The sequence below is a fragment of the Sphingobium sp. DN12 genome, assembly GCF_051058005.1.
Lineage (GTDB): Bacteria > Pseudomonadota > Alphaproteobacteria > Sphingomonadales > Sphingomonadaceae > Sphingobium > Sphingobium yanoikuyae.
In genome coordinates this window covers 3,604,913-3,772,500 of record NZ_CP173717.1, presented here as the reverse complement: position 1 = coordinate 3,772,500, position 167,588 = coordinate 3,604,913, and the positions used below count along the sequence as shown (strand labels likewise).

167 protein-coding genes, 1 tRNA gene, 2 rRNA genes and 1 riboswitch (2 of these 171 running past the window's edge) are annotated in these 167,588 nt (G+C 64.7%); of the genes, 71 read left to right on the top strand and 99 right to left on the bottom strand.

The window, feature by feature from the left end; all coding sequences use genetic code 11:
• The 3 genes from ACI6S0_RS17910 to ACI6S0_RS17900 form a co-directional block, all read left to right on the top strand.
• Positions 1-899 (top strand): 23S ribosomal RNA (locus tag ACI6S0_RS17910) (it extends 1,894 nt beyond the left edge of the window).
• A 144-nt stretch (positions 900-1,043) separates the two neighbouring features.
• Positions 1,044-1,158: ribosomal RNA gene (rrf, locus tag ACI6S0_RS17905) — 5S ribosomal RNA — on the top strand.
• 108 nt (positions 1,159-1,266) lie between these two features.
• Positions 1,267-1,343, top strand: a tRNA-Met gene (locus ACI6S0_RS17900).
• Between the two features lie 55 nt (positions 1,344-1,398).
• Here the strand turns inward: ACI6S0_RS17900 and ACI6S0_RS17895 are convergent.
• The 7 genes from ACI6S0_RS17895 to pgeF all read right to left on the bottom strand — a co-directional run bounded on the left by ACI6S0_RS17895 (position 1,399) and on the right by pgeF (position 9,969).
• Complete coding sequence (locus ACI6S0_RS17895) at positions 1,399-4,116, bottom strand: xanthine dehydrogenase family protein molybdopterin-binding subunit (RefSeq protein ID WP_434403802.1); 2,718 nt, start codon at positions 4,114-4,116, stop codon at positions 1,399-1,401.
• Positions 4,113-4,592, bottom strand: coding sequence for a (2Fe-2S)-binding protein (locus ACI6S0_RS17890; RefSeq protein WP_434403801.1), 480 nt, complete (start codon positions 4,590-4,592; stop codon positions 4,113-4,115). Before ACI6S0_RS17890 ends, ACI6S0_RS17895 begins: the two co-directional genes overlap by 4 nt.
• Positions 4,589-5,458 carry an FAD binding domain-containing protein gene (locus tag ACI6S0_RS17885; RefSeq protein WP_434403800.1) on the bottom strand — a complete coding sequence of 290 codons (870 nt, stop codon included), beginning with the start codon at positions 5,456-5,458 and terminating at the stop codon, positions 4,589-4,591. The genes ACI6S0_RS17890 and ACI6S0_RS17885 overlap by 4 nt, the downstream gene beginning before the upstream one ends.
• On the bottom strand, positions 5,455-6,126 hold the full coding sequence (locus tag ACI6S0_RS17880; protein ID WP_434403799.1) for a CoxG family protein: 672 nt from the start codon (positions 6,124-6,126) through the stop codon (positions 5,455-5,457). Before ACI6S0_RS17880 ends, ACI6S0_RS17885 begins: the two co-directional genes overlap by 4 nt.
• A complete protein-coding gene (locus ACI6S0_RS17875; protein ID WP_434403798.1) occupies positions 6,126-8,213 on the bottom strand; it encodes a PQQ-dependent dehydrogenase, methanol/ethanol family in 2,088 nt (695 codons plus the stop codon). Before ACI6S0_RS17875 ends, ACI6S0_RS17880 begins: the two co-directional genes overlap by 1 nt.
• 154 nt (positions 8,214-8,367) lie before the next feature.
• On the bottom strand, positions 8,368-9,153 hold the full coding sequence (locus ACI6S0_RS17870; RefSeq protein ID WP_017501953.1) for a FadR/GntR family transcriptional regulator: 786 nt from the start codon (positions 9,151-9,153) through the stop codon (positions 8,368-8,370).
• A 54-nt stretch (positions 9,154-9,207) separates the two neighbouring features.
• Positions 9,208-9,969, bottom strand: a complete 762-nt coding sequence (pgeF, locus tag ACI6S0_RS17865) for a peptidoglycan editing factor PgeF (RefSeq protein ID WP_122928398.1) — start codon at positions 9,967-9,969, stop codon at positions 9,208-9,210.
• Positions 9,970-10,121: 152 nt separating this feature from the next.
• Between pgeF and ACI6S0_RS17860 the strand changes: the two genes are divergently transcribed.
• From ACI6S0_RS17860 to ACI6S0_RS17850, 3 genes are all read left to right on the top strand, one after another.
• Entirely contained in the window at positions 10,122-11,684 is a 1,563-nt protein-coding gene (locus ACI6S0_RS17860) for an amino acid permease (RefSeq protein WP_069336445.1), read from the top strand.
• A gap of 128 nt (positions 11,685-11,812) precedes the next feature.
• Complete coding sequence (locus ACI6S0_RS17855; RefSeq protein WP_434403797.1) at positions 11,813-12,211, top strand: hypothetical protein; 399 nt, start codon at positions 11,813-11,815, stop codon at positions 12,209-12,211.
• A gap of 87 nt (positions 12,212-12,298) precedes the next feature.
• The gene (locus tag ACI6S0_RS17850; RefSeq protein WP_434403796.1) at positions 12,299-14,467 is read left to right on the top strand and encodes a TonB-dependent receptor; all 2,169 of its coding nucleotides are present in this window, start codon (positions 12,299-12,301) and stop codon (positions 14,465-14,467) included.
• A 50-nt stretch (positions 14,468-14,517) separates the two neighbouring features.
• Here ACI6S0_RS17850 and ACI6S0_RS17845 read toward each other — a convergent pair whose 3' ends face one another.
• Positions 14,518-15,789 (bottom strand): multidrug effflux MFS transporter, encoded by a 1,272-nt coding sequence (locus ACI6S0_RS17845; RefSeq protein WP_029547873.1) that lies wholly within the window; start codon positions 15,787-15,789, stop codon positions 14,518-14,520.
• Positions 15,790-16,026: 237 nt separating this feature from the next.
• On the opposite strand from ACI6S0_RS17845, the gene ACI6S0_RS17840 reads away from it, so the two are divergent.
• Positions 16,027-16,323 carry an SEL1-like repeat protein gene (locus ACI6S0_RS17840; RefSeq protein WP_029547874.1) on the top strand — a complete coding sequence of 99 codons (297 nt, stop codon included), beginning with the start codon at positions 16,027-16,029 and terminating at the stop codon, positions 16,321-16,323.
• Here the strand turns inward: ACI6S0_RS17840 and ACI6S0_RS17835 are convergent, their stop codons facing one another.
• From ACI6S0_RS17835 to ACI6S0_RS17815, 5 genes are read right to left on the bottom strand one after another with little or no spacing between them, the layout of a single operon-like run.
• A complete protein-coding gene (locus ACI6S0_RS17835) occupies positions 16,324-17,457 on the bottom strand; it encodes a GNAT family N-acetyltransferase (RefSeq protein WP_434403795.1) in 1,134 nt (377 codons plus the stop codon).
• Positions 17,454-18,161: a glycerophosphodiester phosphodiesterase family protein gene (locus ACI6S0_RS17830; protein ID WP_434405961.1), complete on the bottom strand. Its 708-nt coding sequence runs from the start codon at positions 18,159-18,161 to the stop codon at positions 17,454-17,456. The genes ACI6S0_RS17835 and ACI6S0_RS17830 overlap by 4 nt, the downstream gene beginning before the upstream one ends.
• Positions 18,154-18,621: a RidA family protein gene (locus ACI6S0_RS17825; RefSeq protein ID WP_007715324.1), complete on the bottom strand. Its 468-nt coding sequence runs from the start codon at positions 18,619-18,621 to the stop codon at positions 18,154-18,156. Before ACI6S0_RS17825 ends, ACI6S0_RS17830 begins: the two co-directional genes overlap by 8 nt.
• Positions 18,618-19,274, bottom strand: a complete 657-nt coding sequence (locus ACI6S0_RS17820; protein ID WP_313393640.1) for an HAD family hydrolase — start codon at positions 19,272-19,274, stop codon at positions 18,618-18,620. Before ACI6S0_RS17820 ends, ACI6S0_RS17825 begins: the two co-directional genes overlap by 4 nt.
• Positions 19,271-19,558 carry a DUF3572 domain-containing protein gene (locus ACI6S0_RS17815; protein ID WP_434403794.1) on the bottom strand — a complete coding sequence of 96 codons (288 nt, stop codon included), beginning with the start codon at positions 19,556-19,558 and terminating at the stop codon, positions 19,271-19,273. The genes ACI6S0_RS17820 and ACI6S0_RS17815 overlap by 4 nt, the downstream gene beginning before the upstream one ends.
• A 68-nt stretch (positions 19,559-19,626) precedes the next feature.
• On the opposite strand from ACI6S0_RS17815, the gene ACI6S0_RS17810 reads away from it, so the two are divergent.
• Both ACI6S0_RS17810 and ACI6S0_RS17805 read left to right on the top strand, forming a co-directional pair.
• The gene (locus ACI6S0_RS17810; protein ID WP_004208955.1) at positions 19,627-19,989 is read left to right on the top strand and encodes a response regulator; all 363 of its coding nucleotides are present in this window, start codon (positions 19,627-19,629) and stop codon (positions 19,987-19,989) included.
• A gap of 149 nt (positions 19,990-20,138) precedes the next feature.
• A complete protein-coding gene (locus ACI6S0_RS17805; protein ID WP_010338632.1) occupies positions 20,139-22,025 on the top strand; it encodes a PhoX family protein in 1,887 nt (628 codons plus the stop codon).
• Between the two features lie 135 nt (positions 22,026-22,160).
• Here ACI6S0_RS17805 and rpmG read toward each other — a convergent pair whose 3' ends face one another.
• Positions 22,161-22,328, bottom strand: coding sequence for a 50S ribosomal protein L33 (gene rpmG / locus ACI6S0_RS17800; protein WP_004208953.1), 168 nt, complete (start codon positions 22,326-22,328; stop codon positions 22,161-22,163).
• Positions 22,329-22,529: 201 nt separating this feature from the next.
• On the opposite strand from rpmG, the gene ACI6S0_RS17795 reads away from it, so the two are divergent.
• From ACI6S0_RS17795 to ACI6S0_RS17785, 3 genes are all read left to right on the top strand, one after another.
• Positions 22,530-22,853 carry a hypothetical protein gene (locus tag ACI6S0_RS17795; RefSeq protein WP_004208952.1) on the top strand — a complete coding sequence of 108 codons (324 nt, stop codon included), beginning with the start codon at positions 22,530-22,532 and terminating at the stop codon, positions 22,851-22,853.
• 11 nt (positions 22,854-22,864) lie between these two features.
• Positions 22,865-23,431, top strand: coding sequence for a TMEM165/GDT1 family protein (locus ACI6S0_RS17790; RefSeq protein ID WP_434403792.1), 567 nt, complete (start codon positions 22,865-22,867; stop codon positions 23,429-23,431).
• A 122-nt stretch (positions 23,432-23,553) separates the two neighbouring features.
• The gene (locus ACI6S0_RS17785; RefSeq protein ID WP_004208950.1) at positions 23,554-24,045 is read left to right on the top strand and encodes a Dps family protein; all 492 of its coding nucleotides are present in this window, start codon (positions 23,554-23,556) and stop codon (positions 24,043-24,045) included.
• A 67-nt stretch (positions 24,046-24,112) separates the two neighbouring features.
• On the opposite strand, the gene ACI6S0_RS17780 is transcribed toward ACI6S0_RS17785, so the two are convergent.
• From ACI6S0_RS17780 to ACI6S0_RS17755, 6 genes are all read right to left on the bottom strand, one after another.
• Positions 24,113-24,583: a GreA/GreB family elongation factor gene (locus ACI6S0_RS17780; RefSeq protein ID WP_048938548.1), complete on the bottom strand. Its 471-nt coding sequence runs from the start codon at positions 24,581-24,583 to the stop codon at positions 24,113-24,115.
• Between the two features lie 51 nt (positions 24,584-24,634).
• On the bottom strand, positions 24,635-26,461 hold the full coding sequence (gene cobT / locus ACI6S0_RS17775; RefSeq protein WP_434403790.1) for a cobaltochelatase subunit CobT: 1,827 nt from the start codon (positions 26,459-26,461) through the stop codon (positions 24,635-24,637).
• A complete protein-coding gene (locus tag ACI6S0_RS17770; protein ID WP_434403788.1) occupies positions 26,458-26,880 on the bottom strand; it encodes an OsmC family protein in 423 nt (140 codons plus the stop codon). Before ACI6S0_RS17770 ends, cobT begins: the two co-directional genes overlap by 4 nt.
• 36 nt (positions 26,881-26,916) lie before the next feature.
• Positions 26,917-27,924 (bottom strand): cobaltochelatase subunit CobS, encoded by a 1,008-nt coding sequence (cobS, locus tag ACI6S0_RS17765; protein ID WP_004208944.1) that lies wholly within the window; start codon positions 27,922-27,924, stop codon positions 26,917-26,919.
• Positions 27,925-28,010: 86 nt separating this feature from the next.
• Positions 28,011-29,303, bottom strand: a complete 1,293-nt coding sequence (locus ACI6S0_RS17760; RefSeq protein WP_434403787.1) for an Hsp70 family protein — start codon at positions 29,301-29,303, stop codon at positions 28,011-28,013.
• A 177-nt stretch (positions 29,304-29,480) separates the two neighbouring features.
• Entirely contained in the window at positions 29,481-30,098 is a 618-nt protein-coding gene (locus ACI6S0_RS17755) for a J domain-containing protein (RefSeq protein WP_099233283.1), read from the bottom strand.
• A gap of 45 nt (positions 30,099-30,143) precedes the next feature.
• Between ACI6S0_RS17755 and ACI6S0_RS17750 the strand changes: the two genes are divergently transcribed.
• A complete protein-coding gene (locus ACI6S0_RS17750) occupies positions 30,144-30,431 on the top strand; it encodes a BolA family protein (RefSeq protein WP_004208941.1) in 288 nt (95 codons plus the stop codon).
• 22 nt (positions 30,432-30,453) lie between these two features.
• Positions 30,454-31,359: a pirin family protein gene (locus ACI6S0_RS17745; RefSeq protein WP_434403786.1), complete on the top strand. Its 906-nt coding sequence runs from the start codon at positions 30,454-30,456 to the stop codon at positions 31,357-31,359.
• 9 nt (positions 31,360-31,368) lie between these two features.
• Here the strand turns inward: ACI6S0_RS17745 and ACI6S0_RS17740 are convergent, their stop codons facing one another.
• Positions 31,369-32,232, bottom strand: a complete 864-nt coding sequence (locus ACI6S0_RS17740; RefSeq protein WP_434403785.1) for an MJ0042-type zinc finger domain-containing protein — start codon at positions 32,230-32,232, stop codon at positions 31,369-31,371.
• Between the two features lie 180 nt (positions 32,233-32,412).
• On the opposite strand from ACI6S0_RS17740, the gene ftsE reads away from it, so the two are divergent.
• The 4 genes from ftsE to ACI6S0_RS17720 are packed head-to-tail and all read left to right on the top strand — an operon-like array spanning position 32,413 to position 35,272.
• Positions 32,413-33,123, top strand: a complete 711-nt coding sequence (ftsE, locus tag ACI6S0_RS17735; protein WP_010338642.1) for a cell division ATP-binding protein FtsE — start codon at positions 32,413-32,415, stop codon at positions 33,121-33,123.
• A complete protein-coding gene (locus ACI6S0_RS17730) occupies positions 33,123-34,025 on the top strand; it encodes a cell division protein FtsX (protein WP_434403784.1) in 903 nt (300 codons plus the stop codon). Before ftsE ends, ACI6S0_RS17730 begins: the two co-directional genes overlap by 1 nt.
• Positions 34,022-34,552 (top strand): YdcF family protein, encoded by a 531-nt coding sequence (locus ACI6S0_RS17725; protein WP_010338644.1) that lies wholly within the window; start codon positions 34,022-34,024, stop codon positions 34,550-34,552. Before ACI6S0_RS17730 ends, ACI6S0_RS17725 begins: the two co-directional genes overlap by 4 nt.
• Positions 34,553-34,555: 3 nt before the next feature.
• Positions 34,556-35,272, top strand: coding sequence for a lysophospholipid acyltransferase family protein (locus tag ACI6S0_RS17720; RefSeq protein WP_434403783.1), 717 nt, complete (start codon positions 34,556-34,558; stop codon positions 35,270-35,272).
• Here the strand turns inward: ACI6S0_RS17720 and ACI6S0_RS17715 are convergent.
• From ACI6S0_RS17715 to ACI6S0_RS17700, 4 genes are all read right to left on the bottom strand, one after another.
• Positions 35,266-36,171, bottom strand: coding sequence for a prephenate/arogenate dehydrogenase family protein (locus ACI6S0_RS17715; protein ID WP_434403782.1), 906 nt, complete (start codon positions 36,169-36,171; stop codon positions 35,266-35,268). The genes ACI6S0_RS17720 and ACI6S0_RS17715 overlap by 7 nt on opposite strands.
• Before the next feature lie 4 nt (positions 36,172-36,175).
• Entirely contained in the window at positions 36,176-37,285 is a 1,110-nt protein-coding gene (hisC, locus tag ACI6S0_RS17710; RefSeq protein WP_434403781.1) for a histidinol-phosphate transaminase, read from the bottom strand.
• A 46-nt stretch (positions 37,286-37,331) separates the two neighbouring features.
• Complete coding sequence (locus tag ACI6S0_RS17705) at positions 37,332-38,123, bottom strand: acid phosphatase (protein ID WP_434403780.1); 792 nt, start codon at positions 38,121-38,123, stop codon at positions 37,332-37,334.
• 102 nt (positions 38,124-38,225) lie between these two features.
• Entirely contained in the window at positions 38,226-38,852 is a 627-nt protein-coding gene (locus ACI6S0_RS17700) for a TetR/AcrR family transcriptional regulator (RefSeq protein ID WP_434403779.1), read from the bottom strand.
• A gap of 174 nt (positions 38,853-39,026) precedes the next feature.
• Here ACI6S0_RS17700 and ACI6S0_RS17695 point away from each other — a divergent pair, with 174 nt between their 5' ends.
• On the top strand, positions 39,027-41,384 hold the full coding sequence (locus ACI6S0_RS17695) for a TonB-dependent receptor (RefSeq protein WP_434403778.1): 2,358 nt from the start codon (positions 39,027-39,029) through the stop codon (positions 41,382-41,384).
• A gap of 103 nt (positions 41,385-41,487) precedes the next feature.
• A complete protein-coding gene (locus ACI6S0_RS17690) occupies positions 41,488-42,738 on the top strand; it encodes a spinster family MFS transporter (protein ID WP_434403777.1) in 1,251 nt (416 codons plus the stop codon).
• Positions 42,739-42,782: 44 nt separating this feature from the next.
• On the opposite strand, the gene ACI6S0_RS17685 is transcribed toward ACI6S0_RS17690, so the two are convergent.
• Entirely contained in the window at positions 42,783-44,360 is a 1,578-nt protein-coding gene (locus ACI6S0_RS17685) for a peptide chain release factor 3 (RefSeq protein ID WP_017502740.1), read from the bottom strand.
• A gap of 44 nt (positions 44,361-44,404) precedes the next feature.
• Positions 44,405-45,298: an aldose 1-epimerase family protein gene (locus ACI6S0_RS17680; RefSeq protein WP_434403776.1), complete on the bottom strand. Its 894-nt coding sequence runs from the start codon at positions 45,296-45,298 to the stop codon at positions 44,405-44,407.
• Between the two features lie 197 nt (positions 45,299-45,495).
• Between ACI6S0_RS17680 and ACI6S0_RS17675 the strand changes: the two genes are divergently transcribed.
• Positions 45,496-45,990 carry a hypothetical protein gene (locus ACI6S0_RS17675; protein WP_004208924.1) on the top strand — a complete coding sequence of 165 codons (495 nt, stop codon included), beginning with the start codon at positions 45,496-45,498 and terminating at the stop codon, positions 45,988-45,990.
• Here the strand turns inward: ACI6S0_RS17675 and ACI6S0_RS17670 are convergent.
• From ACI6S0_RS17670 to rpmI, 7 genes are all read right to left on the bottom strand, one after another.
• Complete coding sequence (locus ACI6S0_RS17670; protein WP_434403775.1) at positions 45,980-46,684, bottom strand: DUF4386 domain-containing protein; 705 nt, start codon at positions 46,682-46,684, stop codon at positions 45,980-45,982. The genes ACI6S0_RS17675 and ACI6S0_RS17670 overlap by 11 nt on opposite strands.
• A 17-nt stretch (positions 46,685-46,701) precedes the next feature.
• Positions 46,702-49,119 (bottom strand): phenylalanine--tRNA ligase subunit beta, encoded by a 2,418-nt coding sequence (pheT, locus tag ACI6S0_RS17665; protein WP_434403774.1) that lies wholly within the window; start codon positions 49,117-49,119, stop codon positions 46,702-46,704.
• On the bottom strand, positions 49,116-50,207 hold the full coding sequence (gene pheS / locus ACI6S0_RS17660) for a phenylalanine--tRNA ligase subunit alpha (RefSeq protein ID WP_004208920.1): 1,092 nt from the start codon (positions 50,205-50,207) through the stop codon (positions 49,116-49,118). The genes pheT and pheS overlap by 4 nt, the downstream gene beginning before the upstream one ends.
• A gap of 62 nt (positions 50,208-50,269) precedes the next feature.
• A complete protein-coding gene (locus ACI6S0_RS17655) occupies positions 50,270-50,596 on the bottom strand; it encodes a GIY-YIG nuclease family protein (protein WP_434403773.1) in 327 nt (108 codons plus the stop codon).
• Positions 50,597-50,644: 48 nt separating this feature from the next.
• Positions 50,645-51,265: a LysE family translocator gene (locus tag ACI6S0_RS17650; protein WP_434403772.1), complete on the bottom strand. Its 621-nt coding sequence runs from the start codon at positions 51,263-51,265 to the stop codon at positions 50,645-50,647.
• Between the two features lie 211 nt (positions 51,266-51,476).
• The gene (gene rplT / locus ACI6S0_RS17645) at positions 51,477-51,839 is read right to left on the bottom strand and encodes a 50S ribosomal protein L20 (protein ID WP_004208917.1); all 363 of its coding nucleotides are present in this window, start codon (positions 51,837-51,839) and stop codon (positions 51,477-51,479) included.
• Between the two features lie 13 nt (positions 51,840-51,852).
• Positions 51,853-52,056, bottom strand: a complete 204-nt coding sequence (gene rpmI / locus ACI6S0_RS17640; protein ID WP_004208916.1) for a 50S ribosomal protein L35 — start codon at positions 52,054-52,056, stop codon at positions 51,853-51,855.
• A 159-nt stretch (positions 52,057-52,215) separates the two neighbouring features.
• Between rpmI and ACI6S0_RS17635 the strand changes: the two genes are divergently transcribed.
• The 3 genes from ACI6S0_RS17635 to ACI6S0_RS17625 all read left to right on the top strand — a co-directional run bounded on the left by ACI6S0_RS17635 (position 52,216) and on the right by ACI6S0_RS17625 (position 55,402).
• The gene (locus ACI6S0_RS17635) at positions 52,216-54,378 is read left to right on the top strand and encodes an AsmA family protein (protein ID WP_434403771.1); all 2,163 of its coding nucleotides are present in this window, start codon (positions 52,216-52,218) and stop codon (positions 54,376-54,378) included.
• A gap of 69 nt (positions 54,379-54,447) precedes the next feature.
• A complete protein-coding gene (locus ACI6S0_RS17630) occupies positions 54,448-54,861 on the top strand; it encodes a VOC family protein (protein ID WP_434403770.1) in 414 nt (137 codons plus the stop codon).
• 4 nt (positions 54,862-54,865) lie between these two features.
• Positions 54,866-55,402, top strand: a complete 537-nt coding sequence (locus ACI6S0_RS17625; protein WP_434403769.1) for an O-acetyl-ADP-ribose deacetylase — start codon at positions 54,866-54,868, stop codon at positions 55,400-55,402.
• 158 nt (positions 55,403-55,560) lie between these two features.
• Here ACI6S0_RS17625 and hisN read toward each other — a convergent pair whose 3' ends face one another.
• Positions 55,561-56,388: a histidinol-phosphatase gene (gene hisN, locus ACI6S0_RS17620; RefSeq protein ID WP_125988628.1), complete on the bottom strand. Its 828-nt coding sequence runs from the start codon at positions 56,386-56,388 to the stop codon at positions 55,561-55,563.
• A 74-nt stretch (positions 56,389-56,462) separates the two neighbouring features.
• Between hisN and ACI6S0_RS17615 the strand changes: the two genes are divergently transcribed.
• Both ACI6S0_RS17615 and ACI6S0_RS17610 read left to right on the top strand, forming a co-directional pair.
• Positions 56,463-56,903, top strand: coding sequence for a VOC family protein (locus ACI6S0_RS17615; protein WP_004208902.1), 441 nt, complete (start codon positions 56,463-56,465; stop codon positions 56,901-56,903).
• A gap of 49 nt (positions 56,904-56,952) precedes the next feature.
• A complete protein-coding gene (locus ACI6S0_RS17610; protein WP_434403768.1) occupies positions 56,953-57,189 on the top strand; it encodes a hypothetical protein in 237 nt (78 codons plus the stop codon).
• 91 nt (positions 57,190-57,280) lie between these two features.
• On the opposite strand, the gene ACI6S0_RS17605 is transcribed toward ACI6S0_RS17610, so the two are convergent.
• A complete protein-coding gene (locus tag ACI6S0_RS17605; RefSeq protein WP_026109493.1) occupies positions 57,281-58,216 on the bottom strand; it encodes a ribose-phosphate pyrophosphokinase in 936 nt (311 codons plus the stop codon).
• Positions 58,217-58,438: 222 nt separating this feature from the next.
• On the opposite strand from ACI6S0_RS17605, the gene ACI6S0_RS17600 reads away from it, so the two are divergent.
• The 3 genes from ACI6S0_RS17600 (at position 58,439) to ACI6S0_RS17590 (ending at position 62,030) form a co-directional block, all read left to right on the top strand.
• The gene (locus tag ACI6S0_RS17600) at positions 58,439-60,100 is read left to right on the top strand and encodes an NAD+ synthase (RefSeq protein WP_434403766.1); all 1,662 of its coding nucleotides are present in this window, start codon (positions 58,439-58,441) and stop codon (positions 60,098-60,100) included.
• A gap of 101 nt (positions 60,101-60,201) precedes the next feature.
• The gene (gltX, locus tag ACI6S0_RS17595; RefSeq protein WP_434403765.1) at positions 60,202-61,536 is read left to right on the top strand and encodes a glutamate--tRNA ligase; all 1,335 of its coding nucleotides are present in this window, start codon (positions 60,202-60,204) and stop codon (positions 61,534-61,536) included.
• Between the two features lie 44 nt (positions 61,537-61,580).
• Complete coding sequence (locus ACI6S0_RS17590) at positions 61,581-62,030, top strand: hypothetical protein (RefSeq protein WP_434403764.1); 450 nt, start codon at positions 61,581-61,583, stop codon at positions 62,028-62,030.
• Positions 62,031-62,034: 4 nt separating this feature from the next.
• Here ACI6S0_RS17590 and ACI6S0_RS17585 read toward each other — a convergent pair whose 3' ends face one another.
• The 4 genes from ACI6S0_RS17585 to hemC form a co-directional block, all read right to left on the bottom strand.
• Positions 62,035-62,784 carry an esterase/lipase family protein gene (locus tag ACI6S0_RS17585; protein WP_434403763.1) on the bottom strand — a complete coding sequence of 250 codons (750 nt, stop codon included), beginning with the start codon at positions 62,782-62,784 and terminating at the stop codon, positions 62,035-62,037.
• A gap of 111 nt (positions 62,785-62,895) precedes the next feature.
• A complete protein-coding gene (locus ACI6S0_RS17580; protein WP_136185724.1) occupies positions 62,896-63,768 on the bottom strand; it encodes a hypothetical protein in 873 nt (290 codons plus the stop codon).
• A gap of 28 nt (positions 63,769-63,796) precedes the next feature.
• Positions 63,797-64,456 carry a uroporphyrinogen-III synthase gene (locus ACI6S0_RS17575; protein WP_434403762.1) on the bottom strand — a complete coding sequence of 220 codons (660 nt, stop codon included), beginning with the start codon at positions 64,454-64,456 and terminating at the stop codon, positions 63,797-63,799.
• A complete protein-coding gene (hemC, locus tag ACI6S0_RS17570; protein ID WP_333702590.1) occupies positions 64,453-65,379 on the bottom strand; it encodes a hydroxymethylbilane synthase in 927 nt (308 codons plus the stop codon). The genes ACI6S0_RS17575 and hemC overlap by 4 nt, the downstream gene beginning before the upstream one ends.
• Before the next feature lie 44 nt (positions 65,380-65,423).
• Here hemC and tsaD point away from each other — a divergent pair, with 44 nt between their 5' ends.
• The 3 genes from tsaD to ACI6S0_RS17555 are packed head-to-tail and all read left to right on the top strand — an operon-like array spanning position 65,424 to position 68,992.
• Complete coding sequence (gene tsaD, locus ACI6S0_RS17565; protein WP_279776164.1) at positions 65,424-66,458, top strand: tRNA (adenosine(37)-N6)-threonylcarbamoyltransferase complex transferase subunit TsaD; 1,035 nt, start codon at positions 65,424-65,426, stop codon at positions 66,456-66,458.
• Positions 66,455-67,426, top strand: coding sequence for an NAD(P)H-dependent glycerol-3-phosphate dehydrogenase (locus tag ACI6S0_RS17560; protein ID WP_434403761.1), 972 nt, complete (start codon positions 66,455-66,457; stop codon positions 67,424-67,426). The genes tsaD and ACI6S0_RS17560 overlap by 4 nt, the downstream gene beginning before the upstream one ends.
• 33 nt (positions 67,427-67,459) lie before the next feature.
• Positions 67,460-68,992, top strand: coding sequence for a lipopolysaccharide biosynthesis protein (locus ACI6S0_RS17555; RefSeq protein ID WP_017502654.1), 1,533 nt, complete (start codon positions 67,460-67,462; stop codon positions 68,990-68,992).
• A 65-nt stretch (positions 68,993-69,057) separates the two neighbouring features.
• On the opposite strand, the gene ACI6S0_RS17550 is transcribed toward ACI6S0_RS17555, so the two are convergent.
• Entirely contained in the window at positions 69,058-70,056 is a 999-nt protein-coding gene (locus ACI6S0_RS17550; RefSeq protein WP_434403760.1) for an adenosine kinase, read from the bottom strand.
• Positions 70,057-70,175: 119 nt separating this feature from the next.
• On the opposite strand from ACI6S0_RS17550, the gene ACI6S0_RS17545 reads away from it, so the two are divergent.
• Entirely contained in the window at positions 70,176-70,850 is a 675-nt protein-coding gene (locus ACI6S0_RS17545) for an EI24 domain-containing protein (RefSeq protein WP_434403759.1), read from the top strand.
• Positions 70,850-71,218, top strand: coding sequence for a hypothetical protein (locus tag ACI6S0_RS17540; RefSeq protein WP_004208885.1), 369 nt, complete (start codon positions 70,850-70,852; stop codon positions 71,216-71,218). The genes ACI6S0_RS17545 and ACI6S0_RS17540 overlap by 1 nt, the downstream gene beginning before the upstream one ends.
• Here ACI6S0_RS17540 and queG read toward each other — a convergent pair.
• Positions 71,199-72,257 (bottom strand): tRNA epoxyqueuosine(34) reductase QueG, encoded by a 1,059-nt coding sequence (gene queG / locus ACI6S0_RS17535; RefSeq protein ID WP_434403758.1) that lies wholly within the window; start codon positions 72,255-72,257, stop codon positions 71,199-71,201. The genes ACI6S0_RS17540 and queG overlap by 20 nt on opposite strands.
• Positions 72,258-72,279: 22 nt before the next feature.
• On the opposite strand from queG, the gene ACI6S0_RS17530 reads away from it, so the two are divergent.
• The 3 genes from ACI6S0_RS17530 to msrB are packed head-to-tail and all read left to right on the top strand — an operon-like array spanning position 72,280 to position 74,927.
• Positions 72,280-73,245, top strand: coding sequence for an ABC transporter ATP-binding protein (locus ACI6S0_RS17530; protein WP_037510108.1), 966 nt, complete (start codon positions 72,280-72,282; stop codon positions 73,243-73,245).
• Complete coding sequence (locus ACI6S0_RS17525) at positions 73,242-74,432, top strand: ABC transporter permease (protein WP_004208882.1); 1,191 nt, start codon at positions 73,242-73,244, stop codon at positions 74,430-74,432. The genes ACI6S0_RS17530 and ACI6S0_RS17525 overlap by 4 nt, the downstream gene beginning before the upstream one ends.
• Positions 74,433-74,450: 18 nt before the next feature.
• On the top strand, positions 74,451-74,927 hold the full coding sequence (gene msrB, locus ACI6S0_RS17520; protein ID WP_037510022.1) for a peptide-methionine (R)-S-oxide reductase MsrB: 477 nt from the start codon (positions 74,451-74,453) through the stop codon (positions 74,925-74,927).
• On the opposite strand, the gene ACI6S0_RS17515 is transcribed toward msrB, so the two are convergent.
• The 5 genes from ACI6S0_RS17515 to purH all read right to left on the bottom strand — a co-directional run bounded on the left by ACI6S0_RS17515 (position 74,914) and on the right by purH (position 80,945).
• Positions 74,914-76,683, bottom strand: coding sequence for a hypothetical protein (locus tag ACI6S0_RS17515; RefSeq protein ID WP_434403757.1), 1,770 nt, complete (start codon positions 76,681-76,683; stop codon positions 74,914-74,916). The genes msrB and ACI6S0_RS17515 overlap by 14 nt on opposite strands.
• The gene (locus tag ACI6S0_RS17510; protein ID WP_010338689.1) at positions 76,661-77,080 is read right to left on the bottom strand and encodes a GtrA family protein; all 420 of its coding nucleotides are present in this window, start codon (positions 77,078-77,080) and stop codon (positions 76,661-76,663) included. Before ACI6S0_RS17510 ends, ACI6S0_RS17515 begins: the two co-directional genes overlap by 23 nt.
• Positions 77,081-77,084: 4 nt before the next feature.
• Positions 77,085-78,611 (bottom strand): NAD(P)/FAD-dependent oxidoreductase, encoded by a 1,527-nt coding sequence (locus ACI6S0_RS17505; RefSeq protein WP_434403756.1) that lies wholly within the window; start codon positions 78,609-78,611, stop codon positions 77,085-77,087.
• A gap of 180 nt (positions 78,612-78,791) precedes the next feature.
• On the bottom strand, positions 78,792-79,124 hold the full coding sequence (locus ACI6S0_RS17500; RefSeq protein WP_278986275.1) for a UrcA family protein: 333 nt from the start codon (positions 79,122-79,124) through the stop codon (positions 78,792-78,794).
• Positions 79,125-79,352: 228 nt separating this feature from the next.
• Entirely contained in the window at positions 79,353-80,945 is a 1,593-nt protein-coding gene (gene purH, locus ACI6S0_RS17495) for a bifunctional phosphoribosylaminoimidazolecarboxamide formyltransferase/IMP cyclohydrolase (protein WP_434403755.1), read from the bottom strand.
• A 159-nt stretch (positions 80,946-81,104) separates the two neighbouring features.
• Between purH and ACI6S0_RS17490 the strand changes: the two genes are divergently transcribed.
• Positions 81,105-83,051 carry a prolyl oligopeptidase family serine peptidase gene (locus tag ACI6S0_RS17490; RefSeq protein WP_434403754.1) on the top strand — a complete coding sequence of 649 codons (1,947 nt, stop codon included), beginning with the start codon at positions 81,105-81,107 and terminating at the stop codon, positions 83,049-83,051.
• A gap of 182 nt (positions 83,052-83,233) precedes the next feature.
• Here the strand turns inward: ACI6S0_RS17490 and ACI6S0_RS17485 are convergent, their stop codons facing one another.
• The 5 genes from ACI6S0_RS17485 to htpX form a co-directional block, all read right to left on the bottom strand.
• On the bottom strand, positions 83,234-85,000 hold the full coding sequence (locus ACI6S0_RS17485; protein WP_434403753.1) for a heparinase II/III family protein: 1,767 nt from the start codon (positions 84,998-85,000) through the stop codon (positions 83,234-83,236).
• On the bottom strand, positions 84,997-85,659 hold the full coding sequence (gene rpe, locus ACI6S0_RS17480) for a ribulose-phosphate 3-epimerase (protein WP_004208872.1): 663 nt from the start codon (positions 85,657-85,659) through the stop codon (positions 84,997-84,999). The genes ACI6S0_RS17485 and rpe overlap by 4 nt, the downstream gene beginning before the upstream one ends.
• A gap of 72 nt (positions 85,660-85,731) precedes the next feature.
• On the bottom strand, positions 85,732-86,217 hold the full coding sequence (locus tag ACI6S0_RS17475; RefSeq protein WP_434403752.1) for a diguanylate cyclase: 486 nt from the start codon (positions 86,215-86,217) through the stop codon (positions 85,732-85,734).
• A 51-nt stretch (positions 86,218-86,268) separates the two neighbouring features.
• Positions 86,269-87,579: an RsmB/NOP family class I SAM-dependent RNA methyltransferase gene (locus tag ACI6S0_RS17470; RefSeq protein ID WP_434403751.1), complete on the bottom strand. Its 1,311-nt coding sequence runs from the start codon at positions 87,577-87,579 to the stop codon at positions 86,269-86,271.
• A gap of 39 nt (positions 87,580-87,618) precedes the next feature.
• The gene (htpX, locus tag ACI6S0_RS17465) at positions 87,619-88,587 is read right to left on the bottom strand and encodes a zinc metalloprotease HtpX (RefSeq protein ID WP_434403750.1); all 969 of its coding nucleotides are present in this window, start codon (positions 88,585-88,587) and stop codon (positions 87,619-87,621) included.
• A gap of 87 nt (positions 88,588-88,674) precedes the next feature.
• On the opposite strand from htpX, the gene ACI6S0_RS17460 reads away from it, so the two are divergent.
• From ACI6S0_RS17460 to ACI6S0_RS17450, 3 genes are all read left to right on the top strand, one after another.
• Complete coding sequence (locus tag ACI6S0_RS17460) at positions 88,675-88,848, top strand: DUF1674 domain-containing protein (protein WP_010338697.1); 174 nt, start codon at positions 88,675-88,677, stop codon at positions 88,846-88,848.
• 158 nt (positions 88,849-89,006) lie between these two features.
• Positions 89,007-89,486 carry a hypothetical protein gene (locus ACI6S0_RS17455; RefSeq protein ID WP_434405960.1) on the top strand — a complete coding sequence of 160 codons (480 nt, stop codon included), beginning with the start codon at positions 89,007-89,009 and terminating at the stop codon, positions 89,484-89,486.
• Between the two features lie 91 nt (positions 89,487-89,577).
• The gene (locus ACI6S0_RS17450) at positions 89,578-90,456 is read left to right on the top strand and encodes a UTP--glucose-1-phosphate uridylyltransferase (RefSeq protein WP_004208866.1); all 879 of its coding nucleotides are present in this window, start codon (positions 89,578-89,580) and stop codon (positions 90,454-90,456) included.
• Positions 90,457-90,499: 43 nt separating this feature from the next.
• On the opposite strand, the gene ACI6S0_RS17445 is transcribed toward ACI6S0_RS17450, so the two are convergent.
• The 7 genes from ACI6S0_RS17445 to ACI6S0_RS17415 form a co-directional block, all read right to left on the bottom strand.
• The gene (locus ACI6S0_RS17445) at positions 90,500-90,631 is read right to left on the bottom strand and encodes a hypothetical protein (protein ID WP_268932893.1); all 132 of its coding nucleotides are present in this window, start codon (positions 90,629-90,631) and stop codon (positions 90,500-90,502) included.
• 162 nt (positions 90,632-90,793) lie between these two features.
• Complete coding sequence (locus ACI6S0_RS17440) at positions 90,794-91,747, bottom strand: NAD-dependent epimerase/dehydratase family protein (RefSeq protein WP_434403749.1); 954 nt, start codon at positions 91,745-91,747, stop codon at positions 90,794-90,796.
• 29 nt (positions 91,748-91,776) lie between these two features.
• The gene (gene ssb / locus ACI6S0_RS17435; protein ID WP_004208863.1) at positions 91,777-92,403 is read right to left on the bottom strand and encodes a single-stranded DNA-binding protein; all 627 of its coding nucleotides are present in this window, start codon (positions 92,401-92,403) and stop codon (positions 91,777-91,779) included.
• An 89-nt stretch (positions 92,404-92,492) separates the two neighbouring features.
• Positions 92,493-94,349: a ferrous iron transporter B gene (gene feoB, locus ACI6S0_RS17430; RefSeq protein WP_434403748.1), complete on the bottom strand. Its 1,857-nt coding sequence runs from the start codon at positions 94,347-94,349 to the stop codon at positions 92,493-92,495.
• On the bottom strand, positions 94,346-94,603 hold the full coding sequence (locus tag ACI6S0_RS17425; RefSeq protein ID WP_010339864.1) for a FeoA family protein: 258 nt from the start codon (positions 94,601-94,603) through the stop codon (positions 94,346-94,348). The genes feoB and ACI6S0_RS17425 overlap by 4 nt, the downstream gene beginning before the upstream one ends.
• Before the next feature lie 75 nt (positions 94,604-94,678).
• Positions 94,679-95,344 (bottom strand): COQ9 family protein, encoded by a 666-nt coding sequence (locus ACI6S0_RS17420; protein WP_434403747.1) that lies wholly within the window; start codon positions 95,342-95,344, stop codon positions 94,679-94,681.
• Positions 95,345-95,353: 9 nt separating this feature from the next.
• The gene (locus tag ACI6S0_RS17415) at positions 95,354-96,235 is read right to left on the bottom strand and encodes a DMT family transporter (RefSeq protein ID WP_434403746.1); all 882 of its coding nucleotides are present in this window, start codon (positions 96,233-96,235) and stop codon (positions 95,354-95,356) included.
• 68 nt (positions 96,236-96,303) lie between these two features.
• On the opposite strand from ACI6S0_RS17415, the gene ACI6S0_RS17410 reads away from it, so the two are divergent.
• Complete coding sequence (locus ACI6S0_RS17410) at positions 96,304-97,395, top strand: alkene reductase (RefSeq protein ID WP_434403745.1); 1,092 nt, start codon at positions 96,304-96,306, stop codon at positions 97,393-97,395.
• Between the two features lie 75 nt (positions 97,396-97,470).
• Here the strand turns inward: ACI6S0_RS17410 and ribH are convergent, their stop codons facing one another.
• The 6 genes from ribH to ACI6S0_RS17380 form a co-directional block, all read right to left on the bottom strand.
• Positions 97,471-97,893, bottom strand: a complete 423-nt coding sequence (gene ribH / locus ACI6S0_RS17405) for a 6,7-dimethyl-8-ribityllumazine synthase (protein WP_004208857.1) — start codon at positions 97,891-97,893, stop codon at positions 97,471-97,473.
• A gap of 11 nt (positions 97,894-97,904) precedes the next feature.
• A complete protein-coding gene (gene ribB / locus ACI6S0_RS17400; protein ID WP_434403744.1) occupies positions 97,905-99,185 on the bottom strand; it encodes a 3,4-dihydroxy-2-butanone-4-phosphate synthase in 1,281 nt (426 codons plus the stop codon).
• Between the two features lie 73 nt (positions 99,186-99,258).
• Positions 99,259-99,867: a riboflavin synthase gene (locus tag ACI6S0_RS17395; RefSeq protein ID WP_434403743.1), complete on the bottom strand. Its 609-nt coding sequence runs from the start codon at positions 99,865-99,867 to the stop codon at positions 99,259-99,261.
• A 36-nt stretch (positions 99,868-99,903) separates the two neighbouring features.
• On the bottom strand, positions 99,904-100,857 hold the full coding sequence (ribD, locus tag ACI6S0_RS17390; RefSeq protein WP_099230523.1) for a bifunctional diaminohydroxyphosphoribosylaminopyrimidine deaminase/5-amino-6-(5-phosphoribosylamino)uracil reductase RibD: 954 nt from the start codon (positions 100,855-100,857) through the stop codon (positions 99,904-99,906).
• A 35-nt stretch (positions 100,858-100,892) separates the two neighbouring features.
• The gene (locus ACI6S0_RS17385) at positions 100,893-101,393 is read right to left on the bottom strand and encodes a hypothetical protein (RefSeq protein WP_004208853.1); all 501 of its coding nucleotides are present in this window, start codon (positions 101,391-101,393) and stop codon (positions 100,893-100,895) included.
• 51 nt (positions 101,394-101,444) lie between these two features.
• Positions 101,445-102,137, bottom strand: a complete 693-nt coding sequence (locus ACI6S0_RS17380; protein ID WP_434403742.1) for an energy transducer TonB — start codon at positions 102,135-102,137, stop codon at positions 101,445-101,447.
• A 187-nt stretch (positions 102,138-102,324) separates the two neighbouring features.
• Between ACI6S0_RS17380 and ACI6S0_RS17375 the strand changes: the two genes are divergently transcribed.
• Positions 102,325-102,930 (top strand): hypothetical protein, encoded by a 606-nt coding sequence (locus ACI6S0_RS17375; RefSeq protein ID WP_434403741.1) that lies wholly within the window; start codon positions 102,325-102,327, stop codon positions 102,928-102,930.
• Positions 102,931-103,020: 90 nt separating this feature from the next.
• On the opposite strand, the gene ACI6S0_RS17370 is transcribed toward ACI6S0_RS17375, so the two are convergent.
• The 3 genes from ACI6S0_RS17370 to ACI6S0_RS17360 form a co-directional block, all read right to left on the bottom strand.
• The gene (locus ACI6S0_RS17370; RefSeq protein ID WP_125988563.1) at positions 103,021-104,286 is read right to left on the bottom strand and encodes a DUF445 domain-containing protein; all 1,266 of its coding nucleotides are present in this window, start codon (positions 104,284-104,286) and stop codon (positions 103,021-103,023) included.
• 81 nt (positions 104,287-104,367) lie between these two features.
• Positions 104,368-107,532, bottom strand: coding sequence for an efflux RND transporter permease subunit (locus tag ACI6S0_RS17365; RefSeq protein ID WP_434403740.1), 3,165 nt, complete (start codon positions 107,530-107,532; stop codon positions 104,368-104,370).
• 92 nt (positions 107,533-107,624) lie between these two features.
• A complete protein-coding gene (locus ACI6S0_RS17360) occupies positions 107,625-108,797 on the bottom strand; it encodes an efflux RND transporter periplasmic adaptor subunit (protein ID WP_434403739.1) in 1,173 nt (390 codons plus the stop codon).
• A 232-nt stretch (positions 108,798-109,029) separates the two neighbouring features.
• Here ACI6S0_RS17360 and ACI6S0_RS17355 point away from each other — a divergent pair, with 232 nt between their 5' ends.
• The gene (locus ACI6S0_RS17355; RefSeq protein WP_026109172.1) at positions 109,030-109,278 is read left to right on the top strand and encodes a GlsB/YeaQ/YmgE family stress response membrane protein; all 249 of its coding nucleotides are present in this window, start codon (positions 109,030-109,032) and stop codon (positions 109,276-109,278) included.
• Between the two features lie 60 nt (positions 109,279-109,338).
• Here ACI6S0_RS17355 and ACI6S0_RS17350 read toward each other — a convergent pair whose 3' ends face one another.
• The 3 genes from ACI6S0_RS17350 to ACI6S0_RS17340 all read right to left on the bottom strand — a co-directional run bounded on the left by ACI6S0_RS17350 (position 109,339) and on the right by ACI6S0_RS17340 (position 110,495).
• Positions 109,339-109,596: a GlsB/YeaQ/YmgE family stress response membrane protein gene (locus ACI6S0_RS17350; protein WP_004208845.1), complete on the bottom strand. Its 258-nt coding sequence runs from the start codon at positions 109,594-109,596 to the stop codon at positions 109,339-109,341.
• Positions 109,597-109,791: 195 nt separating this feature from the next.
• A complete protein-coding gene (locus tag ACI6S0_RS17345) occupies positions 109,792-110,091 on the bottom strand; it encodes a DUF1153 domain-containing protein (RefSeq protein ID WP_004208844.1) in 300 nt (99 codons plus the stop codon).
• A 107-nt stretch (positions 110,092-110,198) separates the two neighbouring features.
• Positions 110,199-110,495: a hypothetical protein gene (locus tag ACI6S0_RS17340; RefSeq protein ID WP_010339876.1), complete on the bottom strand. Its 297-nt coding sequence runs from the start codon at positions 110,493-110,495 to the stop codon at positions 110,199-110,201.
• 126 nt (positions 110,496-110,621) lie between these two features.
• On the opposite strand from ACI6S0_RS17340, the gene mnmA reads away from it, so the two are divergent.
• The 8 genes from mnmA (at position 110,622) to ACI6S0_RS17300 (ending at position 121,298) form a co-directional block, all read left to right on the top strand.
• The gene (gene mnmA / locus ACI6S0_RS17335; protein ID WP_434403738.1) at positions 110,622-111,728 is read left to right on the top strand and encodes a tRNA 2-thiouridine(34) synthase MnmA; all 1,107 of its coding nucleotides are present in this window, start codon (positions 110,622-110,624) and stop codon (positions 111,726-111,728) included.
• Positions 111,729-111,828: 100 nt separating this feature from the next.
• Positions 111,829-113,292, top strand: coding sequence for a CHAD domain-containing protein (locus tag ACI6S0_RS17330; protein WP_434403736.1), 1,464 nt, complete (start codon positions 111,829-111,831; stop codon positions 113,290-113,292).
• 66 nt (positions 113,293-113,358) lie between these two features.
• Positions 113,359-114,021 carry an ATP phosphoribosyltransferase gene (gene hisG, locus ACI6S0_RS17325; protein ID WP_004208839.1) on the top strand — a complete coding sequence of 221 codons (663 nt, stop codon included), beginning with the start codon at positions 113,359-113,361 and terminating at the stop codon, positions 114,019-114,021.
• On the top strand, positions 114,011-115,297 hold the full coding sequence (gene hisD / locus ACI6S0_RS17320) for a histidinol dehydrogenase (RefSeq protein WP_434403735.1): 1,287 nt from the start codon (positions 114,011-114,013) through the stop codon (positions 115,295-115,297). The genes hisG and hisD overlap by 11 nt, the downstream gene beginning before the upstream one ends.
• Before the next feature lie 84 nt (positions 115,298-115,381).
• The gene (gene nusB / locus ACI6S0_RS17315) at positions 115,382-115,828 is read left to right on the top strand and encodes a transcription antitermination factor NusB (protein ID WP_004208836.1); all 447 of its coding nucleotides are present in this window, start codon (positions 115,382-115,384) and stop codon (positions 115,826-115,828) included.
• 155 nt (positions 115,829-115,983) lie between these two features.
• Positions 115,984-116,901, top strand: coding sequence for a thiamine-phosphate kinase (gene thiL, locus ACI6S0_RS17310; RefSeq protein WP_434403734.1), 918 nt, complete (start codon positions 115,984-115,986; stop codon positions 116,899-116,901).
• A gap of 227 nt (positions 116,902-117,128) precedes the next feature.
• Positions 117,129-119,252, top strand: coding sequence for a sodium-translocating pyrophosphatase (locus ACI6S0_RS17305; protein ID WP_434403733.1), 2,124 nt, complete (start codon positions 117,129-117,131; stop codon positions 119,250-119,252).
• A gap of 54 nt (positions 119,253-119,306) precedes the next feature.
• Entirely contained in the window at positions 119,307-121,298 is a 1,992-nt protein-coding gene (locus ACI6S0_RS17300) for an alpha/beta hydrolase family protein (protein WP_434403732.1), read from the top strand.
• Positions 121,299-121,317: 19 nt separating this feature from the next.
• On the opposite strand, the gene ACI6S0_RS17295 is transcribed toward ACI6S0_RS17300, so the two are convergent.
• Positions 121,318-123,432, bottom strand: a complete 2,115-nt coding sequence (locus ACI6S0_RS17295) for a TonB-dependent siderophore receptor (protein WP_434403731.1) — start codon at positions 123,430-123,432, stop codon at positions 121,318-121,320.
• 274 nt (positions 123,433-123,706) lie between these two features.
• Between ACI6S0_RS17295 and ACI6S0_RS17290 the strand changes: the two genes are divergently transcribed.
• Positions 123,707-124,381 carry a DUF2490 domain-containing protein gene (locus ACI6S0_RS17290; RefSeq protein WP_434403730.1) on the top strand — a complete coding sequence of 225 codons (675 nt, stop codon included), beginning with the start codon at positions 123,707-123,709 and terminating at the stop codon, positions 124,379-124,381.
• Positions 124,382-125,408: 1,027 nt separating this feature from the next.
• On the opposite strand, the gene ACI6S0_RS17285 is transcribed toward ACI6S0_RS17290, so the two are convergent.
• The 4 genes from ACI6S0_RS17285 to ACI6S0_RS17270 are packed head-to-tail and all read right to left on the bottom strand — an operon-like array spanning position 125,409 to position 128,160.
• Positions 125,409-125,591 carry a hypothetical protein gene (locus ACI6S0_RS17285; RefSeq protein ID WP_072895155.1) on the bottom strand — a complete coding sequence of 61 codons (183 nt, stop codon included), beginning with the start codon at positions 125,589-125,591 and terminating at the stop codon, positions 125,409-125,411.
• A gap of 9 nt (positions 125,592-125,600) precedes the next feature.
• The gene (locus tag ACI6S0_RS17280) at positions 125,601-126,383 is read right to left on the bottom strand and encodes an SDR family NAD(P)-dependent oxidoreductase (RefSeq protein WP_048938099.1); all 783 of its coding nucleotides are present in this window, start codon (positions 126,381-126,383) and stop codon (positions 125,601-125,603) included.
• An 11-nt stretch (positions 126,384-126,394) separates the two neighbouring features.
• Positions 126,395-127,585: a zinc-dependent alcohol dehydrogenase gene (locus tag ACI6S0_RS17275; protein ID WP_004208812.1), complete on the bottom strand. Its 1,191-nt coding sequence runs from the start codon at positions 127,583-127,585 to the stop codon at positions 126,395-126,397.
• Positions 127,585-128,160: an SRPBCC family protein gene (locus ACI6S0_RS17270; protein ID WP_048938098.1), complete on the bottom strand. Its 576-nt coding sequence runs from the start codon at positions 128,158-128,160 to the stop codon at positions 127,585-127,587. The genes ACI6S0_RS17275 and ACI6S0_RS17270 overlap by 1 nt, the downstream gene beginning before the upstream one ends.
• A gap of 255 nt (positions 128,161-128,415) precedes the next feature.
• Here ACI6S0_RS17270 and ACI6S0_RS17265 point away from each other — a divergent pair, with 255 nt between their 5' ends.
• Positions 128,416-129,102 carry a DUF6766 family protein gene (locus ACI6S0_RS17265; protein WP_234415710.1) on the top strand — a complete coding sequence of 229 codons (687 nt, stop codon included), beginning with the start codon at positions 128,416-128,418 and terminating at the stop codon, positions 129,100-129,102.
• 133 nt (positions 129,103-129,235) lie between these two features.
• On the opposite strand, the gene ACI6S0_RS17260 is transcribed toward ACI6S0_RS17265, so the two are convergent.
• Together ACI6S0_RS17260 and ACI6S0_RS17255 are read right to left on the bottom strand one after the other, a co-directional pair.
• Positions 129,236-130,135: an NAD(P)H-hydrate dehydratase gene (locus tag ACI6S0_RS17260; protein ID WP_080993609.1), complete on the bottom strand. Its 900-nt coding sequence runs from the start codon at positions 130,133-130,135 to the stop codon at positions 129,236-129,238.
• On the bottom strand, positions 130,132-130,896 hold the full coding sequence (locus ACI6S0_RS17255; RefSeq protein WP_048938096.1) for a histidine phosphatase family protein: 765 nt from the start codon (positions 130,894-130,896) through the stop codon (positions 130,132-130,134). Before ACI6S0_RS17255 ends, ACI6S0_RS17260 begins: the two co-directional genes overlap by 4 nt.
• Before the next feature lie 145 nt (positions 130,897-131,041).
• Here ACI6S0_RS17255 and ACI6S0_RS17250 point away from each other — a divergent pair, with 145 nt between their 5' ends.
• The 3 genes from ACI6S0_RS17250 to ACI6S0_RS17240 all read left to right on the top strand — a co-directional run bounded on the left by ACI6S0_RS17250 (position 131,042) and on the right by ACI6S0_RS17240 (position 132,514).
• Positions 131,042-131,251, top strand: a complete 210-nt coding sequence (locus ACI6S0_RS17250) for a hypothetical protein (protein WP_048938095.1) — start codon at positions 131,042-131,044, stop codon at positions 131,249-131,251.
• 274 nt (positions 131,252-131,525) lie between these two features.
• On the top strand, positions 131,526-132,269 hold the full coding sequence (locus ACI6S0_RS17245; RefSeq protein ID WP_313041288.1) for a Crp/Fnr family transcriptional regulator: 744 nt from the start codon (positions 131,526-131,528) through the stop codon (positions 132,267-132,269).
• 56 nt (positions 132,270-132,325) lie between these two features.
• Positions 132,326-132,514, top strand: coding sequence for a hypothetical protein (locus tag ACI6S0_RS17240; RefSeq protein ID WP_048938094.1), 189 nt, complete (start codon positions 132,326-132,328; stop codon positions 132,512-132,514).
• A 25-nt stretch (positions 132,515-132,539) separates the two neighbouring features.
• Here the strand turns inward: ACI6S0_RS17240 and ACI6S0_RS17235 are convergent, their stop codons facing one another.
• From ACI6S0_RS17235 to traA, 3 genes are all read right to left on the bottom strand, one after another.
• Positions 132,540-133,412 carry a Crp/Fnr family transcriptional regulator gene (locus ACI6S0_RS17235; RefSeq protein WP_159078563.1) on the bottom strand — a complete coding sequence of 291 codons (873 nt, stop codon included), beginning with the start codon at positions 133,410-133,412 and terminating at the stop codon, positions 132,540-132,542.
• A 291-nt stretch (positions 133,413-133,703) separates the two neighbouring features.
• On the bottom strand, positions 133,704-134,273 hold the full coding sequence (locus ACI6S0_RS17230; protein ID WP_048938092.1) for a DUF6118 family protein: 570 nt from the start codon (positions 134,271-134,273) through the stop codon (positions 133,704-133,706).
• A 9-nt stretch (positions 134,274-134,282) separates the two neighbouring features.
• Entirely contained in the window at positions 134,283-137,180 is a 2,898-nt protein-coding gene (gene traA / locus ACI6S0_RS17225) for a Ti-type conjugative transfer relaxase TraA (protein ID WP_434403727.1), read from the bottom strand.
• A gap of 171 nt (positions 137,181-137,351) precedes the next feature.
• Between traA and ACI6S0_RS17220 the strand changes: the two genes are divergently transcribed.
• Together ACI6S0_RS17220 and ACI6S0_RS17215 are read left to right on the top strand one after the other, a co-directional pair.
• Entirely contained in the window at positions 137,352-137,678 is a 327-nt protein-coding gene (locus ACI6S0_RS17220; RefSeq protein WP_107917547.1) for a conjugal transfer protein TraD, read from the top strand.
• On the top strand, positions 137,584-137,919 hold the full coding sequence (locus tag ACI6S0_RS17215) for a conjugal transfer protein TraD (protein ID WP_434403726.1): 336 nt from the start codon (positions 137,584-137,586) through the stop codon (positions 137,917-137,919). The genes ACI6S0_RS17220 and ACI6S0_RS17215 overlap by 95 nt, the downstream gene beginning before the upstream one ends.
• Here ACI6S0_RS17215 and ACI6S0_RS17210 read toward each other — a convergent pair whose 3' ends face one another.
• From ACI6S0_RS17210 to ACI6S0_RS17200, 3 genes are read right to left on the bottom strand one after another with little or no spacing between them, the layout of a single operon-like run.
• The gene (locus tag ACI6S0_RS17210; protein ID WP_048938924.1) at positions 137,920-138,849 is read right to left on the bottom strand and encodes a HEPN domain-containing protein; all 930 of its coding nucleotides are present in this window, start codon (positions 138,847-138,849) and stop codon (positions 137,920-137,922) included.
• A 60-nt stretch (positions 138,850-138,909) separates the two neighbouring features.
• Positions 138,910-139,158 carry a sigma factor-like helix-turn-helix DNA-binding protein gene (locus ACI6S0_RS17205; RefSeq protein ID WP_048938925.1) on the bottom strand — a complete coding sequence of 83 codons (249 nt, stop codon included), beginning with the start codon at positions 139,156-139,158 and terminating at the stop codon, positions 138,910-138,912.
• Positions 139,155-140,039, bottom strand: a complete 885-nt coding sequence (locus ACI6S0_RS17200) for an ArdC family protein (RefSeq protein ID WP_048938926.1) — start codon at positions 140,037-140,039, stop codon at positions 139,155-139,157. The genes ACI6S0_RS17205 and ACI6S0_RS17200 overlap by 4 nt, the downstream gene beginning before the upstream one ends.
• Before the next feature lie 510 nt (positions 140,040-140,549).
• Here ACI6S0_RS17200 and ACI6S0_RS17195 point away from each other — a divergent pair.
• Both ACI6S0_RS17195 and ACI6S0_RS17190 read left to right on the top strand, forming a co-directional pair.
• Positions 140,550-140,783, top strand: a complete 234-nt coding sequence (locus tag ACI6S0_RS17195; protein ID WP_048938927.1) for a helix-turn-helix transcriptional regulator — start codon at positions 140,550-140,552, stop codon at positions 140,781-140,783.
• 215 nt (positions 140,784-140,998) lie between these two features.
• Entirely contained in the window at positions 140,999-141,802 is an 804-nt protein-coding gene (locus ACI6S0_RS17190; protein WP_048938970.1) for a fructosamine kinase family protein, read from the top strand.
• 496 nt (positions 141,803-142,298) lie between these two features.
• Here the strand turns inward: ACI6S0_RS17190 and ACI6S0_RS17185 are convergent, their stop codons facing one another.
• Genes ACI6S0_RS17185 through ACI6S0_RS17175 form a run of 3 tightly spaced genes read right to left on the bottom strand, consistent with a single transcriptional unit; the run spans position 142,299 to position 146,439 of the window.
• Positions 142,299-143,723 (bottom strand): phosphotransferase, encoded by a 1,425-nt coding sequence (locus tag ACI6S0_RS17185; protein ID WP_206364622.1) that lies wholly within the window; start codon positions 143,721-143,723, stop codon positions 142,299-142,301.
• The gene (locus ACI6S0_RS17180; RefSeq protein ID WP_122928126.1) at positions 143,720-144,607 is read right to left on the bottom strand and encodes an ATP-binding protein; all 888 of its coding nucleotides are present in this window, start codon (positions 144,605-144,607) and stop codon (positions 143,720-143,722) included. The genes ACI6S0_RS17185 and ACI6S0_RS17180 overlap by 4 nt, the downstream gene beginning before the upstream one ends.
• Complete coding sequence (locus ACI6S0_RS17175; RefSeq protein WP_122928787.1) at positions 144,604-146,439, bottom strand: AAA family ATPase; 1,836 nt, start codon at positions 146,437-146,439, stop codon at positions 144,604-144,606. Before ACI6S0_RS17175 ends, ACI6S0_RS17180 begins: the two co-directional genes overlap by 4 nt.
• A 670-nt stretch (positions 146,440-147,109) precedes the next feature.
• Between ACI6S0_RS17175 and ACI6S0_RS17170 the strand changes: the two genes are divergently transcribed.
• Together ACI6S0_RS17170 and ACI6S0_RS17165 are read left to right on the top strand one after the other, a co-directional pair.
• Positions 147,110-148,468, top strand: coding sequence for a hypothetical protein (locus tag ACI6S0_RS17170; protein WP_122928127.1), 1,359 nt, complete (start codon positions 147,110-147,112; stop codon positions 148,466-148,468).
• 549 nt (positions 148,469-149,017) lie between these two features.
• A complete protein-coding gene (locus ACI6S0_RS17165; protein ID WP_164488874.1) occupies positions 149,018-149,887 on the top strand; it encodes a hypothetical protein in 870 nt (289 codons plus the stop codon).
• A gap of 538 nt (positions 149,888-150,425) precedes the next feature.
• On the opposite strand, the gene ACI6S0_RS17160 is transcribed toward ACI6S0_RS17165, so the two are convergent.
• Complete coding sequence (locus tag ACI6S0_RS17160) at positions 150,426-151,499, bottom strand: TonB family protein (RefSeq protein WP_434403725.1); 1,074 nt, start codon at positions 151,497-151,499, stop codon at positions 150,426-150,428.
• 535 nt (positions 151,500-152,034) lie between these two features.
• Here ACI6S0_RS17160 and ACI6S0_RS17155 point away from each other — a divergent pair.
• Positions 152,035-153,996, top strand: a complete 1,962-nt coding sequence (locus ACI6S0_RS17155; protein WP_122928131.1) for a TonB-dependent receptor domain-containing protein — start codon at positions 152,035-152,037, stop codon at positions 153,994-153,996.
• On the opposite strand, the gene ACI6S0_RS17150 is transcribed toward ACI6S0_RS17155, so the two are convergent.
• Complete coding sequence (locus ACI6S0_RS17150; protein ID WP_122928789.1) at positions 153,959-154,615, bottom strand: cation transporter; 657 nt, start codon at positions 154,613-154,615, stop codon at positions 153,959-153,961. The genes ACI6S0_RS17155 and ACI6S0_RS17150 overlap by 38 nt on opposite strands.
• 65 nt (positions 154,616-154,680) lie before the next feature.
• On the opposite strand from ACI6S0_RS17150, the gene ACI6S0_RS17145 reads away from it, so the two are divergent.
• Positions 154,681-155,085: a MerR family transcriptional regulator gene (locus tag ACI6S0_RS17145; protein WP_072895874.1), complete on the top strand. Its 405-nt coding sequence runs from the start codon at positions 154,681-154,683 to the stop codon at positions 155,083-155,085.
• Between the two features lie 144 nt (positions 155,086-155,229).
• Here ACI6S0_RS17145 and arsH read toward each other — a convergent pair whose 3' ends face one another.
• The 7 genes from arsH to ACI6S0_RS17110 all read right to left on the bottom strand — a co-directional run bounded on the left by arsH (position 155,230) and on the right by ACI6S0_RS17110 (position 160,395).
• Positions 155,230-155,979: an arsenical resistance protein ArsH gene (gene arsH / locus ACI6S0_RS17140; RefSeq protein WP_048938941.1), complete on the bottom strand. Its 750-nt coding sequence runs from the start codon at positions 155,977-155,979 to the stop codon at positions 155,230-155,232.
• Complete coding sequence (arsB, locus tag ACI6S0_RS17135; RefSeq protein ID WP_048938942.1) at positions 155,976-157,004, bottom strand: ACR3 family arsenite efflux transporter; 1,029 nt, start codon at positions 157,002-157,004, stop codon at positions 155,976-155,978. Before arsB ends, arsH begins: the two co-directional genes overlap by 4 nt.
• A gap of 5 nt (positions 157,005-157,009) precedes the next feature.
• Complete coding sequence (locus ACI6S0_RS17130; RefSeq protein ID WP_048938943.1) at positions 157,010-157,546, bottom strand: GNAT family N-acetyltransferase; 537 nt, start codon at positions 157,544-157,546, stop codon at positions 157,010-157,012.
• Positions 157,543-157,956, bottom strand: a complete 414-nt coding sequence (gene arsC / locus ACI6S0_RS17125) for an arsenate reductase (glutaredoxin) (protein ID WP_048938944.1) — start codon at positions 157,954-157,956, stop codon at positions 157,543-157,545. Before arsC ends, ACI6S0_RS17130 begins: the two co-directional genes overlap by 4 nt.
• Before the next feature lie 10 nt (positions 157,957-157,966).
• Positions 157,967-158,296, bottom strand: coding sequence for an ArsR/SmtB family transcription factor (locus ACI6S0_RS17120; RefSeq protein ID WP_048938945.1), 330 nt, complete (start codon positions 158,294-158,296; stop codon positions 157,967-157,969).
• A gap of 288 nt (positions 158,297-158,584) precedes the next feature.
• Positions 158,585-159,001: a DUF190 domain-containing protein gene (locus tag ACI6S0_RS17115; RefSeq protein ID WP_434403723.1), complete on the bottom strand. Its 417-nt coding sequence runs from the start codon at positions 158,999-159,001 to the stop codon at positions 158,585-158,587.
• Complete coding sequence (locus ACI6S0_RS17110; protein WP_434403722.1) at positions 159,001-160,395, bottom strand: voltage-gated chloride channel family protein; 1,395 nt, start codon at positions 160,393-160,395, stop codon at positions 159,001-159,003. The genes ACI6S0_RS17115 and ACI6S0_RS17110 overlap by 1 nt, the downstream gene beginning before the upstream one ends.
• Before the next feature lie 23 nt (positions 160,396-160,418).
• Positions 160,419-160,495: riboswitch (Fluoride riboswitch) on the bottom strand.
• A gap of 234 nt (positions 160,496-160,729) precedes the next feature.
• Between ACI6S0_RS17110 and ACI6S0_RS17105 the strand changes: the two genes are divergently transcribed.
• Complete coding sequence (locus ACI6S0_RS17105; protein WP_434403721.1) at positions 160,730-161,251, top strand: IS110 family transposase; 522 nt, start codon at positions 160,730-160,732, stop codon at positions 161,249-161,251.
• Positions 161,252-161,260: 9 nt separating this feature from the next.
• Entirely contained in the window at positions 161,261-161,599 is a 339-nt protein-coding gene (locus ACI6S0_RS17100; protein ID WP_434403720.1) for a transposase, read from the top strand.
• A gap of 503 nt (positions 161,600-162,102) precedes the next feature.
• On the opposite strand, the gene ACI6S0_RS17095 is transcribed toward ACI6S0_RS17100, so the two are convergent.
• The 3 genes from ACI6S0_RS17095 to ACI6S0_RS17085 are packed head-to-tail and all read right to left on the bottom strand — an operon-like array spanning position 162,103 to position 164,389.
• Positions 162,103-163,515: a YncE family protein gene (locus ACI6S0_RS17095; protein ID WP_229380724.1), complete on the bottom strand. Its 1,413-nt coding sequence runs from the start codon at positions 163,513-163,515 to the stop codon at positions 162,103-162,105.
• 17 nt (positions 163,516-163,532) lie between these two features.
• Positions 163,533-163,901 carry a CopM family metallochaperone gene (gene copM / locus ACI6S0_RS17090; protein ID WP_017182155.1) on the bottom strand — a complete coding sequence of 123 codons (369 nt, stop codon included), beginning with the start codon at positions 163,899-163,901 and terminating at the stop codon, positions 163,533-163,535.
• An 8-nt stretch (positions 163,902-163,909) separates the two neighbouring features.
• Positions 163,910-164,389 carry a hypothetical protein gene (locus tag ACI6S0_RS17085; RefSeq protein ID WP_017182154.1) on the bottom strand — a complete coding sequence of 160 codons (480 nt, stop codon included), beginning with the start codon at positions 164,387-164,389 and terminating at the stop codon, positions 163,910-163,912.
• 122 nt (positions 164,390-164,511) lie between these two features.
• Between ACI6S0_RS17085 and ACI6S0_RS17080 the strand changes: the two genes are divergently transcribed.
• The 4 genes from ACI6S0_RS17080 to ACI6S0_RS17065 all read left to right on the top strand — a co-directional run.
• Positions 164,512-165,111 (top strand): uracil-DNA glycosylase, encoded by a 600-nt coding sequence (locus ACI6S0_RS17080; RefSeq protein ID WP_017182153.1) that lies wholly within the window; start codon positions 164,512-164,514, stop codon positions 165,109-165,111.
• A gap of 77 nt (positions 165,112-165,188) precedes the next feature.
• Entirely contained in the window at positions 165,189-166,058 is an 870-nt protein-coding gene (locus ACI6S0_RS17075; RefSeq protein WP_434403719.1) for a LysR substrate-binding domain-containing protein, read from the top strand.
• On the top strand, positions 166,055-167,209 hold the full coding sequence (locus tag ACI6S0_RS17070) for a TDT family transporter (protein ID WP_017182151.1): 1,155 nt from the start codon (positions 166,055-166,057) through the stop codon (positions 167,207-167,209). The genes ACI6S0_RS17075 and ACI6S0_RS17070 overlap by 4 nt, the downstream gene beginning before the upstream one ends.
• Positions 167,210-167,296: 87 nt before the next feature.
• Positions 167,297-167,588 carry the 5' portion of a molybdopterin-dependent oxidoreductase gene (locus ACI6S0_RS17065; RefSeq protein ID WP_066768137.1) on the top strand. The gene runs 947 nt beyond the window's last position, so 292 of the gene's 1,239 nt are visible here — the first part of the coding sequence; it begins with the start codon at positions 167,297-167,299; its stop codon lies beyond the right edge, outside the window.

Genomic DNA, 167,588 nt, shown 5'->3' with positions numbered 1-167,588 from the left:
TCCCCACTGTCTCCAGGATATGCTCAGCGAAATTGAATTCTCCGTGAAGATGCGGAGTACCCGCGGTTAGACGGAAAGACCCCGTGCACCTTTACTGCAGCTTCAGAGTGGCATTAGGAAAGAACTGTGTAGCATAGGTGGGAGGCTTTGAAGCATTGACGCCAGTTGATGTGGAGCCATAGGTGAAATACCACCCTGTTGTTTTCTGATGTCTAACCTCGCACCGTTATCCGGTGCAGGGACCCTCTGTGGCGGGTAGTTTGACTGGGGCGGTCGCCTCCTAAAGAGTAACGGAGGCGCGCGATGGTGGGCTCAGGACGGTTGGAAACCGTCTGTTAGAGTGCAATGGCATAAGCCCGCCTGACTGCGAGACTGACAAGTCGAGCAGAGACGAAAGTCGGTCATAGTGATCCGGTGGTCCCTCGTGGAAGGGCCATCGCTCAACGGATAAAAGGTACGCCGGGGATAACAGGCTGATGATTCCCAAGAGCTCATATCGACGGAATCGTTTGGCACCTCGATGTCGGCTCATCACATCCTGGGGCTGGAGCAGGTCCCAAGGGTTTGGCTGTTCGCCAATTAAAGTGGTACGTGAGCTGGGTTCAGAACGTCGCGAGACAGTTTGGTCCCTATCTGCCGTGGGCGTCGAAATTTGAGAGGAGTTGACCCTAGTACGAGAGGACCGGGTTGAACATACCTCTGGTGTACCTGTCGTCACGCCAGTGGCGCAGCAGGGTAGCTATGTATGGACGGGATAACCGCTGAAAGCATCTAAGCGGGAAGCCTCCCTCAAGATAAGATTTCATCGAGCCGTCGTAGACCACGACGTTGATAGGCTGGATGTGGAAGTGCGGTAACGCATGGAGCTAACCAGTCCTAATTGCTCTGTTCGCGCTTAAGAGTCCCACCATCAACGACAATGCTGGAAACAGCTAGGACGCTGATGGCGTGGTTTTAAGCCAGCCCAGATATACGAACATACAAACACACAAAATTGTGCACGGTATCGATTAAAAACCCGCAGTTATGCGCCTGCTTCATTGCTTGGTGACCATAGCGTCTGTGACCCACCCGATCCCATCCCGAACTCGGCCGTGAAACCAGTCTGCGCCGATGGTACTATTGCTCAAGCACTGGAAGAGTAGGGCGTCGCCAGGCATTGAAGCACGCGCATAGCAACGGATCAAAAACCCATCACAATGTTACAAAACAGGGCGGCCCGCAAAGCCGCCCTTTTTGCATGTCAGGGCCACAAAAGCCCAGTGTCGCGGGATGGAGCAGCCCGGTAGCTCGTCAGGCTCATAACCTGAAGGTCGTAGGTTCAAATCCTACTCCCGCAACCAAATCATACACACGCCGCCTCGGTTCATTCCCAGGCGGCTTTTTTATGCCCGGAAATCATCGAACCCGCTCGCCCCGCACCTTCGCCGTGCCGAACAGCCCCATCTTGCACTTGCCGCTCACGCTGTCGCCATCGAACAGCAGGGCATATTTGAGGGTGATCGCCATCGGCTTTGTCACCTTCATCTCCCAGGACACCTGATCGCCGCTCAGCGTGCCGGAAAACGCCTGTGATCCCTGATCTGCCTCCAGCCGCCCGCTCACCCGGTCGCCCGAAACCTCGAAATGCGCCACCATCGGCTGCGGCCCCATCGGCGTCGCCAGCACCAGCTTCCATGCGCCGTCGATCCCGACCGGGGCGGCAGGCGCGACCGGTTGGGTGGTGGGCGCTGCCGGGGCAGGGGTATCGACCTCCGGCGCCCGATGGTCGGGATGGAAGCGGCTGACCGGGCGTTCGGGCCAGGGCTGCCCCTCGATCACGGTCAGCAGCTTGGCCGGCGTCAGCGGCAGGTCAACCGCCACCTCCCCAAACGGCGCAAGCGCATCCGCGATCGCATTGACCAGGGTCGGCGGGCCGATGATGCAGCCGCCCTCCCCAACGCCGCGAAAGCCGCCTTCGGCCTGTGACGGCGTATCGGCATGGACATATTCGAAATCGGGCACGTCGAAGATCGTCGGCAGCGCATAATCCTTGAAGGTCGCGGCCGTCGGATTGCCCTGCGCATCGCGCGCGGCATCCTCCAGCAGCACGCTGCCGATCGCCTGGGCCAGGCCGCCGGCAATCTGCCCCTCGACCACGGCGGGGTTGATCATCACGCCGCAATCCTCGCTGCTGACCCAGCGGGGGATCGTCACGAAGCCGGTGTCGGCATCGACCTCGACGATGCAGGCATGGGCCGCGCTGGTGAAGGTCATGGGCGGCGGATCATAGCGATATTGGGCTTCCAGCCCGGTCTCCATGCCCGGCGGCAATCGCCCCGGTTCGCCATAGGCGATCTCGGCAATTTCGCGCAGCGTCCGCCGCATCTCCGGCGCACCGGCGACATGGACCATCCCACCCGCCAGGCTGATCGCCTCCGGGCTGGCGTTGAGCAGATGGGCGGCCACCACCTTGACCTTGTCGGCGAGCAGCCGCCCGGCCCGGATCGCCGCGCCGCCGCCGATCACTCCCTGGCGACTGCCGCCCGCGCCGGGGCCAAAGCCGCCGCGCGAACTGTCGCCGTCGAAGATGGTGACGTCCTCGATTTGCACGCCCAGCTGCTCGGCGATGCACTGCGCCATCGTCGTCTGGGTGCCATGGCCCTGCGAATGGACGCTCATCACCGCGACCACCCGTCCGGTCGGCTCGATCCGCAGCTGCGCCAGCTCGCCGGTCATCACCGCGATACTGCCGGCCGCGCCGGTCGGCTCGATATAGGCGGCGAGGCCCAGGCCCAGATAGCGCCCCTGCGCCCGCGCCGCCGCCTGCTCCGCGCGGAAGGCGGGCACGTCCACCACTTCCAGCAGCTTTTCCAGACATTGCGCCGGCGTGATATCCTCGCGCGGGATACCGAGCGGCGTGACAGACGGCTGGTCGGCGGCGGTGCAGAGATTGCGCCGGCGAATCTCCACCGGATCGATGCCGATCTGCCGCGCTGCCCGGTCGAGCAAGGTCTCGCGCGCCAGCGTCTCGATCGCCCAGGGGCCGCGATAGGCGGCCAGCCCCGGCGTATTGCTGTACCAGCCGCGCGACACGAAGCTGTAGGCGGGGATATTATAGGCCGCCCACAGGAACATATGGACCGCGATATTGGCGTCCGCGCCCATCGGATAGGCGCCATTGTTGAGTGCATAATCGGCATGGCTGGCGATCAGCCGCCCGTCCGTGTCGAAGGCGGCGCGCAATGTCATTTCCTGCTCGCGCGCCTGGTTGGCGGCGGTCAGATTCTCGATCCGGTCCTCGATCCACTTGACCGGCCGGCGCAGCAGCATGGCGGCAAGGATGGCGGACACCTCCTCCATCCAGGGATGGTTCTTGAGGCCGAAGGAGCCGCCGACATCCTTGGCAATCACCCGCACGCTCAGCCCCGGCCGGTCGAGCGCCAGCGTCAGCCAGCGCGCCACCAGTTGCGGCCCGGCGCAGGTGATATGGACCAGCAATTCGCTCTCGCCCTGCAGGCTTGCCACCACGCCGCGCGTCTCCATCGGCGACTGGGCCATGCGCTGATGGCGGATCGACTGGCTGACCAGATGCGGCGCGCCCGCCAGCAGCGCTTCCAGCGCGGCATCGGCGTCCTCCTCGCCCATCAGCGCGGCGACATTGTCGTCGGTGTCGGGATGCACCCGTGGGCCAAGGCGCGCATCGTCCAGCGTGACGACGGCCGCTTCCTCGGCATAATCGACCACCACCAGGCTGGCGGCATCCTCGGCCAGATAGCGATCGTCGGCGATCACCAGCGCGACCGGATGGCCGACATAGGCAACCCGCCCGTCCGCCAGCGGCGTCATCGTCACCTCCACCGGGCCGAGGAAGAAGCTCAGCATGGTGACGCCGAACGGCGCCAGATCGGCCTGGGTCAGCACCGCATGGACGCCGGACTGGGCACGCGCGACATCGGTGTCGATCGACCGGATCGTGCCGCGCGCGATCGGGCTGCGGACGAAGGCGGCGTGCAGCATGCCGGGCAGGATGATGTCATCGACGAAGCTGCCGCGCCCGGTCAGCAGCCGGCCATCCTCCTTGCGCGGCACGCGCTGGCCGATGAAGCGCTGCGCGGAAATCGGCGGCGCATTCATGGCGCACCATCCTCCGCCGCCAGTTGCCGGATCGCGCGGCGTATCCCCTGATAGCCGGTGCAGCGGCAGAGATGACCGGACATGGCTTGGGTCATCGCCGCTTCGTCGGGCCGGGCACCATCGGCCCGCAGCGCGGCCAGGGTCATGACGATGCCGGGCGTGCAGAAACCGCATTGCAGGCCGTGGCAATCCTTGAGCGCCTGCTGCACCGGGTGGAGCGTGCCGTCGGCCGCGGCCAGCCCCTCGACCGTGGTCAGGCTGCATCCGTCGGCCTGCACCGCCAGCATCAGGCAGGATCGCACCGCGCGCCCGTCGACGATGATGGTGCAGGCGCCGCACACCCCCTGTTCGCAGCCGACATGCACGCCGGTATAGCCCGCCGCCTCGCGCAGCCAGTCGCTCAGCGTCAGCCGCCCGTCCACCAGCCCACGATGCTGCTGGCCGTTCACCGTCATCGAAATGCGATGCTCGCTCATGCCGCCATTCTCCGGTCGAGCGCCTGCGCCAGGCTGCTGGCGAGGATGCGCCGGCCGACGCTGCGTCGATAGGCGGCGCTGGCATGGCCATCGTCAAATGGCGCGCTGTCGGCGATCGCCAGATCGGCAATGGCCTGCACGTCGATCCGGTCGATCGCCTGGCCGACCAGCGCCTGCTCCGCCTGACGCGCGCGCATCGGCGTCGGCCCCATGCCGAACCAGGCGATGCCCGCCCGCTCGATCCGGCCTTCCGCGATCGCCAGCGCGCCGACCAGCCCGACCAGCGCGAAATCGCCGGGGCGCCGCGCCACTTCGCGGAACAGCGGCACCGCATCCGCCGGCCAGGCCGGATAATCGATCGCCACCAGCATCTCGTCCGGCGCGATCGCGGTGGCATAGGAGCCAAGATAGAGGGCGTCGGCGGCCATGGTCCGCGCGCCGCGCACCGATCGCAGGGTCATGGAGGCCCCCAGCGCCACCGCCGTCGCCGGCATCTCGGCCGCCGGTTCACCCAGCGCGATCGACCCGCCGATCGTCCCGCGATTGCGGGTCTGATGATGGCCGACATGGGCGAGCGCCGTGACGAAGACCGGCAAGGCCTGCGCCAGCAGGGGATTGGCCAGCGCGTCGGCCTGCCGCGTCGCCGCGCCGATCCGCAGGCCGCCGGCATGGGGGGCGATGCCCTGCAATTCGGGCAGATGGCCGATGTCGATCAGGATGAAGGGCTGGCTCATGCGCAGCGCCAGCAACGGCATCAGCGTCTGGCCGCCCGCCAGCAATTGCGCGCCGCCGCCCGCTTCCGCCAGCAGCGCGCAGCCATGGTCGATGCTGGTGGCGCGGACATAGTCGAACGGCGCGGGCTTCATCGCCGTCCCCTGCGCCCGGCCTCGAACCCGGCCAGCGCCGTCACCGCCAGCAACAGGCCGATCGCTACCATGCCGGTGCCCGCCACGCCGCTGCGCTCCAGCAGCACCCCGGTCGCCAGCGCCAGCAAAAGCGCGATGATCCAGCCCCAGGGATGGCCGCCCGTCGATGGCGGAGCCTGCACCGGCGCTGGCACCGCCGCGACCGGACCATCCTCCGCCGGCACGGTGCCGCCGCTGACCACCGCGTTGAAGTTGCGGAAGAATTGCCCCGCAAGCTGCTTCGCCGTGGCGTCGATGATCGGCCCGCCCAGTTGCGCCAGCCGGCCGCCGACCTCGGCCTCCACCGCATAGGACAGGCGCGTGGCCCGGCCATCGTCGGCCAGCGTCACCTTGGCGCCGCCACGGGCATGGCCCACCGTGCCGCCCTGTCCCTCGCCGCTGATGCGATAGCCATTGGGGGCGTCGATCTCAGACAGGGTGACGGTGCCGGCAAAGCGCGCGCCGATCGGCCCGATCTTGACCGCGATTTCGGCCCGCAGCCGGTCTTCGCCGTCGCGTTCCAGCGATTGGCAGCCGGGAATGCACTGGCGCAGCACCGCCGGATCGTTGAGCGCCTGCCATACCGCGTCGCGCGGCGCGGCGATCCGCTCCTCGCCGGTCATCCGCATCAGAAGCGCGCCGCCGTCGCTGTGTCGGTATCGGGCTTGCGCGTGCCCAGCGCCTCGCGCGCGGTGGCGCGCAGATAGGACCAGATATTGTGGATCTGCGCCTTGCCCAGGGGGAAGCGCGGCATGCCCCGTTCGGCCAGCGCGCCTTCCTGCACCACCTGGTAGAAATTCTCCTCCGACAGCGACAGGGCGGATTCGCGCAGGTCCGGTCCCGGTGCGCCGGCCCCCTTGAACGCCATGCCGTGACAGGCGCCGCAGATGAAGCCCATCTCCTTGCCGGCCGCCACCGCCTTTTCGTCCAGCACGATGCTGGGATCGTCGAGCGCATGGACGGCCATGTCGCGCGGCGGGGAGGGGGCCAGTCGCGCCTTGCCGCCGATCGCGAAGCTCAGCAGGCGGCGGGGCTGGGCGCCATATTTCCAGCCGACATTCAATATCTCGCTCGCCGCCGCCGTGGTGCCGCCCCAGCCGACCAGCAGCGACACATATTGGGTGTCGCCGATGGCATAGCTCATCGGCGCGCCGATGATCCCCAGCCCCGCATTGAAGCGCCACATTTCCTTGCCGCTCGCCGCATCATGCGCGCGGACATAGCCGTCGGCGGTGCCCTGGAACACCAGCCCGCCCGCCGTCGCCAGCGTCCCGCCATTCCACAGATGGGGCCGCGCCATGCGCCAGCGCGCCTTCTGCGCTACCGGATCCCACGCCAGCAGCGCGCCGGCCAGGTCGTCCTTGTCGCGCTTTTGCGTGATGAAGCTGGCGCTGGCCCCGGTGATGCTGGCCAGGAACCCCTTGTCCGCCTTCGCGTAGCGGGCGCCGGCCTGCATATAGGGGATATAGGCCAGACCCGTCTGCGGGCTGTAGCTCATCGCCTGCCAGTTATGGCTGCCCAATGTGCTGGGATAGATGTCGACCGGCCCCTCCTGATAATGGACGTTGGCGGTTTCCACCGGGCGTCCCGTGGCCATGTCGATATGGCTGGCCCAGCTCACCTTGCCGACCTTCTCGGCCGAGATGAGTTTTCCGGTCTCGCGGTCCAGCACATAGAAGAAGCCGTTGGTCGGCTGCTGCATCAGCACTTTGCGCGGCCGGCCGTCGATCGTCACGGTCGCGGCGATCATGTTGGCCGTCGCCTTGTAATCCCAGCTTTCGCGGGGGTTCTGCTGATAATGCCAGATATATTGGCCGCTATCGGCATCCAGCGCGACGATCGAGGCGACGAACAGATTGTCGCCGCCGCCCGGACTGCGCTTTTCCGGGTCATAAGGGCCGGCATTGCCGACGCCCAGATAGATGCGGTTGAGCTCCGGGTCGAAGGTCATGCCGTTCCACACCGTGCCGCCGGTGCCGGTCCTCCAGTAGGAACCGTTCCAGCTCTTGGCCGCCATTTCCATCACCGGGTCGCCGGCATTCTGCTCCGGGCTGCCCGGCACCGTCCAGAAACGCCAGACCTGCGCCCCGGTCTTCTGGTCATAGGCGGTGACGAAGCCGCGCTGGCCGATGTCGGCGCCGCCATTGCCGATGATGACCTTGCCGTTGAAGGTGCGCGGCGCGCCGGTCAGGCTGTGCATCGTGCCGGGCGGCAGCGTGTTGACGCTCCAGGCGACCGCGCCGGTCCTGGCATCCAGCGCAATCAGCCGGCCGTCCAGCACGCCGATGAAGATGCGGCCATTATCGTAAGCGACGCCGCGATTGACGCCCATGCCCATCGCCTGCCGGGTCGGATTGACCTTCCAGATTTCCGGATCATATTTCCAGATCAGCCTGCCGCTCGCCCCGTCGACGGCATAGACCGCGCCATAGCTGCCGCTGAAATAGAGGATGCCGTTCACCGCCAGCGGGGTCGCCTCCAGCGATACCTCGCCCTCCAGGTCGAGCGACCAGGCCAGGCCCAGCTTGCGGATATTGGCGGTGTTGATGGCGCTCAGCTGGCTATAGCCGCTCTCGTCGGCGCTGCCGCCGACGCCGGGCCAGTCGGCCCCCGTGCCGGTCTGCACCGCCTGCTGCGCCACCAGCCCCGCGGCCGACGCCGCCAGCGCCAGTCCCGCCACCGTCCGCACCAGAAACAGCCCGCGCGTCCCCCGCATCCGCTCTCTCCCGTCCTGCCCGCTTGCCGCGATGCCTGTTTTACTGAACAGGTGTTTAGTTTTTATCGGTCAGCCGGTCAAGCAGGCGCAGGCCATCGCCCGCGGGCATCGCCCCGGTGCTGTCATCATCGCTGTCAATTTTGCCCTGTCGGGATCAGTCCGCGCCGGGGGCGAAGCGGGCGCGGGTCGATTGCGCCGCCTTGCGCGCTTCCTCGACCGCAGCCTCCTCGGTCGCGAACAGCAGATGGTCGATCACCGCCGCCAGATGGCCGCGCATCGCCGCGCGCGCCGCTGCCGGATCGCGCGCCCGGATCGCCTGGGCGATGACGCGATGCTCCTCGACAACCGGCGTCACCTTGGCGGCACGGGCCTTGGCGAGCAGCAGCCGCGATTCCGGCGCGCTCGCCCGCATTTCCCACAGCCGCGCGACACTGTCGACCAGCGCCGCGTTGCGGGTCGCCTGCGCGATCAGCATGTGAAACTGCTGGTCGACGGCATAGGCATCGCCATCGCGCAGATTCTCGCTGGCGATCTGCGCGACCAGACGGTCCAGTTCGTCCAGCTCGTCCGGTCGGGCATGCAGTGCCGCCAGCGCCGCGGCCTCGCCCTCGATCGCCAGTCGCGCTTCCATCAGTTCGAAGGCGGTGATGCTGAACCGCGGCGCCTCGGCCGCCTGGCGATCGGCGCCGGGAATCCGCACCACATAGGCGCCCGATCCGACCCGCACCTCGACCAGTCCCTGCACCTCCAGCGCGATGATCGCTTCGCGCACGGTCGGGCGGCTGACGTCATGCTCGATCGCCAGCTCGCGCTCGGGCGGCAGCCGGTCGCCGACGGCATAGCGGCCACCCGCCAGGTCCGCGAGCAACCGCCGGGCGAGTTGCTGATAAAGGCGGCTGCCATCGCCGACGTCCGGCAGGGTCTGGGAAGAACTGGTCATGTCAGCCCCTCTCATGCGCTACTCCGTCCCGCTTTTGAAGCCCCTCAGCCGGGTTCAGCTGGGTAAGGCGATCATCGATATCTGCCGGCCATAATCGCTTTCCTGTGCATGGCAGGACCGGCGATAGCTGAAGAAGCGATCGGCCTGGCTATAGGTGTCCTCGTCGAGCAGGCTGATCCGCCCGATCCCCGCCGCCTGCAGCCGCGACGCGACATAGGCGGCAATGTCGAACTGGCAGTGGCCCGCCCGCCCGGCGCTGAAGAATCGCGCATTGTCCGCGTCGTCCCGCTCGAACCGCTCGGCAAAGTCCAAAGTCACCTCGTAGGAAGCACGCCCGATGCACGGGCCGATGGCGCAGGCAATGCCCGCGCGCGTGGCGCCCAGCATCTCCATCGCCGCGATCGTCCGGTCGGTGACGCCGCTGATCGCGCCCTTCCAGCCGGCATGGGCCGCGCCGATCACGCCGGCTTCCCGGTCGGCGAACAGCACCGGCACGCAGTCGGCGGTCAATATGCCCAGAATCAGCCCTGGCGTGCGGGTCACCATCGCATCCGCCTCGGGCCGTTCATCCTCGGCGATCGGCGCTGTCACGGTCACCACATCGGGCGAATGGACCTGTCGCACCGTTACCAGCGTCGCGCCGGGCAGCAGCGCGTCGCGCGCCAGATCGCGGTTGCGCAGGATTGCCAGCCGGTCATCCTCAGACCCCAGCCCGACATTCAACCCGGCGCACACCCCGGTCGATACGCCCCCCTGTCGTCCGGCAAAGCCATGCGGGACATCGCCTAGCGCGGGCGCCCGCAGCAACTCGATCATAAAATTTCCTTTGCGCGTTCAGTGAAGAAGCATGTCTCAGAAGCGCAACATACTTGCGCATGGCGGATTAGGCGATAGTCTCCCGTCCCACAGAAAAGGGGGGGCGGCTTGCGCGTCGCCCGGGCAGAAGACTCCAATAAAGGGTTTCATTGATGATTTTCGGGCGCGTTAAGCCTCTCGACGCCATATTGGCGACGGCAGAGAAAAAATCACTGCATCGCTCACTGGGCGCATTCCAACTCACCATGCTGGGCATCGGCGCCGTCATCGGCACGGGCATTTTCGTGCTGACGGCCGAGGCCGCGCAAAAGGCGGGGCCGGGCATGATGCTCTCCTTCGTCATTGCCGGCTTCGTCTGCGCGGTCGCCGCGCTCTGCTATGCCGAAATGGCGGCCATGGTCCCGGTTTCGGGTTCGGCCTATACCTACAGCTACGCCGTGATGGGCGAACTCATCGCCTGGATGGTCGGCTGGGCGCTGATCCTCGAATATGCGGTCGCTGCCGGCGCCGTGTCGGTGGGCTGGTCCGGCTATGTGGTCGGCCTCATTGAACATACCTTCCATCTCGACATACCCGATCTGCTGACGCGCGGGCCGTTCGATGGCGGCATGGTCAACCTGCCGGCGATGCTGATCGCGTCGCTCGTCACCTGGCTGCTGGTCATCGGCACCAAGGAAAGCGCCACCGTCAACGCGGTGCTGGTCGCGATCAAGGTGTCGGCGCTGACCCTGTTCATCGTCCTGTCGGTGCCGGTCATGAACATGAAGGGCTTCACCCCGTTCATGCCGCTCGGCTTCTCGGGCGTGTCGGCCGCTGCCGCCTCGATCTTCTTCGCCTATGTCGGCTTCGACGCGGTTTCGACCGCAGCGGAGGAAACCAAAAATCCGCAGCGCAACATGCCGATCGGCCTCATTGGCTCGCTCGCCATCTGCACCATCTTCTACATGCTGGTGGCCGCCGGCGTGATCGGCACCGTCGGTGCGCAGCCGGTCTATGGCCCGGCCGGCGAAGTGCTGGCTCCCGGCTCGACCGCCCTGTCGCAGCAGTGCGCCGCGCTGGCCGCTGCCGGTACCGAAGCCGTCACCTGCTCGAAGGAAGCGCTGGCCTGGACCCTGCGTGAAATCGGCTGGCCCCAGATCGGCAACCTGCTCGGCCTCGCCGCCGGCCTGGCTTTGCCTTCGGTCATCCTGATGATGATGTTCGGCCAGACCCGCATCTTCTTCGTCATGAGCCGCGACGGCCTGCTGCCGGAACTCTTCTCGAAGGTGCATCCGACCTACAAGACGCCGCACGTCATCACCATCCTGACCGGCATCTTCGTGGCGCTGTTCGCGGCCTTCTTCCCGGTCGGCATCCTGGCGGACATCTCCAACTCGGGCACGCTCTTCGCCTTCGCCGCCGTGTCGATCGCGGTGATGCGCCTGCGCAAGACCGATGCGGACCGCAAGCGTCCGTTCCGCACCCCGGCCATCTATATCACCGCGCCGATCGCGATCGCCGGCTGCGCCTATCTCTTCTGGAGCCTGGGCGTCGAAACCAAGCTGATGTTCGTCGGCTGGGCGACGCTCGGCCTGATCGTCTATTTCGCCTATAGCCGCAGCCGCAGCCATGTCGGTCGCGGGATTGTCGATGTGGCGGAGGCTGGCGCGGGCATCCCGCCCCAGCCGGTGCCGCCGCTGCCGGGCGCACACACGCCGGGCGGCCAGGACGCCTGATCGGCCTGACGATCGATGGACGGAAGGGGCGGGAAACCGCCCCTTTTTTCTTGAGTGCCGCTGCCGGCCCGCCCCCTGCGACCTTTTGTCTTGGTGACAGGCGGCGGGGGCCGGGCTAGGTCGTCCCCATGGGGAGCCTGCGCGCCTATCTTCAGCAGCATCGGGGACAAGCGCTGGCGCTTGTCCTGCTGGCGCTGTGCATGAAGGCCTTGCTGCCCGGCGGCTTCATGCTGGCGCAGCAACAGCGCACCCTGGTCATCCAGTTCTGCCATGACGCCGCGATCGGCAGCACCGCCTCGCAGCTGATCGTGCCCTTGCAGGCCGATCCCGATCATCAGCCGGCCGATGCGGCCAAGCGCACATGTCCCTATGGCGCGCTCTCCATGGCTTCGCTCGGCGGCATCGATCCGCTGATAGTAATGCTGGCGATCGCCTTCGTGCTGCTGCTCGGCTTCGCGCCGGTGCGGCCGCCTGCGCTCGTGCGCATCAGCCATCTGCGTCCCCCTTTGCGCGGACCACCTGCCTGATCTGACCATGGCCGTGCCGCCGCGCGACCTTTCTTTCAGATCAAGCGCCCCTGCCGGGAAGGCGGGCGCGTGCAAACAGGGTTTCCGATGAAGACATCTCTCGTCGCAATCGCCGCATCGCTGGCATTGCTCCCCACCCATGTCGCCGCGCAGGACAGCCTGCCGGCCGATATTCCCACCGCCGATGACGCGGCCCCGCCCCTCCAGACCCGCTTCGACGCGGCGGCGCTCGATATCGGCAGCGCGCCGCTCAACGGCGCCCGGCTCGGCAGCGGCACATTGCGCCGTCGCGCCCTGTCAAGCAGCGACACCGCTGCCATCCTTGCCAGCCTGCCCGGCGTCGCGGCCAATGGCGGCGGCGGCTTTTCCTCCATGCCGGCGCTGCGCGGCCTGACCGAACAGCGGATTCGCATCACGCTTGACGGCATCCCGGTCGACATTGCCTGTCCCAACGACATGAACACGCCGCTTTCCTATACCGATCCGCAGACGGTCGGCAGCATCGCGGTGGTGCCGGGCGTCTCGCCGGTCAGCATGGGCGGTGACAATATCGCCGGCATCATTGCTGTCGAAAGCGCGATGCCGCGCTTCGCCGTCGATGGCGGCACCCTGGTCACGGGCGAGGCATCCAGCTTCTATCGCAGCAATGGCGACGCCTTTGGCGACGGCGTCACGCTGACGGTCGCGGGCAAGCGGATCAGCGCCACCTATAGCGGCTCCTACACCCAGTCGGATAACTATGACGGTGGCGGCAACCGGGGCGTGGTCCGCTCGACCGAATATGCCAAGACCGACCATCAACTGGCGCTCGCCGCCCAGACCCGCCTTGGCCTGTTCGAGCTGAAGGGCGGCTATCATTTCTCGCCCTATGAGGGCTTCCCGAACCAATATATGGACATGACCTCGAACAGGTCCTGGTTCCTCAACGGCCGCTATCGCGGCACCTTCGCCTGGGGCGATGTCGATGCCAGCATCGGCTATCGCGACACTGCCCATCGGATGGACTTCCTCGCCGACAAGCAGCCCGGCTCCATGCCGATGAACACGCAGATCCACAGCTTCACTTCGGCGGTGAAGCTGAGCCTGCCGGTCGGCCCGCACGACACGCTGCGCGTCGGCGGGGACTATCAGCATCAGGGCATGGACGACTGGTGGCCGCCGGTCGCCGGATCGATGATGATGGGGCCAAATCCCTATATCAACATCAACAATGGCCGGCGCGACCGGCTGGGCCTGTTCGGCGAATGGGAATCGCACTGGACCGACCGGCTCTCCACCTCGATCGGCGCGCGCTTCGATCGGGTGCGGATGAACACTGGCGACGTCCAGCCCTATGGCACCGGCATGATGAACATGGCCGACGCCATGGCGGCCGAAGCCTTCAACGCGCGCAGCCATCGCCGCACCGACAATAACTGGAGCGCGACCGCGCTGGCCAGCTGGCAGGCGTCCGACCTGCTCGCCTTTGAACTCGGCTATGCGCACAAGAGCCGCGCGCCCAATCTCTACGAACGCTATGCCTGGGGCCGGGGCGCGATGGCCAGCCAGATGATCGGTTGGTATGGCGACGGCAATGGCTATGTCGGCAATCTCGATCTCAAGTCGGAACAGGCCGACACCGTCAGCGCCGCGCTGCGCCTGACCGCGAAGGGCGGGGCGACGCTGAAGATCTCGCCCTATTATACCCGCGTGAACGACTATATCGACGCGGTCCATCTCCAGGATCTGACCGACATGATGGGCATGCCCAGCGGCTTCGTGCAGCTGCAATTCGCCAATCAGGATGCCGAATTTTACGGCGTCGATGTCAGCGCCAGCGTGCCGCTCCAGCGCAGCGCCCATGTCGAAACCAGCTTCACCGCCAGCGCTGCTTACGTCCATGGCCAGAATCTGTCGGATGGCGGCCCGCTCTACCGCCAGATGCCGCTCGACCTGAAGATGGGCCTCGCCCATCGCATCGACGCGCTGGAACTGGGCGCGGATGTCGAATTTGTCGCCGACAAGAATCGCGTCGACGCCACCCGCAACGAACCGCGCACGCGCGGCTATGCCCTGGTCGACCTGCGGGCCGGCTATACGCTGCCGCTCTGGGCCAGGGGGCTGAAGCTGACGGTCGAGGCGAAGAATCTCTTCGACGCCGGCTATGACCTGCCGCTCGGCGGCATGTCGCTGGGCGATTATGGCGCGACCGGCGTGCTGCGCCCGGTGCCGGGCATGGGCCGCTCGATCAATCTGGGCCTCAGCACGCGCTTCTGACGAAACGGCCGGGTGTGCCTGATCGGCGCGCCCGGCCCCTTATCCGTCTATCAGTGCATGGCCTCATAGTCCTCGCGCAGCGCGTTGAGGTGCGGCCGGGTGAACAGCTTGCCGCGTTCCGCCCAGAAGACGATCAGCAGCGATCCCGATCCGAACACCAGCAGCCCCAAGGTGAAGGGCAGGGTGGTGCCATCGAAGGCGCGCCCGACCAGGCTGCCCAACGCGCTCGACACCGCGGTCGTCAGGAACGCCTGGAAGGAGGAGGCGACGCCCGCCCCCTTGGAGAAGGGCTCCATCGAGATCGCGCTGAAATTGGACGCGGTGAACGCCACCGTCATCATCGTCATCGCCTGCAGGACCATGAAGGTGACGATCGTTTCCTGCCCGGCCAGGATCACCGCCAGATGCACCGCCGCGATCAGGATGAAGGCGATCAGTGCGCTCTGGCTCAGCCGCCGCGCGCCGAATCGCGAGACCAGCCGGCTGTTGACCAGGCTGCCGATGCCCATGCTGCCTGCGATCGTCGCAAAGGCGAGGGGGAAGATCTTCTGCGCATGGAACACGTCGAAGAAGATCTGCTGCACCGACAGGATGAAGCCGATGAGGCCGCTCATCACCACGCCGCTCGCCAGCATGTAACCGATCGAGCTGCGCGTGCGAAAGATCGTGCCGACCGTCTGGAGGATGGTGCGCGGATTGATGCGGATGCGATTGTCGGGATGCAGCGTCTCGGGCAGGCGGATCGCCATCCAGCCCAGGATCGCGGTCGCCAGGATCGCCAGCACCCAGAAGATCCAGCGCCACGGCGCGATCCAGAGGATCGCCTGGCCAAAGCTGGGTGCCATCACCGGGATCAGCATGAACACCGCGAAGATCAGCGACATGACCCGCGCCATCGCGTCGCCCTTGAACCGGTCGCGGATGATGCCGACGGTGATGACGCGGCTCGCCCCGGCAAAGAAGCCGGCGCTGGTGCGCGCGATCAGCAACATGGTGAAGCTGTGCGCCCCGGCACAGGCGATCGAGGACAGGATGAACAATATCATCGCCCCGCCCAGCACCTTCTTGCGCCCGAACTGGTCGGACAGCACGCCGAACAGCAGCGATCCCACGCCCAGCCCCATGAAATAGAAGCTGATGATCAGCTGCCGGTCATTGGGGTTGGCGATATGCAGGTCGCGGCCAATGTCGGGCAGGGCCGGCAGCATCGGGTCGATCGACAGCGCGTTCATCGCCATCAGGCACGCACACAGCAGCACGAACTCGCGGAAATGAATATCCTTTGCGGCAGGCTGCGCGCCCATGGGGGAATTTTCGGCCATCACTGGCCTATGCGGACAATCGCCCGGCGGCGCCAGCCCCAACGCGCTTATTTCCGCCCCTCATCGCCCGCCTGTCGTCGCCCACCGGGCATTAACCCTGCCGCATCCAGCAGCTTCGGGCAAACTGCGCAAATATGCCGATTTTGCCGTTAACCATTTTTTACGGCCTGCCGGGCATTCTGTCCCCACTCGCAAACCAAAGGTTGGAACATTGGGTTAGGGATACAGGGGAAGATCATGGCAAATAGTCTCAAAAGTGCGCAGTTCTTGATGGATAGTCGTATGGCCGGTGCGGCCCACGGCTCGGCAGAGGCCTGTTTCGAACTGGGCGTCGCCTATAGCTGCGGCACCGGGGGCATGCCGATCGACCTGGTCGAGGCGCATAAATGGTTCAACCTTGCGGCCCGTGGCGGCAGCGAAGCCGGCCAGAGCATGCGCGCAGAGATCGCCGAGGAAATGACCGCGCGCGAGATTGCCGAGGCCCAGCGCCAGGCCCGCGCCTGGATTGTCGCGACCGAAGTCCGCGCCGCCTGATCAGCCTTCCTTGCGGAAGGGCGTTCTTTCATTGAGCCACATACGGTCGCGCTGCACTTCCTCCCGCTCGGCGTCGAGGAATCCCGCCACCGCCCGGCGAAAGCTCGCATTGGGAATATGATGCGCCGAATAGGTGGGCTGCGGCGCATAGCCGCGCGCCAGCTTGTGGCCGCCCTGCGCGCCCGCCTCGACCCGGTCGAGCCCGCGCGCGATCGCCGCATCGATCGCCTGATAATAGCATAGTTCGAAATGCAGGTTGGGCACGTCCTCGCGGCATCCCCAATAGCGGCCATAGAGCGTGTCTTCGCCGATCAGGTTCAGCGCGCCTGCAATCGCCTGTCCGTCGCGCAGCGCCAGCATCAGCAATATCTTGTCCGCCATCGTCTCGCCCAGGATCGAGAAGAAGGACCGGGTCAGATAGGGCCTGCCCCATTTGCGCGCGCCGGTATCCTGATAGAAATCCCAGAATATGTCCCAATGCGCTTCGGTCAGGTCTCGTCCGGTCAGGTGGACGATCTCCAGCCCCTCGACCGCGCGCCGCCTTTCCTTGCGGATATTCTTGCGCTTCTCGCTCGACAACTCGGCCAGGAAATCCTCGAACCCGGCATAGCCCTTGTTGTGCCAGTGAAACTGGCTGTCCTCGCGAATCAGCCAGCCCGCCGCCTCGAACAGCGCGATCTGGTCGGGATCGACGAAGGTCGCATGCGCCGATGACAGGTCGTTGCGCTCGACCAACGTCTCGATTCCCGCGATCAGCGCCGGCCCCAGCATCGAATCGCGCAGCAGCAATCGGGGGCCGGGCACGGGGGAGAAGGGGGCGGCGATCTGTATTTTCGGATAATATTGGCCGCCCGCCCGTTCCCAGGCATCGGCCCAGCCATGGTCGAACACATATTCGCCCTGGCTGTGGGTCTTGGCATAGAGCGGCGCGGCCGCCGCGATCGTCCCGTCCGGCCCGTCGATGACGATCGGCAGCGGCTGCCATCCGGTGCCCGGCCCGACGCTTCCGGACCGTTCCAGCGCGGTCAGGAAATCCCAGCTGACGAACGGATTGGCGCTGCCGGCACAGGCATCCCACTGCGCCCTGGGCAGGTCGGCGACGCCACCGGCGATGCGCGCGACAAATTCGCTCATGCTGGTCCCTCGAAGATGATCTGGTCGACATGGGCCGCAGCGATCGCCCGCTGCGCCGCGCTGCGTACCGTCCAGCTCAACACCGGCAATCCCCGGCGACGGGCGGCAGCGGCGAAGCGGAAGGGCAAGTCACGGATATCACAGGCCAGAAAATCGGGATTGGCCAGCCAAAGTGCAAGGGTGCGGTCGAAAAGCGCGCGCAGCCGCCCCTTGTTCTGGCTGCTGCTCACCAGTCCGCGCACCATGTCCGGCCGATGTCGCGCAAACCAGCGCATCGCCAGCGGGTTGAACGACATCACCGCCACCGGCTGGTCGCGGCCGTCGAGCGCCCTTGCCACCGCGGCGCAGGTCGGCGCGACATCGCGTCCCTCGACCTTTATCTCGATCAGCAGTGGCGTCGCGATACAGGCATCGAGCAGTGCCGCAAGGCGCGGGATCGCGCCGCCATCGGGCAGGCGCAGCGCGTCCAGTTCTGCCGCATCGCGATCCGCCACGGCGCCCGCTTGCCCGGTCATCCGCATCAGGCTGGCGTCATGGAAGACGAAGGGCCGGCCGTCGCGGCTCAGCCGGACATCGCATTCGATGCCCAGCCCCCTGGCGATGGCGGCATCGAACGCCGCCATGCCATTTTCGCTGATGCCCGTCCGATGCAGCCCGCGATGGGCGAAGGGGCGGGCGGTCAGCCAGTCCGGCCGCTTATGCAGCGGGGCGAACCTGCACGATCGCGTCGATCTCGACGGCGGCGCCCAGCGGCAGCACCGGTACGCCGACGGCGCTGCGGGCATGTTTGCCGGCTTCGCCGAACACCGCGACCATCAGTTCCGACGCGCCATTGGCGACCTTGGGCTGGTCGGTGAAGCCCGGCGCGCTGGCGATGAAGGCGCCCAGCTTGACGATCCGCTCGACCCGGTCGAGATCGCCGCCCAGCGCCGCCTTCATCTGGGCGATAAGGTTCAGGCCACAGGCGCGCGCGGCTTCGACGCCATAATCGAGGTCGCGGTCCTCGCCCAGGCGGCCGGTCATCAGCTGTCCGTCCTTCAGTGCGATCTGGCCGGAAATATGCAGCAGGCCATTCACTTCGACCGCCGGCACATAGGCGGCGACCGGCGCGGCGGCGGCGGGCAGGGTGATGCCGAGTTCGGCAAGGCGGGCGTCGATGCTCATGCAATGGCTCCATTCAGGGGCGTTGAAATAGCGGGTGCCGGCCCTTCGGCCAGGCGGGCGATGATCCATTTTTCGGCGCTGGCCCAATCGTCGATCCGGGCATGGGCCTTGTCCGCGACCGGGATGTCGCCGGCGATTTCGGGCTCGCCGACCATGTGCAGCCGCCACACATCGGGCGCATGACGCGCGACCGACGCATGATGCTCGCCCAGATCGTCGATGAACAGGGCGCAGCTTGGCTGGCGCTCGGCCAGGATGTTGGCCAGTTTGCGCCCCTTGCCGCCATGGTTCCAATGGACCGGCAGGTGCAGGCCATGGCTTGCGAGCTGTTCGATGCGCAGCTGGTGGTGGCGCTCGCCGATATTGGTCAGCACTTCGATGTCGGCGATCTGTGCCAGCCGGTGCAGCGCCTCGACCGCGCCGCTGATCGGGGTCTGGCGCGCCATTTCGGTATCGAAAAAGGCGATCAGCAACTCCCACACCAGTTCGCGTTCCAGCGGAATGCCGCTGTCCTTGTGGCGCAGTGCCTCGGCAAACCCCTGTTCGCGCATGTCGAAATGCACATCATGCGTCTCGTCCAGCCAGTGGCGGAACGGCACGACCATGTGCAGCAATACCTCGTCGCAGTCGGTGATGATCAGCGGGCGGCTCATCGGCTCAGATTCTCCTTCGCGGCGATCAGGGCCGCCGGGCTGCTGTCGATCGCCTCGGCACAGGCAACCAGATCGGGTTCATGGTCGGCCAGAAAGGCCAGCACGGCGCTCAGGATCGCGCGATTGCCGACGCCTACGCGCAGCGCATCGGCATCCAGTCCGGTCAGCGCCAGCAGCCGATCGGCCCGGCGACCATCGCTCAGCGTCCATCCCATTGCCATCAATGCCAAAATTTCGGCATCGGCGGCGCTATCCGGCTTGCCATTCTGGGTCTCGGGTCGCATGATTGGCTCTCGCGGAATGGGCGGCTATAGGCGCGCACCAAGGGGCTTCTCTGGAACGCGGGTGACTCGTGGCAAAGCGCGTGCTCGTTGTCGAGGACAACGAACTCAATCTGAAACTTTTTTGCGACCTGCTGCGCGCGCACGGGCATGACGTGCTGCCGCTGCGCGACGGCCGCGATGTGCTGGCGCAGGCGCGCGAATTCGCGCCGGACCTGGTCATCACCGACATCCATCTGCCCCATGTCAGCGGCTATGACCTGATCGTGTCGCTCAAGGGCGATGACAGCCTGTCGGCGGTGCCGATCATGGCGGTCACCGCCTATGCCGGGAAGGGCGACGAGGACCGCATCCGCGCCGCCGGCGCCGACGCCTATGTGTCCAAGCCGATTTCGGTCCTGCGGTTCGTGGAGCAGGTGAACGCGCTGCTGTAACCCACCGGCAACAGCGTCACTGATGCGTCATCATTCGGTCGCTGCTCTGACATCATAGCGCAGTTTGCGCGTCATCCTCCTCTGTCACGTCATGGGCGCCAAGGGCGCGGCGGTCATGCCGACGCTCGGATGCACAGGGGTATTTTATCATGTCTCATCTGACCGACGAGGCGCGCGCGGCCTTCCGCGATGCGCAGCCCAAGATTGTTTCGGGCGAAGATAGCCTGGAAGCCATCGTCGCGGCCAATCCGGGCCGCCGCTCCGTCCTGAAGAACGGCCTGCTGGGCCTGTCCGTGCTGCCGATGCTCGGCGCGCTCGCCGCCTGCGACGATGATGACGACGACAGCACGCCGGCACCCACGCCGACGCCGACGCCCACCCCCACGCCGACTCCGACGCCCAGCTATGGCATCAACTTCACCTCGGTCGCGATCAACACCAACGACACCGTGACCGTGCCGTCGGGCTATACTGTCGATGTGCTGCTGAAGGCCGGCGATCTGGTCGAAGCCGGCACCGCCTTTGCCAACGGCACCTTCCCGACCAGCGTCAGCCAGACCGCGGCCTGGGCCGGCGGCAATCATGACGGCATGGAATATTTCGAACTGACCGGCACCGACGCCAACAGCGGCGGCCTGCTCGCGATCAACTTCGAACTGCCCGACTATAATATCCTCTTCTCCAGCGGCAGCTATAACGCATCGACCGCCACCGCCGATCAGAAGGCGATCGCGCTCTCGGCCGTCGGCATCGCCGTGGTCGAAGTGACCAAGGGCACGGACGGCAAGTTCGCGGTCAAGGCCGGCTCGAAATATAACAAGCGCTACAGCGGCAACACCGACTATCGCGTCGGCGGCCCTGCTGCGGGCGTCCTGCCCGGCACGATCCGCGGCATGCTCAACAACTGCTCGTCGGGCCGCACCCCCTGGGGCACCTACCTCACCTGCGAGGAAACGACGAACAACTATCTCGATCCGACCCAGCCCAACACCAGCTATGGCTGGGTGGTCGAGATTGATCCGTTCCAGGAACTGGCCCCCGCGACCAAGCGCACCGCGCTCGGCCGTTTCAGCCATGAAAATGTCGCCCACATGACCGACGCCAACAACCGCGTCGCCTTCTATATGGGTGACGATTCGACGCCGGGCTGCGTCTACAAGTTCGTGCCGGACCGCGCCTTCAGCAGCAGCAACCGCGCCGCCAACACCGACCTGCTCGATTATGGCACCCTCTATGTCGCGCGCTTCAATGCCGACGGCACGGGCGAATGGCGTCCGCTGGTCCAGGGTCAAAATGGTCTGGTCGCGGGTGCCCAGGATCCGGGCAATGTCAGCCAGTCGACCACGCCGCCGACCCCGACGACGGTCAATTTCACCAACCAGGCCGATGTGCTGGTCAACACCCAGTCGGCCGCCCGCGTCGCTGGCGGTACCATCATGGACCGTCCGGAATGGATCACGGTTGCGCCCAACAAGCAGGCGATCTTCGTCACGCTGACCAACAATAGCGGCCGCCGCGTCACCGACGCTGCCGATCCGCGCGTGACCAACCTGCATGGCCATATCCTCAAGTTCCGCGAAAATGGCGACTCGCCGCTGGCGACCGCCTTCACTTGGGAAATCTTCCTGCTGGCGGGCAACCCCGCGCTTGCGGAGGATAATCTCAAGGGCAACATCAGCGGCGACTATTTCTCCAGCCCCGATGGCATCCGCATCGATCCCCAGGGGCGCCTGTGGGTCCAGACGGACCATAATCTGACCGGCAATGCCGGCACGCTGAACGGTGCTGCCACCAACATGACCGGCGCCTTCGGCAATAATTCGATGTATTACATCGACCAGACCAGCAAGCAGTCGAAGCGCTTCCTGGTCGGCCCGGCAGGTTGTGAGATCACCGGCATCGCCTATACGCCGGACCTCAAGAACTTCTTCATCAACATCCAGCATCCGACCGGCAACTGGCCGGTGGCGGGGCAGCAGCCACGCTCCTCGACCATCGTGGTGCGTCGTACCGACGGCCAGCCGGTCGGCAACTGACGACATCGGGCTCCCGATCTTCGGATCGGGGGCCTAGCCGGCGCGAATGCCAACAGGAAAAGGCCCGCTCCCAACAGGGACGGGCCTTTTTCGGTGCCGAAAGATCAGGCGCGCGGGCGCGAAGCCCGCAGCGGCTTACTTGATCTTGGCTTCCTTGAACTCGACATGCTTGCGCACGACCGGGTCATACTTGCTGAAGCTCAGCTTTTCGGTCGTGGTGCGCGGGTTCTTCTTGGTGACGTAGAAGAAGCCAGTGTCAGCCGTGCTGACGAGGCGGATCTTGACAGTTGCCGGCTTGGCCATGGCTTGGTCCCTGGTCTTGAAATAGCGTAAAAAGAAAAGCGGCCCTGTCGGACCGCCCCGTTTCAGCGGTGCCCCTTGGGGCAGATTCGCCCCGATGTCAAGGCTCGCGCGCCCAATGGAGGCTGCGCAACAGGCTTTACGGCCCTTTAACCCTATGCGCGCATGCTGCTAGGCGGGGCACGGATGAAGGGAGATGGCTCCATGCGACATGATCCGAAACTGGCGATTCTGGCGGACCTGCTGCGGCGGGTCGACGGACTCGCCGCCCAGCGCGGCCATGTGTCGGTGCCGCGCCTGCATGACGAGGTCGACCAGATCCGCCATATCGCCCGTGCCTTCCGCGTCGATAGCGTCGGCGACCTGGCCGCCACGCTCCAGTCGGTCCTCTCGCTTGATGGGCTCGATTCGGTCGTCCTCTCCTATCTTGATCGGATGCGGGACGCGATCGCCGACGAACTGCCGCCGCTCGACAATATTTTGCCGCCGGCCGCCGCGCCCGCTACGGTGCATCGCCTGCACGCCTGACGGGATTTGGAATGGACGCCTTGTTGATCGCCCTGCTGGGCTGCCTGTTCGGGGAAATTGGCGACAAGGGGCAGTTGCTCGTGCTGGCGCTCGCCCATCGCTATCAACGCGACGGGGCGATCATCGCCGGCGTCGCCGTTGCCGCCATCGCCAATGCCGCGCTTTCCGCGGCAGCGGGCGCCTGGATCGGGCCGATGCTCGGCCATGATGCGCGGCTGCTGTTCATGGCGCTGTCGGTCCTGTTCCTGGGCGTCGGCCTGCTCTGGCCGGTGAAGATGCCCGACACGCTCGACGACTGGCGCATCGGGCCGTTCCTCACCACTGCGCTCGGCGTCTTCATCCTGGGCTTTGGCGACGGCCCGCAATTCCTGATCCTGGGCATCGCCACCCGCACGGCCGACCCGGCGCTGGCCGCGATCGGCGGCGCGATCGGCGTGATCGCCGCCAGCGTGCCGGTGATACTGATGCGCGACCGGTTCCTCTCCGTGCTGCCGGTGCGCGCGATTCGCCTGGTCGGCGGCGGCATCGCCATATTGGCGGGCGTAGGCATGGCGATGAGCGCGATCGGCCGGCTCTGATCGATTCCCTTCATCAGCCTGACCGATAAATTGCCCAAAGATTTCCGACTTGCGGGGGCACCTTATTGACGGACAATCATTATATGTCCGAAATCAATTCCGCCCCAACAGGAGGACAGTGCATGACCGCCCCCGATCTCAAGACGCCCACCGACCTTAAGAGCAACGCCACCAAGTCGGTCGCAGAGGCCCTGAACGGCGCCCTGGCCGACAGCTTTGCCCTCTATCTCAAGACCAAGAATTTCCACTGGCACGTCTCCGGCCCGCATTTCCGCGACTATCATCTGATGTTCGACGAGCAGGCAACCGAGATTCTGGGCGTGACCGACCTGATTGCCGAACGCGTGCGCAAGACCGGCAACACCACGCTGCGCTCGATCGGCGACGTCGCCCGTCACCAGAGCGTGAAGGATAATGACGCCGATTTTGTCAGCCCGGCCGACATGCTCAAGGAACTGCGTGACGACAATCTGGCGCTGGTCGAAACCTTCCGCGCGGTGAAGGCCGCCGCCACCGAGGCAGGCGACAATGCGACCGAAGGCATTGTCGATGACTGGACCGACCAGGCCGAACAGCGCGCCTGGTTCCTGTTCGAAGCCGCGCGCGGCGCCTGAATCTGAAAAGGGCCTCCCGGCAAATCACCGGGAGGCCCTTTTCATGATCGCAATCGGTGAGGGGGGCTTACGCCTCGTCCACCACCCCGATCGCCACGATCTCGATCGCCCCGTCCTTGCCGGCAAAATCGACCGCCTCGCCGATCTCGGCGTCCATCATCGCGCGGGCCAGCGGCGCGGAAAAGCTGATCCGCCCCTCATGCGGATCGGCCTCGTCATCGCCCACGATCGCCACGGTCTTCTCCTGCCGGTTCAGCCGATAGGTCACCCGCGTGCCGAACGCGACCGTCTCGCCATCAGGGGCCGGGCGCAGTTCCGCCGTCGCCAGTCGCGTGCGCCAATAGCGCAGCACCCGCTTGTGCTTCTTGGCGGCTTCCTCGTCCATCGCCGCGGTGTCGATCGCTTCCAGCGCCGCCACCTGTTCCTGCGTCAGCCGCAATCCGCGCGCCGTGACCCAGTTCGGCCCCAGCGGGATCGGCAGCTCGAACTTGGGCTCCATATGCTCATCGTCGCTCTCGCGACGAAAGGCGACACTCATCTTGCCTCTCCAGAATTTCAATAATGCGGGATGACGGGCCGAGGTGGCCGGTCAATCCTCGTCGAACAGGCCTGCAAGCTGTTCAACCATCGTGCCGCCCAATTGTTCGGCGTCCATGATGGTCACGGCGCGGCGATAATAGCGGGTGACGTCATGGCCGATGCCGATCGCCACCAGCTGCACCGGCGACCTGTTCTCGATCCAGTCGATCACCTGGCGCAGATGCCGTTCCAGATAGGTGCCGCTATTCACCGACAGGGTGCTGTCATCGACCGGCGCACCGTCGGAAATCACCATCAATATGCGCCGTTCCTCGGGCCGCGCGATCAGGCGCGCATGCGCCCAGAGCAGCGCCTCGCCGTCGATATTTTCCTTCAGCAGCCCTTCGCGCATCATCAGGCCCAGATTCCTGCGCGCCCGGCGCCAGGGTTCGTCGGCCTTCTTGTAGATGATGTGGCGCAGGTCGTTGAGCCGCCCCGGCATCGGCGGGCGCCCGGCCGCCAGCCAGTCCTCGCGGCTCTGCCCGCCCTTCCAGGCGCGCGTGGTGAAGCCAAGGATTTCGGTCTTCACGCCGCAGCGTTCCAGCGTGCGGGCCATGATGTCGGCGCTGATTGCAGCAATGCTGATCGGCCGGCCGCGCATCGAGCCGCTATTGTCGATCAACAGGGTGACGACAGTATCGCGAAACTCGGTGTCGCGCTCGATCTTGTAGGTCAGCGACCGGGTCGGATCGATCACGATCCGCGCCAGCCGCGCCGCGTCGAGAATCCCTTCCTCCTGGTCGAAATCCCACGACCGCAGCTGCTGCGCCATCAACCGGCGCTGCAACCGGTTGGCGAGCTTGGTGACCGCGCCCTGCAAGGACACGAGTTGCTGGTCGAGGAAACCGCGCAGGCGGTTCAGCTCATCCTCGTCGCACAGGTCGTCGGCGGTGACGACCTCGTCATGCTTCTGGGTATAGGATTTATAGTCGAAACCGGGGGGCAGGTCGGATGTCGGCCGATTGGGGCGCACCGGCATCATGCCTTCCTCGCCCATATCGTCGGCGCCGTCTTCCGCGTCGGCGTCGAACTCCTCGCTATAGTCGGTGTCGCCCTCTTCGGTCTCGCCGCCCTGATCCTCGGAGCGGGCCTCGGCGTTCATGTCGCTGTCGCCCGATTCCTCCTGACCGGAATCGCCTTCTTCCTGCTCTTCCTCCTTGTCCTCGCCCTCATCCTCGGGCTCGGGGTCGTCGGTTTCGGGCGGCACGTCGGCATCGACCAGTTGCAGATGCTCCAGCATCGCCTGGGTCAGCTTCTGGAAGGCACGCTGGTCGTCGATGGCTAGGCCCAGCGCGTCGAGATCGCTGCCGGCCTTGTCCTCGATCCACTGGTCGACCAGCTTCATCGCCGGCCGCAATTCCTCGGGCACCGCCTGGCCGGTCAGCCGCTCGCGGACCTTGAGCGCCAGCGCGGTCGACAGCGGCACCTCGTCCGCCGCCCGCGCCCGGCGGATCGGATCGGACTTCAGGCGCATCGCCAGCGCCTCATTGAGGTTCGCGCGCACGCCGTCCAGCGCCCGCGATCCGATCGCCTCGACCCGCGCCTGCTCGACCGCGTCGAACACCGCGCGCGCCACCGCTTCGCCCGGCGCCATCGCATTGTGCAGCTTGGCATTATGGTGGCGCAGCTTCAGCGCATTGGCATCGGCAAAGCCGCGCGCCAGTGCCACCTGATCGGCGGGCAAAGCGCGGCTGGGCGTCGGCACCTTGATCGCCTTGCCCACCATATGCGGCGTGTCGGCGGTGAAGCTCACCTCCACCTCCATGTCGCGCGTCATCGCCCGCGCAGTACCGGCCAGCACATCCTTGAAGGCGTCGAGGGGGGGACGTTCGCTCACCGGCCCTCCGGATCGCGCACGCGCGGCACGGCGACGGTCTCGATCTGCGTCTCGACCTCGCTCATCAGCTTGTGGACCGGGCATTTGGCCGCGACCGCGATCAGCTTGTCATGCTGCTCGTCGCTCATAGGGCCGGTCACGGCGATGCGGGTGGTCAGCTTGTAGATGCCGGCCCGTTCCTGGCTCGCATCGCGCACCACACCGACATGGATATTCTCGACAGGGATGCCGTTGCGCTGCGCATACCAGAGCATGGTCATCGCCTTGCACGCGCCCAGCGCCGAATCATACAGGTCATGCGGGTCCGGCCCGGCGTCATGGCCTTCCGGCGCCGACATGTCGGTGACGATCTCATGGCCCCGGATGCTGATCCGGTGCGCACTGCCGCCATTGGGGTCGATCCGTTCGACGACGATCATGGGTCTGCCCTCTCGTTCAAGGGGCCGTGCGAACGCTCAGTTCGCGCGGCTCGCCACGCTCTCGGGCAGATCCTTGCCAAAGACGCGCTGATAATATTCCGCCACCAGCGGCCGTTCCGCCTCGTCGCACTTGTTGAGGAAGGAGAGGCGGAAGGCGAAGCCGACATCCTTGAAGATCAGCGCATTCTGCGCCCAGCTGATCACGGTGCGGGGCGACATCACGGTCGAGATATCGCCGTTGATGAAGCCCTGGCGGGTCAGTTCCGCCACCTTGATCATGCTCTCGACCTCCTTGCGGCCGCCCTCATGGTCGTACTCGCCCGACTTCGCCAGCACCACCTGTGCCTCGGTCGCGGCGGGCAGGTAATTCAATGCCACCACCAGGTTCCAGCGGTCCATCTGGCCCTGGTTGATCTGCTGCGTGCCATGATAAAGGCCGGTCGTGTCGCCCAGGCCGACCGTGTTGGCGGTCGCGAACAGGCGGAAATGCGGGTTCGGCCGGATCACGCGATTCTGGTCCAGCAAGGTCATCTTGCCGTCGGTTTCCAGCACGCGCTGGATCACGAACATCACGTCCGGGCGGCCGGCATCATATTCGTCGAACACCAGGGCGACCGGGCGCTGCAGCGACCAGGGCAACAGGCCTTCCTTGAATTCGGTGACCTGCTGGCCGTCCTTCAGCACGATGGCGTCGCGCCCGACCAGGTCGATGCGGCTGATATGCGCGTCCAGGTTGATGCGGATGCACGGCCATTTCAGGCGCGCGGCGATCTGTTCGATATGGCTCGACTTGCCGGTGCCATGATAGCCCTGCACCATGACGCGGCGATTGAAGGCGAAACCGGCCAGGATCGCCAACGTGGTGTCCGGATCGAACACATAGGCGGGGTCGAGGTCGGGCACGCGCTCATCGGCCTGGGAAAAGGCCGGAACCTTCATGTCGATGTCGATGCCGAACATCTCGCGCACATCGACTTCGCGGTCGGGCGCCTCCATCAGCGTCTCGGAACGGGCATCGGGCTGGATGTTGGAAATGTCGGTCATGTCGTCATCATCTTCCTGCGAGTCACTCTCGCCCTAAACGATCGGGCAAGGGTGTGTCGAGACAGTGGGGGCTAGGCGGCCGGCGATCAAGCGGCCCATTCGGTCAGATTGGCCTCCTGTCCGACCAGTGCCAGTCCATGGGCGATCGATGTCAGCTCGCCGCCGGTGGCAATCCGGTCATGGCCGAAGCGGCGGAAGAAGATGTCGCGGATCGCCGGGATCAGCGACGATCCGCCGGTCAGGAACACCCGGTCGATGCTTTCCGGGGCGACATTGGCCTTGGCCAGCGCCTTGTCGACGGTCGCCTCGATCGCGGCGATGTCGGCCGCGATCCAGCGCTCGAAATCGGCGCGTGCAACCTCGGTCTCGATTCTGATGCCGCCCCCTTCGAAGCGGAAGGTGGCATTGTCGGCGTCCGACAGGGCCCGCTTCAGCGCGCCGACCGCATCATAGAGCGGATAGCCCAGCTCCTTCTCGATCACGGTGATCATCCGGCCGATCGCGGCGGGATCGCGCGCCGCCTTCTGCAACTTGGCCAGCTCGTCCATCGTCCGCCGGTTGCGCATCAGCGCCAGGCGCGACCAGTCGGCGAAATCGGCGAAATAGCTGCGCGGTATCTCCAGCTCCTTGCCGAAGGAGGTGTAGGCGCCGCCCTTGCCCAGCATCGGCAGCACCAGCTGGTCCATGATGCGATAATCGAACCGGTCGCCGGCGAGGCCAATGCCCGCCGATCCCAGCGGCACGCAGCGGCGCGCCGCGCCCGGCGCCTCGACCCGGACCAGCGAAAAGTCGCTGGTGCCGCCGCCGAAATCCGCGACCAGGATGGTCGCCGCGCTGTCGAGCCGGCTGGCATAGCTGAACGCCGCGCCCAGCGGCTCATAGACATAATGAATCTCGCTGCCAAAGCCGGCGAACATCGCATCATAGCGCTGCCGCGCCAGCGCCTCGTCGGGCCGGGCGCCGGCATATTCGACCGGCCGGCCGACCACGATCCGCTCCGGCCTTTTGTCCAGCGTGCCGCCGGCATGGCCGATCATCTTCCCCAGGAACATCTGCCCCAGTTCCTCGAAGCGATAGCGTTTCTCGAAGATGCTGGCGCTTTCGAAGATCGGGCTGGCCGCGACCGACTTGAACGATTGCAGGAACCGGCTGTCCTCTGGAAACTCCAGATATTCACCGATCGCCCAAGGGCCGGCCTCATGCGCCATGCCGCCCTTCACATGGCTGTCATGCCAGAAGCACAGGGCAGACCGGAACACCGCGCCGCTCGCCTGCGCGCCGGCAAATTCGACCAGTTCCGACTGGCCGGCATCGGCGATGGCGGCGACGCTGTTGGTCGTGCCGAAATCAAGGCCCAGCGCGCGCGGCTGATCCTGCATGGGGTCTCTCCGGGAAAATCGAGGGCCGGGCGCTATGGCAGCGTCATTCCCACCCGGCAAGGCCATCCTGTCCTACATCGGGGGCTGATGCTAGACCGGATAAGGCTGGGCAGGCGCGCGCAGCAAGATTTCCAACTCTTGTAACTTGATGTCAAAATAAGCGGGAAATATGCGAAGTTAAGCGAACACCGGCACCTTGCGCAGATGGCCATAGGCCTCGATCACAGTCTGCAACTGCCCCTCCTTGGTGCGGTCGCCGCCATTATGGTCGGGATGATAGCGGCGCAGCAATTCGGTATAGCGGGTGCGCAGCGCCTTGCGGTCGGCGTCGATCGGCAGGCCCATCACCGACAGCGCCTTGCGATCCTCGGATGACAGGAACTGGCCGTCCTGCCGCACCTGCGCATCGGCCCGAGCCTTGGCCACCCGTTCCTTGAACTTGGCGCCGATCGCGTCGAGCGGATCCTGGAAGTCCGACCATTTGGGCGGCGGGCTGGCAGCATTGCTGGAAAAGGCGCGGGTCTCCCGCTCCCAGCCGGCATAGGGGCGCTGGGCCGCGGCAATCTCCTCCGGGCTCATGCCGGTGAAGAAATTATAGCCCTGGTTGAAGGCGCGGACATGGTCCAGGCACAGCCAGCGCCATTGGGGCCCCTCCTGATGCGACCGGTGGCCTTCCTGCAATGGCGCGCGAAATTCGCCCGGTTCCGGGCAACCGGGCACGGCACAGGGGCGGTCGCTTTCCACGCGGCCATGGAAACGGTTGAAACGACGGGTCGAGAAGGGATCGCTACTCAAGATTGTCCTGATGGAATGGCTGGCAAAGCAGCCTATATAGGGCGCATGACCACCGACCTCAAAGGCCCTGTCGCCACCGAAATCGAGGCGCGGCTGCGCGCCGCCCTGACTCCTGCCCATCTCGCCGTCATCGACGACAGCGAAAAGCATCGCGGCCATGCCGGCCATGACGGGTCGGGCGAAAGCCATTTCACCGTGGAGATCGTCGCCGAACGGTTCGTCGGCCAGAGCCGCGTTGCCCGCCAGCGCCTGGTCAATGCCGCGCTTGCCGACCTGCTGCGCGACAAGGTCCACGCGCTCGCGATCAAGGCCCGCGCGCCCGGAGAAGCCTGACCCCAACGACAGGAGCCATCCCATGTCGAGCGACAATTTGCTGCTGCAGACGATCACGCCCACCACCCATGATCTGGGCGATTTCAAGGTGCATCGTGCGCTCCCGGCGAAGGAGCGGACCATGGTCGGCCCCTTCATCTTCTTCGATCAGGCAGGGCCGGCGCTGTTGCCGACGGGGCAGGGGGTGGACGTCCGCCCCCATCCGCACATCAACCTCGCCACCGTCACCTATATGCTGGAAGGGACGTTCCTCCACCGCGATTCGCTCGGCACGCAGCAGTTGATCGGCCCCGGCGCGGTCAATCTGATGACCGCGGGCAAGGGCATCGTCCATTCGGAACGCACTCCGCCCGCCGATCGCGGCCATGACAAGAAACTGCTGGCGATCCAGACCTGGCTCGCCTTGCCGGACCGTGACGAGGAATGCGACCCGGCCTTCGAGCATGTCGAGGGCTGCGGCCTGCCGGTGCTGGAGGATCATGCTTCCTGGGCGCGGGTCATCATGGGCACGCTCTGGGGCGAGACGGCGCAGGTCTCGACCTATGCCGACACCATCTATGCCGATATCCAGCTGCGACCCGGCGGTTCCATCCCGGTCGATGCGATCGCGGAGGAACGGGCGCTCTATCTCTGGCAGGGATCGGCGACGCTCGACGGCGTCGAACTGCTGCCCCAGACCCTCTATGTGCTGCGCCCCGGCGTGCCGGCGACGCTGCACAGCGACCATGGCGCCAATCTCGTCCTGTGCGGCGGCGAGGCGTTCGCGACCCCGCGCCATGTCTGGTGGAATTTCGTGTCCTCGACCAAGGAGCGGCTGATGCAGGCGCGCGAGGATTGGGAGGCGATGCGCTTCCCGCTGATACCGGGCGATGATCAGGAATATATCCCGATACCGCAGGGCCGACCCAAGACCGTCAGTTATCCCTGACGGTCAGGTTTATTCCACGAAGGTCAGCGACAGATTCTCGGCATTCTTGGGAATGTCGATCCGGCTTTCGTTGATCGACGCTTCCTCGCCGGGCTTCAGCCGGGCCTTGTCCGCCTTGGTGGTCCAGCTGAACACCAGCCGGTTCTGCCGGTCGCGCAACTGCACCAGCACCGGCGGCACCGGCAGCGCCTGCTTGCCGCTGTTCACGATCCGCGCGCCAAAGGCAAAATATTGCTCGCCGGTCGGCAGCTTGCGCCGCTCGGCAGGCTTGGAGAGATAGAAGAGCAGGTCCGGATCGCCCTCTTCGGCGACCAGGCCCATATTCACCGCCCAGGCCGGCGGCCCGAAATAATGGAGCGCAGCACCTGCGGCCGCGACCAGCAGGAAGAAGAGGACGGCGGCCCAGGTCAGCAGCTTGGCGCCATTGCGCCGACGCTTGGCCGGCAGTGACGGTGGCGGTGGCACCTCTTCGGCCGGCTGCGATACGCCGGCATAAATGTCGTCGAACCGGTAGTCGGGCGCGATCGCGGGTGTCGGTTCGGCCGTGGGTTCGACGGGTGGCGGGGCAGCGGCCTCCGGCTGCGCGGGTGCGACCGGTTCCGGCTCGGGCGCCGGCGTGAATCGCATCGGCGCTTCGGCAGGCGCCGCTTCCACGGGGGGCGGAGGAGGAGGCGGTGGCGGGGGCGGAGCGGGTGGCGGCGCGACCGGCGCAGGAGCGGCCGGTTCGGGCGCCTCTTCGCGCGGCGCGGGGGCGGGGCCTTCCTGGAACCAGCTATGCTTGCAGGCGGCGCACCGCACCTGGCGTCCGTCCGGGCCGACGGCGGTGTCGGGCACGATGTAGCGCGTCGCGCAATTGGGGCACACCAGGATCATTCTGCTTCATAGGCATGGCAGGGACTCTAGGGCAAGAGTCTGAAACACAGACCCGCTCATGGGCGCGACTCGCGGCATTGCGCGGGATAGTTTGTCGGCCTGCCCTTTACGCGTCCCCGCCGCCTGTGCCATGGCAGGGCTTCGGGGAAGCAGGGAGCGCATCGGCGCCACACGTCACTTATGTCGGCCATCGTCCAGTTCGAAAATGTCGGCCTGCGCTATGGTCTGGACAGCGAGACCCTGTCCGACGTCAGCTTCTCGCTCAACAGCGGCGATTTTTATTTCCTCACCGGCAGCTCGGGCGCGGGCAAGACATCCCTGCTGAAGCTCCTTTATCTCGCCCAGCGGCCCAGTCGCGGCGTGATCCGCCTGTTCGGCGAGGATGTGGTGACGCTCCCCCGCAAGCGCCTGCCCGGCTTCCGCCGCCGCATCGGCGTCGTGTTCCAGGATTTCCGGCTGGTCCCGCATCTGTCCGCCTATGACAATATCGCCCTGCCGCTGCGGGTCGCGGGCATGGAGGAAAGCGAGATCGACGCGCCGGTCAGCGAAATGCTGAACTGGGTGGGGCTTGGCGATCGCGGTCAGGCGCGGCCCGCGACCCTGTCGGGCGGGGAGCAGCAGCGCGTCGCCATCGCCCGCGCGGTGATCGGCCGGCCGGAGATATTGGTCGCCGACGAACCGACCGGTAACGTCGACGCGGACATGGCCCGCCGCCTGATGACCCTGTTCGAGGCGCTCAATCGCCTTGGCACCACCATCGTCGTCGCCACCCATGATCTGCCGCTGATGGCCCAGGTCGCGAGCGCGCAGATGATGCGGCTGGACAAGGGCCGGCTGGCCGATCCGACCGGCGCGCTGCGCTATCCGCCCCGACCGCAGGGTGGCGTCTGATGGCCGGTGGCAATCGTCGCAGCGCCGCGGCCGCGCGCCATCGCCTGCTGCCCGCCGGCCGGGTGGCAGGGCCGATGCCCTGGATCATCGCGATCATGATGTTCCTGACCGTGCTGGCCGCCGCGGCGGGGCTCGGCCTTGGCACCGCCGTCCGCGCGATGAGCGCCGATCTGGCCGGCCGCGCCACGGTTCAGGTGGTGGAGGCCGATGCGCAGCAGCGCGACCGTCTCTCCGCTCGCGTGCAACAGGCGCTGCGCGGCAATCGCGATGTGCGCCAGGTCGCGCCGGTCCCGGCCGCGACGCTGGCGCAGCAACTGCGTCCCTGGCTCGGCGTCGATGTGACCAGCGGCGACCTGCCGATCCCGGCGCTGATCGACGTCAGCCTGACGCCCGGCAATGCGACGGCCAAGGTCGACGGGTTGCGCCGGTCGCTCGCGGCCCTGTCGCCCAGCCTGCGGGTCGAACCCCATGCCGCCTTCCTTGCCCCGCTCGCCGGCCTGCTCACCGCGCTGGGCTGGCTGTCGGGTGGGCTGGTGCTGCTGATGGGGCTTGCCACCGGCGCCGTCGTCGTGCTGGCCGCGCGTGGCGCGCATGACAGCCATCGCACCACGATCGAGGTGCTGCACCTGATGGGCGCGACCGATGTGCAGATCGCCCGTCTGTTCCAGCGCCGGATCGCGCTCGACGCCACCATGGGCGGCGCATTGGGCTTTTCCTTCGCCGTGCTGGTGATCCTGCTGATCGGCGCGCGCCTGTCGGCCACCGGATCGCAGCTGATGGGCGCCGTCGCCTTGCCCTGGACCAGCTGGGCGCTGCTCGCGGCGCTGCCGATTGCCGGCATTCTCCTGTCGACGCTCACCGGCCGCTGGACCGTGCTGCGCGCGCTCGGGCGCTCGCTATGATCGTCCGCCTGATCGCCGTTACATTGCTCGGCTGGATGCTGGGCTTTGCCTGGTTCGCGATGTTCCTGCCCCAGCCGCTCGACGGGCGACAGACCGACGCGATCGTCGTGCTGACCGGCGGCGCCGGCCGGATCGACCGCGGGCTGGCCCTGCTGGAGGAGGGCGCGGCCAAGCGCATGCTGATTTCGGGCGTCGATCGGTCGGTCCGCCCGGTCGAACTGGCGGCCGAATATAAGACCCGCCTGTCGCTCTTCACCTGCTGCATCACCCTGGGGCGCGAGGCGATCGACACCCGCTCCAACGCGATCGAGACGGCGCGCTGGCTGGAACGGCGCGATTATAAAAGCGTCCGCCTCATCACCACCGACTGGCATATGCGCCGTTCCGCGCTCGAACTGCGTCAGGCGCTTCCGGGCCGCATAAACCTCGTCTATGACGCGGTGCCCAGCCGCCCCAGCCTCACCATATTGGTGCGGGAATATAATAAATATCTCGCGCGCCGCGTGGCCGCGCTCTTTGGTATCTGATCCATGACCCTGTTCACTGCCCTTCGCTCGCTTATCTTCATGCTGGCCTTCTATGTCGGCACGGCCTTCTTCGTGCTGGCGGCCGTCATCGGCGGGATGTTCAAGCCCGCGCATGTCCAGTCGGCGGCGACCGGCTGGAGCCGCTTTCATCGTCTTTGCGTGCGCTGGATTTTGGGGCAGCGGATCGTGGTCGATGGCGACCTGCCGATCGGTCCCTATCTCTATATCGTCAAACATGAATCGATGTTCGAGACGATCGACCTGCTCTGCCTGTTCGACCGGCCGGTGATCGGTGCGAAGCGCGAACTGCTCGACATTCCCTTTTGGGGAGGCATCGCCCGGCGCTACGGCCTGATTCCGATCGAGCGGACTGCCGGCGCCAGTGCGCTGCGCAGCCTGCGCGCTTCCGCCAAGGACGCCGTGGCGCAGGGGCGGGCAGTCTGCCTGTTCCCCGAAGGGACGCGCGTCCCCCATGGCGAAGCGCCGCCGCTGAAGTCCGGCTTTGCCGGCCTCTACAGCCTGCTCGGTCTGCCGGTGGTGCCGATCGCGATCGACAGCGGCGTCGTCTCGCCGCGCGGCAAGTTCCTCAAGCGCCCCGGCATCATCACCTACAAGGTGGGCGAAATCGTCCCCACCGGCCTCGACCGCAAGGAGGCCGAGGTGCGCGTCCACGCCGCGATCAACGCGCTCAACCCGGCTTCAGCCCTTAACGGTCAGTGAGACCGGCCGAAGTCGGGCTTGGCGTCGTCCTGGCCCTGTTCGATGATCGACCGGCGGATGGCGCGGGTGCGGGTGAACAGGTTGAACAGCGTGTCACCGTCATTCCAGCGGATCGCCCGCTGCAGGGTCGACAGATCCTCCGAGAAACGCTGCAGCATTTCCAGCACTGCGTCCTTGTTCGCCAGGAACACGTCGCGCCACATGGTCGGGTCTGACGCGGCAATGCGGGTGAAGTCGCGGAAGCCGCCGGCCGAATATTTGATCACCTCGCTCTGGGTGACATTCTCCAGGTCGCTGGCCGTGCCGACGATCGTATAGGCGATCAGATGCGGCAAATGGCTGGTCACCGCCAGCACCAGGTCATGATGCGCCGGGTCCATCATCTCGACATCGGCGCCGACCCGGCGCCACAGTTCCGACACCCGCTCGACCGCCGCCGGATCGGCATCGGCGGGCGGGGTGACGATCGACCAGCGCCCCTTGAACAGGGTGGCAAAGCCCGCTTCCGGTCCGCTATTTTCGGTGCCGGCCACCGGGTGCGCCGGGATGATGATGCGGCCGGGCAAAGCGGCGTTCAGCTGCGCCAGCACGTCCGCCTTGCACGATCCCACATCGCTGATGATCGCGTCGGCCGGCAGCTCGTCGGCAATCTCTGCCGCCGCTGCGCCCATGGCCCGCACCGGCACGCACAATATCACCAGTTCGGCGTCGGTGACGGATGCGCCGGCCGTATCGGTGATGTCGTCGCACAGGTCGATGCGCCGCGCGGTTTCGCGCACGGCGGGGTCGGCGTCATGGCCGGTGACCCGCACGGTCGGCATATATTCCCGGATCGCCCGCGCCAGCGAGGATCCGATCAGGCCAAGGCCGATGATGGTGACACGGGAAAAGGGCAGCATCGCGTCAGACCGCCTCCGCCATGGCGCGCAGCTTGGCAGCGACGGCGCGGGTCTGTTCCTCGGTGCCGATGGTGATGCGCAGGCCGTTGGGCAGGCCCTGACCCGGCAGCCAGCGGGTGGCATAGCCTTCGTCCCACAGCCCCTTCATCGCTGCCTCGGCGGTCAGCTTGCCGTCGAACAGGATCAGCAGGAAATTGGTGCGGCTCGGCACTGCGCGCAGGCCATGGTTGGAGAGGGACGCGATCTCGCCCGCCAGCCATTCGCGCCATTGCGCATTATGGGCGCGGCTCGCCTCGACCCATTCATGGTCGTGGATCGCGGCGACCGCCGCGGCCTGGCCGGCGGTGGTCACGTTGAACGGCGCACGGATGCGGTGAAGGATGTCGATCACATCCTGACTGGCATAGCCCCAGCCGATCCGTTCGGCCGCGAGGCCATAGATTTTCGAGAAGGTGCGGGTGACGAACACGTTGGACGCGGTCTTGGCCAGTTCCAGCCCCGCATCATCCTCGTCCGCGTCCAGATATTCGGCATAGGCCTGGTCCAGCACGAAGAGAATGTCGGGGCGCAGCCCGGCATGCAGCCGCGCAATCTCCTCCCGGCTGGTCATGGTGCCGGTGGGATTGTTGGGATTGGCGAGGAAGACGACCTTGGTCTTCTCCGTCACCGCCGCCAGCAGCGCATCGACATCGGTCGCATAATCGGCGTCGGGCGCCTCGATCGGCGTCGCACCGACGCGGCGGGCGGCAATGTCATAGACCGAAAAGCCATAGCGCACATACAGCACCTCGTCGCCCGGCCCGGCATAGGCGCTGGCGGCGATATGCAGCAGTTCGTCCGACCCGGTGCCATAGATGATGCGCGCCGGATCAAGCCCATGGACCGCACCGATCGCCTCGCGCAGCTTGGCCGCGCCGGGATCGGGATAGGTGGCCAGGTCCGCCGTCGCCGCCACCAGCGCCGCGCGGGCAGCCGCGCCGGTGCCGAGCGGGTTCTCGTTGGCGGACAGCTTGATCAGCGGCCGGCCGTCATCGGCGGCGGACTTGCCCGGCACATAGGCATGAATGCCGAGAATCCAGTCCTTGGGGGCGGGTTTTGCTGCAGCGTCGCTCATGGAGCGCGGCTTTAGCGGCTTCCGCGCCAAAGGCAAAGCGGCTGGATCAGTGCGACGCAGCCAATTCCTGCCGCGCCAGTTCGCGCTGGGCACGGAACACCGGATCGGACTGCAACCGCGCATAGGTGGCCGATGCCACGACCCGGCCGGCCAGCGTGTCGCTCAGCCAATGGGCGCGACAGATGACCCGGCTCTCGCCAAATTCATAACCGCGCTTGAGCAGCGCATCCTGCTTGTCGGGCATGACGTCGGTCAGGACCAGCGCCAGCATCCAGCCGATCGCGGTATGGCCCGACGGATAGGAGCCGTCCTTGCGCAGCATCGGCTCGTCCTGCGGGCGGCAGGTATTGCCGTCATGCTCCACGAACGGACGCACCCGCTGATAATGGCCCTTGGCGCGCGAGGTGGAGAAGGCGGCGTCCGCAGCCGCACGGCGCAGCAACATGGTGAGGTGCGGGTGACTGCCGTCCGACAGCGACAGGCCGGCGATCGGCTCGAACGACTGGACCATGTGCGGCCAGCCCAGGTCCGCGTCCGACGCCGCCAGCGCCTGGCGATCGGCCGGCGCGGCGAGCGCGGCGCGATAGGCTTCCTCGTCGGCCGCCTTGGCGGCGGTGCCGGGGGCGGGCGGGGGCGGCAGCAGGGTCAGGCTGTTGGGCAGGGCGGCGGGGTCGAGATAGCCGCGCGGGAAGGGGATGGCCTTGGTCAGCTGCCCGACCGCCTCGATCGTGGTCGGCGGCACCGGGGCGCTGGCCGACGGCGGCGTGGCGGTGGTTGCACAGCCGCTGACCAGCAGGATCGATGCCAGAAGGAATGTCTGTTTATGGAGTGTGCGCATCGCCTGTCCGCCTTTTGCTTTGGGGCCTGACGCCCGGCCCTATCAGCAGTGGCAGGGCGCGACCATCGGTGCTTGTCCCGATAGGCGGCAGCGGTCCAACCCTCAAGCGCGCTTGCCGATCCCCTTCTCGATCAACGCGTTGGCGATGTCGGCAATCTCCTGCGCGGGGCGGCTGTCGTCCCACACGCCATAGCGCAGCCCCAGGAACACATTCATCCCCATGATCGCCCAGGCATGGACCTCTTCCACGTCCGCGCGCACGTCGCCCTGCTGCGCGGCCTTCTTCAGGCGCGCGGCCATGCGGGTGGCGGTATTCTCATAATGGGCGCGATAGGCGGCCTGGTCGACGAACTCGGCCTCGTCGATGATGCGGTAGATTTCCTTGTGGGCGCGGGCGAACTCCAGGAAGCTTAAGAGGCCGATCCGTTCCGCCTCGATCCCGTCACGGGCCTCGGCGATGCGGGGCGAGACATAGTCGCGCACCTGGCCCGACATGTCGTTGACCAGCGCGCGGAAAATGTCGTCCTTGCTGTCGAAATAGGTGTAGAAACTGCCCAGCGCACAGCCCGCCCGGCGGGTGATGCCGCTCACCGACCCGTCGTGAAATCCCTTTTCGCCAAACTCCTCGGCCGCCGCCGACAGCAGCGCGCGCAGCGTGCGTTCGCCCCGCGCGGTGCGCGGCGCCTTGTCATCGCGTCTCTCATCCCGTGGGGAAGCCGGATCGGTCATGCTCTCTCCCTCTGCCTGCCAATACGCGCCTTTTCAATCATTTGAGGACGTCTGGTGGCCTTGTTCGCCGTCCCTCATATTTGAAGTTGAAAGCTGGTTCAACTTTCATTATTCAAAGGGCAAGCAGATTGGCTACCCGGATGACCGGGGGCCGCTTCAGGAGAGGAAACGCCGATGAAGGCCCATCACAGCATTCGTGCCCTTGCCCTCGCATCCGCCGCCTGGACCGGCGCGATGGCATTCCCCGCCTTCGCGCAGGACGCGTCGGTGCCCGCCGCCGACACCGAAGAGGCCGGGATCATCGTCACTGCCCGCCGGCGTGAGGAAACGCTGGTGTCGGTGCCGATCGCGGTCAGCGCCTTCTCTGGCGCCGATCTGGAACGGGGCGGGGCGATCGACATCAGCGACCTCGCCAATGTCACCCCCAACACCACGCTGGAGGCGTCGCGCGGCACCAATTCGACGCTGACCGCCTTCATCCGCGGCGTCGGCCAGCAGGATCCGGTTTCCGGCTTCGAACAGGGCGTCGGCATCTATCTCGACGATGTCTATCTCAACCGGCCGCAGGGCGCGCTGCTCGACATCTATGACGTCGAACGGATCGAGGTGCTGCGCGGGCCGCAGGGCACGCTCTATGGCCGCAATACGATCGGTGGCGCGGTCAAATATGTCACGAAGATGCTGCCGCAGGACTTTTCGCTCAAGCTCAAGGGCAGCTATGGCAGCTATGATCAGGCCGATGGCATCATCAGCGTGTCGGCGCCGATCGGCGACCTGATGCGCGTCGGTGGCGCCTTTGCCCGCCTGTCGCGCGGCGGCTTCGGCGAGAATCTCACCACCGGGCAGGACAATTATAACAAGGATATCTGGGCCGGCCGCGCCACCTTCGAAATGGGCGGCTATGGCGCCCCGGTGCTGATGCGCATCACCGGCGACTATACCAAGGACAATAGCAACCCGCGTGGCGGCCATCGCCTGATTCCGGGGCAGGCCTCGGGCGCCCCGGTGCTGGACGATGTGTTCGACACCCGTGGCGGACTGGTCGATCCCAAGCAATATGTGAAGTCCTACGGCCTGTCGATGAACCTGACGGCGGAACTCAATGATGCGGTGACGCTGCGCTCGATCAGCGCCTGGCGCAAGGATGACAGCGCCTCGCCGATCGACTTTGACGCGCTGCCCGCCGTCGATGTCGACGTGCCGGCCTATTACAAGAACGAACAGCTCAGCCAGGAATTCCAGCTTCTCTATGACAAGGGCCGGCTGCACGGCATGGTCGGCTTCTATTATCTCGATGCCAGCGCCGACACCCAGTTCGATACCCGCATCTTCACCACCGTGGCCGGGCTGACCGCCTTCACCCAGGCCAATGTCGACACAGAAACCTATGCCGTGTTCGGCGACATGAGCTTCGACCTGACCGATCAGCTCAGCCTGTCGGCCGGTGGTCGCTATACCTGGGACACGCGCCGGGCCAATATCCTGCGGCAAAGCTATCTGGGGGGCGGCTCGCCGGTGTTCGACGGCGCGGGCATTCCCTTCGGTGCGCCCAGCACCAATTTCCGTGGCGAGCGCGAGTTCAAGAAATTCACGCCGCGCTTCTCGGTCAGCTACAAGCCGACCGCCGATCACAATATCTATGCCAGCTATTCCAAGGGCTTCAAGGGCGGCGGCTTCGACCCGCGCGGGGTCGGCACCAACGCGCCGGACCTCAATGGCGACGGCATCCGCCAGGACAGCGAAATCGCCTCCTTCCTCAGCTTCGCGCCCGAACAGGTCGACAGCTATGAAGTCGGCTATAAGGGCAATCTGATGGACGGCGCCCTCTATGTCGCGGTCGCCGGCTTCTATGCCGATTACAAGGATGTGCAGATCCCCGGCTCGGTCGCCTGCACCGTCAATGTCGGCGGCGTGGCGACGCCCTCCTTCTGCGGTGTCGTGTCGAATGCCGGCAAGGCGCGCTTCAAGGGGCTGGAGTTCGAAAGCAATGCGCGCCTTGGCCGCGACATCTTCAGCGGCGGCGACCGTCTGAACCTGCAGACCGCGATCGGCTTCATCGATGCCGATTATCGCGAATATATTGCCAATATCGCCAGCGTGCCGACCGATGTCGCCGACTATCGCCGGGTCCAGAACACGCCGAAATGGACCGCCAGCGGCACGCTCAGCTATAATGTCCCGGTTGGCGATGGCAGCCTCTATTTCGGCAGCACCGTCTCCTGGCGCTCCAAGACCTATCAGTTCGAGATCCCCAATCCCTATATCGACCAGAAGGGCTATGCGCTGTGGGATGCCAGCCTGGTCTATACCGCGCCCAGCGATCGCTGGAGCATCGGCGTCCATGGCAAGAACCTGCTCGACAAGGAATATAAGACCTCGGGCTATACCTTCGTCGCAGCCAATCCGGTGACCGGCGCGATCATCAACAATGCGGCCGGCTATCCCACCCCCTCGCTGGGCAAGGAAGGCACGCTGACCGCCTTCTACGGCAATCCGCGCCAGGTGTTCGTGACCGGTTCGGTCAAGTTCTGATCCTGTCCACCCCATCCGTTCGGTTCGAGCCTGTCGAGAACCATTGCATAACCGGCTTCTCGACTTGGCTCGAAGCGAACGGAAAATTTGGTATCAGGCCCGCATGACCGACCGAACCTCTTCCCCCGCCTATCGCGGCGTCGTGCTGGCGATGCTGCTGCTGGTCTATACCTTCAACTTCCTCGACCGACAGATCCTCGGCATCCTTGCCGGGCCGATCAAGGCGGAGCTGGGGCTGACCGATACCCAGCTCGGCGCGCTGGGCGGCATTGCCTTCGCGCTGCTCTATTCGACGCTGGCGATCCCGCTGGCGCTGCTCGCCGACCGGACCAGCCGCACCTGGGTCATCACCGTCAGTCTGGCGGTGTGGAGCGGCTTCACCGCGCTCTGCGGCATGGCCGGCAACTTCATGCAGATGTTCCTGTTCCGCATCGGCGTCGGCGTGGGGGAGGCGGGCGGCGTCGCCCCCTCCTATGCGGTCATCTCCGACTATTTCCCGCAGCATCAGCGTGCCCGCGCCCTCTCCATCTATTCGCTGGGTATTCCGCTGGGCTCGGCCGGCGGCGTGCTGCTGGGCGGCTATATCGCCCAGACCGTCGAATGGCGCACGGCCTTCATCGCGGTCGGCATCATGGGCATCCTCATCGCGCCGCTCTTCCGCCTGGTGGTGCGCGAACCGGCCCGGCCGGTGCAGGCGGGCACACCCGTGCCGGTCAGCGCCGTGTTCGGCATTCTCGCGGCCAAGCGCAGCTTCTGGTTCCTGGCATTGGGTGCCGCGTGCAGCTCGATGTGCGGCTATGGCGTCGCCTTCTGGCTGCCCAGCCTGTTGATGCGCAGCTTCGGCCTCGACCTTATGGGCGCGGGTCAGTTCCTGGGCGGACTGCTGCTTTTGGGCGGGGTCGCGGGCGTGCTGCTCGGCGGTTTCCTGGGCGACGCCATGGGCAATCGGGACAAGGCCTGGTTCGCCTGGGTGCCGGCGATCAGCTATGTGATCGGCATGCCCTTGTTCGTGGTCGGCGTGCTGTCGTCCAGCGTCAGCTTCGCCTTTGCCTTGTTCCTGATCCCGCAGGCCTTGGTCTATGTCTGGCTCGGCCCGGTGCTGACCGCCGTGCAGCATCTGGTGCCGCCGCATATGCGCGCCAGCGCCTCGGCGACCTTCCTGCTCATCAACAATCTCGTCGGCCTCGGCCTTGGCAGCTGGAGCGTCGGCGCCCTGTCCGATGCGCTGACCCCGACCTATGGCCAGGAAGCGCTGCGCTACGCCATCGTCGCGGCGCTAGGCTTCTACCTGCTCGCCGGCCTGTTCATGGCGCTCGCCGGCAAGGCGCTGCGCAAGGATTGGGTGACGGCCTGACCCATGAAGTGACAGGGCGTCGCCCTGTCACTTTCGCTGTCCGCTTAGCGCTCCTTGGTGGCGCTGAACTTCACCTTGGGATGGCGCTCCTGCTGATAGCCGATGTCCCAGGCGCTGCGCGCCATGAACACCAGATTGCCGTCGCGGTCCTTGGCCATGTTGGCGCCATTATAGGCGACCAGATCCTTGATCGCCTGATCGTCGCCGCTGATCCAGCGGGCGGTGTCGAACGGCGAGGGTTCCAGCACCGCCGCGACCTTATATTCCGCCTCCAGCCGGCTGATCAGCACTTCCAGCTGCAGCTGGCCGACCACGCCGACGATCCAGTTGCTGCCGATCTCGGGATAGAAGACCTGGATCACGCCCTCTTCGGACAGGTCGTCCAGCGCCTTGCGCAGCTGCTTGGTCTTGGTCGGGTCTTTCAGCTGCACGCGGCGCAGGATTTCCGGCGCGAAATTGGGCAGGCCGGTGAAGCGCAGGCCCGGCTTCTCGCTCAGCGTGTCGCCCACGCGCAGCGCGCCATGATTGGGGATGCCGATGATGTCGCCGGGGAAGGCCTCGTCCGCCAGTTCGCGGTCCTGTGCGAAGAACAGGATCGGCGAATGGACGGCCAGCGCCTTGCCGCTGCCCGACGGGGTCAGCTTCATGCCGCGACGGAACTTGCCCGACACCAGCCGCATGAAGGCGATGCGGTCGCGGTGCATCGGGTCCATGTTGGCCTGCACCTTGAAGATGAAGCCGGTGACTTCGCTGCCCTCGGGCTCGACCGGCGCGGGCTCGGCCGGCTGGGCGCGCGGCGGCGGCGCATGCGCGGACAGCGCGTCGATCAGCTCGGTCACGCCGAACAGCTTGAGCGCCGACCCGAAATAGACCGGGGTCAGGTCGCCATGGCGATAGCGTTCCAGGTCGAACTCGGCATAGCCACCCTGGGCCAGTTCGGCCTCCTCGCGCAGCTTTTCCAGGCCCCGCTCGGACAGATAATCGGCCAGTTTGGGATCATCCAGGCCGCTGAACTGGTGGCGGGTGCCGTCAAATTCCTTGGACGGGCCAGTGGGCTGCATCAGCCGGTTGGTGGCGAAGTCGTAGATACCCTCGAACTCGCCGCCCATGCCGACCGGCCAGCTCATCGGGCAGACGTCGAGCTGCAACTGGTCCGCCACCTCGTCGAGCAGGCCGAACAGTTCGCGGCCCTCGCGGTCGACCTTGTTGACGAAGGTGATGATCGGCACGTTGCGCAGGCGGCAGACCTCGAACAGCTTGCGCGTCTGCGGCTCGATGCCCTTGGCCGCGTCGATCACCATCACCGCCGAGTCCACGGCGGTCAGGGTGCGATAGGTATCCTCGCTGAAATCCTCGTGGCCCGGCGTGTCGAGCAGGTTGAAGGTGATGGTCTCGCCATCGCGCGTCCGCTCGAACGTCATGACCGAGGAGGTGACGGAAATGCCGCGCTGCTGCTCGATCTTCATCCAGTCCGACCGGGCGCGCCGGTTCGCGCCGCGCGCCTTGACCTCGCCGGCCAGGTGAATCGCGCCGCCTTCCAGCAGCAGCTTTTCGGTCAGCGTGGTCTTACCGGCGTCCGGGTGGGAAATGATCGCGAAGGTGCGGCGGGATGGGATGCTCATGGGGCGCCCATATAGGGATTTTTGCGCCCAAAGCGAGTCGCGCGTTAGGCCTCGCCCTCAGCCCCGACCAGCGTCACGTCCATGCGGAAGGATCGGCTATCGCCCGGCAGCAGGGTCATGACACCCTGCTTGTCCCAGACATCGCCGGTGAAGCCGACCGGGTCGGCCATGCCGGCCCAGGGTTCGACGCACAGATAATGGGCGCCCGGCTTCTGCCACAGGCCGAGCCAGGGCGTGTCGGGGAAATCGATCTTCAGGTGCGGCTTGCCGGGCACGCCCCAGGTCAGTGACCGGCTGGCGAGATCGTCCCAGATGAGGGCATCGCCCGCGAACATGGCATGGGTCGGCGCCAGCTCATGGCCCTCGACCGGGGAGGGCACGCTCTCCAGCGCGATCAGCCCCGGCTCGCTGCCGACCTTGCGGATCGGCGCGGGTTCGGCCTGCGCGAACAGAATACGGTGCTCCTCGACGCTGCCGCCATAGGGCAAAGGCCAGGCGAAGGCGGGGTGATAGCCAAAGCAGAAGGGCATCGCCGTTTCGCCCCGGTTCATGACGGTGGCGGTCATGCGCAGGCTCGGCCCCTCCAGCACGAAGCCCATGTCGAGGCGGAAGTCGAACGGATAGACGGTGCGCGTCTCCCGGTCCGCCTCCAGCCGGAACAAAGCTGCTTCCTCATTGCGATGGACCAGGGTGAAGGGGCTGGTGCGGGCAAAGCCATGCTGGCCGATCGGATAGTCGACATCGTTCAGCCGATAGGCGTCGCCGCGCGATCGGCCGACGAACGGGAAGAGCAGGGGGGCATGGCCGGTCCACCATTGCGGGTCGGCATCGGTCATCAGTTCGCGGCCCTGCGCATCGGTCAGCGACCAGAGTTCGGCGCCCAGCGGCGATATGCTGGCGGACAGATTGTCGGAGGCGATGGCGATGCGGTCGTTCATGGCGAAACACTCCTGTTTGCCCAGCGACATAGAGCCGGATCGTCATCTGTGGAAGCGCCTTGGGCTTCCACAGATGACGTGAATCAGGCTCTATTCCAAGGTCCGATGCGGCAAATCCCGACTGTCTCGCCCGCCGCGCAATCGTTACGTTGCGGAACCGACATGGGGGCTGGCGGGTTGAGCCAGCGGGAGGACCAATGATGAAAATTGCCGTATCGACCGCCACCATCCTGCTGCTGCTCGGCACGTCGGCGCTTGCCCAGGAACAGGGCAAGAAGAGGGACGACACACTCGACAAGGCGGGCGAAATCGCGTCCCAGCCGGCTCGCGATGTCGGCATCGAAAAGACGCAGGTGCCGCCGATCCTCGTCGCGGCCGAGGAAAATCCCTATGCCGCGCCATCGGGCAAGACCTGCAAGGCGCTGAATGGCGACATGGCGGCGCTCAACAAGGTGCTTGGTCCCGATTTCACCATCGGCCGCGAAGCCAATGAGGATCGCACCAGCAAGATCGCCGAGGGTGTGGGCAAGTCGCTGGTCAATTCGCTGATCCCCTTCCGCGGCGTGGTGCGGGAAATCAGCGGCGCCGCCCCGGCGGAACGTCGCCTGCGCGCCGCCATCGCCGCCGGTCTCGCCCGGCGTGGCTATCTGCGCGGCATGGCATCGGCCAAGGGCTGCAAGATTACGGGCTGATTTCCGGCGCCGCCGGGCGCGGCGCCCCGAACAGCAGCAGCCATATGGCAAAGGCGCCCTCGCCCAGTAGCGGCACGAAATCGAGCTGGCCGGGGATCGCCTCGCCGATCGCCGGCGACAGCAGCGCCAGGGTGCGCGCGACCAGATGGACCGCGCCGCCCGCCATCAGCAGCGCACCGACCGCCACCGGCAACCGCCGCGATCGGATCGCCAGCCAGCCGGTCAGCAGGCAATAGATGCCGAAGAAGATGAGGCTGATGCCATAGAGGTCGTTGTGGAGGCTGAGGCTGATCCGCACCAGCGACTGCACCTCCGCCATCGGGATGCCGGGATGCGGCGCGCCATCGATCAGCGCAAGCGGCAGCAGATGGAGCAGGCTGTTGCCCGCCAGCACGGCAATGCCGGTCAGGCTGAACAGGGCGGCGGTGCGCGCCAGCACCCGCCCGGTCGGCGCGAAAAGGCCATAGAGCAGGGCGGTCACCGCCAGATAGCAGCAGAGCATCGCGACATCGCTCGCCCCGCCGGCCCGATAGAGCCAGGGATAGTCCGCGATGTTGCGCATCGTCTCGCGTCCGTTGCCCGGCACGATCAGGGCTGCGCGCACCACCGCCTCGGCAAACATGCCGCAGCCAATGGTGCCGATGTAGAAGAGGCCGGCGAGGCGGGCCTGAAGTCGTTCAGCCTTCCCGTCCATCGCCGGCCTTTCCCGTCTTAGCCGCGCAGGCTCGCGCCCAGCTTCTGGGCGGCCTTGACCACGGCGGCGCTGATCGCGTCCAGCTCTTCCTGGGCGAAACTCTTCTCGCCCGGCTGCAGCGTGATCTCGACCGCCAGCGACTTGTGGCCTTCATCCACGCCGGGGCCGGTGAAGACGTCGAACAGGCGGGCGTCGACGATCGCCTTCTTGTCCGCGCCCTTGACCGCGCGCACCAGCGCATCCGCCTCGACCGTCTCCGGCACCAGGAAGGCGAAGTCGCGCTTCACCGCCTGTAGTGCCGGCGGCGCGTAAGGCGCGCGCATGAAGCCGCTCTTGCGCTTGGCCGGGATCGCGTCGAGGAAGATCTCGCCCGCGACCACGGTGCCCGACAGGCCGAACTGCTTGGCAAGGCTCGGATGCAGCACGCCATATTCGGCCAGCACCACCTTGGGGCCAAGGCGCAGCGTGCCCGACTGGCCGGGATGATAGGCCGCCGATGCCTCGCCCATGCTCTGCAGATTGCCGACCGGCGCGCCGGCAGCCGCCAGCAGCGCGATCACTTCGCCCTTGGCGTCGAACGCGTCGAAGGGCTGGGCCTTGCCGCCCTGCCAGCCGCGCGGGGTCTTCTCGCCAGCCAGGACGAAGCCGACCGTGGCGCGCTCGCCCTGCTTGAAATAGCGCCGGCCGAGTTCAAACAGCCGGATCGACGTCGCGCTGCGATCGACATTGCGCTTGGTCGCCGACAGCAGGCCGGGCAGCAGCGAGGGCCGCATGACCTTGAGGTCTTCGGAGATCGGATTGGCCAGCGTCCAGTCGCCACCGCCAACGCTCGCGGCTTCCTTCTCGGAAATGAAGGACCAGTTGATCGCTTCGGCGAGGCCCCGGGCGGCGGCGGTGCGGCGCACGCGACGCTCGACCAGCTGCTCGGCCGTGGCGGTCGGGCGGGCAACGCCCGGCACGCGCGGCAGCGGGGTGGACGGCACATGGTCCAGGCCGACGATGCGCACCACTTCCTCGACGATGTCAGGCCAGCCATCGACGTCGCGGCGCCAGGTCGGCACGGTGATGGTCCAGCTGACGGGCACCGAAACCGGCACGCCGTCCTGATACTCGATCCCCGAGGATTCGCCTTCGACCCCGAAGCCCAGGCTTTCGAGGATGCGCCGCTGGGTGTCGAACGGCACATCGACGCCGGCCAGCGCCAGGCACTGGTCGGGCGCATAGGCGACCGTCTTGGGCGTGGCGGGCGGGGTGCCGGCGCGGGTCGCTTCCGATGCAGTGCCGCCGCACAGGGTCATGACCAGGCTGGTGGCGATCGACAGGCCATCGTCCAGGAAGGCGGGATCGACGCCGCGCTCGAACCGGCCGCGCGCATCTGAGGTCAGCGCCAGCTTCTGGCCGGTCACCGCGATCCGCTCGGGCGTGAAATAGGCGCATTCGATCAGAACATCGGTGGTGCCGTCCTGCGCGCCCGAATGTTCGCCGCCCATGATGCCGCCAATGTCATGCACGGCCTCGTCGTCGGCGATCACGGTCATCGTCTCGTCGATGGCATAGGTCTTGCCATTGAGCGCCAGCACTTCCTCGCCGGCCTTGCCCAGCCTCGCGACCAGCCCGCCCTTGAGCGTCGCCATGTCATAGACATGGAGCGGCCGGCCGAGGTCGATCATAATGTAGTTGGTGATGTCCACCAGCGCGCTGATCGGCTTCTGGCCGATTGCCTTCAGTCGGCGCGCCATCCATTCGGGCGAGGCGCCATTCGTCACGCCCTTGACCGATCGGGCGAAGAAGGCGGGGCAGCCGTCGACATCGTCGGTGCGCACGTCCGGACCCGGACCCACGCCGGCAATTTCCGGCACGATGATGGCGTTGAGCGTACCCAGGCCAGCGGCGGCGAGGTCGCGGGCGATGCCGCGCACGCCCATGCAGTCCTGGCGATTGGGCGTGATCGACACGTCGATGACCGGGTCGTTGAGGCCGGCCCAGTTCGCATAGACTTCACCCACCGGCGCGTCGGCGGCCAGTTCGATGATGCCGTCATGATCGTCACCCAGCTCCAGCTCGCGGGTGGAGCACATCATGCCGTTGGATTCGACACCGCGAATGGCGGTTTTCTTCAGCACCATGCCGTTCACCGGCACCACCGCGCCCTCGACCCCGAACACGCCGATCAGGCCGGCGCGGGCATTGGGCGCGCCGCACACGACCTGCAGCGGATTGCCGTCGCCATGGTCGACGCTCAGCACCTGCAGCTTGTCGGCCTGCGGGTGGCGCTCGGCGGTCAGGATCTTGGCGATCTTGAACGCGCCCAGCTTCTCTGCCGGGTTCTCCACATCCTCGACCTCCAGCCCGATGGCGTTCAGCGTCTTGAGGATGGTGGCCAGATCGGCATCGGTCTTGAGGTGCGTCTTGAGCCAGCTCAGGGTGAACTTCATGCGCCGACTCCTCCCGACAGCGTGGGCACGTCGAGTGCCGAGAATCCATAATGTTTCAGCCAGCGCAGATCGCCGTCGAAGAAGGCGCGCAGGTCGTTCATGCCATATTTCAGCATGGCGAGGCGATCGACGCCGGTACCGAAGGCAAAGCCCTGCCATTCGTCGGGATCAAGGCCGCATGCCTCGATCACGCGGCGGTTGACCATGCCGCTGCCCAGCACTTCCAGCCAGCCGCCACCGGGCGCATCGCCGTCGCCGCCGATGACGCGCTGGCCATTGGTCAGCGTGTAGCCGACATCGACTTCCACCGACGGTTCGGTGAAGGGGAAATAGCTCGGGCGCAGGCGCAGGACGATGTCCTCGCGCTCGAAAAAGGCCTTGAGGAAGGTCTCCAGCGTCCATTTGAGGTGACCCAAGGTGATGCCCTTGTCGATCACCAGGCCTTCGATCTGGTGGAACATCGGCGTGTGGGTCGCGTCGGAGTCGCTGCGATAGACGCGGCCGGGCGCGATGATGCGGATCGGCGGTTCCTGCGTCATCATGGTGCGGATCTGCACCGGCGAAGTATGGGTGCGCAGCAGCATCTTCTTCTGCCCTTCCTCGTCCGGGAAGTAGAAGGTGTCGTGCATCGCGCGCGCCGGGTGCGTCTCGGGAATGTTGAGCGCGGTGAAATTATGCCAGTCGTCCTCGATCTCCGGACCGGTGGCGACCGAAAAGCCGAGGTCGGCGAAGATCTCCGCCAGCTCGTCCATCACCTGGCTGACGGCATGAACGCTGCCCTGCGGGCCGAGGTCGGCGGGCAGGGTCATGTCAACCTTTTCCGAGGCGAGGCGGGCGTCGAGCGCGGCCTGCTCCAGCGCGGCCTTGCGGTCGGCGATCGCGGCGGTCACGCTTTCGCGCAGATCCTGGATCGGGGGGCCTTTTTCCAGACGCTCCTCGGGCGACATGCCGCCCAGCGTCTTCAACAGGCCGGTGACGACCCCATTCTTGCCCAGCGCGCCCACGCGCAGCCCTTCCAGCGCGTCCAGCGTGTCGGCGGCCTCGATGTCGGCGATCAGGCCGGCTTTCAGTGCGCTAATTTCGGTCATATCATTCGTCATTCCCGCGAAGGCGGGAATCCATCTCCCGCGCTAACCAATCATCCTGACGCTCAATCGATGCGCCGACTGTCCAATGGCTCAAAGCCCAAATCGATGGCCAGATCGCGCCAATCGGGATTGCTCCGTTCGATCAGATCGATCTTCCATTGCCTGTTCCACTTCTTGATCTGCTTCTCGCGCCGGATCGCGTCCTCCATGGATGCGCCGCATTCGAACCAGACCAGTCGCTTGACCCCGTAGTCGCTGGTGAAGCCTTCGATCAAGCCAGAACGGTGCTGATACAGGCGTTGCACGAGGTTTGATGTGACACCGACGTAGAGTGTGCCATTTTTATGGCTCGCCAATATATAGACTGTCGGATCGAAGTCTCGCTGCATCGGCCCCGTCCGGAGATAGATTCCCGCCTCCGCGGGAATGACTCAGCTTTAAGCCCTGGCCCCCAGCAGTGCGCCGCCAAAGCCGATGAACATCAGGCCGGTGCCGCGGTTGAACAGTTTCTGCCGGTTGGCCGGCGCCAGCCAGCGGGCCAGGCGCAGGCCGCCGAGCGCATAGACCGAGTACCAGAAGCTCTCGATCACCACGAAACTGATGATCAGGATCGCGAGCTGCAGCCAGAAGGGGCGGGCGAGGTCGATGAACTGGGGGAAGAGCGCGGCGGCGAAGATGATGAGCTTGGGGTTCGACAGGCCGGTCAGCAGCCCGGTCGCATAAAGTGCGCGGGCCGAGCGGACCGGGCCGGCATCGCCGCCGTCGGCGCTGCCGACCGGCGCGCGCCAGGCCTTGATCCCCAGCCAGATGAGATAGGCGACGCCGGCATAGCGCAATATGTCGAACAGGCGCGGCGAGGCTTTGAGCAGCGCGCCAAGGCCCAGCGCGGAGGCTATCAGGCACAGCAGCACGGCACTCATCAGCCCCGCCATCGTCACCAGCGCCTTGCGCGGACCATGGGCGATGCTCTGCGTCATCACATGCAGCATGTTGGGGCCCGGCGTGGCCGAGATCAGGAAGACCGCCGTAACGTACAACCACCAGAGATGCAGCGACATGGGATGGTTCCTCAAATGTCAGGCCGTCCCCAAAAATCCGTTCGGGCTGAGCCTGTCGAAGCCCCCGCCAGAGCGCAGCGAAGGCACTTCGCTGGCGCTCAGTGATGTCCTTCGACTTCGCTCAGGACGAACGGGGTAAAACCGGAAAACAAAAAGGGCGCCGAAGGCATCTGCCCCGGCGCCCCTTTGACGATCTTGCGATCGATCAGCTTCAGGCTGCGGGCAGCGCAGCCTTGGCCTGGGCGATGATGGCGCTGAACGCCTCGCCTTCGTGCATCGCGATGTCGGCCAGGACCTTGCGGTCCAGCTCGACGCCGGCCAGCTTCAGGCCGTGCATGAACTGCGAATAGGTCAGGCCTTCAGCGCGGACACCCGCGTTGATGCGCTGGATCCACAGGCCACGGAAGGTGCGCTTCTTGACCTTGCGGTCGCGATAAGCGTACTGGCCGGCCTTTTCGACAGCCTGGCGAGCGACGCGGATCGTGTTCTTGCGACGGCCATAATAGCCCTTCGCCTGAACCAAAATCCTCTTATGCTTCGCCTTGGTGGTTACACCACGTTTTACGCGTGCCATTGTCCTCTACTCCTTACTTCAGGCCGTAGGGTGCCCAGAGGCGGACGTGAGCCACGTCGGCGTCGGACAGCACGGAAGTGCCACGGTTCTGGCGAATATACTTTGCGTTGTGGCTGATCAGGCGGTGACGCTTGCCAGCGACGCCGTGCTTGACCTTGCCGGAAGCGGTGAACTTGAAGCGCTTCTTCACACCGCTCTTGGTCTTGAGCTTGGGCATTTTCGTCTCCTTGTTTGGCGCGACGATTACAGACAGCCACGGCAGCCCTAGTTAGCCGGGCGGTCTCACTGAATATCGCGAAGGGCGGCCCATAGTCGGCCGCGCCCGCAAAAGCAAGCGATTCGGACCCAAAGCCACTATGCCTGCGTTCACCTCGCCATGGCCGATGTCGAACCTGTGCCGCCCAGCGCGTCCAAGCCCGCCCAGCCCGGCGGCGCGGCTGTGCATCTGCGCCGCGCGCGCGACCGCTGGCGGCGCCTGCCGCTGCCGGCCCGCATCCTGTTGTGGATCATCGGCATCCTCTTCGCCCTGTGGCTGATTCTGTTCATCACCAAGGGGCGCTTCCTCAAGGGCCCGTTCGAGCGCATCCTGTCCGCCCGGCTGGAGCGGCAGGTGCAGGTCGGCGGCGACTTCCAGCTCTATTTCGCGCCGATCAGTATCAAGTTCCGGGCGGAGGGGATGCGGATCGCCAACCTGCCCTGGGCCAGTCGGCCCGACCTGTTTCGCGCCGACCTGATCGACACGCGCATTTCCCCGCTCAGCCTTCTCTTCGGCAGCAAATATCGTGTGCGCTGGCTGGAATTGCGCAATGCCGCGGTCGACCTCGAATGGTCGCGCGACCGGCAGCATAATACATGGACGCTGGGCGACCCCGATCGCAAGGGCGAGCCGATGACCCTGCCGCTCGTCCGCCGCGCGCTGCTCGCTGGCACGACGATGCGCTATCGCGATCCGGTGCTGATGCTGTCGACCGATATCGGCTTCGAAACGGTGAAGGCGCAGGATACCCGCTTTGCCAGCGACGTCCGCCTGTCCGGCACCGGCACGATGCGCGGCAAGCCCTTCACCCTCAAGGGCGGCCTGCTGTCGCCCAATGCCACCGTCACCGGCGGCAAGAACAGCCTGGCGCTGCGGGCGCAGGCGGGCGCGACCGTGCTGGAGGTCGCCGGCACGCTGCCCGGCGCGACCGAGCTGGAGGGCAGCGACCTGCGCGTCGTGGCGCAGGGCCCCAATCTCAGCCATTTGTTCGATTTCCTGGGCGTCGCCATTCCCGGCACCCGCCAGTATCGCTTCACCTCGGCCCTGACCAAGGCGGGCGAGGAGTGGCGCTTCACGCATCTCAATGGCCGGTTCGGCGATTCCGACCTTGCAGGGCGCTTCACCGTGTCGTTGCCGAACAACCGCCTGCTGCTCGACGCCGATCTGGCGACGCAACGGCTCGACATCATCGACGTCGGCCCCTTCATCGGCTATAATCCGCAGAGGCTGGATGCGCAGGGCGGGGCGGGCGCGATTACGACCGTGCAGGGAACGCCGCGTCTGCTGCCCGACGCGCCGCTGCGGATCGAGGCGATCCGCAATTTCGATGCCAATGTCCGCTACAGCGTAAAGACCATCCGCGCGCCCAATGTGCCGATCGCCAATGCCGCTATGACGGTGAAACTCGACCATAGCCTGCTGACGCTCTCGCCTTTGACCTTCGACATGGCGGGCGGCCATGTCGCGTCAGACATAGAGATCAATGCCCGCAATCAGCCGGTGCGCACGAGCTATGACGTCCGCCTGGCACCCACGCCCATGGGCACGCTGCTTGCCCGCTGGGGCGTCGAGCAATCGGGCACGACCGGCATGGTCAAGGGGCGGATGCAGATGACGGGCCTGGGCGATACCGTCCATGACTCGCTCGCCACCGCCAATGGCCGCATCGCCGTCATCCTGCCGGCGGGCAGCATGTGGGCGCGCAACGTCCAGCTCTCCGAAATCGATGTCGGCACCTTCATCACCAAGATGTTCGAGAAGAAGCTGAAGGATCCGGTGCAGATCAATTGCGGCCTCATCGCCTTCACCGTGCGCGACGGCGTGGCGGCGGCCGACCCGATCCTGATCGACACGCGCAAGAATGTGATGATCGGCCGGGGCGGCTTCTCTTTCAAAAATGAAAGCCTCGATCTCGCCTTCCGCGCCGACGGCAAGAAGATCAGCCTCTTCTCCGGCCAGTCGCCGGTCGGCATTGGCGGCTATTTCGCCCGGCCGTCGATCAATGTCATCAGCCCGGACCTGATCGCGCGCGGCGGCGCAGCGGCGGCGCTGGGCATCGTTGCCACGCCGATCGCCGCGACGCTCGCCTTTGTCGATGTCGGCGATGCCAAGGCAGCGGCCTGCGGCCCGGTGCTGGCCGGGGCCGATGCCGCTGCCCAGCGCACCCGGGGCGGCAAGCCACGCGACGATGTCGGCCGCGGCACCACCGCAAAGGATGAAGCGGGCAAGGGCAGCAAGGCCGAGAAGAAGACGCAGGACAAGAAGTTCCTCGGCATCTTCTGAACGACACGCGCCGGGCTTATCCTGTGGCCTGGCCGACTCGACCCATGAGTCGACGCGAAGGAGAGGATCATGAGCGACACGCCATTCGTCCTGCCGGGGGTCACGCCCCATCTGACCATCGCCGACGGCAAGGCCGCCGATGCCATCGCCTTCTACACGACTGCGTTCGGCGCCACCGAACAGAGCCGCCATCTGGAAGAGGATGGGACGCGGATCATGCACGCCCATCTGACGATCAATGATGGCGGGCTGATGCTGAACGATCATTTTCCCGAAATGTGCGGCGGCGCCCCGGCGGAAAAGCCGGCTGCGGTGACGCTTCATCTGGAAGTGGACGATGCCGATCGCTGGTGGGACCGGGCGGTGGCCGCCGGCGCGGCAATCCGCTTCCCGATCGACAACCAGTTCTGGGGCGCCCGCTATGGCCAGCTCACCGATCCCTTCGGCCATGTCTGGTCGATCGGCGGGCCGATCAGGGATTGAGGCTATGATGGTCGGGACGACGCGCTGGGAGGTAGTGACGGGCGACATCACCCGTTGCGCGGTCGACGCGATCGTCAACGCCGCCAATAACAGCCTGCTCGGCGGCGGCGGCGTGGATGGCGCGATCCATCGCGCCGCCGGGCCGGAGCTGCTGGAGGAATGTCGGGGCATCGGCTGCTGCCCGACCGGGGAGGCGCGGATCACGCGCGGCTATCGGCTACCGGCCCGCTACGTCATCCACAGCGTCGGCCCGATCTGGCAGGGCGGCAATCAGGGCGAGCGCGACCTGCTCGCCAACTGCTACAGCCACAGCCTGTCGCTCGCCCGCCATCATGGCCTACGCGGGGTCGCCTTCCCGGCGATCTCGACCGGCGTCTATGGCTATCCCAAGGCGCAAGCCGCCAAGGTCGCCGCCCGCGCCGTGGTCGAGGTGCTGCACCGCGATCCCGACGCCTTCGACCAAATCCTCTTCGTCTGCTTCGACGAAGACAATCGCGCCCTCTACGACGCGGCCGTCAGGGATGCAGTGGCGGGGGATTAGGGTGTGAACAAGACATTCCTCCCCGGCACGGGGAGGGGGACCGCTCGCGTAGCGAGTGGTGGAGGGGCACAGGCCGGATAGCGCAGCACTAATAGGCACTTGCCCCTCACCTCCACGTGCCGGGGAGGAACGATCGCTCTTGGTCGCTTGCAGCCCCCTCAATGATCGTGATGATGCCCATGGTCATGCCCGTCGCCCGCGCCATGGATCGCCTCCAGCACATCCTCCAGCCGCGCCGGATCGCCCAGCGCCAGCACATGGCCTTCGCTGTCGGCGGTCAGCGGTTCGCCATTCCAGTCGCACATCAGGCCGCCCGCGCCCTCGACCACCGGCACCAGGGCGGCGAAGTCATAGCTTTGCAGCCCGGATTCGATGACGATGTCGAGGAAGCCCGACGCCAGCAGGCCATAATTATAGCAGTCGCCGCCATAGACCGGCCCCTGGCGCGGCGATCCGCCCGACACGGCGCCGACCAGCGCCATATAATGGGGCACGTCGCCTTCCGCGAACAGATGCGGGCTGGTGGTGGCGATGCCGGCGCCCTCCAGCGCCTTGCACGCGCGGGTGCGCACCGGCTTGCCGTTGAAGGTGGTGGGCTGGCCGCTCATCCCGGCCCAGCGCTCCTGCGCGATCGGCTGGTCGATGATGCCGATCGTCGGCCAGCCGGCCTGCGTCAGCGCGATCAGCGTGCCGAAGATCGGCCGCCCGGCGATGAAGCTGCGCGTGCCGTCGATCGGATCCAATATCCACACCCGCTCGGCATCGGTGCGGACCGATCCATATTCCTCGCCGATGATGCCGTCATCGGGGCGTTCCTTTTCCAGGATCGCGCGGATCGCGGCTTCGGCGGCGCGGTCGGCCTCCGTCACCGGCGACTTGTCGGCCTTGATCTCCAGATCGTAGCGCGCGCGGAAAAAGGGGCGGATGGCGGCGCCGGCGGCGTCGGCAAGGCGGTTGGCAAGGGCCAGGTCATCGCGGGTCGTCATGCCCCTTCGCCTAGCCGCTTGGGGCGCTATAGGCTAGACAGGAGCGACCTGATTCACCGAAGGAGAGAGGAAAGATGCCCGGTTCACCCGTCATCCCGTGCCTGCGCTATGCCGATGCGCCCGCCGCCATCGATTTCCTGTGCGCCGCCTTCGGCTTCGAGCGACACGCCGTCTATCCCGACGATCTCGACAACAGCATCATCCACCATGCCCAGCTTGTCCTGGGCGAGGGCATGGTGATGCTGGGCAGCGTCAAGGATATGGAGGGCGAATCGCTCTATACTTGGTCGACGGTGCGCGACCTCGGCGGCATCACCGCCTGCGTCTATATGGTCGTGCCCGATGTCGACGCCCATTGCCTCCATGCCCGCAACGAAGGCGCGGTGGTGGTGGACGAACCGCATGACAATCCGGGCTATCCGGGGCGCGGCTATACCGCGCTCGATCCCGAGGGGAATGTGTGGAGCTTCGGCAGCTATGATCCCTGGGAGCCTATCCCCGAAGACGGTGATTAAGCTTTTGGAAACCGTGCCGTTCTAGCCTCCCGGAAGAAAGGGGGCCGTCATGGCGCTGGTTGGCTGGATCTTGAGCTTCATCTGCCTGTTCGCGGGCCTCGCGCTGCGGCAGGACATGCCGATCGGCGGATCGGTGGCGATCTCCAACATCCTCGTCGTCTTCGTCCTGCTCGCCTGCCCGATGGTCTGGCGCGAACTGCCGCTGGGCGTCTCGCGCGGCCAGCGCATCGTCTCCGGCCTGGCGCTGGTCTTCGCCCTGCCGATCATCCTGTTCCCGACGCACTGACGTCAGATACGACAACGCCGGCCGAGCGACGCTCGACCGGCGATATCATGACATCATCAAACGGGCTGACGACCGGTCAGCCCGCGCGCGATCAGTCGAACAGGCTGGAAACCGAGCTTTCGTCGGCGATGCGCTTGATCGCTTCGCCCAGCAGCGGGGCGATCGGCAGGTGGCGGATGCGCTTGGCCTCGTTCACCGCATCGGTGCCCTGGATCGAGTCGGTGATGACCAGTTCCAGCAGTTCCGATGCCTCGACGCGGGCGACCGCGCCGCCCGACAGCACGCCATGGCTGACATAGGCGACGACTTCCTCGGCGCCCTGCGCCTTCAGCGCGGCGGCGGCGTTGCACAAAGTGCCGGCCGAATCGACGATATCGTCGATCAGGATGCAGAAACGGCCCTTCACGTCGCCGATGATGTTCATCACTTCCGACTCGCCGGCGCGCTCGCGGCGCTTGTCGACGATGGCGAGCGGCGCGTTGTCGAGCCGCTTGGCGAGCGCACGGGCGCGCACCACGCCGCCGACGTCGGGCGACACGACCATGATATTCTTGTCGCCGAAGCGGGCCTGGATATCGGCCGACATCACTGGCGCACCGAACAGATTGTCGGTCGGGATGTCGAAGAAGCCCTGGATCTGCCCGGCATGGAGATCGACCGAGAGGACGCGGTCGGCGCCGGCGGTGGTGATCAGGTTGGCGACCAGCTTGGCCGAAATCGGCGTGCGCGGGCCGGGCTTACGGTCCTGGCGGGCATAGCCGAAATAGGGGACGACGGCGGTGATTCGCTTGGCCGATGCGCGCTTGAGCGCATCGATCATGATCAGCAATTCCATCAGATTGTCGTTGGTCGGATAGGCCGTCGACTGGATCACGAACACGTCTTCGCCGCGGACATTCTCATGAATTTCCACGAAAACTTCTTCGTCGGCAAAGCGGCGGACGCTGGCCTCGGTCAGGGGGATTTCGATATAGTCGGCGATGGCGGCCGCGAGCGGCTTGTTCGAATTGCCGGTCATGAGTTTCATGGCGAAAATCCCCAGGCTAATTGGCGTGACGAATTGATGACGATGCGCGAAACGCGGCCCCTTTAGCGGCGCATGTCCCATGTGGAAAGGCGCTTTTGCGCCCTGCGACAAAATGGACCCCGCATTTTCAGAACATGCGCGAAGCGGGCGTCCGGTTCGAAAATGCGGCATCGGAAAACAGAGCATTTTCGCAAATAGGCAAAATGCTCTAGGGCGCGTGACATGACCGACAAACTCGTGATCGCGCTCGCCCAGATGACCCAGACCATGGGCGACCCCAGGGCCAATGCCGACGCCATGCTGGAATGGCGCGCGCGCGCCAAGGGCGCGGACCTGATCGTCTTTCCCGAACTGCAACTGATCGGCTATCCGCCCGAGGATCTGGTGCTCAAGCCCGCTCTGCTCGACCAGGCAAACTATCATCTCGACCGGCTGGCGCAGGAAAGCGCCGATGGCGGCCCGGCGATGCTGGTGGGCACCGTGGTTGCTTCGCAGGGCGTGCTGTTCAATGTCGTCGCTCTGATCGAAAATGGCGCCGTCACCGCGATCCGCCAGAAGCGCGAACTGCCCAATTACGGCACCTTCGATGAAAAGCGCCTGTTCGCGCCAGGCCCGCTGCCCGCGCCGATCGAGTTTCGCGGCGTGAAGATCGGCGTGCCGATCTGCGAGGATATCTGGTTCCCCTTCGTCACCGCCCATCTGCGGGCCGAGGGTGCGGAAATATTGATCAGCCCCAATGGCAGCCCGTTCGAGGTCGACAAGGATGATCGCCGCCTTAACCTGGTCGCGGGCACCCGCGTCCGCGAAACCGGCCTGCCGCTGGTCTATTTGAACCGCGTCGGCGGCCAGGACGAACTGGTGTTCGACGGCGCCTCCTTCGTCATGAACGGCGACCTTTCCATCGCCCAGCAACTGCCCGATTGGGAGGAAAAGCTGGTGCTGACGACATGGGAAAAATGGGACGGCCAATGGGTCTGCCTGCCCGGCGAGCGTCATGAACTCGATCCGCGCCCGGCCGACATCTACAATGCGATGCTACTGGGCCTGCGCGACTATGTGAACCGCAACCGCTTCCCCGGCGTCGTCCTGGGCCTGTCGGGCGGCATCGATTCCGCTTTGTCCGCCGCCGTTGCGGTCGATGCGCTGGGCGCCGACCGGGTCTGGTGCGTGATGATGCCATCGCGCTTCACCAGCCAGGAAAGCCTGGATGACGCGGTCGAATGCGCCCGCCTGCTCGGCGTCCGCTACGACAGTATCCCGATCGAACCGGCGGTTTCCGCCTTCGACACGATGCTGGCCCCGGTGTTCGAGGGCAAGGCGCGCGACCTTACCGAAGAGAATATCCAGTCGCGCATTCGCGGCCTCACCCTGATGGCTCTCTCCAACAAGTTCGGCCATATGCTGCTGACCACCGGCAACAAGAGCGAGATGTCGGTCGGCTATGCCACCATCTATGGCGACATGGCCGGCGGCTATTCGGTGCTGAAGGACGCTTATAAGACGACGGTGTTCGACCTGTGCCGTTGGCGCAACGAGAATCTGCCTTCGCTGGCCGAGGGTTTCGGCCCGGCCGGCCCGGTGATGCCCGAACGCGTCATCACCAAGCCGCCCAGCGCCGAATTGCGCGACAATCAGAAGGATGAGGACAGCCTGCCGCCCTATGAGGTGCTGGACCCGATCCTCTATGGCCTGGTCGAGGAGGAATTGTCGGTGGCCCAGCTGGTCGAGCGCGGCTTCGACAAGGCGGTCGTCACCCGGATCGAGCATCTGCTCTACATCGCCGAATATAAGCGCCGCCAGTCGCCGCCCGGCGTGAAGCTGGGCATCCGCAATTTCGGCCGCGACCGCCGCTATCCCATCACCAACGCCTTCCGCAGCGTCTAACTATTCAGGCCGTTCGGTTCGAGCCGCTTCGAGCGTGTCGAGAAGCGTCGTCGAGAACTGTTCTCGACAAGCTCGAACCGAACGGGTTCAGGACCGGATTTATGACCGTCATCACCCGCTTCGCCCCGTCGCCGACCGGCCACCTTCATGTCGGCAATATCCGCGCCGCGCTCCACAATTGGCTGTGGGCGCGCAAGTCCGGCGGCCAATTCCTGCTGCGCCTGGACGACACCGATCTGGAGCGTTCGCGCCCCGAATATGCGGAGTCGATTCTGGCCGACCTGCAGTGGCTCGGCCTCGACTGGGACGGCCAGGAAAAACAGTCGGAACGCTTCGCCCTCTATGAGGAAAAATTCGAGGCATTGAAGGCCTCTGGCCATGTCTATCCAGCCTATGAAACCAGCCAGGAACTGGAACTGCGCCGCAAGGTCCTGCTCGGCCGTGGTCTGCCGCCGGTCTATGACCGCGCCGCCCTGTCGCTGACCCCGGACCAGATCGCCGCTTATGAAGCCGAAGGGCGCACGCCCCATTGGCGCTTCAAGCTCGACCATGACCAGCCGATCGTCTGGACCGACCTGATCCGTGGCGATCAGCGGTTCGATCCCAAATTGCTGTCCGACCCGGTCATCCGCCGCGCCGACGGCTCATGGCTCTACATGCTCCCCTCGGTCATCGACGATGTCGACATGGGCGTCACCCATGTGCTGCGCGGCGAGGACCATGTCTCCAACACCGCGACCCAGATCCAGATGTTCACCGCGCTGGACGCGTCGCTGCCCGCTTTCGCCCATGAAGCGCTGCTGACCGGCAGCGAGGGCAAGCTGTCGAAGCGCCTCGGTTCGCTCGGCGTCGCCCATTTCCGCGAGGTCGGGCTGGAGCCCGCCGCGATCGCGTCGCTGCTCGCCCGTCTCGGCAGCTCGCAGCCGATCGAGCCCTTCGCTGACTATGCGCCGCTGATCGAGACGTTCGACTTCGCCCATTTCGGCCGCGCCCCCGCTCGCTTCGACGAAACCGAACTGGCGACGCTCAACCAGAAGATCGTCCATCAACTCCCCTATGAGGTGGTCGCCGATCGCCTGCCCGCCGGCATGGATGCCGCCGCCTGGGCCGCGATCCGCCCCAATCTGGAAACGGTGGCGGGCGCGGCCGACTGGTGGCAGATCGTCACCGGCCCGATCGCCGCGCCGGAAGTGGCCGAAGAAGACCGTGATTTCCTCGCCGCCGCCCATCGCATCCTGTCCGGCGCCGTCTTCGACGCCGACATCTGGCGCACTTTGACAGGCGCGCTCAAGGAAGAAACCGGCCGCAAGGGCAAGATCCTGTTCCTGCCCCTGCGCCGGGCGCTTACCGGCATGGACCACGGCCCCGACATGGGCCAGCTCCTGCCGCTGATTGGCCGGGAAGAGGCGCTCAAGAGGCTGGCGGTGGCCGGTTGATCGGGTTAGGCTGGCCACACCGGATCATTCTGGAGACCAGCCTGATGCGTTATGCTCTCATCCTGTCGTCCGGCCTGCTGCTCATGGGAGCCGCAGCGCCGTCTGCTTCCTATAATATCTTTCCCGAACAGGCGGTGATGAATGCCGCGGCTGTCGCCCCCGATGGGGTGAAGGGGGTGTTCGAACTGCCTGTCCGCGCCACTGGGCGCCAGGGCGGCTGGTTCTATCTTAATTCTCAGCAGGATTATCGCGATCCCCGCAACCTGACGATCGCCATTCCCGGCGCCATGGCCGATGCACTGGCACAGCGTTTCGGCGCGGAACTCGATCAATATCTGACGGGCAAGACCATCGCGGTGCGTGGCGAAGCGAAGCGGGTGAAAATTCATTTTCTGGCGGATGGCCGGCCAACCGAAAAATATTATTATCAAACCCATGTGCGGCTGACCGATCCCAACCTGCTGACGGTGGAGGGTGAAACAGTCCGTTATTGACCGCTCAGGCGGCCATCATCTCCAGCGCCTTGCCGACGGCCAGAATCCCTTCCGGCGCGGCGGCGAAGCCCATATGGGTGCAATCGACCTCGATCGCGCGGTCGCGCTCGCCGGCGCGGCCTCGCGCGCATTCAGGCAGGATCACGCCGTCGCGCTGCGACCAGAGCGCCACGGTCGGCACCGGCGGCTTCTCCTCGCGGGTGCAGGGGAAGGGCGGGGTATCGACCGGGAAGCCCGACACAAGCTGATAGAGGCGCCAGGCATGGTTGGCGCGCGGATCGCCGGAAAAGGGCGTGCCCATCGTCACCACGCCGCCGACCTTGGACTGCGCGAACTTGGCATATTCGCGCGCATAAAGACCGCCCAGGCTCCAGCCGACCAAAGTCACCGGCTTGCCGCTCGTCCGGCGGATCGCATCGACGCGGGCGTCGATCTTCTCCAGCGTATCGGCGCGCGGCCCGAAATTGCGGCCCATGTCCCAGCCATGCGCCTGATAGCCCGACGCGTTGAGGATCGCGCGCAGCGGCTCCATCCGATGTTCCGACGCCATCAGGCCCGGCACCAGCAATATATGCCGCCCATCACCGCGAATCGCGCGGCTCAGTTGTTCGGCCTGCGCCCTGGTGCGGCTGATGTCGAACGGCACCGAGGCATTGCCCAGCAGATGCGAGAGCGACGGACGCGCGGACGCACGAGGACCGCTGGCAAGGCGGCCCTTCCAGAAGCTGGCAATGGCATCGGCATAGGGTGGCACGAGAGATATTGTCCTGAACCGGGCGGAAAAGGTGACATTCTCGTGACAAACGCAGGGTGCGTCCATGGGTTTCATCGCAAGCGATGAACGGTATGTCTCAGGAAATGGAGCTCAGGGGGCGAGGGGGGATGTCTGGGCGACGCTGGCGCCCTCGGTCGTGCGCAACTGGCGCGGCTCCAATATCGCCGCTGTCTCGATCAGGTCGAGCGCCCGGCGCGCCTCCAGATAGCGGCGGGCATATTGCATCCAGCGATCGGCCGCAGCGCGATCGGGCATGCGCTCCACCTCGGCCAGCGCCGCGCCGACCCGGCTGGCGTCGATATAGCGCAGCGCCCGCTGCATCGCCATTTGCGGCCGGGGCGAGGGGGTGGAGGATTTGCGGATGATGATCAGCTCGCGGGCCTCATGCTCGAAACTGTCCCACCAACTGGCGTCGGCCGGCGGCGAGGTGACGCGATCGGCGACATCGACCAGGCCGGCGCGCAGGTCGGCCAGCGTCACCGGCTCGCGCGCGGCATTGATGATGGTGGCGACGGCGCGGGGCTGGGCCTGGCCGAAGCGCAGCCGCAACTGCCCCTCGACATAGCCGAGCGGGGCGCCGGTATCGAGCGCGCGGCGGGCGGCAAAGGCGACCAGCAGCCCTTCGGCGCGCGCGGCATTGCCCGACGCGGCCTGCGCCTCGACAGTGATGCGGTTGAGCCGCTCCTCCAGCTGGATCACGCGGGCGTCGAGCATCTGCGCGGCATCCGCCGTCAACGGACGGCCCGACGGGATGGCGTTGCTGCCCAGCAGCGGCGCGGGCAGGGCGGGCGTCGCCGCCTCATCCTGGCCCCAGCGCCGTTCGATCTGCGGCATCGCCCAGATGGTGACGCCGATGCCGATCAGAAACGCGAACAGCAGCAGCACGGGCGTCAGCCAGGATGTGCGTCGGCGCGCGGGCGGCGGCGTTTCCTGCTGAATTTCCACACTCTCCTGCTCGTTCATCAAGTCTCTCTCGTTTGCGACCGCGGTTTCATTCGCACAATCGACGGGCGAGGGCCAGTACCGCCGCATCATTGGGCGCATCGGCGGCCTGCGCGCTGCCCCATCCGCTGCCGCAGGCGGCAAGCGCGGCCGGGCTTATCGCCACCACGTCGCTGGTTGCGCGCTGATTTTCGGCTAATATCTCCGCCAACCGGGCGCCGGCGGCCGCAGAATGGACCAGCAGCACGCCGCCGCTCAGCTCCAGCGGATCGCAGGGCAGGGGCATCATCCGATAGACCGGAATGCGCGTCACCCGCAGCGGCCCCGCGTCCATCGGCGCCACCGCCTCACCCGACAGGTGCAACAGCGCTCGGTGCCCGTCGGCCACGATCCGCGCCGCGATTGCGCTGGCATCGCCATCCCCCGCGACCGGATCGGCAAATCCCGCCGTCCGTAGCGTCTCGGCCGTCGCTGCGCCCACGGCATAGGTCGGCAAGGCGCGATAGGCCTGCAGCGCGACCCCGCCGAATCGCACCGTCTGCGCGCTCGTCACCAGCAGCGCATCGAAATCCCCGGCGGGTGGCGGCGTCCAGGCCATCGCCTCGGCCGCGAACAGCGGACACAGCCGCACCGCCAGCCCCATGGCCATCGCCTTGTCCGCCGTCCTGCCGGCGCCGGGCGCGGGCCGCAGGATGATGAGCGGTCTCACCCCTCGAACAGGCTGCGCAGTGCCGGGCTTGCCCGCTCCAGCAGGCTCCGGCCGATCGCCTCGGCCGCGTCGAAATCGCCGCGCGCCAGCCGTGCCTCGTCCCGCACCGTCTCGTCCCCTTCCGGGCTGATGATCTCGGCGCGCAGATGAATCTGTCCGCCCTCCAGCAGCGCGAGCGCGGCGATCGGCGAATGGCATGTGCCGCCCAGGCCCCGCAGCACGGCGCGCTCGGCCATCACGCAATCGAATGTGTCGCGATGGTTGATCGCCGCCAGCCAGCCCAGCATGGCGTCATTGTCGGCCAGCGTCTCGATGCCGACCGCCCCCTGCGACGGCGCCGGCAACATGGTGTCGATCTCGACCGTGGCGCCAATGTCCGCCTGCCCCAGCCGGTCGAGCCCGGCGGCGGCGAGCAACGTCGCATGGGCCTCGCCGGCCTCCAGCTTGGCCAGCCGCGTGGCGACATTGCCGCGGAACAATATGATCTGCGCATCGGGGCGCAACTGCTTCACCTGCGCGGCGCGGCGCGGCGAACTGGTGCCGACGATCGGCTGCGGCGGCAGCGCGGCAAAATTTTCCGCGCCGACCAGCCGGTCGCGCACATCGGCGCGCGGCAGCATCGCGGCAATGCGGATCGCATCGGGCCGGATCGTCTCGACATCCTTCATGCTGTGGACGGCGCAATCGATCTCGCCCTCCACCAGCGCCCGGTCCAGCTCCTTGGTCCACAAGGCTTTTCCGCCGATTTCCGCCAGCGCCCGGTCCTGGATCCGGTCGCCGCTGGTCTGGACGATGACGGTGGTGATGGCGTCCTGATCCCAGCCATGGGCGTCGCGCAGCGCCTGCGCGGTCATATGGGCCTGGGCCAGCGCAAGCGGCGATCCCCTGGTGCCAAGGCGCAACGGTCGTTCGGGTCTTTTCATAAGCGGCTTGCTCTAATGGCCACGGGCACTAGATGGAAGCGGCAATGACCATCATCCTCGGCCTGGAATCAAGCTGCGACGAAACCGCGGCGGCGCTGGTGACGGCTGACGGGCAAATATTGGCCCATCGCCTCGCCACGCAGGAAGACGCGCACCGCCCCTATGGCGGCGTCGTGCCCGAAATCGCGGCCCGCGCCCATGTCGAGGCTTTGGCCCCGCTGGTCGAGGCGGCACTGGCCGACGCAAAGATGACGTTGGCCGATGTCGATGTCATCGCCGCCACCGCCGGCCCCGGCCTGATCGGCGGCGTGATGGTTGGCCTTGTCACCGGCAAGGCGCTCGCCCATGCCAGCGGCAAGCCGCTGGTCGCGGTCAATCATCTGGAGGGGCATGCGCTCTCGCCGCGCCTCGCCGACCAGAATCTGCAATTCCCCTATCTGCTGCTGCTGGTGTCGGGCGGCCATTGCCAGCTGCTCAGGGTCGACGGCGTCGGCCAGTATCGCCGCCTCGCCACCACGATCGACGATGCCGCGGGCGAAGCTTTCGACAAGACCGCCAAGCTGCTCGGCCTCGGTTTTCCAGGCGGCCCGGCGGTGGAAAAGGCGGCGGCGCAGGGCAATCCCCGCGCCGTGCCACTGCCGCGCCCGCTGGTCGGCACCGACGAACCCCATTTTTCCTTCGCCGGCCTCAAGAGCGCGGTGATGCGCGCCGCGCAGTCGGGCCAATATGCGGTCGAGGATATCGCGGCGAGCTTCCAGCAGGCGGTGATCGACTGCCTGCTCGACCGCACCCGGCGTGCGCTCGCCGCGAGCGAAGGCGTGACCGCGCTGGTCGTGGCCGGCGGCGTCGCCGCCAATCAGTCGGTGCGTGGAGCATTGACCACGCTGGCGCAGGATCATGGCCTGCCCTTCGTCGCGCCGCCCTTGTGGCTCTGCACCGATAATGCGGCGATGATCGCCTGGGCCGGCGCGGAGCGCTATGCTGCGGGCATGACCGACGATCTCACCATCCCCGCCCGGCCGCGCTGGCCGCTCGATCCGACGGCGGAAAAGGCGCGTGGAGCAGGAGTGAAGGCATGAAGGCGGGAGTCATCGGAGCAGGCGCCTGGGGCACCGCGCTGGCGCAGTTGCTGGCGGCCGACGGGCAGGATGTGCGCCTCTGGGCGCTGGAAGCCGATGTGGTCGATGCGATCAACGGCGCCCATGAAAATCCGCTCTATCTGCCCGGCCTGCCGCTTTCGCCCTCGATCCGGGCGACCGGCGTCCTGTCGGACCTGGCTGATCGCGACCTGATCCTGGTGGTCAGCCCGGCCCAGCATCTGCGCAGCGTCGTGGCGCAGGCGCCGGCCGGCGTGCCGCTGGTTCTCTGTTCCAAGGGGATAGAGGCGGGCACCGGCCTGTTGATGTCGGAAGTCGCGGCGCAGGCGCAGCCGACCTCGCCGATCGCCGTCCTCTCCGGCCCGACCTTCGCCCATGAAGTGGCAAAGGGCCTGCCGACCGCCGTCACCTTCGCCTGCGCGGACCAGGCGCTGGCCGAAAAGCTGGCGGCGCGCATCGCCCGCCCGACTTTCCGCCCCTATCTGTCGGATGATGTCGTCGGCGCGGAAATCGGCGGCGCGGTCAAGAATGTGCTCGCCATCGCCTGCGGTGTGTCGGAAGGCGCCGGCCTTGGCCTCAACGCGCGAGCCTCGCTTATCAGCCGGGGCTTTGCCGAAATGACCCGCTTCGGCCTGGCACGCGGCGCCCGCGCCGAAACGCTGGGCGGCCTGTCGGGGCTGGGCGATCTCGTCCTCACCTGTTCCTCCACCAATTCGCGCAACTTCTCGCTCGGCAAGGGGCTGGGCGAGGGGCAGAGCGCCGCCGACCTCCTCTCCAACCGTCGCACCGTGGCCGAAGGCGCGCATACCGCGCCGGTGCTGCGCGATGCAGCCCGCGCGGCCGGCGTCGAAATGCCGGTGGTGGAAGCCGTCTGTGCCCTGCTCGGCGACGCCGCACCATTGGCTCAGGTCATCGACGCGCTGCTGGCGCGTCCGCTGCGGCCTGAATAAGCATCGCCGCGACACAATAGATCGCCTATAGACATGAGCATGACAATCGAGGGGGACCAGGGTCCTGTGACCGCGCAGGCGACCCCTGCCGAACAGAAGGATGACATCGCCGCCCTGGCCAAGGGCGGACGGACCAACGTCTTCGGCTTCCTGCTGCGCCTGGCTGCGCGCCTGCCTTTCCTGTTCATCGCCGGCCGCTGGTACGGTGCCGATGCGCTGGGACGCTTCGCCTATGCCGTGCTGGTGGTTGAATTCGTCGCCCAGATCGCGACGCTGGGTCTCAAGCGCGGCCTTGCCGGCGCGCTCGCCCAGACCGAACGGCCGCACAGCCATGTCGTGACCGACGCGATGGTTGTGACGCTGATCGCATCGCTGCTGGGGGCCGGCCTGTTGATCGCCTTTCCCCAGGCGATGTTCCCCAACAGCGGCATCAACGGGCTCGACCGGTTGCTGGCGCTGATCGTCATCGCCGTTGCGACCTCCGACGTGGCGCTCGCCGCCTGCGCCTATCGCTTCGACATCGGCGCCACGGTCCGCGCGCGCTCGATCATCGAACCCTGGGCGATCAGCATCGGCGCCTTTGGTTTCGCTTATTATTCGCTGCGCGACGGCCTGATCCTCTCCTATGTCGTGTCGATGGTCGCGGCGATGATCGCCTCGATCATCCCGATGTGGCGCCATTATGGCCGGCCCCATGGCTGGCGTCCCGATGCCGGGCGGCTCTGGCGTCTGGCGCGCCGCAACCTGCCGCTCGCGGCCGCGGATGGCGTCGAATGGGGTTCGCGCCGGCTCGACATGGCGATCCTGGGCCTGTTCGTCAGCCCGGCGATCGTCGGCATCTATTATGTCGCGCAGCAGGTGGCCTCGTTGCCGCAGAAATTGAAGACCAGCTTCGACCCGATCCTGGGCCCGGTCATCACCCGCAACCTGGCGGAAGGCAATCTGGCGGCGATCGCGCGCCAAGTCAGCCAGGTCGGCTTCTGGATCATCGCGGCGCAGGCCGGAATCGCGCTGGCGCTCGGCATTCCGGGCGAGGCCGTCATGGGCCTGGTCGGTCCGCATTTCGTCGGCGGCACCGGTGCGTTGGCCTTCCTGCTGCTGGCCGAAGTGGTTGCGGCGACCGCCGTGGTCAGCGAATCCGCGCTGGTCTATATTGCCCGCCACCGCAATCTGATGATCTCGCTCAGCATGATCGCGTTGCAGGCGGCGCTCAGCTTCGGCCTGATCCTGCTCGGCAAGCGATTCGGCCTCACGCCGCAGGAACTGGCCGCCGCGCCGGCTCTGGGCCTCTGCATCGCGCTCGGCGCTGGCGCCTTCGTCAAGGCGCGCCTGCTCTCCAGCCTGCTCCACGCCCGCGTCAATGCCTGGCGCTGGCCGCTGCTCAGCGCCTCGGGCGTCGCCTGCATTGTTGGCGCGGCCTTCGTCGCCCTGCCGGCGCGCTTCGAATGGGTCGAGCTGGCGGTCGGCGTCTGGGCGATCCTGGGCGCCTATGGCTTCGTCATCTGGCGCTGGGGCTTCGGCCCGGACGACCGCGCCCTGTTCCGCAAGCAGAAGGCCCCGGCCTGATCCACCCAATAAAAAAGCCCGCCTCTCGACCGGAGAGACGGGCTTTTTGTCAGTGTCTGTCGCGATCAGGCGAACAGCTTGGCGCGGATCAGGTTCAGATCTTCCTCGGGACGCGCGCCCCAGTGCGAAATGACTTCGGCGGCCGCCGCAGCGCCCAATGCCAGGCAATCCTCGACGCTGCGCTCTTCCAGATGCGCGGCCAGATAGCCGGCGGCGAACAGGTCGCCCGCACCGGTGGTGTCGATGATCTGGCTGACGGGTGCAGCCGGCGCCTCGTGACGCACGCCATCGACGATGGCGACCGCGCCCTTTTCGCTGCGGGTCGACACCAGCACCGGCACCTTGTCGGCGAAGCGGGCCAGCGCCTTGTCGAAATCATCGACCTGCGCCAGCGACTGGATCTCGCCCTCGTTCGAGAAGAGGATGTCGATCAGCCCCTGTTCGATCAGGTCGATGAAGTCGGCGCGATGGCGGTCGATCACGAAATTGTCGGACAGGGTGAAGGCGACCTTGCGGCCGGCATTGCGGGCGGCGTCGATCGCGGCGCGCATCGCAGCGCGCGGCTGCTCGGGATCCCACAGATAGCCTTCCAGATACAGGATGCGGGCCGACTGGATCAGTTCCAGGTCCAGCGCCGCTTCGGGCAGGAACTGCGAGGCGCCCAGGAAGGTGTTCATGGTGCGCTGCGCGTCGGGCGTCACCAGGATCAGGCAGCGGGCGGTCGGAATGTCGCCCTGCACCGCCGGCGTGTCGAACTTGATGCCCAGCGCGCGCACGTCATGGGCGAAGACTGCGCCCAGCTGGTCGTCATTGACCTGACCGATGAAGCCGCACTTGGCGCCCAGCGCAGCGAGGCCGGCCAGCGTGTTGGCGGCCGAACCGCCGCTGATTTCCTTGGCCTGGGGCATGTCGGCATAGAGGGTCTCGGCCATTTCGGCGTCGATCAGCTGCATGCCGCCCTTGGTCAGTGCATGCTGCGCCAGAAAGGCGTCATCGCTGCGGGCCAGAACGTCGACAATGGCATTGCCGATCGCGACAACGTCAAGCGTGGGGGAAGAAGTCACGCGGGCTCCTGTGAAAGATGATAGGAAAATAGCGGTAAATTGGGCCGTCTCTACCGGTCCGGGGGCGCTGGCGCAACGCTGCTGATTGACGGGCGCACCGGGGCGCAGGATATCGGGCCATGATCATCACTGCGGCACTGCGCGCCTTCCCCCTGATCTTCCACGCCGCCGCGCGCCGGCTGCTGGTCAAGACGCTGGCGCTGACCCTGTTGCTCTTCGCTTTGTTGGGCGTCGGCCTATGGGCGGCCTTTCACGCCACGCGCCTGCATTTCGGCTGGGGCGAGGGGGATGGCTGGGGCGGCATGGCGGAGGCGGCAGCGACCGGCCTTGCCATGATCGCGGCCAGTTGGCTGCTGTTCCGCACCATCGCCATGCTGGTCATGGGCCTGTTCGCCGATGATGTGATCGAAGCGGTGGAGCGCGATACTTATCCACAGGCTGTGGGCCGGCCGGTCGGCTATGCGCGCAGCCTCCATTATGCGCTGCGATCGGTCGGCCGTACGCTCGGCTGGAACCTGCTGGCGCTGCCCGCCTATGTGCTGCTGCTGGTCACGGGGATCGGCACGATCGGGCTGTTCCTGGCGGTGAACGCCTATCTGCTCGGCCGCGACCTTGCCGACATGGTCGAGCCGCGCCATCCCGGCCTGCCGCCGATCGGCCGTGGCAACCGGTGGCTCATGGGCCTCGTTTCGGCGCTTCTCTTCCTCATTCCCCTGGTCAACCTGCTTGCGCCGATCTGGAGCGCGGCTATGGCGGTCCACATGTTGCTAGGGTCCAGGAGGAAGCCGGTCTGATGTCGCCCCGTTTCGCGCTCGCCGCGCTCCTGTCGCTGCCGCTTGCGGCCTGTGGCGGCGTCGTCCCGCCCGCTACCAGCTATACTCCGCCGCCCGCCGGTCCGCCGGCCAGCGCCTTCACCAAGACCGGCCCGCTGATGGGCATGGACGCCAAGCGCCTGACCCAGATGTTCGGCACGCCGCGCCTCGACATTCGCGAAACGACCGTGCGCAAGCTGCAATTCGCCAATGGTCGCTGCGTGCTCGACGCCTATCTCTATTCGCCCGGCAAGGGGAAGGAGCCGGTGGTGACCCATGTCGATGCCCGCACGCCCGCCGGCACCGATGTCGATCACGCCTCCTGCGCGGCTACGCTCCAGCAGCGCTGAGTAATTGGCCTAGCGCCCATTCGGCCGCTTCCGCCACCACCGGATCGGGATCGGAGGTCAGCGGCCGCAGCCGGTCGACCAGCCGCAGGTCGCCGCTATTGCCCGCCGCGATCGCCGCATTGCGCACCATCCGGTCGCGCCCGATCCGCTTGATCGGCGATCCGGAGAAAATCTCGCGAAAACCGGCATCGTCCAGGTCCAGCAGGTCGCCCAGCGCCGGCGCCGCCAGCTCCGCCCGGCCGATGAAAGCGCGGTTGGCCGCCGCCCCCTGCGCAAACTTGTTCCACGGGCAGGCCGCCAGGCAATCGTCGCAGCCATAGATGCGATTACCCATCCGTGCCCGGAACTCTTCCGGGATCGGTCCCTTATGCTCGATCGTCAGGTACGAGATACAGCGCCGCGCATCGACGATATAGGGCGCGGGAAAGGCATCGGTCGGGCAGGATGACAGGCAGGCCGTGCAACTGCCGCAATGGTCCACCTCCGGCGCATCGGGCTCCAGCGCGATCTCGGTATAGATGGCGCCCAGGAACAGCCAGCTGCCATGTTGGCGGCTCACCAGATTGCTGTGCTTGCCCTGCCAGCCCAGCCCCGCGCCCTGCGCCAGCGGCTTTTCCATCACGGGTGCGGTATCGACGAACACCTTGAGCGCGGTCGGCTGCTGATCGACCAGCCAGCGGGCCAGCGCCTTCAGCGCCTTCTTGACCACATCATGATAGTCGCGGCCCTGCGCATAGACGGAAATACGGCCCCGATCGCCGACCTCGGCCAGCGCCAGCGGATCACGGTCGGGGGCATAGCTCATCCCCAGCATGATGACGCTCCGCGCCTCGGGCCACAGGCCCGTGGGCGATCCGCGCTGCTCGGCCCGCTCCTCCATCCACAGCATGTCGCCATGATGGCCGGCCTCCAGCCATTGGCGCAGCCGCTCGGCCGTGCGCGGCGCGGCGTCGGCGCGCGCGATCGCACAGGCGGCAAAGCCCAACTGCGCGGCCTGCGCTTTCAGGCGCTGCTCCAATGTTTCGTTTTGCACTGGCATGGTCCGGGATTATCAGGGGCGGATGATCGGTGACACTCCGGCTCCTGCCGCCCCCTATGCCGTCGAAGGCCATGCTCTTGTCAAGGCGTTCGGCGATTTTCGCGCGGTGGATGGCGTCGACATCGCCGTGCCCGCCGGCACCATCTACGGCATTTTGGGGCCGAATGGCGCGGGCAAGACCACCTTGCTGCGCACCTTGCTCGGCATCATCGACCCTGACGAGGGCCACCGCACCCTGCTGGGCGATGGCGCGCCGCTGCGCATGGCCAAGCAGGTCGGCTATCTGCCCGAGGAGCGCGGCCTCTACCCGTCGATGAAGGCCTATGAGGCGATCGCCTTCATGGGCGCGCTGCGCGGCCTGCCGCTCCATGTCGGGCGCGAACGGGCGCGCGCCATGCTTCAGGACTATGGTATGGGTGCCTCGGTCGAAAAGCCGATCCGCCAGCTCTCCAAGGGCATGGCCCAGACGGTGCAACTGTTCGGCACGATCGTCCATGAACCGCGCCTCATCGTCCTCGACGAACCCTTCTCCGGCCTCGATGCGATGAATCAGGAAAAGCTGGAGGCGCTGATCCGCGATCAGGCGCGCAAGGGCGTCACCATCCTCTTTTCCACCCATGTCATCGCCCATGCCGAACGATTGTGCGAACGCATCGCCATTGTCGCTGGCGGCCGCATCCGGTTTGAAGGATCGGTCAGCGACGCGCGCGACCGCCTGCCGCCCCAGGTGACATTGCGCACGCGGCTGAGCGACGGCGCCTGGCGCCGCGCCTTGCCGACCGATACGCTGGCGCAGGATGGCGCCTGGCATTTCGCGCTGCCCGATGATGGCATCGAACCGCTGCTGCGCGCCCTGCTCGATGGTCAGGCGGGCATCGAAAGCCTGTCGATCGAACGGCCGGGCCTGCATGACGCCTTTGTCGCGATCGCGGGGGAGGCTGCTGCGCGCCAGATGCGCGATGACGCCACGCAGGAGGCCGGGGCATGAAGGAATTGCTGCGCGCCGCCAGCGTCATCGCCCGGCGGGATTTCACCGCCGTCGTCCTGTCGCGCACCTTCATCCTGTTCCTGATCGGGCCGCTGGTGCCGATCGTCATCGGCATGGTCTTTGCCGGTTTCACCCAGAAGATTTCCAGCACAGACCTGCGCCCGGTCGTCGGCATCGCCATGGCGCCGGCCGATGTCGGCGCGCTTGAACGGGCGCATGCGCGCCTGACCGAACGCATGGGGCCACAGGCGCTGCCGCGGCTTCACGCCGTGCCACTCGGCACCCCGCCCCGCACCCAGTTGGCCCGGCCCGATTCCGACGTCGTCGCCATCCTGTCGGGCACGGTCTCCCGCCCGGTCCTCACCGGCAAGCCCGAGGATCTGGACCGGTTGCAGGGCGATCTCAGCCTGATCGCCAGCGCGGCGCAGGCCGAAAAGGTGCTGCACATGGTCAAGGTCGAGCGGCAGGAAGTGGCGACCAGTCTCGGTGCCCAGTCGCAGGCTCGTTTGCTGATCGGCCGCACCGGCCAGATCGTCATCTTCTTCCTCACCATCTTGCTGGCGGGCATGATCCTGTCCAATCTGGTCGAGGAAAAGACGAACAAGATCATAGAGATATTGGCTGCCGCCGTGCCGGTGGACGCGATCTTCCTCGGCAAGCTGATCGCCATGCTGGGGATGAGCTTCGTCGGCATCGCCTTCTGGGGCGCCACCGCCTTCACCATCTTCATGGCGTTGAAGGCGCCCGGCACGGTCCTGCCCGATCCGGCGGTGGGCTGGCCCGCCTTCATCGCGCTCGGCATCATCTATTTCGCCATGGCCTATACGCTGCTCGGCTCGCTGTTCCTGGGCATCGGCGCACAGGCGGCGACCGTGCGCGAGGTGCAGACGCTCAACATGCCCATCACCATGGGCCAGATGATGATCTTCTTCTTCGTCTCCTACACGGTCGACCATATGGGATCGCCGCTGGAAGTGGCGTCGGTGGTCTTTCCCTTCTCCTCGCCCTTCGCGATGATCGCGCGGGCGGCGCAGGATGCGGCGCTCTGGCCGCATCTGGTGGCGATCCTGTGGCAGGGCGTCTGGGTCGCCCTCATCATCCGCATCGGTGTGCTGCTGTTCCGCCGCCATGTGCTCAAATCGGGCGGTCGCTGGTGGAAGCAGTTGTTCAGGAGCTCGACAGGCTGAACAGGCTAGGGAGGGATAATGAACCGGCGGCATTTTCTCTATGGCGTCGCGACCGGCGCCTCTGCACTGGCCCTGTGGCAATTCCGCCCCGACGCGGCGGAAGCCGCCTATCCCTATCGCCTGACCGACGCGCAATGGCGCAACAAGCTCAGCCCCTGGGCCTATAAGGTGCTGCGCCAGGGCGCGACCGAATTTCCCGACAGCAGCCCGCTCAACCGGGAACATCGCGCCGGCACCTTCACCTGCGCCGGCTGCGCCCAAAATCTGTTCAGTTCCAAGACCAAGTTCGACAGCGGCACCGGCTGGCCCAGCTTCTATGCGCCCTTGCCCCGCGCCATCGGCACCTCGCGCGACTTCAGCCTGGGCGTGCCCCGGACCGAAGTCCATTGCGCCCGTTGTGGCGGCCATCTCGGCCATGTGTTCGACGACGGGCCCAAGCCCACGGGCCTGCGCTACTGCATGAACGGCGTCGCGCTGGCCTTCAGTCCCGCCTGACCTTGTAGATGCGCAGCGGCCCCTTGGTGGGCAGCGGCTGCAACCAGTCGGGTACATTGCCACGCGACAATTGCGCCGACAGGCTCTGGGGATGCTCCTTGGCATAGAGCGCATATTCGGTCAGGCCCGCGCAGGTCACGACATAGTCGGCGCCACGCCCACCATTGACCGACTGGATCACCGCGCGCGCCTTTTCCGGCGTCGCCATGAATCCTTCGATCACGGCGGTAATGCCGGCGGCATTGCGATGATGGGCAGTGCCGATCACGCGGTGCGGCGTCTGCACCAATATGTCGGGGCCAAGGTCCAGCGGCGCGAACAGGGTGGACGGGGGCAGGGTGTGCAGCGGCGCAAGCGTGGCTGCGGCTCGGCAATTGACGGCGCTGGTCTTGGCCGACGGAGCTTCGGGGATCAGGGCAATCCACAATGCGCTGATCCCGGCGGGAGTCAGCAGGATCAGCGCCACCGATCCCAGGACGCGCACCAGCGCCTGCGACGACGCCTGTACCTTGCGGAACAGGGCGATCAGCAACCAGGCGACACCGGGCAGGGCATAGACATGGGCGACCGACACGGCGCGCATCACCAGCAGCGACACCGCCATCGCCCCCAGCAGCAACAGGGTCAACGCCAGCCAGCGCATGCGCGCATCGCGGTTTACGGTTTGCCGCGCGGCGACCATTGCGCCGGCCAGCCCAACCAGCCCGGGCAACAGGATGACGCCGCGCAATGACAGGCTCTGGTCCCAGATCGGCCGGCCCTCCATCACCTGCAAATACCAATATTTATAGGCCAGTGGCCCGAGCGCCTGGAACGGATCGCCCGACAGGCAGGGGCCACCGATCGCCAGCAGGATCGCGATGGCGGCCCCGCCGCCGATCGTCGCGATCAGGAAGCGCCGGGTCATGCTGGCCGTGCCGATCAGCTTGCCGGCCAGCGGCACCAGCACCGCCATTGCCACCAGCGGCCAGACATAGGCGGCCGACAGCGCGTCGCATTGGTCATGCAGCAAGGCCGCCTTTCCGCGCAGCAAAGCCAGCAGCGCAAGCGCCGCCCCGCCCAGCGTCGCCGCAAAGGCTATGAAGCGCGATGCTTCCCGGCCGTCGAGCCATTGGCGCAGCGCAAACAGCCCGGCGAACAGCGCGACATAGGGCAGGGCTTCACTCGAAATCTGCAACCAGACCGCCAGCGCCAGCGCGCTCGTCACGCCGCCACGCACCCGGCCGCTATCCAGTGCGCCGGCCAGCGCGATCGTCGCCATCCAGATCTGCCAGCCATGATGGTCGATCCGCAGCGGCGTGAGCTGCACCAGGATCGACGGTGTCGTCAGCAGCAAGGCCACGGCCACCAGCGCCAGAACAGCATCGCCAAGCCGCCGGGCGGCCAGATGCACGGCGGCGGCCAACCCGCCCAGCAACAGCAGCGGCACGGTGATGCAGGCGACCAGCTCTGCGGTCGCAGGCCCCAATAGCGGCCGCGCCAGCAGGATCAGCCCTGCCACCGGCATGTCGACGATGCGCGACCAGTGCATCGGTCCGCCCAGTGGCGGGTTTACCCGATGCTGGCTGACGTCCCAGAAGCCCTGTCCGCCGATCCAGTCACGCACCTGCACCAGCCGCATGGCATCATCGGGATCGCGAAAGCCCAGCGCGGCGAAATCGCCATGGAACAGCCACAGCATGACCGCGCTGCACGCCAGCCAGGCGAGCAGGATCAGCCAGCGGCCATGACGCTCAGCTGCGCGCGAAAATGCCATATTTGCGGATCGCATAGACGCTCAGGAAACTGGCGGGCACCGATATCAGCTTGGCGATCGCCGGGGCAATGCCGACCGCGCTCAGCCCGCCAACCAGGACCATGGTGATCCCCATGCCAACCAGCGCACTGGCCACGAAGCCGAACCGCTGGGCGTGACTGGGGCCGGCGCCCGTGTCGAATACGAAACGGATGCTGATCACCCAATGCACGACCAGGCCGATCGCATAGCCCCCGAACGCGGCCAGAGTCGGCGTTGTACCGGCCCGGCTCAGCATCAGGAAGGTCGCCATGTCGCTCGACAGCGCGCAGATGCTGGCCAGCAGGTAGCGGGCGAACATGAAGCGCGCAGCGATGGCGCCCAGCCGGGCGGTCAGGGCGCGCAACGGCTCGCCCATCGGCTCATGCGGCCTTTAGGCGAGAGGGCACCAGTCGTTCGCTGGCAAGGGCGGCGCGCTGTCCTTCGACATCCTGCCCTTCCTCGCCCGATTCATGATATTCGGCATCCTCGTTGACGCCCCAGACGTCATAGACGCGGGTGCCGGCCTCGATGTTGCGCACCGTCAACATCGCCGTCATCATCGCATGATCCTGGTTGTTATAGCGGTGCATGCCGTTGCGGCCGACCAGATGGAGCGTCGGGGCGACGGCTTCCAGCTCGGTACGCATCGCCAGCACATGGTCGGCATAGGCATCGTCATAGACCGGATAGGCCTTTTCCTGCCGCACCACCGCGCCGCCGACGACATCGTCGGGATTGCACAGGCCCAGAATCGCCATTTCCTTCTTGGCCAGGTCGATCAGATCGGCGTCAGCCGACGCCCACAGCCCGTCGCCCTCGAAGCAGAAATATTCCAGGCCCACGCAAGCGACCGATTCATCGGGCACCATTTCGGGCGACCAGCTGCGGAAATTCTGGATACGGCCGACCTGCACCTTGCTGTCATGGATATAGATCCAGTTGTCGGGGAACAGGTCCTCCGACTTGATCATCAGCGCCACGGTCAGGAAGTCGCGATATTTGAGCTCCATCGCCTCGGGCAGGGTTTCGGGCAGCGGATGGATGCGCGCGGCCAGCTCGCGCATCGGCGCGGACGAAATCACATGGGCGGCGTTGATGATGACATCGCCATCCGGACCGTCCGCCACCACGCGCCAGCGCTCCGCGCCCTGGTCCTGCGCCAGCTGCTTCAGGCTGTGCGCCATCAAGATCTGGTTCCCGCCCTCGATCACCCGGTCGCGCGCGGCTTCCCACATCATGCCGGGGCCAAGGCGGGGATAGCGGAATGTTTCGAGCAACGTCTTGGTCGCCATGCCGTCATTGGGCTTCTTGTTGAGGCCGAGGCTCCGCTTCAGCCCATCGACCACCGCACCCCAGAGCGATAGGCCCTTGATCCGCTGCGCCGCCCAGTCGGCCGACATCTCGTCGCACGGCATGCCCCAGACCTTTTCGGTATAGGTCTTGAAGAAGATCGAGAAGAGCTTGTGGCCGAACGCGTTGACGGTCCAGTCCTGGAAGGAGCGGACATTGCGGTTCGGGAACAGCCTGGCCTTGGCAAAGCTCGCCATGCACAGGGTCGAACGCCAGATGCCCAGATTCCACAGCGCCTCGAACGCACGCAGGGGATAGGAGTAGAATTTCCCCTCATAATAGATGCGGCTCATGCGCGGGCGCTGGATGAAATCATCCGGCAGGATCTCGTTCCACAGGTCGACCACTTCCTTCGACTTGGAGAAGAATCGGTGGCCGCCAATATCGAATCGATAGCCATCCAGTTCGACCGTGCGGCTGATGCCGCCGACATAGACCGGGTCTTTCTCGATGACGGTGACGGAAAAGCCTTTCTTCGTCAGCAGATAGGCGGCGGTGAGGCCGGCCGGGCCTGCCCCGATGATGGCGACGTCCACACTCTGGTCGACACGCGACATGCTCTATATCCCCTGGATGGTCCTTCGTGTCTCGCTGAGTGAAGGAAATCCTCTAAGGAGTGGTTAATCGCCGGTAAGCATGAGTGGTCGCGGACATGACAAAGGGCCGCTCCGCATGTGCGGAACGGCCCCCTGCAGTCCCCGTGACGGGGAAGGCTTCCCTTGCGGGATGGGTGAAGATCAGCCCTGGCGCTGGGCCAGCGCGTTGAGGTCGCTGCGTGCGCCGTCCAGAGCGCTACCGACACAGTCGCGATAGTCGGGCGTCGCCGGCAGGATCGATCCATTGACCCAGCCGCACACCTGCTTGGCGGCGCGGCTGATGCGATAATCGGCGCGGCGCAGGCCATTGTTGCTGGCCAGGTTCAGGTCGGCCACCGATACGGCGATGGTGCGGGTGGTGAGGCCGGTGGTGCCGTCAACGACGACTTCGTTGCTGCTGTTGCCGGCGATAGCCATGCCAGGCAGCGCAAGGGCCATGGTGGCGGCCATCGCCACCAGCGTCTTCTTGGTCATCCTATTCTCCTGTCGAACATGCTTTTTCTTATGTCGTGCCCAACGCCTGACGTGGGTGCGGGGTCGTCATCCTAAATAGGATTGCCCGGTGACATTGAAAAGAGGCCAATTGCCAAAAAATGGCAGTTTTCTGCGATTTTGCGGGTGCGAACAGGATCGTTTCGCACCCGCATAAACCTGATCGCGATATCGTCCCGACGCGCCATCTAGCGCGTTGGGAAACAAGCCTTAATGGCGGAAGTGGCGCATGCCGGTGAAGACCATCGCCAGGCCCGCTTCGTCTGCTGCGGCAATGACTTCCTCGTCACGGATCGAGCCGCCCGGCTGGATCACCGCCGTCGCGCCGGCTTCCACCGCTGCCAGCAGGCCGTCGGCAAAGGGGAAGAAGGCGTCGGAAGCGACCGCCGAACCGATCGTGCGCGGTTCGCTCCAGCCGGCCTTCTCGGCGGCGTCCTTCGCCTTCCAGGCGGCGATGCGGGCCGATTCCAGACGGTTCATCTGGCCCGCGCCGACGCCGGCGGTGCTGCCACCCTTGGCATAGACGATCGCGTTCGACTTCACATGCTTGGCCACGGTCCAGGCGAACAGGCAATCCTTCAACTCCTGCTCGGTCGGCGCGCGCTTGGTCACGACCTTCAGCGCGTCCAGGTCAACCTTGCCATTGTCGCGGCTCTGGACCAGCAGGCCGCCGGCGATGCTCTTGACCATCAGGCCGGGGCGGGCCGGATCGGGCAGTTCGCCGGTCAGCAGCAGGCGCAGATTCTTCTTCTTGGCAAAGATCGCCTTGGCTTCGTCATCGGCGTCGGGCGCGGCGACGACTTCGGTGAAGATGCCGCTGATCGCCTCGGCGGTAGGGCCGTCGAGCGGACGGTTGACGGCGATGATGCCGCCGAACGCAGACACGCTGTCGCAGGCGAGCGCGGCTTCATAGGCTTCGATCAGCGTCTCGCCGGTGGCGACGCCACACGGATTGGCGTGCTTCACGATCACCACGGTCGGCGGGCCGTCGCGGAATTCGCTGACCAGCTCCAGCGCCGCATCGGCGTCGTTATAGTTGTTGTAGCTCAGTTCCTTGCCCTGGATCTGCTTGGCCTGGGCGATGCCGTTCGCGGTCGGGCCGTTGGGCAAATAGAGCGCGGCCGACTGGTGCGGATTCTCGCCATAGCGCAGCGTGGTGCTGAGCTTGCTCGACAGCGACAGGCTTTCGGGGAAGGCGACGCCCTGGTCGGCAAAGGCGAACCAGCTGGCGATCATCGAATCATAGGCGGCGGTGGCGGCATAGGCCTTGGCCGCCAGCATCCGGCGGAAATCATAGCTGGTGGCGCCGCCCTTCTCCGCCATTTCGGCGATCAGGCGGGCATAGTCGGCCGGATCGGTGACGATCGCCACGCTCTCATGATTCTTCGCGGCCGAACGGACCATCGACGGGCCACCAATGTCGATATTCTCGATGATCTCTTCGCGGTCGGCGCCCTTGGCCACGGTCGCGGCGAAGGGATAGAGGTTGACGATCACCAGGTCGATCGCGCCGATTTCATGCTCGTCCATCGACGCGACATGCTCGGCATTGTTGCGCACGGCCAGCAGGCCGCCATGGACCTTGGGGTGCAGCGTCTTGACGCGGCCGTCCATCATCTCGGGGAAGCCGGTCAGCTCGGAAATATCCTTCACGGCCAGGCCCGCCTCGCGCAGCGCCTTGGCGGTGCCGCCGGTCGACACCAGTTCGACGCCATGCTGGCCCAGTGCCTGGCCCAGTTCGATGAGGCCGGTCTTGTCCGATACGGAAAGGAGGGCGCGCTTGATGGTGACGTCGGTGGTCATGGGGATGCTTCCTGCTGTTCGGGATGCCGCTTCAGGCTTGCCGCAGCCCTCTAGTCGCGCGCGGCGCAAAAATACAGTCCTCAAGCGCAGGGAATTTCCCGATCTTGCGGGCTTTTGCCGCTACTGTATTGTGATTGCATAACAGTTGGGGGATCTGACATGCGCTATCTGCTCGCCGCCACCGCCTTGCCCTTGCTCGTCGCCTTCCCGGCGCTGGCGCAAATTCCGACGCCGGAACGGGCAGTTACCGATCCCAAGAGCCTGACCTCGCCGATCAATCCCGACGCCCGCGCCGTGCCGCTCGCCGACATCGGCGCCTCGCGCAGCCTGTCGAGCGCGGCGTGGAGCGCCGACGGCAAACAGATTTTCGTCGCCACCAACCTTACTGGCCGCACCAATATCTGGCGCACCGACACCGCCGGCAGCTGGCCGGTGCAGCTGACCCAGTCGGACGATGCCCAGACCGGCCTCGCCGCTTCGGCCGACGGCCGCTACCTGCTGTTCCAGCAGGATGTCGGCGGCAATGAATATAGCGACATCTATCGCGTGCCGGTGAACGGCGGCGTGGTCGAGAATCTCACCAACACCCCCGACCGGCGCGAAAGCGACCTGCTGGTGGGGCCGAGCAGTGGCCTGGTCGCGCTCGTCACCAAATTGAAGACGCAGGGCCAGTCCAATGTCGCGGTGATGGACGGGGCGGGCAGGGTGCGCGACCTGACGCGGGAGGCCGACCCGCAGTTCAGCTGGTCACCGGTCGCCTGGATCGCGGATGGCAAGGCGCTGATCGCCAACCGCGTGCGGATCGATTCCAAGGTCAGCGAAATCTGGCGCATCGACGTCGCCAGCGGCAAGTCGGCGAAATTGCTCGGCAAGGCCGACACCGTCTATGCCGCGACCGATGCGAGTGCGGACGGCCAATGGATCGCCGTCTCCACCGATGAAGGCAGCGGCCAGATTCATGGCGGCCTGCTCGAAGCCGCCACCGGCAAATGGCGCTGGCTCAAATCCACGCCCTGGGAACAGGTGCCGGCCAGCTTCACCCGCGACGGCAGGGCGCTCATCTTCCGCATCAACGCCGACGCGCGCAGCACGCTCTATCGCTTCGACCTGGCGAGTGGCGCGGAAACCCCGCTCGCCATCCCGCCGGGCGTCAATTATCTGGTCGGCAGCGAGCCGCGCTCGCCCGACGGCGCCCTGCTGATGCTCAATCATTCGGGCGCCGACGCGCCGGCCAATCTCTATCTCTATGACCTTGCGGCCGGCACTGCGCGCCCCGCGACGCAGCTTGCCATCGCCAGCCTCCAGCCCGCCGCGCTGCCCAAGTCGGATGTCGTCACCTACAAGAGCTTCGACGGTACGCTGATCAGCGCGATCGTGACCATGCCCGCCAATCTCAAGCGCGACGGCAGCAACCCCGCCATCGTCCTGCCCCATGGCGGCCCCACCGGTCAGGCGCAGGATGGTTACAGCCGCTACGCCACCGCCTTTGCCAGCCGTGGCTATGTCGTGATCCAGCCCAATTTCCGCGGCTCGACCGGCTATGGCAAGGCGTTCCAGGACGGCAATGTCAAGGATCTGGGCGGTGCCGACCTCAAGGACACGGTCGCGGCCAAGCATTTCCTGGTCGATAGTGGCTATGTCGATGCCAAGCGGGTCGGCATCTTCGGCGGCAGCTATGGCGGCTTCATGACCCTGATGGCGATCGGCCGGGCGCCGGACGAGTTCGCCGCCGCCGTCCAGTGGTTCGGCATCATCAACTGGCGCACCATGTATCGCGACCAGGATGAGGAGCTGAAGGCTTATCAGCGCAGCCTGCTCGGCACGCCGGAGAGCGATCCGCAGGTCTATGACGCGGCCTCGCCGCTCACCTATATCCGCGCGGCGAAGGCGCCCCTGCTCACCATCCAGGGCGAGAACGACATTCGCGTGCCGCGCGGCCAGGCGCAGGAGGTGCATGACATCCTCAAGGCCAAGGGCAATGTGGTGGAAACGATCTTCTACCCGGCCGAGGGCCATGGCTTCCAGAAGAAGGAGAATCAGCTCGACTCGCTGACCCGCACCGTCGCCTGGTTCGACACTTATCTCAAGCCGTCGCCTGTCCGGTGAAAGGCTCTAGCGGCCCGGCCGCTGAAAGTGGCCGGGCCTGAGAGCGAGGTCGTTGATTGGTAGCAAACGGGCCTCGGGTCGCCCCTCTTGCATGCGCCCTTGTCCGGGCTGTTCATAGGAAAAAACGGACATCGATGGCCGGCTGAACAATAGCGCCCGCGTGATGGCCAATGCGATGCGGGTCAGCCGACTCGCTTGAACAGCCAGCCGATGCTGGAGCCGCCCGGCAGCGCCTCGCTCGTCACCACCAGCTGTCTTGTGGGGTGGGGGCGGCCGTCGCCGTCGACCCACAGGCTGTCCTCGACGCTCAGCACGCCGGCCCCGGTCCGGAACTGCCACAGCGCGCCCAGCTCGATCCGCAGCAGCGCGCCCTGGCTGTCGGCGGTCAGGGTCGGTTCCACGCCGGGAGCCAGATGAAAGCGCAGCTGCACCGGCCGCTTGACCGGCTTCTTGCCGCGCGTTGCCGGGGTCAGCATATCCTCGCCGCGAACTTCGTTGCCATCGCCGCTCATCATCAGCAGGCGGCGGTGGACATAGCCCATGCGGCGGACATAGCCGTCATGGCTCAGCTCCACCCGGCTACCATTATCCAGTTCCTGCCGGTTCAGCTCGACCTCGGTCACGCCCTTGCCCAGCGTGCCGTCGGGCATCAGCGCGGTCGAATTGCTGTCGTCCAGCACCAGCGTGCTGTGCGCCGCGGTGGAACGCAGCGCCTGGGCCAGGTCGCGCGGGATATAGGCGCCTTCCAGCGCCGCGCCGCCGCAATTGATGACTAGCCGCAGCCGCCCGTCGCTGATCTCGATCGCGCCGGTGGAGGCGCAGCCGGCGGCGGCCAGGCGCGCGACCGGCGGCGGCGCCGCATCGATCTGCACCACCGTATTGCCTGCGCTGATCCGCTGATAGCCCCAGTCGCGCGCCTGGCGCAGCGGCCGGGTCCGCACCCGGCTGGCCTGCACCAGCGCCTCGACCATGTCGGGGTCGACCGCGCCCGCGCCCTGCCAGTTGCCCAGACCCCCATCGCCATGGGTCAGGCCCAGCAAGGCCGGCACCGCGCGGCTCAGCCCGTCGATCAGGAAGCCGGGCACCTGTTCGCGTCGCACCTCATAGACCGCGACCACCATCGCCAGCAGCATCACGCCTTCCAGCTGCGCCAGCGGCGACCGGGAAATGATGCCGCCATCGGCATGGAAGGCGCTGTCGATCGCGCGCTTCAGGCCGGCTTCGCCGAACAGCTTGCGCGGATTGCCGCCGGGCATCAGCATCGACGCCGCGACGATCCCGCCCCAGGCGACCAGGCGCGGCAGGCCTGGCGCGGCCTTGTCCGCGCTCTGGTCCAGATGGCGCGCGGTGCGGGCGATGCAGTTGAGCACCAGCGACCGATAGACCAGGTCGCTCGACGACAGGATCAGCGGCGCATGGGCGGTCCAGAACAGCAAGCGCCAGGCCGCATTGTCGGCGCGCCAGGCCGGGTCGCTCGGCGTTTCGGCATGGGCCGCCAGCCATTTGCGCATCAGCGCCTCGGCCACCGGCGCGCCCTGCTCGCGCGTCGCGGCGGTCGACAGGTCGCGCAGCCAGCGGAAACTGTGCAGATAGTCGGTGAAGGCCGGGCCGACCGCCAATTTGCCGAAATCGACCGTGTCGATCGCCAGCTTCTGGCCCCGGAACAGGAAATAGCCGGCGCGGATCGCCTGGCCGGCGCGCGGGTCGCCGGGCACGACATCGTCCGGCACCGCCAGCAGCTTGAGCGGATATTTGCCCTTCAGCCGCCGGCTGTGCAGCGGCGTCTTCCAGCTCAGCCGATAGAAATGATTGGCGATCCGCTCGGCCAGCGACAGGCCCTTGTCATCCGCGACGCGGATGAGCCGCTTGCCCTGTTCGATGCCGTCGTCGGCCGGTTCATGACCGGCGTCGACCGCGACAGGGGAGGACTGGCGCCGCTGGTTCGTCACCCGCCCCGCAGCGTCCTGATATTGTCGGCATAGGCGGCCGGGCCGCCACGGAAGGTTGCGGTGCCGGCCACCAGCACGTCGGCGCCGGCCGCGATCGCCTTGGGCGCGGTGTTGATGTCGATGCCGCCATCCACCTGCAGGCGGATGTCACGGCCGCTCTTCTCGATCATCTTGCGGCACGCCTCGATCTTGCGCAGCTGATTCTCGATGAAGCTCTGGCCGCCGAAACCGGGATTGACGCTCATCACCAGGATCAGGTCGATATCGTCGATCAGATAGTCCAGCATCTTGGCCGGGGTGCCGGGGTTCAGCACCACGCCTGCCTGCACGCCCAGCGACTTGATATGCTGCACGGTGCGGTGGATGTGCGGGCCGGCCTCGGGATGGACGGTGATGATGTCGGCGCCGGCCTGGGCAAAGGCGTCGAGATACTGGTCCACCGGCGAGATCATCAGATGCACGTCGAACGGCTTCTTCGTATGCGGGCGCAGCGCCTTCACCACGGCCGGACCAATGGTGATGTTAGGCACGAAATGGCCGTCCATCACGTCGATATGGATCCAGTCGCAACCGGCTTCGTCGATGGCGCGGACTTCCTCGCCCAGCCGTGCGAAATCGGCGGACAGGATGGACGGAGAGATGAGAATGGGATGGGTCATTTGACCGCTCGCATTAGCCCTCCCTTGGGGCGAGGGCAACGCATGATTTGCGCGGCGCGGCGATGAGTCGCATCAGGGGATGAAGAAGGTCGTGGGTTCCAGTCTGACCGGCGCACCGACATCCTTCGGCAGCCATTGCTTGACCCCGTGCAGCGCCACCGTTTCGCCGTCCAGCAGCACCGGCGCGGCGATCAGCCGCATCGCGCAATCGCTGCCGTCCGGGCGGCGGATATCGACGTCCAGGGTGAAGCCGCGCTGGTGGCGGATGGCATAGGCGCGTAGCCGCTCCATCGCCTCGCGGCTGTCATGGGCATAGAGCGACACCGACAGCGGCCGGGGCACGATGCTGCCCGGCTCCAGCCCGAATATGTCATAGACGCCCTGGGTCCAGCTGATGCTGTTGTCGGCCAGATTGCAATGCCACAGGCCCAGCCCCCGGTCGGCCAGCGCCGCCTCATTCCCCGCAATATCCTGGTCCAGAACCACCGGCGCGAGATGCTCGCGCAGGTCGAAGAGTGGCCAGCTATGATGCAGGGGCAGGGGTTCGGTCGGACGCAAGGCGGGCCTTTCCAGCGAAGGGCCTCACCTTAAGCCCCTCATGGTTAAGCCTTAGTTCCCGATGCGCACGATCCTTGCAACGAAAAAGCCGTCGGTGCCGCCCTGCTCCGCCAGCGTGTCGGGCAGGGTGCGCAGCCAGCCGTCGGCGCTGGGCGCCATGCCTGTGGGCAGTTCGCCTGCCTGCGCTGGCCGGACCTGGAAATCGGGACGCGCCGCCAGGAAATGGGTCATCTGCGCCTCGCCCTCGGCCTGTTCCAGCGAGCAGGTGGCGTAGATCAGCGTCCCGCCCGGCTTCACCCAGTCGGCGACGCGGGCCAGCAGTTCGCCCTGCAGTTCGGCCAGTTCCGCGATCTGGCGCGGGCCGATGCGGTGCAGCACGTCGGGATGACGGCGATAGATGCCGGTGGCGGTGCAGGGCGCGTCGAGCAGCAGCGCATCGACCGGCGCCTCGGGCGCCCATTGCCGCAGATCCGCCTGCACCACATCGGCCGACAGGCCGGTGCGCGCCAGATTTTCGCTCAGCCGCTCCAGCCTTTTCTTCGACTGGTCGACCGCGCTCACGGTCCAGCCGGCGGCGGCCAACTGCATCGTCTTGCCGCCCGGCGCGGCGCACAGGTCCAGTACGGTCCGGCCTCCGCCCGCGCCCAGCAACCGGGCCGGGCAGGAGGCGGCCAGATCCTGCACCCACCAGGCGCCTTCGGCAAAACCGGGCAGGTCGGGCACGACCGCCCCCTCGGGCAGGCGGACATGGCCGGGCGCAAAGCTGGTGCCGTCCAGCGCCTCGACCCATTTGCCGGTCTCGGCCGGATCGCGCAGGCTGACATCGACCGGCGGGCGCACGGCATAGGCATGGGCGGCCGCCAGCGGCATCGCCTCGCCCCATTGTCCGGTCCAGCGTTCGGCGACGTCGGCAGGCAGGGTGGGCGGCACGGGCAGGCTCGGCTCGGCGCGGGTCACGGTGCCGAACACGCCATGGACCAGCTTGCGCGGCCCGCCATCGACCAGCGGCAGTGCGGTGGCGATCGCCGCATGGGGCGCGGTGCCCAGCGCCAGCACCTGGATCAGCGCGATGCGCAGGACCATCCGCGCCTTGGCATCGTCGGGCAGGGGCTGCTTGGTCGCGCCGTCGATCAGCGCGTCGAGATCGGGCAAATGGCGCAGCGTCTCGGCGACGATGGCATGAACCAGTGCGCGGTCGGCCCGGTCGGCCAGCCCCTGGGTCGCGCCATGCAGCGCGATTTCCAGCGGATCGCCCCGACGCAAGACGGCGTCCAGCAGCTTCAGGGCCGCGCGGCGCGCGGGCAGGCCGGGGACATCATCGGCGCGCGGGGCACCGGAACGGGCGTTGGGACGACGGGACATCAGCGGCCCCTACGCGCTTTCCGCTCCGCGCGCAAAAACTCAGTCGCGCCCGTGTGGATTGAGGGCGCTGCGGCGCGGCTTGGGCGCTGCCGCTGGCGGCACCACCGGAGACAGGGCCGATGCCCGCGTCGCAGTTTGCGGCGGCATAGTCATGGACGGCGGGCCGTCCTTCTGCCCCATATCCTGCGCAATTTCCTCCAGCGCGGCGATGCGCTTCTCGGTCGCCGGGTGGGTCGAGAACAACTCGCTCACATGCACCGGTACGATATAGAGCTGCGCGGCGGCGGGATTGCGCTCGGCCACCGGGTTGGGGATCAGCTCGGCCCGGCCGGAAATCTTGGCCAGGGCGGAGGCAAGTGCGCGCGGATTGCCGCTGATCTCCGCCCCGGCCTGGTCGGCGCCATATTCGCGGGTGCGGCTGATCGCCATCTGGACGATCATCGCGGCAAAGGGGGCGACGATCACCGCCAGCAAGGTCGCGATCATGTTGCTATGGCCATTCTCCTCATTGCCGCCGCGGAAGAAGAGGCCGAAATTGGCCAGCATCGAAATGGCGCCGGCGATGGTCGCGACCATCGTCATGATCAGGGTATCGCGATTCTTCACATGGCCCAGTTCATGCGCCATCACGCCCGCCACCTCGTCGCGGGTCAGCATGTTGAGCAGGCCGGTGGTCGCCGCCACGGCAGCATTTTCGGGGTTGCGGCCAGTGGCAAAGGCGTTGGGCGCATCCTGGTCGATCACATAGACGCGCGGCATCGGCAGGCCGGCGCGCTGGCTCAGCGTCTGGACCAGGCCGTAAAATTCGGGCGCGCTCTGGGCATCCACCTCGCGCGCATTGTGCATGGACAGCACGATCTTGTCGGCATTCCAGAAGGTGAACAGGTTCATCCCCGCCGCCACCAACAGGGCAATCACCGCGCCGCCGCTGCCGCCCAGCGTATAGCCCAGCGCCATGAACAGCGCCGTCAGCGCCGACAACAGCATCACCGTGCGAAAACCACTCACTTGCACATCGCTCCTTTGCGGCCCAGATAGCGGGCCTGACACTGAATATGGGGTTGCCGCGCGCGCTCCGCAATCGAAAGGCCCGACATGGGACATTTCAACGGCAAGCGCCCGGCGCATGTGAAGGCGCCCGAGCATCTCTCCAAGAGCCCGCCCGTGCCCCAGCCCGACCCGGTCGACCAGCAGCCGGTGCTGGACGAGGAGCTGAGCCCGGTCCGCTATGGCGACTGGGAGCGCAAGGGCATCGCCATCGACTTCTGATCTGGCGCCTTCCGATCGGCCACCGCCGATCGCAACTTGTTCGGCTCGCCGACGTTTCAGCACATATTCCGCTGGCCCGTGCCCGGCTAGCGGGCGAGCGCGCCCCTTCGCTCTGGCCTTTCCGGCCGGGTCTGCGCAGATTCAGGGGCATGAGGAGTATGCGGGGCGTGAGCGCGGAATTGGCGCAGGACGACAAGGTGACGAAGCCGGTTGCGGCCTATGCGCCGGAAGATGCGGCATTATTGTGCGGTATCGGTCGGCTGGTCTGCGCCTGGACGATGCTGGAACATAGTCTGGAGGCGCGGCTGGCCGAACTGCGGGAAACCATGGGCGACGTCCGCACCGTGGGGGCCCGCACGCGGCCGACCATGACCAAGCTGATGACCGAATTGCGCACGACCGTCGCCATGCGGGATCGGCGCAACGCGGCCGGGCTGACCGAAATTGCGGAGGTCGAGCGCGATCTCCAGCGGATCGACCGTTTCCGCGCCTTGATCATCGGCGGCTTTCAGCAGCCGTCACCTGAAGGCTTTCTGTGCCGCGACTTACGTAACAATGCTCAATATGTAAGCCTGGAGCATTTGGATAATGAAATTGCGGCGCTGGAACAGGTTGCACAGCGTCTTCTGACGATCTGACCCATAAAGACAAGTTGCCGTAGCGCTTGACCTTTTTCTCCCGGTTCGCGATCCCCCCAAGCGAGCCGGCACTCATCGAGAACGGAGTCCCATGTCGAACAAACCGATTCGCAAAGCCGTCTTTCCTGTCGCCGGTCTTGGCACGCGTTTCCTGCCCGCCACCAAGTCGGTGCCCAAGGAATTGCTGCCCGTGGTCGATCGTCCGCTGATCCAATATGCGGTGGATGAAGCGCGCGAAGCGGGGATCGAGCAGATGATCTTCGTCACCGGACGCGGCAAGGGCGCGATCGAGGATTATTTCGACATCGCCTTCGAATGCGAGATCACCCAGCGCGAGCGCGGCAAGGATCTGTCGGCACTCGAAGGGACGCGCCTGGCGCCCGGTGATGCAGTGTTCCTGCGCCAGCAGGAGCCGCTGGGCCTTGGCCACGCCATCTGGTGTGCCCGCGATATCGTCGGTGACGAGCCGTTCGCCATCATCCTGCCCGACGAGTTCATGAAGGGTGCGCCCGGCAATGGCTGCATGAAGCAGATGGTAGAGGCCTATGAAAAGGTCGGTGGCAATCTGGTCTGCGCGCTCGAAATCCCGATGGACCAGACGCCCAGCTATGGCGTGATCGATCCGGGCGCGCGCGACGGTGCCCTGACCGAAGTGAAGGGCCTGGTGGAAAAGCCCAAGCTCGGCACCGCCCCCTCCAACCTCATCCTGCCCGGTCGCTATATCCTGCAGCCCGACGTCATGACGATCCTGGAAACCCAGGAAAAGGGCGCGGGCGGCGAGATCCAACTGACCGATGCCATGGCCTCGCTGATCGGCAAGCAGCCCTTCCACGGTGTCACCTTCGACGGTCGCCGTTTCGACTGCGGCTCCAAGGCCGGCTATATCGAGGCGAACCTCGCCCTGGCGCTGGAGCGCGAGGATATCGGCGCCCATATCCGCGACTTCGCGAAGGCCGAACTGGCCAACTAAGCTTCGATCCGCAGGGGTGGCCGCTGGTCACCCCTGCTGCCCGTCAGAACAGGCGGACGGCCTGTGCCAGCAGAATTCCCATGCCCGACAGGGTGATGGTGCCCCCGATGGCCAGCTGCCGCGGGCGGACTATCTGCCGGATTGGCACACCGATCGCAGCTTCAATCTTGCTCATGCAAATCATTATCGCATAAAGCGAACGGAGAGTCACACCCATCTCTCCACTCACACTGATGCAGCGGATCGATCATCATTCGTGATTAAAAGTAACGAATGATCGGAATGGCCGCTTTCAAATCAGTAACGCAACAATGGGCTCAAACTGTCAGCTTCGCTGTCAACTTTGCACCGCCGGCGACACATAATCGGCGTCGTGGATGAACGGCATCGCCGCATCATTCGCCAGCGCCGCCAGAATCGCGGCAAAGTCCGTCGCGCAGCGAAACCCCATCTGGCGCTGCGCCAACCCCGCGTCATAGACCCGGCCGATTGACGCCGGCAGTTGCCAGCCACGCCGGGCATATAGCTCTGCAGCTTCGGGAAAATGCCGCGCGATCACTGCCGTCGCATCGCGTTTCAGTTCGATGGCGTCCTCCCCACAGAAGGGCGTCGGCGCGGAAACAAGATAGGTCTCGCAACGCGCTGGCGGCGTCCGTTCCAGCGCCACCAGATGCGCCCGTGCCGCATCCTCGACCGTCAGCCGGCGATGGAGAAATTCATTGGCCTTCAGATTCTGCCCTGACAGGCTGGCGTCCGTGTCGTCATCTTCCGGGAAGAAGCGGGCGGTGCGCAGGATGGTGCAGGCAATGCCGCGCTCCAGTTGCTGCACCCGGCACAGCCCCTCGGCCGCCAGCTTGGTCACGCCATAGATGTTGCGCGGCTCCAGCGGCCCGCTCTGCTCGTCCAGCCACACCGCCGCGTCGCCGGCCTCGTCGCGCACCGCCTGGCTGATCATCAGCGATGTGGTGGATGTCATGACGAAGCGGTCATGCCCCGCCGCGACCGCAGCCTCCAGCAGGTTGCGCGTGCCGGTGACATTGACGTCGATGAAGGCATGGGCGGGGTAGCGGACGATGTCCGGCTTGTGCAGCGCGCCGCCATGGATCACCGCCTCGATGCCGCGTTCGGCAAAGGCGCGCTCGACCAGGGCCCGGTCGGCGACCGATCCGATGATGTTGGTGTCCCGGCCCGGCGCGACGTCCAGGCCGGTCACAGCATGTCCCGCCGCGCGCAGCATCGGCGCCAGGAAACGGCCCAGCCAGCCCGACGATCCGGTCAGCAGGACATGCATGTCAGGTCAATCCCTGTGGAAAGGACCGATCAGAACGGCACTTCGTCGTCCAGGTCGTTGTCGAAGTTGGGACCGCCCTGGCCGCCACCCGAGGAACGTCCACCGCCAAAGCCGCCACCCTGGTTGCCGCCGCCCGAAGAGCGTCCGCCCCCAAAGCCGCCGCCGCTGTTGCCGCCGCCGAAATCGTCATAATCGCCGCCGCCGAAGCCGCCGCTGCTCGCGCCCCAGTCGCTGACGCCCTGGTTGCCGCCGCCCGACGAGCGACCACCGCCATAGCCGCCGCCCTGGCCGCCACCGCCACCCGGCGCACCGTCCAGCATGGTCAGCACCGCGCCGGGGCCCGACAGGGCGACCTCGGTGGTGTAACGGTCATTGCCGTTATTGTCCTGCCACTTGCGGGTGCGCAGCTGGCCCTCGATGTAGATCTTCGATCCCTTGCGCAGGAAGCGCTCGGCGACGCCGACCAGGCCTTCGGAATTGATGACGACGCTATGCCATTCGGTGCGCTCCTTGCGCTCCCCCGACATGCGGTCCTTCCAGCTTTCCGAGGTCGCGATCCGCAGGTTGCAGATCTTGCCGCCATTCTGGAAGCTCTTCACTTCCGGGTCGGCCCCCAGATTCCCGATGAGAATGACCTTGTTGACCGAGCCTGCCATGATTCCTCCGAAAGCACTAAAGGCGCCGTTATAGAAGCCTCGCCTTGGCGGTAAAGAACAAAGCTAGGCCAAATGTCCGGGGCTTGGGATCAGCCGAGTCCCATCGCGACCGCCGCCCAATATGTCACGCCCGCCGCGGCATAGGCCAGCACGAACAGATAACCGATCATGAACAGCGGCCATTTCCAGCCATTGGTCTCGCGCCGGGTAACGGCAATGGTCGAAATGCACTGCGGCGCGAACACGAACCAGGCCAAGAAGGCGAGGGCGGTGGCCAGGCTCCAGCGGCCGGCCAGCCGATCACCCAGCCCTTGTTCCAGCGCCTCGGCATCATCCTCGGCATCGATCGCATAGACGGTGGCGATGGCGGAGACCGCCACTTCGCGCGCCGCCATGCTGGGCAGCAGGGCGAGCGAAATGTCGCGGTTAAAGCCGATCGGCTCGACCAGCACGTTGATGCCGCCCGCGATCCGCCCGGCGATCGAATATTCGCTCTGCTTCACGCCGTCGGGCGCATGGGGGAAGCTGGCCAGCACCCACAGCACGATATTGGTGGCCAGGATGATGGTGCCGGCGCGCTTGAGGAAGATGACGCCGCGCTGCCACAGGCCGATCAAGATATCCTGGGGCCGGGGCCACTGATATTTCGGCATTTCCATCAGGAATCCGCCGCTGCGGCCCTTGGCCACGGTCAGGCGCAGCGCCCAGGCGGCCAGCATGGCACCGACGATGCCGGCGACATAGAGCAGGAACAGCACCAGCCCCTGCAGGCCGATGCCCGGCCCGACGCTGCGCGCCGGGATGAAGGCGGCGATGATCAGGCCATAGACCGGCAGGCGCGCCGAGCAGGTCATCAGCGGCGCGATCAGGATCGTGGTCAGCCGGTCCTTGGGGTCGCTGATCGTGCGCGTCGCCATGATGCCCGGCACCGCGCAGGCGAAGGAGGAGAGGAGCGGGATGAAGGCCCGGCCCGACAGGCCGACCTTCGCCATGATGCCATCCATCAAGAAGGCAGCACGGGCCATATAGCCGGTCGCCTCCAGCATCAGGATGAAGAAGAACAGGATCAGGATCTGCGGCAGGAACACGATCACCGCGCCGACGCCGCCGACTACGCCCTGCAACAGGAAATCGTGGATGATGCCCGGCGGCAGGGTGTTGGTCACCGCCTCGCCCAGCGCCGTGACCCAGCCTTCCAGCATGTCGGCGGGCACCGATGCCCAGGAAAAGACCGCCTGGAACATCACGAACAACAGGCTGAGCAACAGGGCGAGGCCCAGCACCGGGTGCAGCGCGATCCGGTCGACCGCTGCCGTCAGTCGGCGCGACGGGGTTTCGCGCACGATCGCGGCGCGGGCGATGCGCCGCGCCTCTCTACGCACGGCATCGAAATCCGGCTCACCGGCGGAGGCGCGCAGCATGCCAGTCTGGGTGCCGAGCAGCGTCTCCAGCTCGGTCTTGAGATGGTCCAGGCCGCGCTTGCGCACCGCCACGGTGGACACCACCGGCACGCCCAGTTCCTGCGCCAGCACATTGGCGTCCAGTTCCAGCCCGTCGCGGGTGGCGAGGTCGACCATGTTGAGCGCGACCACGGTGGGCAGGCCCAGCGCGATCAGTTCCAGCGCAAAGCGCAGATGATTGTCGAGGTTCGATGCGTCGACCACGATCACCAGCGCGTCGGGCAGCTTCTCGCCAGCCTGCTTGCCCAGCACGAAGTCGCGCGTCACCTGTTCGTCGGGGCTGGCCGGGGACAGGCTGTAGGTGCCGGGCAGATCGACCAGTTCGACCGGCCGGCCGTCGGCCAGCGACAGGCGGCCCGCCTTGCGCTCCACGGTGACGCCCGGATAATTGCCCAGCTTCTGCCGCGCGCCGGTCAGCGCGTTGAACAGGGCGCTCTTGCCCGCATTGGGATTGCCGACCAGCGCGACGAGGGGAAGGCCGCTCATGCCTGCGCCTCCTGCGGGCCGGTGCTGACCTCCACGGCGGCGGCATGACTGCGCCGCATCGCCACCGTCATCCGCCCGATCTTGACCGCCAGCGGTCCACGACCCAGCAGGCCGCCATGATGTAGCGCCTCGACGCTGGCGCCTTCGCACAGGCCGAACTCGCGCAGGCGCTGTCCTTCCACGGACGACAGCGACTCCCAGTCGATGGTTTCAACAAAAGCGGGTTGGCGCAGGGGCAGATCGGTCAGGCGCAAGGAGGATGGACTCTTAACCAGAAATCAGATTTGCGACTGACTATCAATTACGTCTGGTGAAGGCCAGCCCGAACTTCACACCGCCGGGTAGCGCAGCCGGCCGATGAAGCGCGACAAGCTGAGATGTTCGCCATCGCCCACGCCCTTGAACCGGGCCTTCATCTTCTCGAAGCGCATGATTCCCTCGATCCGTCGCGTCAGGAATGCGCGGCTGTCGGCATGATCCTCGCTCTCGTCATTGACGAAGGTCAGCAGCGTCGCGGCATAGATGCTGCCGAGCGTCGCCCGCTTGCTATAATGGTTGAGGTCGGTGGCGGTGTCGCCCGCCGCGCGCCACATGATATCGGCGGCGTGCCAGCCCAGCTTGGCGGCGCGCACGGCATTGGTCGGCATCGCCAGGATCGCCTGCGCCCGGCGCAGCGCTTCGCGGTCGGGCGCCAGCAGTGCGAGGCGAGTCTCGATCAGCGCGGTGATCTTCTTGCGGATCGACATGGCGGCCAGCTTTTCGATTGGCAACGCCTCCAGCATCCGCGTGTCGATGCTGGCGAACCAGGCCTCGATCATGCCCATGGCACCATTGTCGAAGGCCAGTGCGGCGACATCGGCATCGATGCCCTTTTCCGCCGCCGCCATCGCCACCGCTTCGGGCCGCCAGCCGTCAAAGGCGGCGTGGCGCGGCAGGATCGGCGCCAGCAGCGCGCGGATTTCGTCCAGGGTCAGGTCTTGGGTCTGGTCGCTCATGGTCGTAACCTAGGCCCGTCGCGGCAGGCGCACAAGCACCAGTGCGACCGCCACGGCCACGCCGCCGACAATGTCGGTCGCGCTCAACGTCTCGCCGAACAGCAGCCAGCCGGCCAGCGCGGCGACGGCGGGTTGCAGCAACAGGCTGAGCCCCAGCACCAGCGGCGAAAAGCAGCCAAGCGCATAGGTCAGCAGCCCCTGGCCGACGATCTGGCTGGACAGGGCAAGGATGATGAGCGGCGTCCAGTCCTGCGGCATCACCGCTTCGCCCATCGCATTGGCCGCGAGCAGCAGCGGCAAGGCCCCGGCCGCGCTGACGACCGCGAGCGCCGACCAGCTGTCCAGCCGCTTGCGCGCGCCCTGGATCAGCAGAAGATAGGTGGTGTAGAGCAGCCCGGCGAGCAGGCAGAACAGGTCGCCCTTCAGGTTGACAGGCGACAGCTCATAGCTGCTGCCCATCAATATGGCCGCGCCGATCGCGGCTAGGATCAGCGCGCCGATCTGCAGCTTCGATACATGCTCCCGCAGCACGATCAGCCCCCAGAGCGGCAGCATCAGCGCGCTCATATTGCCGAACAGCGTTGCATTGGCGACCTTGGTATGACCGATGCCCAGATGCCAAGCGGCCAGGTCGGCGGCAAAGCAGACCCCAGCGACAATCACGATCGTCCACTGGCCGCGCGACAAGTGGCTCTTGCGCAGCTTCGGCAATGCCAGGATGAACAGGAAGGGCATGGCGATCGCCAATCGCCAGAAGGCGGCCGCTACCGGCCCGACATCGGCCAGCCTTACCAGCACCGGTCCCAGTGCCAGAATGATATTGGCCAAGATCAGCGCCGGAAAAGCGAATCTGGGCGTCGCGATATGCGCCATGGGGGTTGAAGCGGCCATGGCGGCTCCCTAGCTGGCTTTCTGCATCAAGTCCCGTTGCAAATTGCAACGTTCATGAGGGAGGTTTCATGACCACAATTTTCGATCCGATACAGCTCGGCGCCGATACCGCCGCCAACCGCGCCATCATGGCGCCGCTGACGCGCGGCCGCGCCACCCGCGACCATGTTCCGACCCCGATCATGGTCGATTATTATGCGCAGCGCGCCTCGGCCGGCCTCATCATCAGCGAGGCGACCGGCATTTCGCACCAGGGCCTGGGCTGGCCCTATGCGCCGGGCCTCTGGTCCGACGAACAGGTCGAGGCCTGGAAGCCGATCACCCAGGCCGTGCATGACAAGGGCGGGCTGATCGTCGCCCAGCTCTGGCATATGGGCCGCGCCGTTCATTCGGCCGTCACCGGCGAGCAGCCGGTTTCCTCCAGTGCCACCGCGACGCCGGGTGACGCCCATACTTATGAGGGCAAGAAGCCCTATGAGGTCGCCCGCCCACTAGCGATCGACGAAATCCCCGGCATCATCGCCGACTATGTGAAGGCGGCCAACAATGCGATCACCGCTGGCTTCGACGGGGTGCAGATCCACGCGGCGAATGGCTATCTGATCGACCAGTTCCTGCGCGACAACAGCAATTTTCGCGATGATATCTATGGCGGCAGCATCGAGAATCGCGTCCGCCTGCTGCGTGAAGTGACGCAGGCGGTGGTCGATGCGATCGGTGCCGATCGCGTGTCCGTGCGCCTGTCGCCCAATGGCGATACCCAGGGCGTCAATGACAGCAATCCTGAGCCGCTGTTCGCCGCCGCCGCCGATGTGCTGAACCAGATCGGCATCGCCTTCCTCGAACTGCGCGAGCCCGGCCCGGACGGCACCTTCGGCGCCACCGACGTGCCGCGCCTGTCGCCGCTGATCCGCCAGCATTTCAAGGGGCCGCTGGTCCTCAACAGCGATTATGGGCTGGATCGTGCGCAGGCCGATCTCGCCTCTGGCCTGGCCGACGCGATCAGCTTCGGTCGCCCCTTCCTCGCCAATCCCGATCTGGTCGATCGTCTGCGCGAAGGCGCGCCGCTGACCCAGGCGCAGATGGCGACCTTCTACAGCCAGGGCGCGGAGGGCTATACCGACTACCTGACCCTTGCCGAGGAAAAGGCGGCCGCCTGATCCCTCGTCACCCATGAAGAAGGGCGCGTTCCTCGCGGAGCGCGCCCTTCCTTGTGTCTGCCAAAAGGCCGCGGATCAGATCGCGAAACGTTCGCGCAGGCCCAGCATGGCAATCGCCGCCTTGGCCGCTTCGCCGCCCTTGTCCTTCTGGTCGGGACGGGCGCGGACCAGGGCCTGCTCCTCATTCTCGACGGTCAGGATGCCGTTGCCGATTGCGATAGCATCCATGCTCAGTGCCATCAGGCCGCGCGCGCTTTCGTTCGACACCACTTCGAAATGATAGGTTTCGCCGCGGATCACCACGCCGATCGCGACGAAGCCGTCAAAGCGACCGGTCTCGGCTGCCAGTGCGATCGCGCCGGGGATTTCCAGCGCGCCCGGAACGGTCACCACCTCATATTTGTGGCCGGCTTCGTCCAGCGCAGCCTTCGCGCCTTCGATCAGCAGGTCGTTGAGATGGTCGTAGAAGCGGGCTTCGACGATGAGAAACTTGGCCATGCGAATATCCTTCAGAGCTCGATCGGACGCTGCCCAACCACGGCCAGGTCATAGCCGTCAAGGGCGATCAGGCTGTGCTGCGTGTTGCTGAGCAGGATCATGTCATGCACGCCCAGTTCCGCCAGGATCTGCGCGCCCACGCCATAGTCGCGCAGTTCGTCCATGCCGCCGGGCTGCTTGCCGGCATGGGCCTGGATCATCCGGGTCAGCATGTCGGGTTCGCCGTCACGCAGCAGCACGACCACGCCGGCACCTTCCTTGGCGATGATGTCCATCGACCGGGCCAGCACGTCGCCACGCGGGCCTTCAGCACCGAAAATGTCGCTCAGCGGTGCCAGCTGGTGCATGCGCACCAGGGTCGGCTGGTCGGGGCTGATGCGCCCCTTCTGCAAAACGAGCTGCTCGGACTGGGTGGCGCGGTTGAAGAAGGTGATCGCCTTCCACTCGCCGCCCCACTTGCTTTCGAAGCTGGTTTCGGCGCGACGCTCGACCACATGGTCGTGGCGGCGGCGATAGGCGATCAGGTCGCGAATCGTGCCGATCTTCATCTTGTGCTTCTGAGCAAAGACGATCAGGTCGTCGAGGCGCGCCATCGTGCCGTCGTCCTTCATCACTTCGCAAATGACGCCGGACGGATTGAGGCCGGCCAGGCGGGCGACGTCCACCGCCGCCTCGGTATGGCCGGTCCGCACAAGCACACCGCCGTCACGGGCGATCAGCGGGAAGACATGGCCGGGCGTCACGATGTCGGCGCGCGTCTTGGATGCGTCGATGGCGACGGATACGGTGCGGGCGCGGTCGGCGGCGCTGATGCCGGTGTCGACGCCTTCACGCGCCTCGATCGACACGGTGAACGCCGTTTCGTGGCGGGTGCCATTGTTGCGGCTCATCAGGTCGAGCCCCAGCTGGTCGACGCGATCCTTGGTCAGTGCCAGGCAGATGAGGCCGCGGCCATGGGTGGCCATGAAATTGATCGCGTCGGGGGTCGCCATCTGGGCGGGGATGACCAGATCGCCCTCATTCTCGCGATCCTCGTCATCGACCAGGATGAACATGCGGCCGTTGCGGGCCTCGTTGATGATTTCCTCGGGGCTGGCAAGTGCGGTGCCGCCCTCTCGCTTCAGCAGATAGGCTTCCAGCTTGCCCAGCGTCTCGGCGGTCGGGTTCCAGTCGCCTTCGCCCAGCTTGCGCAAGCTGTTGGCGTGCAGACCGGCGGCGCGCGCCAGACCCGATCGGGACATGCCGCCATCGGTGACGAGGGCGCGGACGGAATCGATAAGCGAGGACGACATAAACACTCCTTCCCGGATCGGGGATGAGCGTTATATCACACTGTGATGTGATTTCTTCAAGAGTGAAATCACATCATTTACTGCGAAGACTTTGCATCCGGTCGAGATAGCGGGCCAGCACATCGATCTCCAGATTGAACGCCCGGCTGTCGGGCAGGCTGTCCAGCGTGGTAGCAATCGCGGTGTGCGGGATGATGTTGAGGCCGAAATGCACGCTGCCGTCGGGCTGATCCTCGACGCTGTTCACGGTCAGCGAGATGCCGTCCAATGTGATCGACCCCTTGGCGGCCAGTGCGGCAGCCAGTTCCGCCGGTGCGCTGATGACCAGGCGGATCGAATCGCCCTCGCGGCTGGCCGACACCAGATGGCCGATGCCGTCGACATGGCCGGTGACGATATGGCCGCCCAGCTCGTCGCCGACCTTCAACGCGCGTTCCAGGTTGAGCTTGCCGCCCTGCACCCACAGGCCCGGCGCGGTGCGGGCGACAGTCTCGGCCGACAGGTCGACCGCGAACCAGCCCGGCCCCTTTTCGACCACCGTCAGGCAGGCGCCCGAACAGGCGATCGATGCGCCGATCGCGACCGTCTCCATGTCATAGCTGCTTTCGATGACCAGGCGCAGGTCGCCGCGCTGCTCATGGGTGCGGATGGTGCCGATGTCGGTGATGATGCCGGTGAACATGGTGCCCAGATCCTTGGGAAAGAAATTTGCGCTGATCTAGGCGCTGCGCGTCCGCGCGTAAACCTCCAGCCGGTCCGGGCCGAACTGACGCTGGTCGGTCTGGCGCCAGCGCCCATGGGCATCAGCCAGGTCGGTCAGGCCGATGTCGCCGATCCCGGCCCGGCCCGACCCGATCAGGATCGGCGCGCGATAGAGCAGCAGCCGATCGACCAGATCGGCGCGCAGGAAGGCGGCGGCGGTCTCGGCCCCGCCCTCGATCATCAGATGATCGACCCGGTCGAGCGTCGCGATATCCTCCGGATCGGCAATCGCGCTCCAGCCTTCGGGCGCGGCGCTCCGGCTCAGCAGCAGCCGGCGGGGCGATCGCTCCTTCAGCCCCGGCAGGCGCACGTCCAGACTGGGCGCATCGGCGCGCAGCGTGCCGCCGCCGACCAATATGGCGTCATGCCGTGCCCGCTCCAGATGGGCATGGGCACGGGCATCCGGCCCGGTGATCCAGCGACTCGACCCGTCAGCCAGCGCGATCCGCCCGTCGAGCGAGAGGCCCAGCTTCAGCGTCACTGCCGGGCGCCCCAGAGTCTGGCGCAGCACGAAGCCGCGCATCGCCTCGGCCGCTTCGCCCGCCATCAGCCCCATCTCGACCATCACGCCACGCTCGCGCAGCCAGGCCGCGCCCTGGCCATCGGTGCGCGGATCGGGATCACGCAGAGCAATCACGACTCGGGCGACCCCGGCGCGCGCCATCAGGTCGGCGCAGCGCGGCCCGCGCGGGCTCAGGTGAAAACAGGGCTCGAGCGTGACATAGGCGGTGGCCCCCTCGGCCCGGTCCATCGCCTCGTCCAGCGCTTGCGCCTCGGCATGGGGGCGGCCGCCCTTCTGGGTCCAGCCGCGACCGACGACATGGCCGCCGCGCACGATCAGGCAGCCGACATTGGGGTTGGGCGTGGACAGGCCCCGGCCACGTTCCGACAGGGCAATCGCCGCCGCCATATAGCGACGATCAGCGGCGACGTCGGTGATCATGGTCAGGGTTTGGCGGTCGCCGCGTCGACCTTCTGTTCGGCCTCCGCCTTGGCCAGCCGCTGGTCCAGCAAGCCATTGATCTGGCGGACGGCTTCCTTGCGCCGCGCAGTGTTGCGGGCCTCTTCGTCGCGCCATTCGATGCCGAATGCGTCGGCAAAGCCCTGCATCTTCTTCTGCTGCTTGACGAGGGCCGCCTCGCGCTTGGCGAAGTCGATCTTCTGCTGCAGGATCACCGCCGCGTCGGAACGGTTCGCATCCCAGCTCTGGACATAGATGATCTTGTTGCGGGTCGGCATCGTGTTTGTGTTCGCGTCGACGATGAAGGCCCAGACGATCACATAGGTGAAGGCCGCGGACACGCCGAGCAGCGGCCATTTATGCTGGCGCTGCTGCCGGAAATAGCTCCAGAAATCACCAAAGGCGCTCTTGGGAGAAACGGGACGGGGAAATATCGCCATGCCGCGCTTATAGGGCAGGGCGGGCGCGGATGCAAAATGATCCATCGAACATCCCTCCATGAAGGAACGGGCGGGCTATGCCCGCCCGTCCTCTGCTCAGCGATCGGTCAGGGTGAAGCGCACGGTCAGCGTCTTGACGCTGCTCACAGCAACACCGTCGCGCGTTGCCGGCCGGAAGCGCCATTTGCGCAGCGCATGCTTCTGGGTCGAGAGCCAGAAACTCTCGTCGGTCGCCGAAATTTTGACGATGTCGCTGACGCGGCCTTCCGGACTGATGGTGACGCGCACGGTGACGTTGCCCTCCAGCCCCTGGCGGATCATCGCGCCGGGATAATCGGGTTGGAAAGACCCCAGCGCGTTTGGCGCTATCGTCGCATCGATCAGGACCGGGATATGTGGCGGGGGCAGGGGGGGATCGATGGCTGTCCCGGTTCCCGATCCGTCAAAGGGCGAGGATGGGCCGGTTTCGATCGTCGGGCCGGCCGGAACGGGCATCGTCGGTACGATCGGATCGGTGGTCGTCGGCTTTTGCGGCAGCGGATTGGTCTGGACCGTCTGGGTGGTCGGTTCCGGCGGCGTCGGTTCGGGTGGTGGGGGCAGCGGCACCGGATAGCCGGTGATCGGCGGCGTCGGCCGCACCCAGTCGATGACCTCCTTGGGCATCAGCAGGAAGGCGCCGACCACCACGGCATGGACCGCAATTGCCCCGCCGATCCCGATCGGTGATTTGCGCCGCGCGGCATAGCCCGACCGGGTCGCATCCTGTGTCGGTTGCATCGTCATATACATGGACTGCACCCTCCTCTCGTGGCGCCGTCTCTCCGGCGGCCATGAAATGATACAACATCAAAATATGATATGTTGCAACATCAATTTTCAGGAATGCGGTGCGCCTGAAATATTCGCGTTGCCTCGGGACATATCGGGGCAATGCGGCAATGCGAGACATTGGGGCAACGCAAATCCAGGAACCCCGATGCGCCTTCCCACGATGCTGCTATTGTCGACCCTGTTGCTGCCGGTGCCGCTGTTCGCCCAGCAGCCAGCCGACCTGTCTGCGCGGACGGGAGGTCCGCATGACGGCGGGGCACGACCCGAGGGTCCCTGGGCTGCCGATGCCGACGGCGATGGCCGGATCACGCGGGACGAGATGCAGGCCTGGCTCGACCGCCGCTTTTCGGCGATGGATTCGGACGGCGACGGGGCGATCTCGGCCGAAGCCATGCAGCAGATGCTGGGCCATCAGCGCACCCCGCGGCAGGAAGGACAGGGCGAACGTCGGCATGGCCGTGGCGGCCCTGGCGGCGGCCCCGGTGGCGCTGGCGGCCCTCCGCCCGGTGGTCCGCCACCCGGCCCGCGACCGGGCGGCCAGAGTGGCGACGCCGCGCCACCCCCACCTCCGGGCCGCGCCATGCCCTATCCCGAGGATGGCAATGAGGATGGCGTGATCGATCGCGCCGAATTTTCCGCCCCGTCGCTCGCCATGTTCCATGATCTCGACCGTAATGGCGATGGCGTGCTGAGCGCCGACGAGCTGCCGCCATCGCCGCCGCCCGGCAGAGAGGGCGGTCTCGAAGACTGATGTTCAGCTAGGAACCGGGGGCCTTCTCCTCTGTGCGACCGGTTCCGGTCGGGGCGCGTCGTTTTTGGCCCGATGCGCCCCGACCATTTCTCAGAAGAATGTGTCGATCGCGTGGATCGCCAGGCCAACCAGCCCGCCAACCAGCGTGCCGTTGATGCGGATATATTGCAGGTCGCGACCGACCGCATTCTCCAGCCGGCTGGTGACCGTGCCGGCATCCCATCCGCGCACCGTCTCGCTCACCAGCTTGACGATCGAATCGCCATAGGTCGCCGTGGCCCCGACCGCGCCGCGCCGCACGAAGCGATTGATCACCAGTTTCAGCCGGGCATCCTCCTGCAACGTGCCGCCCAGTTGCTGCAACGCCTCGCCCAGTCGCCCGGCCATCGCCTTGCCGGGATCGCGTACCGCACGCAGCAGGCCGGTGCGGGCCTGTTCCCACATCCCCTCGATCCAGCGCTGCATCGCCGGATTGTCGAGTATCTCGTCTCGAATCTTCGCGGCCTTCGCCTGCATCTCGATGTCGAACTGCAGGTCGAAGGCGAGCTTGGCCATGCCTTCCTCGGCCTTGAGGCGCAGGCTGTGGCCGGGATCGGCGGCCATGTCCGCCAGCAACTTGCGCAGACCGTTGACGATGGCATTGGCCAGATTTTCGTCCAGCCCGGTCCAGCGCAGCACCGTGCCCGCGCGCTCATGCACCATCTGTCGGATCAGATGGTCGTTCGCCTCCAGCGCCCTGTCGGCCCACTGGATGATGCCATCCATCACCGGCGCATGGCGGCCGTCGCGCATCGCCGCCTCAATTGCTTGCCCCACCAGCGGGCCGACATTGATCGCGCGCAGCCGCTGGCCGATCGCGCCCTTCACCATCCCGCCCAACCGCTCCTGATCCAGCGCCTCCAGCATGTCGGCGAGCAACCGGGATGCGCCGACGCGCAGTCGCCCGTCGCCGGCGGACGGGCTGGCGAGGAAGCGGCCGGCCGCACCGGCCACGTCCATGCCGCGCATCCGCCGCGCGACGACGGCCGGGGTCAGGAAATTGTCGCGCAGGAATATTGCCAGCGTATCGCCGATCCGGTCCTTGTTGCGCGGAATGATCGCCGTATGCGGGATCGGCAGGCCGAGCGGATGGCGGAACAGGGCGGTGACCGCGAACCAGTCGGCCAGGCCGCCGACCATCGCCGCCTCGGCAAAGGCCTGGACGAAGCCGATCGCGGGATGGAGATGGACGGTGGCGCGCGCCGCGATGAAGATCGCCGCCATCGCCAGCAACATCCCCGTCGCCACCAGCCGCATGCGCCGCGCGGGATGGGCGGCGGCGTCGAGGGGCGAGCGGGGCATGCGCAGCAGCTTCATGGCGGTGAAACGGTTACGCGCCCGTTTCGTTCAGGCAAGCCCCATATTTTGCCATGGGGCTGGCCGCGCGAACCCGATTCCTTATTCCGCCGGCTGGGCATGGCTGCCCGAATGGCCGTCATGCGACTTGTGGGTCAGGAAGCGGCGGCTCAGCCGCGGCCCGGCCCATTGCTCGACGCCCAGCGCCAGGCTGAACACGGCCGGCACGATCACCAGCGTCAGCACCGTCGACAGCAGCAGGCCGCCGATCACGGTGATGCCCATCGGCGCGCGCCAGGCGGCGTCACCCGACAGCGACAGGGCCGTCGGCACCATGCCCGCGACCATGGCGACCGTGGTCATCACGATCGGCTGCGCGCGCTTGTGACCGGCGTCGAGGATCGCCTCCTGCTTGGGTACGCCCTTTTCCATTTCCTCCAGCGCGAAGTCGATCACCAGGATCGAGTTCTTGGCGACGATGCCCAGCAGCATCAGCAGGCCGATGAACACCGGCAGCGACATGGGCTGGCCGGCAATGTGCAGCGCGATCGCCCCGCCCAGCGGCGCCAGCAGCAGCGAGCCCAGGTTCACGAAGGGCGGCATGATCCGCTTGTAGAGCAGTACCAGCACCGCCAGCACCAGCATGATGCCGGAGAAGACGGCGATCACGAAGTTGGTCAGCATTTCCGCCTGGAACTTGCTGTCGCCCGCTTCGATCTTCTGCACGCCCTGGATGCGGCCTTCCTTGATGGCCTTCATCGTCGGCAGTTCGTTGATCTTCTGGTTGGCCTGGCTGGTGACGATGCCGGGCGCCAGGTCCGCGCCGACGACGACGCGGCGGATTTGGTTATAGCGGCGGATCTGCGTCGGGCCTGCGCCAAAGCTGATGTCAGCGACAACCTTGAGCGGCACGGAGCCACCCGACACCGTCGGCACCGGCATATTCTCGATCGTGGCGATATCTTTGCGGCTATCCTCGGCCAGCGCGACGCGGATCGGGATCTGGCGATCGGACAGCGAGAATTTGGCGACATTCTGGTCGATGTCGCCGATCGTCGCGATGCGGATCGACTGGCTGAGCGCAGCGGTCGTCACGCCCATGCTGGCGGCCAGGTCGAGGCGCGGCTTGATGATGATTTCGGGCCGCTGCATGTCGCCCTGCACGCGCGGCGCGCGCAGTTCGCGGATGCCGGCCATTTCATGCACCAGCTGGTTGGCGGTCTTTTCCAGCAGCTCCGGATCGTCCGAACCATACATCATGATGATGTCGCGGCCGAAGCCACCGCCCGACTGGGACTGGAAATTGACCCGTGCGTCGGCGATCGTCTGGAACTTGGGCGCGATCTTGCGTTCCCAATCGACCGACGACATCGGCCGGGTCTTCTTGAGCGTCAGGAAGATGTCGGCGCTGGTCGGCTCGATATCGGCAAAGGCGGCCTCGACCACATCCGTGTCGGCCGCCAGCATGTCGGCAACCTTGCGGGTGATGGCGGTGGTCTGCTCCAGCGTGCTGCCCGGCACGGTCTCGATCTTCACCTGGCTGAAATCGGTGTTGATCGTCGGCTGGAAGGTCATGGGCAGCGTGCCGAAGGCGAACAGGGTCGCCACGAAGGCGAGCATGCCGATGCCCAGAGTCCACACGCGATGGTCGACGAAGAAGGCGACGAAGCGGTTGCGGAAACCGCCGCGCGCGCGTCGGGCCTTCGCCCTGCGCTGGTCCAGCGACCAGTGGAGCACGCTCATATAGCGGTCCATCAGCCAGCCCTCGCCATGGCTCGCCTCGCCATGGGCCTTCAGGAAATAGGCTGCGATCATCGGCGTGATAAGGCGCGCCACGGCCAGGCTCATCAGCACCGACACGACGACGGTCATGCCGAACTGGATGAAGAACTGGCCCGAAATGCCCGGCATCAGTGCGACCGGCAGGAACACCGCGACGATCGCCATCGTGGTCGCCAGCACGGCCAGGCCGATTTCGTCGGCTGCGTCGATCGATGCCTGATAGGCCGATTTGCCCATGCGCATGTGGCGCACGATATTCTCGATCTCCACGATGGCGTCATCGACCAGCACGCCCGCCACCAGGCTCAAAGCCAGCAGCGAAATGCCGTTCAGCGTAAAGCCCAGCATGTCCATGAACCAGAAGGATGGGATCGCCGACAGCGGGATGGCGAGGGCAGAGATCATGGTCGCGCGCCAGTCGCGCAGGAACAGGAAGACGATGACGACCGCCAGCACCGCGCCTTCGATCATCGCCGACATGGCGCTGTGATACTGGCCGCGTGTATATTCGACGCTCGAATAGAGCTGCTTGAACTGGACCTTGGGATTTTCCTTCTTCAGCTTGTCCAGCACCTTCATGGCATCGTCATAGACGGTGACGTCGGACGATCCCTTGGCCTTTTCCAGGCTGAAGCTGGTCACCTGCCGGCCGTTCATCAGGGCCAGGCTGCGCTGTTCGGCATACATGTCGCGAACATCGGCAATATCGGCCAGCTTGACCGTGCGGCCGCCGGAAATGGCGATCTGGGTCTGGCCCAGATCATGGGCGTTGCGGGCATTGCCCAGCACGCGAATCGACTGTTCGGCACCGGCAATTTCGGTGCGTCCGCCGGCCGCGTTGATATTGACCTGGCTCAACTGCGCATTCACCTGCGCGGCAGTGACGCCATAGGCCTGCAGGCGGGCGGGGTCGAGGATGACGCGGATTTCGCGGCTGACGCCGCCACCGCGCCGCACCGCCGCCATGCCGCTGACCGACAGCAATCGCTTGGCGACCGTATTGTCGACATACCAGGACAGTTCCTCCAGCGTCATGTCGGTCGCTTCGGCGCTGAAATAGGCGATCGGGCCGCCATCCACGTCGATGCGCTGGACCTGCGGTTCCAGGATGCCGTCGGGCAGGTCGCTGCGGATCTGGTCGACGGCATTCTTGACGTCGTTGACCGCGCGATCGACCGGCGTGCCGATCTTGAACTGGACATTGGTCAGCGACTGGCCTTCGGATGCGAAGGAGGTGATGTCCTCGACCCCGCTGATGCCGCGCACGGCGGCCTCGACCCGCTGGGTCACCTGGGTTTCCAGTTCGGTCGGCGCGGCGCCCGGCTGGGACACGGTGACGCTGACCATGGGAAAGCTGATGTCGGGATTCTGGTTGATGTCCATCCGCAGGAAGCTGACGACACCGGCCAGCATCAGCGCGGCGAACAGGACCAGCGGCGGCACCGGATTGCGGATCGCCCATGCGGAGATATTGCGAAAACTCATGACGGGCTTCCCTCACCGGACGCGACCGCGTCCGCTTCCAATATTGTCAGTCCTGCCGGTCCGGGCACGATGACCCGGCCGGGACCATTGCGTCAGCGCGCCTTGAGCGCTTCCGGCTTCACCTTCTGCCCCACGGTCAGGAAGGCGCCGGCCGACGTCACGATGCGCTCGGCGCCGGTGATGCCGCTGGTGATGGCGACGCCCGTGTCGGACACCTGGCCCACCTTCACGTCGCGCCGTTCGACCTGGTTCTTGCCGTTGACGATATAGACATAGCTGCCCTTGACGTCGCTCTGTACCGCCGATTCCGGCAGCAGCGGGGCATTGCCCGAGCCGCTGGTGATCGTCGCCGACGCGAAACCGCCGGGACGGATCGCATCATTATAGGCGACCGCGATGCGAGCGATGCCCTGGCGGGTCTGCGGATCGACGACCGGCGATACCTGCCAGACGCGGCCGCTGAAATGCTGGTTGCTACCGACCGGGGTCACGGTCGCACTGTTGCCGGCGCGCAGCGTCGCCAGATCGGCTTCAGCCACCTGTGCCTGCATTTCCATCTCGCCATCCTTGGCCATGCGGAACAATGTGCCGCCGCCGGCCTGGACGATCTGGCCGGGCTCGACCGTGCGGGTCAGCACCAGGCCGGATGCCGGCGCGCGGATGTCCAGGCGGCCGGTGCGAGCGCGCTGTTCGGCCAGTTGCGCTTCGGCCACGCGGACCTGGGCGACGGCCTGGTCGCGGGTGGCGGTGCGCTGGTCGATGTCGGCGGCGCTGATGAAGCCGCGGCCGACCAGCGCTTTGGCGCGTTCCAACTGGGCCTGGGCCAGCTTGGCATTGGCGCGCTGCACCTCGACCTGGGCGGCCAGCGAATTGACCTGCTCGCTCTGGACCGACCGTTCGACGGTGGCCAGCACCTGACCGGCACGGACCCAGTCGCCCGGCTGCACCAGCACGCGCGTCACCATGCCGCCTTCGCCGACCACGCCGACCGGCATGTCGACACGGGCGGCCAGCGATCCGGTGCTGCTCACGGTGCGGGCAACCATCGTCTGGCCGGGGGTCAGTACGGTCACGACTGGTGCCTGCGGAGCGGCGTCGGGTGCGGCGGCATCCTTGCCACGCATCGACAGCGCGACAGCCGCCGCCACCAGCGCAACCGCAACAACGCCACCGATGATCAGCAGCCGGCGGCGACGGCGAATCCGGTCTTCGTCATCGACCAGGATCGCGGACGATTCGCCCGTCAGCGTAGTTTCGTAATTCATGCCGTTTCCATCTCTCCGGCGGGTTCCGCCCAAACTCGGAACTGTGTTATATGAATATATCACCGCCCTCAAGCCCCAATATCACGGTTGGACGGGCCTTCGCAAAGCCAATTGTGCTGATGCGAAGGGGCTGGCGGGCTCTTGCATCTTGTCCGTCTCTTGCCAAAGGGGCCGGACTATGTCGCTATGCCGCGACTTGGGGCGGGTTGGCTAATATAAGAGGATGCGCACCATGGAATTGCTGGGATGGATCATGACGGGCCTGCTCGCTGGAGCATTGGCGCGGCTGGTCATGCCGGGCCGCGATCCGGGGGGCTGCGTCGTGACCATCCTGTTGGGCATGGCCGGAGCCTTGCTGGCGGCCTTTGTCGGTCAGATCATGGGCTTCTACGCGCCGGGCGAGCATGCCAGTTTCATCGCCGCCGTGCTGGGCGCGATCGCGGTGCTGGCACTCTATCGCTGGTTCAGCGTCCGGCGCTGACGCAAAAAGGCCGCGACCTTCCTGGGAAGGACGCGGCCTTTGAGATGGAATTCCGGGTCGTTAGCGGACCGATCCGCGCCGTACCAGGTTGACGATCGCCAGCAGGATGACCGCGCCCAGCAGCGAAACGAGGAAGCTGTAGAGCGTCAGTCCGGCATTGTTGATCGAGCCGCCGCTGAAGATCAGGCCGCCGATGAAGGCGCCGACAATGCCGACGACGATGTTCAGCAAGATGCCCTGCTGCGCGTCCGTGCGCATGATCATGCTGGCGAGCCAGCCAATGATGCCGCCGACGATAAGCCACAAGATGATGCCCATGTTACTCTCCTTGACCACACCCCCAACGGGTTTGCTGGCTATTCAACCCGGAACATGGCTTCGCGTTCCCGCAGAAAATGATTCCGCCTTGGAAACCATCCCCAAGGCGCAATGCAAAAGGGGCCACCGGACGGTCTGTCCGGCGGCCCCTGCATCATCCTCTCCGGTGCGCGCCTGTCGGCGGCACCCGATCCCTCAATATTTCTGCTGCCGCTCGTAGAGCGACTTATAATATTGGATGCGCGTGACGCGCAGGCCATGCATGCCCGAACGGTCCACCGCCCGTTGCCAGCTGGCAAATTCTTCCAGCGTCAGGCTGTAGCGGGCGCATGCTTCGTCCACGGTCAGCAGACCTCCATTGACGGCAGCGACGACTTCTGCCTTGCGACGCACCACCCAGCGAGTGGTGTTCACGGGCGGCAGATTTTCCAGCGTCAGGGGTTCGCCGAGCGGTCCTACGACCTGTGCAGGCCTGATTTTCTGGTTCTCTATCATCTTTACCCTCAATTAGCGGCATTGGCGTTGCCGAATTCAGCAGCGAAACCTCGTTGTCACATCAGCCCTGAAGATCGGCTAAAGCCCCAAGGTAAACACAGGCTTCATCATCCTTGCCCCACCCCTAAATGGCTCGCGATCAGCGGGTTAAAGCTTCCTGCGAGACGAACGGCTTCGATCTTGCCGTCGGAACGTGGCGCGAAAATCTCGGCCAGTTCCTGAATCCAGTCCTCCATCCCGTCCTGCCCCCGCAGGACGCCCGCGACCGCCAGGGCCGTGGGACTGGCCGCCTGCGCCGCAGCCGAAGCCGCCCGCAGGAAAGGCCAGGCCGGGACGCGTGCCCGGCCTGTCGGCCTTGTCAGGGCGGGTTTCAGCCCGCCTGTCCGGAGAAAACTCAGATCCATGACCAGGCTTCTACCGGGCTAATCGATAAGGTCCGGTAAATGCCGGACACATTTTCGTCATCGAAACGATACGCTTGTGGGGGAAGATGCTGGAACGCAGCGCCGCCTGCGACTATATGGGCGGCCATGCAGCCCGAATTTCAGCTCCCAGAGCCGCTCTCGCAGCGGCGCATTGTCGTTGCCATGTCCGGCGGCGTGGACAGCAGCGTCGTCGCCGCGCTCGCCGCGAAGACCGGCGCGGAAGTGATCGGCGTGACGCTCCAGCTTTACGATCATGGCGCCGCCGTCGGCCGTACCGGCAGCTGTTGCGCGGGCCAGGATATCCGCGATGCGCGCGCCGTCGCCGACCGCATCGGCATTGCGCATTATGTCTTTGATTATGAAAGCCAGTTTCGCGATTCGGTGATCGCTGACTTTGCCGATGAATATATGGCCGGGCGCACCCCCATCCCGTGCGTGAAATGCAATATGGGGGTGAAGTTCACCGACCTGTTCCAGATCGCGCGCGACCTGGGTGCCGATTGCCTGGCGACCGGTCATTATGTTCGCCGGATCGAAGGGCCGCAGGGCGCGGAACTGCACCGCGCCGCCGATCCGGCGCGCGACCAGAGCTATTTCCTGTTCGCCACGACTCAGGCCCAGCTCGACTATCTGCGTTTCCCGTTGGGTGGTTTGCCCAAGCCGCAGGTGCGCGAAATCGCCGCCGAACTCGGCTTGTCGGTGGCGCTGAAGCCCGACAGCCAGGACATCTGCTTCGTGCCCGATGGCGATTATGCCAAGATCGTGCGCAAGCTGCGCCCCGATGCGGACGAGGGCGGCGATATCGTCCATGTCGACGGCCGGGTGCTGGGCCGGCACAAGGGGCTGATCCATTATACGGTCGGCCAGCGCAAGGGGCTGGAGATCGGCGGCCAGGCAGAACCGCTCTATGTCGTGCGGCTCGATGCCGAAGGACGGCGGGTGATCGTCGGGCCAAAGGTTGCGCTGGCCGTGTCGGGCGCACGCCTCAGCGACATCAACTGGCTTGGGCGCGATTTCACCGGACCTCTGACAGCCAAGGTCCGCTCGATGGCCAAGCCTGTTCCCGCGCGTCTGGAAGGAGACCGGCTGCTCTTCGACGCGCCCGAATATGGCGTCGCGCCAGGGCAGGCCGCAGTCCTCTATGCCGGCGATCAGGTACTGGGCGGCGGCTGGATCGCCGCGACCGAGGCTGCGCTGGCCGAGGCCGCCTGAGCCGGCGGCACGGCCAATTGTGACAATTATATTTCCTTTCGTGCCCGATTCGATCTAGCGTCCCCGCCCCGGGGCACCGCTCGCAACAAGGGGCGCATGGATGGACAACCGCGAAGTCGAGTTGAAGCTGGAATTTGACCCGGCCGATCGCCCCCTGCTGGCCGATGCGCCGCTGTTCGCAGGGCAGAAGGGGCAGGCGGCCCATCTGGTTGCCACCTATTTCGACACCCCCGCGCTCGATCTGCACCGTGCCGGTTTTTCGCTGCGCGTCCGGCGCAAGGGGCGGGCCCATGTCCAGACGATCAAGGCCGATGGCGGCAGGGCGGCTGGCCTCTTTGCCCGCTCGGAATGGGAAAAGCCGGTCGACGGCAATGTCCCGCTGTTCGATGCGATTCCCGATCCGCTCGATCGGGCCGTCGGCGCCGCCACCGTCGCGACCGCCGACAAGATTTTTGTCACCGACATCGAACGCACCGTGCATCGGCTCGATCGGGACGGGCAGGGGGTCGAATGCGCGATCGACATTGGCCGGGTTCGGGTCGGCCGTCGTGCCACCCCGCTGGCAGAGGTGGAACTGGAATTATTGTCGGGTGAACCGGCCCTGCTTTTTTCGATGGCCCGCCAGCTCAACGACCTGGTGCCGCTGCGTCTGGGCATGCGCTCCAAGTCGGAGCGCGGCTATGCCCTGCTCGCGAAGGAACGGCGCAAGCCGGCCAAGGCCGAACCCATTGCGATTGCGCCCGACGCAACCGTCGAGCAGGCCTTTCGTGCCATCGCCCAGGGCTGCATCCGCCAATTCCGCCTGAACGAGGATCTTCTGTTCACCACCGGTGCGCCCGGCGCGCTGCATCAGGCGCGGGTGGGGTTGCGCCGGCTGCGCTCGGCGCTGTCGATCTTTGCGCCGGTGCTGGCGGGCGATCTCGCGCTCGCGCCGCTCAAGGATGGTCTGCGTGCGCTCGCTGCCACGCTGGGCCGGGTCCGCAATATCGACGTGCTGTTGCCCAGCCTGCCTGATGATGCCACCGCCCGCCTCGCGCTTGTTCGTGCGGAAGCGCTGGCAGATGCCGAGCTTCGCCTGCAGGCGCGCGAGACCCGCATCCTGATGCTGGATCTCGCCGAATGGCTGGCGCTGGGTGACTGGTGTAGCCGACCGGCCGATGCCGCGTTGCTGCATGCGCCTGTCAGGCCGTTCGCTGCCGAAATCCTGTCGGATCGACGCAAGCGGCTGAAGCGCAAGGGGAAGAATCTTGCCAGGCGCAGCGACGAGCGGCGCCACCAGGCCCGCATCGCCGCCAAGAAGCTGCGCTACGCCAGCGAATTTTTCGCGCCGCTTTTCCCGAAGAACAAACAGCAGCGACGCCATGCTGCCTTCTCCGCCATGCTGGAAAAGCTGCAGGATGATCTGGGCGCTCTCAACGATCTGTCGACTGCGCCCGCCACCCTCGCGGCGGCCGGTATCGGCTTCGATTTGCCCGCGCCGGATGACAAGGCGCAGCGCCGCCTGCTGCGCCGCGCCGAAAAGGCCTATGCCGCTCTGCTCGACACAAGGCGCTTCTGGGGCTGAGCTTCCCGTTCTTCCTGGCCCGAAAATCTTGTGCTTTGGCGCGTCGATGGCTAAGGCCCGCCGGTCATGACTCGCCCGATCACCTTCGCCATCCCCAAGGGCCGCATCCTCGAAGAGGCGCTGCCCCTGCTCGCCAAAGCCGGTATCGAACCGGAGGCGGAATTTCATGACAAGAAGAGCCGGGCGCTGCGCTTCGCCACCAACCGGCCCGATGTGTCGATCATTCGCGTGCGCGCCTTCGACGTGGCGACCTTCGTCGCCCATGGCGCAGCCCAGATCGGCATCGTCGGTTCCGACGTGGTCGATGAGTTCGATTATTCCGAACTTTACGCCCCGGTCGATCTCAATATCGGCCATTGTCGCCTGTCGGTCGCCGAACCGGCGGATGCCGGGGACGAGGATCAGGCGGCGATGAGCCATGTCCGCGTCGCCACCAAATATCCGCATCTCACCCGCAAATATTATGAGGCGCGCGGGCTTCAGGCCGAATGCGTGAAATTGAATGGCGCGATGGAACTGGCGCCTTCGCTTGGCCTGTCGCGCCGCATCGTCGACCTTGTGTCCTCGGGCGCCACGCTCAAGGCCAATGGCCTGGTCGAGACCGCGATCATCATGCCCGTCTCGGCGCGGCTGATCGTCAATCGCGCCGCCTACAAGATGCGTTCGGCCGATCTCACCACGCTGGTGGAGGCGTTCCGCAAGGCCGTGGAGGTGCGCGATGCCGCTTAGGCTCGACAGCAAGGTCGCCGGTTTCGCGGCCGATTTCACCGCTCTGGTCGATGCCCGGCGCGAGGCGGACGAGGATGTGTCGCGCGACGTCGGCGCCATCCTGAAGGCTGTGCGTGCCCATGGCGACACGGCGCTCGCCGATTATACCAGCCGCTTCGACCATCATGATCTGGACGTCAGCGGCTGGGCGGTCGACCCGGCGGATTGCCGCGTCGCGCTCGATGGCCTGTCGACGCCGCTGCGCGACGCGCTCGAACTCGCCGCTGCCCGCATCACCGCCTATCATGAAAAGCAGAAGCCGGTGGACAGCGATGGCATCGACGCCGCCGGGGTGCGCCTCGGCGCGCGCTGGACCGCGGTGGATGCCGCCGGCCTCTATGTGCCGGGTGGCCGCGCCGCCTATCCCAGCTCGCTGCTGATGAACGTCATCCCGGCCAAGGTTGCGGGTGTGCAGCGCATCGCCATGGTGACACCGACGCCCAAGGGCGAGATCAATCCGCTGGTGCTGGCCGCTGCCCAGATTGCAGGGATCGAGGAAATCTGGCGCGTCGGTGGCGCGCAGGCCGTCGCCGCGCTGGCCTATGGCACCGATCGGATCAAGCCGGTCGACGTCATCACCGGTCCTGGCAACGCCTGGGTCGCCGAAGCCAAGCGCCAGCTCTATGGCGTGGTCGGTATCGACATGGTCGCCGGCCCGTCCGAAATCGTCGTCGTCGCCGATGGCCAGAACGATGCCGACTGGATCGCCGCCGATCTCCTGAGTCAGTCGGAACATGATCCGACCAGCCAGTCGATCCTGTTCACCGACGATGCCGCCTTTGCCGACGCCGTCGAACAGGCCGTCATGCGCCGCCTGCCGTTGCTGTCGACGCAGGCCGTCGCCACCACCAGCTGGGCCGCCAATGGCGCGATCATCCTGGTGCGCGATCTGGACGAGGCGATGCCGCTGGTCGATCGACTCGCGCCCGAGCATCTTGAACTCGCTGTCGACGATCCCGACCGCTATTTCGCGCAGGTCCGCCATGCCGGTTCGGTCTTCCTCGGCCGTATGACGCCCGAGGCGGTGGGCGATTATGTCGCTGGCCCCAACCATGTGCTGCCGACCGGTCGCCGGGCGCGCTTCTCCTCGGGCCTCTCGGTGCTCGATTTCATGAAGCGCACCAGTTTTCTTGGCCTTACCCCCGACGCGATCCAGGCGATCGGCCCCGCGGCCGTCGCTCTTGCGGAGGCGGAGGGACTGCCCGCTCACGCCGCATCGGTCGCGCTGCGGCTCTGATTTCTTCCCGTTCGGTTCGAGCCTGTCGAGAACCGGTTATGCGGGCTTCTCGACAGGCATGATATTCACGGATTAGAAAGCCGCATGAACGACCGCTCCAAATCCCGCTCCGCCGCGCGCCTCGCCGCGGTCCAGGCGCTCTACCAGCTCGAAATGGAGGGCACGCCGCTCCATCTGCTGCTGCACGAATTCCACGAACATCGCCTGGGCGCGACGATCGAGGATGTGACCTATGCCGAGGCCGAACAGAATTTCTTCGATGATGTCGTGTCGGGCGTCGATCGCCGTCGCGCCGAGATTGACGGGCTGATCAGCGCGCGCCTGTCGAGCGGCTGGACCCTCGACCGCCTCGACAAGCCGATGCGCCAGATCCTGCGCGCGGGCACCTATGAACTGCTCGCCCGTCAGGATGTCGCGACCGGCACCGTCATCAGCGAATATGTCGACGTCGCCCACGCCTTCTATGACAAGCGCGAAGCTGGCTTCGTCAACGGCCTGCTCGACGGCGTGTCGAAGGACGTGCGGAAATAAGGTTGCACGGACGCGTTCTGTAATGGACGTCATCCCGGACTTGATCCGGGATTCATTCAGCGCTTCCTCGCCAACATAGCGCGCAATGGATCCCCGCGCCTGCGGGGATGACGGATGATTTCTGTAGAAGCAGGTGCTGGGATAGAGATTACATCATGTCCGCCGAATCCCGCTTCCTCACCCTGCTGCGCCTGCTCGCCCATGATCCTGCCGCGCAGGGGTTGCAGGACGATGTCGCGGTGCTGCCGGTCGGTAACACGCGCCTCATCCTCACCAGCGATACGATGGTGGAGAGCGTCCATTATCTCCCCACGGATCCGCCGGCCGATATCGGCTGGAAACTGGCGGCGGTGAATCTGTCGGACCTCGCCGCCAAGGGCGCGAAACCGGTGGGCTGCCTGCTCAACTACAGCCTGTCGGGCGACGATGGCTGGGACGCGGCTTTCCTCGAAGGTCTGGGCGAGGCGCTGGAGCGTCATGCCATGCCGCTGCTCGGTGGCGACACGGTCAGCATGCCGGCCGGCGCACCGCGCAGCTACAGCCTGACCGCGATCGGTGAGGCGACCAGCACGCCGGTCCCCAGCCGCGCAGGCGCGCGGGCGGGCGATCGCCTCTATGTCACCGGGCCGGTCGGCGATGCCGGCATCGGGCTCGACCTTGCCCGCGCCGATCCTGCCGCATCCGGCCCGCTGGTCGCCGCCTATCGCCGACCGCGACCGCGTCTGGCGGAGGGCACCTTGCTCGCCCGCCTCGCGACCGCGATGATGGACCTGTCCGACGGCCTGCTGATCGACGCCGCGCGGATGGGCGCGGCCAGCAACCTCGCCGTCACCATCGACCATATCCCGCTATCCCCGGCGCTCGAAAGCGTGCGCGGTGCCAGCACCGCGATCCAACTCGCCGCCGCCCGTGCCGGCGACGACTATGAACTGCTTTTCGCGCTGCCGCCCGGCGTGTCGCCGCCGGTGCGCGCGATCCCGATCGGCCGTTTCACAGAAGGGGCAGGCCTGACCCTGCTGATCGACGGCGCGGTCATGCCGCTGCCCGACCGGCTTGGCTGGGAACATGGCTGATCTGGATCATTGCGCTACCGGCTTGACGCGCGGCGCCTGACCTGTAGCTTCCTATCACCCTATTCTCAGCCGGTTGGAGCGCCCGATGCGCATCGTCCTGTTGCTGATTGACGCGGTGCCCGATGCCGGCGTTTCTCCGTCCGGCCGCCCGCTGTTGCGCCCTTCGCCCGCCCGTCATTCCCTGCGGAGCGATCGATGACAGCAACAATAGGGGGAGAGGAACAAGCATGCAGATAGTCCATATTGCCATAGGGTGCGGCCTGCTGGCCGTGCTCTACGGGCTTTTCACCAGTCGCCAGGTGCTTGCCGCACCGGCGGGCAATGAAACCATGCAGGCGATTGCGGGGGCGATCCAGGAGGGGGCGAAGGCCTATCTTGGCCGTCAATATACCACCATTGCGGTGGTCGGCATCGTCGTCGCCGTCCTCGTCTTCCTCTTCCTTGGGATCACTTCTGCCGTGGGATTCCTGATCGGCGCGATCCTGTCGGGGGCTGCCGGTTTCATCGGCATGAACATTTCGGTGCGTGCCAATGTGCGCACGGCAGAGGCGTCGCGCGGCACGCTGCAGAACGGTCTTACCGTCGCCTTCCGGGCCGGCGCGATCACCGGCATGCTGGTGGCGGGCCTTGCCTTGCTCGCGATCAGTGTCTTCTTCTGGTATCTGACCGGCCCGGCTGGCCATGCCCCCGATGACCGGCTGGTGATCGACAGCCTGGTCGCGCTGGCCTTCGGCGCCAGCCTCATCTCCATCTTCGCGCGACTGGGCGGCGGCATCTTCACCAAGGCGGCCGATGTCGGTGCCGATCTGGTGGGCAAGGTGGAGGCCGGCATCCCGGAGGATGACCCGCGCAACCCGGCGGTGATCGCGGACAATGTCGGCGACAATGTCGGCGACTGCGCCGGCATGGCGGCCGACCTGTTCGAAACCTATGTCGTCACCGTCGGCGCCACAATGGTGCTGACCGCATTGCTGGTGACCGGCGTCGACAACGCCTTCCTGATGCGCTTGATGGCCTTGCCGCTGATCGTCGGCGGCGTGTGCATCATCACCTCCATCATCGGCACCTATATGGTCCGCCTGGGCGTCAGCCAGTCGATCATGGGTGCGCTCTACAAGGGCTTCTGGACCACCGCGATCCTGTCGATCCCGGCGCTCTGGTTCGTCACCCATTATACGCTGGGTGATCTGAGCACGCCGTTCGGCACTGACCTGGATGGCGTTGGCGGCTATACCGGCATGGCGCTGTTCTGGTCGATGATGGTGGGCCTCGCCGTCACCGGGCTGCTGGTCGTCATCACCGAATATTATACCGGGACCAATTATCGCCCGGTCCGCTCGATCGCCAAGGCATCGGAAACCGGTCATGGCACCAATGTCATTCAGGGTCTCGCCATCAGCCTGGAATCGACGGCGCTGCCGACGATCGTGATCGTGATTGGCATCATCGTCGCCTATCAGCTGGCGGGTCTCATCGGCATCGCCTTTGCCGCTACCGCGATGCTGGCGCTGGCTGGCATGGTGGTCGCGCTCGACGCCTATGGCCCGGTCACCGACAATGCCGGCGGCATCGCTGAAATGGCCCATCTCGATGACAGCGTCCGGATGAAGACCGATGCGCTCGACGCGGTCGGCAACACCACCAAGGCGGTGACGAAGGGCTATGCCATCGGCTCGGCCGGCCTGGCGGCTCTGGTGCTGTTCGGCGCCTATACGGAGGATCTCAAATTCTACAATTCGGCCCTTGGCCTCACCGAGCCGGTCGATTTCAGCCTGTCCAACCCCTATGTCATCGTCGGCCTGCTGCTGGGGGCGCTGCTGCCCTATCTGTTCGGCGCGATGGGGATGACGGCGGTCGGCCGCGCGGCCGGCGACGTGGTCAAGGACGTGCGTGACCAGTTCGCCACCAACAAGGGCATCATGGAAGGGACGTCGCGCCCCAATTATGCCCGCACCGTCGATCTGGTCACCCGCGCCGCGATCAAGGAAATGATCATCCCCTCGCTGCTGCCGGTGCTGGCGCCGATCGCGGTCTATTTCATCATCGCGGCGGTCGCGGGCGTGCCCAACGGCTTTGCCGCGCTGGGCGCGTTGCTGCTGGGCGTCATCGTCTCGGGCCTGTTCGTGGCCCTGTCGATGACGTCGGGCGGCGGCGCCTGGGACAATGCCAAGAAATATATCGAGGATGGCCATCATGGCGGCAAGGGCAGCGAGGCACACAAGGCCGCAGTGACTGGCGACACCGTGGGTGATCCCTACAAGGACACCGCCGGCCCGGCGGTCAATCCGATGATCAAGATCACCAATATCGTGGCGCTATTGTTGCTCGCGGCGCTTGCACACGGCGCTTAACCCGGTTTTAAATCGCCGGACTGACGATGACCCCGCCCGGCAACGGGCGGGGTCATGTTTGACTGGGGGGTATGTTTGAAACCGATTCTATCCGCCGCAGCCTGCGCGCTCGCGGCTTTTGCACCTGCTGTCTCTGCGCAAGCCGATGCGACCAAGGCCGACGCTGCCAAGGTGCCGGCGACCGTCGCCAAGACCTGGCCGATCGAGGCCTTCGCCGAACTGCCGGCAATGGATTCACCCGAACTCTCGCCTGATGGCGCGCGCGTCGCCGCGCGGATCGCGATCAAGGGCGTGCAGCAATTGGTGATCGCCGAAGTGAAAGGCGGCAATGTTCGCACCATGGGCCTGGGCGAAAATGACCTCAACTGGTGGCGCTGGGTCAATAATGACTGGCTGATCGTCGGCATCGGCGCAGAAACCAATGTGCAGGGCATGCCCTGGTCGATCAGCCGCGTCGCCAGCATCAAGGCGGACGGCACCAAGGCCAGCATCCTTGCCAAGGCTGTCGCCGCGCAAAATGGCGACGATGTCATCTGGGTCGCCCGTGATGGCAGCCCGCGCATCCTGCTCTCCTACCAGACCTCCATCTATTATGATGATCTTGGTTTCTGGCCGCAGGTTAGCGAGGTGGACGTCAGCACCGGCAAGATGCGCACCGTCGTTGCGTCGCGCCAATATGTGCGCAGCTGGTATGCCGATGCGACCGGCGCGGTGCGCATGGGGGTGGGCTATAATGACACGGCCCGTTCCTCGAAACTGCTCTACCGCCCCGATGGTCGCGGCAGTTTTCGCGTGGTCGACAAGGCCAATCGGCGTCGCCATGAATCGCTGATCGTGCCGATGCTGTTCACGGCCGATCCGGGCGAGGCGATCGCCAGTGACGATCGCGACGGCACCGACGCCTTTTACGAACTGGACCTCGGCACGCTGGAACTGGGCAAGAAGCTCTACGAAGCGCCCGGTTTCGACCTTGGCGGGTTGGAGGTTGACGCCGCCGGCACCGGCATGGCAGGCGTGCGCTACACCGCCGATGCGCCAGCCGTACACTGGTTCGACCCGACTTTGGCGAAGATTCAGGCCGATATCGACAAGGCCGTGGGTGATCGCCGCGCGCGCATCATCTCGACCAGCCAGGATTTGAAGAAACTGATCGTCCATGTCGGCGCCGCCAGCCAGCCGGGGGCCTATTATTATTATGACACCGATTATGGCGCCATGTCGCTGCTGTCGAAGGTCAGCGAGACGCTGGGTGTCCGGCCCCAACTCTCCCCGGTCAAGACGATCCGCTACAAGGCGCGTGATGGCCTGGAGATCGCGGCGGTGCTGACCCTGCCTTATGGCAAGGAGGCGAAGAACCTTCCCTTGATCCTGATGCCCCATGGCGGCCCCTTCGCCCGCGACGCGGAGACCTGGGATTGGTGGGTGCAGTTCCTGGCCAATCGTGGCTATGCGGTGATCCAGCCCAATTATCGCGGCTCATCGGGCTATGGCACGGAATTCGCGGCCAAGGGCGAGGGGCAATGGGGCCGTGCCATGCAGGATGACCTCAATGACGCGGTCGACTGGACGGTGAAGCAGGGCATTGCCGACGCCAAGCGGGTATGCATCGTCGGCGCCTCCTATGGTGGCTATGCCGCGATGCGTGCGGCCCAGCGCGATGGCGGCAAATATCGCTGCGCCGTCTCCTATGCCGGCGTGTCGGATCTCGGCGCGATGATGCGCTATGATCGGCGCTTCCTGAATTCCGGTGCCAGTGGCGACTGGCTGAAGGAGCAGGCGCCCGATTTTGCTGTCGTCTCGCCGATCAATTATGCTGCCGGCTTCTCGACGCCGATCCTGCTGATGCATGGCAAGAAGGACCGGCGCGTACCGGTCGGCCAGTCCCGCGAGATGGCGGAAAAGCTCAAGGCTGCCGGCAAGGTGGATGGCCGCGACTATATCTATGTCGAACAGCCGCTGGCCGACCATTTCTTCTCGCGCCAGGCCGACCGGCTGGAATTTCTCCAGCAGCTCGAAGCCTTTCTGAAAGCGCATAACCCCGCCTGATCGGGGCGCGGCGCGACCGTCAGAAGTCGCGCCGCAATTCCAGGAAGACGGTGCGCGGCCGACCGACAAAGGCGCCCTTGCGCGCATCGAAGGTGGCGACGGCATAGGTCTTGTCGAAGATATTCTCGACCCGGATCATCGCCTCGGCAAAACCCAGATCCTGGGTGATGCTGCCGTCGAACACGGTAAAGCCGGGAATATGCGCGCCGCGCCGGTCGATCTGCCCCGACACATATTGGCCGCCCAGCGCCAGCGCCGTGCCCCAGGCGGGGATCTGATAGCGGGACCATAGCCCGGCCTGATGATGCGGGGCGTTGGGGAAGCGGCCGCCGACCGCATTGTCGATCGTGGCGCCTTCCGCACTGTCGGTGATGCGCGCATCATTATAGGCGTAATTGGCGGTTAGCACCCAATTCTTGCTGAGATCGGCCGCCAGCGTCAGTTCGATCCCCTTGCTGGTGACTTCGCCGACCGGCGACAGCTGGTCCAGGCCATTGACCGGTTCCAGATCGGGATCGACCTGCACGATGCCGTTGCGCACGATATGATAGAGCGCGATCGTCGGTTGCAGCTTGCCTTGCATCAGTTCGCCCTTGGCGCCGACCTCGAACTGGCGGCTGGCGATCGGGGCGAAGGGGCCGCCGACCGCCGGATTCTGGTTGCCGGGGCTTTGCGGCTCGAAACTCTGGGCATAGCTGCCATAGAGGGACACGGATTGCACCGGCTTGTAGATGCCGCCGACGCGCCAGCTCCAGCGACCGCCATCGGCATAGGCGCCACCGATCTCGTCCTTGTCGTCGAACCAGTCATGGCGCACGCCGCCGACCAGGATGACATGCTCGCCGATATCTGCCTGTTCCTGGGCATAGACGCCGTAGCGATGGGCGCGCGACGCATTCACTTCCGGCGTCAGGCCGGCCAGGTCCGCCTCGGTCGGGTTGCTCAGGCCATAGACGGGATTGCTCAGCGACAGGCCCGGCACGCCCTTGATCGTCACGCCGCTGAAATCCTGCGTCTCGCGATACCAGTCGGCGCCGACCAATATTGTATGCTTGACCCCGCCGGTTTCCAGCCTGGCGATCATGTTGCTCGCCAGGCTCGCGCCCTCGATCGTGCGATGCTGCGATCGGAATTCGCGCGGCTGGGTATCGACCACGCCATCGCCGTCGGTGTCGATCGGCCCCAGCGGCTCATGATAGCGCTGATATTCGGTATAGCGGAACCAGCGACCCGATGCATTGATACTGACCGCATCCGACAGCCGGCTGTCGAGCCGTGCCTGCAGCACCGTGCCTTTCAGGTCCAGTCTGTCGTTTTTCTCATTATGGGTCCAGTTGCGATCGGCCAGGAAATTCCCGTCTGCATCGATCGCCACGCCGCGCAGCCGGTTGCCCGGCAGATCCTGGTCATAACGGGTCGCCTGCACCGTCAGGCTGGTGTCGGGCGCCAGCTTGAACTTCAGCCCGCCGTCCGCGACCAGGCTGCGACTGCCGGAAAAGCGCTGCACCGTGTCGAAGCTTTCGTAGAACAGGCCAGCCCGGCCCGCGACCACGCCATTGGCGTCGATCGGCCCGGTCACTTCGCCCGACGCGCCATAGCGGTCATAATTGCCGACTACCGCGCGCACCGATGCGGCGAACTTGTCCTGCGGCTTCTTGGTGACATAATTGACCATGCCGCCCGGCGAACTGGCGCCATAGAGCATGCCGACCGGCCCTTTGAGAAACTCGACCCGGTCGATGCTGAACAGGTTCGGCACGGCGAAGCCCTGGAACGGGTCGCCGCGCAGCCCGTCATAGAACATCGATTCCTGCCGGAAACCGCGATAGGTAACGGTGGCATATTGGTTGGCGCTGACGCCCGCGACATTGCGATAAAGGTCGGTGATGTCGCGTGCGCCCTGATCGCGGATCAACTCGCTGGTGATGACCTGCACCGACTGGGGAATGTCCATCGGATCAGCCGGGATCTTGCCGATCTCGCTATCCTCGACGCGATAGAGTTTCTGTGCGCGGGCGGTGACCAGGATGTCGCTGTCGCCGGCGACCGCATCAAGCGGAGCCTGCGCCAGCACGGGCAGCGGTGCAAACAGGAAGGGCAGGGCGCAAAGGCGCGCGAGGCGGAGGCTGGGCAAGGCGGCGATCCCGTTGAAATGGATAAGGAATGGAGCCGGTTCGCTCCTTCTGGCCTCTCCCCAATGTCGCTCGGCTAATGATATTGCGACTATATTGCAATATGTAACAGGCTGATTTGGCGCGACATGTTCCGGCTTGCCGAATGCCGCACGGAGGATGTGCGCATCAGCAATCATCCGGACTGTCATTGTCACAAAATGGCAATCAAACTGACGCTGTCATGTAATCGAATCGTCATAGAGGCCCGCCAACCCTGTTGGAGAGCAATGCCCGATGCGCCGCCTGTCCCTCTGTCTTTTCGCCCTGATGGCGCTGCCCGCGACCGCCCATGCCAGCGAGGATGAGCAACTCTGGACCACCACCAGCGCGACGGTGAAGCTGTCCGACCATTGGCGCCTCCAGCAGGAGATCGTCGCCCGCTTCAGCAATGATCGGAATGGCCTGTACGAGATCGAGAGCAACACGCTGGTCGGCTACAAGCTCGACAAGCAGGTGACGGTCTGGGCCGGTTACACCCACGACCCGCAATATGATGGCGGCGATTTCACCGTGATGGAGCATCGCGTCCGCGAACAGGTGACGGTCGACAATATCCTCAAGCTCGGCCCGGTGTCGGTCAGCGCGCGGATGCGGATGGAGCAGCGCTGGCGCGAAGGGATTGACGGCACCGCCTGGCGCCTGCGGCCCTATGTGAAGCTGACCATGCCCTTCAAGGAAGGCTGCAAGACCGCGCTGATCCTGAGCCATGAAAGCTTCATCGATCTCAACAAGACCAATTTCCAGCGTGTCCAGGGCGAGGAGCGGATGCGCAACCTGATCGCGATCACCACGCCGCTGGCCAAGAATGTGAATGTGGAGATCGGCTATCTCCATCAGCATGGCTTCCGCCCCGATGCCGACGACAGCAACGACAATGTCGCTTCGCTCTCGCTCAGCTTCAGCTTCTGATCGCTGGACTGGGTCGAAGGAATCCCGCGGCGACTGCTGAAATAATCAACGCCGCCCCTTGGCAGGAAAGAAATTGCGATGCTTTGGGAAATGGTGCCGGGGACGGAGCATTTGTCATGACAAACCTTTCCGATCTTCCGATCACATTTCACTACAGCAACTAATCTATACCAGTTATGCTACCAGTATCGAAAAACTATAATTTAGGTTCGATCTCGAAGTCAAATCTTTTATCAACACGTCTACAAATTTACTAACGCATCTCCCCACAGATCATAAGATCGCATTTTGCTCTGCTCAGTTGGATCTTGCTTGGGCAGGTGCATCCGCGGGGGCCGACTGGCGCCGCAGCATTCTTGGTTTGCAATTGGCGGGCTATGGGAGGTCGCCTCCCGAGAGGCCAGCGATCAAGGGCTGCGCTTCCAATCGTGTTGGCCGGGGAAATTAACGAGCTTACAGCAAAGATAGCCGTCAAACTCTCGATCTCGCCTGCAACGTCTTTGAGCCCATCATTCTGCACTTTCCGCCTGAAACCATCGATCTCAACTTCGAACGGCCCCTGCGCCCACTTGCCCAGCAGGCGCTCAAAGGAATCAACATTCTCCGAACCGTCCCGTCCGGAATTCCAGACCAAAGGAACCACCGCCGGGCGCGTGCATCAACATCTGCCAAGCAGTCACGTGCGGAAGGAATCCGTTCATACAGGGCGATCCAAGCCTAATACGACTGCGGTCAAGCAGCGTCAGGATGTCGGCGGCAACTGCGACGAACGTCTCAAGCCGACCCGCAGTATCCCACACGCTCTCGGAGCGTGAGCACGGAAAGACCAAGAAACTGAATTTAAGATTTCGACGAACAATTTTGTCATTGGCCGAGAATGAAGATGCCGAGCAGCAAAATATGCCCCTGATGCCTGGCCCGAGTCTGCATCGCTTAGGAGAGCAACCCCATGTTGATCGATCCGTTCGACATCAGTTGTAAGAGGGGTTGCGCGATTGCGGGCCTTCAGCGATGGTTGTGAAAGATTTCAGTCCGGACGCGCTCGATCGCGATCCTCGACGGGATAGTCCTCCGGCTTTACCGTTCCGACATTGGGTCGGTCCTCGACCTCTTCGACCGGCTTCCCCTTGGGCCGATCATCCTCAGCCTCATGGTCAGGACGAGCATCGCCAAGCGGCCCTCGCGCTACCTTGCGGGTATCTTTAGACATCTTAGCCTCCTATTGCGCAGTGTCGGGCTCAGCCATCTTGCGATGCTGCTCAGCCAACATGGATTGAGGAATGATCCCCGCTGCCGCGACCTGCAGCTTGTTCGAGAATCCGGAAACGATATGGCCCTTTCCCGCCAAGAGCGCGTCCCAGCCATCCTTTGCAACCTTGGCCGGATCGGCTTTGTTGTCGTCGGCACCCACCGAAGTGTCGGCGCCCAGGCCAGCCCGGTCGAAAAATTCCGTGTCGGTCACGCCGGGCATCAGCGTCGTCAGCGTAACGCCCTCATGTTCCTTCAATTCGTTGCGCAAGGCTTCGGTAAAATTGTCGATGAAGGCCTTGGTGCCGTTATAGACCGCGTTAAAACTGCCGGGGATGAAACCGGCGATCGAGCCGGTGACCAAGACCTTCCCCTCATCGCGCGCTACCATCTGTCCGAGCACCTTTTGCAGAAGGTAGATGGTGCCGGTGATATTGGTGTCGATGACATGGCGCCAATCGGGCAGTTTTTGGTCGAGAAAAGCATGTCCCAGGCCATGTCCGGCATTTGCGCAGAGCACATCGACCTGTCGCCCGCCGGCTCGATCAAGCAACTGATCGACGCCTTGCACAGAGGAAAGATCGACCTCGAGCGTATCGACCGCGACGCCAAAACTTGCGAGTCCAGCCGAGGCACCGGCAAACGACGTGTCGGCAACGACGAGGAGATCATAGCCATCTGCGGCCGCCAGTTTTGCCAATTCAGCGCCAATCCCGCTGGACGCGCCGGAGATGATTGCGAATTTACTAGCCATGTCTTTTCTCCTCACGCCGCAACGCGATCAAAAGCGGGCTTCAGCACGATCTTGGTCACCTCATTCTGCTGATCGTGGAACATCTTGTAGCCTTTGGGAGCATCCTCCAGCCCCATGCGGTGCGAGATGAGGAAGGTCGTATCGATCTTCCCTTCGACGATCGCATTCAGAAGCGCGGGCATGTAATGCTGGACGCTGGTCTGGCCGGTCTTGAGCGTCAGCCCCTTCTCCATGAAGGCGCCCAGAGGGAATTTATCGACAAAGCCGCCATAAACGGCTGGCATGGAGACGCGTCCACCCTTGCGGCAGGCATGGATCGCCTGTCGGATCGAATGGGTTCTGTCGGTGCCAAGGAACATCGATGCCTTAATCTGATCGACCACATTGTCGAGGAAGAACCCGTGCGCTTCGAGGCCAACGGCGTCGATGACTGCGTCGGGACCGATGCCGCCAGTCATCTCCATCAGCGCCTCATATGTCTTCGTTTCTTCATAGTTGATGGTTTCCGCGCCGAAGCGCTTCGCTAGCTCAAGGCGATGAGGAAAATGGTCGATCGCGATCACCCGATGCGCGCCCATCAGGAAGGCGGACTGGACCGCGAAAAGGCCGACCGGTCCGCAGCCCCAGACCGCGACGGTGTCGCCCGGCTCGATGTCGGCATATTCGGCCGCTTGCCACCCGGTTGGGAGAATATCGGAGAGGAACAGGACCTGGTCATCTTCCAGCCCATCGGGAACAACTATCGGCCCGACGTCGGAAAATGGCACACGGACATATTCGGCCTGCCCACCTGCATAGCCGCCGGTCAGATGGCTGTAGCCGAACAGTCCGGACATTGGTTGGCCATACATTTCCTGGCCGATATCCTGATTGTCGGCGGGATTGCCGTTATCGCAGGCGGAATATTGATGCTTGCCGCAATGGTAGCAGTTCCCGCAGGCGATGGTGAAAGGCACCACGACCCGCTGTCCCTTCTTCAACGTCGATTTTGCACCGGTCTCGACCACTTCGCCCATGAACTCATGGCCGAGTATGTCGCCGGCTTTCATGGTCGGGATGTAGCCATCGTATAGATGCAGGTCCGAACCGCATATTGCGGTCGAACTAATCTTGATGATGGCATCGCGCGGATTGAGGATTTCAGGGTCGTCGACGGTATCGACGCGGACATCATGCTTGCCGTGCCAAGTGAGCGCGCGCATCAGTTCTTCTCCTCGGCAAATTGCTGTGCAGTACGGGCGGCAGTGGCGACCTCGCCGGTTTCCATGAGCTGTTTGAACCGCCGCAGATCGCGCCGTGCCTGAATGGCCGGTTCGCGCTGGAACATCTTGGCGACGATTTTGCCGATGAACCCGGCGGGCGGATCATAGGCGATGGTGGCCGTGACGATTGTGCCGCGTTCGCCCGCGTCGCGAAATTCGATGCGACCGCTATTGGTGACGTCAGCGCCTTCGACAGAAGCCCAGGCGATCAGTTCACCGTCAATCTCTTCGGTGATAATAGCGTCCCATTCTACGACCTTTCCCGCCGGCGCCTTGACGACCCAGTGGGAGCGGTCAGTGGCAAGAATTTCCACGCGCTCCACATTATCCATGAAGCTGGGCAGCTGGGTGAAGTCGCGCCAATAGGCAAAGAGGTCGGCGCGAGGGCGGTTGATGGTGACGGACTTGCCGCTATAGCTTTCATGGCCCGCCCCCTCGATAGCTGTTGCGGCCTCCTTTTTCTGCTCGATCGACTTTGCAGCGGTCGCATCGGCATCGTCTGTCGCATGGCTCATGGGTATAGCTCCTTGGACATAGGAAAATAGGTTGCGCCAGCATGAGGGCGCAGCAAAGGCGATCCTTGGTCTCGCCGCTACTCAACGCGACTGCCGCAGCAATAGACCCATAGCGCCGGGATAAATCTTATTGATGGAGATCAGTGTTGGTGCCGCAGCGGGTGCCGGGGTCCGCGATAAATGGATTGGTAAGGCGCTTCTGGCGCGAATACCTGTCACCTGCTTTAGGAACGGACGTTAGCAAGAGCCGTTAGCTTGAACGTCCTCAACTCGTCCGATTGGAAAATGGTCATGCTGCGAAACAACGGACTGACGCTCGTCTTGCTGTTGTTGTTTGGTATAAGCATCATAGGACAGTGGATCGCCGGCTGGCATGTTCAGATTGAGGATGCGCGCCGCCATGGTGAGCAGGCGCTAGCACTCAGCGCCTACAGCTTGAGCCCCGAATTTCTCTCAAGCGTCTTTGAAAATTGGGAGAGCGAGTTCCTTCAGATGTCAGCCTATGTAGTGTTGACCGCTTTTCTCATCCAGCGCGGTTCGGCGGAGTCCAAGGACCCGGACGGCCCGCCGCGAGACGCAGACCTTGACCTCCAGGCCAGCAAGCCCGGTGCACCTAGAATCTTGCGATGGGGACCAATTTGGCGCGCTCTCTACGCGCAGTCGCTCGGTTTGACTCTGGCTGCCCTCTTTATTGCTTCGTTCGTCATCCACTGGACACAAAGCGCCAAGGTCGCGGCGCAAGAGGCCATCGCGCACGGAGAAAAACCACTGGAGACATTGGCCTATCTTGGCGACGCACAACTCTGGTTTGAATCCTTCCAGAATTGGCAGAGTGAATTTCTCTCGACGGCCGTCCTTGTGTTTCTCTCGATCTTCCTGCGGCAGCGAGAGTCGCCCGAATCCAAGGCTGTTGCGGCGCCCCATAACCAAACCGGAGAATAGCCTTCTGCGGATCGGCCGCAGTCCAGAACTTTTTCCTTTGCTGCGATTATTCAGCTAAAACCCCTATGCCAGCGCGTACGCTTTCGCGAGCGATCACCCCAGGGGAGCAGCAGAATAGCCGAACCGGATGCCATCACCTTGCGGACGTCTTAGCAACCTGTTCATCTATTATCGAAGGAATAAGCGGCAGAAGCTCCCGCGCAAGAAAACCGATCTGTCCAACCTTCTTCGCCAGGATCGTTCCAGCGCGACCGTGAATCCACACCCCCCAGGCGGCTGCCGTGAGCGGAGAGGCGCCACGCGCAGCAAGGCCACCGACAAGACCGGCGAGTACATCTCCCGAGCCACCTGTGCCAAGCCCAACACAACCGCCAGTGTAGGCGAGACATTCTCCCTCAGGGGATGCCAAGTGGCTTCTACCGCCCTTGAGCAGAATAACAGCATTCCAGCGAGCAGCCATTTCGATGGCAACTGAAGCGGGGTCCGCTTCAACCGCTTCTATAGACAAGCCGCTTAAAGCAGCCATTTCACCATGATGCGGGGTGAGAATGACATTTTTCCCGTGCAATCGAGACTGATCGAGCTTGCGCAGCGCGACGAGAGCGGCGGCATCCAGGATGAGACAAACAGGAAAGTCGAGGCGAGCGAGCATATTTTCGATGAATGCCTGGGTGCTTACTGAGGTGCTCATGCCTGGTCCCAGAACAAGAGTGTCGCAGTTTGCCATTCGCGTCACGAGCATTTCTGCGGCCTCTGGCGCGATTTCCCCATTTTTGTCGGCAGGCAGGGCAATCGTGGCAGCCTCGGGAACTAACACGCCCAGAGAGAGTGCGGAGGATTGCACCGTTGCCAGTTGGAGCTTTCCTGCGCCGGCGCGCAAGGCGGCTTCGCCAGTAAGGCGAAGGGCGCCTGGCACGAATTCAGCGCCTCCGACCACGAGAACACGGCCGCGGCCATTCTTATCGGCGCCATGCTCAATGGCCGGCAGGAGGTGCCGTAGAAGCCATGCTTCGTCGAGCGCGTCGCAAGTCATCCGCGAGCGCCCGCGATGGCATCGGGCGCGCGGGTGACAAGCATGTCTTCCTGTTCGACCGGGGCAGTCACATTGTAACGAATGAGGGATAGCCCACCACGCTTGCCTTTGCCCTCATCAAACTGATATTCGGTGATGGCACAATTGGCGACGTCTGCCTCACGATCAATCTGTAGTATCTCGGCCTCGGTCATCCCTTCGATGATATAGCGCAGACACAGCACTACCACCTGGTGGGTGAAGACCATTACATGCCGGTCAGCATGATGCAGCGCGATCGTATCCATAACTGATCGCAAGCGTAGTATGACGTCACACCAGCTCTCGCCACCTGGCGGACGATGATAAAATTTCCCCAGGATACTGCGAAACTCGGCCTGCTGCGGTTCAATGCTACGTATTCCTGTAGCGGTTAGCCCGTCGAGGATCCCGAATTCCTTTTCCCGCAGCCGTTCATCAAAAAGAATTTCGATGTCGTCCTCGCAGCCTCCGGCGCAACGGAAAAGATCCGCGGTCTGGCAAGCGCGCCGATAGGGCGATGCGAGGAGTACATCCGGACGCGCACCGATTGTCCGTGTGGAATACCAGCGACCGAGCGCGCGAGCCTGATCGCATCCAAGGTCGCTCAAAGGTACGTCGGCATCGCGATCCGACAAATTTATGCGTTCGATATCAGCCTGCATGGCAGCGTCGCGTGCGACATTGCCTGCACTCTGGCCATGACGAACAATCGTCAAGGTCCTGGGCCAATGCATCTGCATCACCGCGTTTCTCCTTTGCCCAGAAATGGATGGGCGGCGCAAATGATCCCGCTTCCTGCGCAGCAGGAGATTGGGATCGCGGATATTTCCTGGCGGCATCGTGTTGAAGCCAGTGAGAGGAGCCGGGAAAGGCCAGGTATTTCAGATGCGTGATGATGTCGAAGCACTGACGCTGATGGCGGAGGAGATTGCCCTCCTAAGGGATCTCGCCAGACAAAATATGAGCGATCCAAGCTGGGTGCTGGTGCGCGCCTGTGCTGAACATATGAACGATATCATGGACCATTTCACACAGGATGAAAGCCATATGCGGGGAGAAATGCCCTGGTGGCGCCAATTTCAAGAAAGGTCCTGATCATGCTGGATCGTGAGTTTCTCAGTACGCGCTTTCGAAATAGCAGCTAGCATCTTCCAAATTGGGAACGATGCCTGGCATATTGATCGAAATCAGGGCTGTGGACCTAATGCGTGATCGGAGGAATTCGCGCGCTTGAAGCCTGCAGAGCGGATCGGATAAACTGCATCAATCGCATTGAACTTTCGGTGAAAAATGCTGGCTTTTGACTGATCCTTGTAAGTGCGCTTGGTTAGCGAATGGCGGATGGACACTCCGGACCTTCGGAGAGATCATGCTGCCACCTTATCATCGCCTTGAAGAATTCGTGCCTCTCACGCCTGCGGAAACTCGGATCGCAGAAGGGTGGACGAGCAGCAAGCGGTCCGTAAAGCGGCGTCATATCATCCGCCGAGAAGGCGACCAGGTTGCCGGCGTCTTCTTCCTTCTGGCGGGGTGGGTCGGCTCCTCTGTGATGCTGCGCGACGGTCGTCGGCAAATTGTCAAAGTGCATCTGCCGGGCGACATGCTCGGCTTCCCCAGCCTTTCCCTCGTCCATGCTGGCGAAACGCTGGAAGCCCTTACAGATGCAGTTATTTGCCCTATCCCAAATGCCGCCATCGGCAAATTGCTGATGGACAATCCGCGTCTTGCTACAGGCCTGTTCCTCAGCACGCAGAAGGAGCGAGTAGCGCTCATGCAGAAACTGTCCTGGCTGGGCGCGACCTCCGCGCTCGAGCGGATGGTAGCGTTTCTCCTTGACCTGTATGATCGGGCGAAATCGTCAGGACTGGCGAAGGAAAACCGGTTCGAGGTCCCCCTCACACAGCAACAACTCGGTGAACTGCTTGGTTTGACTGCTGTGCATGTCAATCGGACCTTGAAGCGATTGGATAGCAGCGGATTGCTCGAGCGGCGCAAGGCGCTGGTGAGGCTTATCGATATTGAGGGCCTGCAGAAAATGACGGCGAATATTCCACCATGCTTCGCCCATCATGATGCATGGGTCCGGCTAGGGAGTCCGTCATCAGATGCATGATAGACATCCGATAGAGCAATCGCCGCCAAAGGAGAATCAATGGCGCCATTGTAGGTTTGGCCGACCCCAGCGCCAATGGCGCTGATTCAGTCCGGCTTGGGTTTGAGCTCAAGCATTTCGACACGCCGGATTTTTGCGAACCGATAACGCCGATCATCCTCACGGGCCGATCATTCATGGGCGAGACAATAATGGTCAAACCGCGCGATAGCAGCGGCGACGCAGGCATCGTCGCTTCGATTTGATTGCGCACGCCGCCACGAGGTCAGCCTATGCCAAAGATTCCAATGTCGCATCGCTCAGATGCTCCGGACGGTCAGACGGATAATCGTCGGAAAGCCTCAGATGGAAATAATTCGGGTCGAAGCCGCAACTTTGACGCAGAGCCCTAACATCAGGGACGAAGAGCTGGCCGTTGGCCATTTCGATCAAGCCTTCCTTGCGCATTCGTTGAAGCATGCGGTTGACATGCACAGCAGTCAGCCCGCTAGCATCGGCGAGATCTTCCTGAGTAAGCGGTAATGCGAGGGGGGCGCTCCCAAGCCCGATTAGTTGTGATCGAAAGTGCAGTTCGCACAGGAGATGCGCAACCGCCTCAAAGGCATTGCGCCGGCCGCTATTGACCAGCCATTGCCTCAAAATGGCTTCGTCCACCAAAGTGGCTCTCCAGAAGGCACGAGCGAGTGTGGCCGACACTTTGGTGATGCGGTCTATTTCCTCGTTGGCAACATAGGCGATCCGGCAATTTGTCACGGCCAGAATGGCGTGGTCCATTGCATGGAGCAGGGTGGCGTGTAGATCGCAAAAGTCGCCTGGAAGCATGAAAGCCGTGATACGCCGTGAACCGTCTTTCAAAATTTTGTAACGAGCGGCCCAGCCCTCTACGACCAGATGGAGGAATTCGGGCGAGTCACCGTCCGAAATAATGTCCCTTCTTCGTGGCACCGAACGAATATCGCTGCAGGCTGACAGGATCATCTCCTTCTCAACCTTGTCCAGGGGCTCGACCAGTTCGAGTTTGCGGATGACGTGCGGGCTCACGGTGACTCCCTCCATTTTAATAATTTCCCGCTCTGCATGTCTTACGCCGCGATCCGCCACGTCGGGCAAAAAGGTCGATAAGCCGTGGTTATTTCGAGCCATCCGATCCTGCATCGCGGTCGGTAATATCTAAGGCCGACAAATTGCTCGTTGCCTGGCAATGATCCTCTTTTGGAACGCCTATCGATTTTGTTGTCGATCGCCTGGGACGGTCGAACGGCTGGACTGAAATCGGTCAATCTCACTGTCTATTGCGTTCAGGATGGATGTCTCAGTCAGCCTTTTCCTTACGGCAAAAATGGGAGGGTGAATGAATGTTCGCCGCCGAGGTTGGCATCCACGCCGTCAACTGACGGAAACAGACGCAATGCAGCTCACGCGACGACCATAGCCCTATCGCCGCGCCTCATCTTTCGACGCCGTAATAATCATCCGCCGGCCGGCTTCCTTCTGCTCCATGCCCATCATGCGAGACGCCATCCATTCGGGCACATGCCAACTCACCGGTAACGACCGGGCTATGGCACCGGGCAGGATCGACCAAAGCAGAATACCCAGCAGGATCCCGCCAAGGCCAAACCATATCACCTGACGCTCCTGCTCGGCCGCACCGCGTCCGCGCGCTACCATCGCGTCCATGTGCCAAGCCAAGTTCGAAAGCCGGTCCTGCGCTTGACGCAGCATCGTTCGGTCTTCCGCCCTTGCCGTTTGCGCAGATGCGATGATCCGCTCCACCAGCGCTTCTGGCGTCATCTCCATGGCCGGACGGCTCTGGATCATGTCGAGCCTGTGCGCATGCACGCCGAGCGATTTGTTGATCTGCGCCAACGTCGCGCTGTAATCGGGTATCTTCTCTCGCGCGGCGGTGAGGCCTTCAAGTGCGTGACGGAGCAGGCTCAGTTCCCGGCGCACAGCGTCAAAAGCTACCGCGGGATCATCTTCGAGGGGGGCTGTTTGGGTCATGATTGGAGCCTAGAGCCCAAGGCCGCGGCCTAGCGAGCGTCCGAGATGCCGCTGGAGATCCTGCGACAGCGATTGGCCGCTTTGGAAGGACAGACCGAGCTCTTTGGTGCGATTGCGCAGCAGCGACTCCAGCTGTGGATCGCGCTCCAGCCCCTTGGCCATGCCCGCCATCGCCTCACGCACCTTCCCGCTTGCGCTATGGTCGCCACTGCGGCTGAGCGCCTGTCGCTGGCTGTCGCTGCTTTGCCAATCGGCAATGAAGCGGTCTGCCCGCTGCTGGCCAGCGACACGCATGTCCCGCTCCACCTGCATCTGCCTGATGGCATTGCCGCTATGCCCGGTGGCCGCTTCATGGATGAGCCCGCGGTCCTTGCCAAAGGCAGCGCTCAGATCCTGCGATGCCTGGGGGCGCAGCGCATCGAGCGCGTCGCGCGCCCGCTGGGCAGCCTGTTGCTGCTCGATCAGCGGCTCATAGCCCTGGGCGCGCATGGCCTGCTCTTGCTGCAAGGCCTTGGCATAGTCCTGAACCGCCTTGTCGAACGAGGGCATGGCCGGTCGCCGGTCCAGCGGCGCGGCATTGAGCTTCAGCCCGGCGAAGATACTGCGCTTTGGCTGAAGCGGGGGCTCGGCCTGGGGTTGGACCTGATGCGGTGGCTGGACCTGATGGGGTGGCTGTGGCTCGGGTTGGGGCTGGGCCAGGCTCGCCGCCTCCGGCGCGCGCCCATAGTCCGATGCCATATCCTTGCCACGCTCGCGCTCGAGCGTGCGCACGAGCTTGCCCTGATTGGCAAAGTCATCCTTGCCATAATGGAGATTGACGGTTTCGCGGTGACGCGAGAGCGCGACATAGCTGGCATGGCGATCGAGCCCTGGGGTTGCCAGCACATGCACCTTGTCCACCGTCATGCCCTGCGCCTTGTGGATGGTGGCGGCATAGCCATGATCGATATGGGCATAATGTTTGGTGTCGAAGCCCACCTGGCGCCCATCATCGAGCGATACCCGCACATGCGCCTTGTCGACATGGTCGATGGTGCCGAGCGTTCCATTCTTCACCCCAAGGCTGCGCTCATTCTTGAGGAACATGATCCTGTCCCCGTCGGCAAAGCTTCGCGCGCCGCGCTCGACAGTGAGGCTGACATCCCTGCCCAGTTCCCCTGACCGCTGCAGTTGCTCGCGCGCCGCCTCGTTGAGGCTGCGCACCTCGTCATTGGTGTGGGTAAGGATGATGCGGCTGGCCATTGGGTCGGCGATGCGATCGCGGTCCCACCGCTCGATGAGGTCACGCCGCGCATCCTCGCGCGTCTCGGCGGCATGGACATGGCCATGGTCGCCATAGGCGGTGATCGCCTCTTGGGTGCGACCGGTCGCCAGCGCCCTGGTCGCCTCGCGCTGCCAGTCGTGCGCCTGCCGGCGGATCGAGCTGATCTCGACGCTGCCATGGCGCTCGGCAATAGCGCGGAACGAGGCGCCGGCCTCGATCGCCTGCAGCTGCTGGGGATCGCCAACCAGCACGACCTTGGCACCATGCGCCTCCGCTTCCTGGAACACTCTCTCCATCTGCCGCGTGCCGATCATCCCGGCCTCGTCGACCACCAGGATCGACCTGTCGGTCAGACGCTCGCGATCCTGCGCCCATTGATGCTCCAGGCTGGCGATCGTGCGCGAGGCTATGCCCGACCCGCTTTCCAGATTTTCCGCAGCGATGCCCGAGAGCGCAGCACCGCGAACATCATAGCCGGCCCGCTCCCATGCATCGCGCGCCACGCCCAGCATCGCGCTCTTGCCGGTGCCGGCATAGCCGATGACATTGCTCAGCCCCTTGGCACTGGTCACATGCTCGAGCGCGCCACGCTGTTCGGCCGAGAGGTCGAGCCCGCTTGCGCTGGCCTGTGCCAGCGCCCGTTCGACATGGCGATCGGCCAGCCCATGATGGCGCCGCGCGTCGAGCGTGGCGGTGGCCTTTTCGAGCCGCTGTTCGGTCTCCAGCATCGCGCGGGAGGTGAACCGCGCCTCCCCTCGCCCATCCTTGCCCAGCGCCACCAGATCGGGCGAGGCTTTGACCGCCGCCATCACCCGATCAAATTGCTCCTTCCCCTCGCTATGGCGGTGAACGAACATGGCAAGATCACGAGTGGTGAAGGTCGCCTGGTTATGGGTGATGCCATCGAGCGCAATGCCCGGATTGGTGAGGATCTTCTCGCCATTGGAGCGGGCGATCTCATGATGCTCTTCGATCCGCTCGCTGGCCTGGCCCGCTTCCCCCATGCGCGCCGCAGCCGGGCCGATCTTGTGCTGGGGCTCCAGATCAATGCCCTGGGCTTCCAGGCTGCGATGATCGATGCGTGCATCGATATCTAGAGCAGCCAGGCGCTCGTTCACATGCTCCGCCCAGGCCTCGCGCCAATGGCTGAGAAGCTGCGTGCTGTTCCAGTCGCGCACCTTGGCGCCAAATCCCTCTGGCGTCACTTCGCGCAAGGTCAGCATCACATGGGCATGGGGCTTGGCCAGTCCATCGGCGCCGATATCCCAATGGACATTGAGATCGGCGACCATGCCGACATCGACGAACTCGCGTTGGACGAAGTCGCGGGCAAGGGCGATGCCCTCAGCCTGCGACATTTCTCGGGGGATGGCGAATTCCACTTCACGCGCCAGCTGCGCGTCCTTGCGGATCTCGGCGGCCTCGACATCATTCCACAGCTGCTCGCGATCGCGCCATTGCTCTGGCGCGCCATCGGGCAGCATCACTTCGCTGTGGACGACGCCGGCCTTGTTGGAGAAGTCATGATCGCGCCCGAACAGCATATCGAACAGCGAGGAGCCTGAGCGATAGGCGGCCGAGGCGACCGCCGAGCGGCCGGCGGCGCGCGAGATGACTTTGACCGAGAGATGGTAGATCGCCATGACGGCCCACCATTTACACCTAAAGCAGCACGTCGGCACGACGTATAAGCGCGCCCTCAAAAGATTTCATCAGTTTCGGGATGACGAGATCCCAGGAAATTCCAGCGCATTGTGACTGATCGAGACGGTCGATAACGCCGGGGTCTGACACCAACAGCGAGGCCATATTCCATGCGCAGACCACGGGACTATGACGCAGAGCTCAAGGCTCTCACCGACAAGGCACGACAACTTAAAGCCCGCAAGCAGAGCCAGCTGGGCGAACTGGTGATGGCGACCGGGGCCGATGGGCTCAGCGCCGAGGAACTGGCCGGCGCATTGCTTGCCGCTGCCAGCACAACCGAAGCACCAAGGCGGGAGGCGTGGCGCAAACGGGGAGCCGCCTTCTTTTCAGGACAGCGGCATGATGCTGGGTCAGGCGCTGGCGACAAGCCGGGCAGCGCTGCGCCGGGTGACGGTCGCGCGCCATCGCCTGCAGCTGAGCCAGGCGCGACATGATCGGCGGGACTGGCAGATGAAGCGGCGCGAGCGCACCCGGCATCTGATTGAGCTCGGCGGTCTGGTCGTGAAGGCTGAGCTGGTCACACTCACTGATGATGATCGCGCGGTGATGCTCGGGCTGCTTGGCGAAGCGGCAGCGCGGCTGCGCACTGATGAGCGCGAACAGTTGTTGCTGCTCTGGCGCCGACGGGGGCAGCGCATGTTTGCGACCGATGCATTGGCTGGAAAGCCCGAATGATCAGGCGATAACGCCGGCGGTGCGCTTCAGTTCGGCGATGCGTTCAGCGCACACTTCATGCACGACGCGGCCCAGTTCCTCGACCTGCTTCCCCAGCCAGCTCAGCTCCGTTTCGCTGATCTTGTAATGCTTGGAATAGCGGGCCTTCACATAGGCCTCCTTGAGCTTCTCGAACCGCGCTCGATCCACATGGCGCTCGCTCGGCCAGACATAGGCCAGCCGCCGATCGATCCGCTCTGCCTGGGTGCGCAGGAAAGCGAGATTGTGAACGTGCGGCGTGTAGAAGGTGCAAACCAGCAATACGCAGTGATAGAGCCTTTCAGCTGCCTGATGTAGGTCGAAAGCTGCGATATTAGGTGCGCCATCCGCTACTGCATGCTGATATTGTCGGAAGAACTGCCCCCCAGTCGGAAACCACTCGTCGAAATATTCCTGCGCCATGGCCAGCGCCTTGTCCGGCGTCTTGGGCTTTGGCGTGTGCAGTTCCTTGTCGTCGCTCTCGTAAAGGGCGATGCCATCCTTCGCCACGTCCATGAAGAAATAGCGGCCATGGGCGAGGCCATCATTCACTTCCTGGAGGGTGTGGACGATGAAATTGACCGGGGTCTTGAGCGTGGCGGTGATGCCATATTCGCGCATCAGCCGCTCATCGACCCCAAGCCAATATTTGACGCGATCGGTCAGCCGCTGGTCGTTGACGATGATCAGGAGATCATAGTCGGATTTATAACCCTTGGCGGTGTGCGGCTCGTCGACCCAACCGCCACGGGCATAGCTGCCATAGAGGATGATCTTCTGGATGCGGCCCTTCTTGCGCCAAGCCTGGGTGGCGAGCGCCAGCCCGTCCTCAAATTCCTCGAAGATGATCTGCACGACGCGCGCCAGTTCGCGCTGCTTGTCGGCGGGAAGATGATCGAGATCGTTACGCATGGCATAGCCACCCTGTCGGACCGATCGCCCGATGGCAAGCCATCGGGCGCGGCGGGTTGATCATAGACGATGGGAAAGCCGTCGCCACCAGGGCTCGGGCTCGTACAAGGTCCGCAGGAAAATGTGCAGTGCTGCGGCAAATTCGGCCTCGACCTGCTCCGCGCTGATGCCATGCCGTTCGGCAAGCTGGGCATAGCTTAGATCCTCCATCCGGATATCGAAGAAGATGGTGCGCTGAAGGACGGTCATGCGGCGGAGCGACCGGCGCCCGCGCCGCAGGAAGACGCGCAGGGGAAGCTTGTCGGTCATGCCGCTGCCCCTCTGGCCAGGAGATAATCGGCCGCCTTGCTGGCCGCGCTTGCCGCCTTGAAGATCGCCCGCTCATCCTCGCGCAGGACGGCAAGCCAGGAGCCGATATAGTCGCTATGCCGGACGGTGGGCACGATCCCCAGCGACGCGCAGGTAAAAGCGCTGGCCATCTCGGCGACCAGTTCCTCTTTTGCATAGAGCGCCGTACCGAACCCGCCCGACTGATCGCGCGCCAACCGGCTGCGATGGCCCGACCAATGACCCATCTCGTGAAGTGCCGTGCGAAACCAATTGATGGGCTCATGAAAGGCCGCCTGAGGCGGCACCGCGACATAATCACCGGACGGGGAATAATAGGCTTCGCCCCCGCCGATGCGAAAGTCCGCGCCGCTGTTTCGGATCAGGCTGTCGGCCTGGGCGATCGACACCAGTGGCCCTGGTAGTTCAGGCACATGGGACAGGTCTTCGGGTAGCCCCTCGCACTGGTCGACGTTGAAGACGGTAAAGCGCTTGAGGAACGCAATCGACCGTGCCTCGCGATCCTCTTGGCCCGCGCGCTCTTCCTCGGCCTTGGGAGTGAACCGATCCGCATAGCAGATGACGCTGCCCTTCTCGCCCTTGCGGACATGGCCGCCAGCCGCCTCGGCCTGCCTATAGGTGAGCCAGCGCTGCCCGGTAAAGCCACGCTCGATCACGGTCGCCCACAGGATCAGGATGTTGATGCCCGAGTAGCGCCGCCCGGTGACGGCATTTTGCGGTATGGTGCAGGGACAGGCGCTGCTGTCCCATGGCTTCACCCAGGGAAGATGCCCTGCTTCCAGTTCCGCGATGATCCGGGAGGTGACTTCGCCATAGATGCTCTGGCGCTCAATGTTACCCATGCCCTTTCTCCTGCCTCTCCAGCACCGGCCGCCGGAATGGCGGGGGCGGGCGGCAAGGAGGCGCACGGCAGGCCCGTGCCCATGAGGCGGGCTGCACCCGCAGGGCCGTAACGCGAGAGGAGGAGCCGGCGCAGCCGGCTTGCGGCCCGCCGGCACGGGCCTAGAGAAAGCCGACGCCCACCCCCGTCATTCTGGCGGCCCCAGACAAACCGGCGTCAGCGTGGCGCAGCCGCGCTGGCCGCAGCAAGCAGTCCAAAAGGCTGCGATGCGTCAGCGATCATCGCCCGACAGGGACGAGACAAGCGCAGCGCCGACTCGGTGGAGCGAAGCGGAGCAGAGCGCAGTCCGCCACAGGCGGAGACGCCCGTTCCCATCTCCTGTTCTACGCCAGCTTACGCCAGATCATGACATAGCCCGCCAGACAGGGCTCAGTCCCTTGCCTCCGACCCAGCTCGTACCGAGGCTCATCGCAAAGGGGATCAGACTTATCCACAGCAGCAAGGACCAGCCATGACCACGACCCCGATCGACCGCATCCTTCGGCTCAACACCGTCCTCGACCGGACCGGCCTCAGCCGCGCGACCCTCTATCGCAAGGTTCAGGCCGGCACCTTTCCCAAACAGATCAGGATTGCCACCCGCTGCATGGGCTGGCGCGAATCCGCCATCAACGACTGGGTGCGCAATCCCATGTTCTGGACGGTCGAGGATGCCGACAAGCGGCAAAGGACATCGTCATTGTAAAGTCATCGACACGCACCATATCCAGTCTGTCGCTCCTTCCCCCCTTGGGGCGGCACCTCCCTGAACTATGGCCCCGCCGTGGAGATGTCTCCGGCGGGGCTGCTTTTATCGACGCCGCCTCATCTTGCCCCTGCCTGGCGCCTGTCTCCAGTCTTGCCATGAGCATGCAGAAATCCGATCGGTGCATGCTTGATGGGGGACAGGGGCAAAGCAGCATGAGAGCGATATTCACCGAGGCGGCATCATTGCTGGGTCGCCATGTGGAAAGCGTCACGCGCGTTGCAGGCGGCGATCTTTCCTTCGTTGCGCGCCTTTCCCTGTCAGGCGGTGATAATGTCATCGCCAAGCGGAGCGACAGGGTTGTCGAGGAAGCCCGCATGCTCGCAGCGATCGCGGCGACCGGCACGGCGGTCCCGCAGATATTGGCAGTCCAGGATGATCTTCTGCTGCTTGAAGACCTGCCCTCGAGCGGTCGGCTCGCCCGGAACTGGGCGCATCTTGCCGAACTGCTCGATCATCTCCATGCCCCGAGCCAGGCGGCCTATGGTTGGGATCGCGATTACGGCTTTGGCGATGTGCCGATCCTCAATGGCCGATCCGACAACTGGGTCACCTTCTGGGCGGAGAAACGCCTGCGCTGCCATGTCCCGCATCTCAGTGCCCAGCTGGCCCATCGCGTCGAGCGGCTCGCCGATCGCCTTGGCGAGCACATACCCAATCGCCCGCCCTCAGCCCTCCTCCATGGCGATCTATGGGGTGGCAATATCCTTGTCGGCCACGACCAGATCAGCGGGCTGATCGACCCTGCATGCTATCATGGCGACCGCGAGGTCGATCTTGCAATGCTGGGGCTGTTCGACCAGCCGCCACAGATATTCTACGATGCCTGCGGCCTAGCTCAGGGCTGGGAAGAGCGCCAGCCCGTCTATCGGCTGTGGCCGCTGCTCGTCCATGTCCGGCTCTTTGGCGGCACATATCATCAGCAGGCTGGGGCATGCCTCGAGCAGCTGGGCCTCTGACAGGCCCGCATCCTCCTCAATTGCGTAAGGCGCAATCGCACTCCAGCCTTTGTCAATTGGCAGGACAGCGCTACCCAACCATAGAGGCCCTGCCTTTCAGGCATCCTCTCCTAAAACTCATCGGCCGGTCTTCTGATCGGCCTTTTTTTGTCTGGCTCAGCGTTGACGAGAGGCGCTTTCGTGATCGTCATGTAAAGATCGAAACGCGCGCCCGCGTCCTGGCGATGTGGTCTGGGCGACCGCAAAAATATGCAACACGCGCGAGCAGTTGGCTTCGGGCGGTTGCTTGGAGTGGTCCGCCCGGCTGCTAACGGCAAGGGATGGGACTTTGCGCTCCGTCTGGTTTGGACTGGCCAAGCCTAGGAAGCGGACATTGCCGATGGCTAAGGCGCCCCGTTTAAGCTGGCCCCATCCGTCTTCGTCGAATGCGTAGGGTCGAGCCAGCGTGACGAGAGCGAACTATCCGGCGCGATGATGCACGGCTTGCCGATCAAGCCTAAGAATCCCCCCAACACCCAAGTACGCCCTCAAGTAGAGCGAGGATTCTGTCCTTGTCAGTGTCGGGGTATTTCAACTGACGCAGCAAGTAGCTGTACGCACATGCCGCCAGCTCTCGGCGGCCGACCATGAGTTTCTCTGACCACGCTCGGCACGCCCGAATGAACTCTGGAATGGGGCAGCCCATGAGATATGCTTCGAGGTCGTGCCATTGGCGACAGGCATCAGCGGTCGGCCAGTCAGGCCCAAGCGTTGGATTGGCCTGTAGAACCGCACTGAGTTCCAGCGTCATCGGATCATAGGCCGCGGCCCCGAACCCGACATCGCCGTAGTCGATGACCAGAACGCCGCCTTCGGGCGACACGAGGATGTTCTCGCCGTGCAGATCGCCGTGCACGCTGCACCAGCGCGTCTGGATCATGCGGCCTTCGAACTCAGCCGCCCACTGGAGCCCATACTGCGCATGAAGTTCGGCAGCCCTCTCGTTCGACACCCATTGGCTGCGGATCGAGGCGATAGACCGACGTTCCTGGTTTTTGCCGTTTGACCATCCGGCAAGGGCTTCAGCTGTAGCCGCAACGGCCTTCCCCGCCAGCGCGTCCTCCTCAGCCATAGCCTTGAACATGGAGGCGTCGTGACCGTTTGCCAGCTGATAGAAGAGACCTGCCATGGCCCCCGCGCCGAACTCCAACAGCTTCATCTTTCGTGGCGTTGCAGCACCGTCGAGAAGCGTGACGTGCTCCTCGTATCGCGCGTCCTCATCCTGCATCTTCGCAAGATCGCCCAGTTTGGCAACGACGTCTCGGATGGGCGCGCCGGTCTGATCAAACATCTGCAGTCGCAGAGGTCGGGCACCGGATTTTCCCGCGCCAATCGGGTGAACCGAGCAAACGACCGCTTTGAAATGCTTGGCGAAGATTCGAACAAGCCGATCCTCACCCGTCGACAGGTTGAGCCCGTTGGTGTGAAGCTCGATCTCTGCCAAGGCATGGATCGCGGTCACCACCCGGCCGATCTTGTCCGGCGCCTGGTCAAATTCGATCTTCTTCAGGAATTCGACGGTACCGACCTTGCCACCCTCGCTCCAGATATCGGCATCATGCTTGTGAGCGAGGAGCGGCGCGATGAAATCATCCGACGGCGACCCCGTGAGCACGAGGATCTTCGTCCCCGGCGACACTCTGCGCAAGTGATGGAACACATACTTTCCATGCTCGGGATCGAAGTCCGTCGTGCCAGCTGAGGTGGGGATCTTGAGATCCAGGATCGCGAAGTCGAAGAAGCCGCTTTCCAGTTTTGCCACCGCGTCTTCGCGATTAGTGACGAACGTCGGCATCGTCGGACCGCCACAGCCTGCGAAGACCTTCTTCAGCTCTTCGATGAAGCCCTCGTCGTCCTCGACTACCAGAATGTGCGCCGTCACTTGCGCCACCGTGCGGTGTAGAGGGCACCGCCATGCTTGGCCGGCTCAAGGGTCAACGAGCCGATCATCGTTTCCACCGCTTGCCGGGCGATTGCCAAACCGAACCCGATGTGATCCTTTTTCGTCGAGTTTCCGGCCATAAAGGCAGTTTCGATTGGGCCGGTGAGGCCGTCGCCGTGATCGACCACCGCCAGCCAATAGTCGACGTCGGTATCGCCCCAGCTGATGGTCACGTCGTGCGGGTTGGGCTGCGCCGATGCCGCCTGCTGCGCCTCGATGGCGTTACGGATGCCGTTCACCACCACCATGCGCACGAGCGAGGGATCGCTTTTAATGAGGAACGGGCGCGATCCGATCGTGGAGATCCATTCTCGGACCTCGACGGTGTAGCCATCGAGCAACTCGTCCACGAGCGCCGACAAATCGAACTCCTCGGGGCGCGGCACGCTGGCGGCATTCTTCAGCCGCTCGATAGCATCAAAGACCCGCGTGACCGACGCTAAATGCTTCTGCGTGCCGGACCCCTCCCAATCCTCGCCAAGCTCGCGCTTAGCCGCCAACCGGACCAACCCTATGGGCGAAGAGACCTCGTGGAGCAGGAAACCGGTGATCCACTCCATCGCCTTGCCGTAAATCTGCTTGCGCACATCATCTGACACGACATCGGCATCATCCGTCGAAGGTACGGGCGCCTGTTCATGCGCCAGCCGCCGGATTGTCTCCTGCAGAGCGTAGTTGACGTACGTGACCGTTTCTTCCCGCTGGGCCCTACGAATGCGAGGCAGGTCGGTCCCGCGCCCCACCTCGCCAAGGGCGCGGGCAGCCTGACCGCGTACATGCGCGGACGATGCCTTCAAATTGTCCAGCGCCTCTTCCCGGGTCATGCCAGACCTTGCGATCCATAGAAGTTGGCGCGCTGGCGGAAGGCGGCGACGCCGCCCTCCATCACCGAGGTTATCGCATGAACGACCGGGCCGTCGGCCAATGCGCCAGACGCAATGGGGAACCCGCGACGGCCATCGGAGCCGAGCTGAACGACGAAGTCCGCGTTGCCTAGGACCGGGATGTTGGCGTTGTGTGTGGAGAACAGGAGCTGGCCATTCGCCGGCCGCGCGAGAATCGACTTGATCAGCGTTTCGGCGATGAAGGCATTGTCGATGTGATCCTCCGGCTGGTCCACGATCAGCAGGCGCTCCATGTGGCGCAGCACCAGCGGCAGGATCACAGTGCAGCGCTGGCCGGTCGAAAGCTCGGCAATGTCCTTGTAGTCCGGGCCGTCCATCAGCGAGAAGGTAACGTAATCGTCGACCGGCACTGTCGCGATGGCCCCCAGGTCCGCGTCCTTCAGCGCGACGGCGACCTTAGCCGCCCGGTCGAGGGTCATCGAACCACGGGTAGCGATCAGGTCGAAATCGGCGTTATCGACCGCTTCCAGCAGTTCACGCGGGCTGATCCGCGCCGCCAACGCGGCTACCAGATCGTTGTACCGCAGGCCGCTGCCGCGCAGGGCTTCGGTGAGCGCGCTGGCGAACGCCTCCGACTGCCCGCCGCGCATGACGTTGATATGGATTCGGGGGCCGAGCACGTGGTTAAGGCGGGCAGCAGCCTCTCGGCGGGCTTCGAACCGCGCCGACCGCATAGCCTCCAGCGCATCCAACGCCTGATTGCGGCGCGCGATAACCGCCTGGAAGCTGGCGATCCGCGATTGCTTGAAAGCCATCAACGATTCCAGCTGTGCTTTGCGCTCGCGGAGCAGCTGACCGCGGCGAACGATTTCCCCCGCTCCTGTTTGAAGCGCTTCGATCTCTTTGCGGAGGGTTCGCGCCTGATCCTCGAACTCCATCTTCTGTGACGCCACCTGGCTCCCCAGCATGACGGTTTCCGCTTCAACGGCACTCAATTCCTGCAGAGCATAACGGAGATACTCGTGGACTTTCCCAACCCGCGTACGCAGCTCTCCAAGCGGGTCGCCGCCGGCGTTGGCAGGCCATCCCTCGGAGGACATCTCACCGATGCCCCCGATCGATGAGCGCCAACGCGTGATCTCGTTACCGAACCGCTGGATCGCGTCAGTTGCGACACCTTTCACCGCGATGGTATTACTGAGCACGCTTAGTTGGGCCGCTTTCGCGCTAGTGTCAGCCGACAGCGCCGCCAGCTGCTGCTCCTGCGGCTCGACTTGAGCGATTTGCTCCAGAATAGACGGCATTTCGGCCAACTGCTGATCCAGCTGCTCGATGTCCGCGCGGATCGTATTCGCCTCGGCGGTCAACGACCGAACCGAAGCCGCGGCCTCTGTCTCTGCTGACACGGCAGATCGCTGATCACCGATGAAGCCGTCCAACAACCGGAGGCGGCCGCCGGATTGAAGGCCGACGGTTTCGATCTCCGTCTGCGAAAGGACGATCGGTGCCAGGAATGGCCCGGACGTGCGCGGAGCGATGTCGCTGGCTGACCGCGACACCGTGATCCGCCGGCCATCGTCGAGAAGCGTCAACGTGACCTGGCCGGACCCCAGTACGGAAAGCGCATGCTCGCGGCTGCGCTTGGTAACATCCGGCGTGTAGCCATCGACGCCGAGGCAGAACCGAATCAGCTCGATCAGGGTCGTCTTACCGGTGCCGCGCGCACCAATGACGACGTTCAGGCCAGGTCGCGGCCAAACGTCGAAGCCGTTGAGGAAACCCTCCTCAATCTGAATCCGCTCAATGATCATCTTGTCCCCGTCGACCAAGCATTCTCGCAAGTCGATCCCTTAGTCTTAACGTTCAGACAGGTCTTGCAAAACACAATTTATCGTTCGCCCGCGAGCCCTTGTCGCTTTGGTCTGATCCCGCGAATTTCCTCTAGGTTTGATTAAAGGCCAGCTAATGAGGGGCGGATCGATATGAACGCACGCAATTCCAATGCCGCGCAATGGGAAGCAGCCGGATCGCGCCTTACAAACGAAATTCGCTCTTTCAAGGACTGCGGAAGGGGGACGACGCGCCGCCGGGCGAGTGGCTGCTAGTCGTAGGAAACAGACATGCCGCTGCTTCGTCCTCCTTGGCTTTCCGCACTATCACGTCGGCGAGGCTGCATCACCCAAGCGACACCGCCGATCGCTGCTGCTGCCTCGCGCGCAAAATCCAAGTTGAACAAACGTGTCGCGGGAATCGAATTTGACCTCGGCGCCAGGCTGATTGAGTGATCGACGAAGACGATAGGGATGCCCCCGGCGCTATGCGCATTTATCGGCCACTTCTACAAGGCGTTCGCGGTGTTCAGGGATCGTGATCGGGCGTTTCGCGAGTGAGAATATGCTAAATCTATCAATGCTATGATATCGACTTTTGATGCAAAGACGGCGCAGAGAACGTGAGTCAGAGTCGGTCGAGGTGAAGAGAATGACGGCAGCGCATAGCAACCCCTACGATCTCTGGCTTGGCGATGATAACCACAAGTGCCTGCCCGTCCTAGACAAGCAGGACATAGATGGCATCCTCGCCGAGGTGGCCGTCCGCGTGGGATCAGGGATGGGCAAAGGGCCTCCTCCCGCAATGACTGCTCTCGACCTCGAGCAGATTCAGGTCGCCGACTACGCTGCGTTCGATGGAGTGAGCGAGGCACAGGCCGGAGCCATCAGGAAGTTTCACATGCAGTCCCCGATCCGGCCGGATGAGATGCTTTACCTTGGCTTGAGGTCGCTGTTTCAGTTCACATGGCCGGAACCGGAAAGCGAACACGACCTCCGCTTCGCCGCGGCCTACGACTTCGTCCTCAATCAGATCCTGGCTGACCGCGCCTTGAAGATGTCGAAGGACTTCTCGAACGAAGCAGGGCTATTACCGTACTGGGCGCGAATGGCTTTTCTGCGCGTGTTGCGCGGGATGCCATTCGAAAACGCCGCGCGCTTCGGTCTCAGCGGCGTTGCTGTCGCCATGGTGAAAAAGGCCAAGTTCAACGCCACCACGTGGGCCTTCGAAAATGGACCAGTGATCGCACTGAACTACGCTCTCGAACCGATCCTGAAGCAGCTCAACCGTTTCATCCTGCACTATCATTCCACAAGGGAGATGGCCGGCCCAAGTAGGCTCGAGCGGGCATGGCGATGCATGGTGCCCATCGTCCTGCACTTCTGGTCGGACGTGTCCCCGGCGCGAATGTTGGAATCGAGCGTCACAATCTACGGGAAAGACTCGGCCATAATGCTTCATCGGCTCACCAGCAGCCAAGTCGACTTCATTGTCAGCCATGAACTCGGCCATGTGGCGCTAGACCATCCCCGTCGGCTGCAAAAGGCACGTGAAGCTGGCAACGCGTCGCTCATTCGGCATGAGTTCGAGTTTGGAGCTGACGCATTCGCGCTTGGCCTGATGCGATCTAGACTGATTGACCGCATGAAGCATCTCGCCAATGATGAGACCAAACCAGATGACACCGCTAGTCCAGCCAGCGATATGCTTTTCGAATTGCATGAGCACCAGCGTGAATTGGGCGCCACTTACCTGCTCTTCATTTATATGGACTTCATCCAGCGCGCGGGCGAGATGCTGGGCAAGCGCTTAGCCCATAGGGTTCCTATTTCGGAGCGCATGGACACGCATCCGCACGCATCTCAGCGACTCGACCGGCTCGAGCTGATGAACGCAGGTGACCGTCTCTACACGAGCCCACTGAAGCGGTTCGCGCGCGATTTCTTCGAGGACATATTGATGTACGCCACCGCGCTTGAGGAGGAAGAGCTCGCGGCAAGCCTGGCGTAAGCGCTTGAGTTCCCGAGAAGTAGACAGTTTGCCGCTGGCCTCGCATTATTCGTAAAAGGCTTACTATCTCCAGCGCAGGGCGCTGCAAACCCGAAGGCTCTTGTTCGGGCAAGTTGCGCATTCGGCCACGGTCCAGCACAACTTTCCGGCCTCAGCAGCGCTGACTTCGACAAACATGGCATCAGCAGTGTGATGCCAGGCGCGTTGGTTTCGCAATTTGGCATATGTAAGCCGCGACTCCGCAACCGGCCCCGCCTGGCCAGCTCCGGTGTCGCCAGCAACGAGAAGTCCGCAAGGGCAGGTTTCTACCATATGACAATAGCGTTGACACAGGGCGTGAACATCCTGTTGGTCGCGCGGGAGTATCTGCTGTCGCTTACGTTCGGAGCAGACTTGGTCACGCTACTAAGACGACGCCTGTTGTCGCTTGTCAGTGCGCAGGTTCTCGACGCCGCCGCCGCGTCCAGTTAGCAGCATCCGATGTCCAATCGATCCATTCCGCACCCAGCTTTTGCCGGGACGCCTCTTACTTGTAGGGTATGATACCGCGTGAAAAAATTCCCTTTGACAGGCGAAGAAATCGCCGTTTCCGCCGTGAAGGATTTCAAAGCCTTTTTTCTTGGCGGGCGTGCTCCCTCGATCCGGGTCAAGGCCGAGACGGCCCATATCGCGGCGGCTCGGCGGGATAATGACGGCCAATATATCGCCCTCTCGCCCGACATGGCCAATGACGTGATCAAAGATGCCGACCGCTTCCATTTCCATCTGCTCATCATCGGGCACGAGATTGCCCATGTCGTTCATCGGCACCTGATGGCGAGAACGCGATCTCCCGAGGAAGATAGAAGTCTTGAATTCTGGGCAGATTTCTATGGTGCCAAGGTCATGATGACCTTGCTAATCTACGGGCAGCGTATCCGGTCCCTGCATAATCAGCTATATGACGGCGAGCGTTTCCATGAAGGTCTCGAAAGCATCGGCCGAGCCGCCGGGCTGCTCGTGACATCGGTTTACAACGATCATGCGAAATATCCCCCGAAGCTGATGCGTGTGGGTCTGATCTCGAACGGGATAAGTTCTGTCCTAGAGCCTCATATGCTCGCCCATAAAGTCGATCCTATTTGGCGATTTGGGGTGATCAAACGCGTCGGCTCGCACGAAGCCGTGCGCGAGCTCACTCTGACATCTCCCGAGTCCGTCGTCGGCGGTGAAGACGACATCGAGCGCGCAATGGATTGGCACAGGCGTCTTCAGGGCAAGGATCGCAACCTTACGTCGGGTATCAATCCGAAATTCGAGCACTTTCTTGGCACAAACTTCAATGTGCCCGCAGAAGCAATAGAAGAGCTCCGCAAGGCGCGGCTTACCCAGTTGCAGGCTGAGGGGTATCTCCTCGACGAAGCCGATGGCACGGTTTGACAGCCACCATCCCGGCGTAGCAAGAGTTTTGCTGCGGATCAGCTGCGCCTCGCGAAGGCGGCGCCTGGAGGTGACCTTCAGCAAAGTCTGTCAGGAACAAACTCCACGGTGCCCAAGCTAGGCGCCCAGCTCTGGTGGACAACTGCTGGGATAGCAGATCGTCAGCAGCTGGGTATCAAATATTGCATGCTAAAAGTCTGCAAAAGGGGGCGCTGCAGGAAGCTAGAGCTGGGCCGCTATCGCTCTAGCGGAGTGGCCCAGAGTGGCAACGAGCGGAGCGCGATATTCTTATCGCTCGAAAAACCGATCGACGAGTTGCGTTATATGCGGCCTCACCAGCACGGTGATGTGCTGTGGGATATGGAGGAGGTAGGTGGCGTCGCACCGGGCAAGGTCGAAAAGGGACCTAGCGCATCCTCCGCTGGCGCTTTTAGTGTCAAATCCGGCTCGGGTATCGGACGGAACCGCCGCTGCCAGGCGCAGTAGCAAGGGCGAGGCACCACGGCGGCCTATGTGCCGACACGGCGCGTCCACACGCTTACCGCGTCCAGGTCCGGCTAATCGCGTATTCGCTCTCGATTGGATCGCCATTTTCATCGCTGCCCGGCACGAATTTCGCCCGTCGCGTCCACCCCGCGCAGCTGGCCGCGTCCAGTTCGGCAAAGCCGCTAGAGGCGGTAATGGTGCAGCCGCTCACCTTGCCCTGCGGGTCGATCTGCAGGGTCGCGGCTACGGTGCCTGCCGCTTGGGTGCGATAGCCGCTGACCGGATAATCGACCAGCGAGAGCCAGCTCTTTTCATCGCCCAGCGGGCGGGGCTTTTGCAACGGCGTGAAGGCACCGACCCTGCAGGACCATACTTCCTTGCCAGTCCCATCCAGGACGATCAGCCGCTCAGGTTGTGCGTGCACGGTGATCGTCTGGGTAGCGATGTCATATGGATTGTCTAGGCTGGGTTCGCCGGGGCTTTCTTCCTCGCTGACATAAGGGGAGATGAGTCTGGCAATGAAGGCGATCTTGCCGCCGGCCTTGAGGGCCGGCGCGCCCGCGATGGGCTGGGGCACGGCGAACTTGTAGCCATAGTCTCCCGATACACAGCCCATGAGGTTGGCGGGCATGTCGAGCGCGACATTATATTCGAACTCGGCCGAGGACTTGACCGTTACGGGAATGCCCATGCGCGTCTTGGTGCGGTAGCTGCCCAGCGGCTTTACATCGCGCCAAACATTATGGTTTTTGTAGAAACTGCCTTCGAACAGTTGTTCATCCGCCTTGTAGGCAAAGGGCACGTCCTCATTGTCATTGAGGGACTCGCAAAACAGGATCGGCTCACCGCCCAGCGCGGATTGCAGCCGGTCGGACCTTTCGGAGAACTGCGCGCTGGTTTCGAACTCGTTCTTCGCCGCCGTGAGCAGCTCGCGGTTCATGTTGAGCGCGATCGCCAGATTCTTGAAACTCGCCTGGCGGCAGGCAGCACCGATTGGCGTGGCTGGCGTGTAGCGGTTGAGCACCAGATGTCCGGCGAGCACTTGCGAGGGCGACAGAGGTTTGGAGGCAGGCGTAGCCGCTCGTTGCTTTGCCGCAGGTCTCCGAGCCGGCGCGCCCTGCGCCATCGTCGCTGCGATCAGCATGGCAAGCGCGCCTGATAAGAGCGCCAAGCGTCCGGTCTTCATAGTTCTATTCCCCGATCGCCATCTTCACGCCCCCCGTAAAGATGATCGCTTCCGATAGAACAGGCTGATGGCGCGAGGCAATGGCACAGTTTGCGATCGCAGCCCTCAGCGCCGCGTGCGCTAGGCGGTCCTGCCTTACTCGTGCAGCGTCTTCCGGGCTTGCGATCGGGTGGGGCGCCGGTACGATGCGCCGACGGTCTAGCTGTCCAGGACGCACCGTGAACCGCCCTAGTTTACAGGAGGCTTATGATCTAACAGTCCAGTAAGCGGACCGTCAGCTGGTCGAGATTAAAAGTCGGCGGCTAAACGGCCGAAATGGGTCGAGGCTGTCGTCTAATAGCGGCCCATCCGCAAAGTTGGACCGCCTTTGGTAAATCCAGACAGCCGCCCTTGACCCTGTAGTTGATACAGGCCTTATCAAGCCTTCCGCACTCGGCGTTCAATGCCGGGCGGGAACGGGGGCAACGTGAGTTTGATGGTTCGAGCCAGCAGGGCCTATGCCGGGAGTAGCGCGCTAATAATTGCGACCATGATGGCCGGCCCAGCTTACGCGCAGGCCGACACCGATCATGCCGAAGAGACTGAAACTGAAATCGTCGTCCAGGCGACACGCACCGGGCGCAGGGTTCAGGACGAACCGATCCGCGTTGAGGTCATCAATCGCGAGGAGATTGAGGAGAAACTCCTCATGCGCCCTGGCAACATCGCCATGCTGGTGAGCGAGACGCCTGGCGTGCGTGTCCAGACCACATCGCCTGCACTGGGCGCGGCCAATGTCCGTATCCAGAGCCTGAAGGGCCGCTACACCCAAATACTGGCTGACGGATTGCCGCTTTATGGTGGGCAGACCCCCTCCATTGGCTTGCTACAAATCCCGCCCACCGATCTCGGCCAGGTGGAGATCATTAAGGGCGCCGCATCGGCGCTCTATGGCCCCTCGGCACTGGGCGGCGTTATCAATCTGGTGTCGCGTCGTCCGGCCAGCGAACCGCAAGGCGAACTCCTGCTCAATGCCACCAGTCGGGATGGGCAGGATGTGACGGGGTATGTCGCCGCGCTGCTCAGCAGCGTGTTCAGTGCCTCGCTCACGGCCGGCTACGACCGGCAACGCCGTCAGGACCTGAACGATGACGGCTGGGCCGATATGCCCGGCTATGAGCGCTTCACAATCCGGCCCCGGCTGTTTCTCGATGCTGCCGATGGGACGAAGGCCTTGCTGACCTTCGGCGCAATGGCGGAGCAGCGCGACGGCGGAACGATGCCAGGCGCGAATGCGCCGGACGGATTGCCGTTCGCGCAGACGCTGCGCAGCCGGCGCTACGACCTCGGCCTTACAGCAGAAACACCGCTGGAAGGAATCGGCACGCTGCGTCTGCGCGCCTCGGGCGTTATCCAGTCGCATCGCCATGTCTTCGGCGATACGATGGAGAATGACCGTCACCGCACGGCATTTGCCGAGGCGTCGGTCGGCAGAAAGTCAGGTGCGACGACATGGCTGGCAGGCGCTGCGGTCCAGTTGGACGACTATCGATCCAAAGCGTTCTCAGCCTTCGATTACAGTTACACCGTGCCCGCGCTGTTCGTGCAGGGTGAGCAGGAACTGGCCGACCGGCTGATCCTGGCGGGAAGCCTGCGCTGGGATGCCCATAGTGACTACGGCTCGCACGTAAGTCCGCGCCTCTCCGCCCTCTATCGGCCCGGTCCCTGGACGATCCGCGCTTCATTGGGGCGCGGCTTCTACGCGCCGACGCCGTTCGTCGAGGAGACAGAGGCCAACGGCCTCGCCCGCCTCCTGCCCTACGGGAAGCTCAAGGCGGAGATCGCCGACAGCGGGTCGATCGACTTCGGCTATGCCAGTGGGCCGTTCGAGGCGAACCTCAGCATGTTCGCTTCCAACATCGACCATGCCCAGCAGTTGCAGATGGTGGACGCGGATCATGTCACGCTCATCAATGCCGATGGCGTCACGCGGACGCGCGGTGCCGAAGTGCTTCTGCGCTATCATTGGCGGGCTCTGTCTCTGACCGGCAGCTACATCCATGTCGCTGCGAGTGAACCGGACCCAGACGGATCCGGTCGACGCATCGTGCCGCTGACGCCCCGAGACAGCGCGGGCCTTGTCGGCATGTGGGAGAAGGAAGGGCGTGGCCGCTTCGGGATCGAGGCCTATTATACCGGGCGGCAGTCGCTGGACGACAATCCCTATCGGACGCGCAGCAAGCTCTATGTTCAACTGGGCGCGATGGGCGAACTGATACTGGGCAAGGTCAGCCTGTTCCTCAATGCCGAGAACCTGCTCAATGTGCGGCAGACGAAATATGATTCGCTGCTCCTGCCACGTCGGGCGGCGACGGGTGCATGGACGGTCGATGCCTGGGCACCAACCGATGGCTTCGTCCTCAACGGAGGGGTGCGGATTCGCTTCGGCGGCGACTAGGCTCCCGCCTCAGTTCGCCGCGCGCCTGGTGGATTATCTGCCATCCGCCGGACAGTGCCAGCGCGGCCATGATTGCTGCGACCACGATGTCCGGCCAGCCCGTGCTGGTGCCGAACACGCCCAGCGCTGCGGCGACCACGGCGATATTGCCGATCGCATCGTTGCGCGAGCAGATCCAGACCGAGCGCCGGTTGGCATCACCTTCGCGGTGACGCCAGAGCATCGCGGCGCAGGCAAGGTTCGCGACCAGCGCGATCACGCCCACGATACCCATAGTCTCTGCGGCAGGAACAGTTCCTTGCGTCGCCATCCAGATGGTGTTGCCCAGCACCCATACGCCGAACAACAGGATCGACACGCCCTTGGCCATCGCGGCCCGCGCCCTCCAGGCCAGTGCCATGCCTGCAACGCCGAGGCTGATCGCGTAATTGGCTGCGTCGCCCAGGAAGTCGAGCGCATCGGCCTTGAGCGATGCGGACCCAGCAGTGACCCCGGCGACAATCTCCACGCCGAACATGACCGCGTTGATCACGAGCGCAATCCACAGCACGCGCCGCCAGACCTGATCGTTCAGTTGTTCCGCACTATCCTGGGATCCGCCGCAGCATCCGCCTGCCATATCCATCTCCCGAACAAAGTGATGGCGAGCTATATAGTCCCTGTAGCAACTACAGGGTCAAGGGCATGGCATTCACGATCGGCGATATGGGCAAGGCGACGGCCACGAAGATCGAAACGATCCGCTATTATGAGAAGATCGGCCTGCTACCCAAACCGGCTCGCACGACGAGCAACTACCGGGATTATGGGCAGGCGGAGCTTGGCCGACTGTCCTTCATCCGGCGTGCCCGCGACCTTGGATTCTCGCTCGATCAGGTGCGGGCGCTGCTGAGCATCTCGGGCGACCGCAGCTGTGATTGCGCCGGTATCGACCGGATCGCCAAGGAGCACCTGCTGGAAGTGGATCGCAAGCTGGCCGACCTTAGCGCCCTTCGCAAAGAGCTTAAGGCCGTGATCGATTCCTGCGATGGTGGCATCGTTGCCGATTGCCGTATCATCGAGGCGCTTGGGCCTGCGCTGCCGGACTGACGATGACAATTGCTGGCTCTCTGAGGTCCGAAGCCGCTTGTCTCCTTCCGGCAGGTCTGGGGCATCCGGAATAGGGAAGCAGACGGGCCGCTCTTGGGATGCAGAAATTTGCGGCTGAGCGTCTCATAAGGGTCGACCGCGGAATCAGGGCTGGCCCGCTATCGCTATAGCTGAAAGGTCCGCAGTGGTGGCGTCGATAGGCACACCAGCCTCCTTCCGTTCGGAGTATCGGTCAACGAGCTGCGACGCATGCGGCCGCATCAGCACGGTGAAGCGGACCAGTTCCTCCATCACATCGACGATGCGCTCGTAGTAGCTCGATGCCCGCATCCGGCCGTCTTCGTCGAACTCCTTGTAGGCCATCGCCACTGACGACTGATTAGGGATTGTGAACATCCGCATCCAGCGGCCCAGCAAGCGCAGCGAATTGACGGCATTGAACGATTGCGAACCGCCGGACATCTGCATGACCGCAAGCGTTCTTCCCTGCGTCGGCCGCATCCCGCGGATCTGGAGCGGCAGATGATCGATCTGGGTTTTCATGATGCCGCTGATCTGACCGTGCCGCTCCGGGCTGCACCAGACCATGCCTTCCGACCACAGCGCATGCTCACGCAGCTCGTGCACCGCCGGGTGATCGTCTCCCGCCACCTGATCGGGCAGCGGCAGATCGCTGGGATCGAAGATCCGCGTCTCGGCGCCAAAGAACTCTAGCAGGCGCGCCGCCTCTTCCACCGCGAGGCGCGAAAACGAGCGTTCCCGCAGAGAGCCGTAGAGCAGCAGAATACGCGGAGGCGGTTGATCCGGGCCAAGGCCAGCGGCAGGACGAGCCAACGCGAAGGCCTTGTCCAGAGCAGGAAGATGATCGGGGGCTGCGAGTTCGCGCAGTCTCATGCGGAAATACCTTTCTCGTACCAGGGACGGGTCCGCTTCACCAAGGCGACGATCGATAGCATCACCGGCACTTCGACCAGCACGCCCACGACCGTTGCCAGCGCGGCGCCGGAACTGAGGCCAAAGAGGCTAATCGCGGCGGCCACAGCCAGTTCAAAGAAATTGGAGGCGCCGATCAGCGCCGACGGGCCGGCGACGCACCATGCCACACCGAAGCGGCGGCTGAGCCAATAGGCGATGCCGGCGTTGAGATAGACCTGAAACAGGATCGGCACGGCAATCAGCGCAATCACCAGCGGTTGCCGGAAGATCTGCTCGCCCTGAAAGCCGAACAGTAGCACCAGTGTCAGCAGCAGGCTGGCAAGGCTGATCGGGCCGGTGGCGGACAAGAAATGCTGGAGCCGCTTCTCGCCCCCGCGAAGTAGGACTCGGCGGAGCAGTTGCGAGATGACCACTGGGACGACGATGTAGAGTCCCACCGACAGCGCCAACGTGCTCCACGGCACGGTAATCGATGCCACGCCCAGCAGCAGTCCTACGAGCGGCGCGAACGCAAAGGCCATGATCAGGTCGTTCAGTGCCACCTGGCTCAAGGTGTAGTTCGGCTCACCATCGACGAGGCTGGACCAGACGAAGACCATCGCCGTGCAAGGCGCTGCAGCCAGCAGGATTAGCCCGGCAATGTAGGACGACGATACGCCTTCAGGCAGCATCGGCGCGAACAGGTGGCCCAGGAAGAAGGTGCCGAGCAATGCCATGGAGAATGGCTTGATCGCCCAGTTCACTACGATGGTAATGCCGATACCACGCCAGTGCTGCCGAAGGCTATGGAAGGCGCCGAAATCGACCCGTAGCAGCATCGGGATGATCATGAGCCAGATCAGGCCCGCCACCACGAGGTTGACGTTGGCGATCTCCAGCGCTGCGATCGCCTCGAAGGCGCCGGGAAGCAAATGGCCGAGACCGATCCCGACTACGATGCACAGGGCCACCCACAGCGAGAGATAGCGTTCGAACAGCGACATGATCGTCAGTCCTTCCCGGAAGCGATAGGCGCGGTCGCCGTGCCGCCGCCCAAGGCGATCTGCATGTAAACTGTGTCGAGCCAGCGGCCGGCCTTCCAGCCCATGCCGGTCAGGCAGCCGACCTGCTCAAAGCCGCAAGAGCCGTGTAGTGCGACCGAGGCCGGTTCGCCGCCACCGATGACAGCGACCATCTGCCGGAAGCCATAGGCATCGGCGGCCTCCAGCAAGGCCTTGAGCAACAGCTTGCCGATGCCGCCACCGCGCCGGTCGTGCGCTACGTAGATGCTGTTCTCGCAAGCATAGGCGTAGGCCGGTCTGTCCCGGAACTGCGTGGCGTAGGCATAGCCCACCACCTCAGATCCATCGCAGGCAACCAGGAATGGCCAACTACGTCCGGTCACCGTCAAGATCTTCTCGACGGTCTCGTCCCCGGTCGGTGGCACAACTTCGTAGGTCGCGGTGCCATTCAGGACGTGATGCGCATAGATTGCGGCGATAGCTTCCGCGTCGTCGACATTCACCCTACGAACCGAAAGGCTCATCGCCGGGTCGCTTCCACGACTTCCCCGTTTTCCTTGACGAATGTGCTGCGCTGGTGAGCTGGCAGCAGGTCCAGCACTGCTTCGGAAGGCCGGCAGAGCTTCACGCCCAGTGGCGACACGACCAGAGGCCGGTTGATGAGGATAGGATGCTCCATCATCGCGTCGACGAGGGCCTCGTCCGTCAAGGTCTCGTCGCGGAGGCCCAGTTCGGCATAAGGCGTCCCCTTCTCGCGCAGCAGAGCGCGCGGGGTGATGCCGGCGCGGTCGATGAGTTCCAGGAGCAGCGCGCGGCTCGGCGGCGTCTTCAGGTACTCGATAACATGAGGTTCGATGCCGGCATTGCGGATCATGGCCAGGGCATTTCGAGAGGTCCCGCAAAGCGGATTATGGTAGATCACGATATCGGTCATTGTTGCCTCTTCAGCAGCAGGTAAGTTCGGCCAGAAGCGGCTCACACAGTTCGGCGCGCCCTTGGCAGCAATCCTTTGCCAGATAGATCATCAGTCCGCGTAGCGCATCGAGGTTGGCTCGCTGGATCTGTTGGCGACCTCGCTTCTCGGACAGGACCAGCCCTGCCTTCGCCATCACGGCCAGATGGGTCGAAAACGTGCTCTGGGTCAGCCCCGATGCCTCTACCAGTTCGCCGGTCGACAGCCCTTCGGGCTCATGCCGGATTAGCAGGCGGAACGCATCGAGCCGCGTCGGATGGCCGAGAGCGGAAAGGATCGAGAGTGCCTCATCGGTTGCCATGCATCGGAATTATCCGATGCGATATGGCCCGTCAACCAGATATCGGATATTCCCGATGCTTTATTCGTCAGTCAGGCTTGAGGGCAGCTTGGGACCAATTGCTAGATGGAAGCTGGCATTCCGAGATCGGCTCGACGCGCGGTTGGAACGGAAAACCTGACCGTCTGCTCCTGGGGCTCAAAAATCGCCCCTCGAACGGCAAATTTGGGTCGAGATCGGCGGGATCTGGGACAATTCTGCCGTTCCCAAGCGCGACCGTGACCGACGGCTCTCGCCAAAACCCGACGCTCATCGAGCTTTTGCCATCAGTTCCTCTGGCGCAGCGTCCTGATGCCGCACTCCGCCTGGATCGATGCTCCAATGCTCAAGATGCTTGTAGACGATCACTTTCCCGCCGAGCAGATCGCCATGGGCCTCGCAAAAGCGCTCCAGTTCATGGCGCTGGCCGATCAGCTCGACACACATCGTCAGATGCGGATTGGATAGTTCAGCACCATCCTCCATTACCGGACCGTGGTTGCTGAAGCCGTAGTGGGTATGATGCGCGACGGCGTTCATGATGCCGTCGCGCTTCGCCTGCACGACCAACTGCCGGTAGAGCGGTTTTCGGGTCCAGAAGCTGCGCGGGCCATCGGTCGCCTTGTCCGATGGCTTCATGTAGATGCGGATCATGCCGATCTGGCTGGGCGTGACCTTGTGAGACATCAGTTTTCCTTCTTGTTGAAAGAGCTATTCTCCCGACGTGTTCGCCGCGAGGCACGCGCTTCGCGCAGGGTAGCGCCATGGGACTGGCCGCGTGTCAGCCGCTTCGGAACGGCGATACGCTGCGACAGGTAGATCCCGTTATGGCCCGAGCAGATATAAGCCACGAAACAGGCCACCGCGATCGGAACGGCGTGGGTGGCCCCGAACAACTCGATACCCATGATCGTACAGGCAAGCGGTGTATTGGCCGCGCCGGCAAAGACGGCGACGAACCCAAGGCCGGCGAAAAGGTCGAGCGGCGCGCCGAGCAGCCAACCCAGCGCATTGCCGAGTGCTGCCCCGATGAAGAATAGCGGCGTCACTTCCCCGCCCTTGAAGCCGGCGCTGAGGGTCACGACCGTAAAGACCATCTTGAGCGCCCAGCTCCACCGATCGGCAGGACCGGTGAAGAAGCCAGCGATGGTCGGGTCTCCGGGAATGGCGGACCAGACGCCAAGCCCAAGATAGGCACGTGTGCCAAAAATCCAGACCAGCGCGATGACCAATATGCCGCCAAAGGCCGCCCGCAGAGGGCCATAGGGAATACGAGCCTTGAGGAACCCGCCGAGCGCGTGATTGGCTTCGGCAAATAGGAGTCCTGCAAGGCCGAATGCCACCCCTGCTACGGCCGCCTTGGCGAGAATCAGCGGTTCGACGATCAGAGCGCCCACGCCTCCAGTAATGCTACTGATCTGGTAGGGCGTGTGATGGATGCCCCAGGCATGGCACGTCCAGTCGCCCACCAGCGCAGCAAGCAGACATGGTAAGATCCCGCTATATTCCATGCGGCCGACCGCCAGCACTTCGAGCGCGAACACAGCGCCGGCTAGCGGCGTGCCGAAAACAGCCCCGAAGCCGGCAGCGACACCAGCCATCAAAACGATGCGGATGCTCGGAGCGTCGAGTTTGAACAGTCGGGCGGCAGCGCTTGCAAAGCTGCCGCCAAGTTGCACCGCTGTGCCTTCGCGGCCTGCCGATCCGCCGAACAAATGTGTGGCGATAGTACCGATGAAGACCAACGGGGCCATTCGCAGGGGAACGCCGCCCCCTGGCTCATGAATTTGCTCGACGATCAGATTGTTGCCCGCTTCGACCGACTTACCGGTGCGATGGTAGAGAAGGGCGATTGCCGCGCCACCTGCCGGCAAAAGATAGAGGAGCCAGGGATGATCGAAACGGGCCTGTGTTGCCGCATCCAGACTCCACAGGAATGCGGCACACAACGTGCCGATCAGCGCGGCCAGGGGAACCAGGATCAGCGTCCAGCGCATGACCGACATCGCATGATCGTGTCGATCCCGGAGAAAGGCCGCCACATTGAGTATATTGAACAGGTTGCGAAAAGTCGCGCGCACGATCCCTCCTTGCTGCCTTGCGGCGCCAAGTAGGAATCATCGTCCCTTGTCAGGGCGGTTCGACCCGAAGGTCCGGCAGAAATCCATTACCGTTATTGCCATCTATGATGGGTGAAGGAAAAAAGATCAAGGGATGCTAACCACTGGGATAGCAATAGCCCAGGTGGCAGGGTTCGGCGTGAGCTAACATTTTTGAGCGACCACCGGGGCGACCAGTCCTGGTCGCGACCTGCCGGATGCGGGAAGCCGCGAAGTGGGACACCGCGTAATTGATTGAGCCACCCTCGTGCATGGTACGAAGTCGCCTTGGCGCTTCAATGCAGGAGGATGACCGATGTCGATTTATGCAGGGTTGGATGTAAGTGACAAGACGACGCATATCTGCGTGGTCGATGTCGACGGTAAGGTTTTGCGGCGCGATGTTGTCGCGAGCGATCCCGATGTTCTGGCCAAATGGCTTAACAAACATTGTACCGATCTGGCGCGCGTGGTGCTGGAGACGGGAACGTTATCGACGTTCCTGTATCATGGGCTGGTCGAGCGCCGTGTCGCGATAGAATGTATTTGCGCGCGGCACGCGAAGGGCATCCTTTCTGCCCGTGTGAACAAAAGCGATGTCCACGACGCTGAAGGGCTTGCCCAACTGGCGCGCACCGGGTGGTACAAACGCGTCCACATGAAAGCGTCAGCCACGCATATCGATAGGGCAGCTCTCCGTATCCGCGCCCAGCTCATCACTGCGCGGACATCCATGGCCAACCAGCTGCGAGGACTCTTAAAGCTGTTCGGCCTACGCATGGGCACCGCGAGAACACCGGGCCGGCGTGCGGAACGCCTGACGGCCTTCTACGCCTAGCGCCCAGATTTGAAGGTTCTGTTTGCTCCGCTCATTGCATCCATGGAGGCTATTGAAGAGCAGCTGCGCGCATACAATCGCCTGCTCAATGACCGGGCAAAGGCGGATGAGGTCTGCGCCCGGTTGATGAGCGTTCCTGGGGTTGGACCAATTACGGCTCTTACATTCACTGCTACCATCGAGGACCCTCACCGTTTTGCAAGAAGCGAGGATGTCGGTGCATATGCGGGACTCGTGCCCCGACGCAGTCAATCGGGAGAACGCGATGTCAGCGGACATATCTCCAAGGCGGGAGATCCCATGTTGCGCAAGGCGCTTTACGAAGCGGCCAACGTCGCGCTGACTTAGGTCAAGCGGCCTTTCGCCCTCCAGCAATGGGGACGGAAAATGGCCGAAGCCAAAGGTGCTCGGCGTGCCAGAACGGCTGTCGCCCGCAAGCTTGCTGCATTACTCCATTCGCTTTGGTTGAACGAGACTGAGTTCCGCTGGGTCTGATCCCGGCGTCCCTCATCCCGCTCAGCCATGCCCCGGACGATCTCGTCAGCTTTGTAGAGGGTCAAACCTGGTTTGGGACTCAGAGACGTCCACCTATTCCGCTCGGCCGCGATCATGAAGGCTCGGACGAAAAGCTGCACAGCTGTCCGATGACCTCGAAGACAACCATTGGCGAACGGGAAAAAGGAAGCCCAATGCAGGAATCAATTAGACAACAAAGCCGTCGTTAGCAAGTTAGACGGTGTCCGACGGCTTTAGGTAAACGCGGACGTCGATGAGCTTCCCTTCAATAACTAGGGAGTCGAAGAGCGAGGAAACGCCGCTGCGCACAATTGGTAGCCAGCGGCGCGCGGGCTTCAATGGGCTTGTTTCTGCACTACCGCGCCCTGCGAATCCGGATCACCGGCACGAATGACCAAATAACGGCGCTCGGCCGGGGCAGCATCCGCGACAATCTGGCGGATCGGCCCGACGGCGTTGACGATGGCGGCGCCGGCCGGATTGGTCATGAACTTGGCAAGAGGTTGAATCGCACCCGTCCCGTCGGGTTTGGTCGCCAGTCCGAGCGTGAACGGTTGCTTGGGCGGCAGGCCGGCGACGGCGGCCTGCAGGATCTGGACCTGCCCCTGATCGAACAAAGTGACTTGGCTCTGGCCCTGGCCTGACAGGGTCAACTGGACCTTGCCGCTGGCCATATCGAGCGGGACCAGATTGGCCATGCCGTCGCCCGAAGGCACCGCGCCCGGTACATAGGCGACGCCCTGCGGCCCCTGACCGATAGGGATGGTCGTGAGCAGGCGGTTGGTGGCAGTATCGATGACCGCAACGCCGTCGCCATTCTCCAGCCCAACATAGATGCGGGTGCCGTCGCCCGAAGGCCATAACCCGTGCGGCAGCGCGCCGACCGAAACTGTCGCCACCTGTTCGAACGTGTCGGTGCGGAACACCTTGACGATGTTCTGCGTGCCGACTGTCACATAGGCGAACTGTCCGCGCGACGTGCGGGCGATGTTGACGTGATTGGTGATGGGGCCGGTGTCGATCGTCTTAAGGACAGCGAACGGCGGCTTGGCGTCGAACACCATTACCTTGCCGACATCTTTGAGCGTCAGCCAGACCTGCCTGCCATCGGGTGTCGCGGCGATGTCGGGGCAGAAGGGGCTAGCTTGGGCGACACGTCCGACGACCTTCTTGGCTTTGGTGTCGATCACGACCGTCTCGGGCGAGAAGCTCGAGCAAACGTACCCGTATTTGCCGTCGGGCGAGAAGATCGTCATGCCCGGGCCGTTCGGGACGGTGATGCGCGTGGTGGGTTCGAACGTCTTGCCATCGAGCACCTGGATATAGTCCTCGCCGCGAACGCTGACCCAGACCTCGCGCCCGTCGGGACGGAAGAACGCCTCGTGCGGCGAGCGGCCGACATAGGCGGTGTGCTTGACCGCGTTGGTGGCCGTATCGATGAAGGTCACCGAGTTCGACCCTATCGAGATCACCGCCAGCGTCCTGCCATCGGGTGAGAAGCCGATGCCGTGGACCAGAAGCTGACCCTTGTAGAGTGGGCTCAGATTGGCGGGCGTCAGATCGCCGAGCTTGATGACGCCGAGCAGTCGGTTGGTTGATGGGTCGATGACCGATACCGTGTTGGAAAACTGGTCCGAAGTATAGAAGCGGTCCTGCGAACTGATCGGCCGGTCGGGCGTCGCATTGGGCACCTGCTGCGCGGATGCGGGGTTCGCCAGCAGGCCGAGGGCAGACATGGCAAACGCCATCTTGAGGTGATTCGTAATCATTTTCCGTCTCCCTGATGCTGGTGAGGCACACTCGGCGGTGCGCCCTTCTCGGCAAGGATCGCCTGCATGACCGCGATCTCCTGACGCTGTTCAACGATGATGCCCTGCGCGAGACGGCGCAGGCGTTCGTCCTTGCCGTAGCGCAGTTGCGCCTGTGCCATCTCGATTGCGCCCTGGTGATGCGGGATCATCATCGCCGCGAAGTCGCGGTCCGGATCACCGGACGGCGCGACCATCATCTCATGATGCATCTGCTCCATCGCGGCGGCCATGTCGGTGGCGAAGTCCTGAGGCGCCGCTGCGAGTGCGCCTGCGGATGCCGCGAGGCCGAGGCCGGCAAGGCCCAGTATCAGTTTCAAGCGCATGCCCCTTCTCATGATAGTCTCGCGATAACGCCTATGATGGCAGCCAGTGTCATCATCGCCGCCGGCAGGAGCAATATTTGCATCGTCGCCTCGCGGCCGCTGATCGTCCCGGCGAGGATTTCGACCGGGCCGCGCAGGAACTCGCCAAGGCTGCGCTGCCGCTCGCCCGGCGCAGCACTGTCAGCGAGGAGGATACCGCCGACGATCAGCGAGAAATACATGACCGTGAACAGCGTCACGACGACGAGGACACCTGCCGCTGCCGCATCGCGTGCGAAGAAGGCCCAGAATGACCCGACCATTATTGCATAGAACCCCACCAGCGCAACGAGCACATTAGGATGAACCCCGCGACTGGCGACGCCGGGCGCTGGTCGCTCCAGTTCGGCGTATGGATCATCGGATCGGACCAAGCGTAATGCCGGTCGCGTCGGTTCTTCCACCACTTCCTTGGGCTGAAACTCGCTCTCCATAATGCGCGTTGCCATGTCGGATCTCCTGATCGACAGCGCTGCCATTGCTGCATTGCTGTAACTGTGACCAAGGTGGCGCGTTGCTAGTCATCGATCCAACCGATGATATTTGTCGTTCCGATCACGAATGGAGATGAATGGCCTGGCTCGACGACCCCGACCTGATCAAGCGACGGCGGCAGTCCTTGGCGGATGCGCATGTCGCACAGCTCGAATGCTGGCGCGAAGGGCTGTTGGCCGACGGCAGACCTGTGCCGCATTTCGACCCGGCGGACGGCGGGGTCGACGCCCGGCTGCTGTTGCTTCTCGAAACCCCCGGTCCCGGGCCTGAGCGCACCCGCTTCGTGTCGCGCGACAATCCGTCCGGGACCGCCCGCAATCTGCGGCGCTATCTCGACGAGGCCGGCATCGACCGGTCCGATTTTGTACTCTGGAACACCGTGCCTTGGATCATGCATCCACCCGGTGCCCGCAATCGCACCCTGCGCAAAGCCGAGATCGATGCCGGGCTGGCCACGCTCCCCGGGCTTCTCGCGCTGCTGCCCAAGCTGAAAGTCTGCTTGCTGGCCGGCCGGGTGGCGACCAAGGCCGGACAACTCGTGTCGGCGCATGATGCTTCGATCAAGGTCATGCCGATGCCGCATCCCAGCCCGGCCAACGTCTGTACAAGTCCTCAGGTTATGGATCGCCTTCGCGCGGCGTTCAGCGAAGCAGCGGCCCTGCTCAACCAATCGTGAATGACGATTGGAACGATCCAATCAACAAGTTGGAACGATTTATCGCGCCGGTCTATTGATCCCTGCAGGAGATCGATATGACCCTCGAACAGCTTCGTATTTTCGTTGGCGTCGCCGAGCGCGAGCATATGACCCGCGCCGCCGAGGCGCTCAACGTCACCCAGTCGGCGGCGAGTGCCGCCATCGCCGCGCTCGAAGCGCGCCACGACGTGCCGCTATTTCATCGGGTCGGGCGCGGCATTGAGCTCACCGAGGCGGGTCGCATGTTTCTGGACGAGGCGCGCGCCGTCCTCCGCCGGGCCGCGAGCGCCGGGCTGGCGCTGGCGGAGTTCGGTGGTCTCAAGCGCGGCACGCTGCGGATCGTCGCGAGTCAGACCATCGCCAGCTACTGGCTGCCTGCGCGGCTCGCTGAATTTCATCGTCGCCATCCGCTGATCGGCATCGAACTGGCGATCGACAACACCGACGGTGCTGCTGCGCAGGTGCTCGACGGCACGGCCGAACTTGGCTTTGTCGAAGGTTCGGTCGACGAGCCGGCACTTGCGCACTGGAAAGTCGCCGAGGACCGGATGTTACTGGTCGGCGCAGAGCCAACCGGAAATGTCGATGAAACCTGGGTCCGCGAGGCCAACTGGATCGTGCGCGAACAGGGATCGGGCACGCGCTCGACCTTCGAGGAGGTGCTGCGCCACCGCGGCGTCGACCCTGCCGATCTGCGCATCGGCATGACCCTGCCGTCCAATGAAGCGGTTCGCTCGGCTGTCGAAGCCGGCGCCGGGGTGGCAGTGCTGTCCGAACTCGTCGTGCGCAGGGCGCTGGCGGCGGGGCATCTGCATGACCTGGGTCTTGGGCTGCCCGCACGGCCGTTCGAAGCGCTGCGCCACAAGGAGCGTTACCGCACCAAAGCGGCCGACGCGCTGACCGATCTCGTGAAGGAGCATGGATGATGACCGGCGACCTCAAGCCCGTGCTCGGCGGCCTGCGTCCACTCTCGCGCCTCGATCATCCCCGCGAGATGATCCGCCAGTTCACCCCTAACTGGTTCGCCGCGACCATGGGCACCGGCATCCTCGCGCTGGCGCTACCGCAGGTGCCGGGCATCGGCCCGGCATTGAAGCCGGTCGGCGAGGCGTTGTGGTTTTTCAACATCGCGCTGTTTGCGCTCTTCACCGGCCTCTATTCGGCGCGCTGGATAATGTTTGGCCATGAGGCACGGCGGATCTTCGGCCATAACACGGTGTCGATGTTCATCGGCACCATCCCGATGGGCCTCGCCACGATCATCAACGGCTGCCTCGCCTTTGGGATCGCCCGGTTCGGCGACGGCATCGTCGGTGTAGCGCATGTCCTGTGGTGGATCGATGTCGCGGTGGCCGTGACCTGCGGCGTCGTCATTCCCTATTTCATGTTCACCCGTCACGAGCACAGCCTCGACGGCATGACCGCCGTCTGGCTGCTCCCGGTGGTCGCGGCAGAGGTGGCGGCGGCGAGCGGCGGGCTGCTGGCGCCACATCTCGCCGATCCGCATGCGCAATTCGTGACGCTGCTCACTTCCTATGTGCTCTGGGCCTATTCGGTGCCGGTCGCCTTCAGTATCCTCGCGCTACTCATCCTTCGCATGGCGCTGCACAAGCTGCCGCACGAGGGGATGGCCGCGTCGAGCTGGCTCTCGCTCGGCCCGATCGGCACCGGTGCGCTCGGAATGCTCGTGCTGGGCGCTGACGCGCCAGCGATCCTCTCGGCGCACGGTCTCGCCTCAATTGCCGGCATTGCCCAGGGTCTCGGTAGCATCGCGGGGCTGCTGCTTTGGGGCTTTGGCCTGTGGTGGCTGGCGCTCGCGATGCTGATCACCTGGCGCTACTGGCGCGCCGGGATCCCGTTCAATCTCGGCTGGTGGGGCTATACCTTCCCGCTTGGCGTCTACACGGTCGCGACCTTCCGCCTCGGCACGACCTTCGACCTCGCCTTCTTCGGGATCGTCGGGACGGTGCTCACCCTTGCCCTCGCGATGATGTGGGTGGTGGTCGCCGCCAAGACGCTCGCCGGCGCGTGGAAGGGCCACCTCTTCGTATCGCCCTGCATCGCGACACCCAACTGATCGCCTGAGGCGATCAAAATCGAAAATCCGATCGCTTGGCTCGACGAGCCGGATCGGCCACGTTCGCCCGAAGAAGGGAATGCTATCATGGACAAGCTCGACACTTGGTTCGCCGCCGAAAGCAGTCGTCGCCGCTTTCTGGGTCAGGCCGCGCTCGGCGGCGCCGCGCTCGCTGCCGGCCCCGCACTCGCGCAGAGCCTCGTCGACCTGCACCTTCCCGGCGGCAATGCCGGGCGGCCGATGACCAGCGCCTTTCCCGGCAAAGGCAGCATGATCCTTCAGCGCATGCACCCGCCGCTGCTCGAAACTCCGATGGAGGTATTCGACCGCGACGTTTTCACCCCCAACGACCAGTTTTTCGTGCGTTGGCACTGGGCCG

Bases quoted from the DNA above. Each gene is read 5' to 3' on its own strand.
- ACI6S0_RS17805 (WP_010338632.1), top strand. From the start codon at position 20,139: ATGTCTCATCTGACCGACGAGGCGCGCGCGGCCTTCCGCGATGCGCAG.
- ACI6S0_RS17875 (WP_434403798.1), bottom strand. From the start codon at position 8,213: ATGCGGGGGACGCGCGGGCTGTTTCTGGTGCGGACGGTGGCGGGACTG.
- ACI6S0_RS17890 (WP_434403801.1), bottom strand. From the start codon at position 4,592: ATGAGCGAGCATCGCATTTCGATGACGGTGAACGGCCAGCAGCATCGT.
- ACI6S0_RS17080 (WP_017182153.1), top strand. From the start codon at position 164,512: ATGGCCTGGCTCGACGACCCCGACCTGATCAAGCGACGGCGGCAGTCC.
- ACI6S0_RS17720 (WP_434403783.1), top strand. From the start codon at position 34,556: ATGACCCTGTTCACTGCCCTTCGCTCGCTTATCTTCATGCTGGCCTTC.
- ACI6S0_RS17355 (WP_026109172.1), top strand. From the start codon at position 109,030: ATGGAATTGCTGGGATGGATCATGACGGGCCTGCTCGCTGGAGCATTG.
- ACI6S0_RS17105 (WP_434403721.1), top strand. From the start codon at position 160,730: ATGTCGATTTATGCAGGGTTGGATGTAAGTGACAAGACGACGCATATC.
- ACI6S0_RS17340 (WP_010339876.1), bottom strand. From the start codon at position 110,495: ATGGATCTGAGTTTTCTCCGGACAGGCGGGCTGAAACCCGCCCTGACA.
- ACI6S0_RS17175 (WP_122928787.1), bottom strand. From the start codon at position 146,439: ATGATCATTGAGCGGATTCAGATTGAGGAGGGTTTCCTCAACGGCTTC.
- ACI6S0_RS17850 (WP_434403796.1), top strand. From the start codon at position 12,299: ATGAAGACATCTCTCGTCGCAATCGCCGCATCGCTGGCATTGCTCCCC.
- ACI6S0_RS17815 (WP_434403794.1), bottom strand. From the start codon at position 19,558: ATGCGACCCGAGACCCAGAATGGCAAGCCGGATAGCGCCGCCGATGCC.
- ACI6S0_RS17160 (WP_434403725.1), bottom strand. From the start codon at position 151,499: ATGGCGCAGGGCGCGCCGGCTCGGAGACCTGCGGCAAAGCAACGAGCG.
- ACI6S0_RS17690 (WP_434403777.1), top strand. From the start codon at position 41,488: ATGACCGACCGAACCTCTTCCCCCGCCTATCGCGGCGTCGTGCTGGCG.
- ACI6S0_RS17500 (WP_278986275.1), bottom strand. From the start codon at position 79,124: ATGACCAAGAAGACGCTGGTGGCGATGGCCGCCACCATGGCCCTTGCG.
- ACI6S0_RS17670 (WP_434403775.1), bottom strand. From the start codon at position 46,684: ATGGACGGGAAGGCTGAACGACTTCAGGCCCGCCTCGCCGGCCTCTTC.
- ACI6S0_RS17205 (WP_048938925.1), bottom strand. From the start codon at position 139,158: ATGACCGACAAGCTTCCCCTGCGCGTCTTCCTGCGGCGCGGGCGCCGG.
- ACI6S0_RS17795 (WP_004208952.1), top strand. From the start codon at position 22,530: ATGCGACATGATCCGAAACTGGCGATTCTGGCGGACCTGCTGCGGCGG.
- ACI6S0_RS17630 (WP_434403770.1), top strand. From the start codon at position 54,448: ATGAGCGACACGCCATTCGTCCTGCCGGGGGTCACGCCCCATCTGACC.
- ACI6S0_RS17285 (WP_072895155.1), bottom strand. From the start codon at position 125,591: ATGTCTAAAGATACCCGCAAGGTAGCGCGAGGGCCGCTTGGCGATGCT.
- ACI6S0_RS17680 (WP_434403776.1), bottom strand. From the start codon at position 45,298: ATGAACGACCGCATCGCCATCGCCTCCGACAATCTGTCCGCCAGCATA.
- ACI6S0_RS17635 (WP_434403771.1), top strand. From the start codon at position 52,216: ATGGCCGATGTCGAACCTGTGCCGCCCAGCGCGTCCAAGCCCGCCCAG.
- ACI6S0_RS17845 (WP_029547873.1), bottom strand. From the start codon at position 15,789: ATGGCCGAAAATTCCCCCATGGGCGCGCAGCCTGCCGCAAAGGATATT.
- ACI6S0_RS17470 (WP_434403751.1), bottom strand. From the start codon at position 87,579: ATGTCCCGTCGTCCCAACGCCCGTTCCGGTGCCCCGCGCGCCGATGAT.
- ACI6S0_RS17360 (WP_434403739.1), bottom strand. From the start codon at position 108,797: ATGAATTACGAAACTACGCTGACGGGCGAATCGTCCGCGATCCTGGTC.
- ACI6S0_RS17200 (WP_048938926.1), bottom strand. From the start codon at position 140,039: ATGGGTAACATTGAGCGCCAGAGCATCTATGGCGAAGTCACCTCCCGG.
- ACI6S0_RS17365 (WP_434403740.1), bottom strand. From the start codon at position 107,532: ATGAGTTTTCGCAATATCTCCGCATGGGCGATCCGCAATCCGGTGCCG.
- ACI6S0_RS17820 (WP_313393640.1), bottom strand. From the start codon at position 19,274: ATGAGCCGCCCGCTGATCATCACCGACTGCGACGAGGTATTGCTGCAC.
- ACI6S0_RS17395 (WP_434403743.1), bottom strand. From the start codon at position 99,867: ATGTTCACCGGCATCATCACCGACATCGGCACCATCCGCACCCATGAG.
- ssb (WP_004208863.1), bottom strand. From the start codon at position 92,403: ATGGCAGGCTCGGTCAACAAGGTCATTCTCATCGGGAATCTGGGGGCC.
- ACI6S0_RS17085 (WP_017182154.1), bottom strand. From the start codon at position 164,389: ATGGCAACGCGCATTATGGAGAGCGAGTTTCAGCCCAAGGAAGTGGTG.
- ACI6S0_RS17490 (WP_434403754.1), top strand. From the start codon at position 81,105: ATGCGCTATCTGCTCGCCGCCACCGCCTTGCCCTTGCTCGTCGCCTTC.
- ACI6S0_RS17385 (WP_004208853.1), bottom strand. From the start codon at position 101,393: ATGGATCATTTTGCATCCGCGCCCGCCCTGCCCTATAAGCGCGGCATG.
- ACI6S0_RS17655 (WP_434403773.1), bottom strand. From the start codon at position 50,596: ATGCAGCGAGACTTCGATCCGACAGTCTATATATTGGCGAGCCATAAA.
- ACI6S0_RS17540 (WP_004208885.1), top strand. From the start codon at position 70,850: ATGTCGCCCCGTTTCGCGCTCGCCGCGCTCCTGTCGCTGCCGCTTGCG.
- tsaD (WP_279776164.1), top strand. From the start codon at position 65,424: ATGACCATCATCCTCGGCCTGGAATCAAGCTGCGACGAAACCGCGGCG.
- ACI6S0_RS17615 (WP_004208902.1), top strand. From the start codon at position 56,463: ATGCCCGGTTCACCCGTCATCCCGTGCCTGCGCTATGCCGATGCGCCC.
- ACI6S0_RS17555 (WP_017502654.1), top strand. From the start codon at position 67,460: ATGAGCATGACAATCGAGGGGGACCAGGGTCCTGTGACCGCGCAGGCG.
- traA (WP_434403727.1), bottom strand. From the start codon at position 137,180: ATGGCGATCTACCATCTCTCGGTCAAAGTCATCTCGCGCGCCGCCGGC.
- ACI6S0_RS17410 (WP_434403745.1), top strand. From the start codon at position 96,304: ATGACCACAATTTTCGATCCGATACAGCTCGGCGCCGATACCGCCGCC.
- ACI6S0_RS17230 (WP_048938092.1), bottom strand. From the start codon at position 134,273: ATGACCCAAACAGCCCCCCTCGAAGATGATCCCGCGGTAGCTTTTGAC.
- ACI6S0_RS17115 (WP_434403723.1), bottom strand. From the start codon at position 159,001: ATGTCTCACAAGGTCACGCCCAGCCAGATCGGCATGATCCGCATCTAC.
- ACI6S0_RS17560 (WP_434403761.1), top strand. From the start codon at position 66,455: ATGAAGGCGGGAGTCATCGGAGCAGGCGCCTGGGGCACCGCGCTGGCG.
- ACI6S0_RS17695 (WP_434403778.1), top strand. From the start codon at position 39,027: ATGAAGGCCCATCACAGCATTCGTGCCCTTGCCCTCGCATCCGCCGCC.
- ACI6S0_RS17860 (WP_069336445.1), top strand. From the start codon at position 10,122: ATGATTTTCGGGCGCGTTAAGCCTCTCGACGCCATATTGGCGACGGCA.
- ACI6S0_RS17095 (WP_229380724.1), bottom strand. From the start codon at position 163,515: ATGGCGTTTGCCATGTCTGCCCTCGGCCTGCTGGCGAACCCCGCATCC.
- ACI6S0_RS17345 (WP_004208844.1), bottom strand. From the start codon at position 110,091: ATGATAGAGAACCAGAAAATCAGGCCTGCACAGGTCGTAGGACCGCTC.
- ACI6S0_RS17825 (WP_007715324.1), bottom strand. From the start codon at position 18,621: ATGAGCATCGACGCCCGCCTTGCCGAACTCGGCATCACCCTGCCCGCC.
- arsH (WP_048938941.1), bottom strand. From the start codon at position 155,979: ATGAGACTGCGCGAACTCGCAGCCCCCGATCATCTTCCTGCTCTGGAC.
- hisG (WP_004208839.1), top strand. From the start codon at position 113,359: ATGACTCGCCCGATCACCTTCGCCATCCCCAAGGGCCGCATCCTCGAA.
- ACI6S0_RS17885 (WP_434403800.1), bottom strand. From the start codon at position 5,458: ATGAAGCCCGCGCCGTTCGACTATGTCCGCGCCACCAGCATCGACCAT.
- ACI6S0_RS17855 (WP_434403797.1), top strand. From the start codon at position 11,813: ATGGGGAGCCTGCGCGCCTATCTTCAGCAGCATCGGGGACAAGCGCTG.
- ACI6S0_RS17525 (WP_004208882.1), top strand. From the start codon at position 73,242: ATGAAGGAATTGCTGCGCGCCGCCAGCGTCATCGCCCGGCGGGATTTC.
- mnmA (WP_434403738.1), top strand. From the start codon at position 110,622: ATGCAGCCCGAATTTCAGCTCCCAGAGCCGCTCTCGCAGCGGCGCATT.
- queG (WP_434403758.1), bottom strand. From the start codon at position 72,257: ATGCCAGTGCAAAACGAAACATTGGAGCAGCGCCTGAAAGCGCAGGCC.
- cobS (WP_004208944.1), bottom strand. From the start codon at position 27,924: ATGACCGACATTTCCAACATCCAGCCCGATGCCCGTTCCGAGACGCTG.
- ACI6S0_RS17220 (WP_107917547.1), top strand. From the start codon at position 137,352: ATGCGCAGACCACGGGACTATGACGCAGAGCTCAAGGCTCTCACCGAC.
- ACI6S0_RS17260 (WP_080993609.1), bottom strand. From the start codon at position 130,135: ATGACTTGCGACGCGCTCGACGAAGCATGGCTTCTACGGCACCTCCTG.
- ACI6S0_RS17510 (WP_010338689.1), bottom strand. From the start codon at position 77,080: ATGGGCGAGCCGTTGCGCGCCCTGACCGCCCGGCTGGGCGCCATCGCT.
- ACI6S0_RS17530 (WP_037510108.1), top strand. From the start codon at position 72,280: ATGATCGGTGACACTCCGGCTCCTGCCGCCCCCTATGCCGTCGAAGGC.
- ACI6S0_RS17370 (WP_125988563.1), bottom strand. From the start codon at position 104,286: ATGAAGCTGCTGCGCATGCCCCGCTCGCCCCTCGACGCCGCCGCCCAT.
- ACI6S0_RS17300 (WP_434403732.1), top strand. From the start codon at position 119,307: ATGTTTGACTGGGGGGTATGTTTGAAACCGATTCTATCCGCCGCAGCC.
- ACI6S0_RS17330 (WP_434403736.1), top strand. From the start codon at position 111,829: ATGGACAACCGCGAAGTCGAGTTGAAGCTGGAATTTGACCCGGCCGAT.
- ACI6S0_RS17740 (WP_434403785.1), bottom strand. From the start codon at position 32,232: ATGATCCTGGTGTGCCCCAATTGCGCGACGCGCTACATCGTGCCCGAC.
- ACI6S0_RS17250 (WP_048938095.1), top strand. From the start codon at position 131,042: ATGCGTGATGATGTCGAAGCACTGACGCTGATGGCGGAGGAGATTGCC.
- ACI6S0_RS17760 (WP_434403787.1), bottom strand. From the start codon at position 29,303: ATGCAGGATCAGCCGCGCGCGCTGGGCCTTGATTTCGGCACGACCAAC.
- ACI6S0_RS17780 (WP_048938548.1), bottom strand. From the start codon at position 24,583: ATGAGTGTCGCCTTTCGTCGCGAGAGCGACGATGAGCATATGGAGCCC.
- ACI6S0_RS17785 (WP_004208950.1), top strand. From the start codon at position 23,554: ATGACCGCCCCCGATCTCAAGACGCCCACCGACCTTAAGAGCAACGCC.
- ACI6S0_RS17725 (WP_010338644.1), top strand. From the start codon at position 34,022: ATGATCGTCCGCCTGATCGCCGTTACATTGCTCGGCTGGATGCTGGGC.
- nusB (WP_004208836.1), top strand. From the start codon at position 115,382: ATGAACGACCGCTCCAAATCCCGCTCCGCCGCGCGCCTCGCCGCGGTC.
- rpmI (WP_004208916.1), bottom strand. From the start codon at position 52,056: ATGCCCAAGCTCAAGACCAAGAGCGGTGTGAAGAAGCGCTTCAAGTTC.
- ACI6S0_RS17895 (WP_434403802.1), bottom strand. From the start codon at position 4,116: ATGAATGCGCCGCCGATTTCCGCGCAGCGCTTCATCGGCCAGCGCGTG.
- pheT (WP_434403774.1), bottom strand. From the start codon at position 49,119: ATGAAGTTCACCCTGAGCTGGCTCAAGACGCACCTCAAGACCGATGCC.
- ACI6S0_RS17440 (WP_434403749.1), bottom strand. From the start codon at position 91,747: ATGCATGTCCTGCTGACCGGATCGTCGGGCTGGCTGGGCCGTTTCCTG.
- ACI6S0_RS17770 (WP_434403788.1), bottom strand. From the start codon at position 26,880: ATGATCGTCGTCGAACGGATCGACCCCAATGGCGGCAGTGCGCACCGG.
- arsC (WP_048938944.1), bottom strand. From the start codon at position 157,956: ATGACCGATATCGTGATCTACCATAATCCGCTTTGCGGGACCTCTCGA.
- ACI6S0_RS17380 (WP_434403742.1), bottom strand. From the start codon at position 102,137: ATGTATATGACGATGCAACCGACACAGGATGCGACCCGGTCGGGCTAT.
- ACI6S0_RS17840 (WP_029547874.1), top strand. From the start codon at position 16,027: ATGGCAAATAGTCTCAAAAGTGCGCAGTTCTTGATGGATAGTCGTATG.
- msrB (WP_037510022.1), top strand. From the start codon at position 74,451: ATGAACCGGCGGCATTTTCTCTATGGCGTCGCGACCGGCGCCTCTGCA.
- ACI6S0_RS17210 (WP_048938924.1), bottom strand. From the start codon at position 138,849: ATGCGTAACGATCTCGATCATCTTCCCGCCGACAAGCAGCGCGAACTG.
- ribB (WP_434403744.1), bottom strand. From the start codon at position 99,185: ATGTCGTCCTCGCTTATCGATTCCGTCCGCGCCCTCGTCACCGATGGC.
- ACI6S0_RS17305 (WP_434403733.1), top strand. From the start codon at position 117,129: ATGCAGATAGTCCATATTGCCATAGGGTGCGGCCTGCTGGCCGTGCTC.
- ACI6S0_RS17155 (WP_122928131.1), top strand. From the start codon at position 152,035: ATGGTTCGAGCCAGCAGGGCCTATGCCGGGAGTAGCGCGCTAATAATT.
- ACI6S0_RS17705 (WP_434403780.1), bottom strand. From the start codon at position 38,123: ATGCGCACACTCCATAAACAGACATTCCTTCTGGCATCGATCCTGCTG.
- ACI6S0_RS17415 (WP_434403746.1), bottom strand. From the start codon at position 96,235: ATGGCCGCTTCAACCCCCATGGCGCATATCGCGACGCCCAGATTCGCT.
- ACI6S0_RS17170 (WP_122928127.1), top strand. From the start codon at position 147,110: ATGACGGCAGCGCATAGCAACCCCTACGATCTCTGGCTTGGCGATGAT.
- ACI6S0_RS17745 (WP_434403786.1), top strand. From the start codon at position 30,454: ATGTCGAGCGACAATTTGCTGCTGCAGACGATCACGCCCACCACCCAT.
- ACI6S0_RS17700 (WP_434403779.1), bottom strand. From the start codon at position 38,852: ATGACCGATCCGGCTTCCCCACGGGATGAGAGACGCGATGACAAGGCG.
- ACI6S0_RS17280 (WP_048938099.1), bottom strand. From the start codon at position 126,383: ATGGCTAGTAAATTCGCAATCATCTCCGGCGCGTCCAGCGGGATTGGC.
- hisD (WP_434403735.1), top strand. From the start codon at position 114,011: ATGCCGCTTAGGCTCGACAGCAAGGTCGCCGGTTTCGCGGCCGATTTC.
- ACI6S0_RS17180 (WP_122928126.1), bottom strand. From the start codon at position 144,607: ATGACCCGGGAAGAGGCGCTGGACAATTTGAAGGCATCGTCCGCGCAT.
- ACI6S0_RS17195 (WP_048938927.1), top strand. From the start codon at position 140,550: ATGACCACGACCCCGATCGACCGCATCCTTCGGCTCAACACCGTCCTC.
- feoB (WP_434403748.1), bottom strand. From the start codon at position 94,349: ATGAGCGGCCTTCCCCTCGTCGCGCTGGTCGGCAATCCCAATGCGGGC.
- ACI6S0_RS17580 (WP_136185724.1), bottom strand. From the start codon at position 63,768: ATGAACGAGCAGGAGAGTGTGGAAATTCAGCAGGAAACGCCGCCGCCC.
- ACI6S0_RS17150 (WP_122928789.1), bottom strand. From the start codon at position 154,615: ATGGCAGGCGGATGCTGCGGCGGATCCCAGGATAGTGCGGAACAACTG.
- ACI6S0_RS17275 (WP_004208812.1), bottom strand. From the start codon at position 127,585: ATGCGCGCGCTCACTTGGCACGGCAAGCATGATGTCCGCGTCGATACC.
- ftsE (WP_010338642.1), top strand. From the start codon at position 32,413: ATGTCGGCCATCGTCCAGTTCGAAAATGTCGGCCTGCGCTATGGTCTG.
- ACI6S0_RS17375 (WP_434403741.1), top strand. From the start codon at position 102,325: ATGCGCCTTCCCACGATGCTGCTATTGTCGACCCTGTTGCTGCCGGTG.
- hemC (WP_333702590.1), bottom strand. From the start codon at position 65,379: ATGAAAAGACCCGAACGACCGTTGCGCCTTGGCACCAGGGGATCGCCG.
- purH (WP_434403755.1), bottom strand. From the start codon at position 80,945: ATGACCACCGACGTCACCATCAAGCGCGCCCTCCTTTCCGTATCGGAC.
- ACI6S0_RS17460 (WP_010338697.1), top strand. From the start codon at position 88,675: ATGGGACATTTCAACGGCAAGCGCCCGGCGCATGTGAAGGCGCCCGAG.
- ACI6S0_RS17120 (WP_048938945.1), bottom strand. From the start codon at position 158,296: ATGGCAACCGATGAGGCACTCTCGATCCTTTCCGCTCTCGGCCATCCG.
- ACI6S0_RS17450 (WP_004208866.1), top strand. From the start codon at position 89,578: ATGTCGAACAAACCGATTCGCAAAGCCGTCTTTCCTGTCGCCGGTCTT.
- ACI6S0_RS17650 (WP_434403772.1), bottom strand. From the start codon at position 51,265: ATGTCGCTGCATCTCTGGTGGTTGTACGTTACGGCGGTCTTCCTGATC.
- ACI6S0_RS17605 (WP_026109493.1), bottom strand. From the start codon at position 58,216: ATGAAACTCATGACCGGCAATTCGAACAAGCCGCTCGCGGCCGCCATC.
- ACI6S0_RS17600 (WP_434403766.1), top strand. From the start codon at position 58,439: ATGACCGACAAACTCGTGATCGCGCTCGCCCAGATGACCCAGACCATG.
- ACI6S0_RS17505 (WP_434403756.1), bottom strand. From the start codon at position 78,611: ATGTCGCGTGTCGACCAGAGTGTGGACGTCGCCATCATCGGGGCAGGC.
- ribH (WP_004208857.1), bottom strand. From the start codon at position 97,893: ATGGCCAAGTTTCTCATCGTCGAAGCCCGCTTCTACGACCATCTCAAC.
- ACI6S0_RS17290 (WP_434403730.1), top strand. From the start codon at position 123,707: ATGCGCCGCCTGTCCCTCTGTCTTTTCGCCCTGATGGCGCTGCCCGCG.
- ACI6S0_RS17420 (WP_434403747.1), bottom strand. From the start codon at position 95,344: ATGAGCGACCAGACCCAAGACCTGACCCTGGACGAAATCCGCGCGCTG.
- ACI6S0_RS17625 (WP_434403769.1), top strand. From the start codon at position 54,866: ATGATGGTCGGGACGACGCGCTGGGAGGTAGTGACGGGCGACATCACC.
- ACI6S0_RS17445 (WP_268932893.1), bottom strand. From the start codon at position 90,631: ATGAGCAAGATTGAAGCTGCGATCGGTGTGCCAATCCGGCAGATAGTC.
- ribD (WP_099230523.1), bottom strand. From the start codon at position 100,857: ATGGCGGCGGCGATTGCCCTGTCGGAACGTGGCCGGGGCCTGTCCACG.
- ACI6S0_RS17545 (WP_434403759.1), top strand. From the start codon at position 70,176: ATGATCATCACTGCGGCACTGCGCGCCTTCCCCCTGATCTTCCACGCC.
- ACI6S0_RS17130 (WP_048938943.1), bottom strand. From the start codon at position 157,546: ATGAGCCTTTCGGTTCGTAGGGTGAATGTCGACGACGCGGAAGCTATC.
- ACI6S0_RS17750 (WP_004208941.1), top strand. From the start codon at position 30,144: ATGACCACCGACCTCAAAGGCCCTGTCGCCACCGAAATCGAGGCGCGG.
- ACI6S0_RS17835 (WP_434403795.1), bottom strand. From the start codon at position 17,457: ATGAGCGAATTTGTCGCGCGCATCGCCGGTGGCGTCGCCGACCTGCCC.
- ACI6S0_RS17715 (WP_434403782.1), bottom strand. From the start codon at position 36,171: ATGCTGCCCTTTTCCCGTGTCACCATCATCGGCCTTGGCCTGATCGGA.
- ACI6S0_RS17590 (WP_434403764.1), top strand. From the start codon at position 61,581: ATGCGTTATGCTCTCATCCTGTCGTCCGGCCTGCTGCTCATGGGAGCC.
- arsB (WP_048938942.1), bottom strand. From the start codon at position 157,004: ATGTCGCTGTTCGAACGCTATCTCTCGCTGTGGGTGGCCCTGTGCATC.
- ACI6S0_RS17455 (WP_434405960.1), top strand. From the start codon at position 89,007: ATGCGGGGCGTGAGCGCGGAATTGGCGCAGGACGACAAGGTGACGAAG.
- pgeF (WP_122928398.1), bottom strand. From the start codon at position 9,969: ATGATCGAGTTGCTGCGGGCGCCCGCGCTAGGCGATGTCCCGCATGGC.
- rplT (WP_004208917.1), bottom strand. From the start codon at position 51,839: ATGGCACGCGTAAAACGTGGTGTAACCACCAAGGCGAAGCATAAGAGG.
- gltX (WP_434403765.1), top strand. From the start codon at position 60,202: ATGACCGTCATCACCCGCTTCGCCCCGTCGCCGACCGGCCACCTTCAT.
- thiL (WP_434403734.1), top strand. From the start codon at position 115,984: ATGTCCGCCGAATCCCGCTTCCTCACCCTGCTGCGCCTGCTCGCCCAT.
- rpmG (WP_004208953.1), bottom strand. From the start codon at position 22,328: ATGGCCAAGCCGGCAACTGTCAAGATCCGCCTCGTCAGCACGGCTGAC.
- ACI6S0_RS17790 (WP_434403792.1), top strand. From the start codon at position 22,865: ATGGACGCCTTGTTGATCGCCCTGCTGGGCTGCCTGTTCGGGGAAATT.
- ACI6S0_RS17880 (WP_434403799.1), bottom strand. From the start codon at position 6,126: ATGCGGATGACCGGCGAGGAGCGGATCGCCGCGCCGCGCGACGCGGTA.
- ACI6S0_RS17675 (WP_004208924.1), top strand. From the start codon at position 45,496: ATGATGAAAATTGCCGTATCGACCGCCACCATCCTGCTGCTGCTCGGC.
- pheS (WP_004208920.1), bottom strand. From the start codon at position 50,207: ATGACCGAAATTAGCGCACTGAAAGCCGGCCTGATCGCCGACATCGAG.
- ACI6S0_RS17235 (WP_159078563.1), bottom strand. From the start codon at position 133,412: ATGGCTCGAAATAACCACGGCTTATCGACCTTTTTGCCCGACGTGGCG.
- ACI6S0_RS17245 (WP_313041288.1), top strand. From the start codon at position 131,526: ATGCTGCCACCTTATCATCGCCTTGAAGAATTCGTGCCTCTCACGCCT.
- copM (WP_017182155.1), bottom strand. From the start codon at position 163,901: ATGCGCTTGAAACTGATACTGGGCCTTGCCGGCCTCGGCCTCGCGGCA.
- ACI6S0_RS17270 (WP_048938098.1), bottom strand. From the start codon at position 128,160: ATGAGCCATGCGACAGACGATGCCGATGCGACCGCTGCAAAGTCGATC.
- hisC (WP_434403781.1), bottom strand. From the start codon at position 37,285: ATGAGCGACGCTGCAGCAAAACCCGCCCCCAAGGACTGGATTCTCGGC.
- ACI6S0_RS17870 (WP_017501953.1), bottom strand. From the start codon at position 9,153: ATGACCAGTTCTTCCCAGACCCTGCCGGACGTCGGCGATGGCAGCCGC.
- ACI6S0_RS17215 (WP_434403726.1), top strand. From the start codon at position 137,584: ATGATGCTGGGTCAGGCGCTGGCGACAAGCCGGGCAGCGCTGCGCCGG.
- rpe (WP_004208872.1), bottom strand. From the start codon at position 85,659: ATGACCCATCCCATTCTCATCTCTCCGTCCATCCTGTCCGCCGATTTC.
- ACI6S0_RS17515 (WP_434403757.1), bottom strand. From the start codon at position 76,683: ATGGCATTTTCGCGCGCAGCTGAGCGTCATGGCCGCTGGCTGATCCTG.
- ACI6S0_RS17730 (WP_434403784.1), top strand. From the start codon at position 33,123: ATGGCCGGTGGCAATCGTCGCAGCGCCGCGGCCGCGCGCCATCGCCTG.
- ACI6S0_RS17610 (WP_434403768.1), top strand. From the start codon at position 56,953: ATGGCGCTGGTTGGCTGGATCTTGAGCTTCATCTGCCTGTTCGCGGGC.
- ACI6S0_RS17350 (WP_004208845.1), bottom strand. From the start codon at position 109,596: ATGGGCATCATCTTGTGGCTTATCGTCGGCGGCATCATTGGCTGGCTC.
- ACI6S0_RS17255 (WP_048938096.1), bottom strand. From the start codon at position 130,896: ATGCAGATGCATTGGCCCAGGACCTTGACGATTGTTCGTCATGGCCAG.
- ACI6S0_RS17190 (WP_048938970.1), top strand. From the start codon at position 140,999: ATGAGAGCGATATTCACCGAGGCGGCATCATTGCTGGGTCGCCATGTG.
- ACI6S0_RS17070 (WP_017182151.1), top strand. From the start codon at position 166,055: ATGATGACCGGCGACCTCAAGCCCGTGCTCGGCGGCCTGCGTCCACTC.
- ACI6S0_RS17145 (WP_072895874.1), top strand. From the start codon at position 154,681: ATGGCATTCACGATCGGCGATATGGGCAAGGCGACGGCCACGAAGATC.
- ACI6S0_RS17685 (WP_017502740.1), bottom strand. From the start codon at position 44,360: ATGAGCATCCCATCCCGCCGCACCTTCGCGATCATTTCCCACCCGGAC.
- ACI6S0_RS17075 (WP_434403719.1), top strand. From the start codon at position 165,189: ATGACCCTCGAACAGCTTCGTATTTTCGTTGGCGTCGCCGAGCGCGAG.
- hisN (WP_125988628.1), bottom strand. From the start codon at position 56,388: ATGACGACCCGCGATGACCTGGCCCTTGCCAACCGCCTTGCCGACGCC.